Genomic DNA, 212,563 nt, shown 5'->3' with positions numbered 1-212,563 from the left:
GGAACCAGCACCAACGGAACCAGCACAGGTCAAGGCAACCCGGGTGAAGGCAACCCAGGACAAGGCGACACGGGTGAAGGCAGCGCGGTGACCACCGAAGGCGGCGACCAGGACATGATCGGGCTGGCTTCGCTGGCCGCGGCTGACGTCAATGACTCGATTACCGCCGCTACCGCCGACCGCGAGGCCTCCGGCACCCCAGAGCACCCAGCTACCGCCGGCAACGGGTACGCGGACCTCGGCAACGTCCCGGTACCCAAGGCGGACGTCCTGGTCACCGTGCCGGTACTCGCCCTATTCGACATCACGGATGAACCGGCAACCCTGGACGGCTACGGTCCGATCCCCGCCTCCATGGCCCGCGAACTCGTCGCCAACGGTGCCAGCTCGTTCTACCGGGTCCTGGTCGACCCCCGGGACGGGGCACCGCTGGAAATCGGCCGTACCAGCTACAGGCTCACCAAACCCATGAAAAAAGCACTGCAGCTCAGGGACGGAAAATGCACCTTCCCCGGCTGCAACAACCCCTCCCTGGACAACGAGGCGGACCACCTTCAAGCATGGAAGGATGGCGGCAACACGGGGATCAGCAACCTGGCCCAACTCTGCCCAAAGCACCACCACCTCAAACACAACACCGGCTGGACACCCACACCAGCCACCGCAACCGAACCGCCCGGCTGGACCTCACCCACCGGCCGCCACTACAAAGCCGAACAACCCGACCACGAACCACCCCACTGGCCACCAGGACTCCTGACCCCTGCAACCGACACAGCCGGGCCCCCGAACCGTGCAACGGAAAAGCCCGGTCGCCCTGCCGGTCCACGGGGACTCCTGACCCGTGCAACCGACACGACCGGGTTCCTGACGCCTGCGCAAGATCCACCCGCAACACAATCAACTGGATCCATGGACTTCCCGGACTTTAACCCGCCCTTTGCCGAGCCAGTCGATGACAACCTCGAGGATCCCTACGACTTCTCGCCCGACGATCCCATCTGGGACGACTTCTACGCCCACGCGCCAGAACTGCCCAAAGACCCGCTCAATGAGTGGCAGCGGAAGCGGGAGTGGGACATGGTCAACTCCTGAAGCCGCGTGCCAGCTGAATCGCTCGGCATCCGAAGCCGTCCGAAAACCTCAGCTCCGCCGGAACATTCGGTCAGCACATTCATTCAGTCGGCACATTCATTCAGTCAGCGCCGGGAAGGTTCACTTCCACGAGCCCGCCGGTGACCCGGGTTTCAAACCGCGGCTGCCGGGACGTGGCTGGCCCGGCCTGCACCTCGCCCGTCCGCAGCGAGAACGTGCTGCCGTGCCACGGGCACACGACGCAGGGTTCGCCACTACCGGCAGATCCGCCGGTACCCGCAGATCCGCCAGCCCCAGCTGAGTTGTCCGCCACGCGGCCGCCTTTGAGCTTTCCCTCATGCAGTGGTCCGGAGAGGTGGCTGCAGACGTCGGACAGCACGTTGACAGTTTCCGCTTCCCGGAACACAAGCAGCGGGAGCCCAGCAACTGTCCGCTGGTGGAGCTTCCCGTCCGGCAGGTCTTCCAGCGGCGCGAGTGGCTGCCACCCGCTCGGGAAACGGTGCGGAACATCCTCGGTGTGGTTTACGCCGGCGGCCTGGCGATAGCTGAGGTGGCCGCCCAGGAAGCCGCCAAAGCTGACTACCCCCAAGCCCAGGTAGGCGAGCACTTTGCCCGCACCCTGGCGGCCCTGGACACGCGCCACCAGCGACGCGGTGTAGAGGCTGACAGCAGTAATGTTGGCGGTTGCGTGGACCAGCCCCACCCGCTGCTGCTGGCTGTGCAGCTGCGACCAGTCCATAAAACCGGCCAGCGCGGAGGGCACGGCAGACGCGCTTCCCACGCCGATAAGTACACTGGCCGCCTTGTCATTGCCAGGGAGGGCGTCCAGGACTGCCGCCGAAATCCATGCTCCCAGCGGGACCTGAACAGCCAGCGGATGAACCGGGTGTCCGATGGGCACTCCGTGCAGGATGTCACGCGCCCACTGCGGACGGATAGTGCGCTTGACGATCTTCCGGACCTTCTTAGCCAGCGGATCCAGCCAGTCGGCATCCTCCAGGCGGGTAACAAGCTCAAGTGCAGGCAGCGGTTTCATGTGTCTCCCTTACCCCGTTTGTCAGTGTGCAGTCGGCATGAGCCGGTGTTCCATCGCTGGTGAGCCGGAAGGCTGTCCAGTCGACGCCGGTCAGCCTAGCCGTTGGCAGGCAGGAGGCACAGGGGTGATGCACAAGGGTGATGCACAGGGACAACAGGACTCAACGCACGCAGAAGCCCCCGTCAGCGCAGCGGGGACCCCAGCACCGTGAACTGGTTGCCGCCCATCTCACCGGAGAGCAGGGGCATCGCCTCGGCGATGGCCGCCCGGACGCTGTCCAGCTGCAGCGACGCCCGGTGTGCTTCCGGCGATTCCCACAGTTCACACACGAACACCGTGTCCGGCGCCTCGTCGTTCACGCCTACCTCGTACAGCAGGCATCCGGCCTCCTTCAACCCCGGCATGGGCCGGAGGAGGATGGACACTACGGCGTCCCGCTGGCCGGGTTTGGTTCCAAGGCTTCCGACATTCGCAAAGGTCATGGGGACAGTGTGCAGCAAGGGGCCGACAGAACCAGGGAATGCACACCGCACCATCCCCATCATCAGGGGCTAGCAGAGTCGACTCATCAGGGGCTGGCACAGCAGGCTCACGACGGCGGCATCGGCCTTTGCGCCGCCGTCGCACCCTTGTCCTACCTCCAGCAAGCCGCCGTTGTCCTACCCTCAGTAAGCGCCCTTGTCCTACCCTCAGTAAGCGCCCTTGTCCTACCCTCCGGTAAGAATGGGAACCATTGTGGTTCGATGGTGTTTCTTCTTCGGGATGGAGGCGGACATGGAAGTCTGGACGGGGAGCCCCTATCCGCTGGGTGCCACGTACGACGGAAGCGGCACGAACTTTGCCGTGTTCAGCGAGGCAGCGAGCGCGGTGCACCTGTGCCTGTTCGACGAGGACGGCACCGAACAACGCATCCGGCTGGAAGCCGTGGACGCCTTCGTCTGGCACTGCTACCTGCCCCACGTTTTGCCGGGCCAACTGTATGCGTACCGGATGGAGGGCGCTTACGATCCCGCCGCCGGCCAACGCTTCAATCCCAACAAGCTGCTGCTGGACCCTTATGCCAAAGCCTTCAGCGGCGAGATCACCTGGGGCCAGCCGATGTTCTCCTACAACTTCGGCGATCCGGCATCCTTCAACACTGAGGACTCTGCACCGAACACCATGCGCTCCGTGGTGATCAGCCCCTTTTTCGACTGGCAGCACGACCGCCCGCCGCGGATCCCCTACAGCGACAGCCTGATCTACGAGGCCCACGTGAAGGGCCTGACCATGACCCACCCGGAGGTGCCCGCCCGCGAACGGGGAACCTATGCCGGCATCGCGCACCCCGCGGTGATCGAACACCTGAAAAAGCTGGGCGTCACGGCCATTGAGCTGATGCCGGTGCACCAGTTTGTCCAGGACAGCACCCTGAAAGAGAAAGGGCTGAGCAACTACTGGGGCTACAACACCATCGGATTCTTCGCGCCGCACGAGAGCTACAGCTCCAGCACCAAACCGGGGCAGCAGGTTCAGGAATTCAAGGCGATGGTCCGGTCCCTTCATGCCGCAGGCATCGAAGTGATTCTCGACGTCGTCTATAACCACACAGCGGAAGGGAACCATCTGGGACCCACGCTGTCCTTCAAGGGCATCGACAACCAGGCGTACTACCGGCTGGTGGACCATGACAAGCAGCACTACCTGGACTACACCGGCACCGGCAACACCATCAACGTCCGCCACCCGCATGCCCTGCAACTGCTCATGGATTCGCTCCGGTACTGGGTGCTTGAGATGCATGTGGACGGGTTCCGCTTTGACCTCGCCTCCGCCTTGGCACGGGAGTTTTACGAGGTGGACCGGCTGTCCAGTTTCTTCGACCTTGTCCAGCAGGATCCGGTGGTCTCCCAGGTGAAGCTCATCGCTGAGCCCTGGGATGTGGGGCCGGGCGGATACCAGGTGGGGAACTTTCCGCCGCTGTGGACGGAATGGAACGGGAAATACCGCGATGCCGTCCGCGACTTCTGGCGTGGCGCCCCGGCCACGCTGGGCGAATTTGCGTCCCGCCTTGCTGGTTCGGCCGACCTGTACGAAAGCTCCGGCCGGCGGCCCGTGGCGTCCGTCAACTTCGTCACCGCCCACGACGGCTTCACCCTGCGCGACCTGGTCTCCTACAACGCCAAGCACAACGAGGCCAACGGCGAAAACAACAACGACGGCGAATCCCACAACCGCTCGTGGAACTGCGGCGTGGAGGGTCCTACTTCAGACCGTGGCATCCTTGCATTGCGGGCCCGCCAGCAGCGCAACCTGCTCGCCACACTCCTCCTTTCGCAGGGCGTCCCCATGGTCCTGCACGGCGACGAACTGGGGCGCACCCAGTTGGGAAACAACAACGCTTACTGCCAGGACTCGCCTCTGTCCTGGATTGACTGGGAGGCAGCCGACCAGCCCCTCACCGAATTCCTCGCCGCCGTCAGCGAATTGCGCCGGGAGCATCCCACTTTCCGCCGCAACAGGTTCTTCGAAGGCAGGCCAGTGCGACGCGGCATCGGGCAGCCGCTGCCGGATATCGTGTGGCTCGACAAGGACGCCTCGGCCATGGTGCCGGAGGACTGGGACAACCCCCTGGCCCGCGCCCTTGGGGTGTTCTACAACGGAGCCGCCATCGGGAAAGACCACCGGGGCCGGATCATCAACGACCACAACTTCCTGGTGTACTGCAATTCAGGGGACGAGCCAGTGGTGTTTACCCTGCCCAGCGCCGAGTACTCCCCCAGCTGGGAACAGCTGATCGATACTGCCGGAGAGCACGCGGATACCGGCCTCCTCCATGCCGGGGGAACGGTGGAACTCGCCGCGAAATCCCTGTTGGTGCTTCGGGCCTACACCCGGCCCCCGGAGAAACCCGACCATTCGGTATCGGCTTCCCTCGCGCTGGTCGCACAGCACAAAGCACCCCCGTTACCGGATACAGCATCCTCTGTTTCGGCGGGCAAGACTGTTTCAACCGGCAAGACAGCTTCAGGGCTCGAGATCCATTAATTCTAATCGGTGTAGTATTGCGCTGTCCCCCTGCAGCCATCACCAGCGCTGCCGTCGCGCCCGGCCACCCCGGGCAGAGGAGCCCAAGTGAGCCAGCCCATGCCAGAGCAGCCCCAGTCCGCCGCGTCCGCAGCCCCGTCCGTACGCCTGGCCAACCGGGACGAGCGGCTTATGAGCCCGTGGACCCTGGGGCTAATTGGGGTTCTTGCGGGATTGCTGGGCCTGGCTCCCTGGCTGGTAACCGGAGCGCAGCTGCCGTTGCAAAATCTGTGGGCAAAGGAAGTTCTGCCGGCACAGATGCCGGTTTCGCTGCTCCCCCTGAGCCAGTACGAGCTCACCACACTGGTTGCCCTCATGACCGTAGGCGGCGCCGCTGCCGGCTTTAGTTTGCGGCTGTGCCGGCCGGTTCGACGGCGGGCGGCCACGTGGAGCGCTGCGGCGGGTGTCCTCGCAGTGCAGGGTGCAGCCACCATCCAGGCTTTCAGTGTCGTTCGCGCCGGCCTCGCGCCGGGGCCGGCCTCGGACCTTTACTCCGCGGGCCTGCTGGCCGGGGTGGTTGCCGCCGTCGCAGCCAGCCTGGTGGCACTTTTCCTCCTCGCATCGCGTTCCCCGGGGCGTGTGGCGCTTGGCGTGGGACTTATGGCGGTTCCCTTTGCGTCGTGGTCCGTCGAGTGGTTCGTGAACCTCAGCGAGGTCGGCAGTGTTCCTGCAGTCGTACCAACATTGGCGCACTGGCTGCCGGCGGTCCTGGTGGGCACGGCACTCGCATGGTGCGGCGTCCGGCCCACCACGCGGATCCTGGTATGGATTGTGGACCTGGCCCTTTTGTGGGTGGTTCCGGCACTGTTCATTTCGGTCAATTACGTCTTCGGCACGCGCGTTTACCTGGGCGACTTTGACGAGATGGCCATCATGGCGCGCCAGATCATGGCAGCCACCCTCGGGCCGGCCGGCGGGGCAGGGCCACTCGTTGCTTTAGCGCTGGCCGTAGCCCTGGCTGGAGCGGGCACGCTGGAAGTCCGCCGAAGGTTCAAAGCGGGAACCGCAGGCTACCGGACGCTTTCGGCCGGCGAATAGCTCAGATCAGCGCATGCATCCCAAAGCTGCGGGGCCTGCCGAGGGACGCTGCGCCGAGGAACTCGACGGCAACAAACGGCTCCTCCCCCACCACCCACTCATCATGGCCGGGAGGAAGTGCATAGGTGTCGTTGGCACGGATGGTTGACCTCCCGCCGTCGGCCGTTTCAACTTCAAGCTGCCCGGAGAGGCAGTAGCCCAGATGGTGGTGCTCGCAGAAGGCGGTCAGCTCGGCGGGCTTGGCGGACACCGACCACCGCCAGCCGGGAGCGAGGATCAACCGGGCTACCGAGTAGTCATCAACGGTGACAAGGTCGAATTCCGCCTTGTCCGGGCAACGCTTCCTATCGGGATCATTAAACGACTTGACTGCCAACGCTCTGATGAAATTTGCGCTCATGTGGACCCAGCCTGTTAATTGTGACGAAGACGCCTGGCTGCGCACCAGACGGCGGTGCGGATACCGCTGAAGCGGTGAAGTGATAGCGAGACCTGTTGCAGTGCGCGCCTTTCCCCCGGCGCACACGCGTTTGCCGAACGTGCTGCGTATCTCTAACCGTAGCCCTACCACCCCTGAAGTCAATGGGGGGAAACCCGCCGGTAATAGGTAGTCCCCACCCTAGCGCGGGGCGGAGTGGGGGCGCAGGATTTAACTACCGGATTCCCACGAGAATGAATCCGGCAACCATCAGGCCCCCGGCACTCGGGGCGTGCTGATTGATAAATGGGACCGGCAGGCTGCGGCCGCCGCACTGAACAATTGCGACAATGCTCAGTCGCGCCGACTTCGCGCTGCCAAAAAACGGGAAACCGCACCTTCAAAAATTCGGGAAAACCGCACCTCAAAATGGTGAATCGCATCCTCAATGGGAGCAAAAATAATGTCCATTACTCCAAGCAAGAAAACGGGTTCGATCCGGGCAAAGATCGCCTTGGTTCCGGCCCTTGCATTCGGCCTGATCGGCGGTTCCATGGCACTGGCCGTCCCGGCCCAGGCCGCCTACGACCACCACGATAACCGCCACGGCTGTACCGTTAAACCCTTGAGCCCTGACAACCTGCGCGGCAATAGGGTCAACTTCAAGATCAAAGTGGAATGCGATGGAGAGAAAACCGTCCATATCCGCCAGTTGCGCTACGAAGATGAGCGTGGCCCGCGCCGCAGTGATGATTTCCTCGGCCACTCCCACTTCTACGAGAAGTTCAATTCGCGTGACAAGCACGACGACCGCAGGGTTCTGGACAGCGTGGACCGGGTCCGCAACCTTGACCGCAGGGGCGCAGAAGAGGTCTACCATCTCGTTTCATTCCGCGTGAAGGACCACAAGGGCAACTGGTCCGACTGGAGCAACTGGAAGAAGAGCGACGTTGTTGAGGTCCACCGCTAAGCGCGATGAGCCGCTCGTAAAGCATTCTGCTCAAGAAGAGCCAGGGGCACGCCCCTGGCTCTTCTTACGCCTTGCTCCACTCAGCCCCGTGCCAGGGGGTCCCGCGCAGCCCTCCCCCTTGACGTCCGCCCCAACCCTTCCCTACACTTTTCATAAAGCAGAATCTAAATTCCACAAAGCGGAAACGGTAGCCAACCCGGGAAGCAGGGGAAAATAGATCAAAGCCCTCCTTGGAAGGACCTACGATGACGTACACAGTGAACTGCTCCATCCTCCTCACGGAGCTGCCCCTGCTCGAGCGCCCCGCCGCAGCCAAGGCAGCAGGCTTTGATGCTGTCGAATTCTGGTGGCCCTTCGAAAGCTCAGTTCCCACCGACCCGCAGGTGACCGAATTCGAAAACGCCATCAAGGACGCCGGCGTTCAGCTCACCGGCCTGAACTTCAACGCCGGCAACATGCCCGGCGGCGACCGCGGCCTGGTCTCCTGGACGGGGCGCGAGTCCGAATTCAAGGACAACATCGACGTTGTCGCCGGCATCGGGCAACGCCTCGGCTGCAAGGCCTTCAACGCCCTCTACGGCAACCGCCAGGACGGCTCCGCCCCCGAAGAGCAGGACGAACTCGCGGTCAAGAACCTCGCCGCGGCAGCAGAAGGCGTCGCCCGGATCGGCGGCACAGTCCTCCTCGAACCTGTCAGCGGCGCACCCAAGTACCCGCTCCTCACGGCCGATGACGCACTCAAGGTCATCGCCCGCGTGAAGGCCGAGGCCGGCGTCGGGAACGTCAAGCTTCTCGCGGACTTCTACCACCTGTCCGTCAACGGTGACGACGTCGCATCCGTCATCGAAAACCACGCCAAGGACTTCGGCCACATCCAGATCGCCGACAACCCCGGCCGCGGCGCGCCCGGCACCGGCACGCTCCCGCTCGGCGAGTGGATTGCCCGCAGCCGCGAACTCGGCTACGAGGGCTACATCGGCCTCGAGTACAAGGAACCCCAGGAAACGGCCTTCAGCTGGGCCATCCGCCAGCGCGTCGCCCAGTAGCCGGGTTTCGACCCACCAGCACCACCACAGACTTCAGAAAAGAGAACCAGCATGAGCAACGTTGCAGTTATCGGACTCGGAATCATGGGCCTGCCCATGGCCATCAACCTGGTCAAAGCCGGACACACCGTCACCGGTTTCAACCGCAGCCAGGACAAGATCGACAAGCTCGTCTCCGAAGGCGGCAAGGGCGCCACCAGCATCGCTGACGCCGTCAAGGATGCCGACGTCGTCATCACCATGGTGCCGGACTCCCCCGATGTCGAGGGTGTTGTCGGCGGCCAGGACGGCGTCTTCGCCAATGCCAAGCAGGGCACCCTGTGGATTGACGCATCCAGCATCCGCCCCGACGTCGCCAAGCGCCTCTCCGACGAAGCCCGCGAAGCCGGCGTCCGCCCGCTCGACGCACCGGTCTCCGGCGGCGAACAGGGCGCCATCGACGCCGTCCTCTCCATCATGGTGGGCGGCGACAAGGAAGACTTCGACGCAGCATCGGATGTCCTGAACGCCGTCGGCAAAACCATCGTCCATGTGGGCCCTTCCGGTTCCGGCCAGACCGTCAAGGCAGCCAACCAGCTCATCGTCGCCGTCAACATCGAGGTCCTCGGCGAAGCCATCGCCTTCCTCGAGGCCTACGGCGTGGACACCGACGCCGCCCTCAAGGTCCTCGGCGGCGGACTCGCCGGCTCCAAGGTCCTGGACCAGAAGGGCCAGAAGATGCTCGACCGCAACTTCGACCCCGGATTCCGCCTGGCCCTGCACCACAAGGACCTGGGCATCGTCACCTCCGCCGCCCGCGAAGCCAACGTCGCCGTCCCCCTCGGCGCCGTCGTCGCACAGCTCGTCGCCGCAACCGTCAACCAGGGCGACGGCGCACTGGACCACTCAGGACTCTTCAAGCAGGTCCTCCAGCTCAGCGGCCGCAAGTAGCCCACCCCGCCCCACGAAGTTTTTGTCCACATATGCGGACTTGAAAGCCCTGTAAGTCTGCATATCTGGACAAAAACTCCCTTCAGCACACCCAAAAACAGACTTAAGTAGGAGCACACCATGAGCAAGATGCGTACCGTTGATGCAGCGGTTGCCATCCTGGAGAAGGAACGCGCCATCGAGGCGTTCGGCCTGCCAGGCGCCGCGATCAACCCCTTCTATTCCGCAATGCGCGCCCACGGCGGCATCCGCCACACCCTGGCCCGCCACGTTGAAGGCGCCAGCCACATGGCCGACGGCTTCAGCCGCGCCAAGGACGGCAACATCGGCATCTGCATCGGCACCTCCGGCCCAGCCGGCACCGACATGATCACCGGGCTCTACGCCGCCTGGGCCGACTCCATCCCCATGCTCTGCATCACCGGCCAGGCCCCCGTGGCCAAGCTGCACAAGGAAGATTTCCAGGCCGTGGACATCGAGTCCATCGCCAAGCCCGTGACCAAGATGGCCATGACCATCCTGGAGCCGGGCCAGGTTCCGGGTGCCTTCCAGAAGGCGTTCCAGCTGATGCGCTCCGGCCGCCCCGGGCCGGTGCTCCTGGACCTGCCCATCGACGTGCAGCTGGCCGAGATCGAATTCGACATCGACACCTACGAGCCCCTGCCCGTGGAGAAGCCCAAGGCCTCCCGCAAGCAGCTGGAAAAGGCCCTGGACATGCTGACCGCGGCCCAGCACCCGCTGATCGTGGCCGGTGGCGGCATCATCAACGCCGGCGCCTCCGCGCAGCTCGTTGAGCTGGCCGAGACCCTGAACATCCCGGTCATCCCCACCCTCATGGGCTGGGGCACCATCCCGGACGACCACCAGCTGATGGCCGGCATGGTGGGCCTGCAGACCTCGCACCGCTACGGCAACGAGAACTACCTGCAGAGCGACTTCGTGATCGGCATCGGCAACCGCTGGGCCAACCGCCACACCGGCGGCCTGGACACCTACACGGCCGGCCGCAAGTTTGTGCACATCGACATCGAGCCCACCCAGATCGGCCGCGTTTTCTCCCCGGACCTGGGCATCGCGTCCGACGCCGGTGCGGCGCTGGCAGGGCTGGTTGAGCTCGCCACGGAGCGGAAAGCGGCGGGGTCCCTGCCGGACTACAGCGCCTGGGTTGCCGAATGCCAGGACCGCAAGGCCTCCCTGCACCGCAAGACGCACTTCGAGAACATCCCCATCAAGCCGCAGCGCGTGTACGAGGAGATGAACAAGTCCTTCGGCCGCGACACCACCTACGTGTCCACCATCGGCCTGTCCCAGATCGCCGGCGCCCAGATGCTGCACGTGTTCGGCCCGCGCAAGTGGATCAACGCCGGCCAGGCAGGCCCCTTGGGCTGGACCGCCCCGGCAGCCCTCGGCGTCGTTCGCGCAAACCCGGAGCAGACCGTGGTGGCCCTCTCCGGTGACTACGACTTCCAGTTCATGATCGAGGAACTGGCCGTGGGCGCGCAGTTCAACCTCCCGTACATCCACGTGGTGGTGAACAACTCCTACCTGGGCCTGATCCGCCAGTCCCAGCGCGGCTTCAACATGGAGCAGAACGTGTCCCTGGCGTTCGAAAACGTCAACAGCGCGGACTTGTCCGAAAACGCACGCGGCTACGGCGTGGACCACCTGAAGGTGGCCGAAGGCCTGGGCTGCAAGGCAGTCCGCGTGGAGGATCCCAACGACCTCGCCGCAGCCTTCGACAAGGCCAAGGCGCTGATGGGCGAATTCCAGGTTCCCGTGGTGGTGGAAGTGATCCTGGAAAAGATCACCAACATCTCCATGGGCGTGGAAATCAACGCCGTGAACGAGTTCGAGGAACTGGCGGAATCGGCTGCCGACGCCCCCACCGCCATCCTGGCGCTGCAGGCCTAAACCTGCACTTCCAGAACTTGCAGGCCTGAACCTGCACACCTAAAACCGGCACACTGAAACAGGAAAGACAACCATGCGGATCGTCATTGCCCCGGACAAATTCAAGGGATCCCTCGCCGCCCCCGAAGTATGCAGCCACCTGGAAAAGGGCCTGCAGCGCGGGGCGGGCGGGAACCTTGAAGTCCTCCGGATCCCCGTGGCCGACGGCGGAGAGGGCACCCTCGACGCCGCCGTCGGCTCCGGTTTCACCCGCCGCAGCGCGGTGGTGGCCGGACCAACCGGCGAACCGGTCACGGCCGACTTCGCCGTCCGGGGCAACGAGGCTGTCATCGAAATGGCGGCTGCCTCGGGCCTGGCGCTGCTCCCCGCCGGAGCACTGGTTGGGGGACGGCCAGGCCCCGCCGCGGCCCGCACTGCCAGCAGCCTGGGCACGGGTCAGTTGATCCGCGCCGCCCTGGACAGCGGCTGCAACCGCATCATCCTGGGTGTGGGCGGAAGTGCCAATACGGACGGCGGCGCCGGACTCCTGCAGGGACTCGGCGCCCGGTTCCTCGACCCGGAGGGCAACGAACTTCCTGCAGGTGGTGCCGCACTTGCCCGCCTGGACCGGATCGACTTCAGCGGGTTCGAGCCCCGGCTGAAGGACACACGCTTTGTGCTGGCGTCCGACGTCGACAATCCCCTGCTGGGCGCCCAGGGTGCCGCGGCGATTTTCGGCCCGCAGAAGGGCGCAGCACAACAGGACGTCGAGCTTCTCGACGCCGCCCTGGCCAGGTTTGTCGAAGTCCTGGCCAGGGAAATCGGTTCTGAAGGCCCCAACAACCGGGCCCGCAAGGCGGCGGAAGCGCCCGGCGCTGGAGCGGCAGGAGGCATTGGCTACGCCGCCATCGCCGTCCTGGCCGCCACGCGCCGGCCGGGCATCGACGTCGTCCTCGAATTCACTGACTTGGAGCAAAGGCTGGCCGGCGCCGATCTGGTGATCACCGGTGAAGGCAGCCTGGACGAGCAGAGCCTGCTGGGCAAAACGCCAATCGGTGTTGCCCGGGCAGCCGCCGCCCAGGGTGTCCCGGTGATCGCGGTATGCGGCCGGACCACCCTTGATCCCGGCCAAGCAGCCAAAGCCGGATTCGAGGACGTTTACGCTTTGACCGAGCTGGAAAGCAATGTAAACAGGTGCATAACAGAGGCCGCACAGCTTCTGGAGCAGCTGGGCACACAGATCAGCGGACGGCTGGCAGCGAACACGCTGGCCCGCACCGCCACCACCAAGGAGGACCTCCATGTCTGAAGAACGTTATGACCTGGTCATCCGCGGCCAGCGCATTCTCACCACCGCCGGCCTGGCACCACGGGAAGTGGGTGTCCGCGGCGGAAAGATCGTCGCGCTCGAGCCGCTGGGCAACGGCCTGACCGGCGCCGAAGTCATCGAACTGGCCGACGACGAAACGCTCATCCCCGGCCTGGTGGACACCCACGTCCATGTCAATGAGCCCGGCCGCACCGAGTGGGAGGGTTTCGCCTCCGCCACCCGGGCCGCAGCCGCCGGCGGCGTCACCACCATCATCGACATGCCGCTCAACTCCGTCCCGCCGACCACCACGGTGGAAAACCTCAAGCTCAAGCGCGAGGTGGCCGAGGACCAGGCGTTCATCGACGTCGGATTCTGGGGCGGCGCGATCCCCGGCAACAAGGCCGACCTGCGCGCCTTGCATGACGAAGGTGTGTTCGGCTTCAAGTGCTTCCTCCTGCACTCCGGCGTGGACGAATTTCCGCACCTGGACGCGGACGAGATGGAGGAGGACATGGCCGAGCTGAAGTCCTTCGATTCACTGATGATCGTCCACGCCGAGGACTCGCACGCCATTGACCGCGCACCCCATCCCGGCGGCGACCACTACTCCACCTTCCTCGCTTCCCGCCCCCGCGGTGCCGAGAACAAGGCCATCGCCGAGGTCATCGAACGGGCCCGCTGGACCGGCGCTCGTGCGCACATCCTGCACCTGTCGTCGTCGGACGCGCTGCCTATGATCGCCTCGGCAAAGCGCGACGGCGTGAAACTCACCGTGGAGACGTGCCCGCACTACCTCACGCTGATGGCCGAGGAAATCCCGGATGGCGCCACCGCCTACAAGTGCTGCCCGCCCATTCGGGAGGCCTCCAACCGGGAGCTGCTGTGGCAGGGCCTGCTGGACGGGACCATCGACTGCATCGTCTCGGACCACTCCCCCTCCACCCTGGACCTGAAGGACCTGGAGAACGGCGACTTTGCCGTGGCCTGGGGCGGCGTTTCGTCGCTGCAGCTGGGCCTGTCCCTGATCTGGACCGAGGCCCGGCACCGCGGCATCCCGCTGGAACAGGTGGTGTCCTGGATGGGCGAGAAGCCCGCATCTCTCGCCCGCCTGTCCAACAAGGGCCAGCTGGCACTGGGCTACGACGCTGACTTCGCCGTCTTCGCCCCTGACGAGGCGTTTGTGGTGGACGTGTCCAAGCTCAAGCACAAGAACCCCATCACCCCCTACGACGGCAAGGCCCTCTCCGGCGTGGTCCGCAAGACCTTCCTGCGCGGCGCCGTGGTGGACGGCCAGACCCCCACGGGCAAGCTGATCCGCCGCGGCGGAGTCTAGGGACGCGCCATGGCAGTGGAAGCCCACTATCCGAGGACGGGGGCACGTCCGGGATTTGGTCCACAGAAGGCGGCTGCCCGCGGCCTCGCCGTGTGGGTGGTTCCCGCGGAAGGCACCAGTCCCGAACTGCTGGCCCGCGCCGCCGAACTGGTCCTGGCCCGGGCCCTGAAAACTGCTCCGGAGGCGGAAGTCCACTGGCCTGCCGCCGGAGCCCCCACGTCCGGGGTCTCCGCCACGGCGGAAGGAGCCGCAGACCACTCCTCTCGCACTCCTTCCGTGGCGGAGAACCCCGGCGGCGCCTCGCCCGGCGCGCAAACGGACGCCGACGGCGACACGCGCCTGCCGCCGTCGGCCGGCCCTGTAAGCCGGATGGCCGTGGACCTGGCGGCCGACCAGGTCCTGCTGGACGGCACGCCTGTGGCGCTCACCGGCGTCGAGTTCAAAGTGCTCCGGTACCTGGTGACCCACCTGTCCCGAACAGTGGGCAGGGAGGAACTCCAGGAGTTCCTCGATTCGTTCGAAACCCCCGGCGCCTCGGCCCGGTCCATCGATGTTTACGTGGGCCGGATCCGCCGAAAACTCGGCAATGCGCGGCACGCTGTGGCCACGGTACGCGGCGGCGGCTACCGGTTTATGCCGGGCGCTTGTGCAACTGTGAGGGGTCCGGCGGAATACTGCATATGACGCCGGAGTTGTATGACTAGGCGGGAACCCGCTTCACTTGATGTTTTGCCATTACCTGACAAAGACTTCCAAAGGAATGCCATGAGCCAGACCCTGACCACCAAGCTTCAGCCCGGAACCCAGGCCCCTGATTTCACCCTTCAGGACGCCCAGGGCCGCGAGACTGCCTTGGCCGACTACCGTGGCAAGAACGTCATCGTGTACTTCTACCCCAAGGCTGCCACCCCCGGCTGCACCACCGAGGCCTGCGATTTCCGCGATAGCCTCGCCTCCCTGCAGGGCAAGGGCTACGAGGTCATCGGCATCTCCCCCGACGCCCCCGAGGCACTGGCGGGCTTCACCGGCGACTTCTCCCTCACCTTCCCGCTGCTCTCCGACGAGGACCACACAGTTGCCCTGGCCTACGGCGCCTGGGGCGAGAAGCTGGTGGACGGCGAGATCGTTGAAGGCATCGTCCGCTCCACAGTTGTGGTGGACCCCGAAGGCAACGTCAAGCTCGCCCAGTACCAGGTGCAGGCCCAGGGCCACGTGGCAGCACTGAAAGACGCCCTGGGCCTCTAACCCTCCCCACACGCTCTCTCACTTAACGCGCGTTTTCACCAAGCGCTCTATCACTTAACGCGCCCTTTCGACGGACGCTCTCGCACTTATGGATCAGTCCGTACGGCGGGAGCGTCCGGCATTTAACGCACCATCCGTTAGAACCGACCCGTCGAGCGGCACGTCATCCTGCTGCTGCGGTGTCCGCCTTCGCCTCTGCGGCCGCCTCCAGATATTCCGCCGAGACCCGCCGGTACACCGGGGTAAGGAACGCCAGTAGCGCAGCGGCCACCATGATGAGCCCTGCGATCAGGAACACCAGGGCGATGCCGCGGGAGGTGCCCTCGCCCAGCAGCGGGGCCAACTGGGCCGCGCCGTCGGCCGACCGTGCGTAGGGGATGATCCAGAACTGGGCGATCGGCGCAATCAGGAACGACGTGATGGGCGCCGCCGCAGACTCAAACGCCATGGCGAAGCCGAACACCCGGCCCTGCCGTGGCAGCGGAACCACCTGCTGGATGACCGTCTGTTCGGCGGCCTCCACAACGGGCACCAGCGTCAGGTACAGCCAGATCCCGACGACGTACAGCCAGGCCCACTCCCGCAGGGTGAACACCGCACCGAGGACCCCCATGGCCACCACCGCAATGAGAAGGGTGCGCAGCGGGTTGGCCCCGAGGCCGAACTTGCTGATCAGCGCCCCGCCGATCAGGAACCCGCTGGAGCCTACCGCCAGGAAAATGCCCCACAGTTCCACAGGGAACATCTCCAGGCCGTAGGGGTCCATCAGCGCCATGTAGACGCCGCCAATGAAGTTGTTGAACGTGGAGAACAGGATCAGGGCGAACAGCCCGGAAATGGCCAGCACAGCGGCGTAGGAGCCGCGAAGGTCGAATCCGCCGTGCGCATCGGTGGCCGCCACACGCGTTTCCTCGGGCATGCGGAGAGTGAGCAGGTGCGCAAAGGCGAGCGCGGTGAGCACAAGGGCCACCACGATGGTCCAGCCCATGCCCAGCAGCCCCACCGACAGCCCGGAGAGTACGGAGGTGATGAGGAACATCAGCCCCTGCACCATCCCCACCAGCCCGTTGGCATTGGCCCGCCGGTCCGGCTCAATAAGGATAGTGACGGTAGTGGACAGGGCGATATTGCGCAGGTTTTCCACCACCGCGCCGATCAGGATAACCAAGGTGAAGATCCAGAACCACGGCTGCGCCAGGTCCAGCAGCGACGACGCGGGCGTCAGGAGGAACATCACTCCGGACAGCAAAAACATCACCAGGGTGAAGCCGGCTGCAAACCGCATCACGGCCAGCTTGCGGTAGCGGTCCACGAAGGTGCCGAAGCTGATGCTGGACAGGGCGATCAGCAGCATGTATGCACCGCCCACCACGCCGGTGGCGATCACGTTGCGGGTCTCCAGGTACACCCAGAACGTCAGGGCAAACCACAGGTAGCTGGTGGTGATGTTGGCCAGGGCAGTGTTCACCAGGATCCCGGCGAAGGTCCGGGACCGTTCCGCAGGGGTGCGCAGGGACATGTCGACGGCGGGATCAGCCGGGCGCGCCGGTTCGCCGTCCGTCGTCGAAATTATGGCGTCCTCGTCGGCTCGGGTCCCGCCGTCGCTAGCGGCAGCAGCCCTGCCCCGGACCGGTTCCTGCTCGGTCATGCGTCCCAGTGTAGTGACGGCGGGCAGAAGCCGACAGGGTGGAAAACACTGGGCCCGGGTATCCGGATTCCTGCCAGCACGGCTGCGGGCACTGAAACTATGCTCATAAGGGAGGGCTTTCAGCTCGTGGAACTGCGAAAGGAAGAGCCATGGCGGACGATTCTGCAGAAGACGCAATCGCGAAAGCGGGCGCAGAGCATGACGCGACGTACAGCGCGAACCGGCAGCGCTTCGAGGCCCAGTCCTGGTACGAGATCGACCGCCGCCTGACGCTCCTGCTGGCCCCGCTCTTCCGGACGGGCGAGGACGCCACCATCGAGCTCACCGTGGTGGTTGACGGTACTGTCATCTCCGGCTCGGTGGTCTCTGAGCAGGCCTGGACGGAGCGCCAGAATGACCAGATCCGCGTTGGCAGCCCGGCAGTTGCCCATGCCCTCGCCGCCGTCGAGTCGCAAAGGGAGGAAGAGGAGCCGGTGCCAGCGGAAAGCACCGAGGCATACGGCGGGCAAAGACAGGGCCGGTACGTTCATTTCCTTGCCCCGGCGCTGCTGTCCGGCGGAGTCCACGTACGCCTGCCGGCCACCCGTGTGGACCTCCGCAAAGTGGCCGCGTGGAGCATCGGCCGGATCAGCCTGGACTGAAGGAACCGCTGAGGGAACAAGCGGTGGGGACAACCTGTGGGAGAACACCTGCCGGGTTCCACGGCGTGTGGCAGGATGGCCGCATGGTGATCGAGGTCCGTCCGGCTACCAGCTTCGAGGACGTCCGGGCGTTGGTGGGGCCCAAGCGCCCCGATGCCAACGTCTGCTGGTGCCTGAGCTACCGCATCCCCTCAAAACAGAACCAGTCGCTGCACGGTACGGAGCGCGGGGACCTCGTGAGGCAACTGGTGGCGCAGGATCCGCCGCCGGGGGTTTTGGCGTACGACGGCGGCGAGCCCGTGGGGTGGGCAGGGGTCCACCCCCGTGCGGACACCAGTTTCGCCGGCAACCGGAAGATCCCGCACGTGGACGATCTGGACGTCTGGTCCGTGTGGTGTATCCGGGTGCGGCCAGGGCATCGGGGCAAGGGCATCTCACACGAACTCCTGAAGGGCGCCGTGGACCTGGCCCGGAACTATGGGGCGCCTGCCATCGAGGGCTATCCCGTGGACAACCATGGGCAAAAGGTCGATCTCACCATGGCCTACGTCGGCACCAGGAAGCTCTTCGAGGACGCCGGCTTCACCAAATCCGCGGACACGGATTCAGTACTGAATGGCTTCCCGCGGGTACTGATGCGGCTGGATTTGCAGCGCTAGCCGGCTTTCCGGAATCAGGATTCAGGGCTTCTTCCACCAACTGCCCGGCCAGCCTTCGTCGATGGCCCACAAGGCCAGGAGCAGGGAATCCACTGTCATAAGCCCCGCGATGAGGTACGCCCACCCCGTATACCAAGCCATTGCAATCTCCTGACTGTATCCCCCAGCCACTCGATTGCTCCTAAGTGTGGCACCTAAACCGCCGCGGCGGAACGCCCCAAATCCACACTCTTGAAAAGTGCCGCCAACCTGGTCTGCGCTTCGGTCTCCAGTTTCAGGCGGCGCGTCAGCTTCTCCACCTGCGCGGACATCTCCTCACCCACGGGGAGGCGGTCACCGGGCCAGCTGGAGGACTCCCGCGACTCGGCCAGCGCCTGGGCCAGGGCATTGGCTGCGGCACGCACCTTGCGTGAGTGGAAGTAGACCCGCAGCAGCGCCCTGCCCTTGTCCAGGGCCGCGCGCAGCAGGTCGCGCGGCGGCGCTGGTTTCACGGCCGCATGTTCCGCACAGGCGTGCTCCGCAGAGGCCTGGTGCACACAGGGCGGTCCCGCGCAGACGGCGGCAGCCGCCGTCGTATGGTTTGTGGAGTTGAGCTGTTCCATTGGCTCCGCCTTCCCGCAAGCAAGCCAGCCCCCGGACGGGTCGTCCTTGACCCTCGTCCTCGCGAAGCCGGTCCCTACCCATGAGTGTCCCGGGCCTTCCTCAACGTCCGGGCAAGCAGGTCCCAAGATTTGCGCAAGATCCGGCGGGGCGGCACCAAAGGCACGCAATGCCCTGCCGCAGCCCGGAAATCCGCAGGCGTGAATTCACCACTTGTGAAGCCTGCGACATGCCCTGTTGCAGTTAATACTGTAGAAGTAGACCTATGGTCTCTGCCCCCGAAATCCGCCGTGCCGTTGTCATCGAGGATGACCCGGACATCCGCGGCCTGCTGGTCCGTGTCCTGGCCAAGCAAGGCTTCGACGTGACGGAGGCGGCCGCCGGCCTGCCCGGTGTGGAGGAAGTCCGCCGCCGCCAGCCGGACCTGGTCACCCTGGACCTGAACCTGCCGGACGTTGACGGCCTCGAAGTCTGCAAGCTGCTCCGCGAATTCTCGGACGCCTTCATCGTGATGCTCACGGCCCGCGCCGACGAACTGGACAAGCTGACCGGCCTGGACAACGGCGCGGACGAGTACATCAGCAAGCCGTTCAGCCCGCGCGAGCTGCAGTCCCGCATCAACGCCCTCTTCCGCCGCCGGCCCTCCCCTGCCGCGGACTCGGCCGACCGCAGTGAACTCGAACGGGCCACCGAGGTCCAGCAAAGCCTCCTGCCCAAGGAGGACATCCGTGTGGAGGGCTATGACGTTGCCGGCGTCTTCCGCCCCTCCCGCAGCGTCGGCGGGGACTTTTACGACTGGTACCAGACGCCGGAAGGGCTCCACCTCACCTTCGCCGACGCCATGGGCAAAGGCATGGGCGCAGCGCTCATCGCCGCAACGGTCCGCGCCGTGATGCGCTCCACCGGGCGGCGGCAAGACCTGGACGGCGCCTTCGCCTCCGCCAGCAAGGCGATCGCCACCGACCTGGACTCCTCCAACTCCTTTGTCACGCTGTTCCACGCGCGCCTGGACGCGGCGTCCGGAACCGTCAACTATGTCGACGCCGGGCATGGGCTTGCGCTGCACGTCCGGTCCGGCGGGGCTGCTGACCGGCTCCCCTCCGCCGGACCGCCGGTGGGTGCCTGGGCAGGCTCGCAGTGGCCGCAGTCCAACCTGGAGCTCGCGCCGGGAGATTCCCTGGTGGTGGTCAGCGACGGCGTGCTGGACGTCTTCGCCTCCGTGGAAGACTTCACCGAAGCCGTCCGCAAGGCCACCCAGGGCCAGGACTCGGCGCACGCCGCCAGCAGCGCCATCCTGGCCCTCGCACCGGCGGAGACTGCGGAAGACGACGTCACGGTGGTTGTGGTGCGCCGCCTCCCCCTGGTGGTGGCTGCATGACCCGCTTCTTGACCAGACTGGTGGTGGTGCTGACCGTTATCACCGGCGTCAACTACATCGCCTGGCGCTGGGCCGCGTCGCTGAACTGGGAAGCCTGGTGGATCGCCCTGCCCCTGGTGATCGCCGAAACCTACAGCCTGATCGACGTGATGCTCTTCGGCATGACGGTGTGGAAACTGAAGATCCGCAAGGGCGCCCCGCCGCCACCGCCTGACGCCACCGTGGACGTCTTCATCACCACCTACAACGAAGACCTGGACATGGTGATGACCACGGCACTGGCCGCCCAGAAGATCCGGCATCCCCACAGCACCTGGATTCTGGACGACGGCGCACGGCCCGAACTGAAGGCCCTCGCGGAAGAACACGGCCTGGGCTACGTCACCCGCAGCGAGGACTGGACCGCCAACCTGCCCCGGCATGCCAAGGCCGGAAACCTGAACAACGCCCTGATGCAGACGCACGGCGAATTCCTCCTGATCCTGGACGCGGACCAGATCCCCGAGCCGGACATCCTCGAAAAGACCCTGGGCTACTTCAACAACCGCCGCGTGGCCCTGGTGCAGACGCCGCAGTACTTCAGCAACGTCCCGGCGGATGATCCCCTGGGCAGCCAGGCACCGCTCTTCTACGGCCCCATCCAGCAGGGCAAGGACGGCTGGAACGCCGCCTTCTTCTGCGGCTCCAACGCCATCCTGCGCCGCGAGGCCCTGATGCAGCTGGGCCTGGTGGGCTATGTAAAAGAAACCGAGAAGAGCATCCGCCGGGCCTTGGCCGCCTCCCGCTCAGCCATCAAACAGGCCCGGAAGTCCGCGGACATGGAAACTCCCCTGGTGGCCCAGGTGCTGGACGAGGTGGAGGCAGCAACCCGCGAAGCGCAGCAGGAGCTCGAAGCCGGCGGTGCCCTCAGCGAGATCACCTACCGGGTGCGACGCCGCGTGGATGCCGCCGTGCAGACCCTGGTGATGGCCGACGTCGAAGCCCTCCAGGCCGACCTCGAAGAGATCGCTGCCATGGAACTGGCCCATGTGGGCGAGTCCGGCGTTCCCGTGGTGGCGGACGACGCCGTCCGGCGCATGTCGGCCCGTGACTGGTCGCCGCTGGGTGCCCTGGAGTCCGTGCAGGCCGTCCTGGACGCCCTGTCCGTAGAACGTAATGACGAGGCCCAGCCGGTGATGCCGCTGGCCACCATCTCCGTCACCGAGGACATGGCCACCGCAATGCGCATGCACGCCATGGGCTGGGAGAGCGTCTACCACCACGAGGTCCTGGCCTACGGGCTGGCGCCGGAGGACCTGAAAACCATGCTCACCCAGCGCCTGCGCTGGGCCCAGGGCACCATTCAGGTGCTGCTGCGCGAGAATCCGTTGGTCCAGAAGGGCCTCAAGCTCGGCCAGCGCCTGATGTACTTTGCCACCATGTGGACCTACCTGAGCGGCTACGCGGCGGTCATCTACTTCGCAGCGCCCATCATCTACCTGCTCCTGGGCATCCTGCCGGTAACGAGCCTGAGCTGGGACTTCTTCATCCGGTTCATCCCGTTCATGGTGGTCAACCAGCTGCTGTTCGCCGTTGCCGGCCGGGGCATCCCCACCTGGCGCGGCCAGCAGTACAGCCTGGCCCTGTTCCCCACCTGGATCAAGGCGTGCTCGACGGCGGCCCGGAACGTCTGGTTCGGCCGTCCCCTCGGTTTTGCCGTCACCCCCAAAGCCCGCCAGAGCGGCGGACCCAGCTGGAGCCTGATCCAACCACAGATCGTGGTATCGGTGCTTCTCGCGGTGGCAGCCGTCGTCGGAATCATCCGCCTGGCCGCCGGCCTGGCCGAACCGCTCGGAACACTGGTGAACGTCGCCTGGGTCATCTTCGACCTGGTGGTGATGAGCATCTTGGTGCGCGCAGTGCTTTACAAGGGTTATGAACCGGCGGCTGAGCCGGTAGCTACAGAGAGGAATCCAGATGGAGTTTAGCTATGAGGTCAAGGACTCGTATGCGGAGGTCAAGGCGGACGGGCGGCTGAACATGGTCTCCGCGCCGAAGCTGCGCGAGTTTGTCACCGACGTGATCGCGGGCGGATCCAATCGGATCGTGGTGAACCTGGAGAACACGGCATTTATGGACTCTTCCGGCCTCGGTGCGCTGATCGGCTGCCTCAAGGCGGCCCGGCAGGCCGGCGGGGACCTCCGGATCGCAGCCGTGCAGCCGCAGGTGAAGATGGTCCTGCAGCTCACCAGCATGGACAAGGTCCTGACGGCCTACGGCACGGCCGAAGAGGCGTTCAGCAATGACTGAGGTCCTGGCGTCCCGCAGCTTCCGGGGGCTCGCGGCAGAGGACGCCATCGAGTCCGTCCACAATGACCTGGACAGCCTCTGGCTCGACGTCCCCTTTGTGCAGGACATGGACCAGATGACGTTTACGACGGCGGTCATCGAGTCGGCGTCCAACATTGTCCAGCATGCCGAGCCCGCGGGCCAGGAACCAGTGGAGCTCGGCGTGGACATCACCGTCCGGCCCACGCTGCTGCAGGCCCGGGTCAGCGCCTTCCACGCCAAGGCTCCGTTCGGCCCCATGGAACCGGCGGCAGCCGACGAGGACGCCGAGTCCGGCCGGGGCCTGGCCCTGATCCAGGCGCTGGTCACCACCGTCACCTTCGAACGGCAGGACGGCACCAACACATGGGTCCTGTCCCGGACGTCGCAGGGCTAGAGCCGTCTGAGTTTTCGGACCGGTACGGGGACGTGAAAACTGCTTACGTCCCCGTGCCGGTCCGAAGCCTCGGGAGGATCAGGGCTCGTCGGGGAAAGACACCGACACCGTAGCCCCGCCGCCCGGAGTATCACCGAGGGAGAGCTCGCCGCCGTGCGCCTGGGCAATCCGGCGGCAGGTGGCCAGGCCCAGCCCTGTCCCGGGCCCGTCGCCGGGCCGGTTCAGCCGCACCAGGGGCTCTACGGCTTTACTCCGCTCCGACGGCAGGATGCCCTTGCCATTATCGGCCACGTGGATGGTGACCCCGCGTGGGCATCTGGTGGCTGTGACTGTCACCTTGAGGTCCCGCTGCAGGTCCTGGTAATTCACCGAATTGGCCAGCAAGTTCTGGACCAGTGTGCGCAGCTGGGCGCGGTCCGCAAACAGCTCCGCGTCCTCGCACAAGATCCCGCTGCTCAGGCCGAGGTCCAGCCCGAGGTCCTGCGCTGCCTCCGCGGTCACGGCCAGCAGGGATACCCGCTCGCGGTTCAGCCGCCCGTCCGCCCGTGCGTAGTCCAGCACATCCTCCAGCGTGCCCAGCATGCGCTGGCCACCGCTGCCGATGTGTTCCAGGTACTCCTTGGCCGGGTGGTCGTTGGGAATCCCCGGATCATCTTCCGCCAATTCCACGTAACCAAGGATGGTGGTGAGGGGTGCGCGGAGGTCATGGCTGACCCGGCCGGCAAATTCGGACAGCATGGCGTTGCTGCGCTCAAGCTCAGCGAGGGCCTCGTTGAGCTGCAGCGTGCGGTGCTGGAGCTCCAGAACTTCCACCACCTGATGCGCCAGCACTTCCACCAGTTCAATCTGCCCGCGGGTGGGAAGTTCCGCGGTATCTGAAAACACGCACAGCGAACCCAGCACCAGGCCCGTGGAAGTCTTCAGCGGCACTGACGCGTAGAAGCGGACTTCTGCGATTTCCCCTGTCACAAAGGGGTTGGCAGCAAAGCGCGGGTCCAGGGAGGCGTCCCGGACCACGGTGGTGCCGGGGTCCAGGAACACGTTTGCGCACATGGAATCCTCGCGGGAGCAGATGCCCGGATCGATGCCGGCGGCGGCGATCTGCAACTGCTGGTTCGAGGTGACGATGTTGACCACGCTGTAAGGCACGCCGCACAACGAGGCGGCCAGCCGCACCAGGTTGTTGAGCGCCCTCCGTGCCCTGGTATCCCTGAGTGCCGGCGCCTCGCCGTCGGCAGGTATCAAGCCGTATTCCCGCAGCCCCAGCTCACGCGCGGAATCCTGATCGGTCAGCGTTTGCATAGCCGTCCCGTCCGTATTCATTTAGTGTCCCCCCAGTAAAAACTGGTCGAGCCTGCGGCTCTCCCGCGATAATACCGGCTTGGCCTGACAGCTGCTGTAGTCTCTTGACACCGCCCGGACGCTCGACTTCAATATTACGTATGCTGAAATAACAGTTCCATGATGCGGAAGCCTGATCGGCCGAACCCAAGTGGTTAGGCTGCCGCCAGGTGCCGGAAGTCCGGCCTCCGCATAGCCGTCACCATGGATGCCAGCATTGTTACCGAGGAAGCAGCCAGCATGAAGCTTGCCGAATTCAACACCGCGGACCGTGCGCGGGCCGCGGAAACCCTCAGGCCCTGCGTCGACGTCCAGCGCTGGGTGGACACCGTAGCCGCCGCCCGGCCCTTCCCGTCGAGGGAAGCCCTCCTGGCTTTTGCCGCGGGAGCGGCTGAGCCGTTCACGCCGGCCGAGGTTGAGTCCGCCATGGCGCACCATCCCCGGATCGGGGAACGTCCGACGGCGGCCACCACCGAAGCGTCCATGTCCCGTTCGGAGCAAGCGGGCGTAGACCCTGCGGACGCCGGCGTTGCGCAGGCTTTGGCGCAGGGCAACAAGGACTACGAGGACAAGTTCGGCCGGGTCTTCCTGATCCGCGCCGCCGGACGCACCGCGCCCGAAATCCTGCAGGCCCTCAACGAACGGCTTGCCAACTCCCCTGCCGAAGAAGACACCATCGTGGCACAGCAGCTGCGTGAAATTGCCGTTCTGCGGCTCGAAGGACTGATCACCGAATGAGCGTCTCCCACGTCACCACCCACATCCTCGATACCGGCGCCGGACGCCCGGCGGCGGGGGTCGCCGTCGTGCTTTACAAAAACGACGGCGGCACCTGGCAGAAGCTGGCCGGCTCCACCACCGACGCGGACGGGCGGGCGAAGGACCTGGGTCCGGAGCAGCTGGAGGCGGGGCACTACAAGCTCAACTTCGCCACCGGCAGCTACTACGCCGGGCTGCAGACCGCAACGTTCTTCCCCGAGGTGGACCTGGTGTTCGAAGTCACCGGCCCCGAGCACTACCACGTTCCGCTCCTGCTCAGCCCGTTCGCCTACTCCACGTACCGCGGCAGCTGACCCCCGCGTTGCGCCATCACTTACGGTTCCCATTCCGGGGTTTTGGCAGCCGTAAGTGATAGGGCAACACAGAAATGTAGGCTTGATGCATGCCTTCTGAACAACCCGCCGCCGAGCGCCGCGAGGTCACCGTCCGCCGCGCACCCAAATACGTGCCGTTCCTGATCCTGGGCGCACTGGTGGGTGCCGCGGCTGCGGCCGCGGTGGCATACGGCCTGCCCGCAACTCCGGAGTTCGACCCCGGCTCGGTGTTCGGGTTCTTCCTGGTCCTGTTCGCGGGCGCCGGCGCCATCCTGGGCGCCGCGCTGGCGCTGGTCCTGGACCGGCGCAGCGTCAAGCGGCAGCAGCGGGCAGTGGTGGAAGCGGTTCCCGACTCCGAACCGGATCCGGACAACGGGCAGTAGCCCGGTCACAAACGGACGGCCGGAAAAGTCCTACCGCATCTCGTGAGATAATCGACCAGTGGCACGCGGCGATGGAAAACTTTCTCATGATCTTCTCCCTGGCGAAAAAGGCCCGCAGGACGCCTGCGGCGTTTTTGGGGTCTGGGCACCAGGCGAAGAAGTAGCAAAACTCACCTATTACGGGCTGTATGCACTGCAGCACCGCGGTCAGGAGTCCGCTGGTATAGCCACCAGCGACGGCAACCGGATCAACGTCTACAAGGACATGGGGCTCGTCTCCCAGGTCTTCGACGAGACCACCCTGAACACCCTCACCGGGCACCTCGCCGTGGGGCACTGCCGCTACTCCACCACCGGAGCCAGCCACTGGGCCAACGCCCAGCCCACGCTCGGCGCCACCAGCACCGGCACCGTGGCCCTGGCGCACAACGGCAACCTCACCAACACCGCCGAGCTCAACGCCATGATCCAGGAACGCAACGGCGGCCAGCTCACCGGCGAAATGAAGCAGGGCAACACCTCGGACACCGCCCTGGTCACGGCCCTGCTGGAGGGCGAGCCGGGCAAGACCCTCGAGGAGACCGCCATCGAGCTGCTCCCCAAGATCAAGGGTGGCTTCTGCTTTGTCTTTATGGACGAGGGCACCCTCTACGCCGCCCGCGATACCTACGGCATCCGCCCGCTGGTCCTGGGCCGGCTGGAGCGCGGCTGGGTGGTCGCGTCCGAGCAGTCCGCACTTGCCACCGTGGGCGCCAGCTTCATCCGCGAGATCGAGCCGGGCGAGTTCATCGCTATTGACGAGCAGGGCGTGCGCTCCCAGCGTTTCGCGGAGCCGACGCCGGCCGGTTGCGTTTTTGAATACGTCTACCTCGCGCGCCCGGATGCCGCCATCGCCGGCCGCTCCGTGTACGAGTCCCGTGTTGAGATGGGCCGCCAGCTGGCCCGCGAGAACACGCAGGTGGCGGACATCGTGATCCCCGTCCCGGAATCCGGCACCCCCGCCGCGGTGGGCTACGCCGAAGAATCCGGCATCCCCTTCGCCCACGGCTTCGTCAAAAACTCCTACGTGGGCCGGACCTTCATCCAGCCTTCGCAGACCCTCCGTCAGCTGGGTATCCGGCTTAAGCTCAACGCCCTCGAGTCCGTGATCCGCGGCAAGCGCGTGGTGGTGGTGGATGACTCGATCGTCCGCGGCAACACCCAGCGCGCCATCGTCCGGATGCTCCGCGAAGCCGGTGCGGCCGCCGTCCACGTCAAGATTTCCTCCCCGCCGGTGCAGTGGCCCTGCTTCTACGGCATCGACTTCGCCTCGCGTGCCGAGCTGATCGCCAACGGCGCCACCATCGAAGAGATCTCCCAGGCCATCGGCGCCGATTCGCTGGCCTACATCTCCGAGGACGGCATGATCGGCGCCACCCGCCAGCCGCGGGAGCGCCTCTGCACCGCCTGCTTCACGGGCAAGTACCCCATTGAGCTGCCGGGCGCGGACAAGCTGGGCAAGAACCTGCTGGAGCGCACGGACCTCGGCGGCCTGAAGCCCTCGCCGTCCGCGCTTCCGGGCGAAACCGCCGCCCTCGCCGTGGATTCCGAAGAGGACCCGGCCGAGAAGGCCGGCGCCACCGGCTGCGATCCCGGGCCGGACTCCGAATTCGAGAATCTGCTGACCGAAGCCGACCTTGTGCCAGACGTGCACGCCGCCACCACCGGCGCTGACAAGAAAGAGTCCGTATGACTTCCGCTGCCCCCGCCTCCGGCAACACCTCCGGCATCACCTACGCCTCCGCAGGCGTAGACGTTGAAGCCGGCGACCGCGCCGTCGAGCTGATGAAGGGCGCCGTCAAGGCCACCCACAACTCCTCGGTAATCGGCGGGGTGGGCGGCTTTGCCGGCCTCTACGACGTCTCCCGGCTCCTGACCTACAAGAAGCCGCTGCTGGCCACCTCCACCGACGGCGTGGGCACCAAGGTTGCCATCGCCCAGGCCATGGACATCCACGACACCATCGGGTTCGACCTCGTGGGCATGGTGGTGGACGACATCGTGGTGGTTGGCGCGGAGCCGCTGTACATGACGGACTACATCGCCTGCGGCAAGGTGGTGCCCGAGCGCATCGCCGATATTGTCCGCGGCATTGCCGCCGCCTGCTCCGTTGCCGGCACGGCACTGGTGGGCGGCGAAACCGCCGAGCACCCCGGCCTGCTGGGCGAGCACGAATACGACGTCGCCGGCGCAGCCACGGGCGTGGTCGAAGCCGACCAGCTCCTGGGACCGGACCGCGTCCGCGCCGGGGATGTTGTCATCGGCATGGCCTCCTCCGGCCTGCACTCCAACGGCTACTCCCTGGTCCGCCGCGTGATCAACCACGCCGGCTGGGCACTGGACCGCCAGGTATCCGAACTCGGCCGCACCCTGGGCGAGGAGCTCCTCGAGCCCACCCGCGTCTACGCTGCGGACTGCCTGGACCTGGCCCGCGCGTTCCCCGTCACCGGAACTTCCGCTGTGCACGGCTTCAGCCACGTCACCGGCGGCGGCCTCGCCGCCAACCTGGCACGTGTCCTCCCCCAGGGCCTGGTGGCCACAGTGGACCGCGCCACCTGGGAACTGCCGGCCATCTTCAAGCTGGTGTCCGAGCTGGGCAACGTCCCGCTGGCAGACCTCGAACGCACCCTGAACCTGGGTGTGGGCATGGTGGCCATCGTGTCCGCGGACGCCGCAGACGCCGCGGTGTCCCGCCTCAACGACCGCGGCCTGCCGTCCTGGATCATGGGCACTGTTACCGAGGACTCGGATTCCATCCTCAAGTCCGGCCCGGATTACGTGCAGGGTGCCAAGGGTGTGGACGGCGGCGCCGTCCGCCTGGTCAACGCCTACGCCTAGATATCCCAAAAAAATGCGGGCGGTTGCTTTGAGCGGCCGCCCGCTTTTTTGTGCCAGGATCCCCAACCCGCCATCACCTCCCGCAACACACGCCACCCCCCATCACCTGGCTCTGACAGAGCTACATAAACCTGATGCACATTTGCATAATTGAGAACCATTCTTGTTAGGATGAACTCGTTCCCGAAGCCCTGCCACGAAACGACGTTCCGATGCCTGCACCAGCCCTGTCCGTGAAGAACCTTGTGCTCTCGCACGCCGGGCGCCGGCTGGTGCACCCCCTGACGTTCTCCATGAAGCGGGCTGAGAGCGTTGCCCTGCTGGGAGCCTCAGGATCCGGGAAGTCGCTGACAGCCTCAGCCCTCACCCGGACAGTGCCGGAAGGAATCACGGCAAGTGGGGACATTTCCTTTGGGACTGCCCCCGGGCCAGGGGACCGCGGAAGTGCGGCGGGCAAAGCAGGCGCAGCCTTGATCAGCCAGGATCCGCAGACTTCCCTGAATCCGCTGGTTCAGGTGGGCAAGCAGTTGATGATCCCGCTGCGTCGGGGGCTCAGCCCCGCTGAAGCCCGAAGTGAGGCGGCGCTCCTGCTGGCCCGGGCCGGGCTCGCGGACCCGACGGAGATCATGCGGCGCTATACCGGCGAACTGTCGGGCGGGCAGCTGCAGAGGGTTTGCATTGCCCTGGCATTGGCCTGCCGCACGGAGGTTCTGGTGGCGGACGAACCCACCACTGCCCTGGACGCGGTCGCCACACAGACTGTCCTCACGAGCCTCCGCGCCTGGGTGTCCGAGGGCCGCAGCCTGCTCTTCATCACCCACGATCTGGCAGCAGCGGCAGCCGTGTGCAGCCGAGCCCTCGTGATGGAAGACGGGCACGTCGTCGAAGATGCCCCGATGGCTGAGCTGCTGCGGAACCCCCGGCACCCCTACACCAAGCGCCTCGTGCGGGCCGCCATGGCAACACGGCCGCATGCAGGAACGGCTGTGGCAGCATGACCGGGGCGCTCCGCGCGGATGGCATCTCGTTCAGGTATCCCACGTCCTTCAAATACCCCAGCCGCAGCCTCCGCGGCTGCCAACCCGCCCACACCCTCCGCAACGTCACCCTGACCCTCACTCCTGGAGCGGGCACTGCACTGGTGGGAAGCTCGGGCTCCGGAAAATCCACGCTGGTCCGGATCATGCTCGGCCTGGCAAAGCCATCCAGCGGTACCGTCAGCCTGGGCGGGAGCGCAGTAAGGCCCGGACCGGCCCGAAGCCTTCGCTGGTATCGCCGCTCGGTACAGTACGTTCCGCAGAATCCGGCCGGCAGCCTGGACCCGCGGATGACCGTAGCGCAACTGCTGCTGGAACCACTGCGGCAGTTGCGGGTGGAGGGCAACCACCGGGACCTCGCCGGCCAGGCGCTGGAACGCGTGGAGTTGCCGGTCCGGGTGATGAACCAGCGGCCGGGCGAACTGTCCGGCGGCCAGAACCAGCGCGTGGCCATCGCCCGTGCCCTGGCAGTGAAGCCCGCATACCTGCTGGCTGATGAACCCGTTAGCGGCCTGGACCTGCCCCTGCGCGATGCCGTCCTCGAGCTCCTGGACCGCCTGGTGCACGAAGGCCTGGGCCTGCTCCTGGTTACCCATGACCTTGCAACCGCCGCCAGGATGTGCGGGAGCACGGCCGTCCTGTCCGACGGCAGCATCGCTGAACAAGGACCAACGGACCACGTGCTGGCACACCCCACAACTCCCGCCGCGCACGCCCTGGTGCAGGCGGCCGCTGCCATGAACCTTCCATCAGCTGTCCCGGCGGCTGCCCTGTGACCGCCCTCGGCACTGCCGGCCAGGCGGCAACAACACAGCCGGGGCCGGCCCCCGGCCTGCTCCTCGCCAGCCAGCTCATCTTTAATATCGGCTTCTACGCAGTGGTGCCGTTCCTGGCACTGGTGATGACCCGGGACTTCGCCATGACTGCCACTGCCGTGGGCGTGGTGCTGGGCGCCAGGGTCTTCAGCCAGCAGGGGCTCTTCCTGGTGGGCGGGATGATCACGGACCGGTGGGGCCCCCGCCGCGCCATGCTGGTGGGCTGCCTGGTCCGCATCTCCGGCTACCTCACCCTGGCACTGGCCGGCAGCTTTCCGCTGTTCCTCCTCGGCGCTGTGCTCACCGGGATGGGCGGGGCATTGTTCTCGCCTGCGCTGGAGTCCCTGGTAGGCCGGGCGGAAGAACGACGGCGGAGCACCAGCGGGAAGGCACCGGGACTTTTTGCGCTCCTCGCCATCTGCGGGGAAATCGGCGCCGTTGCCGGCCCGCTGGTCGGCGCCCTGCTGTTGGGCCTGTCCTTCAGCTGGGCAGCCCTGGCCGGGGCTGCAGTCTTTGCCGTGATGACCGGCGTCCTGTGGCACGGCATCCCCGCAGGAGCCGTAAAACCCGCTCCCGCTAACCTGGATTCTGCCAACCCGCTTGCCGCCGCCGCACCCAGTGACGCCGCGCCGGGTGACGGCGCGCAGCAAGGTGACACCGCGTCCCAGGGCAACGATGGGCCGCAGGGTGCTGGCACCCCGCACGGTGATGGCGTCGCGGCGATGCTGCGGGACAAGCGCTTCGTAACCTTCGGGGCCCTCTACAGCGTGAACCTGCTGGCCTACAACCAGCTCTACTTCGGCCTTCCCATCGAGCTAACCCGCAGCGGCGCGGGACCGGAGGCACTTGCCGGCCTGTTCGCCGTCGCGTCCCTTATGACCGTGGCGCTGCAGTGGCCCATTTCCCGGCTGACGCACCGGCTGGGTCCAGGGCGTGCGCTCACCGTGGGCTTCACGCTTAAAGGCCTGGCGTTCGCCACCATGGCAGTGCTCGCGCAGTACCCCGCTACCGGCCCGCTGCAACTGCTTCCGCCGTTGCTGCTGGTGGCGGGGCTCTGCCTGGGGCACATGTGCATCGGACCGGTGGCCATGCCGCTGGTCTTGGACTTTGCCCGCGGCCGAAGGTCCGGCATCTATTACGGACTACTCGCCAGCATGGGCGGCTGTGCGGTGCTGTTGGGCAACTTCGTCCTGGGACCGCTGTACTCGGGCGCCAGCCAGCCCGGGCCCGACGCCGTCTGGCCCTGGGCGGTGATGGCGGCACTCACGGCGATTCCCGCCGTCGGACTTTCCAGGCTCCTGCCCCCACAACGCTAAACCCTCAAACACCAGGCCAGGCGCATCCTGCACCTGCCTCTCTTCACTGCACCTTCAATCTGCGGAACAGGTAATCAACGTGCCCAAAAAGCGCTCCAAAACGTACCTAGCCACACTTTCAACCCTCCTGCTGGCCACAAGTTTGACCGGCTGCTTCGCCGGAACCAACCAGGCTGCGGACAGCGGAAAAGGGGAGGACCGGATCAAGCTGGCCATGCTCCAGCCGCCCCGTTCCGGGTTGTCACCCCTGAGCGACGACGCCTTCAAGCTTTCCCGCTGGAAGACCGCCGAAACCCTGGTGGTGCTCGACGAACTGGGCGAGGCCGGGCCCTCGTTGGCAACCGGATGGGAGCAGATTGATGAGGCTTCATGGCGCTTCATGCTGCGGGACGGGGTGCAGTTCCATGACGGATCGGCCATGACATCCGCGGAAGTTGTTGCTTCGCTGACCGCTGCAGCACAGGCGAGCCCCAAGCCGAGGATCCTGGACGGGGTGGAGCTCACAGCCCGGGCGGACGGTCCAGCCGCAGTGACCATCACGACGGCGGTTCCCGATCCTTTGCTGCCCCAGCGGCTGTCCAGCCCCCAGTTGGCCATCCTGGCGGGCTCGGCCTACAAGGACGGCGTGGTGAATCCGGTGAATGCCGGTACCGGGCCGTTCCGCCTGGTTTCAGTGGACGGCACCTCGTCTGCGAGGCTGGACCGCTTCGACGGCTACTGGGGCGAGCGGGCGGAAGCCGATGGCGTGGACGTGCAGTTCGTTCCGGACGGGACAGCCCGGGCAGCCGCACTGCGGACCGGCGATGCGGACATCGTCGAAGCCATCCCCGTGGGCCAGGTCGCCCAAATCGACCCCGCACTGGTGCACGAGGTTCCCATGCCCCGCACCAACACGCTGTACCTCAATACGTCGTCCGGTCCCTTTGCCGACCCGGCCGTCCGCGCCGCAGCAAGGGAGGCCATCGACGCCGGCACAGTCGTGGACCGGGTCTATGAAGGCCGGGCAGACCAAGCCGCCGGCCTGCTGGGCCCGGCCCTCCCCTGGGCGGCCGGAGAACGGACCAGTGAAGGCTATGCTGCAGCACTGGCCCGCCGGGTCGCCGCCACCGCCGTGAAGGGGACCGCCATCCGACTCGGCACCTTCACGGACCGTGCAGAACTGCCCGAGGTGGCCGTCCAGCTGGAACAGCAGCTTGAAGCCGCAGGATTTATCGTGGAGCAGGATATCCGCGAGTACCAGCACATCGAGGCGGATGCTTTGGCCGGCTCATTCGATGCGTTCATTCTCTCCCGCGCCACGGTCCTGGACTCCGGGGACCCCGTTGCCTACCTCTACAGCGACTTCTCCTGCGCCGGCTCCTTCAACATCTCCCAGTTCTGCGATCCCGCCGTTGATGCCGCCCTGGCCAAGGCCTCCGGTATTCCCGCCGGACCAGAGCGCCGAGCCGCCATCGCCGCGGCGGAAAGCCTCATCCTGGCCCGCGACGCCGCCATCCCGCTGCTCCACGAACGTGTCCTCCAAGGCGAATCCATCCGCGTGCGAGGGGTGGAGCGGGACCCGCGCGAGCGTGCCCTGATCACCGGCAGGACCGGGGTCACGGACTGATGCCCGTCACCGGCTCCCTGAAAACCGCTGCCTCGCGGACCGCCGCCCTGCTCGGCCTGGTGGCACTGATCGGCTTGCTGCCGTGGCTGTCCGGCCGCGGCGCCGACTACACCATTCTCCGTGCGAGGTACGCGGACCGGGAGCCCACACCCGAGGCCTTGGCCGCCATCCGCAGCGAACTGGGCCTCGACCAGGGCCCTGTCGCCATGCTGCTGGCCTGGGTCCAAGCGATTCTCGCGGGTGACTTCGGCACCTCCTGGATCAGCAACACGCCGGTGTTGCCCGGAGTAGCAGCCGCATTGGGTGTGTCGGTGACGCTGATGGGGTTTGCCATCGCGGCGGCGGTACTCATCGCCCTGCTGATCTGCGGACCTACCGTGATGCAAGGCCTCCGGCAGCGGCGCCGGCCGGCGTCGGGCGCTTTGGCCGCCGCGCTCACGTCACTGCCGGAGTTCCTCCTCGCATCCATGTTGCTTGTGGCTGGTGCCGTCTGGCTCCGGTGGTTCCCGCCATACGGCTGGCAGGGACCCGAATACGCCATCCTGCCCGCCCTCTCGCTGGGGATTCCCGCGGGCGGCCTGATCGGCCTGCTCCTGGCCGATGCGCTGCGTGCCGGATTCGGCGAGAAATGGGTGGCCACCTGGCGCCTCGCCGGTGCTGGCAGCCTCACGCTGGTCGCGGCACTACTTCGGCGCGCGCTGCCGGCCGTGTTGCCCCAGGTGGGGCTGGTCCTCATCGGCCTGACCGGCGGGGCAGTTGCGGTGGAAAAGGTATACGCCATCCCCGGCCTGGGGCGCGCGCTTCTCGGAGCCGCCAGCGCCCAGGACGTCCCCACGCTCCAGGCCGGGATGCTGGCGCTGATGGGGCTCGCACTGCTGGTGGGAACATTGACGACGGCCGCGCGGTACTTGCTGATCGGCCCTGCGGTCCGCTTCGGCACGCTTGGGCTTCCGGCACCGCCCCAGGCACGGCACCGCGGGCAGCTCGCCGGGCCGGCGGTTGCTGGCGCCGCCTTGCTGTTGATCATCGGGGCCGGTCTGCTCCGCGATCCCTACGCCTCGGCCCATCCCCGCCTGGCCGCGCCCGCATGGGCATTGCCGTTCGGAGCGGACGCCAGCGGCCGTGATTTGCTGGCCCGGGTTGGTCATGGCGCATTGGGGACTGTGGGGACCGCGCTGGTAGTGGCCTTGGTCTGCCTGGCTGTGGGAATCGCCGTCGGCCTGTTCCCGCGCGCGGCGGCCGGTCCCCTTGAGGTGACCAACGCGGCGCCGCCCATCCTCGCCGGCCTGGTGGTTGCAACGATCACCGGCCCCTCCGCGCAGGGAGCGGCGCTGGCCGTGGCCGCCGTAAGCTGGGCGCCGCTGGCAGCGCACACCGCTGCCCTGGCCCAGGAAGCGCGTGCCCAGCCCTATGTGCAGGTCCTCCCGGTGCTGGGGGTGGGCCGGTCCCGGATCATGGTCCGCTATATCCTGCCGGCCGTGATCCGGCCATTGGTGCGCCATGCGATGCTGCGCCTGCCGGGTATCGCCCTGGCCCTGGCCGCGCTCGGATTCCTTGGCCTGGGGCCGCAACCGCCATCGCCGGAGTGGGGCCTCATCCTGGCAGAAGGCATCGGCTACGTTGAACGCGCATCGTGGGCCGTGCTGGCACCGGCGGCCACCCTGGTTCTCGCCTCGGTGCTGGCGGTGGGGTTGGCCGGTATCGGAGGCGGCGCAGTGGTGGCGGCCCAAGCCGGAGACGTTGCGGCCGCCGGGACAGGGGTGGCACAGGAGGATGCGCGCGGGCGTTCCCCAGCTTGATGCAGGAGGTGATGGGGCGTTCCCTGGCCCCGGCATCTTGGCCGCTAACCCCAGGAACAGCAAAAGCCCGCTGCCTGCACCGATTCACGGCGCGGGCAGCGGGCTTTATAACTGAGGTCAGTACACGGGATCCGTCTGGACCCGGGTACCAAAAAAGAAGCGTTGCACTGGTCCAATCAACAGACCCGGATCAAAGACTTGGATCCGTTCGTGCGACGGCGTCACAGGGCTGCCAAGTACGGCAACAGCACCTTGCGACAACTAGCCGATCCGACGGGTGTCTACCTCGTCGTCGTCTTCTTCCAAATCATCCGCGTACTTATCCACATAAGCCGAATAATCCGGTTCAACCGGCTCATTCGCATAATGGCTCGTGGCACGACTGCCTGGACCCGTCAGCTCACGCTGAAGTGCCGAGTAGTCAGTGTTCGGGGAGTAGTACTTGATATCCCGAGCCTGCTTGGTAGCTTTTGCCTTTTGACGGCCGCGCCCCATGGCGTGACCCCCTTTTGTACTTGGACCGGAGGTGGTCACCTTGGCGTAGGTGAGGCCCCGGAATGTTTGGTCAATTTGTCGTACACCTAGATTACATGCTTTCGGCTGGCCCTGCTTGCCACTTGCGGGCCACGCCGGTCACATGCAGTACCATTCCCGCACAAACACGGCCGGAATTCGGCTTTTTTCTTCGGTAGAGTCGATTAAGCAACTGCTGGTGCCGGCCGGCAAACAGACTGCCCGCGCGGAGAAATCGCAGGAGGATCCACCCCGTGAACCACCAGGACGTCCCGCCCAAGCCCAGCTCGCCGCCTACCGCAGGCCTCCCCAAGGTCCCGGCCGCTGAGTATGGCGTACCGGCGGCAGAACCGCCCGTAAGGGACCAAGGCCAGGCAAACCATCCCATTGGACCGGACGATGGCGGGAAGCAGGAGAACCGACGGAGGCTCTGGAAGGCCTTCTTCGTCGTCGTGCTGCTGGCGGTCATTGGATCGCTGGTGTGGCTCGCACTGTGGCTGAATTCCAACGGCGGCCCGGAAACAACCGATACCGCTGCCCGGGGAGTGCTGGAGACCACCGTCACGCCTCCGGCAAGCCCGCTGCCCCTGCCGCGCGAGGTGGAGCCTGCCGCTTATGCGCTGGGCGACTGCTTCACGGACTTCGACCCGGAGGCGCTGAGATCCACGGCAGTGCCGTGCGACACCGGCCACTCCGCCCAGCTGGTGGCGGTGTTCCGCTACCCCGAAGAAACCGACTACCCAGGCGCCGAGGCCCTCAAGGCCAAAGCCCTGGAAACCTGCCAGGCGGCAAAACTGGGACCTGCCGCAGACCAGTTCACGCTGAATTACGAGCGCAGCTTTCCCAGCTCCACCAGCTGGGAATCAGGGGACCGGAGGCTGGACTGCTACGTGACGTCCCCCGGCGGGAACAACGTTAACGCGAGCGTGCTGCCCTAGCGCTTCGCAGCACCAGGACAGCACGCAGGACATTGCGGGCCAAGTACGCCTAGCCCTTCCGGCGGACCACCAGGCCTGTTCCCGGAACCGGGCCGCCGCCGGGACCGGGCAGCGCCTCGAGCCCTTCGATGGTGAGCTCGTCCACATCCGTGGCCGTGTCCACCAGCACCGTGTCCCCGTCGGCGATGTCGCCGGACAGGATGGCCTTGGCCAACCGGTCGCCGATCTCCCGCTGGACCAGCCGGCGCAGCGGCCGGGCGCCGTAGGCGGAGTCGAATCCGGACATGGCCAGCCAGGCGCGGGCGCCTTCGGTGACGTCAAGAGTGAGCCGGCGCTCATGCAGCCTCCGGCCCAGCTCAGCCACCTGAAGCTCCACAATGTGCGCCAGGTCCTCGACTGACAGCGGGTCGAACAGCACCACTTCGTCCAGCCGGTTCAGGAACTCCGGCTTGAAAGAAGCGTTCACGGTGGCCATCACGGCGTTCCGCTTGGCTTCGGCATCCAGCGACGGGTCCACCAGGAACTGGCTGCCCAGGTTGGAGGTCAGCACCAGGATGGCATTCCGGAAGTCCACGGTGCGGCCCTGGCCGTCGGTGAGGCGTCCGTCGTCGAGCACCTGCAGGAGGATATCGAAGACCTCGGGGTGGGCCTTCTCCACCTCGTCCAGCAAAATGACCGAGTAGGGGCGCCGGCGGACGGCTTCGGTGAGCTGGCCGCCTTCCTCGTAGCCCACGTATCCCGGAGGCGCACCCACCAGCCGGGCCACCGAGTGCTTCTCGCCGTACTCGGACATATCGATCCGCACCATGGCGCGTTCGTCGTCGAACAGGAAGTCCGCCAGGGCCTTAGCCAGTTCGGTCTTACCGACGCCGGTGGGACCCAGGAACAGGAACGAACCGGTGGGCCGGTTGGGATCGCTGATGCCGGCCCGGGCCCGCCGCACGGCGTCGGACACCGCGGTGACGGCCTTCTTCTGGCCGATCAGCCGTTTCCCGAGCTCCTCCTCCATGTGCAGCAGCTTCTGGCTTTCACCCTGCAGCATGCGGCCGGCCGGGATGCCGGTCCAGGCGGAGATGACCTCGGCGATATCGTCCGCGGTCACCTGCTCGGCCACCATCTGTGAGGATTTATCGGCGACGGCGGCCTCGGCTTCCGCGGCAGCGTTCAGCTCGCGCTCCAGCGCCGGGATCTCGCCGTACTGGATGCGCGACGTCGTCTCCAGGTCACCTTCGCGGTAGGCCTTGTCAGCGGCACTGCGGAGTTCGTCCAGCTTCGCCTTCAGGTCGCCCACCCGGTTGAGGCCGGCCTTTTCGGCCTCCCAGCGGGCGTTCAGGGCTGCGAGTTCCTCTTCCTTGTCCGCCTTGTCCGCGCGGAGCGCCGCGAGGCGTTCCACGGAAGCGGCGTCCGTTTCCCCTTCCAGGGCCAGCTCCTCCATGGTGAGCCGGTCCACGGCGCGGCGGAGCTGGTCGATCTCCTCAGGGGCTGAGTCGATCTCCATCCGGAGCCGGGACGCGGCCTCGTCCACGAGGTCGATGGCCTTGTCCGGCAGCTGGCGGCCGGAAATGTAGCGGTTGGACAGGGTTGCGGCGGCAACGAGGGCGGAGTCGGCAATGGCCACTTTGTGGTGCGCCTCGTAGCGCTCCTTCAGGCCGCGCAGGATACCGATGGTGTCCTCGACGCTGGGCTCCCCCACGTACACCTGCTGGAAACGGCGCTCCAGCGCCGGGTCTTTTTCGATGTTCTCGCGGTACTCATCCAAGGTGGTGGCACCGATCAGCCGCAGCTCGCCGCGCGCCAGCATGGGCTTGAGCATGTTGCCCGCGTCCATGGAGGAATCACCGGTTGCCCCGGCACCCACCACCGTGTGGATCTCGTCGATGAAGGTGACGATCTGGCCCTCGGAGTTCTTGATCTCCTCAAGGACAGCCTTGAGCCGCTCCTCGAACTCGCCGCGGTACTTGGCCCCGGCCACCATGGATGCCAGGTCCAGGGCGATCAGGGTTTTGCCCCGCAGGCTTTCCGGTACGTCACCGGCCACAATGCGCTGCGCCAGGCCCTCCACGACGGCGGTCTTGCCCACGCCGGGTTCGCCGATAATCACGGGGTTGTTCTTGGTGCGGCGGCTCAGGACCTGGACGATCCGGCGGATTTCCGTGTCACGGCCGATGACCGGGTCCAGCTTTCCGGCCCGGGCCATCGCCGTAAGGTCGGTGCCGAACTTCTCCAGCGACTGGAAGGTGTTTTCCGGGTCCTGGTTGGTGACCTTCCGGTCGCCGCGGACACCCGGCAGGGCGGCGAGCAAAGCCTCATGGGAGGCACCGGCGTCGCGCAGCAAACGCCCTGCCGCATCATGTCCGGCCGAGAGCCCCAGGAGGAGCACTTCGGTGGAGACGAAGGTATCGCCCAGCCGGTCCGCCTCCTCCTTGGCGTTCTGGATGGCCTGCAGGGCCGGGCGGGACAGCTGGGCCTGCTGGCTGGAACCGCCGGAGGTGGCGGGCAAAGCCTTGATGGCACTGCTCGCCTGGACGCTGACGGCGTCCGGGTCCGCGCCGGTGGCGCGCAGAAGTGCCACGGCGACGCCTTCGCGCTGGTCCATGAGGGCCTTGAGCAGGTGGGCGGGCTCCACCTGGGGATTGCCAATGGTGGAGGCGTTCATGGCGGCAGCCGACAGAGCCTCCTGGCTCTTGGTGGTGAACTTGACGTCCAAAGAGAGCTCCTTTCAGGGGCAGTTGGTCTAAGTTGAGTCTACTACGCTCAACTTTGGTTTGGTGCAGATTATTTCCGAACTCACAACCATTTTTTTGACCAGCCGCGAAACTCTTCAAACCGACCGTTCCCCTGACCTTCAGATACCCCTAGGATCGGGCGTGTGACCGGGGCGGACGGTGCCCCGACCAGTAAACGCGGAGGTCTGCTGTTATGAAGAAATTCGTCGTTCTCTACCTCGGGCCCAGATCCACCCAGTTGCAGATGCTCGAAAGTACCCCCGAGGCGGCGCAGGAAGGCTTGAAGGCCTGGAATGAGTGGGGCAGCCGCGCGGGCGACGGCATCGTGGACATGGGCAACCCACTATTGGAGGGAAGGGAGATCACCGCGACCGGCACCTCGGACACAGCGACTGAAATCGGCGGCTACGCCATTGTCCAGGCTGAAGACATCGATAGAGCCCAGGCCTTGTTCGACAACCACCCGCACCTGATGACGCCTGGGGCGAAGATCCACGTCCATGAAGTGCTCGTCCTCCCGGGCATGTAAGCCCGCGGCACATCATTTACCAGAACCGCAAAGCAACCGGCGGGTGATTCCCCCCAGACGCCGCCCGCCGGTTGCTTTATCCGCCCTTTTCCGAGTTTACCGGTCTTTGTGATGGCTGTCACCAAATGTGACTGATCTTGTAATGCCATGTAGGGAAGCGGTTTAGGCCGGGTACACCGCGACTGAGGTTGCCTTCACCACGAAGTGCACCGTCAGGCCGGGAACCAGTCCCAGGTCTGCGGATGCGGCGGGGGTGATGTCGGCGGCGAGGCTTCCTGCCCTGACCCGGATGAAGTCGCCGTGCGGTTCGAGGTCGGTGATGGCCACCGCAAAAGAGTTGCGCGGGCTGCCGTGCGCGTCATTGAGGAAGACGGAAACGGCCGACGGCGGGAACACGGCTACCGCTGCGGAGTTCCCTTCAGCGCGCGACCTGTCAGCCGGGTGCCGGCCCTCCAGGGCCCGGCCATCCAACTGCAGATCCTCCAGCTGTGGGTCCTCCACATGGCCGGCCACCGTCCAGCCCTCGGCGGTCTTGATCCCACTGCCGGTGAAAGTCCCGGTCAGCAGGTTCAGCCCTGCCAGCCCGGCCGCGAACGGGCTGCGCGGCCGCTGGAGCACATCGCGGGTGGGGCCCTCCTCCGAAATCCTGCCGTTCTCAAGGATGACAACCCGGCCGGCCAACATCAGCGCGTCCAGGACGTCATGGGTGATGATGATGGCCTGCCGGCCGGCCAGGACCCGCTTGAGCAGGCGGCGCAGAAGTGGTGCCGAGTGGATGTCCAGCGCCGCCATGGGCTCGTCCAGGAGAAGAAGCCCCGGACTGGCGGCCAGCGCCCGGGCAACGGCCACGCGCTGGGCCTGGCCGCCGGAAAGTTCGGCGGGACGCCTGGCCTGGAGATCAAGGGCTTCCACCTCGGCGAGCCAGCGCAGCGCTTCCGCCTTGGCCTCTTTCCTGGACGCACCAGCGCTTCTCGGCCCGAAAGCCACGTTGTCCAGGGCAGTCAGGTGCGGGAACAGCAGGGGTTCCTGGGCGAGCAGCGCAGTGCCCCGGTGGTGCGGCGGCGTCCACGTGCCCCGGCCGGCCGAGAGCTCGAAGAGCGCCCGCCCGTTGAGCTCACCCCGCCCGCTGTCCGGCCGGAGCAGGCCCGCGATCACGGACAAAAGGGTTGATTTGCCGGCGCCGTTCGGGCCCATCACAGCCACCGTCTCCGTAGGCCCCACCGTCAGGGACACGTCGAATCCCCGCCCGGCCACGGCTGCCTCAAGTGCGAACGTCACGGGACGTCCCTGCCTGCTGCGGCAAACGTCGTCGTCCGTTGTTTCCAGAACGCCACCCCTTGGCCGGCGGGCCGCCGGTAGGCCAGTGCCACCACGGCGACTGCCACGGCCACCAACACCAGGGAAAGGGCGACGGCGGCATCCGGGTCCGTTTCGCGCTGCAGGTAGATTTCCAGCGGCAGGGTCCGGGTCACCCCCTGGAGGCTGCCCGCGAACGTCAGCGTGGCACCGAACTCGCCCAGGCTGCGGGCGAAGGACAGTACCGCGCCGGACGCCAACCCGGGCAGCACCAGCGGCAGCGTGACGCGGCGGAAAACCCGTCCGGGTGAGGCGCCCAGGGTTGCCGCCACGGCCTCATACCGTTCGCCGCCGGTCCGCAGCGCACCCTCCAGGCTGACCACCAGGAAGGGCAACGCCACAAAGGTCTGGGCCAGGACCACGGCCGTAGTGGAGAAGGCAATCTGAAGCCCCAGAACCTCAAGGCTCCGGCCCAGGAGGCCCTGGCGGCCGAAGGTGTAGAGGAGCGCTATGCCGCCCACCACCGGCGGCAGTACCAGCGGGAGAAGCACCAGCGAGCGCAGGAGCCCCTGCAGCCGGAACCTGCCGCGGGCCAGGACCAGGGCCAGCGGCACCCCGAGCACAATGCAGAGAACTGTGCTTGCCGCCGACGTCCGCAGGCTCAGGCCCAGGGCCGACAACGCCGAATCAGAGGAAACCAAGGGAAGGAAATTGGCCCAGTTGACCCTGGCAACCATGGCGAGCAGCGGCAGGATCACCAGCAGGGCGGCCAGGACGGCCACCCCGTAGGTCCAGCGGGGAACGCCGCGGTAGGCGTGGCGCACGTCCGGCTGCCTCACTGCCGGCTGCTGCCAAACCCGGCGTCTGCCAGCATCTGTTGGCCTGCAGGACTGGCCACGAGGTCGAGGAAATCCTGCGCGCCCGCCAAGTTCCTGCTGTCGGCCAGCGCGGCGATGGGGTAGCTGTTGACTGCGGCAGCCGCTGCAGGAATTGGAATGCCTTCCACTTTGCCTGCTGCAGCCTTGACGTCGGTGACATAGACCAGCCCGGCGTCCGCTTCCCCGGAGATGACCTTTCCCAGCACGTCCGTCACGGAATTTTCCTCACTGACAGGGGTCAGGTCCGTTCCCGTTTGCGTTTCGACGGCGGCCGCGGCGGCCCCGCAAGGGACCTGCGGGGCACACTGCACCAGCCGTGTCCCCGGTTTCGCCAGGTCAGGAAAGGAACGGATGCCTGCCGGGTTGCCGGGCGGGACGGCAATGGCCAAGGTATTGGTGGCGAAAACGCGGGGATCACCGTCCAGCAGCCCCGCCTGCTGCAGCTTGTCCATGTTCCCGGTATCAGCCGAGGCAAAGACATCCGCCGGGGCACCCTGGCTGATCTGGGTTGCCAAATCAGCCGAGCCGGCGAAGCTCAGCTCGACGGTGCTGCCCGGGTGCTCGGCTTCGTAGGTTTTTGCCAGCTCGGTGAAACTGGCTTTGAGGGAGGCCGCGGCGAACACGGTCAAGGTCTCCCCGGCGCTGTTTCCAGCGGATGAACCGGTGGCAGTGGAGCATCCGGCCAGCCCCAGCACCAATGCGGCGGCCACCAACAGCTTCTTCACAGCGCCTTCCCCTGCGGCGTCTCGATGATCACGGTGGTGGCCTTAACCACGGCGGTGGCCACGGAGCCCAGTTCCAGTCCAAGGTCCCGGACGGCCTCGCTGCTCATCAGGGATACCACCCGGAAAGGGCCGCACTGGAGCTCCACCTGGGCCATCACCTTGTCCGCGGTAATGCCGGTCACCAGGCCCACAAACCGGTTCCGCGCGGAACTGCCGGTCCGGTGCGGATCGTCGGGCAGCTGGGCGAGCTTGCGTGCGTGGCGGGCCAGTTCCAGCCCGTCCACGGCCAGGCGGCCGGCGTCGTCCTTGACCGGCGTGAGCGATCCGTTGTCCATCCAGCGGCGCACCGTGTCGTCGCTGACGCCGAGGAACCGGGCGGCCTCGGAAACGCGGATGATTGTCATTTCCCCAGTCTAGGACGCATTTGCGGCCTTAAGAGCAGTAAGACTCCGCATTTTCGGCACCCGCAACCTGGGAGGCCGCGGCAGGAAGGGACAGCACTAGACTTCCTCCATGGCCGTCTACATCGATCCCTCTAGCTGTACCTTGTGAGCTATTCTGGAGTCACCGCTAGATAAGAAAGGCGACTCACGTGAAGCTACGTGCAATACTCTATCTACGTCTCTCCGTCTCTGACGACGCCTCTACATCCATCGCAAGGCAGGAGCGCGACCTCCGCGAGCTTGCCGAGCGTGAAGACTGGGAGATCGTAGCCGTCCTTACTGACGACGGGATCTCGGGCCGCAAAGTCCGAGCCAACGCTCTGGAGGCCCTCCGGCAACTCCGCACCGGAGAGGCCGACGTTCTGGCCGTCTGGAAGCTCGACCGCTGGACCCGTCAGGGCCTCTCCGCGGTGGGCGACTTGGTCGACACCTTGGACTCACGGAAGGGCGAGGCCCTCTTCGTCGCCCTGAAGGACGGCCTCCGCTCCGATCAGCCGGCATGGCGCATGATCGCCGTCGTCCTGGCCGAAACCGCGAGGACCGAAGCGGAAAACACCGCCCTCCGCGCCAAGTCCTCCTTCAAAACGCTCCGGCACGGTGGCCGCTTCTCTGGCGGTATGGTCCCCTACGGCTACCGGACGGCGCCCGCGCCCGACGGCCCTGGCCGCGTCCTGGAAGTCGACCCCGCCGAAGCCAAGATCGTCCGCGAGATCGCCGACCGGATCTTGGACGGCGAAAGCCTGACGAAGATCACGACGTGGCTCAACGTGAACGGCATCCCCTCGGCAAAGAGCGAATACCGCAAGGCCCTACGGGAGGGAAGGCCCGCCGACGGCGCCGACAGAGGAACGTGGTATCTCTCCACGATCAAGGCGGTCTGGACGGCTGACCATCTGCTAGGCCGCGTGATCCACAACGGGAGCCCCGTCCAAGACGAGCACGGCCTCCCTAAGCGCATTTGGGAGCCGATCCTCGACCTCTCCACGCTGACGAGCCTCCGCGCCCGCCTAGACCCGCCAAGGGGAACAGGCCCGAAGGCCCGCTCCCGCGCCGCTCGCCTCCTCTCCGGCCTCCTCTTCTGCGCCTACTGCGATATGAAGCTCTACGTCCGCTCCTCGGGAGGGCGCCCAATCTACGGTTGCCCCTCGTCCGCGAAGGGGACGGTCTGCGCGTCGCCCCGCGTCGTCGCTCAAAAGGTCGAGGACTACGTCGCCGAGCGTTTCCTGGCGCTTGTCGGCGACCTTCCGGAGATCGAGGAGCACGACGTAGTCACGGACCCCGGCACAGTCGAGGCCCTGGCCGAAGTGGAGCTCGCTATCCGCGACACGTCCGCGGCCTTGGCCGACGACGACGCAGACCTCGCCACCCTCCTCGACCGGCTTGCGGTCCTGAAGGAACGGCGCACGGACCTGAAGAACCGCCCTGCCGCGATCGAGAAGATCGTCAAGGAAACTGGCCGGACGCTCCGCGAGGCTTGGGAGGCGACGGACGACGTAGACAAGAGGCGGAAGCTCCTCATGGAAGGCATCGACCATGTCCGCGTCTCCAGCCGGACCCGCCGAGGGAACATCTTCGAGCCCGACCGCCTGAAAATCTTGTGGAGAAGCTGACGCCGGAGGCGGAAGCCGCCACTTCGACGCCGGCGAGGAGCGTGTAAACCGCCCTCCCAATGACGCTATGAGTGACGAAGTGACGGAAGTGATAGCACTTCGCATTAGTGTTCAAGAACCTCTCTCTCTTGAGCACTAATACAAAGACACATCACTTTCGTCACTTCGTCACTTTTCCTTTTTCTGAGCTCCTCTGAGCAATCCTTCGCCTCTGGCCGACTCCTTCAGTGTCCCAACACCGACACTGCAAAGGAGCCCCTCAAATGGCCTCTCCAGAGCATCACCGCTCCACCGCTGAAGCCCTCCTAGAACAGGCCAAGGGCTACGCCCCAAGCTCAGCCCCTCGCCTTGCCTACCTCGCCGAGGCTCAGGTCCACGCGACGCTCGCCCTCTCCGCCCCGGTCGAAATCAAGCCCGTCCGCACGCGCAAGGCCACCGCTGCGAAGAGCGAGGAGGCCGCAAAGTGACCGCCGCCGTGAAGCGCCTCCGCGCCAGCCTCCGTGAAGCGATCGAGTGCGAGGCCACCGTGACCCTCGTCCTCGACTCTGGCCGGACCCTGACCGGAACCGCCAAGGAGCACCCGAGCCTCTCCGACGGCTACTACCTGCTGGTCCCCGTCGACTCCGGCGACCGGCGCCCCCACGCATTCCACCGCTCAGAACTGGAGGAAGTGATCTTCGAGTGACCCCGCAAATCCGCCTGATCTCTGCCCGCAACGCCGGAACCCCCGTTCGCGTCACCCTGGACGACGGTCGCGTGGTGACCGGCGTAATCGAGCGCTCCCTGACCGAGCACCTGAAGATCCACCAGGAAGGCGCCGCCCGCCCGACGATCTTCCTGGCCGAGGACGTGATCGAGGTAAGGCCCGCGTGACCTTCCTCGAAGTCCTCCTCGGCATACTCGACGCCCTCCCCTGCTACTGGCCCAGCTTCAGGAAGGAGTCCCGCCGTGGACGGCGCCGATAAACCCCTCCGCGAGAGCTCCCTCGGCGATGCCTTCAGCGCCCTCGCCGAAGCCGTCCGGCAGACCTACGCCCCGCTCTTCGAATTCTTCGACGAGGTCGGTTACTACGAGCCGCTCCCCGCGACGAAAAAGCCCCTCATTCACAACGGAAGGAAGCCCCGAAAGTGAACCCTAACCAAGTCTTCACCCATGTCGACGAAGACGGCGACTGGCTGACCGTCGAGCACCAAATGACCGACTCCGGCGAACCCGTCGCCGAGCTCGACACCGACGCGAACCGCACGGTCTACGTCACCAGGGAAGACGCCCCGAACGTCGCCCTGGCGATCCTGAAGGCCGCTGGCTGGGAAGCCGACGCCCTTGGAAACCCCGTCAACCATGCCGTCCGCGGCCTCGCCAAGTACATCGAGGACCGCAACGAAGCCAAGGAAGCCGAGGCCCTGGAAGCGCTCCGGCTCGAAACCGAGAAGCTCGACGGCGAGGCCCTGGCCCTGCTGAACGCCGCTACCGGCGAGCACTTCAAGGCCCTGCCCGAAACCCACAACGTCGCCAAATTCTGGCGAGCCGCCGCAATCAAGGCCCGCGAGATTCACAGCTGAGACGAGGCCGAGGAGGAGAGCTTTCGAGGAACGTCTCGCTTCGAGGTCCGGACCTTGCCGGCCTGCTTCAGCAAGCCCCTCTAGGGCCTGTAAACGAGCGACGGAACGCCGCCCCTGGGCGCCCCTCTTCCTCCTCGGCCTCTAGTCCTATTCGTACCCGTTGAAAGGAGCACGCAAACATGACCCTGAACCCATTCCAGCGCCGAATCCTCTTCGCACTGAACTACACCGGCAAGCACGTCTTCGGCGGCATCGACCCCGCTGAAAAGGCCAAGCGCCGCGCCAAGGGCAAGGCCCAGCGGGCCGCGAGGAGGGCCTCACGTGGCTGACCGGGAGTTCAGAAGCACCCCCATCGTCCCGCTGGTCCGCTCCCTGGAAGAGGTCTATAACGCCTGGAACGACTCCGGCCCCTTCCCGCCGATCCACCGCCGCGCCAAGCGGAAGCTCCGGCAGGAGTGGCCCGCCCTGGCCGGAGCCCTCGACCAGCTGACCGCCGTAGTTCTCGACGATCCGGAGCCCCGCCCATGACTGACGAACACAACGCACTCGACGAGATCCGCAAGCGGACCCAAACCACCCGCGACGTAATCAACGGCGCCCGTCACCGGAACAACTACGTGATCGAGTCCCCGGCGCTCCTGGACCGGGAGGCCCTCCTGCGGGCCGTCGACGCCGCCCTGGCGGCAGGAGGCGAGAACGTCCGCGAGGCCGTTTACACCGCCCTGCAGAAATAGCAAGAAAAGCCTCTCCCTGACTGGGAGGGGCTTTTCTGCTTTCCCCTAGTATGGCCCTGTGCCTACCCTCAGATTCCAGCTGGACGGCGTCCCCTACGAGTACGAGTGGACGCAACCCGACTTCACCGGGAAAGCCGTCCAGCGCTACACCTACGGGCAGGAGCCGAAGGTCATTGCTTCCCTGGACCTAAGCGACGGGCGCACCGTTGAGATCCACGGCTACGCCGAGCACTGGACGAACGACGAGGTAGTGATCGTCTGGACCGACGATAATTTCCAGCACTGCTCCGCCTGGATGCCGACCCGTAAGGTGCGGCGCCCAGACGGAGACGAGTGGGATGGGAAGTTCGTCTCCCGCTGAAGCGGCTACTTCAGCACGGTAATGATCGCGTAGGCCATGACGTACACAAGCGGCGTCATAGCGGCAACGATCGCTGTAGTCGAGGAGTCCTCGCTACGGCGGGTAGAGCGGCGTTTCTTCGCCATATAGGCACTTCTTCCCGGCGCCCCTGGGCCCGTTCGTATTGCGCCCCTTCCCGGCGACGGCATACGCTAAGGCCCAGACAACACCTTTCTTAGTCGGACGGTTTTGTCGACGAGTGGCCGCCCCTCCGAGTCCAAGCTTCGGGGCGGCTACTGACGTTTAAGAGCCTAGCCGGAAGATCCGCGATTAACCCATCCCCTATACCTCGCTGCCAGTGAATGCCTGTGAAGTACGTCCCCACAGCCCATTGTTTGCCTGTGGAATACCCTGTGGACCCGTAACTATCCACAGGCTTATCCACAGTGGAGAAATAGTGAACTACTGCGCCTACTCCACAACGAAGTTTCCTCTTACGTAAGACGACTTACGTGAGTTACACTGTTTACACGCCATAAGGAAAGGACAAAGGAAATGGCCGCTGTAGCTTACGAGATCGAGAACTACGTCGACGAGGTCCCCGCCGAGATCGAGGAGATCGAGCCCGACAACCTTGACTTCGTCCTCGGTCGCCTCCAGAACCTCCACGACTTCCGCATCGTTCGCCGCGAAGCTGGCCGCGTCTACCTGGAGAACGCCCCGCACACGACCCCTGGCCGCATCGTCAAAGTCGTCTTCTACCGTCACGTCTAGTCACGTAAAGCGCCACCTGCAAGACTAAATCGAAAGGACCCGCTATGCTCGCCCACCACCACAACAACCGGCTGACCGCCCGCGCCACGGCCGCGGCCTTCGACTCCCCCGAGGGCCGTAGGGCGAGCGACAAGATCTACGCCAAGTTCGAGAAGCTCCGGAAGGCCGGCAAGCTCGAATACTCCGACCGCATCGACTTCGTCGATCAGGAGAAGCGCTTCCTCCTCATGAAGGACCGGGCCAAGAACGGCCCTCTCTTCAAGGCTTACCGGGAGGCCCTTGACTCCATCGACCAACGGACCCTCTAACGAACAGACCCTCTCCGGAGGGTCTTTTCTTTTGCCGTGAGCAGATCGCCGGCGCTGGCCGACTCCTTCTGTGTCGAAAGCCTTCGGCACTAACCACCAAGGAAGGAAGCCTCATGTTCACCCCGCAGATCCCGCTCGACGCCTACCTGACCGTACTCTCTTCCGCTTCTCCGGAAGATCACCCCTGGTCCTCTGAGGAATACGAAATGACCGCCGAGGCTCGCGCCGAGCTCGGCGAAGGCTTCACGAAGCTGGCTCACGGCATGGTCGCCTTCGTCACCGCCGCCACGAAGCATCAGGACTACGAATCCGCCCGCGCCGTCCTGGAGGACATGGTTCACACCTTCCCCGTTCAGGAGGACGGCAACGTACCCGGCCAGGAAGATCCCTTCGCAGCCCTGCTGGCGCTCCTCTCCGAGCACGGCGGCGAACCCGCCGACCCGGCCCTGATCGACGACGAGGGCAACGTCAACCCCGACACCCTGCCTGTAGAGAAGTAACCCCGCCCCGAGGCGGCGAGGTCCTAACCGGCTTCGCCGCCTCTTTCCGTATCGCCAAGGAAGGAGGCCAGCAATGGCACGGCGCAAATCAAAGACCAATCTCCCCGCTGACTGGCACGAGTACCTCGAAGCGGAGGCCAACGGTCGGCACATCACCCCTGGAACTGAAGTCTCGATACGAGGCGAGCGCGGTCGCTTCCGCTTCATCAAGCGCGTCGTCCGCGACTCGGGCAAGGAATGGCTCGACTTCTGGGGCGGACCCAAGGGCTCCGAGAACTGGCGCTCATTCAGCGCCGATCAGATCCGCCGCGTCCACCGGATCGGCAAGACGGACAAGGCCCTGGTCGCGCAGCACAAAGCGAAGAAGGAGGCCCTCCGTGCCGCTTAGCCCGCTCGACAGCTTCTATCTGACCCTCGGCCAGATCTTCGCCTCGCTCCTCTACACCGCCTTCGTCCTCGGCGTGGTCGTCCTGATCGCCTACATCTGCGCCCGCGTCGAGATCCGCCAAGAACGCACCCGGAAGGAAGCCCGCAATGAATCCTGAAGAACCCGTATGCACCTGCATCACCCGGCCCGTCGGCCTCGGCATCAAGTTCGTCGTGGTCTTTGACCCGTACTGTCAGCTACCGAAGCACAAGGAGCGCGGCACCTACGCCGGACCCGCGCCGGCATACGAGGTGAAGGGCGGTGAGTGACCCGGTCGCCGAGCGCCTGGCAAGCGTGGCCTCGCGCTACGGCGAGCCCCTGGCACTCACGGCCCAAGCCCTCGCCCGCCTAGAGTACCGGCGCCGGCACTCGGGTAAGACGTGCGCCAAGTGCCAGCACGTCCGGCCGCTGTCCGCCTTCACCACCGACACCCGCAAGCCCGACGGCCTGAGCTCCCGCTGTAAGTCCTGCGAGGCCCAGCGCCAGCGCGAGCGCCGCGCATCCCGGCGTGTGTAAACGTACCCCCACGCTGGCTGACTATAACTGTGGGAAAAGGAAAGCCCTTCTCTTCCGCTCTGTGAGCTCCGACCTAATCGAGAGACAGACGGTAGGAGGAGGGCTTTCTGCTTTCCCCTCAGACTTTCCCCTTGCCGAGTTGAGCGCTTCCTTCCTTCCCGCTCCTCGGCCCAGCCCCGATTAGCTCCCGTCTTCCTTCCCGGTTGAGCATCGGGGTTCTCGGCCAATAAGGCCCTGCCTGGTCACTGCCCTTCACTGCTGTCTGGCCGGATTCGCAGGGCAACCCACAGGCCACAGCGCCGACAAATGAATGCAGGCTCTGCGCCGATGGCGTGCAGCTTATGGCGTGCCATAGTCCTGCCGCAGCAAGAGCACGTTGCGGTGTCAGACTCCACGGCTTTTGAGCGCGTCGGTCAGTTGGTCAAGGGTCGGCAGTCCCGCAAGCCCACTTGGAGTCGCATATACCCGGCAGGCCAGATCGCTGGCCGGGGCTCCGGTGGGAAAGATGTCGGCACCATCAACGGTGATGGTCGGGGAACCCGCGAATCCCGTCCCGGTAATGTCCGCGGCGGATTTCAGCAGTCGCATATTTACTGGAACATCTTTCCGGTCCAGCGCGGCGAGGGCTGCCTCCAAGCGCTCCCGCGCTTTGGCCGTGTTGGGGCATTCGTCGATATGGAGTAGTTCAATCCTCATCTACTCATTGTCCCCCGGACGAACTCAGGAGTACGCGCATCGGGGCTTTCTTGCCCCTACCACTTCCGCCAGAGCAACCCCCTCTTCTCTAGCAGGAAGACCCCCTACCCCCAGAGAGGAGCGAAGCAATGGCATGGGAAACCAGTAACCGTAAAGCCCAGCTCCCAGCTGACTGGACTACGCGCCGAGTCCGAGTGCTCCGACGTGACAGCTACAAGTGTCAGGCCCGCGACTCTCTCGGCGTTGTGTGTGGTGCTCCTGCTAATCAGGTCGACCACATCGAGCGAGGCAGCGACCACAGCCTCGACAATCTCCAATCGCTTTGTCGTTGGCATCACGCTCGCAAGTCTTCGGCTGAAGGAGCGGCGGCACGTCGGCCTCGTCCTCGACAGCGACGCGAGCCTGAACCGCATCCCGGCCTGATCCCCTCCTCGGCGTGAGCTCTTCGGCCTCCACCCCTGGGGGCTGACTCCCCCCACCCCCTCCTTCCCTCCTCGAAGGGGCATAGCGTCTCCCTGTCCGCGCGGGTCTGGGGGTTTGGAAGGTAGCAATTCAGTCTTGGGTCCGGAGCGGGTACCCCTCAGGAAGAAATACCTGAACTCCCCCCTCGTCGGTTTGCGCTTCTAGGCGATAAACCATGAGCGCCGTTTGGTACGGGACAACCGGCTGGTGACTGACGTAGGAGTGAGCTGCCTCTCGAAAAAGATCGGCCCATATGGACAAGTCAGCTAATACCTCATCTGCCTTCGGGGCATCAGCTCCGACTCCCTGCTCGGAGTCATCTCCTAGATCCCCTTTACGCATCGAATGCCAGTGCCCGGTGAGGGCTCTAAGCGCCATGTCATGGCCAGTCTTGGCATACTCGTAGAGCTCAGGTTCGAGAATGCCAATCTCTTCCGAAATTCGCGCCAACTGCCTGGCAGCTTTCAGCTGGCGCAATTCGGCCTTGTGGTCGATAAGTTCCTCCCTCCCCATCAACCACATGCAAAGCTCCTCGATAATCGTTAAGAGCTCACCGAAGAGATCTATCTTGCGGTCCAATTGCCGATCTCGGCGCTTTGCATCAGCTTCTACTCTCCAGCGCTCTGCATCAGCCTGAGCCTTTCTTCGCTCTCGCTTGCCTGAGATAACACCGGCTACCACTTGAGAAATTATGGCGCCGCCGGCACCGATAGTTGCGCTGCCGATCGCCAGCATCACTGCCAAGTCCTGGGCTATTTCCCCTGCCATGAGCTGACACTATCGCTCCCTTGCAGAAGTCGGGAGTATCCGAGCCTCATACTCCGAGCTCGCTGCCGCTGACCACAGGACTTTTCGTTCTTCAAGCCAAAAATATCCAGCTGCCTGGAAGGAGGCGCCTCATGGCCGGACGTGGCCCCGCTCCCAAAGCACAGCATCAGCGCGAGCGCGACACGAAGCGCCGCCAAGCTGACGCGATCCACCTGACCCGCGACGGCGAGATCCGCGGCCCCGAGTTCCCCGCCTGGATCGACAACCCGCACCCCGCCGCCCTCCAGTGGTGGGAGAACATCAGGTGCTCCCCTCAGGCCCAAGTCCTCGAAGACACCGACTGGGACATCCTGGCAGGCGCCGCCCGCGGCTGGAATGACTTCTGGCGCGGCACGAAGACGAACGCGACCCTCCTCGCCGAGCTCCGGCTGATCGGCGAGCGCTACGGCGCGACCTTCGTCGACCGCCAGCGGGCAAAGATCCAGATCTCCCGCGAAGACCCGGCAGAGGCCGAGGTCGTGCAGCTGCGGGCGGTGAACTCACGCGCTGACGTAATGGCCCGCATGAAGGGAGAGAAGCGTTGAGCACCCTCGCCCCGGCAGTAACCGCCGTAACCACTCTTCCCGAGTTCCCCCTCGACGGTTCGATCAAAACCCTCGGTTGGGGCTTGATTGAATGGGCCGAGAGCTACCTCCTTCAGCCCGACGGCGACCAGGCCGGCGAGCCCTTCGCGTTTACACGCGAGCAATGCAACTTCATCCTGTGGTTCTACTCCCTCGACGCCGGAGGCAAGTTCGAGAACCGCCGCGGCGTCCTCCGTCGAGCGAAAGGATGGGGCAAATCGCCGTTCCTCGGCGCCCTGGCCCTCGCGGAGCTCTGCGGCCCCGTTCGCTTCGGCGGATGGGACTCCTTCGGCGAGCCAATCGGCATCCAGCACCCGAAGCCGTGGATCGTCATTGCCGGCGTCTCCGAAACTCAGACGCAAAACACTTTCGACGCGATCCGCGCCATGTGCGAGGACTCGCTCCTGGTCGACGACTACGGCCTCGACGTTGGCCTGACCCGAATCCTGACGCCGACGGGCAAGATCGTCCCGATCACGGCGAACTCAGCCACTCAGGAAGGTGCCCGCCCGTCCTTCGCAATCATGGACGAGACGCACCACTGGACAATGAGCAACGGCGGCTACAAGCTGGCCCGCGTTGTCCGGCGTAACCTCGCCAAGAGCCGCGACGGCTCTGCCCGCGTGGTCGAGACGACGAACGCTCACGAACCCGGCCACGATTCCGTCGCCGAGGCGTCCTACCTCGCATGGCGGGCAATGGTCGAAGGCCGCACGGTCGCCAAGGGCCTCCTCTACGACTCCCGCGAGGCGCCCGAGAACATCGACCTCGCCGATGAAAAGGCCCTCATGGCGGGCCTGAAGGCCGCATACGGCGACGCGCACTGGGTCGACCTGGAGCGTATTCTCGCCGAGGTCTACGACCCCGACACCCCGCCCGAGGAAGCCCGCCGCTTCTACCTCAATCAGATCGTCGCCGCCGCCGACTCCTGGGTTGCCCCCGCCGAGTGGGCGAAGAACAAGCGCGAGGACCTGCCGCCGCTCCGGTTCAGCGAACCCGGCGCCCGCATGAAGGGCGACACGGTAACGCTCGGCTTCGACGGCTCCCTCGTGGACGACTCGACGGCCCTCGTCGCGTGCCGCGTGGAGGACGGCGCCGCCTTCCTCCTGGCGATCTGGGAGAAGCCCGAAGGGCCGAAGGGCCAAGGCTGGGAAGTCCCGAAGGATCAGGTCCGCGGCGCGATCGACCACGCTTTCGCCACCCTGGACGTAGTCGCGTTCTTCAGTGACGTTGCCTACTGGGAGACGGACATTGACGCATGGCGTGACGCCTACAGCGAGCGGCTCCTCGTCAAGGCGACGACCCGGCACTCGATCGGCTGGGATATGCGGGGGCATCAGATGGACACGACCCGCGCCGTCGAGGCCCTCCACCGGGCAATCACCGACGGCGAGCTCCCCTGGGCCCCGCACAAGCTCATTGCCGGCGCCTCCGGCTACTCCGAGCTCAACGCCGAGGAGATCCTGACCCGGCATATCAACAACGCCCGCCGCCGTATCAACCGCTGGGGCGTCTACTTCGGCAAGGAAACCAAGGAATCCCCCAAGAAGATCGACGCCGTCGCCGCGCTTGTCCTCGCCCGCATGGCGCGAACCCGCTTCCTCTCCGAGGGCGGGCTGAACAAGAAGCGCAAGAAGCCGGGGCGCCTCTACGGCTTCTAACCCCGTGTACACGACCCGCCCCGAAAGGAGGTCCCATTGGCAGTAGACGCACAGCTCGCCGCCCGTCTCGACGACGCGCTCGAAACAGACCTCTCTCGGGACGGTCGGCTCGGCCTCGTCCGCCGCTACCTCAACGGCGACCACGACATGCCTTACATGCCGAAAGGCGCCAAGGCTGAATACACGCACCTTGCCCACCAAAGCATCACGAACTGGACGCCGCTCCTGTCCGACACGTATGCAAAGGGCCTTTTCGTGGACGGCTACCGGCCAGCCAAAGCCGCTGAGAACGCCGCCCCCTGGGGCTACTGGCAGGCAAACGGCCTAGACGCCCGCCAGAGCGTCGCCCACCGCGGCGCCCTGGAATACGGCGCGAGTTACGTCCTGGTCCTCCCTGGCACCGTCCAGACCCGGCGCGTTCCACTTATCAAACCGCTCTCCCCGCTTCGCTCGGCGGCTTGGTATCAGGACGACGACGACGAGTATCCCGAGGTCGCTATCCGGCGCAAGGGCACGACGATCGACGGCACGAAGCTGATCGAGCTCTACGACCGGACTTACGTTTACACGTTCGCCAAGCCGAAGGACTTCGACTGGAGGCTCTCGAAGGTCGAGGAGCACGGACTCGGCTACACGCCGTTCGTCCGCTTCCGCGACCGCCTGGACGGCGAAGCAGTCGGCATCATCCGGCCTCACATCACCCTGCAGAACCGTGTAAACGAGATCGTCTTCTCGACCCTGATCGCGCTCCAGTACGCGGCCTTCCGCCAGCGTTGGGCCTCCGGCCTCGTGATCCCCGAGGACGACGACGGCAACCCGATCGAGCCGTTCGAGTCGGCGGTAAACCGGCTGTGGATCGCTGACTCGACCGACGCAAAGTTCGGCGATTTCGCTCAGACCGAGCTCTCCGGCCATATGGCGGCTTACGAGTCCACTGTCCGGACCCTAGCCGCGACGGCCCAGATCTCGCCGAACATTCTGACCGGCGATCTCGTGAACCTGTCCGCCGACGCCCTGGCCCAGATGGAGGCCAGCACTCAGCGAAAGATGGGCGAGTACGAGACGCTCTTCGGCGAGTCCTGGGAGCACGTCTTCCGCCTCGCGGCCCTTGCCGCTGGCGACACTTCCGCCGCGACGGACACCTCCGCTCAGGTCCGCTGGCGCGACACCGAAGCCCGCTCGCTGTCCCAGACAGTCGACGCCCTCGGCAAGATCGCCCAGATGCTCCAAGTCCCCGTAGAAGCCCTCTGGGAGAAGATCCCCGGCGTCACGGATCAGGACGTGACCTATTGGAAATCCATCAAGGACGAAACCGACTTGATCGGTGGCCTGGTCGCCGAAATGCAGCGGCAGACGGGCGCAACTAACCCCGCCGCCCTCGAAGGCACGAGCGCGGCCTAAATCCGAGAGGAGGCCCACTATGGCGATTGATCTAGTGGGCCTCTCTCAGGACCATATGCGTAAGCAGGTCCGCGACGCCGTCGTTGTTCAGGCCGGCCTCGCGGTCGCCTTCGACAAGGGCCTTGACCCGGCGAACCTCGACGCATCATTCCCGACTTACCTCCGCTCCGCGCTGGCCCTCGTCTCGGCTGGCCGCGGGCTGGCCTTGAAGACCGCGACCGACTACTACGGCGAGGCCAAGGCCGGCTCAGGCTTCGACGCCACGATCCCGGCGATCGAAGTTCCCAAGATCGATATTTTCCGCTCCACACAGGCCCTCCTCATGACCGGCCCGGTGGCAATCCGCAAGCAGCTCTCGACCGGCGTCGGCCTCCAAGAGGCCCTGAACGCCGCCAAGAAACAGACCCTCGCCGTCGGCAAGCGCCTCACTCTGGAAGCGCCCCGGCAAGGGCTGATCCAGCTAGTCAACAAGGACAAAGACGCGCTCGGATGGTCCCGAGTCTCGGACGGTCAGCCTTGCTACTTCTGCGCCATGCTCCTCAGCCGGGGACCGGCCTACAAGAGCGAGAAGACCGCGAGATTCAAAGCCCATAACGGCTGTGGTTGCTCGGTGCGGCCCTTCTTCAAGAACGATCCGCATAACGGCTGGACCGCCGACCAAGAGGCCCTCAATCGGCTCTGGAAAGGCGTCGACGAGGACGGCAATCCGCTCCCTGGAAGGCCCGAGGGAACGTCGCTGACGATCAATGAGTGGCGGCAGTTCTACACCGCCGCGGTCAACGACCCCGAATCACCTGTTTTCCAGACCTTCACGGACAAAGTCGCCGCTCATATCGCCTCTCCCGCCGTCGTCGCGGCCCGCAAGGCGGCTCACAGCGCCTATGAGATCCAGCGGCAGGCCCAAAAGGAGGCCGAAAAGGCCGCTCGGGAGGCCGAAACCCTCGCCGCCCAGAAAGCCGCCGAGGAAGAGGCCAAAAAAGCCGCCGCTGAAGCCGCCAAGATCAAGAAATGGAAGGGCAAGCCGGCCCCGGTGAAGCCCGTCGAGCCCAAGCCGGCGACGACTCTCGGCCCTGCGGCATTCGATCAGTTCCTCGAAGCCGCCAAAAAGCGCTTCTACGACTTCGCCGTGAAGACCGGCAACCCGAAGAACGACCTGACGCTCTCGCTGAACTGGAGTCTCTTCCAAAAGGTAGTCAATCAGCACGACAAAGCGGCTCTAACCCAGTTGCTCAGCATGAACTACCTCGACGACGACCTCTACAAGCAGGGGCTAGCGGCGATCAGGAAGGCCGACGAGCCGATCCCTGGCGCCGCAGAGGCGTACAAGAAGGAACTGACCTCATACCGAAACCGCCTCACGCGCTACAAGCGCTACATCGAGGAATGGCGCGAGGTCAACGGCATCACGTCCACCGCGAAAGGCATGGACGGGGCGCTGACCTTCACGAGCAACCACGAAGCTGTCTCGTGGGCCAACCAAAAGTTCCCCGAGCCCGCTGCTGGCGCCGGCAAGGACGCTCTCTACAAGTACACTGGCGGCTCCTACCGGGCGTGGAACCAGGCCCTCCGCAATCACGCGAACGGCGACACGCTCCCGCCTGGATCTTGGAAGAGCCCGACGCGAGACGCCGACGGCGCGTTCTTGGAAGCCCCCGAGGACTTCATCGTGACCCGAGGCACCGGCTGGGACGAGTTCGCAACGCCGGACGGCAAGCGCTCCTACAGCATCCCGCCGCCCCCGCCCGAGGATCTGATCGGAACGGTTCAGACACAGCACGGCTACACGTCAACGGCTATGTCCGGCCTGTCCGATAACTCCTCTTTCGGCGGCGCGGTACAGCTGAAGATCCGCGTTCCCGAGGGCTACCCGGTCGCTTGGGTCGATCCGTTCTCCCAGTATCGCGGCGAGCGTGAAATGCTTCTGGCCCGGTCGACGAGCCTCTACATTCACAACGTCTACAAGTCGAGCCGCGGCAGGAATTACGTCGTCGAGGCGGAAGTAATCCCGAAGGGCGTCGATCCGGCGACCTTCGCCGCCTCCGCTACGCCGACCCCCGCCTCTCGTCCGTTCCAGTGACGTAAAGCGACACGCGCTGTATTATTGACGTGACTCTACGGAAGGAGGTAAGGCGAATTGCTCGATAACCGAGCGCCTGAGCCCTTTGAGCTCGGGTACTCGCCCAGACGTTACCCGGCGCCTGACTGGGACACGATCGGAACGGTTACGAAGATATGGGTCCCCGACGACGAAACGGTGGGCTGGCTGGTTTGGCAAGATCCCGACCGGCTGGCCTTCCTTTCGATCTCGAACCCTGACGACCTCGGCTACGTGATCCGCGAGCTTGTCCGCGATCTCATGACCCGAGGAGCCCGCGACGGCATCCCAGCTCGGGACGTTTGGGACGACGCGCTCCGGCGAACGCTCCACACGACCCCTACAGACGAGTTTCTCCCCGCACTCACCGCGGACCTAAGAAACGAATGGCGAGACTAACCTCTCACCCCTGAAGAACCCGCTTCGGCTCCGGCCCTGGCGGGTTTTTTCATGCCCAAAATCCCCCGCGCCACGGCAGGTCCAAGGCGCCGACCGTCCTAAGGAGGACGTTTACACATGGCAAACACCGAAGCTCAGAGCACCGAAGCCAACGCTGAAGGCACGAAGCCCGAAGGCTCCTCGAACCCCTGGGGCGACGACTTCGACGCCGACAAGGCGTGGAGGCTCGTCCAGAACCTCCGTGCTGAAAACAGCGATCTGAAGAGCGAAAACTCGAAGCTGAAGACCGAGCGGCAGGACCGCGAAAACGAAGGCATGAGCGAGCTCCAGAAGCTTCAGGACCGGCTCAACGAGCTCGAAAAGGCCGCGAAGGACAAAGACCGCGACCTCGCCCTTCAGAAGGTGCTCCGGAAGCACCCCGAGCTCGAAGACATTGCCGATCTGCTGACCGGCGACACGGAAGACGAGCTCATGGCAAAGGCCGAACGCCTCGCCAAGCTCGGCAAGAAGTCCGACGGCGAAGGCGACGAGCAGAAGCCTGGCCCTACTGAGCTCCCCGGTATGCCGAAGCCGAATCTCACCCCCGGCCACGGCGGCGACGACACCGAGCCGTTCGATCCGGTGGCGATCGCAAAAGCCGCACGCCGATAAACCCCGCACGTGTCGCGTAAAGCGACGTGCATAAACCACTCCCTCCTAAATGAAAGGCCCTACTGTGGCAAACTCCCCTCACACTTTCACTGCGGCTCAGGCCGCTAAGGTAGCCGTTGCCCTCGCCAACGAGGACGCCTACCTGTCTGCCCTGGTAAATCGCAACTTCGAGAACGATCTTCTCGGCGGCGGCGGCAAGGGCCGGACGGTCAACATCAAGGTCCCCGCGGCCCTGATCGCCCGCGAGCGTGGCATCGACGAGATCGACGCTCAGATCGTGCTCGACACCATCACCGAGAGCACCATCCCTCTGACTCTCGGCACCCACGCCTACAGCGCCGTTCCGCTGTCCGAGGGCGACATGTCCCTGAACATCAGCGACTTCGCCGCTCAGGTGCTCGGTCCTCAGGTGGCCGCTGTGGTCGACTTCTGCGAGGAAGAGGTCGCCGGCATCCTCCGCGGCGCTACCCCCTGGGCCCTGCCGACCGCCTACGACGCCGCTGACCCTGTGAAGGCATTCACCCAGATGCGGAAGTACCTCCGCGACAACGGCGTACCTCAGGCCGGCCTGAACGTCGTCGTGGGCACGAAGGTCTACGCGGACCTCCTGGAGGCCAACGCGATCCAGGACGCCTCTCAGAGCGGCTCCACCGAGGCGCTCCGCGAGGGCAATGTCGGTCGCGTCCGCGGCTTCACCGTGGTCGAGTCGACCCGCGTGGACGACGGCGACATTGTCGCCTTCCACCGAGACGCCGTCACCCTGGCGGTCCGCGCTCCGATCGTCCCGGCAGGCGCCGCGTTCGGTCAGTCCGTCAGCGAAAAGGGCTTCTCCCTCCGCTGGCTCCGCGACTACGACGTGACCCGAACTGTGGACCGCTCAATGGTCAGCACCTTCGTCGGCGCTACGACCGTTCCGGTCAAGAAGGTCACCCGTAACTACGCAACCAACGCCGTGAGCATCACCGACGCTCCCGGCATCGTCCGCGTCAACACCGACGCCGACTAATCAGGGTTAAACGTAGGGCGTCTCACGAGAGGCGCCCTACGGCCCCTGAGCCCGTGAAAGGAGCCCGCCCTTGCCTTCACCCCTCCCTCCTCCCGTTAGCTCGCTGGAGCGCCGTCTCGGACTTCCCGTTGGCTCTCTGGAAGGCGAGGATCGAGCCCGAGCCGAGGAAGCACTCGACGACGCCGCCACCCTGGCTCTCGCCGAAGTCTCCGAGGCCAGGGCCGCGGCCTGGACGACTGACGCGCCGAAAGTCGTCTCCCTCGTCGTCCTGAAGGCCGCTCGGCGCGAGTTCGAAAACCCCCGAGGGCTCGAATCCGAGTCGCTCGGCGAGCATCAGGTCGGACTCACGGATACCTCCGGCGTCTATCTGACCGCCCGAGAGATCGCCCAGATCAAGCGAGCCGCTACGGGCCGTTCTGGCGGCTTCGTCGGAAGCGTCCGAATCCGTAGCCCCTACGAGTAAGGAGTCCAACGTGCCAATCAAAGCCGACGGAACCTACTTCGTCTACGCCGTCCGCGAGGGCGTCGAGTTCGACCCTGAGAACCCCGGCGACCCCTTCCCCCTGCTGGCCGAGGAGGACCTCGGCTAGTGCTCCTCACGTCCTACCGCAAAGTCCCCTCGGTCTACCGGCTCCGGCCTGGTGCCGGCGTCGACAGCTACGGCGACCCGGTCGAGTCCTGGGACGCTCCCGAGCGCGTCCTCCTGCGGGGCGCCACGGTTCAGAGCGTCTCGGTGGTCGAGGACGAAGGAACCACCCGCCACGTAATCCGCGGCGAAAAGACCCTTTACGCACCGGGCTCCGTGGATCTCACCGCAGCCGACCGTATCGAGTGCAACGGCCAGATCTGGCGGGTAGAAGGCGATCCCGTCGTCCGTCGTGGCCTCGCTTCCACCGTTTACACGACCGCCGCTCTGGAACGCATCACGATCGGCTGAAAGGAGCCCGCCCTTGGCAAACAAGATCCGCCTCGATAGGGCAGGCATGGCCCAGATGCTCGCAAGCGCCCCAGTCACTCAGGAAGTAATTGACCTGGGGCGCTTTGTCGGCTCGGCGGTTCAGCTTCCGAAGATCAACGGCCCGCAAGCCGCCGAGGTCACGACCAAGGCCCGCACGGCTGAAGGTGGACGACTCTCCCGGCGTACCGCGATCGACGTAACCATTGCCCATCCTGCGGGAATGCGCGTCGAGGCCAAGCACGGCCCGCTCCGTAAAGCCGCCGCCGCCCGTGGCCTTGCCGTGAAGGGCAGGGCGAGCTAGTGGCCGTCGTGACCTTCCCCGACCCTCAATTAGCCACAAGGAACCTCCTCCGAAACCTCCTGGCTAACCGCACTGAGCCGGTCGCCGCGGGCGCCACTGTCTCGACCAAGCCGCCCGCCGAGCACCAAGCACTCCCCTACGTCCAAGTCCGCTCTGACGGCAAGTTCCGGGACGCCCGCCTGAATGGCCGCGCCTCTGTCCGCGTCGTCGTGTGGCACAAGGACGAAGGGCTCGGCGAGGAACTGGCGAGCCTATGCGAGGCCCTGCTTCTCTCCTCGGCCTCCCCCGAGATCCGCGGCTTCTCTCCGCTGACCGGATCTATCCCGACCGGCGACCCCGACACCGGGGCGCCAATGTCCTACTTCACCCTCACGGCTCGGCTCAGCCCGCGCCAAATCCTCTAACGAAAGGAAGGCGAGCTCATGGCAGGAGACGCCAAGAACACCGCCCTTTGGACGGGCGCCGACGTATTCATTGCGCCGGAAAACACAGCCGGACCCACCGACGTAACCGCCGCCTGGGCCGTCGCCTGGAAGGCCGTTGGTCTTCTGGACGGCGAGGAAGGCATCACCGAAGCTCGCGAAGGCGACTCTTCGGAGCACTACGCCTGGGGCGGCCTGCTCTACCGACGGACTATGTCGAAGCACAAGCGAACCTTCAAGTTCGTCGCGTTGGAAGACAACGACACCGTGTTCTCCCTCGTGAACCCTGGCTCGACCCGGTCGGTGGCGACCGGAATCCGCACGGCGAAGATCAAGGCCCCGGTCGCCGGCACCAAGTTTGCAGTCGGCTTCGAGACGACCGACGGCGCGAAGAAAAAGCGGCGCTTTGCCAAGTCCGCCGAAGTGATCGAGGTCGGCGAGATCAAGGACTCCGAGACGGAACCCACCGTGTACGAGATCACCGTCGTCGTCTACCCCGAGGCCGACGGCACCCTCTACACGACCGTCGAGAAGGACCCCGCGGCCCCGTAATCGGCGCCTAAGTCCAACTAGCAGGGGAGTTGCTCGCGTGGGGCGGCTCCTCTGCTTTTTCACGCCTTCCACGCACCCCTCCAACCCACGCTAGGAGCCCTAAAACCATGACTTCCAAGAACACCCCCGCCGCCGCTGAAGCACTCGGCGAGATCATCCCCTTCGCCTTCGAGGGCAAGGACTTCGCTGTGGCGCCGTCGAGCGAGTGGAGCTTCGACGCGATCGAGGCATATGAAGAGGGCCGAGTCCTGGCCTTCCTGCGCGAGATCCTCGACGAAACCTCCTTCAAGACGCTGCGGGCAATGAAGCCTAAGGCGTCTGTCCTCGGCGAGTTCGTCGGGGCCCTCCAGAAGGCCGCTGGTATCGCGGGAAACTAACCGCGCTCACCGGCCTACTCCGTGAGCATCCCGACTTGGTAGAGGCCGATCTCCAGCGCTTCTACCAAGTCGACCTCACGGCCTACTGGCGCGGTGAGCTCTCACTCCGTCGCCTATCCGTCCTGATCGAAAACCTCCCGCCTGAATCCTCGCTCGTGCGGAAGTTCGGCGGCGCTGACGGCTGGACACGGCTGGAGTTCCTCGTGACCGACCTCTTCCAAGCCTTTACGGGCGAGGTCCACCCCGCACGGCCCAAGCCACAAGTCGAATCCCGCTACTCCAAACTCCGTGCCGCTCTGGAGGCCCAGAAGGCCCGTTTACACACCCCTAAGGAGGCCGATTAGTGGCAAACGTCGGATACGCGACTCTAACCATCATTCCGTCCGCCAAGGGCTTCGCCGGAGCCCTCGGACGGGAAGTAAACCCCGTCCTCACAAGCGCCGGACACGAGAGCGGCGAGCGCTCCGGCAAGGCGTTCGGCGGCGGCTTCCTCCCAGCAATGCGCAACATGATCGGTCCCGCCGTCGGCATGGCGGCGGGCCTCGCCCTCGGGCAGGGCATCAAGTCCGGCCTCCAAACCGCGGCCTTCATGGAGCAGGCCCAAATCTCCTTCGAGACGCTCCTCGGCGACGGCGGCAGGGCTCAGACAATGCTCTCGAATCTGTCCGCGTTCGCCGCTAAGACACCTTTCGAGCTCCCCGGCCTCGTAGCAAACGCCCGCGCCCTCCTCGGCGCCGGAGCGGCGGCTGAGAGCGTCATTCCCACCATGCAAGCCCTCGGCGACGCCTCCGGCGCCCTGGGCCTGAATCAGGAGGGCATGAACTCAATCGTCCGCGCCTGGACTCAGATGATGGGCAAGGGCAAGGTCAGCGCCGAAGAAATGCTCCAGATCTCGGAGGCTGGCCTCCCGATTTGGGCCCTCCTGTCCCGGGCTATGGGCAAGCCAATCGGCGACCTTCAGAAAATGGCCTCCGAGGGTGAGCTTCTCTCCTCCGACGTACTCCCGCTTCTGGAAGCCCAGATGAACAAGGAATACGGCGGCTCTATGGCGAAGCAGGCCCAGACGCTCTCGGGTGTGTGGTCGACCGTCAAGGACACGCTGAATATGGCTATGGCCCAAGGGCTACAGCCCCTTGTGCCGCTTCTGACGACGATTCTCCCGCCCGCCGCTAACGCTTTGGCTGGGGCGATCGGATGGGTCAGCGACGCCATCAGCGGCTTAGCAAGCCTGATCTTTGCCGGCGACTTCACCGGAGCCTTCGCTCGGATCTTCAACGTCGAAGAAGACTCCCCGATCGTCGACAAGATCCTGACCATCCGGCAGGCCGTCGTCGACTTTTTCACCACCATGCAAAACACCGGTGGCGGTGAAGTCGGCGCGATCTTCCGGCAGATCGTGGACGCCATCCGGCCCCTGGGCGAGATCCTCATGAATACGGTCGTCCCGGCCCTGGGGAACCTCGGCAGTGCGATCGTGACCGGAGTTCAGCCGGTCCTCCGCGTGATCGGCGACATTATCACCGGCTCGATCATCCCGGCCTTTCAGTCAATGGCGGCGCAAGCCGGCCCCCTGTTTACACAGCTTGGGGACACGATCAACGTCGTCGCGGCTCAGATCGGCCCGATCCTTCAGGGCGTCGCCGACGTGATCCGGAACGTCTGGGGCTTCGTCGGCCCCTTCGTGATCTCGACGGTTCAAGGAATCTTCGGCAACATCGTAGGCGTCTTCCAAGGCATCCTGACCGTGATCCAGGGCGTCGTGAACCTCGTCTCAGCGATCTTCCAAGGCAACTGGAATGCGGCTTGGCAGGCACTCGGCCAGATCGTTTCCGGTGCCGTTCAGGCGGTCGTGAACTTCGTCCAGATCTGGATCGTCGGGCGCGTGACCGCGCTGATCGGTGGCGCTATGGGCGCCGTCCGCGGCCTCTTCTCCGGAGCCTGGGACGCTGTAACCGGCATCGTCCGAGGCGCTGGCTCAGCGATTCAGTCGACCGTCGGCTGGCTCCTGGCCGGTATGCAAGGCGTCGTAAGCGGCGGGCTGAGCGCTGTCCGTGGGTTCTTTTCCGGCGTCTGGAGCTCGATCTCCGGCATCGTGTCGGGAGCGATCTCCGGCATCGGTGGTGCCGTCTCTGGCGGGATCGGTCACGTCGTCGCCGTCGTGGCGAGCCTCCCCGGCCGTGCGGTCGGCGCGATCTCCGGCATGATCGGCCAGTTCACCACGATCGGCTCCCAGATGATCGCTGGCCTCGCGAACGGTATCGCTGGCGCCGCTGGCATGATCCGCGACGCCGTCGCTCGGTCCATCGGCAACGTCGTCGACTTTGCCAAGTCGCTCCTGGGCATTCACTCCCCGTCCCGCGTCTTCATGGAGATCGGCAAGTTCACTTCTCAGGGTATGGCGATCGGCCTCACCAAGGGCCGGAGCTACATCGAGAAGGCTCAGAACGCGCTGATCCCCGAGGCACCGCGTGTGGCCTCCCCGAACGTGGCCTATGGCGGCATTCAGGGCGCCCTCGCCTACGCGGGAAGCGCCGGAGCGGCTCAGCCGACCATCCATCAGGAAAACCACTTCAACACCCCTATGTCCGAGGAGGCTTACGCCGAACTCGCGGCTAGGAAGCTACTCAGGGCAGGAGTTGGGCGCTAATGGCACTTGAAACCCTCGCAACTACCGCCGCGTCGATCACACTGACGACCGGCGAAATGCTGGAGCTTCAACCCGGTACCAACCAAGTCCTTACGCGGCTTGACGGCTGGTTTTCCCCTGCCGGCACGCGCCGGAACTCGACCGAACGCCTCTGGGCGCACGGCACGTTTTCCGAGCGCGGCTGGCGGGATCAGCGGATCATCACCGTCGGCGGGCATATCTTCACCGCGACCCGGTCGGAAGCCGCCGCTATGACTGACGATCTGGCGGCGGCTCTCGCGGACGGTACGGCGGGCAAGTTCATTGTGAACGACGCCGACCTCGGGTACCGCGAGGCGACGGTCTACATCAGCGGCACTCCCGACGTGATCTGGGACGGCAACCTCGACATTCACTTCATGATCGACATGGTCGCCCCCGATCCGCGGAAGTACGGCGAGCTCCTGACTGCCCGGACCCCCGCCTCCGCTCCTGGCGGCGGGCTCGTGTTCGACCTTTTCACAGGCGACAACGCGGGAGTCCTCGACTTCGGCGGCGCCGGCACCCCTGGCACCGCGACGCTCGAAAACGTCGGCACAGCTGACACGGCCCCGGTCTTCACAGTCTCGGGCATGGCCCCCGGCTTCACGATCACGGAAACCACGACAGGCGCCCGCCTGGTCTATTCCGAGACGGTCGCGGAAGGCCAAACCCTCGTAATGAACGCCGCCGACGGCTCCGTGCTTCTGGACGGCTACGCCGACCGTTCGGCGTACCTGACCCGGCGCGAGTGGACCCGCATCCCCGGCAAGACCCGGCAAACGTACCTCTTCGAGTCTCCCGGTAACTCCGGAGCCTCCCTGACGTTAGGAGCCCGACCCGCATGGTGGTAAACACTGGCTTTCAGGTCTTCCTCTGCAACACCGTAACCGGCAAAGTCACCGCCTACATTCCGGCTTCTAAAGTCTCCTGGGGTCAGCGTCTCAACGGCGCTGGCCCCGTTCAGGCCACCCTCAAAGTCACCGCCGAGGAGCTCCGAAACGTCGACCTCCGCATGGCGACAATGGTCCTCCGTCAGTCCCTCGGGGTCGCGTACAACGGCCAGATCCTCGAATGCGGCCCTATCTGGCAACAGGACTACGTCGCCGACAAGGAAGACCTCGCACTCACGGCCTCCGGCCTCTGGAGCATCTTCGACGTTCGGAAGGCACTTCAGGGGCTCGCCCCCGGCCCTTCCCGCGACGCCGAAGACTTCTGGGCTCGGCACCGTCCCGAGTGGATCGCCCCGGCGTGGTCACACATCCAGATCAAGAACAAGAGCCTCGGCTCAATCGCCCGTGAGCTGGTCCGGATCTCGATTCAGGACAACCCGTTTACACGCCCAGACGGCACGAACGCCGGAGCGCTGAACATCATCCTCCCGCCCGACGTTCCTGGCACCCATGAACGGAACTACATGGGCTACGACCTCGGCTGGATCGGTGAACGCCTCCGGCAACTGACCAACGTCCAGAACGGCCCCGACATTAGGTTCAGGCCCCGCTTCAAGGAAGACGACCCCACGACCGTCGAATGGGTCCTCGAAACCGGCTCCGAGGAGCAGCCGCTCCTCCTGCAGAACGGCCCCGACTGGATCTGGGATACCGCCGTAAGCGAGTCCGGCGTCGTCAAGCTCAGCGTCAAGCGTGACGCTCAGGGCATGGCCGCTCGCGCCTTCGTCCCCGGCAACGGACAGGAGCGAAACATGCTCCTGTCCTGGTCGACCGACACCACCCTCGTCGACGCAGGTTTTCCCTGGACCGAAACCGACGTTGCCTCGAAAACGACCGAGGACAGCGTCGACCTCAACTCGATCGCGGACCGGCTCCTCGCCGACAGCTTGGCGCCCTGGGACGAGTGGAGCCTTCAAGTCCGAGCCGACCAAAACCCGATGCTCGGTGAGTACCTCCCCGGCGACTGGGCCCAGATCAACGTCGGCCTAGGTCACCCCATGATCGAGGCCGGCATCTACCGCGTCCGCATCATGGCGGTCGACGGGGACCATTCCGAAACCGTAAAACTCACCGTCGCACCGCTGCAAGGGAGGCTCTAAATGACTCTTGACGGCATCCCCCGCCGCTCCGTCGAATCCGATCCTCTAGCCGCCCTCATGGCTGAAATCCGCACGCTGAAGGAGCAAGTCGCCGTTCTGGAGCGGGGCGCTACATTGCGTAACGCCTCGATCTCGGGAGGCGACGGCCTCCGCGTGCTGGATGCTAACGGCGGCACTCGCGTCTCAATCTCCACGACCGACGGCGCCGTGGTCGCCTACGACGCAGGCGGCCAGCCCGCCGCCCGGTTCGGCCCCCTGGCAAACTCGGCACCCGGTAAGTTCGGCGTCGAAATCAAGTACAACGGCTCCTGGGTCCAAGTCGGCGCCGGCAATGTCGACTGGGGCAACGTCTCTAACAAGCCCGCTCTGTATCCGCCCACCGGCCACCGGCACGGCGGCGGCGATATTGACGGCATTGTGTACGAGTCCTCGCTCGCTCAGGGCTCATGGCAGGCGTACAACCAAAACGTTCCCGGTACGAGCTTCTACGCAGTGTGGGTTGGTAACGGCGGCGGGCATCAGTTCGGGCGGAATACCTCCTCGGCTAAGTACAAGAACAACATCAGGAAGCACGAAACGACCCCCGACGGCGTCCTTGCGCTGACCCCCGTTATCTACGACCGGAACGACGAGCTCGACTATCCCGAGGACCCCGAAACCGGCGAACGGCTGATCGGCCCGCCGAACCTGATCCGCGGCGCCAAGGGCGAGTACGGCCTGATCGCTGAACAGGTCGCCGAGCACGTACCCGAAATCGTCCAGTGGTACGAGGGCGCGATCGACGGTATCCGGTACGACCTCCTCGCCGTTGCCCTCCTGGACGTGGTCAAGGATCAGGAAGCTCGTATTAGGGCCTTGGAAGCGACCTTCAACACCCGCCTCCCCAGGTACACGCCGCCGGTTCGAGCCGGCCTCAGCAAGCACCGTCCGGCGTCCGCGGCTCCGGCCAATCCGCCGATCCCGACGCCCTACGAAATCCTCCCTCCCGAAGGAGTAACTGAATGACAGTCAACCGCGGCCTCTTCGTCCGTAACAACGGCGCCGTAGGCACGACCCCGATCGAAGGTCGCCTCGTTCTGGCCTCCCTGGTCGCCGAGAACGCCCCTGGCGTGCCTCGTCAGGGCCTCCTCGATCAGAAGGCGACGACCGTTGTCAGCGGCACGACCGCAACCTCGCCCCTGTCCTACAGCGTGGCGCCCTGCACCGTCGTCCTCAACCGGGCGACCAACGAAGGCGTCTATCTGTTCACCTTGACCGGCACGACGACGGTCACCACGACTGCCGCACCTTCGACCGGCGCCCGCTGGGATCTGATCTACGTCAAGCAGAACGACCCCGATAAGGGCGACGCTAACAACAGCGCCGTCCTCGGAGTTCACTCCGGCACCGCCGCCGTATCCCCGACCAAGCCGACCGCGACCCTCCCGGCTGGCGCCTACGTTCTTGCTGAAGCCCTTGTTTCCGCGGGTGCAACCTCGACGAGCCACGCGAACGTCACGATCACTCAGACATGGCGCTACACCGCCCACCGAGGCCACTGGATACCTGTCCGTTCTCAGGCCGAACGCGACGAAATCACCCCTCAGCGAGACGTAAGCGTTCGCCGACTGGATCAGGGCGTCGGCGTTGTCGAGACGTGGAACGGCACCGCATGGGACCTCGGCATCCGGCACGTCGAGTTTGTCCGGCTGGGGCAGACTGACGCCCCGGCAGGCGTTATGTGGGGACCGGGCCACTTCAGCGCCATGATCGACCCCGGCCCCTCGCGGAACTACGCGGACTGGCTGGAATACCCCGGCAACGACCTCGTCCGCATCACGAAAGAAGGACTCTACGCCGTCCAGTGGAAGATCGTCCCGGCCACGCAAAACATGATGTGGTTCGGCGTCGGTACGTCCCCGCAGGATGTATACCAAGGCCCCTACGGTCGCGTTCCCGCGTTCAACATCCCCGGTAACGACTCGTACTGGACCCCGCTGACGAACTTCTACGTCGGGCCTGCCGGTCAGCAATTGTGCTTCCAGTTCAGTTCCGGCAACGCGAACGTCTACATGAACCACCGCATCAAGATCACAAAGCTCGGCTAACCAGGCTTTGCCGCGTAGGGCGCCTAGCACAAGGCGCCCCACGCCCAAAGTTTTCCTGTAAAGGACTTGCACTCATGCCACCTACAACTGACCCCACGACTCCCACCAAGGCCGAAACGGACCTCCTCATTGCGTTTACACGCCTAGAGGGGAAGGTCGACGTGGCCCTGGCCCAGCATGGCGCCGACCTGGCCCTACACGGTCGAGAAATCAAAGACCACGAGACGCGCCTCCGCGTGCTCGAAAACACGCCGACAGTCTCCCCGCGCACGCTCTGGACCGTCGTCGCCTCGGCGGCCGGCCTCGTGCTGGCCGCTGTCCCCATCATCGAACGCATCCTCGCCTAAGGAGCCGCCTTGACCACTCGTGAACCCCTCGTAATCCGCGGCGCGATCGTCGCCGCCGTAACCGCCATTCTTCACGTCCTCGTGATCCTCGGCGTCTTCCCGATCACGCCGGAAGCCGAGAGCGCAATTGGCCTTGCCGTCGACCTCGTAGGCACCGCCGTTCTCGTGGTCTGGACGCGCGGCAAGGTGACGCCCGTAGACGCGCCGAACCTGCCCGCTCACCGGGCCTCGAAGATCGAGAGCTCTGTCGTCGGCTAAGCAACCCACCACCAAAAACGTCTAGGGACGGTCCAACTCGGGCCGTCCCTTTTTCGTGCCCGAAAGGAGCCCTATGGGCTACATGTATCCCGTCCCGAAAGGGACGCCCCGCTCCCAGAACTTTGGCGCATTTCCTGGCGGCGTGAACCCCGCTGGCGGACATACCGGCATCGACTTCGCCTGTCCGATCGGAACGCCAATCTATGCCCCCGCTGACGGCGTGATCGACTTCGAGGGATGGGTCACTGACCCGACCGGCGCTAGTAACCGCTGGTGGCTGACCGACGGCGCCGGCATCGCCCTGGTGCTGAACTCCGGAGCCAACGCCCCCGACTTCATCGTGGGACACCTGAACGCGACCCTCGTGAACAAGGGCCAGAGCGTCCGCAAGGGCGACCTGATCGCGTACTCCGGCAACACCGGCAAATGGACGACCGGCCCCCACGTCCACTTCGAGACTTGCCCACCCGGCTACAACCTCCACACGAACACCTACGGGCGTGTGAATCCGGATATTTACTGCGACCACTACAAGGGCGACGAGATCACCCTCCAGCCCGCGGGCAGTGTCTCCGGAGGCAACGCGACCCGCAAGGTTACGACCGAGGGCGCCAACGTCCGGACGGCCCCCTGGACGAACGCACCAAAGGCACCTGGCTATGAGGACGGCCTCGCCCTCAACGCCGTTATCGCCGTCATCGGTTATGCCAAGGGCGAACAGGTCACGCCTGGAAACGACGCTTGGTACAAGACAATCTCGGGCTTCTACGTCTGGTCCAACGCCGCCGAGGACAACATCGACGGCCTGAAATACCTCGGCGAGATCCCGCGTCCCGCCGACCCGGCACCGGCTCCGACTCCCGCTCCCGCTCCTACCCCTGCCACTGACCCTGCGCCGGCACCCGTTTACACGTTCTCCGCGGCTCTGCCTATGGTGACGGAAGTCCGGCCCGCGGCGGAAGGCAAGTTCGAGCGCGGCAACATTCCGAACCCGCCTTCTGGCCTCGTGGTGCATCAGTTCATCGCCGGGGAAACCCGCTTCGACGTGCATCTCGATTCTGTGATCCGGACCTTCACCGAGGGCGACCGCGTCGCTTCGGCGCACTTCGGCGTCGAGGGCAAGCGAGTTGTCCAGTTCGTCGACCTGAAGGACCGCGCCTACCACGCCGGCCCTAACGGCAACGACAAGTGGAGCATCGAGGTTTACGGCGGTATGGACGCCGAAACCCTGGCGACCGTGGCCCTCCTGATCCACGAGATCCAGAAGCTCGCTGGCCGTCCGCTGGAGCTCTTCCGGCACCGTCAGATCATGGCTACCCAGTGTGGCGACGACGTTCCCCTGGACGCGATCAAGGCGGCTGTAGCTGACCTGGCTAACCCGGCTACGCCCTCCACTCCGGACGTAGCGGAGCCCGTCGCTCCCTCCCCCGTTCCTGGCGTCACCGCTGAGGAGAAGGAGGCGATTGTCCGCGAGTTCATGGAGAAGCTGATCGACGAAGTCCTCGACGCCACGAAGTAACCGAAAACGCCCCTTCCTCTACCGAGGGAGGGGCTTTTCCTCGTTTCTGAGCAGATCCGCCTAGCTGGCCGACTCCTTGGTTGTCCACCACCCAAACGACCCCAAGGAGTCAACGTGAAGCACACCCCGCTTATCGGTCTAATCGGCAAGAAGCGCACCGGCAAGGACACCTTCGCCGCCGTCCTCGTCGAGAAACACGGTTACGAGCGAGTCGCCCTAGCCGATCCTCTCCGCGAGGCCGCTCTCGCTCTCGATCCGATCGTTGGCACCTTCCCGCTGAACTCCGAGGGCCTGACCCGAGTCCGCGAGTGGCGGCTCTCCGACGTGATCGCGGAGCTCGGCTGGGAGCAGGCCAAGGACTACGTCCCTGAAGTCCGACGAACCCTCCAGAGGCTCGGAACCGAGTCGATCCGAAGTCTCGACGATCAGTTCTGGATCAGGACGGCGTTCGCTCGAATCGACTCTCTCCGCGAGGCCGGAACGCCGGTAGTCGTGACCGACGTTCGCTATCCAAACGAAGCGGACGCGATCCGGAAGGCTGGCGGTTATCTCGCTCGAATCGTCCGCGACCTTCCTGACGACGGCGACGCCCACGCCTCCGAAAGGGCTCTCGACGACTACCGCGAGAATCTCCGCATCCCTAATAACGGCTCAAGGAGTGACCTCGAATACATGGCTCGCTCACTCGGCATTGATCTCAAATTGATCTACGCCGCTATGCACTAGAACCACTCAAAAGCCCCGGCTCTCCTCAGGGAGGCCGGGGCTTTTTGGCGTTTGGTTAGACCTTCAAGAGAAGTGGCGTAAGTCGCCTTGCGAGCGATAAGCTACAGAACATGAATAACGCAACACGCTCTCTCGCGGATATTTCGGCTGACGCTTCCGGCCAGATTAGCGCCTCCTTATCAGCCCCGGACAATCAGCGAACCGAGAACCTGAAGGCTGCGGCTCGCGCTCTTGTCGAGGGCCGCGAGCACTTCTACACCCGAGAGGGCGAGCCTGACTGGCTGGGCCGCACCTACGCCTACCGCACTTGGGTACGCGAGATCATGTCGAAGGCGCACGTTCCTGGCGACGAAGTAACGAACCTTCAGGCGGCTATCCGCTACCACTCCGGCAACGTTCTCCGTGACCGTCTCTCTGGCGAACAGATCGAGTCTCTAGGACTCAAAAAGGCGAGCCCCCGCGAGCGTTCCGTCGAGCAGCGCGAGCGAGCTGCCGAGACTCTGAACTACTTTGCCGGAGGCCCTGAGATCACGGAGGTCGCCGACATTCAGAACATCTGCAAGCTGATCGAGACGGCGTTGCACCGTGTAAACGCCGCAACGATCAAGGGAATGCCAGCGAAGGCCCGCCGCGAGGCGAAGGCGGCTCTGCTCCGAGTCGCCGAACGCGCCGAGGAGCTCGCGGGAGGATGAGCCATACGACTTACGAGTGACGAAGTGACGAAAGTGACGGCACTTCGCTTTAGTGTTTAAGAAGCTCTCTCTCTTAACACTGAATCTAAGAGAGCATCACTTTCGTCACTTCGTCACCGACCGCACACCTCGACGGCTCCCAGCACCGTCGGGGTTTTTCTTTGAGCAGATCCCGGCCCCTGGCCGACTCCTCTTGTGTCCCTGATCCCGACACGAGAGGAGCGTCTTAGTGACGACCCCCAAAGTCAGCACCATCAAGCGAGGCGGCGCCCGCTTCTACGTCAATCCCGACGACGGCAAGATCAAGGTCCCCGGCGTGACCTCGATTATCGGGATGCTCCCCAAGGAGTTCCTCCGCTACTGGGCCGCGAAGGAAGTCGCTCAGACCGCCGTCGACGAGCTCGGAACCGTCGTCTCTATGGTCCTCCGCGACCCGTCCGCCGCCGTCGACCACCTGAAGAAAGCGCCGGATCGCAACACCCGCAAAGCCGCCGACACCGGCACCGCCGCGCATGACCTCTTCGAGCGCATGGCAAAGGGCGAAACCCTGGGCCGCGTTCATCCCGACCTGGAGCCCTTCGTCCGGCACTTCGACGAGTTCCTAACCACCGTGAAGCCCGAGTATCACTTCATGGAGGAGACCGTCTGGAGCGATACGCACGAGTACGCCGGTAGCTTCGACGCCTTCGCCGAGATCGACGGCGAGAAGCTCTGGATGGACAACAAGACGACCCGCTCCGGCATCCACGAAGAGGTCGGCATCCAGCTTGCGGCGTACCGCTTCGCCGACTCGATCATCCGTAACGACGGCGGGCGAATCCCCATGCCGAAGGCCGACGGCGGCGCCGTGCTCCACGTCCGCCCTGAGGGCTGGAAGCTGGTCCCCGTCCGTTGCGACGAGGAGCTCTTCGAGATCTTCCTCCACCTGCGTGAGATCTTCCGCTACGAGAAGGAAATCAAGAGCACCATCGTTGGCCGCGAGGTCGCCAGCGGACCTGCCGAGGCGACCACGTCCGGATCCAAGCGCCGCGCTCCCCGCGCCAAGGCCATTTAGCAGTTTCCTCTCATGAAACTCTACGTGGCAGGCCCAATGACCGGCTATCCGCGTTGGAACTTCGACGCCTTCGAGCGGGGAGCTTCGGCTCTCCGCTCTGCGGGCTTCGACGTAGTCTCCCCGGCTGAGATCGACCTCGCCGAGGGCTTCGACCCCGACGCTCCCGCCGAACTGTTTACACGCGAGCACTTGATCGCCGCACTCCGGCGCGACTTCGAGCTCGTACTCCAATCCGACGGCGTCGCCCTCCTCGACGGCTGGCGCCACTCCAAGGGCGCTCTGGCCGAGCGAGCGATCGCCCGCGCCGCTGGTATCCCCGCCCGCCCCGTCGCTCTCTGGCTGGCTGACGGGCCCACTGTTCAGGAAGGAAGCAACAAATGATCCACGGCAACCGCGACGACCTCCTCTGGCTCGCCGGCCTCCTCGAAGGCGAAGGAACCTTCGACGCCCACCGCGGCAAGTACCCGCGTATCCGCCTTGCCATGACCGACCGCGACATTGTCGGGCGAGCGGCGTCCCTCATGGATGCAAAGATCCGGCTCTCGCTCCACACTGCCCCGGCTAAACCAACGTGGCACACGGAGCTCTCCGGCCAGCGTGCCGCAGAGATCATGGGCCAGATCCTCCCCTTCATGGGCGCCCGCCGCTCCCAGAAGATCGCCGAGGTCCTGGCGACCCACCACTTCCGCCAGAAGGCCGCTGTAGCCGCTGGGAAGTGCTCAACTCCCGGCCCTCGGGTAGTTCGCCCTGCCGGCGTCGCTAAGCCGCTCACAGCCGCGTAAATCGCCTTCCACAAGTCGCCCAAAGTTTTCTGAGCAACGGGCGACTCCTGGCCGACTCCTCCACTGCAAGACCAAGGGCCTCCGGCCCGCCTGACATTCCAAACGAACTTACGGAAGGAACCACAGAACTAATGGGACTCAACATCTTCGGTAACGACCCGGCCACCCAGCCCCGCCCGCGCAACTCCTTCAAGGACGACATTGTTGGCCGCTTCCGCTCCGGTCACCAGCTGAACGGACGGCCCGCCGCCCTGAAGGAATGGCGGATTACGACCGGCGATCCCGAGGTTGCCGACGAGATCCATGCCCTCTTCGGCGGCGACGCTCCTCAGACCTGGGAGGCCAAGGGCGAGGACAACATCGAGGTCTTCACCGCCTCGAACAAGATCGGCATCATCCTCGAATCCGCGAACGCCCTCCGGCAGAAGATGGTCCTCTGGAGCCGCGCCGGCAAGCTGATCCAGTCCGGCGACGGGCAGACGATCGACTACCCCGAGGACCGCAAGGGCGAGCCTGACCCCGACGCTCACCTGAGCTTCCAGGAACGCAAGGCCAAGGCCCGCGACGGCTTCGGCGCCGAGCCTCAGATCGAGGTTTACTTCCGCCTGGCTGAGAACCCCGACCTGGGCATCTTCAAGTTCCAGACCGGCTCTTGGAGCATGGCCTCCGATCTGGCCTACAACGGCGTCGAGGACGAGCTCGCGGACCTGATCGCCGACCACGGCAAGGCCAAGGCAATCCTCGAACTCGAAGAGGTCAGCTTCGTCGCCAAGAACGGCCCGCGCGCCGGTCAGACCGTCTCCTACACCAAGCCGGTCCTGACCCTGAAGGGCGCCGCGTAGTCATGGGCACTATCGCTGGCATCGTTTGGGCGTGCATCGTCGCCCTTGGCCCGATCGAGCTCGACTTCTGGACCGAGATCGGCCTGATCTTCGTCGGCGCCGTCCTCCTGAACGCTGCTGACAAGTAACCGCCTGGACCCCCGCTCTGGCCCTCACCGGCTGGGGCGGGGGTCTTCCCTTACATCTGGAAGGAACCCCTCGTGAAAATCCCCGTAGAAGCTCCTGCAAGCGAGCCGACGAAAGTCGTCGTCAAGAGCTCGAATCTCGCCCCGGCCACGCTGACCAACGCCGACCGTTGCGACAAGTGCGGCATAGCTTCCCGCGCCTACGTCGCCGTCATGATCGCGGTCAGCCGCGAGGGGCTCCTCCCGCTCTACTTCTGCGCCCACCACTACAACGAATACGAGCCAATCCTCCGCGAGAAGGCCGTAATGACCGTCGACGAACGCTGGCACCTGGAAGCCTCCGTCAAGGCCCAGAAGTCCGACGTTCCCGCCTACTTGAACACCGTCCGCCGAGGAGGCATCTGACCTTGGAAATCACTGTTTACACGCGCACCATCTGTGGCCCCTGCTTCATGACCAAGAAAAAGCTGAAGAAGCACGGCCTCGCCTTTACCGAGCTCAACGTCGAGGAAAACGAGGACGCCGCCCAGTTCCTCCGCGACGCCGGCTACACCGAGGCCCCCGTCGTCATGACGAGCGACGGGCGCGAGTGGACCGGCTTCCGCCCCGACCTGATCGAGGCGATCGCAAAGGAGCTCGGGAATGGCTGACCTGATCGAGCTCGATCTCCGCTCCCGCATCAGCTCGCTCTACCGCGAGCACCCGGCCCTGAACGGCATCGACCCCTCCGGCTATTGCTGTGCCGAATGCTTCAAGCATGACCTCGCCGGAGCCTACGGCTGGAGCGCCGTCGACGCCTGGGAGCAGATCCAGACTCTCCAAACCCGACTAGCCCTGGGAGGCAAATGAGCGCCGCTAAGGCCAAAGGAACCAAATGGGAAACGGACCTGAAGCGATCGCTGACCGCATTCTTCGGCGGTCGCTTCGGGCTCGCCCCGCGGCGCGTGGCTCAGGAAGGCTTTACCGACTCCGGCGACATCCAGGGGATCTCGCCCTTCGTCGGGCAGGCCAAGAACTACAAGTCGTGGGAGGACGCGATCAGGCTTGGCCTGGACGGCGCCGAGAAACAAAAAATCCACGCCGGCGAACCCTACGGCGTGGCATTTATCAAAAGAATCAGGAAGCCGGTCGGCGGCGGCTATGCCGTCATGACGGTAGCTACGTGGGCCCGCGTACTTCTACGACTACGTCGGGCCGAATCGTATTTGCGAGAGGCGTCCCCGTACCTCTACCGCAAACACTCCGCCGAGTGCGAGTCCGACGCTGAAGGCGACTTCCCGCGTGGCTGATCCGGGGAAAGCTGGCCCGTCCCACTTCTAAAACGGGCCGGTTTTCCTCAGACCGGGTTACTGGAGCTTCGACGCTTCAGGAACCCACCGCGTATAAGACCCATCGGAGAAAACTGCCATATAGGCACTCTCCGGCCCGTCGAGGATCGGAAGCAGGATAAACGTCGACTCTTCCTCGGCGGGGCGCGGGATCAGATCAACTGAACCCGTAACCGGCGGCTCACCGTTCATTTTTCTCTTTTCACTTTCCCCACACGCGAACACCATCTTGCTCGCGCTGCGTGCTTCGTCTTACGCGAGACAGCTTACCCCAAAGCTCTCCCGCCGTTGAGCAACCGCTCCTGTCTGGCCGACTCCTTTTCCGAAACCTCATCCCACCTACTCGATAGGAGGCCCAGTGACACTCGCTGACCTGATCGCCACGCTCGACGATGTAGAGACGACAGGCGACGGCTACCTCGTCCACTGCCCCGCCCACAACGACTCAAAGCAGAGCCTTCGGCTGACCGTCTCCGACACCGGCAAGGTCCTCCTGAAATGCCGCGCCGGATGCAAGAACGCCGACGTGGTCAAGGCCCTCGGGCTCACCATGCGGGACCTCGCAACCATGACCGCTGGCGAGGTCGACTTCGCTTCCCGCGCCACCTCTCAGGACGTGCCCGCCTCCCCCGCCGACGTAGCCGCCCTGGCCGTCCAGCTTGACGGCTTCGCCGCCGCCCTTCAGCGGGCAATGGAGGACGATTCTCCGGCTCTCGAAGCTCAGCAATACGCCGCCGAGCGGTTCGGAGTCTCAGGAGCCGACGCCGTCCGCCTTGGGCTGGGCTACGCCGGACCTGCCAAGTACGACGACGAGCGGAACCTGATCGAGGGGCTCCCCGGTGGGCCTCGCCTCGTGGTCCCGTTCCGCGACAAGGACGGCGTCCCCCGCGGCTTTCAGGCCCGCTCCCTGGCGAAGGAGGCTTCCGTCCGCTGGCTCGGCCCCAAGAGCCCTGACGGCGCCTCCTGGGCCAAGATCGGCTACTTCCCCGGCTCCGCTGGCTTCGACGAAGTCCTGATTACCGAGGGCCCCGGCGACGCCCTGACGGCCTCCTGCGCCCTGGGCTTCGACACGATCGGAATCCGCGGCGCCGGCCTCTCCTCGAACCCCGCCGTGCTGAACGACCTTGTCACCATGCTCGGCGACCGCGAGGCCGTGATCGCTGGCGACGGCGATCCTGCAGGCCGTCGGTTCTCTGCACAGCTGGCTGAGGCCCTGGTCGCTCGGGACCTCCGCGTGAAGGTCCTCGACCTCCCCGACGGGCTGGATCTCACCGACTGGCGCAATCAGAACCCCGACCGCTTCTACGCCGAGGCTATCCGCGCCATTGCCGAGGCCGAGCCGGTCAAATCCCGCACTGCCGCCCTGCTGGCATGGGACGAGGAACGCTACAGCCTGACGGATCTCGGCGGCGCCCGCTACCTGCGGGACTACATCGAGAGCCTGGGCTCCGGCGTCCGGTACTCCGAGGAAGTGGGCTTTTTCCTACTGGAGGAAGGCGTCTGGAGGAAGGACGAACGGCAGGGAGTCCGGACCCACGCCCAAAGCGTCGCCGACCTGCTGAAGGACCTAGCCGCCGACGCCACCGAGCTCGCCCAGATGGACGGCGCCACGAAGGAAGACAAGGCCCGCGCCGGAAGGCTCCGGAGCTACTCCAAGCACGCCCAGACCTCCCGGGGGCTGGACGCAATGCTCCGCGAGCTTCAGGCCGTCCACGGCGTTCCAGCCAGCGTCGGCGACTTCGATCAGCACCCCGACCTCCTCGCGTGCCGTAACGGCGTCGTTGACCTGCGGACGGGCGAGCTCCGGCCTCACGACCCGGCGCTCCTGCTGACCCGCCGCGTCGACCTGGACTACGACCCGAACGCCCGCGCCCCTCGGTGGGAAGGCTTCCTCGAAGAGGTCTTCCCGGCGTATCCGGAGCTCCCCGCCTACATGCAACGGCTCGTAGGCTACGGGATCACCGGTCACACTTCGGAGCAATGCTTCGCTGTGCTCTGGGGGACCGGCGCCAACGGCAAGTCTGTTTACACGGACACGCTGACGGAAGTCTTCCGCGAGCTGACCACCACGACCCCATTCTCGACCTTCGAGGACCGGGCAAGCGGCGGCATCCCCAACGACCTTGCCGCCCTGAAGGGCGCCCGCTTGGTCATGGCCGCGGAAGGTGAGCAGGGCCGTCCTATGGCCGAGTCTGTCCTGAAGCGCGTCACTGGCCGCGACCTTATCGCCGCGCGTTTCATGCGTAAGGAGTTCTTCGAGTTCCGGCCCACGTTCCTCCTGAACCTGGCTACGAACTTCAAGCCCTCCTTCAAAGGGCAAGACGAGGGCCTCTGGCGCCGCGTGAAGCTGATCCCCTGGGAGCGATTCTTCAAGCCCGAGGAACGCGACCACCGGCTCGGCGAGAAGCTCATGGCCGAGGCTCAGGGCATCTTCACGTGGGCTGTCCAAGGTGCGATCACTTGGTACAAGACCGGCCTCCAAGATCCGGACATCATCAAGAACTCGACGAAGGAATACCGGGAAACCTCCGACGCCCTCGCCGGCTTCCTCCCTGGCGTCTTCGTCGCGGACAACTTCGCCGGACGAGTCGACGGAAAGGTGCTTTTCGACGCCTACCTCCAGTGGGCCGACGAGGAAAACCTCCCCGCCAAGGAGCGCTGGACGCGCCGGACATTCTTCGGAGCCCTCGAAGAGCGCGGCCTCGTGAAGCGGAAAACCAACAAAGGCATTGCCTTCGACGGTATCCGCCGCGCACGGCAGACGGACATGGTCCCAGATCACGCAGAACCCGAGCGAGCAGAAGAGGACCCGCTGGCCGACTCCTCTATCGAAACCGAACCCACACCCGAGGTCCACACCATCAGCGGCGCCGACCTCGACTCAGTCATCTAGGAGAAAACAAGCATGGATCTCGACGACGACGTAGATCTCGAACTCGACGAACGCGAGTACATCTGTCCGGAATGCCGCCTCACTCACTGGCGCGGCGCTCCGGACCCTTGCGATCGGAGCTAGGCGTGGACCTCTGGAATACGCCGATCTTCGACCAAGTCCGGAGCCTCTACCCCGAACTCGAATGGGCTCAGGAGTACGAAGTGCTCCGGACCTGGGGAGGCGACGAGCTCAGGATGATCCCCACGAGCCGCCTCTACACCTTCCCGCTCCCTGATTGATACACCGCCCCTCCCCTCGTGACTGGACTCCGGAGGGAGGGGCGTCCAGTCCGTATAGCTCAGCGTGGCAGAGCGGCCCTCCGGAGACGTCCGGAGCTAGGGCAGGGACGCCGGTTCGACCCCGGCTACGGACACTATCCCCCGTTTACACGACCTTAGGAGGCTGTGCCTTGATTACCCTTGCCCACACAATCGCGGGCGACGACTGCCGGATCTTCATGCCCGAACGGCGGCAGGATCTCGCGGGCTTCGACGCCTTCCTCTCTCAGGGCGACAAAGTCCTGGGCCTCGATACCGAAACGTCCGGCCTCGGCATCTACGAGAACACCTTCAAGACGCGCCTCGTCCAGATCGGCAACGCCGTCGAGGCTTGGGTCCTCCGCGTCGACCTCTTCGCCGACCTGATCGTAAAGGCCCTGCGGCAGAAGCGGCACTTTGTAGTCCACAACGCCGCCTATGACCTTCAGGTAATCGACCGGACGCTCGGCGTGAAGATCGAGGAGCTCGCGGATCGCGTCTTTGATACGCGGATCTTCGCCCACCTCCTCGATCCCCGCACGAAGTCCGAGGGCGGCGCCGGCCTCCACCTGAAGGAGCTTTGCGAGATCTACGTCGACGACCAAGCCCCCGACACCCAAGAGGGCCTGTCCTCGATCTTCCTGAGCCTCTTCAACGCCTGGAAGAAAACCGTCTCGAAGGAAGAGATCGACGCCTTCGTGACCTACGCCGGCAAGCGTCCACATATCCCCTTCGGCTTCGCAAATATCCCCATCGACCACGAGCTCTACGTCCGCTACGCCGGACTCGACGTGATCCTCGTGACCCGTCTCTTCTACGAGCTCGCGCCGATCATCAAGGAACTCGGGCTCAACCCGCTCTCCAAATTCGAGCATCACCTTCAGGGCCTCATTGCGATCATGCAACGCAAGGGCATGAAGCTTGACGTGAACTACATCAAGCAACTCCGGCTCGACCTTATGAAAGAGCACGAAGAGTTCAGCCTGATCGCCAAGCGCTACGGCGTGGACAACATCAACTCCACCGACCAAGTCGCCGCGGCGCTGGAGGGCATGGGCGAAATCCTGACCGAACGGACGAGCACCGGCAAGCCCAAGGTCGACAAGGCCGTTCTGTCCGTCCTGGCCGACCTTGACCGGGAATGGGAACGGATCGAAGCCCGCGAGCCTAACCCGCTGGCCGACGCCGTTATGCGGGCCAAGAGGGCGAGCAAGTGGAATACAAGCTACGTCGACGCCTTCCTGAACTACCGCGACCCCGACGACCGGCTTCACGCCTCGATCGGTAGTCTTCAGGCCCGCACGGCTCGAATGTCCGTCTCGCGCCCGCCGCTCCAACAATTGCCCTCCGGCGATTGGAAGATCCGGCGAGCCGTCGTCGCCGACCCCGGCGAGCTCCTGATCTCGTCTGACTACGACCAGATCGAGCTCCGCGTGCTCGCGGCCCTGGCTGACGTACCGGCCATGAAACACGCGATCGAGACGGGCGTCGACCTTCACGGCTACACCGCGGAACTGATCTACGGGCCGGAGTACACGAAGTTCCACCGGAAGCTCTCCAAAGGAACCGGCTTCGGCAAGGTCTACGGCGGCGGCGCTGAAACCCTGGCACGGCAGACCGGCGCCGATATGGAAGCCGTGAAGCACGCGATCGCCGAGTATGACCGGGTCTACCCCGAGATCAAGCGCTACTCGAAGAAGCTCCAGAGCCGAGCCGAGTTCGGCAAAAAGGAAGTCGTGACCGTCTCGGGCCGGCACCTTCCCCTCGACCGTGACCGTCTCTACTCCGCGACGAACTACGTGATCCAGTCCACCGCCCGCGACATTCTCGCTCAGGCGATCGTCGACCTCTTCGACGCCGGCCTCGGCGAGTACCTGCTTCTCCCGATCCACGACGAACTCCTGGCTTCGGCACCGGCTGACATTGCCCACGACGTAGCCCACGAGATCGGCCAGATCATGAGTGGCATGTTCTACGGCGTGCCACTGAGCTCGACCGGCGAAGTCACCGGGAAGAACTGGGGCGCCGCCTACGGCTCCGATCCAGAGGCAGGTATTTGGTGACCGTTTACACGCCCGACGCCGTCGCCCGCCTTATCCGTTGGCGGCGGCATCAGGTCCTCGTCCACTCGATCCTTTACTACCGCTTCGACTCCCCGATCATTTCCGACCACACCTACGACTCACTCGCTCAGGAGCTAATCCAGCTTCAGCGCGACTACCCCGAAATCTCCGAGAGCGTCGACTACAAGCTGGACGCCTTCCGAGGCTTCACGAGCTCCACCGGCTACGACCTTCCGCTCTTCTCCCCCGGCGAGGTTGTCGTCGCTAGAACCCTCCTCAAACTCCGCAACGAAAGGACCGACTCATGACCGACAAGCTGACCGAAGCCCTCCGCGCCGTCACCGCTGAAAGCCTCCAGATCATCCGGCTACTGGACGCCGCGGCAGAGATCCAGTGGGAGCCCTCCCCGGTCCCGAAGCCTCGCGAGGACACCACGCAGCGGGCCAAGGGAGGCCACGGTGACCCGACCGGGGACATTGTCCTCGACGCCCGCCGTTTGGCCGTCAGAGAGTCCTTCACCCGCGCAGAGCGGGCCCTCGCCGACTACCTCGCCTTCCTTCGGAGCACCCGCCAGGAGCTCGCCCGAGCGGTCGAAAACTGGAACGGCGAGACGGTGGAATAGCCCCCGCAACCAGCGAGCGCACCGTTGAAGTTACAAGTTGATAACGGTGCGCTCAACGGTTTGCGTATGACGACTTGCGTGAATATCTTCTTTGTCACAAGCAAGAAATCTATAGCAACCACCATAGAAAACCCCTAGTCAAAGGACGAAGTTAGGGACCCCAGGAGGGTCGCCTGATCAATCCCTTGCTCCCAAAAACAGGTAGTCGCGCAAAGCGACATACGCAAACAGAAAGAGACAAAGAAATGCACAACGCAACCGAGATCTTCAACGCCACCGCTGAGCTCCGCTTCGAGTCCGTCGAGGCCGAGCGCGAGGCGATCGCCGCCGCCAAGCAGGGTGACAACGCAGCAATGGAGTCTCTCCTCCGCGCCTACGCCTTCGCTATCAAGAGCGCCGTCTCCCGATTCCGCGCCGAAGGCGCCTCCGCTACCGCCGACGAAGAAGATCTCCGCTCCTCTGCCCTCCTGGGCTTCGTCGAGGCCGTCAACACCTTCGACCCCGACAAGCACGAGCGCCTGGCCGCCGTCGTGAAGAACGTCCTTGCCCGCACCCTCCGCGAGGAATACATGACTCCGACGGCCTTCAGTGTTCCGGACCGGACCCTGACCCGCTTCTACGGCATCCTCCGCAAGGCCGAGGGCAACGTGTACGAAGCCGCCGCCCTGGCTCCCCAGTTCGACATGAGCCGCGAGACGTTCTTCGCCGTTCTCTCCGCGGTTCGCAATGTCGACACCCTGGACGGCGCCCCGAACTCCGACGACGAGCTCCACGGCGACCTGACGGCCAGCGCCCGTCCGCTCTGGGACGGCGCGGCCAGCGACGCCGAGGACGCGATCCTAATTGCCACCGCCTTCGAGGCCGTCAACGACCTGGAAGAGGAGGTTTGCCGGCTGGCCTACGGCTTCACCGAGTACGAGCCCGTACCGGACGCCGAGATCGGTCACCGGCTCGGCCTCAGCCGCCAGAAGACACAGCGGACCCGCTCCTCCGCTCTCGGCAAGATGCGTCAAGCTTTGGCAGTCGCGTAAGGCGACACACGCTAAGCGCTTTTATTCGAGCCCCGGTGCTTATGTGGCACTGGGGGCTCGACGCTTTTCCGGCAGCAGCCGTGATGTGGACCGGCTTAGAGCAGGTGCCGGAGCCGCGCCGCTTCAAGCAGGTCATTCTGAAAGTCACCCAGGGTTGCTCGGGTGTACATACCGTCAATGTCTCGGGAAACCCACTTATCGTGAATTTTCGCCAGATCAGACTTCCGCCGATTCCAGCCGATCCCGTCAATCACAGCCATAACGTATTGGTTCGGCCGGCGAACGGAGGCCATCGACTCGATCTCTCGAACTGCATCGCCAAGCTTGCTCCCCGTTGAGTCGAACCCCTTCGCAGCAACAACGATTTGCGCGTCAGATCCTTTTCCAGGGATAGCTAGGTCGAATGGGGCCTCCTGGCCGTCGCGCCCCACGAAGGTTCCCCGCAACTCGTAGGGAAGGCCGAGTGTTTTTGCAATGGCTTCTATTTCGTCTTCGAGCTTTCTGCCAGCGTCAGAGGCTCGCTTCGCGAACGCTCTTGTACCCGCCCTCGCCACCAAAACGTCACCGAAGTCGTAATCTCGATTCAGCTGTCCGGCAAGCAGGGCTACCAGGCCAAATGCGTCGTCCAAGTACTCGACTAGCTCCACGGACTTGTCACGCGCCAGCGTGACGTAGCCGGAAGTGCCAAGAGCATATTTCAGGTTATTGAGCAGCTTTTCCTTCGAAAGCCCAACAGAGAGGCCCAGGGCTTCCACGTATCTAGGACGAGTGCTGATCCACTTCGCCAAGCTCTCCTGCGATATTTCGTCCAAGTCCGCCAAGTCTGCGGCGGCTTTCTTAATCAGAATGCCGTCCTCGGACTCAATTGTGGGGTCGGGGTGACTGGACTGGGCACCCAACGTCGCCATGTACTCGTCAAGAGTGGGAATGGAGAGCGGCATCCCCTAGTCCGTTCCGATGAAGAGGTATTCAACGACGCTGCGCCGGTTGGCCGTCGAATGAGTCCCAAAGTGGTAGGTGTGCGGAATTACTCGGACTTCAACGCTTGACTTCACTTCACCGAGCATTTCTTTCAGGCGGGCTTCGCCCGGCAGTGCATTGGACGAATACGAAAGGACTATTGCCCCGGAATCCCTAAACCGGTCCAGCGTCGCCTCCAGAGCACCTTCGATGGTCCTCTTGTTGGCGAAGAGAGAATGCCGCTTAGGGAGCTTCTTTGTCTTCGTCCAACTCATGATCTCCCGGCCTACCCAGTAGTCGGAAAGACCTTCCAGGAAGTGGTAGCGCTTGGTGTAGTCGGCGTCGTCCGTCGGAGGCGCATACGGAGGATCGAGGTACACAACGTCAAACGACTTCACAGGCACATCACAGACGTCACCGGTGTAGGCGACCTTGTCTCCTTCGCTGGCGAACACAGCGCAGTTGTACTCAGCGGCCCGCTCGCGAAAGTGCTCGCGTAGAGAAAGACGGAGGTCACGCCGACCGTCGTTGTAATGATCCAGGTCGCCCGAAATGGTAAACACCCCACGAGGCTGCTTCCGCGCCGCCGAAAGAATAAGGGCAGCTAGAGCCAGGTCGCGCTCCGGTCCGACCATCGAGTCAATGTGAGACCACGCCGAGTCAAGGAACCGACGGTCCTCCGCCGTGAAAAAGACGTTCTCGAACGTGCTTTGAACAAAGTCTCGATCGTCTGCGGCCGGCCCTGTGATCCTGTCTATGGTTTCGTCGGAAAGGCGGACTGAATCATTCACAATCGCCGCTCGTGCAATAACGCTCGGGAAGGACAGATGGTCGTTCGATGCCACGGAGTAGCCCATAGCCTTAGCCAGATAGCCAACAAACCCTGACCCGCTGAAGGCATCCAGAAAGGTCGATCCGCCCACGTCTGCGAATGCGCGTTCCAGATGCGGCGCAAGCTTGTACTTGGAGCCCATGTACCTTAATCGCGGAAAGTTCGCCGCGAGCCCGCCTTCTCCGCTATTAGTTGAGGCTTGCATAGCGGCGAGGGCCGGAGGCATCCATACTCCCATTCTGTGACATTCCAATAAGCACGGCTCAAAAGTGCGGCCCGCTCTGTTTCCCTCCAGACTATCCCGGACCACCGTCAAAACCGTGCGGGCACCCGGCGCCACTCCGGCGAATTACGCAAGATCACTTCGACGTCCCGACTTGCGTAAGACGCCTTACGTTAGTTACTCTTTAGGCACCACCAGGAACACAAACCCCAACCGCCGAAGGAGCTCACGATGACCGCAAAGTTCAGCACCCGCGAAGAATGGCTTGTAGCCGCCGTCACCGCCCTGGCCCCGCTCTTCGAGGAGCTCGGCGAAACCCTCCCCGAGGTCCGCGTCTCCGTAGGCTGGCCCGGTGGCAACGGTCGCAAGAACTCCGTCATTGGCCAGTGCTGGAGTACGAAGGTCGCCGCCGACAACGTCTCCCAGCTGTTCATCAGCCCGGTCCTCGACGAGGCGGTTCGCGTCCTCGACGTTCTGGCCCACGAACTGATCCACGCAATCGACGATTGCGAGAGCGGCCACAAAGGACGCTTCGCCAAGATCGCTAAGGCCCTGGGCTTGACCGGCAAAATGACCGCCACGGTCGCCGGTGACGAACTGAAGGCCCAGCTTGAAGAGATTGCCGCCGAACTTGGCGACTACCCTCACGCCGCCCTCGTGAACCCCGGCGCCGGCGCCGAAGGCCCGAAAAAGCAGAGCACCCGCATGATGAAGGCGGAATGCCCCGAGGGCTCCGGCTACAAGGTCCGCCTGACCCGCCAGTGGCTCGCCGAGTACGGCGCCCCGATCTGCCCTCACTGTGGCGAGCAAATGCGCGAAGCGTAAAGCGACACCTGAAAGAAACGACGAAAGGAACAGGCAGCATGACCGCATTCATCATCACCAAGGACAAGATCGCCAGCGAGGAGGACCGCGCCGCCCACCCCGAAGGCAAGAGCAACTTCTATGCGAAGGGCATCATTGGGCCCCGCGACGCGAGCGGACGCGACGAGGCCCGTCTCCTGGCCGGGGAGGGCATCCCCTTCCGCCTCCTCGACGACGACGGCGAGGTCTACTACTACGGGCGCCGCCTCGAAGAGTCCGACGCCGACGCAACCTACGCCGGAGAGCGGGAGCTCGCCCCGCTCGACTGCTTCGGAAGTCCGAACGCCGGAGCCGTCATTCAGGAGGAGAAGGACGCGGACGGCAAATGGCGCCCGATCAACTGAAACATTCCCACAGAAGCCCTCAGCCTCACCGCTGGGGGCTTTTTCGTGCCCTGGCGACACACACCTTCACAGTGAGGGATAGCGCGGCGCCACCACTAACCTCTTACCTATGCCCTTCGATCCCCGGCTTATTATCCGCACCATCGGCGAGCTCAGCGAGGGGATCTTTCCGGTAATCGGCCCCACTGTCGATCTCATTGATTTCATGGTGCAGGCTCGCAAGTCCGCCAACGAGCGGAAGCTTGATGCCGCGATCGACAAGCTGTCCACAGACGATCTCTACAAACTGGCTCTCGAATCCGGGTTACCGCCCGACGACAAAGCTCTTCAGGAGCTCGTCAGGACTTATGCCAAGTCGGTAGATGACATGGAGCGGGCAACTGAGGAACTAGATCCTGAGTTACAGGAACCCGCTCGGCGAGTTGTTGAAGCCAACTTCGAATACATCGAGGCGGAGCGAGAGGCCCGAGAAGCTCTTGAAAGCGGCGACACTGTCGCCCATGCCGCCGCAGTACGGAAGCTGGAGCGGATCGACAGGGAGATCCAAACTTTTGAGTTGATGAAGGGCATGCACGATGCCATGAAGCAGTCGGCGGGTACCCTGGCGGAAATCAAGAGCGCCCGAGAGTTGGCCGACCGGGAACAAGCCAGCCAAGCCACGTTCAATAAGAGAATGGCGCTCGTCGCTATTATCGTCGCCGCTGGCTCACTGGGCGCTGCCGTGGTCATGCCGTTCGTGGAGCACTGGGTCTTCCCCGACCAAACCACGGTGATAGTCCAACAGCCCGCCGGAGCGCCTTCCGCGGGCGTCGCTGCCCCATAGAGTGCCTGAGTTTGCGTGCCTCCGGCCCCTGGCGACACGCCCGACCGCGCTAGGATCTAGCAAGGGAAAAACCGCGTGGTTACGGGCCCGGAAAGGATCACTTGATATACATCGACCCGCCGCTCTGGCCTGCCCACGGAACACACTTCTCGCACCTGGTCTCCGACACCTCGCTGGAAGAACTGCACGGTTTCGCTGCGGCCGCGGGGATTCCCGAGCGGGCCTTTGACGGGGACCACTATGACGTGGCGGAGCGCCGCTACGACGATCTGGTGGCGGCCGGCGCGGTACCCGTTGAGGCCCGGGTCCTGGTCCGCAAGCTGATCGGCAGCGGCCTGCGCATTCCGGCCCGCCAGCGGAACAAGTCACTCAAGGTGCCGCTGTTCAACCGGTGGGAGGCCATCATGCCGGGCCACGACGCACTCTTCCTGGACCTCCTGGACCGCTGGAGCGAACCCCACCGCAAGTACCACGGCTGCACTCACCTGCTCTCGGTACTGGAAGCCCTCGATCTGCTGACGGATCCCGCCGACCCGCCCCGCACCGTGCTGTTGGCAGCCTGGTTCCACGACGCCGTCTACCGCGGCGTGGCTGGCCAGGATGAGGAGGAGTCTGCCCGCCTCGCGGAGGATCGGCTGGAGGCAGCGGGCCTTCCCGAGTCCGATGCTGCCGAGGTGGCGCGGCTGGTGCGGCTGACGTCCGGCCACCGCCCGGAGCCAGGGGACCACGACGGCGCCCTCCTCTGTGACGCGGACCTTTCCGTCCTCGGCGGGGAACCCGGCGAATATGCCCGGTACGTGGCGGACGTCCGCCAGGATTACGCGCACATTGGCGACGCCGACTTCGCCGCCGGACGCGCCGCCGTCGTCCGTCAACTGCTGGAACTTGACCCCCTGTTCCACACGCAGCGGGCGAAACAGCTATGGCTGGAGGCAGCACACCGGAACCTGTTGGGCGAACTCGCGTGAACGCCCCCACCTCCAACCCCCGCCACACGGTCACCGCGAGTGCCGCCCACCGGCAGCTGGCCTACACAGTCCGGCTGGAATGGGGGCTCGACGGCGCCAGGACAGTGGCGCCCGGGGCGGACCTCGCCGTGGTGGTTGACGTCCTGTCCTTCAGCACCTGCGTGAGCGTTGCACTGGACCGGGGCGTCGAGGTTTTCCCCTTCCCCTGGAAGGACACCCGGGCGGAGGACTTCGCCGCCCACCACAAGGCCGGGCTGGCAGGTCCCCGCAACGGCGGCGGGCTCAGCCTCTCCCCCGCGAGCCTCCGGGCGGCGGCGTCGCTCGAACGTGTGGTGCTGCCCTCCCCCAACGGTTCCGCACTCTGCCATGAGCTGGCAGGCGAAGTCCCGCTGGTGGCCGCCGTATGCCTGCGCAACGCGGGAGCGACAGCGGATTGGGTGGCAGCGAACCTCCCGCCCGAAGCCGTCATCGCCGTTATTGCCGCCGGCGAGCGGTGGCCGGACGGCACCCTCCGCGCCGCCGTCGAGGACCAGATCGGAGCGGGAGCGTTCATTGCCGGCCTCGCGGCCGCGGGCAAGGGCGGTTACGAGGCAGAGGTGGGCAGGCACGGCTATTCACCGGAGGCCATTGCCGCAGCGGCGGTGTTCGAGGCCGCTGAGCCGCGGCTCCGGGAGATGCTGCACGGGTGTTCCAGCGGGCTAGAGTTGTCAGGCGCGGGCTATGCGGGCGACGTCGACATTGCCGCGGAGCTGGACGACAGTGACGCCGTGGCCATTCTGAAGGACGGCGTGTTCAGCCCGCGCTGAACGTCCCCTTGTTCCTGCCTACCGGTACGTTGCTACAAACGGCGCGTTGGTGGGGACGATCTGCTTGCCCAGCGGCATCAGCGACACCGGGATGAGCTTCAGGTTGGCGATGGCCAGCGGGATGCCGATGATGGTGACGGCCATGGCGAACGCGGTGACCACGTGGCCGATCGCGATCCAGATGCCGGCCACCAGCAGCCAGATGACGTTGCCGAGCAGCGAGAACACTCCTGTGCCGCCCGGCTTGTCCACCACCATCCGGCCGAAGGGCCACAGCGTGTAGGCCGCGATCCTGAACGAGGCAATACCCCACGGGATGGTGACAATCAGCAGGCAGCAGATCACACCGGCCGCGAAATAGCCCAGCGCAAGCCAGAAACCGCCGAAAACCAGCCAGATGATGTTGAGGAGTGTCTTCATCCACCCATTGTGCCCCGCAGGCTCTGACAAAAGGATGGGGGTCTGCCCTGACCGGCCCCTGAACTCCGCCCGGACCGGGTGAACTAAGCCTGAACCCGCGCGGCAGCGCCCTTTGCCGCCTGCACAAACGCGCGGATCTTCGCAAGGTCCTTCACGCCCCGGGACGCTTCAACACCCGAGGAGACATCCACACCCCAGGCATGGGCTGCTGTTGAGGCCCCGCCCACAGTGGCCGGATCCAATCCCCCGGCGAGGAGCCAGTGGCGCCCCTGGAGGACAGGAAGCGCAGCAACGGAAGCGTAATCCCAGGCTTCACCCGAACCGGGCACTGCGGCGTCGATCAGCAGGAGGTCCTCGCCCCAGTCCTCAAACTCGTCTGCAGTGGCACCCATGGTGACTGCCCTGATCAGCTTCATGCCGGCGTCGTGCACCATCACCACGTCCTCACGGGACCGCGGACCGTGCAGCTGGATCCATTCCAGGCCTGCGGCGCGGGCGATCGCAACGGCGTCGGCCACCGGTTCGTGCCGGAACACGCCGATCGGCGAAACCCCGGCAGGGACGCCTGTCAGCAAGGAGGACGCCTGTGACGGCGTTACCACGCGGGGACTGGCTGTCAGCACGAAACCGACGGCGTCAGCCCCGGCATCAACTGCTTCGCGGACTGATTCAGGCGTGCTGAGACCACACACTTTGACGAACATTCCCGGCTCCTTCAGGCTGTTTTCGTGTTGTCCCCCCGGAGGAGAGTAGCAGGGAAGGGGCCAACCCGCGACGCCGGGACCTCCGGCCGGGAACTAGGCTTGGGCGCATGGAAATTATCCGCTTTGCAGACCTCAAGCCCGAGCCCTGGCGCAATGGCGGCGGCACCACCCGCCAACTGGCCAGCCAGCCCGGATCGGCGCAGGACGGGAACTGGGACTGGCGGGTCAGCATCGCGGACGTCACCAAGGCCGGAGACTTCTCCGCTTTCCCCGGGATGGAGCGGGTACTCACAGTGGTGGAGGGCGAACTTCTGCTGCTGAGCGTGGACGGGGCCGAACGCCCGCTGGAGAAGTACCGCCCGTTCCGCTTCCCGGGCGGGGCGAGTACCCATGCTTCCCTTCCGACCGGCGATATCCGGGACCTGAACGTCATCACTCGCGCCGGAAGTTTCAAGGGCTACACGTCCATCATCGAGCTCTCCAAGAAGCGCGCGAAGCCCATCTTCGAGGGCTCGATCGGGATCCTGCTGCAGGGGCAGGCCACGGTTGCCGTGGGGACGGAAGAACCCGAACGGTTGGCACGCTACGACGCCGTGCTGGGCTCCGACACGGATACCCCCGACGTCCTGGGCCGCGGCTTCCTGGCGGTTGTCTCGATTGACCGCGTTGAGGACGGACCCGGCGCGCCGGAGTAGGCCAGCCTCGCCTTTTAGTAGCAGAGCCTTTCCACACTGGCCACTGCCTGCGGCCGAACCTAGACTCGGGCTATGACCACATCATCGTTCAATGCGCTCCTGTCCACCCAGATCGGCAACGAATTCACGGCATCGCAGCAGTACGTTGCGGTGGCCACCTGGTTCGCCAACCAGGACCTCCCCCAGTTGGCCCGCTACTTCTACCGGCAGTCGGTGGAGGAACGGAACCACGCCATGATGATGGTGCAGTACATGCTGGACCGCGACATTGCGTTCACCATTCCGGGTGTCCCTGCCGTCCGCAACGACTTCGCCTCCGTCACCGAACCGCTGGCCCTTGCCCTCCAGCAGGAGAAGGAAGTCACCCGAAACATCGAGGACCTGTTCCGGGCCGCCCGCGGCGAAAACGATGCCCTGGGCGAGCAGTTTATGCTCTGGTTCCTGAAGGAGCAGGTCGAGGAAGTCGCCTCCATGACCACACTGTTGAACATCGCCGAGCGCGCGGACAACCTGTTCGACATCGAGAACTTCATCGCTCGCGAAACCGTCGGCGACGGCGGCCGGGACGCGGCCGCCCCCGTCGCTGCCGGCGGCACCCTGTAGCTTCCTCCGGCGCCGGTTGCCGCATGCTGGTGAGGTTGGGCACCATCGGTGGCCGCTCGGCGTCGGGCGTTGCTACGCTGGAAGCCAAGGCTCCGTACGGGAGCCTCCGGACGACGGTTCAGTACCCGGTACGCGACAAGACTGGCCAAAGGATCTGTCATGTCGTGGTTAATCCTTCTTCTCTCCGGCGCCCTTGAAGCCGTGTGGGCTGCAGCCCTGCACCGCACATTCCAGGCTTCCGGCCGCCGCCGCATCGCGCCCGCTGTGCTGTTCCTGGTTTCCGTTGCAGCCAGCACCGCCGGCCTGGCCATCGCCATGCAGTCCATCCCCACGGGTACGGCCTATGCCGTCTGGGTGGGTGTGGGCGTGGTGCTGACCTCCGCGTACGCCATCGTCACCAAGGTGGAGCGCCCGACGGCGGCACGGCTCCTCCTGCTGTCCGGTATCGCCGCGTGCGTGGTTGGCTTGAAGGTGGTGGCGTGATGCTGCGGCGTTCGATTCCCTGGCTGGTGCTCCTGGTCTCGGCCGTCCTGGAAGCAGTGTGGGCAACGGCCCTGGGCCTGTCCGACGGCTTCAGCAAGCCCTTGCCCACCCTCGTTTTTGCCGTGACGGCAGCCCTCAGCATGCTGGGCCTTGGCGTGTCCATCCGGCACATCCCTTTGGGCACCGCGTATGCCGTGTGGGTCGGGATCGGGGCAGCATTGACGGTGGGCTGGGCCATGGCCACCGGCGTGGAGCCCTTCAGCGTGCTCAAGGTGGTGTTTATCGCCGGGATCGTGGCCTGCGCGGCGGGACTCAAGGCTTTGCCCGGCGGAGCCGACACCCCGGAGCCTGAACCTGCCGCCGCTTCCGCCTCCGGCCGCTGAGTCTCCCCACCTTTCAGGGCGGCCGACGGCGCGTCCCGGCAAACCGCCGTCGGCCGCGCCTTCTCCGAGGCGAAAGGTGGGGAGGTTCGGCGGCCCAACCGGGGTGCGGTCTAGGCTTTTGCCATGAACACCCCCGAGATCACAGAGGCATTGGATGCCCTGAGGGCGAGGATGGTCCCCGGAAGGCGGACCATCCTCGGCATCGCGGGTGCGCCCGGTTCCGGGAAATCCACCTTCGCCGCATGGATCCGGCAGCAGTTTGAGCCCGGCCTGGCCGTGGTGGTGCCCATGGACGGCTTCCACCTCGGCAACGCCATCATCGACGGCACACCGTTGCGGCAGCGCAAGGGTGCCATCGACACGTTCGACGCCGGCGGGTACCTTTCGCTGCTGCGCCGCCTGGTGCGCCGGGACGAGCCGGTGGTCTACGCGCCCGAGTTCCGGCGCGCCATCGACGAGCCCGTTGCCGCGTCCATCGCCATCCCCGCCGACGTTCCGCTCGTCATCACCGAGGGAAACTACCTGCTGGTGGACCAGGAACCGTGGAAAGAGGTCCGGGCACAACTGGACGAGGTGTGGTTTGTGGACACGCCGCAAGCCCTGCGCCTCAGCCGCCTGGTGGAACGGCATATGTCGTTTGGAATGGACTGGGCCGCCGCCGTTGCCTGGGCCAACGGCCCGGACGAGGCGAACGCGGTGCTGATCCAGGCCACCCGGCCGGCGGCGGACCGGATCATCCCCTGGGACTGACGCATCCTGCAACAGGTATTGAAAGAACGGGAGAACCCATGGCAGCAACAGTCCGGCTCGGCGATGGCCTCGATGTCAGCGCGCTCGGTTTCGGCGGGATGGCACTTACACCCGTTTATGGGGAGGTGGATCCGGCGGACGCGCTCCGGACGCTGCATCACGCCGTCGACTCCGGTGTCAGCTTTATTGACACCGCGGATATCTACGGGGGAGGCAGCAACGAGGAACTGATCGCCCGGCTGCTGAAGGAGCGGCGGGACGAGGTCCAGCTGGCCACCAAGTTCGGACTGGTGGGCTCGCCGGCGGACGGGTACACGGACATCCGGGGCGACGCCGGGTACATCCGGCAGGCAGTTGACCGCAGCCTGCAACGGCTGGGCACTGAGGTGATCGACCTCTACTACATGCACCGCCGTGACCTCCGCGTTCCGATTGTGGAAACCGTGGAGGCCATGGCGGAGCTTGTGCAGCAAGGCAAGGTCAAGCACCTTGGGCTGTCCGAGGTGACGGCCCAGGAGCTTGAAGACGCGTCCGCCGTCCACCCCATTGCGGCGGTGCAGAGTGAATGGTCCATCTGGAGCCGCGACGTGGAACGCAACGTTGTTCCTGCCGCGGCCGCCCTGGGGGTGGGTTTTGTGCCGTATTCGCCGCTGGGCCGGGGATTCCTCACCGGCACCGTTGACGCAGCGAACCTGGGCGAGAAGGACTTCCGACGCCGGATCCCCCGCTTCGCCCCGGACGCGGCCAGTGCCAACCAGGCAGTGGTGGCCACCGTGCAGTCAGTGGCTGGCGAACTGGAGGCGACACCCGCCCAGGTGGCCCTGGCCTGGCTGCTCGCCCAGGGCAGGCGGCTGGGCCTGGCTGTGGTCCCCATCCCTGGCACGCGCAAAACGCACCGGATCGACGAAAACCTGGGCGCCCTGTCCCTGGAGCTGACCCCGGCGCAACTGGACGCACTCGCCCAAGCCTCGGACGCCGTCGTCGGCTCCCGCTCGGCGGGTCCCAACTGGGTGTCCGAGGGCCGGGAGTAACGAGGGCCCGCGACCGGGCGGTCCCTAGACTGATGCCTATGGACTCACTGATTTATGACCTGCCTGCGCTGACCATCCGCCGGATTTCCGTCAGCGAGATGGACAACAACGTGTACCTGCTGACCGCCAAAGCCAGCGGTACTCAAGTGCTGATCGACGCCGCGGACGACCTTCCCGCCATCCGGCAGCTGCTGCAGGACGGCGCGGCGGATACCGCGGCTGAACCCCGACTGGCGCTGATCGCCACCACCCACCAGCACTGGGACCACGTCCGGGCGCTGAAGGAACTGGTGGAGGCAACCGGCGCCAGGACCGCAGCCGGAACAGAGGATGCACAGCAACTGCCAGTGACCGTCGATGTGCCGCTGGAGCACGCGGACGTGGCCAACTTCGACGGCTTCGACTTGACGGCGGTCCATCTGCGCGGGCACACGCCGGGCTCAATCGCCTTTGTGTACGAGGACCCGGAAGGTCCAACCCACATTTTCTCCGGCGACTCGCTGTTCCCCGGCGGCGTGGGCAACACGCAGAAGGATCCGGAACGGTTCAGCCAGCTGCTCACCGACGTCACCCAGCGGCTGTTTGGCGCCTACCCGGACTCGGCCATTGTGCACCCGGGCCACGGCAAGGCCACCACCCTTGGCGCCGAGCGCCCGCACCTGAAAGAGTGGCGCGCCCGCGGGTGGTGAAGGGGCATCGAGTGCTCCATAACTGCCGTTGTGAGCCTTCTAAACGGCTGTTGGGGAGCACTCGATGGTGGTGATGTGCCGGGGTGCGGCTTAGCGGCTGCGGCGTTCGTTCGACGCCGGAGCCGAGGCACGGCGCGGGCCGCTGCGGGCGGGACGGCCGGAGCCGCCTCCGTTGCCGCTGTTGCCTGAACCGTAGGATCCGCCGGAGGTTCCACCGGTGTTGGAGGACCAGACGGCCTTGTTGCCGCCGGTTGCGCCTGCACCTGCGGAGCGCTGGCCACCCGTACGGGCACCTGCGCCGGCTGCTGCTGCGCGCTGGCCGGTGGCCGGACGGCCGTTGCGCTGGCCGCCGGAGGAAGCCGGACGGCCTGAGGATGCGGGCCGGCCGGTGCCGCCGCGGGGAGCGTCGCTGCGGGTAACGCGTGACTCTGCACGGCCGTCTGAACCGCGGCCGGCCGATGCACGGCCACCTGCTGCCGGGACGTCGTTGCGGTGCGTCGAAGCGGTGCCGCGGCCACGGGCATTGCGGCGTGCCGCTGCTGCGGCTATGGCACGGTCCTCGTTCTGCTCGGCAACCTTGTCGAATGCTGCACGGGCTTCCGTGCGGCCTTCAAAAGCTGCTGCCCGGCGCTCGGCACGGGGAACATCGGTGCGGGGAGCTTCAGCGGAAACCTTGCCGCGTCCACCGCGGCCGCCGCGTCCACCGGCAACCGGCGAAGCCTGGCGGCGGGCGCGCTTGCGCTCGGCGTTGGCACCGGTGGAGGTGCCGCCGCCCTGCTTGGCGGCCTTGGCTGCCAGGAGGGCAGCGCGGGTCCGCGGGTCAACCTTGTCAGCGATTTCGCCCACAAGCTCGCCCACGATCGGGGACGTGGCGGTGACGCGCTCGAAGCTGACGTCGACGCCGGCGGCCTTCATCAGCTTCTTCACGTCGGTCTGCTGCTCGGGCAGGGTGATGGTTACCACGGTGCCGTCGGAACCGGCACGGGCGGTACGGCCTGAACGGTGCAGGTAGGCCTTGTGCTCGGTGGGCGGATCAACGTGGATGACCAGTTCGACGTCGTCCACGTGAACACCGCGGGCAGCGACGTCGGTGGCCACCAGGACGCGGACGTCGCCGGAGGAGAACTCGGCGAGGTTGCGGTCACGGGCGTTCTGCGACAGGTTGCCGTGCAGGTCCACCGCGGGGATCCCGGCGTCGGTCAGGGTCTTGGCCAGCTTGCGGGCGTGGTGCTTGGTCCGCATAAAGAGGACGCGGCGGCCGGCGCCGGAGGCGAGCTCCACGATCAGCTGCTTCTTGACGGTCTGGTCGTTGACCACCAGTACGTGGTGCTCCATGGTGGTTACCGCGGCCTGCGGGTCATCCACGGAGTGGGTGAGCGGGTTGGACAGGTAGCGCTGGACGATCTTGTCCACGCCGTTGTCCAGGGTGGCGGAGAAGAGCAGGCGCTGGCCCTGGCTGGGGGTCATGTCCATAAGCTTCTTCACCACGGGCAGGAAGCCGAGGTCGGCCATGTGGTCGGCCTCGTCCAGGACGGTGATTTCCACGGCTTCGAGGGTGAGGATGCGCTGGCGGATCAGGTCCTCCAGGCGGCCCGGGCAGGCAATAACAATATCGACGCCGGCGCGCAGGGCCTTCTCCTGGCGCGCCTGGGAGATGCCGCCGTAGATCACGGTGGTGTTCAGGCCGGCGGCCTTGGCCAGCGGCTCGATGGTGGCGTTGATCTGGGTGGCCAGTTCACGGGTTGGTGCCAGCACCAGGCCCATGGGGCGGCCGGGCTTGCGGAAGTACGGGGCTTCGCGCTCGGCCAGGCGTGCCACCAGCGGGATGGCGAAGGCGATGGTCTTGCCGGAGCCGGTGCGGCCGCGGCCCAGGACGTCGCGTCCTGCCAGCGTGTCAGGGAGGGTCTTCACCTGGATGGGGAACGGGGTTTCGATTCCCTGGGCGGTGAGGGTGTCGGCAAGGGCCTTGGGCGTGCCGAGGACAGCAAAAGTAGTCAAAGTCAAAGGTCTTTCAGGCGGTATCCGTGCGGATATCGGCCCCCGGCGCCGGTTGGCCCAGGGGGTTCGCCGAAGAAAAGTCAGGTGATCAACCAGCCTGCTGCCGCTTATTCAAAGCGGCGGCCGGGACCAAATGGAACGCGTTCATCGACGCAGGATGTGCCTCTCACATGAAAAAAGCCCCGTCCCCTAAATGAAGGGGCACATGGGCATCACTGCACATCAAGTTCCACTAGTCTACCATCCCGGCCCCACTCCCTCTTCCCGCCAGCCCTGTCCCCTCCCTGAGGCGTTGCCAACACCGCAGCCGCGGGGCAGGGTTGAGGCATGACGGAACACGCGCCCCACCAGCAGGAACACCAGGCACCGCATGACGCCGGCCCCGGCCTTTCGGGGCACGCTGGCACCGAGGGCGGTCAAGGAATAAGGGACGCAGCCGCCCTGTGGGACGAGCGGTACCGCAGCAAGCCCCAGATCTGGAGCGGCAAGCCGAACCCCCAGCTCGTGCGGGAGGCCGGCGGACTCCGGCCGGGACATGCGCTGGACCTGGGCTGCGGCGAAGGGGCGGACGCGATCTGGCTGGCCCAGCACGGCTGGACCGTCACCGCCGTCGACGTTTCCGCCGTCGCACTGGAACGGGCGCGGGGACACGAGAAGGCGGCACTGGCGCGGGAAAGCGTGCACGCGGCCGAGGGCGCCATCGCCAGCCGGATCCATTGGCAGCAGGCCGACCTTGAGCAGTGGCAGCCAGCGGACGCTTATGACCTGGTGACCTCGCAGTTCCTCCACTCCCAGGAGTTGGCCTGGCAGGGGCCGCTGCGTGCTGCGGCGTCAGCCGTGAAACCCGGCGGGACCCTGCTAGTGGTGGGCCACCACCCGGACCGGTTGCCGCCGTGGGGAGGGGCCCACACCCACCACAACATGTTCTACACGGCTGATGAGCTGGTCCGGGAGCTGGAACTGGACGGCCCGGGGTGGCAGCTGGAAGTGCAGACCAGCCGGGAGCGGCCGGTGACCGGGCCGGAGGGCCAGCAGGCCACCATCGCGGACGTCGTGGTCCGGGCCAGCAAGCTCCCTTAACGACGTTCCTTGGAGTTTTTGTCCACATATGCAGACTTCGAGGGCCTTTAAGTCTGCATATGTGGACAAAAACTCAGGGGGTTTTGGTGGTGACCCGCGGCGCTACTGCCACCGCGGCGGCGGCAAGCACGGCGCACAGTGCAAAGACTCCGGCGAAGGATCCGGCCGTCGTCGTGAAGGCGGCGAAGACGATGCCCGTGGTGGCCAGCGCCAGCGCGCCGCCCAGTGAGTCGGAGATGGACATGGCGGAGCTGTTGAAGCCCTCGTTGTCCTTGCTCGACAGCGCCAGCGTCATCACGCTCAGCCGCGGATAGAGCAGGCCCATGCCGCCGCCGGCGAGGATCCAGCCGGCAATGACGACGGCGGGCGGCCAGTGCAGCGCGGCGGTCGCCAACGCGAGGAGTACAGCCGCGAGGACCATACAGGAGCCGATCCGGACGGCACCCCGGTGGGGCAACCGGGCACCGAGCCGCCCCTGGACTGCCGCAGCGCCCGCCCACGCAACGGCACCGAAGGTGAGGGTAAGGCCCGCAAAGGTGGGTGAAAACGAGTACTGCTCAATCAGCAGGTACGGCAGGTAGACCTCCGCGCCGAAGAACCCGGCTGACGCCAGCCCGCGCACCAGGATCACGCTGGGCAGCCCGCGCCGGGCGGCGAGCGTGCCCCGCGGCACCAAAGGCCGGACGGCCACCAGCGCAATGACGACGGCGGCAACCGCCAGGAGTGCCGGCGCTGCACCGAAGCCGGGGAGGCGGACTTCCCGCGAGAGGTTGAGCCCCAGCACCGCGAGCGCGGCCAGGCTGGCCCAGGCGAGCCGGCCCAGGGCCCACGGCTCGGGTGCCTGTTCCAAAACACCGCCCTGCTCGTGGCCCAGCGATGATTGGCCGGGCGGGGATTGGCCGGGCGAGGATTGGCCGGGTGCCATGTTCCGCAATACGGGGACGATCATTACCAAGGCAGGGATGACCAGTCCCACCACGCCCAGGAAGACCCAGTGCCAGCTGAATACCTGCGCCACCACCCCGGCGGCAAAGGGTCCCACCAGGGAGGGGATCACCCAGGCCGCGGAGAATGCCGCGAAGATCTTGGGGTGCAGCGGCCCGGGGTAGATACGGGCCACCAGCACGTACAGGGCCACGGTCAGGGCTCCGCCGCCCAAGCCCTGCACCAGCCGACCCGCCACCAGCACCGGCATGGAGGCGGCGGTGCCCGCGATCAGCAGGCCCGCCACGAACAGCGCCACGGAGGCGTAGAGCGGAATGGCTGGACCGCGGCGGTCGGACCAGTTCCCGGCCGCCACCATGCCAATCACCCCGGTGGCCAGCGGCCCAGCGAAGGCCAGGGCGTAGAGGTCCGCGCCCTGCAGTTCCCGGCTCACCACCGGCATGATGGTGGTCACCGCCAGGGACTCGAACGCGGCCAGGAAAACAAGCGCGCAGGTGCCGATGGTCACCCACAGGTATGGCCGCTGCAGGATGCCGGAATGGGTGTCTGCCGGTGGAAGGGTGGTGTCGCGCAAGCTATCGGGCCGATCGGTTGTTTGTCTTTCGTGCCAGCTTAGCGGCCGGGTCCGAGGGCCTACCTGGCCCTTGCTACTGCCGCCGGAACTATCACCCGCCCGGTGGCTGTCGAGTCCCGGTTCAGCATCCAGCCCACCCGTTTCACGGTACTGAGCATCACCACACTCTCCACGAGGTCGATGCCCGGGATCCGCTGCTGCAACGCAAGCTCGGCTTCCCCAAGTAAGTAGCAGTATGTGTTGTTATGAGCTCTCATAACAACGCTAACTGCTACCCGGTTTTGTCACCGACGAAGCGGTTCCGTCCGGACCGGTAGCCGAACACGGCCGCGAGCAGCCCCACGGCCAGGAAGAGGACACCGGCGGGGGCGAATGATCCGGTGGCCTGGTGCAGCTGGCCCACCATCAGCGTTCCCGTTGAGCCCAGGCCGTAGCCCACGCCCTGCATCATGCCCGACAGGTGGGCCGCCGTGTGCCCGTCCCGGGTCCGCAGCATGATCATGGTCAGCGCCACCGCTGTCAGGCTGCCCTGTCCCAGTCCCAAGAGTCCCGCCCACACCCAGACCAGCTCCAGCGGCCCGAAGATGCTCAGTGCGAAGCCGCCGCCGGTCATCAGCGCCACCACCGTGTTGATGGCCCGCTGGTCCCGGAACCTTGCCGCCAGCGCCGGTGCGAAGAGCGAGCCGAGCATCTGCAGCACGATACTCACCGACACGATCAGCCCCGCCGTAGCCCCGTCCACGCCCCGTTCGCGGAGGATGGGCGCCAGCCAGGCGAACACGCTGAAGGACATCATGGCCTGCAGCACCATAAAAATGGTGACCTGCCAGGCCACCGGCGAGCGCCACACGTTTACGCCGTCCTTCACTGCCTGGTGCCGCACGGCGCGTTGCCGGACAGCCACGGGAAGGAACAGGAAAAGGACGACGGCGGCGGGCAGCGCCCAGAACCACAGCGCCTGCGTCCACTCCCCCGTCGCCGCGTAGACAGGGTAGGTGAAGCCGGCTCCGAGGGCGGCGGAGGCACAGATAGCTGTGGTGTAAAGCCCGCCCATGAGGCCCAGCCGATGGGGGAAGTCGCGTTTAACGAGCCCCGGCAGGAGCACGTTGCAGAGGGCGATGGCGGCGCCGCAGGCAGCGGTGCCGGCCAGCAGCGCCGGCAGGTGCGGCGGTCCGGCCGGACGGAGCAGGAGCCCTGCCGTGAGGACCGCCATGGCGCCGAGGAGGACGCGTTCGGCGCCGAAGCGTCGTGCCAGCACGGGAGCGAGGGGGGCGAACAGGCCCAGCAGTGTCACCGGGACGGTTGTCAGGACTACGACGGCCCAGCCGGGCAAGGCTGCCTGGGAGGTAATTTCGGGCAGCACGGCCGAGAAACTGGAGAAGACAGTGCGCAGGTTCAGCCCGATCAGGACCAGGCACAGGCCGAGGTAAATGAGGCCCCTTTTGCTTCCTGTCCGGGTTGGTTCCGGCGCCGGCAGTTCATCTATTTCGGCGTCCACCAGGTTGTCCGGCCGGGCCTGTTGTGCCTGTCGGGGGCCCGGCGCGCGATCCATGGAGCGCTGCCTTTTTGCCGCCGCGTCTGTAGCTTCCGTCACCTGCCCATTCTTGCAGGACTGCCGGAGGGACCAGGTTATCCACATAGGGCAAAAGGCGCCTGCTGCGAAGCTCACCGCCTCCATAGGTTGAAACAGTAACCGCACTCCAGGACTGCCGCTCCGGCCCCATCAGAGGAGAGTAATGGATGTTCCGCCACCATCAGCAGATGAGCAACCACAACCTGAAGCGCCCGTTGCTGCGCTGACCAAAGAAGCGGAGACCGGCCAGTACACACGCAAGGCAACCCACAGCGTGACGATGGGGGTCCTTGCCGTTGTCAGCATGATCGTCACTGCTCCGCTGGCCATGTTTGCCATGCTCGGGACCTATCCGTCCGATGGCGGCCCCTCACCGATGCCTTGGGTGACGCCGTTAGTGTTCTTCAGCCTGCCTCTTCTGTTTGCCTTGCCGTCGCTGGTGCTGGCAATTTCCGTCATCAAGAACTCCCCGGACACTTCACCCGCCCGGTCATCGGCGGCCTTTGCCTTATGCGTCTCGGGGCTGGTCTTTGCGCTGGCTTTGGGACCTGCACTGGACCAACTGGGGAACATATGATTCCACCCTTCGGCCGCCGGTATTCTGGAAGGGATGAGCGAATCCCCAGAATCCCCCCAGCCGCAGCATGTCCCGAGGCCCGTAACCCCCGGCACGCAGGCTTCCTATGGCACGTACGGCGGCCGGCCGGTCAGCTTCGTCCGCCGCGGAACCCGCCTTCAGGGGCGCCGGCAGGCGGCCTGGGAACTGCACGCCGAGCGGTGGGCCGTGAACGTCCCCCGCCATGTGGCCAACACCTCCGTCCACCCGGACTACACGTTCGATGCAGAGTCGGAATTCGGCCGGAAGGCGCCCCTCATCGTCGAGATCGGTTCCGGCCTGGGTGACGCCATTTGCCACGCCGCCGAGCAGAATCCGGATACCGATTTCCTCGCCGTGGAGGTCTACACCCCGGGACTCGCAAACACCCTCATCAAAATCAACAGCCGCGGCCTGAGCAACGTGCGCGTGGTTGAAGCCAACGCCCCGGAGGTGCTGGCCACCATGCTTCCGGAGGGCTCGGTCAGCGAACTCTGGGTCTTTTTCCCCGACCCCTGGCACAAGTCGCGGCACCACAAACGGCGCCTCATCCAGCCCGAGTTCGCCGACCTGGCCGCGCGGGCACTGAAAAAGGGCGGGCTTTGGCGGATCGCCACGGACTGGTCCAACTACGCGGTCCACGTCCGCGACGTGCTGGCGGATTCGAAGGACTTCGAGAACCTTCACACCGGCGAGCGCCGCGGACCCGAAAGCCCGCTAACGCAGGTATGGCAGTCGGGCGTGGAGTCAGTGGTGGGAGGAGCGCCTGTCCGGGAAGGCCGCGCACCGGTCAGCACGGAACACACAGGGCCCAACGAGGGCGTGGATGAGACGGGCGGCTGGGCTCCGCGGTTCGAGGGCCGGATCCGGACCAGCTTCGAGGCCAAGGCGCATGAAGCCGGGCGCCTGATCTTCGACCTCTGCTACCGGCGGCGGTAACCCAACGCCCAGGAGCTCGGCTTCGCCGGGTTCAGCCCGCCCCCGTTGTGGAGCATGCCACGGAACAGATCGTGCCACGGAACGGATCGTGCCGCGGAATCCACATGCCGGCGACACTCTTCCACATAGTTTCTCCCGCTGACTGGGCCGGGACAAGGTCCGCGTGGCACGATGGCGGAGTGAGGTGCATGCACCGTTCGCGCTTGCGCGCCGGCATAAAGGAACAGCCATCAAAAGAGAACTGAAGCAGGCCGCGGACGCGGCGGAGAACGTCACCAACTCCCGCACGCTGGAGCTGCTGGCGAGGGCGGGCTTTGCGGCCAGCGGGATCCTGCATCTGCTGGTGGGAGCCATTTCCATCCGGCTCGCCATGGGCGGGACAGGAAATGCCGATTTCAGCGGCGCCGTAGCCGAGCTGGCCACCCAGCCCGCGGGGCCCTTCCTGTTGTGGGCCAGCTTCGTCGCCTGCGCCGGCCTGGCGCTGTGGCAGGCCAGCGATGCCATATTCGATTACAACCGTCTGCCCACCAAGGAAAAGGCCGGGAAGAAGGCCAAGGCGGCAGCGCAGGCCCTCGTGTACGCAGGACTTGCCTTGACGCTGATGTCCTTCGCGCGCGGCACGGGCTCAAGCGGAGACAACCAGCAGACAGCAAGCGACCTCACCGCCTCGCTGATGAAGGCTCCGGGCGGTGTGGCGCTGCTGGTCCTCCTGGGCGCCGGCATCGCCGTGACGGGGGTGGCCTACGGCATCCGCGGTGTGCGGAAATCGTTCGAGAAGCAACTGGCGATGCCCGCAAACCCCACAGCAAGGAAGGCCGTCACAATTCTGGGGATCACCGGCTATGTAGCCAAGGGAACGGTGCTGCTGTTGACCGGCCTGCTGATTGCCATTGCCACCCTTGAGGCACATCCCGAAGAATCGACAGGATTGGATGGCGCCCTGCGGGCACTGCGCGACCAGCCCTTTGGTTTGTATTTCCTGGCAGCCGTGGGCGCGGGACTGATCTGTTACGGCGTCTACATGGTGGTCCGGGCCCGCCTGGCAAAGATGGTCCAGTAGCGCCGCCGGAAGCACGCACTGCCGGAACCGCTGTCCCCAGTCCCGGACGGGCCTGCAGGTGCGCATAGGGTTGGACCATGCCCCAGGTACGCGCCGAACGCTTCATCCGCATCGACCCGGACACCGCCTTCGCCTTCTCCCAGACCACCGGCGCCTTCCGGCTGCAGTGGGATCCGTTCATCGCCGGACAACACTTCCTGGGCGGAGCCGTCACCGCAGGCAAGGGTGTACGCACCCGCACCCGCTCGCGCCTCGGCCTGGTAATGGTGAGCGAGTACGTCTCCTACGCCCCGCCCAAAAACGTCGGCATGACCATGGTGTCCGGCCCCTGGTTCTTCGACAACTTCGGCGGCGGCTGGCGGTTCACCGCGGACAATGGCGGCACGCGGGCAGTCTGGAAGTACACCTTTTCCTGCCGCCCGGCCCTGCTGCGGCCGGTTATGGAGCGGATCGGCACCTGGCTGCTGGGCCGGGAAATCGAGAAACGGATCGAAGCGTTCGCCCGCGCCTGCGAAAACCCGGCCCTGCTGGCGGAGTTCCACGCGCTGGAACCAAACACCACCAACAGGCAGCAGCACTAGCCCCGGGCGCTGCAATCACGGGAGGGCAATCACGGCACGGCAATCACGGCACGGTGATCACGGCAACCGCGTGCTGTGTGCCGTCCCGCAGTTCCACGCTGGAGATGCTGCCCAGCTGGATGGGCGTTGCCCCGGTGACCTTGACCCGGCCGCTGGGGGTGGCCGTCCAGGCGCAGGCGCGGTCCTCCCCGCCGGCGCGGTCCCGTACCCACAGCGACAACGTGCCATCCGATGGGAGGCTGCTGCCGTTCACTGCCAGCTCCGTGCCCCAGGTCTTACGGGCCAAATCGATGCTGAACTGCAGTCCGCCGCTGGACTGCACGGAGTAGGAGGCATCCGGCTGGGGTGCGCGGCTCAGAAGCGGGCTTACGGACAGTCCCACGGCAAGGCAGGCGGCGGCCACTGCGCCCGCCAGCGCTGCCCACCGCCGTCGTACTTGACGACGTCGGCTGGCAAGTTTGGCGAGGAGGGTCACCGGGACTGCGGCTGCGGGCGGAACCGCCACGCCGGACGGAACAGCGGTCAGCGCCACGGCATCCGGCACGGGAACGGCGTCCAGCAGGACGGGCACCTTCTCCAGCCGGGACAGCTCCTCCCGGCATTGCGCACACTCACGGAGGTGGTCTTCGAAGCTCTTCAGGTCAACGGGATCCAGTCCGCCCAGCAGGTAGGCGCCCAGCAGTTGGTGGACCTCGGAGGCGTTCACCGTTCCACCCCCATTTCATCCAGGATTGTCCGCAGGGCCCGCACGGCGTAATAGGCGCGGGACTTCACGGTTCCACTGGGGATGTTCAGCTGCACCGCCGCCTCGTTGACGGTGAAGCGCCGGTAGTGCAGGGCCACCAGGACATCCCGGTGTTCACTGCTGAGGCGGAGCAGCGCTTCCTCGATCAGTACGCGGTTCAAGAGTTCGTCCACCCGCTCCACGGCTTCGGCGTGACCGCTGAGCCCGTCGTCCAGCGCCTCCGCCGGGCGGCGTTGGGCACGGCGGTAATTGTCGATCATGATATTCCTCGCGGTCCGGAACAGGTAGCTGCGGAGGCTGCCGGTGACCTCAGGGGCGTGCTGCCAGACCCGGAGCACGGTTTCCTGCACCACGTCCTCGGCAAGCTGGGGGTCCCGGGAGGCGCTGAGCACAAAGCGGCGGAGGGCCGGGCCGTGTTCGCGGTAAATGGACTCCACGACGTCGTCGTCAAGCGGCATTCGGCGGACCTCCTGTCCCGGCCTCCGCACGGCCCTTCCGCGCTCCCCGGCTGGTACAACGTCCCCGGGCGGGATCTGGTTCAACGTGAACCATTCTTCACCCAGGTGCGTCGTACAGGTTAGCGCCCGGCGACCGGTGCCGGGCAGCACCGAAGGAGCAACCCATGAAACAGCATGTGTTGGGGGCAGGCCTCGCAATCCTGGCCCTGACGGCGGCCCTGACCGGGTGCGCCGGCGGCAGCGGAACCACTCCTGCGGCCACCAGTCCGGCTGTCACTGCAGGCTCCCCGGCTGCCTCGGCGACCGCCCCTGCTGCCTCCGTATCGCCGCCCTCCGCAACGTCATCCTCAACGGCGAGCGCCGGCGTTGACCTGAAGACTGCATCCTCAAGCGCGGGCACCATCGTGGTGGACGCCAAAGGCATGAGCCTCTATTTCTTCACCAAGGACGTCAAGGATTCGGGCACCAGCGCCTGCACCGGCGCCTGCCTGGCGGCCTGGCCGCCGCTCATCACCACCTCTGATACGCCCAAGGTCGAAGGGGTCACCGGGACCGTGGGCACCATCACCACGCCGGAAGGCGCAAAGCAGGTCACCCTGAACGGCATGCCGCTGTACTACTACGCCAAAGATACTAAGGCAGGCGACATCGTGGGCCAGGGCGTCAACGACGTCTGGTACCTGGCGGATCCTTCCGGCGAAATGATCAAGAAGGGCGCTTCCGGGTACTGACCGGAGGCACGCGGGCAGATCATGTCATGGAAGCGGGACAGCCGGCAGCGTCCCCGGCAGGGGAACCTGCGAGGGGACCGGCACCTCCGGTTGCTTGCCCAGGCCGTCGGCGATCTGCCCGGGAATTGCTCCGGGCAGGGTTTCTGAAGCGGGAACTTCCCCGGGCGTTCCCGGGGAAGTTCGCTGGCCATTGGCGTTCTCCGCCGCAGCAGGACCGCCCGACGGCGGCGTGGCCGCGGGGTGCGCTGCGGCGGGGTCCGCCGGGACCGACGCAGGGTCCCCGGTTGGAGTGCCGGCGGGCACTGCAGCGGTAGGGGCCGTGGGCGCAGGGGTGGCGGGCCTGCCCGCCTGATCACCGGCGGGTCCGGCGGAACCGGCGGAACCGGTGATAAAGGAGGTCACGGCCTGGTTGAGCTGCGTGAACGAGTGGCGGATGCCCTGGTCCGATGCTGCGGCAACGGCACCGCCGGCGCCGAGTGATACTGCCACAGACAAGGTGGTGAGGGCGATCCGGCGCTTGGCCCGGCGGCGGGCCGCGAGCTCGTCAACGGGAGCCGCCGGGGCTTGCGCAGCGGGGACTGTTGGTGCTTCAGCGGCGGGCGCGCCGGCCATAAGCGCCAGCACTTCGGCGGAAGGCTGCGGGGCAACGGTGCCCAGCGCCTGGAGCTCCATGAGGACAGGACGGAGCTGGCTGTCGCCGCCCAGGTCTGCTTCCAGCAGCAGCTGGTCCACTGTCCCTTCACGGCGGGATCCTGCGGTGTCACTCATGATTTGCCTGGTTTCTTTTGAGCGTCTGTGCCTTGAGGTTGTGAAGGGCCCTGCGTTGAAGCTGCTTGATGGCTCCTTCGCTTTTGCCCATAATGCCGGCCACCTGTTCGATCGAAAGGTCGGCCACCACGCGCAGGGCGAGCACTTCCTGGTGTTCGTCGCTGAGCCCTTGCAGCATTGCTTCGGCACCGCCGTTCAGCCCTACCGCGTCATCTTCCGCGGAGGGTGTGCTGCGGCTGTCCTCCTGCGGGTCATACGGACTCAGTTGCGGCCGGCGTTCCAGCCGCCGGTAGTGGTCCACCATCCGCGCATGCGCAATCGAGAAGAGCAGTGACTTTGCGCCCTGCAGTCCACCGGCGAGGCCGGTGATTTTTGGGAAGAAAGCCAGGAAAACGTCCTGGGTGACCGCTTCGGGATCGTCCACACCCCGTGCCTTGAGATAGCCCAGCACCGGACCGGCGAAGGTCCGGTAGGCCACGCCGAAGAGCGCTGCCGGGTCGGTTCCGGCGGCGTCATCGAATATGTCGATCTCTTCTTGGGCCAAAGTGTCTGGCACCAGCGGCTCCTCCATCCCGGGGCGGGCCATGCCCGTTCAGGGTTTAGGCTGCGGTCTGCGGGACCGGCGTACTGCGGGAAACGAAGTCGGCGCCGTTTCCCGCAGTACACACTAGCCAAGCGCGCTTAGCGGACGGAAACGGAGGGTGCGTCCACCACGTCGCCGGGTACGGCGGGAACTGCAGGCACGGCAGGAACCGCGGGCTCGCCGTCGACACCCGGAACGGCGGGGACTGCCGGAACAGCGGGCAGCTCAGGACGGTCTACTTCAACCGCGGCGGAGCCGGCTGCTTCGGCGCCTGCCGTGGCGGCGGCGTCAGCCTGGGCCACGACGTCGTCGCAGAAGCTTCCGATGTTCGCTTCGCCCTGCGCGGCAATGGCCAGCGAGGAGAAGCCTTCAGAGGAAGCGTTCAGGCCGCCGTTGGCGAAGGCGGTGCAAAGGCCGAGGGATGCAGCGCCCGCTGCATCAACCACGGTGCCGGCCGCAGCGGAAACGGAAGCCTGGGCGGCGACGTTCTCGTCTGAAACAGTGGCGTCACCGGCGGCTTCGGCATCCGCGTCGGCGGAGACGTTGGCTGCGGCGTCTGCAGCGGCATCGGCGGCTGCCTGGCCCTCGGCTGCTTCAGCTGCAAGCTTCGGGGCCGGCGCGCCGAAGAGGTCGTGTGCGCTCTGCTGTACCTCGGTGGGGAGGACACCGGTAACAGCCGCGGCTCCGGTACCGCCGACGGCGATGGTGCCGGCTGCCAGTACTCCGGCGGCGACTTTGCTGGTGGCGAGGACGGTGAACAACGACATAAAAAACTCCAAAACCTAGACAACACGTTCGATTCGGGCCCGGCGGGCAGGCCCATCACCTCCTACATCGCCGAGGACGGCGGAAAGGTTACGGCACGCACAATGTTTTTTTCGGCGTCGGGGCCGGGGGCAGCGTGCAGGCGGGGAGGCAGGCCCGGCGGGGCTACGATCGGAGCATGGCCGCAACCCCCATGCCCACAACCCCCGAGCCGCAGAAAAGAGCCGGCACATGGCAGCTGATGGTGGACAACAACAAAGCCCTCCTGATGCGCAAGACCGGCAAGGACACCGCGTACTGGGCCGCGAAGGCCCGCGCCGCCGGCATCCACAACGACGCCGGGCTCCGCGCGTGGATGCGTGACGAATTCGGAGTGACCGGGTACGCCCAGTACGCGGTGTCCTGGGAAATGTTCGGTTACCCCGACTTTATGCTCCGCGATGCCGACGAGCTGATTGACGGACAGTACGCGAACCATCCGCACCTGAGGCCTATCGCCGACGCAATCCTGACGTGGGCAGCTGCCACCGAAGGCGTCGGCATCCAGATGCGGAAGGGCTACGTATCGCTCCACAGCCGGCGGCGGAAATTTGCCCAGGTCACCAGGACCACGAACAACGCAGTGGACGTGACCCTCCGGTTCGGTGCCGCTGTGCCCGGCGGTTCTGTACCCGATGCCTTGGCGGAAAGCCGGATCGAAGCGGTCAAGACCCGGGCCGACGATCCGTTCACCCGCCGGGTCCGCCTCACCTCCGAGGATCAGGTGGATGACGGACTGCTCGCGATCCTGGCAGCAGCACTGGAGCAGAACAGCTGGCAGGACAACCAGTAGCCCGCAGCGCGCTGCCGGCCCCCCGCCGGACCGGCTAGGCGTCGATCATTGCTCCGTCGGCTTCCTCGAACTCCACCGCCGCCACGATCTCCTGGGTTTCGGGGTTGATCATAAAGGCCTCGTCGTCGTCCTCGACCATAAGGAAGTCGCCGTGGTCGGTGGAGAAGTGCCAGGCGAGGGTCTTGTCGCCGTCGTGCACGTAGTTGGGATCGCCCATGGTGATCTTAATGAGCTCGTATCCGGCGATGCTGCAGAGTTCGCGGATGATGATCTCAAAGTCCGGGGCATCCTCCAGGGCCTCGGCGTCCGCTTGCGCCTGGCGTTCCGGCAGATCCGGGATCTGGCTGGCGAGACGCTCGATGCAGGCGCCGATCTCCTCGTCGTCCAGCACCAGCAGTTCGGCCTGGCCGCGGAGCCATGCCGCGTTGAGGGAGGTGATGTTTTCGCTCTCCAGCAGTTCCTCGAACTCGCCGTCGAGCTCCTCCATCCGGAGGACGCCGTCGGGCGTTTCCTCGGAGTCGTCCAGGCCGCCGTCGAGGTAGTGCTCCTCGTCTTCCTCGGACAGGCCATCGAAGGCCTCAACGGCACGGTTGAAGAGGTCGAGGTGGGCGGTTGCGCCCATTCCCGCCATGCCTTCGCGGATCAGGGTGTCCGTTTCGGACCGGTCGACGGCGGTGAACACGTACTGCGCAAAGCCGCCCTCCAGTGCCTGGCTGAGGTAGAAGTCCACGTAGTAGCTGCGCACCGCGACAGGTGACATCTCCTCGGTGCGGAGCAGGGCGGTATGCATGGCATCCACGATGGCGACATTGGCTTCCACCACGTCCTCGTCGTTTGAAGCGATGCTGCTGCTGGTCAGGACGACGGGCTGCTGGCTGGTGATCATGGCAATCCTCACTGCTGTCGCGGGTGGTGCTCGAACGCTTTTCACGCTACGTCCGCGAGGCACCCAAGGCGTTGAGGGGGAAATGAACGTCAGGCGAAGTTTGCGGGACTAGTGCCTGGCGGCCGGCCCCACTGATCCCCGCTTCACCAGTGTCGCGGCAAATTCCGGGGCGGCGGCCGGTGCCTTCCTTCCCTGGATCTGGCGGATAAGGGCATCAGCTGCGGCAACACCCATCTCGTACACGGGCTGGGCGATGACGGTCAGCGGCGGGGTGGTGAGCCGGGTCCAGGCGAAGTCGTCATACATCAGGAACGAGACGTCGTCCGGGATCGAAAGGCCCAGGTCCTGGATCGCCTCAACCACACTGAGTCCGATGAGCCCGTCCGAGGCTATGATCGCCGTTGCCGGATCAGGCTGCTGCAGCAGTTCCCGGGTGATTTTTTTGATGGATTCCGGGCCGCCGGCGTTGAGCCGGACCAGGTCCTCGGGCTGGGGAAGTCCTGCTTCCTCAAAGGCACGCTTCATGCCGTCCCGCCGGTCGGCGATCTGTGAGGAGTCCAGCGGCAGGCCGGCGAAGTAGGGTTCGTCCATCCGGATGGTGGAAATGAAGGCTATGCGGCGGTGCCCTTCCTGGATCAGATGGGTGGTGGACTCGTATGAGATTCCCTCCATTTCCACTGCCACCGTTTCCACGTCCAGCCCCGGGGCTTTCCGGTCCAGGAGCACCAGAGGGCGCCCCGACTTGTGGACACTTTCCAGGTGTCCGGTATCCACTGACGACGCCGGCGCGATGATCAGCCCGTCCACACGTTTGTCCAGCAGGACCTTGACCGCGTCCACTTCCGCTGCGGTGTCCTCGTCCGTGTTGACCAGGATGACGTTGAAGCCGCTCTTTTTGGCAGTGTCCGTGATCCCCCGGGTCGCCAGGCCGAAGTGCGGGTTTTCGATGTCGCCCACCACCACGCCGATGGTGTTCGACTTCCCGGTGTTCATGCTGCGTGCGAGCTCGTTCGGGCGGTAGTTCAGCTCTTCGGCGGCGGCCAGCACGCGTTCGCGCACGTCGTCGCTGACCGCGCCGTAATTCCCCAGTGCCCGGGCTGCCTGGGCTTTGGATACCTGCGCGGCCTTGGCGACGTCGGCGACCGTGACGTCGCGCCGCCGTGAAGCGTCAGTGCTCATGTCGGCCTTTCTGTGGGGCGTTTGCTGGCCCGGGTGGCTGCGGTTTGTTTGTCCAAGAATGTGAGTCCGGTCTCAATCCTAGGGACTGAGACGGAAGCCAGCAAGAGGTACCGGCGAAGAGTATCCGCGGAGCCGCCCTTTCCGCGTCCAGCCCCTCCTCACCTGCCGTCCGCCCTCGGGGAACCGCGGCACGCGCTCCCCTGCCGGCGAACTAAGATGGATCAGATACCAACCACCGGCCCCGGCCCCGCCGCGGCGTGTTGAAAGTAGCGCGCACCATTCCATCCCACCCGGACGAAAGTACGGCACTGGCAATACAGACCCCCGCCATTAACGACCGTTCCCTTGCGGCCGGACTGGCGTATGCCATGGGCAGCCGTGTCTCTGGCATCTCGTTCGACCCCGCCACAGGCCTCATGCTGGGCAAAGTCCGCGGCGGCGCGGACGTGCCCTATTCCACCACTGCCAAACTGGTCCGCAAGGCCGGCGGCTGGAGCTGCACCGTGGGCGTGTGCAGCTGCCCGGTCCGGAAGGACTGCAAACACGTTGCAGCGCTGCTCTTTGCAGCCGAGGACAACCCGGCCACCCGCGTCCAGCTCCTCTCGCCGGCCACCGCCACCCAGGTCTCGCGTGAGCCGTCCGTGGCCGTTTCAGACTGGGAGAAGGCGCTCAGCCCCCTGATCTCCCAGCCAGGGGCCGCGCCCTCCACCGGCGGCGTCCCGCTGGCACTCCAGTTCGAGGTGGAGGAGCCGGCCCCGCACTTCTCCTACACAGGACGGCGCGATCCGCTCCGCAGCGTCCGCCAGCTCAAGGCCCGTCCCGTGATCATGGGAGCCAAGGGCAAGTGGATCCGCGGCGACGTCTCCTGGAACACCCTGAGCTACCTGAACTTCCGGCGCGAATGCAACGAGGCACACGTGGAGTGGATGCAGGAGTTCCTGGCCGCCCATTCCGCGTCCGCCGGCCGGATGCAGAATTCCACCGGACTGTGGCTGGGCCTGAACACTTACTCAGGAAAGAACCTGTGGAGCCTGCTCACGGATGCCGGGAAGATCGGGCTGGCCCTGGTCCACTCCAAGGGCAGCGAACCGGTGCGGCTCGCGGAGTCCCCCGCCGCCGTCGGCCTTAACCTCGGACGGTATGGCTCCACGGCGAATGGCGACCCCGCGAAGGAAAGCCCGGCGGGTGAACGCGCAGAAGACCATGGCACACCAGCCAAGGACCAGGCGTCCGACGGCGGGCTGGAGCTCGCGCCCACCATCACCGTGGAGGGGGACGACGTTGATCCCGCCGCCGTGGGAACCATCGGCCGGCCAGCACACGGCATCTTCTTCACCTCCTGCGAAGCCTCCCTGCCGGGAGTCCCCGACCCGGACGGAATCATCACGCTCGCACCGCTCGAGGGCGGCCTGAGTGAGGAACTGCTGGCGTTTGTCACCGCCGGAAGCACCCTGCATATCCCCGCCAAGGACGAGACGCGCTTCCTCACCGGCTTCTATCCGAAACTCAAGCAGACTGCCCGGGTCACGGCCCGGGACGAGTCCGTTTCGCTGCCCGCACTGGCCGTCCCCACGCTGTCACTGCTCGCAAACTACGGCGCCGACCACAGGCTCCGGCTGCACTGGGAGTGGCACTACAAAACGGGGAACCTGGTCACCGCCCAGCCGCTGTGGCGGCACCCCGGCGACCACGGTTACCGTGACGACACCGCCGAAGCACGCATCCTCGAGGGCGTCGGCCGGCCGTGGGAAGTGGTGCCTACCCTGGGTGAATCCGCCACCGGCGGCTGGGGCACTCCCCGGCTTGCGGCATCCGTGGAGCTGAAAGGCCTGGACACGCTGGCGTTCACCGAGGAGGTCCTCCCCCGGCTCCGCGAGGCTCCCGACGTCGACGTGGACACGGTGGGCGAGATCGCCGACTACCGCGAGGCCGAGGAAGCGCCCGTGGTTTCCATCTCCACCAAGGCCACCGAGCAGCGCGACTGGTTCGACCTCGGCATCCAGATTTCGCTCGAGGGCCAGCCGGTGTCCTTCGCCGCAGTGTTCTCGGCGCTCGCCGCCGGCCAGACCAAAATGCTGCTGCCCAGCGGCGCATACTTCTCCCTGGACCTGCCCGAGCTCCACCAGCTCCGCGCGCTGATCGAGGAGGCGCGCTCGCTGCAGGACAACAAGGATGCGCCGCTGCAGATCAGCCGCTTCCAGGCCGGCCTGTGGGATGAGCTGGCACAGCTGGGGATCGTGGACGAGCAGGCGGCGGCCTGGCGATCGGCCGTGGGCGGTTTGCTGGAAGGCGGCGTGGAGGGCCTGCCGCTGCCTTCCACCCTCAACGCAGAGCTGCGTCCCTACCAGCTGGAGGGCTTTAACTGGCTCACGTTCCTGTACAAACACAGCCTGGGTGGCATCCTCGCCGACGATATGGGCCTGGGCAAGACCGTGCAGGCGCTCGCGCTGATGTGCGCGGCGAAGGAACTGGCCCTTGGTGCCGCTGCGGAGGCGCCCGTCACCTTGGGTTCCGGCACCCCAGCTTCAGCGCCCGACGCCGGCGCTCCCTTTTTGGTGGTGGCCCCCACCAGTGTGGTGGGCAACTGGGCCCTGGAAGCGGCGCGGTTCGCCCCCGGCTTGAAAGTCCACGCCATCAGCGAGACCTTCGCCAAGAGCAGCCAGGTCCCGGCCGAGGCCCTCGCCGGCGCGGACATCGTGATCACGTCCTACGCGCTGTTCCGGATTGACTACGAGGCCTACGCGTCCAGGACCTGGTCCGGCCTGGTGCTGGACGAGGCCCAGTTCGTGAAGAACCACCAGTCCAAGGCGTACCAGTGCGCCCGGAAACTGCCGGCCACCTTCAAGCTGGCCATCACCGGCACGCCGCTGGAAAACAACCTGATGGAGTTCTGGGCCCTCACCTCCATCGTCGCGCCCGGCCTGTTCTCCAGCCCCAAGCGTTTCGCGGAGTATTACCAGAAGCCGGTAGAGAAAAACGGCGACAAGGGGCAGCTGGACAAGCTCCGCCGTCGGGTCCGTCCGCTGATGATGCGCCGCACCAAGGACCAGGTCATCAAGGACCTGCCGCCGAAGCAGGAGCAGATCCTGGAGGTGGTGCTGAACCCGCGCCACCAGAAGGTGTACCAGACACACCTGCAGCGGGAGCGGCAGAAGATCCTGGGCCTGATCGAGGACGTCAACAAAAACCGGTTCACCATCTTCCAGTCGCTGACCCTGCTGCGGCAGCTCAGCCTGGACGCCTCGCTCGTGGACCCTGCGCTGACGTCGGTCCGTTCCAGCAAACTGGACGTGTTGTTCGAGCAGCTGGAGGACCTGGTGGCGGAGGGGCACCGCGCCCTGATCTTCAGCCAGTTCACCGGGTTCCTCGGTAAGGTCCGCGAGCGGCTGGATGAGGAGAAAATCGAGTACTGCTACCTCGACGGCGGCACCCGCAACCGCGCCGACGTCGTCAGTGAGTTCAAGAACGGCAGCGCCCCGGTGTTCCTGATCTCGCTGAAGGCCGGCGGTTTCGGCCTCAACCTCACCGAAGCCGACTACGTGTTCCTGCTGGATCCCTGGTGGAACCCGGCCTCGGAGGCGCAGGCCGTGGACCGGACGCACCGGATCGGCCAGGCGCGGAACGTTATGGTCTACCGGCTCGTGGCCAAGGACACCATCGAGGAAAAGGTCATGGCGTTGAAGGCCCGGAAGTCGCAGCTCTTCGCCGACGTGATGGAGGGCGACGCCCTGGCCGGCGGCGCCATCACGGCGGAAGACCTGGCCGGGCTGTTCCAGGAGTAGCGCGGCCTGCATTCCGGCATTTTCGAGGCGCACGTTCCATTCCGAGGCGCATATTCCCGGGCGCGGCCCATATCCGCGCAGCGTCAGGGAATCTGCGCAGCGAGGATGCGTTTGCGCGTCGTGAATATGGACATATGCTGGTCTCCACAACAAACTACAACGTTGGAGAAACTGTGCCCCAGCAGCAGGCCACCAAGCAGACCTCCGCGTCCCCGGCCCTTCCGCCCCTGCGCCCGGATGCCTTGGGCACGCCCTACCGCGACCCCGTTTGGGACGGCCCCACCGACCCCATCCTGGTTCCGGACCACCTCACCGGCGAGTGGGTGCTGTTCTACACGCAGCGCCGGGCCACAGCCCCTGGCCTCACGGGCGTGGAGTGGGTGCACGGCACGGCCATCGGCGTGGCACGGTCCTCCGACGGCGGACTCAACTGGACCTACCAAGGCACCGTAGAGGGACTCGTCCCGCCGGACACTGCACTCCCCGCCACACTCTGGGCTCCCGACGTCGTACGGATCGGCGACCGGTGGATAATGTACCTGACGGTGCTCGGCGGGGTGCGGACGGACTGGACCGGGACCGCGTCCATCGTCCAGTTCGCCAGCCAGGACCTGGCCACCTGGGAGTACCTGGGCGCCATCGACCTGGACTCGCCGCGCGTCATCGATGCCGCCGTCGCCCGGTGCGGGGACGGCCGGTACCGGCTCTGGTACAAGGACGAAGCCCGTGGATCGACCACCTACAGCGCGGTCAGCGACACCCCGGAGGATCCGTCGTCCTGGGTTCTTGAAGGACTCACCATCCCGGGCCGTCCACATGAAGGGCCCAAGGTCTTCCGGATGGACGGGACGTTCTGGATGATCGTGGACGAGTGGCGCGGCCAGGGCGTGTACCGTACGGAAGACGGTGCGGGCGGCTGGATCCGGCAGGACCACCTGGGCGGGCTCATCCTCACGGCGCCGGAGTCGGTGGACGGACGGCCCGTCGTCGGACGCCATGCTGACGTGGTTCCGCTTCCCCCGCAGGAGGACGGCACGGAACGGGCGCTGCTGGTCTACTTCACCCACCCGCACTGGGGCGGCGAGGACATCGGCACCATGGCACCTGACCCGAAGACCCGCCTCAGCCACGTCCGGGCGGCGGTGCTCGAGGTGCACGACGGCATCCTGGTCTGCAGCGAGCCGTAACCAGCACCGAGCCTTAACCAGCAACGCCGACAGGCACGACAAAGGGCCAAACCCTGGAACTATAAGCCAGCTGCTGCTGGCACCGGTCCAAGGCCTGGCCCTCCGCCTGACTCGTATCCCGGGCGCCCCCACCCGGAATTCTTTACTGCACGCTAGGCCCGCTGCGGCGAACCAAGCTCCACCGGATCCTCGTCCGTCAGGTAGGCCAGCTCGGAGTGGGCTGCCAGGTCGATGCCGCGCATTTCGTCCTCGGGCTTGATGCGCAGGCCAATCGTCTTGTCCAGGATCTTCGCCAGGATCCAGGTGATGCCGAAGGAGTAGACCAGCACCGTGACGGTTGCCAGGGCCTGGACGCCCAGCAGTTGAACGCCGCCGCCGTAGAAGAGGCCGTTGACGGCGTTGGGGGCTGCGTCGGTGGCGAACAGGCCGATCAGCAGGGTTCCGAGGATGCCGCCAACCAGGTGGACGCCCACCACGTCGAGGGAATCGTCGAAGCCGAGCCGGAACTTGAGCTCAATGGCCAGCGAGCAGACGGCGCCGGCAATCAGGCCGATAGCCACGGCGCCCAGCGGACTGACGGAACCACAGGCCGGGGTGATGGCGACCAGTGCCGAGATCAGGCCGGATGCTGCGCCCATGCTGGTGGCGGCACCGTGCCGGAGCCGTTCCACGAGGGCCCAGGCGAGGAGTCCGGCGGAAGCAGCAACGGCGGTGTTCAGGAAAACCACCGACGCCGACTGGCCGGCGGACAGTGCCGAGCCGGCGTTGAAGCCGAACCAGCCCACCCACAGCAGGCCCGCGCCCACCAGTACCAGCGGGCGGCTGTGCGGTTTGGCGTGTTCCACCTTGGGCCAGCCGGAGCTCTTGCCCAGGACCAATGCCAGGGCCAGGGCCGCAGCGCCGGCGTTCATGTGCACCGCGGTGCCGCCGGCGAAGTCGATTGCCTTGATGCCGCTGGCGATCCAGCCGCCGGTCACGCTGCCGTCAGCGGAGGAGAAGGCGAACACCCAGTGCGCGATGGGGAAGTAGACAATGGTGGCCCAGATGCCGGCAAACAGCATCCACGCGCCGAACTTCATCCGGCCGGCTGCGGCTCCGGCAACCAGTGCCGTGGTAACGCAGGCGAAGAACAGCTGGAACGCGGCAAAGAGGATCACCGGGATGGAGGCCCCCTCATCCGCGGGCAGCAGCTGCGCCATGCCGGGGAACTCGGTGACGTCCCCGATGAGCCCCATGCCCGCTACCGAGTTTCCGAAGGCCATAGAGTAGCCGAAGAGCGCCCACAGGACGGCCACCAGGCTGGCGCCGCCGAAGCACATCATCATCATGTTGAGGATGCGGCGCGACCCCACCATGCCCCCGTAAAACAGGGCCAAAGCGGGGATCATCATACAAACCAGCGCCGAGCTGGCCAGAATCCAAGCGACATTTCCCGAATCCATGGGAAACCCCTTTCGTGATGCGAAGAGAGAACGGTAAATTGCCGTCAGAGCCGCTCCGTCGGGAGGGACGCGGGGTAGGTACCGCGTTCAGCAGAGGATGGCTATTGCCGTCGTGCTCCAACTGTATGGCGGCGATTTTGGGCTAGGTTTCCGGTGTGTTAAATGATGGTTTCAGTCGTTCACACACCAGTTTCAGCAGTCCCAGCACTAGCAGGAGTCAGGCGGGTATCAGTGGTACCGGCGCGGCTGGGGGAAGACCGCTGTAGCCAAACTTGCCGGCCCACGCCTACTGTTTTTCTGGGGGCACTGCAGGGAAAGGAACGACGGATGAGGACCGTGACCTACGGTGCGGCGTGCAGCCTCGATGGCTACATCGCCGGCAGCGGCGGCGCCATCGACTGGCTCCACTTCAGCCATGACGTAGCGGAGGTGATGGCCGAGTACTGGTCAACCGTCGATGCCGTCCTGATGGGCCGGAAGACCTGGGAATTCGCCGCAGCCCAGGGCATGGGCGGGGAGTCCGCAAGCAACGAGGGCACTGGCATTCCAGACGTGGCCACGTACATCTTCTCCCGCACCCTGACGGAACCTCCGCCTGGAGTGAAGCTGGTCCCCGCAGACGCCGTAGGGTTCGTCAGGCAGCTCAAGGAGCAGCCGGGCAAGGGCATCTGCCTGATGGGCGGCGCGGAGCTCGCGTCTCCTTTCTTCGAAGCGGGAATCATCGACCAGATCAGCCTCAACGTGCATCCGGTCCTGTTGGGGTCCGGGGCTCCGTTCTTCCCGCCCCAACCCCGGCGGACCACCCTCGAACTCGAGGAGTCACGCGTCCTCGGCGGAGGCTGCGTGCTCATGAACTACCGGGTCCGGCACTAAGGGCTGCGGCGGGAATTCAGGCGGGATTCAAGCGGGACTGACGACGGCGGCCCTGGCCGACGGCGCGGGCCTCGCCGAGCAGCCCCACGAGGGAGTCCGCCAGTGCCACAGCGCCTTCCTCCGCGTCCCAGTCCTCCACCAGTTCGTCCGGGGAATGTGAGATGCCTGTGGGGTTCCGGACGAACAGCATGGCGGTGGGGATGTGTGCACTCAGCACGCCGGCGTCGTGCCCCGCCCCGGTGTCCAGGACCGGTGCGGCGGGCAGCAGTTCCTTCAGCCGGTCCCGGAGGCCGGCGTCGAAATGCACTGTGGGGCTGAGCGATTCCGTGGTGAGACTGGCTTGGCAGTCCTCCTCCGCGGCGGAGATTTCGGCATTCAGCCGGATGGCCTCGACCAGGGCCGCGGTGACGGAGTCGTCCGGGTGGCGGACGTCGATCCAGAGGTCCACCCGGGAGGCGATGACGTTCGTTCCGCCCGGAACCGGCTGGATCCTGCCTACAGTGGCCCGCGCGTCCCGGTACTTCCTGGCGGTGTCGCGGATACTGACCATGATCTTGGCCGCGGCGATCATCGGATCCTTGCGGCCCGCCATCAGGGTGGTGCCGGCGTGGTTGCCCTGGCCACTGATGCTCAGCTTCCAGCGGCCGTGGCCCAGGATGGAGGAGCCGATGGCCACGGGCTGGTTCAGGTCGACCAGTCCCCGGCCCTGTTCCACGTGCAGTTCCACAAACAGGCCCAGCTGCTGGAGGGCCTTGTAATCGGCGCCGATCAGCCGCGGGTCCTGCCCGTTCGCGGCGGCGACGTCCGCATAGGTGTTCCCGTCCGGGTCCTTCAGGCGGCGGGCCTTGTCCGGGTCCAGTTCACCGGTCAGGAGCCGGGAGCCCAGGCAGGCCACGCCGAACCGGGAGCCCTCCTCCTCCGGGAAGACGGCGATGGCCAGGGGCCTGCGGGGACGGAACCCGCGGGCCTTCAGGAGGTCGACGGCGACCAGCGCCGAGGCGACCCCCAATGGACCGTCGTACGCGCCTCCGCCCGGGACCGAATCGAGGTGGCTGCCCGTCACCACAGCATCCTTCCGCGTGCCGGCGGAGGTGTCCCACCAGGCCCAGATGATGCCGTTGTGGTCGGTATAGACGTCGAGTCCGCGCCGTTCGGCCTGCTCAATGAACCAGGTCCTCAGGTCGGTTTCGGCGCTGGAGAACACCGGCCGCGAGTAACCGCCCCGCGATGCATCCGTGCCGATGGTGGCGATGTCCTGCAGCAGGCTGGTAACCGTGGATGCGCTGGTTCCGGCGGACGGCAGGGCCTCCGCCGTGGGTAGTGTCTGTGGAAGGCTCACTGGTATCCGTTCTAGGTGGTCAAGGCTGTTGGAGACGCCATCCGGAACCGGCCGGGAACGGCCCCTGTGCCGGTGGCCAGGTCCGCGGCCCACAGCCCGATCAGGGGCGCGAACTTGGCGCCGTGCCCTGAACAGGGCGACAGGACGGTCAGGTTCTCCGCGCGGTCGATGACGAAGTCTTCGTTGGGAGTGTTGGTGAACAGGCAGGTGGTTTCGGCGTACGGTTCGGGGTCCAGGCCGGGAAGATAGCGGCGGACGTAGTCCACCACGCGGCGCCGGTTGGCCGGGTCCACTTCGCCGGTCTGCTCAACGGCGGACGGGATCAGCTTCCCGCCGTTGTACTCGGCCACTTTCTGCCCGGCGAAACCGGCGTCCCGTCCGCCGGGAAGGCCGTAGGCCTGGATGTCGGCTGCCTTGTGGATGAACGTGGGCCAGGCCGTGGCCTCCGGGCCCGTGCCGCCTGAAGCAGCACCGCCGTCGTGATCCCTGTATTTGAAGTGGAACGCCTGCTCCTGCCGGACGGTGAACTGCGGCAGCCGGGCCAAAAAACCGGCGGGAAGGGCCAACTGTCCCAGCAGTCCCGGCAGCCAGCCGCCGGCGCTGATCACCACGTTGCCGGCGTCCACCGTTTCACCCGAAGACGAGCGCAGCCGGTAACCGGCGGGCGTCCGCTCCACACTTTGCAGCTCCCAGCCGGTCAGCAGCCGCGCGCCGTGCCCGACGGCGAGGCTGATCATCGCGTTGACGGCGCCTTCCGCGTCGATCACCCCCGCCCCGGGGTGCCAGAGGACCTCGGTATCGAAGGCGATCTGCGGCCAGCGTTTCCGGGCGTCGGCCGGGGACAGGAGTTCATGCTCGATCCCTTCCCCAGCGAGCACCGAGGCCAGCAGCCGGGGATTGCGCTCCGGGCCGTAATCCACGGCACCGAAGGGAGTAATCAGGGAGGTTCCGGACGCTGCAGCCAGCCCGTCCCACAGCGCCTTGGACTCCAGGACGGCCCGGGTATAGAAGGGGTCCGGGTAGGCGTAGCGGAAGATGCGGGCGGAGCCGTGGGAACTGCCGTCGTGGGCGGCCGGGATGCTTCGTTCGAGGAGCGTGACCTGGTGGCCGCGGGCTGCCAGCTGCCAGGCGGTGGCGGCGCCGGCGAGGCCGGCGCCCACCACCACAAAGTCTGACGTGTCAGAAGGGGCTGCAGGCATTAGAAGCTTCCCTGGCCGGGGATCCACGAGGTGCCAGCCAGCGGCACACGGGCCATGGCGGAGGCCTCGATGGTCAGCGCCACCAGGTCCTCGGGTTCGAGGTTGTGCAGGTGCGACTTTCCGCAGGCCCGGGCAATGGTTTGGGCTTCCATGGTGAGGACGCGGAGGTAGTTGGCCAGGCGCTTGCCTGCGGCTACCGGGTCCAGCCGGGAGGCCAGTTCCGGGTCCTGCGTGGTGATTCCTGCCGGGTCACGGCCGTCCTGGAAGTCGTCATAGAAACCGGCGGCGGAGCCCAGCGCCGAGTATTCCGCGGCGTACCGCGGGTCGTTGTCACCGAGGGCGATCAGCGCCGCGGTGCCGATGGCGACGGCGTCAGCCCCGAGGGCCATGGCCTTGGCCACATCCGCCCCGGTCCGGATGCCGCCGGAGACGATGAGCTGGACCTTGCGGTGGACCCCGAGCTCCTGCAGGGCCTGGACGGCCTGCGGGATGGCGGCGAGCGTGGGGATGCCCACGTTCTCGATGAACACCTGCTGCGTGGCGGCGGTTCCGCCCTGCATGCCGTCCACCACCACCACGTCAGCGCCGGACTTCACGGCGAGTGCGGTGTCGTAGTACGGGCGGGAGGCGCCGATCTTGACGTAGATGGGGGTCTTCCAGTCGGTGATTTCGCGGAGCTCACCGATCTTGATTTCCAAATCGTCCGGGCCGGTCCAGTCGGGGTGGCGGCTGGCGGAGCGCTGATCGATGCCCACCGGCAGGGTGCGCATTCCGGCCACGCGTTCAGTGATTTTCTGGCCCAGGAGCATGCCGCCGCCGCCCGGTTTGGCGCCCTGGCCCAGCACGATTTCGATGGCGTCGGCCTTGCGCAGGTCGTCCGGGTTCATGCCGTACCGGGAGGGCAGGTACTGGTACACGAGGTGCTTGGACTGGCCGCGCTCCTCAGGCGTCATGCCGCCGTCGCCCGTGGTGGTGGAGGTGCCCACCTCGGAAGCGCCGCGGCCCAGCGCTTCCTTGGCGTTCGCGGACAAGGCGCCGAAGCTCATGCCGGCGATGGTCACCGGGGTCTGCAGGTGGAGCGGGCGGGTGGCGTGCCGGTCGCCGAGGACGACGTCGGTATCGCACTTTTCGCGGTAGCCCTCCAGCGGGTAGCGGGACATGGAGGCGCCGAGGAAGAGCAGGTCGTCAAAGTGCGGGACCTTGCGCTTGGCGCCCCAGCCTCGGATGTCGTAGACGCCGGTCGCGGCCGCGCGCTGGATGTCGGCGATGGTGGCGCGGTCGAACGTGGCGGACTCGCGCAGGCCGAGCCCGGCCAGGCTCTGTGCAGGAGGGTTTGGTGCGGGAGGGCTCTGCACAGGTGCTTCAGCAGGAAGCGGTACGGAGGTGATGGTCATGGGAGCTCCTAGTACTGCGTCGAGTTGTCGACGTGGAAGTGGTAAAGGTTCCGGGCTGAGCCGTAGCGCTTGAAGTCGGCCGGGTTGTCGGTCCGTCCGGCGGCGGCCAGCAGTTCCGCGAGTTCGGCTAGGTGCTCTTCGCGCAGCGGCTTTTCGACGCAGTCGGCGCCGAGGGAGGCCACCGTGCCCTTGACGTAAAGGCGTGCTTCGTAGATGGAGTCGCCCAGCGCGTCACCGGCGTCGCCGCAGACCACCAGCCGGCCGGCCTGCGCCATAAACGCGGACATGTGGCCGATGTTGCCGCCCACCACGATGTCCACGCCCTTCATGGAGATTCCGCAGCGGGCGCCGGCGTTGCCGTCGATGACCACCAGGCCGCCGTGGCCGGTGGCCGCCGCGGACTGGGAGGCGTCCCCGGTGACGTGGACCCGGCCGGACATGATGTTCTCGGCTAGTCCCACACCGGCATTGCCGTTGATGGTCACATGGCCTTTCTGGTGCATCCCGGCTGCGTAGTAGCCGGCGTGGCCTTCGATGGTCACGTTGATGTCCGCGTCGATGCCGACGGCCAGGCTGTGCTTGCCGCCGGGGTTGGTGACGGTCCAGGCCTGTCCATCCTCAGCGTTGTGGATGGCCTGGTTGAGTTCGCGGACGGTGCTGGCGGCCAGGTCAACTCTGGTTTCCGTCAGCGCGTCAACGGTGGGGGCTTCGGGGGCTGTCAGAGTGACCATGTGTAGACCTTTCCGGGTTCCGGTTCAAAGATGCGGGCGTTGTTGATGCCGGGGAGGCCGGCCAGGGCGCGGTATTCGGAGGCCATGGCCACGTAGTCGTCCGTTTCGGCGATGATGGCGGGCTTGCAGGCAATGGGGTCGCGGACCACGGCCATGCTGTCCGCCGTGGTGACCACGAGAGTGTAGAAGCCGTCCAGGACCTTGCCCAGGTTCACCAGTGCTTCCTCGAGGGTGTCGCCCTGCTTCAGCCGGGAGGCGACGTAGCGGGCGCCCACTTCGGTGTCGTTCTCGGAATCGAACACCACGCCTTCGCGCTTGAGTTCGCGGCGGACGGTGGCGTGGTTGGAGAAGGAGCCGTTGTGGACCAGGCACAGGTCGTCGGCGACCGAGAAGGGGTGGGAGCCGCCTGCGGTGACGGCGGATTCGGTGGCCATCCGGGTGTGGGACAGGCCCTGGCTTCCGGCCATGGCTTCGAGTCCATGCTCGGCGGCGATTTCCATGGGGTGGCCCACGCTCTTCATCACGGCCACGTGCTCGCCGCGTCCAATGATGGTGGCGGCGGGCAGGGTTTCGCTGACTGCTTTCACCAGCAGGTCAGTCCCGACGGCGGCACTCACCAGGGTGGTATCGCCCACCACGCGGGCGGCTGCAGCTGAATCCGCGGGAAGGAGCGCGGCGACGCCCGCGGTGATGGCCGCCGTCGTCATTCCCTGGTCCTTGCCGAGCAGGCTCAGTGTGGATGTCCCGGGGGACACCAGGCCGGGGGTGTTGTAGACGGCGAGGCCGGCGGAGTCCGGTCCGCGGTCCACGATCTGGCAGAGCATCGAGGACAGCAGGCTGCCCATCTGGGGATGCAGCGAGGGGTTGCGCAGCTGCAGCGCGGCGATTCCGCACATGGTGGTCCTTTGCGTGGGTGGGTAGTGGGTCGGATAGGGCGGCGGGATGGACGCCAGGTTAGATGGAGGTCAAATAGGTCCGGATTTCCCAGTCGCTGACCTGGTTGTGCCAGCTGAGGAACTCCTCTTCCTTGGCGTCCGCGTAGTAGCTGCCGATGGCCGGATCACCGCTGAGGCTGGCCAGGATCACGGGATCCTTCCGCAGCGCTTCCACCGCGTGAAGCAGCGTGGCCGGCAGGAGATGCGCGTCGGGTTTGGACTCCCCCGGCCCGGACGGCTGGCCCGGGTCGAGGGACTTCTCCACGCCGTCCAGCCCGGCGGCGATGGCCGTGGCGATGGCGAGGTACGGATTGGCCGAACCGTCGCCGGAACGGAGCTCGATCCGCTTGTTGTCCGGCACCCGGATCATGTGGGTGCGGTCGTTGCCGCCGAAGGATGCCTTTCGCGGCGACCACGTGGCACCGGAAGAGCTGGTGGTGGCGCCGGTCCTTTTGTAGGAGTTCACTGTGGGCGCGAGGAAGGCCTGCAGCGCGGGCGCGTGGTCCAGGATGCCGGCGATGAAGGAGCAGGCGAGGCCGGAAAGCCCAAGGCCGCGGCCGCCGTCGTCCGCTCCCCCGGCGGGGAACAGTGCCTCGGCACCTGACCACAGGGACAGGTGGAAGTGCAGTCCGGTGCCGGTGCGGTCAGTGAAGGGCTTGGGCATAAACGTGGCGGTCATGCCGCGCTGCCCGGCCAGGATGTTCAGGATGTAGCGGAGGGAGACCACCCGGTCAGCGGTGGTGAGGGCGTCCGCGTAGTTGAAGTTCTGCTCGAACTGGCCGGCGGCGTCCTCGTGGTCGTTGGCGTAGTTGCCCCAGCCCAGGCTGTTCATGGCATCGGAGATGGAGGTGAGGTGGTCGTACATGCGGGTGACGCCGCGGGCGTCGTAGCAGGGGCGGGGCGAATCGTCCTTGTCGTCGGCGGTACTCAGCGTCCCGTCGTCGTTCCTTTTCACCAGGAAGTATTCAACCTCCGCCCCCACCTTGGCCTGCATGCCCTTCTCTGCCAGGCGGGCGAGGGTGCTTTTCAGGACCACGCGCGGGGCGTAGGGCCAGGGCTTGCCGTCAACATGCGGGTCGCAGTGGATGATGGCCAGGCCCTCCTTGATGAAGGGCACCGGGGTGAAGGACGCGAGATCGGGAATGGCGATCAGGTCGGAGTCCTGGGGTTTCTGCCCCATCAGGCCCGCGGCGTAGCCGGCGAAACCCATGGCGCCGTTTTCGAGTTCATCGGCGGCTTCCACGGGGACCAGCTTGGCGCAGGGCTTGCCCGTCATGTCCACGAACGTGGCCAGGAGGAAGCGGACGTCGTGCGCCCTGGCGATGTCTGCCAGGGAGCTACGGCCGGCGCTTTGGGCCACTGGTACTTCTGTTGGAACTTCAGGTGTCGCGAGACTAGTCATCGGAACTGTCCTGTTCGCTTGCTGTTACTTGATATGAAACCTTGTTGAACCACAGTAGTCAAAGGTCTGTTTCAAGCGAGCGCAGGAATTGTTAATTCTGGATGTCCCGGGAAGGCCCGGAGCCCGAGGGCGCGCTTCAGCGCATCCCGGCCATTGCTGCCGGGAGCCGTGTTGTCCCTACTTGGCGGCGACGGCCAGGAACCGGATGGGCAGTTCCTGGAGTTCGAGCGGTCCGTGGGGCCCCTCGCCGTCGAGCAGGAGCGAGTCGCCGGGCTCCATGGTGTATTCATATTGGCCGTGGCCGTACACCATCCGGCCGGTGAGCATGTAGATGAATTCCGTGCCGGGATGCTGGAAGAGCGGGAAAACGTCCGACGCGTCCGTCAGCGTCACCAGGGTGGGCTCCAGCGCATCCGTGCGGCCCTTCAAGGTACCCAGCACACGGTATTCATGCCCGTGCTGGGTGCCGCTGCGCACGGTGAGGCTGCCCTCGCCGCTCTTGGTGAAGGTGGCATCCCGGTCCGTGTCCGCGCCACGGAACAGCGCGGTGACCGGGATCTTGAGCCCGTCGGCGAGGCGCTGCAGTGTGGTCAGGGAACACGACGTACTGGCTGTTTCGATCTTGGAGATCATCGCCTTGGACATCCCGGTACGGGCAGCAAGCTCGCCGGAGGACAGGCCCTGGGAGGTGCGGTAGTGCCGCAGCTGGGCGGCGATCACCTGTTCGAGCTTTCCGGCAACCTCTTCCCGGGCATGTTCCGTCATGCAGCCATCATAGGTGGCGCGGTCCAGCGGCCAACTGGTTGCAGCAACCTACCGCCTGCTTTGCCCCGGTTCAGCCGTTCACTGACATGCTCGGTGGATGGACAACCATGCTGGGAAACCCACCGCCGCACGGACCGGCCGGGCGGGCAGCGAAGACCTACGTCACTGGTTGCGCAAGGATAAGGAAATGGCGTGAGCGGCAGTCCGGGACGTCGCTAAGGCCGCAGGAGTGTCCGCGGGAGCCGTCTCCCGGGCCCCGTCAAGCAGCCCGTCCGGCAGCGCAGCGAGCAAGGATAAGGGTCACCGCGGCCATCCGGGAGCTCAACAACCGGCCCCTCGCCTCCGCCCCGCGACCTCCACCGCGACCCGACCACGTGCATCCTGGCCCTCGCCAAGAACCTCAACTCCCCCGTCAACAGCGAAGCTTTCCGGGGCTTCGGTGACACAGCCGGCATCGTCTGGCTGTTTCAGCCGCATTGCGCCGACGCCCGGAGACCCGCCTTCGACGGCACCCGGCACCTCATCGATACGGGCAGCCGGCGTTTGGCGCCCGACGGCGGAATCGGCGGCTACTGCTACGAACAGGTCAAAAGAACCTGCGGAACCTGCGCCTGCGATCACGACGGCGTGGTGCCCGGTCGTACGGATGGCCTTCCCTCCTGCCGGAATTGCTCCGGCATCCAGCTCAACATCGACTGCATCGGATATGGCAAAGAAGACGAACTCCATTCAAGCAACCGATGCTGGTCATGCATCCTTTCGGCTACAGTCACAGGCTTCTCAGGCAGAACGGGGCCTGTCCAGCCCGATGTTCTTCAGCGTCTTGATGCGGTTCTCGCAGCGGCCGCGGGCCCGGTGCCCGGCATCCAGGAAGGGTCCGTGCCAGCACGACACCGTCACAAACGCCCTGGCGTACTTCGCCGTGATCACCACCCGCCTCGAGATCGACAACTCACCTCCCATGCCACGACGGTCGCCGTTTCACGGGCGTTCTAATTTGACGCACTGAGGGTGCTTCGCGCGCACCCCTCGCGAAGTCCCGTCCGCTGTTTGACATCGTATTCACGAATCTTGACATCGTACCCAAGCCCCACTATCGTCTAGTGAGCGGAATCACCACGTTGAGGATCCTGTCAGAGCCGACGAAACCCGAAGGACACACCGAATGTTCCAACCCCTGGGTGCGGGTACGATCGGTTCGACCGTTGCGCGGAAGTTGAGCGCGGCGGGGCACGATGCAATGGTCGCCAATTCGGGGGGGCCGGCGACCATTGACCCGCAGATCCTCGTCTCTGGGGCGCGAGCTGTCGTGGCTGATGAGGTGATGGAGGATGTCGAGGTGCTGGTCAGCTCGATTCCTCTCAATCGCATGGTGGGGGTTGCCCCGTTGTTGCGCCGCATCGCCGGCGACGCGGTGCTGATCGACACATCGAACTACTACCCCGTGCGTGACGGCTGTATCGCCGCCATCGATGACGGACAGGTCGGGAGCGTATGGGTGTCCGAGATGCTTGGACGCCCTGTCGCCAAGACGCGGAACGCTATCGGGTCGGGTTCGTTGGCGGCCAAGGGTACGGAGAAGGCTAGCCCAGCGCGCTTTGCGATCGCGGTGGCTGCCGATCGCGACACCGACCGCGAGGTTGCCAGGGGACTCGTAAATGATACGGGCTTCGACCCCTTCTACTCAGGTTCGATCACCGACTCCTGGGGGCATCAGCCAGGATCGCCTGCCTACAGTACGAACCTGTCGTACCAGGAGATCGAGGTAGCTCTCGCGTTGGCCGATCGGGACCGTATTCCAAACCGTCGCGATCGGCAGGTCGCCGTCGTGACCGAACGAACTGACAATGGCATGACTGAGGAGACGATCGCATGAAGACCGGCATCAAGTTCTACAACACCGACGAGACATATCCTCCACTGGACTTCGCGCGACTCGTCGAGGACAACGGTATCGAGTCGATCTGGTTGCCCGACCACTCGCACGTGCCTGCGCAGTCGCGCGTTCGAGAGGAGGACAAGGTTGCCTACGGCGGCACGGCCAGCGGCGCTCAACAACGAAAGTTCGACACGTCGCCAGTCGCCGGCGGACCACCTCGCGAGTATTACCGCAACTACGATCCGGTGACGACCTTGGCGATGATGGGAGCGGTGACGTCGACCCTCAAGCTGGGGACGGGCATTTGTCTGGTCGTGCAACGAGACCCGATCATCCTGGCGAAGGAGATTGCCACGATCGATCGTCTGACGGAAGGACGGTTCCTTTTCGGGGTCGGCGCAGGCGCCCCGTGGAACATGGCGGAACTTGAAAATCATGGCGTCGATCCGAAGAGGCGGACAGGCCTCATGCTCGAGCGTCTCGAGGCGATGAAGCAGATCTGGGTCAACGAGCAGGCTGAATATCACGGGAAGCAGGTCGACTTCGATCCGATCTATCAGTGGCCGAAGCCCGTTCAGCAGCCTCATCCGCCGATCTTGATGGGCGGCATGGGTCCGACCGTTCTTGACCGGGCGCTCAGTCACGCGGACGGTTGGATTCCCGGGCACTCGGATGACACGTTCGACGGCCTCGGCGACCGCGTCACCGAACTGCGCGAGCGTGCGGCAGCCGTAGGCAAGACCATGGAGATCACACTAAACCTAGGCCGCCTGGACTACCTCGATCGATACGTCGAGATGGGCCTCGACCGCGTGGTCTACATGGTGTCGGCGGCGGCGAGCGAGAGCGAGACCCGCACGTTCGTGCGCGAGCTGGGCAAGGTCGCCGAAGAGGTCAAGGGCGCGGTGTCGCCGCAGTCATAGGTATCTTCGGCTCGCTATGTCAGGACGCGCTTTCTCCGCATTAATGGACGTGTTTTGAGAAGTCGGCCTTAGTGGCGAGTGGGCTCATCCCCGTGGCCATCATTTACAAATCAGCGGATCTGCGCGTCTCTTCGGCTTCATCGGGGAGAACCGGACACGACGGTCCCTTGCGCACCGTCGTGTCCAGCGGGTCGGGTCGTGAATCCGGGCGACGGTTGTTGCCGATTCAAATGGATCACCGCCGTGGCTCCGGACGCCTGGCTTAGTGAAGTCCGTCGAAAGTTCATCGGCGGACTCTGGGACGACCTCCGCAGAGTCCTGGAGATCGAGAGGAAGCGTCACGGCCCGATGTCCCAGAGGCACCGAACGCGTCAGCCCCGCATCACGCGAGGTGCTCCGCCGGCGCCACGACGTGGTTGAATTTCCTTCGGCACAGCATCCCGATGAGCCCCCCAAGGGACTGACGTCATCACGCGCATGTGCGTGATGATCGCTCTTGGAGCTTGTGAGCCCTTCCGCCGGACCCTCAGGGCCCGTCGGTATGACCTCGGCTAACTCGAGGCGGCCCGCTGGCACGACGGCGCTATGGTTTTCGGACATGAGAAGGCGTAAGGTCTGTCGCCTCATGTCGGACGGTCCAGTCGAGGACGTGGCCGACGTTCCTGGAGTGCCGTCGGGCCTGGGGTTCGCTCCGAATGGGTCACCGATGGTCGGCTCTCTCGTCGACGACGTCTGCTGCAGCTCGGATCGAACGGGCAGGAAGAACTGGCCGACCTCTCGTCTGTGGCTTACCACCCCAACGACACGCGGTGGATCGAGAAGGCCGTGCCTACACCGGTCCTCAAGGCTATAGACCGTGATCCTGACGCCGTACACCGCCCCGGATGCATCTGCTCGCGAACCCCTTTACACCGCATCGCCACCAACGTGGCGATGCGGCGTTCAGATGGCCGGGACCAGCTGAGTAAGAACGCTGGGATAGGGTCGCCTGCTCGCGCAGCCCGACGCGAGACGACGCATCCGTGACGATGAGTCGTCTCGCGCCTTACGGTGCGGGCGTCGCCTCGCGATGCGCTCCGACAAGAACGGACACCAGCACCGCAGGCTCCGTGCCGAGATTTCGCCAGGCGTGGTTGGTGCCTCGCTGCACCAAGCAGGTCCCGGGCGTCAGCGTCTCGCGCCGACCCTCGTCCAGCTCCAGCACCAGCTCTCCCTTGATGACACACAGGTAGTCGATCGAAGCCGTCGCATGGAAGGCCGCGTCGCCAGTCTCTGGATCGACCTCGTGCGAGTTCGCGATGCCGAGATGGTCGCCAGAGGCCGTCGTGCTTTCCGACCGATCGGTTGCCCAGGAATCAGGTGGGATCGAGAAGACCGCGAACCGGGTCCCTCCGGGACCTGGGAAGCCGGGAGATAGGACGGGAACAGCCGGGTCGAGCAGGCTGGCATCTCCATCGGGCGTGCCCCAGATCTGCCACATGGTCCCCGTGCGTTCCTTGGTCTCCGTCAGCGGTGTCCGCACGTGGATCGGCTCGACCGTGTCGACGGATCGAAAGGTCGAGACCCCGGCCTCATCCACCTCGGTGATGACGGCTCTGAATGATTCGAACACCTGTGTTTCCTCCAGGAAGTAGTAGGTAGATCATCGTCACGTGACACCGTTCGTGTCGCGGACTATTGGTCCGTGATAATGGCTGCCCGCGAACCGCGGTGACGAACGGTCCGGGCAGGCAAGCGAGGTGGCCGACCGATTGCGCTGCCCGCAGGTCCCGCAGTGGGCCGGCCACGCTGGTCACTTCAGGGTGTATTGGAAAAGGAAGTTCTCGTTCATTTCCTCCGTTGTACCCTGCGGCCTAGGGCGTCTGTCGAAGGTCTGATGGGCGGACAACGTTGAGGGCGAAGGTGGTGAATGCGTCCTCGACTTCGGGGCGGCTCAGGCGGCCTCCGTCTCGGAACCATCGGGCGATTGAGAACAGGGAGTCGCAGATGAACTGCTGCGCCATTCTTGGATCGGCGTCGTAGAACGCTCCGCTGCTTTTGCCGTGGTGGATTACTGCTGTCCATCGGTTACGGAAGTCTTCTTCGAGGCCTTTTAGCTGCTTTGAGGCGCCGAGCGTGAGGCTTGCTCGTTCGCTTTGAAACATGATGGCAGCGGCGGCGTACTCGCGCAGGGTGTCCAGTGACACTCTTACCAGTGCCTCGAGTTGTGCTTCGGGAGTTTGCGCGGCATCGACCCGTTCGTCGAAGCGTTTGAGCAGAACTTCAAGGAACCCGACCAGCAACCGCTCTATGACCTGCTCGCGGGTCTCGGCCCAGGCACGTGCCTCGAAGGCGTTCAGGCCCAGCAGTTCGGCGACTTCTTCGGCGAGTTTGGCTGAGGAGTCATCCGTTGCGGTTGCGCCCGCACCGTTTCCTGGCGTGGGGTCGGGCAGGTGCACTTGCCCGAAGCGGCCGCGCAGGAACGTCATTGGCAGCTCGTCGGACTCAACGTTGAGGTCAATTACTCTGCCGACCACGATCTCGTGATCGCCTGAGTCGAAGACCTGCTCGATCGTGCAGTCCACCCATGCGGTCACGCCGCTCAGAATGGGGGATCCGGTTGGGGCCGGCCGCCAGTCAGCGCCCTCGAATTTCTTCCCGTCGCGGGCGGAGAACTGACGGCTCAGTTCTCCTTGGCTGGCACCTAAGACGTTCACGCAAAACGATCCCGATGATTGGATCTTTGGCCAGCTCGTTGATGACTTTGCGGGCATGAACGAGACCAGGGGCGGGTCCAGGCTCAGAGAGTTGAAGGTGCCCACAACCATGCCCACGGGCCCGCTGCCGGGCACGTCGGCGGTAACGATGGATACCCCGGTGGGATAGTGACCGAGGACGTTCCTAAAGAGATCTCCGGCGATTGCCGGCGCTTCGTTTCCCATGGGATACCTTTCGTCGTGAAGCGATTCGAATCACGCTTCGGAGGACTGACTAGTTGGGGATAGCTGGTTAGATACTTGCGTCCTGACGAACGCACCGATCTCCTCCAGTGCCTGCTGCCCCTGGGGCAGGAACGATGCGAACAGAGGCCAGACGTGGACCATGTCGGCGTACTCTTTGTACTCGACATGCACGCCTTCGCGGCGGAGCTTGGCGGCCAGGTTGCGCGAGTCGTCCCGGAGGACTTCCCTGCTTCCCACGAGCAACAGCGTGGGCGGCAGCCAGCTAAGATCCAGCAGCATGGGAAACGCTGCCGGAGCCTCTTCGGGACCCTGACCATCGAGGTAGAGTGCCGCGTTCCGGCGGGTACCCGTTTGCCCGCAGAGCGGGTCGATGCCTGCCAGCTCTTCGAAGCTGGGATTGCTGACCGTCAGGTCAACGAGCGGGGACACCAGGACGATGCTTGAGGGAACGGGCGCCCCAACGCGATGTAATTCAACGAGAGAGCTCAGTATCAGGCCCCCACCGGCGGAGTCTCCAATCACGAAGCATGACCGCGCTCCGACTTCATTGATCGCCGCGGCAAGCACGTGTCGCGCATCCTGGACCGCTGCCGGGAACGGGTGCTCCGGCGCGAGCCGGTACTCGACCACGAAGACCCGCGCGTCGATTGCCCGGGACACCTCGGCGGCAAACGCGCAGTACCCCTTCGCCGAACCCATGACGTACCCGCCGCCGTGCAGCATGAGACCAATCCGGTGTTCTGAAGCACCGGCCGCCTGTACCCAGTACCCCTCTACCCCGCCGTAAGTCGCTGCAGTGACGGATGCCTCGTGTCGGACGGGCAGCTGAGCGAGGACCGCCTCGAATCCTTCACGCTGGTCTTCCAGGGTCGCTCCACGCTCAGAAGGTATCGCCTCCTGGAACATCGTCACTACGCGCTCGACCAGAACGGCGGTGTCGGCGGGGGCAGGTTCGGCAACTTCCTGCCCGTGTTCTGGAGCATTCGAATACCAGTACACCGGCTCGGCGATGACCACGGGCTGGACGAGATCATCAAGGGTTACGACAATCTTCAGCGTCACCCGTGTGCCGTCGCCCTTGTCGGTCGCGTCGAGCATCGAAGCGTGGAGCCGCAGCCGCGAATTGACCGGGATCGGGCGCGTGATCCGCACCCGTTCACTGCCGTAAATCAGCCCGAGGGTTACCCCCTCCACCTTGAATATCCGGTCAATCAGGCGCGGGATCATCGACAGGACCAGGTCAGCGTGCACGAGCGTTCCGCCGAACCGGCTGCTTTCTGCCCGGACAGGGTCGGTATGAATCCAGTCGTCGCTGCCCGTCAAGGCGGCAAATTCATCAATCATTGCCTGCGTAATGACGGGCCCGTCGGCGCTTCCAAGGTCATTGCCGACCTGCGATGCGAACTCGTCAATACTGGCGAACACTCGAGGGCTCACACGCTCTCCTTGCTCGGTGCGTAAATGATATTCCGCTCCTGAAGCGCCTGAGCTTCTTCAGGCGCGAACCCGATCTCGTCCAGAAGCTCCAGCGTGTCTTCGCCCAGCCGCGGCGGACGGTATGAAGCGACCCGGTCCCACGCGCTGGAGCGGTACGGTGTGGACGGCAGCCAATGCGGCTCGGTCATGTCGTTATCAACCCACGCGAAATCTCCGTAACCGCGCAGTTCAGCGTCACCGACGATCTCCAGGTGGGAGCGCACCGGCCCGGCAATGATGCCCGCTTCACCCAGCAGCCTGGCCCACTCCGCCCGCCCCTTCCGGGCAAAGATCGGCGCGAGAACGTCCTTGAGTTCTTTCTTATGGGCAATCCGATCCGCATTGGTGACGAAACGAGGATCGTCATGGACCTCGGGAATCTCCAGGAGGTCACACAGCTTCCTCCACTGATCCGGATAGTAAGCGACCACCTGCAAATATCCGTCAGCAACGGCGAACATATCCGTCGGAGCACCCAGAGCACCAGCAGTGTTGCCCCCACGTTCAACCTCTTCACCAAAACGCGAAGCGATCGCGAACGCAGAGCTCTGCACATAGGTCGCCACCTCGAACAGTGACAGACGCAGGTGAGCACCCTCGCCGGTAGACGTCCGCTGAAGCAGGGCAGCGAGGATAGCCTGGCCAATGGCAAGCCCGGTAGCCGCATCAACGACCTGGATACCGACCTTATACGGCTCGCCATCCTCAGGCCCCGTTATCGCCATCAACCCGGACTGTGCCTGCAATACCGCATCTGTGCCAGGCAAGTTCCTTCCAGCACCGTCCGGGTTATACCCGGACAACGACGTGTAAACAATGCGGGGATTCAATGCCTTTACCGCCTCATAACCGAAACCGAGCCGATCCATCACCCCGGGCCGGAAGTTCTGCAAAAGAACATCACTGGACGCGATAAGCCTTTTGACGATCTCGCGACCCTCAGGAGTCCTGATATCCACCGCAAGCGCCCGCTTGCCGCGGTTATACGCGGCGAAGATAGCAGGAATCCCCACCTCCGGACCCACACGCCGCCCCAGTTCACCCTCCGGGCGTTCGATCTTGATCACCTCGGCCCCGAGATCAGCAAGCATCACACCGGCCGAGGGACCCGCGATCAGCTGCGTGAAGTCCAGCACACGGTGTCCAGCGAGCGGACCTTTGTTCATTTCGTTAGGCATTTCTCTGGAGTACCCTTCATCGACCTTGAAAAGACGGCATATCGTTCTTCTGGATGAACGCGTTACAGGCAATCTTGTGATCCGTCGTTGACCACGCATCACGCTGACTCTCAGCCTCAAGCCGCAACGCCTCATGAACGCTCGAGGACAAACTCTCATCCAGCATCCGCTTGGTCAGACCAAGCGCAACAGTCGGACCAGCAGCAAGCTGCCCGGCAAGTTCCATCGCACGTCCCAGGACGGCATCCGGCGCGCAAAGCTCAGTAACAAGCCCCCACTGGCTGGCCTCCTCAGCCGTCAGCCGCCCCTTAATAAACGCAAGTTCCTTGGCCCTCGCCGCGCCCACCAGGCGCGGCAACGTGTAGGACACACCGAAATCCGGCACAAGCCCAATACGGCTGAACGCCAAAACGAAATCCGCCTCCCTCGACACCACACGGAAATCGCAGGCAAGAGCCAAACCCACACCAGCCCCGGCGGCCACAGCGTTAACCGCCGCAATCGTCGGCTTAGCCAGCCGCAACAAAGGCAGAACGATAGTTTCGTGCAGTAAGCGCATCGCCTTGTCCGCCGCATCCGGAGACTGCAGCACATCCATGCCCTTGACATCACCCCCGGCACAAAACGCCTTACCCGTCCCCGTGATCACCACACAACGAACCTCAGGCCTGGAAGCCTCAACCAGGGCCTCACTCAGTGCAAGCTTCATCTCAGTCGTCAAAGCATTACGGTTACCGTCCCGCACCATCTCGATCAAAAGCACAGACCCGTGCCGCGATAGTCGAAGCTGCTCACCCGACCGGACTGTCGTACCACTCATCGACATGTCATGTTCCTCTCTCCATTGAGCATAGATATGGCTGCCCGCAGCGGCTGCGGGTGCAGAGTGTTCCGAGAGTCCCCGCGCAGCGGTACTGCAAGGTTGGAACGGCTCATGACACTAGCTGCGCAGGCCGGCCTGGACCATGAGGGGCAGAATCTCGTCTTCCATCTGCTGAAGTCCCTCGTCGTAATTGACCCAGGAGATCGCGACCCCGTCGAGTCCGGCGTTGGTCAACTCCAGCAGCGATTCGACAACCTGCTCAGGGGTACCGATCAAAGTCATCGCACCACGGCCGGCAGCGAGCCGCTCGATCATCTGCCCGTGTTCTTCGGGATCAACTTCCAAGCTCTTCGAGTTCGCGGTGCTCTTATCAAACAGCTTCTCAATCGCGGCAACATCAGCACTGTCACGGTGCACAAAACGGAAGTAATCCCGAGCGTCCTGCTCGGTCGGGCGACACACAATATGCACCCGCCCAAAGACCCGCACCTCACGGCCATGGGAAGCCAACGCCTGCTGCTTAATCTCCGCGATCTGACGCCGCGCAGTCTCCATGTTCTGCAACGACGCAAAAATGAGATCACTGTGGGTGGCAGCGAAGTCACGGCCCGGACCGCTGGTGCCCGCATTCATAATCACCGGATACGGGTCCTGCAACGGACGCGGGTCAGAGAACGCGTCAACAGCCTTAATGTATTCACCATTGAAATCAGCCGGAGCATCACCGGTCCACAACCGCTTCAGCAGCGTCGTCCACTCATCAGCGTAAGCGTATCGGGCATCGTGCTCCCGCTGGGTGAGGCCGAACATCGCGAACTCCTCCGGGAACCACCCCGCCACAACGTTGATCCCGAACCGGCCCCCCGACACATGATCTGCCGTCACCGCCATCTTGGCCGCCATCACCGGGTGGATCAACGGAACCTGGACCGTAGCAAACGCCTGGATCCGCTGCGTCCGCGCCAGCAACGCCGTCGCCCACGTAAACGGTTCAAAAGAGCGAGCCGACAAATTAAACTGCCCATCAAACCCACGCCACCGCTGCACCGGGATCACCGCATCAAACCCGATCCGGTCAGCATGCTGCGCCAACCGAAGGCTCTCCTCCCAACTGCCCAGGACCTTGCCCTCCACATTGGCAAGCGTCACACTCCCGCGCATATTGGTAGCAAACGTCGCCAACTTCAACCGATTCTCATCATTCAAAACCGGCGTCGACCACTTATCGACACGAACATCAACCGCTTCCGATGGCACGCTCAACATCTCTTCCGCCTTCGCTGACAAAACTCCACCTCGAATTCGCACAATCGCAGGCGGCACCCGAGGAAACCCCGACAGCCACAAGCACACCCAACCATTCCTGAATACGATACCATAACAGCCCAACTCAAGGCATGCCTAGACCCAAGTTTCCGGCCAAGCACACCGTCACTCATTTCACGAGTCAAGAAAGCGTCGTGAACTGTCATCGCGCAACATCCCTGCTCGACAGCCCGCTTGGCCCAGCGGGCTGCGGTAGGCATTGAGAGGTTGAACCGTCAGGCGCCCGGCATAACGGCCAATGATGATTTGCCCCGCCCCGGGCGAGCGTTTAAGCGCGCCCGGCAGGGGCAAGGATCGCGTTAGAGCGGGACACGAGGACGTCCTGGTATTTGTTGTTGCTCTCGACAGGCTCCACGCAACACCGGAGGTCCTCTTTGGTGCGTCATTTCCCGCCATGTCACCAAAGTCCCGGGACAGTACAGCTTGAGGCGTGAGTATGGAATTGACAAGCCGCCCGCCGCGCTGAGCGGCAAGCACGCGGTACGGCCGTCGGAGCCGAGCAGCTCTGGAGGCGGATTCCACCAGAGCTGCGTCAGCCAGCAGCGCGGCGGCTACTACGACATTTCTACTTCGTGAATACGTTCAGTTGAACTGATCCATCAGTGACATCAGTGTTTCCAGACGAGCCAGGTCCCCTTGGTGTTCGAGCGATGCCTGTGCCTGAAGATCCCGCAGGGTAGTAGCGCCGGAAGCAAGTTTGGCGAAGTCGAGTTTGGCAATGCGCAAGCTCAGATCACAGCCGTTGGGACCTGCCACTCGCCGGTACGTCAACACCCCGCGGCCGACCGACACTGTGAAGCTTTCCTCGGAATCAGTGAGGGACAACGCAATTGTAAGGACGAAGTCGTGCGCTTTTGGCCCATTGAGGCGAATCGCCATGTAGTCCAGCGACTTCTCTGTACTAATAGCGGCAAGTAGCTCGTCCCTGGCGTGCCCCGCGGCGGCCCGCTGCCGGGCGGATGCCTCGCCCAGTTCACGTGCACCGCTGAGATAGAAATTCCTCCAGACGCCGCTTTCAGACAGGTACGCCAGCCTCTCGAAGACCCTGGCCTGTAGCGCGCGCCCTTCGGAGTGCGAAGGGTCGGCAGCAAGTAGTTGCTTTAGCAGTTCTGCTGCCCATCGCAGGTCCTCGCCCTCGAGAGCAGTCTTCGCCTGTTCCAGAACTGCGGCGGCACCGCCTATAGCGTTGACATACCTCTGGCCCATCGCTGTCGGCGGTAGTGAGTGCAGGTTTGCCGGATTGCCGTCAAACCAGCCTAAGTATCGTTGCCAGACGCCTTTGACGTTCTGATTCAATGCGCCGTAAGTGCCCCGGTTGGGGGAGAACTTTGCCAGCGAATCCGGCAGTTCGATCATCTCTGCGGCATCAAGCGGGCCATAGCCGTGATTTGCAAGCCTAAGAGTTTCATCATGGATATAGCGGTAGAGATCACGCTGCAGCTCGAGGTGTTGGACGACTTTAGCTGTTCCCCACACCGGCCATTGATGTGTCAGGAACATGACGTCCGAGCGATCCCCGAAGCTGGCTAGGGCGTCGTCAATGGCCCGGCTCCAGCCCAGGGCGTCACGCACTTCCGTACCACGGAGGGTATAGATGTTGTGCATCGATTGGCTGACGATCTCGGCCATGCACAGCGCCCGGTGCCGGGGAAGATAGCAGATCATCTCTGCTGGCGCTTCCGTGTCCGGCGTGTAATGAAACTCAAACGGCACACCGTCCAGGGTCATCTCACTCACGTCGTCAATAAAGACGGTTGGCTCTATGAGTGTCATGGTCCCCATGGACGCGCCTGCGCCCAAACCTGTGCCCACGCCCCCGTGAGGGCCACGCGGCAAAGAAAAACCGGCCTGGTATCCGGAGCGGCGGAACATAGCTGGGCCTGCATATAGGCTTTCGCCGACTGCGTGCTCCCAGAAGCCCGCCGGAGCCACTAAGGGAATTTGGCTGCTCTCGATCTCATCGGCCTTGACAACGCCTTTAATGCCACCGAAATGATCGGCGTGGCTGTGTGAAATGATGACTGCCGTCACCGGCCGGTCCCCGAGGTGGGAGCGCGTGAGGGCAAGGGCAGCTTCAGCTGTTTCCACACTCATCAGTGGGTCGATGATGATGAATCCAGTGGCTCCGACCACAATCGTCATATTCGCAGCATCGAATCCGCGCACCTGAAATATGCCGTCTGCGACTTGATACAGCCCATGCCGCCTGTTCAATTTGGAGACACGCCAAAGACTTGGGTTGACACTCGCTGGTGGCTTTCCGTCCAGAAAAGCATAATCGTCCACTCTCCAAACAACCCGGCCGTCGGCAGCCGTGATTATTGGCGGATCGATGGTTCCGATGAATCCTCTGTCCGCATCCGCGGTGGCGTCATCTTCGGTCGGCCATAGCACGTTAGGGCCCCCTGCTCGGATGTCGTCGGAGATGTGATTAGTCACTGGCTTCCGTCCCATCTGTTCGGGCGATAGTGCAATATGCAGGTACATCCAGCTCGAGACGAACGTCAGGAGCTGGATGGACTTGCGATAAGCTTTCGGTCGTTCAGTTATCAGCGGTCTTCGAACTTGTGCCAGTGAAGGAGGCGCCTCTCGACGCGTCGGATGGCGGCAGTCAGCAGCGTCGTGAACGCTGTTAGGACCACCAGCACCGCGAAGACATTGTCAGCCTGGAAAAGGTTTGCGTAATAGGTCATCCGCGAGCCGAGACCATTGTCTGAGCTCAGAGGAGGCTCGGTCCTCCATATGCTGGAGGCGATACGCGCCGCTAACGGATCGCAAGTGCGTTAGCCATAGAGCCAACGCCACCGGGTGCGTAGAGCGGAGCACTCACCAGCATGCACGTCGCTCGCCCATCGTCGTGGCTTCGCGCCGCCAATTCCTCGAGCCACCAAAGCTCGCCGATTGCCATGCCGAAGTGACCGAGCAGGGCTCGGTGAAGGATGCCGAATGGTGACTCCGGGCTCGAGTGCCCCATGGGAAAAACCTCAACGCAGGGTGTGTCGCTCACGATTGCACTGCAGTGAATGTTCCAGAGATACCTGGCCATCTCTTCGGTGTGCTCAAGCCCTGCGGCCGCCATGTTCGCGCGGTCGGAAATACGCTGACGTTCGTCGGTACCCAAGTCGGCGTACCACGCCGCAAACCCCGTACGGAGCAAGATTATGTCCCCGCGCCTGAACTCGACTCCCGCTCGTTGCCGCGCCCTTTCAAGGTCGGCGACGGAGAATGCGTGCGGGCTTCCCGGGTCGTATGGCTGCCCGTTGAGTTCCGCGTCCCTCTGGAGGTCAAGGAGTACACCGCGCCCGACGATCCCTCGTCGAGCCCAACTGGCGATCGAGTTACGGCCCTCCAAGACTTCATCCAGGGTCGCTCCGTTGTAGTACTTGCCGGGGTATGCCGCCACATGGCTGAGGGCATCCCACTGACTGCTCGACTGCGGATTGAGCGCCGAGTACGATTCGTCCACGCTGCCATTTTCCGTGACCACTGTATCCCTCGTGTAGCGGGGCCGTCCGTACAAGGGCGGGTCGAAAAAGTCGAGCGGCACATCGAGCCGGATGACTTCGCCGGTGACAATCGATTGGGCGGCCTGAAGTGTTGTAGCCGGACCGTGCAGGTTCAGCAATCCGTCCTCGTCGGACTGCCCGAACATGCCCCACGATGCTCCGATACCGAAGTCGGTTTTTGGTAGCTCGTCATAGTCCGGAAGGTCCGGTAGTTCGCTGCTCATCTCGTAACCCAATCTCTCATCGTTCACCGCGACAAAATCTTTCGCGACTTTCTCATCGAACTCATGCTCCCGGCAAGACAGCCTCTGGCGGCGTCACTTCTCGCTCGCATAGGATCTCGACTACTGGCCAGCGCGGCGAAGAACCCGAGGCGACGACCTGGATTCGTATCCCCCTTTTGGGGGAAGCGGATAGAGGTCTAGCGCTGGTGGTTGAATGTCCAGCTCGACGCAAGTTGATCCTTCGCAATCATGTTTCGGTGAAGCTCTGATGCCCCGCCAGCGATCCGGTAACTGCGAGCAATCCCGTATAGCCAAGGCAGACCGCTCTCCTCGTCAAACCCGGTGCCTCCGCACACCTGGATCGCTTCGTCGCACACGAAAGAAGCTGCCTCGCTGGCGGCGAGTTTCGCCATGCTCGAATCGATGCGCGACGGGTTACCGTCAACCGCATTGGAAGCGGCTTTCATCATGAGCAGTCGCGCCGACTCAATCCGCAGTTCCATGTCGGCGAACTTCCATCGCAGACCCTGCTGATCCCACAACGGACCGCCGAATTGGTGCCTGTTCACGACGTACTCCTGCGCATGAGTACGTGCACACTCGGCAATTCCGAGACACTTGGCAACGGCGCCAAGACGCTCCATGTTGTACGTGAAAATGAGGTCTTTGAAGCCGTTCTCCAGGGGCAGGATGTTCGCCGCCGGGACCCTGCAGTTCTCGAACCGCAGTTCCGCCCAGGTAGAGCCGGACATGAACGTTCTGGTAGGCCCGACCACGAGGCCAGGCGAATCCTTCTCAACAATCACCGCCCCAACGTCGCTGAGCTTTGGGCCAAATCGGACATAAACAAGAAACACGTCCGCCGCATTGGCGCCGGCAGAGAAAATCTTGCCTCCGTTGAGAACCACGTCCGAGCCATCGATTTGGCCGCTCGTCTTCAAACCCGTCAGCTCAGAGCCTGCGTCAGGTTCGGTAAGTGCGATCGAAAGGCGGAGTTCACCACTCAACATTCGGGGGATGTATTTCTCCTGCTGGGCAGGGCTACCGTGCTTGGTGATGATACTCAGCGGGCCCACGTCAAAGACGTTCATGGCGGCAGCTGTGGTTGGGCATACGCTCCCGACCGCATCAAGCACCAGCAGCGCGTCAAACTCGGAGCGACCTCCGCCGCCGAACGCTTTTGGCGCGCACAGCCCAAGCAGCCCCGCCTCTCGCAGAATGGCTATGTTCGCGGCGGGGTACTCCTTAGTACGGTGCCACTGCATCGCTTTCGGTTTGAACTCGTCGAGCGCCAACGTGCGGCTGGTGTCGATTAGCTTCACTTGTTCTTGGCTTAGGCCGAACATTCTATATTGTCCTTTCTCGGGCAAAACTGGGGGGCCTGCTGACCGAGGCGCGAAAGCGGGGGGGCGACGTCAACGCCCCGATATCCCTTTTACTGAGCGGTGTGGCCGCTGTCGATGAAAGAAACGGACCGGCGGTCACTCTTGCCAGTCGTCCAGCAATGCGGGCGCGATCTGAACGGCGTGTTGCGGACCTACCAAAAGGTGGTTCATTGCGATCCGGGCGTTGGCGTTAAGACGAGCAAAAATTCCGTCCTTCGCAACCACGTCTGAACCCGCCCACAGCGATGCGGTCGCGATGATGTCATCAAGCGACCGGTAGAGGTGAAGTGCTGCTTGCTCGATCAGTGCGGTGTGCAGTTCAGTCATACGGTGCTCTGCCGCCGCCTCCCAGAGGTTCTTATAGGAGTCGAGAATGAATGCGCGCGACGCTTGGTACAGCGAAGCAACCCGAACGAAGTCGGCTTGAAAGAGCGGATACTCGTCCAGGGACGGCACAACTCCGCGACGCCGTCCTCGAGCGGACTTCGCCATCTCCTCGATCGCTCTTTTCGCCAGGCCGAGTCCCGTGCCGACGTGGTGCAGGGTGGTGACCGATGTAAACCCCTGAGTGAAAGCTGGCTCGTTAGGAAATTCCGTGCCGTCGTGGATTGCCATCCACTTTTCCTCGAGTACGTGTTCCTTCACTAGATAGGAACCTGAGCCTGATCCGGCGAGACCGGACGGGTCCCAATCGTGCTTCCACTCGACGTGCTTAGGGTCCACCCAAATATGGACGACATTGGGCTCCCCGTCCTCGCCGATGAGCATCTCGTCGTTCTCATTGAGCAGGGCTACCCGGCTGACCACTCGCGTCGCGTGCTGCGAGCCGGATCCGAAGAACCTGGGACCCACCTTGACGAGATAGCCACCCTCGACTGGCTTTGCAGTGCCGAAGGTTCCTTGCGGGGCACCCGAGCCGCAGGCGACGCCGTCTGCGTTTGGGCCGATCAGTTCCCGCAATGCTTCAGCCGGCAGAAGCATCCCAATAAACAGGGTGCCTGTCTGATGGTTACCGTAGACCCAACCAGCTGAGGCATCCTGGCGCGAGATCTCCTCCGCGATCTGGATATAGGTAACGGCGTCCACACCCGCGCCTCCGAGGTGTTTTGGCAGCATGACGCCATACAGGCCGGCGTCCTTCCACGCCTGAACGACCTTTGAGGTGATGACCTTGTCCTGGTTGGCCTGCGGCACCTCGGACTCTACGAGCGGCCCCAGCGAACGTGCTATGCCAACCCACTTTTGAGTTTCTTCTTCTGACGTGTGAGCAGTGTCACTGAGGGGGGCGTCAATTACTGACTCCATAATGTTGACCTCCGTAGGGCGAGATGTTCGAGTCGTGTTCAGATGGAAGGTATTCGGTGGCTGACGCGGATCACTCAAGTCCGCGGCAACGCGAGCTTCGAATAGCATCTGGCCCGGTGGCCGTACATCCAGCCCAATCGTTGACATGCCAGCGCGGCGGACAGTTGGATCATGACGCGGCATCCGATGCTTGATAGCGGACCGCGAGCTCGCCCCACTCGCGATAGCGAATGGTTTCCTGGACGGTCTTAGCAGTGCCGGAATAATCCGCGTCAACCATGCCAGTTTCTTTGAGTTCGGTCAGCGTCTTGATAGCTGCTTCGTATATTGCGTAAGAGACAGGAACCGGGTCAAGCAGAATCTTTACACCGCTTTGAAGCGCAAATTCGCGCTCTTCGCGTGTTGCGCTGCCGAATCGGATGGGCACCATCATCACCGGCACTCCGGATGATGCCTCTACAGCTTCTGCAGCGTCCTCCCAGTCGAAATGGGTTGGCTTGATCACATCAGCCCCAGCCTCTGCGAACAACCGCATCCGCAACAATGCCTCGTCCTTCGATATCAGAGCACTATCAGTCCTCGCCACGATGACCGTGTCAGGATTCCGCCGCGCCTCGACCGCTGCCCGGACCCGCTGGACAGCCGCATCACGTGTCAAGTGGTGGTTGTCGTCGAACCGCATGACGTTCCCCAGCTCTTTGGGGGGCGTGTGCTTGGGGTAGGCGAAGTTCGTGTCCTCGATCATCACGCCAGCGATACCGGCAGCCTCCGCCAACTGCACCGCCTGACGTACCTGGAGTGGGTTGCCTCCCCCGTCGTCGAAATCGACGATGAGCGGAATGTCAATTGCCCGCGTGATGCCCCGGGCGACATCGATGATGTCGCGGGTGGAGATCATGGTCATATCCGGAATCGCATGATAAGCGACCGATACGGTAACCCCGCCGCCGATGGTCACCGCGCCAAATCCTAGATCCTGGGCTACCCGCGCCGAGAAGGGGTCATGAACCCCGGGAATATGAACCAGCCCATCACCCGCGATCAGTTCACGCAAGCGAGCGGCGGCCGACACTGGCCTCGTTGTTGTGTCGCTCATCGGTATTCGGTGTTCCTCTTCATTGAGTGTGCGATGTGGATTAGTGGGGTTCCGGATGCGGTCCGTCCGTCCCGCGTGTAGCGGCGTGGCCGGTCTGCTGCGGGTTAGCTGCGGAGGCCGGCCTGGACCATGAGGGGCAGAATCTCGTCTTCCATCTGCTGAAGTCCCTCGTCGTAATTGACCCAGGAGATCGCGACCCCGTCGAGTCCGGCGTTGGTCAACTCCAGCAGCGATTCGACAACCTGCTCAGGGGTACCGATCAAAGTCATCGCACCACGGCCGGCAGCGAGCCGCTCGATCATCTGCCCGTGTTCTTCGGGATCAACTTCCAAGCTCTTCGAGTTCGCGGTGCTCTTATCAAACAGCTTCTCAATCGCGGCAACATCAGCACTGTCACGGTGCACAAAACGGAAGTAATCCCGAGCGTCCTGCTCGGTCGGGCGACACACAATATGCACCCGCCCAAAGACCCGCACCTCACGGCCATGGGAAGCCAACGCCTGCTGCTTAATCTCCGCGATCTGACGCCGCGCAGTCTCCATGTTCTGCAGGGAGGCGAAGATCAGGTCGCTATGGGTGGCAGCGAAGTCACGGCCCGGACCGCTGGTGCCCGCATTCATAATCACCGGATACGGGTCCTGCAACGGGCGCGGGTCAGAGAACGCGTCAACAGCCTTAATGTATTCACCATTGAAATCAGCCGGAGCATCACCGGTCCACAACCGCTTCAGCAGCGTCGTCCACTCATCAGCGTACGCATACCGGGCCTCGTGCTCCCGCTGGGTGAGGCCGAACATCGCGAACTCCTCCGGGAACCACCCCGCCACAACATTAATCCCGAACCGGCCCCCCGACACATGATCCGCCGTCACCGCCATCTTGGCCGCCATCACCGGGTGGATCAACGGAACCTGGACCGTGGCAAACGCCTGGATCCGCTGCGTCCGCGCCAGCAACGCCGTCGCCCACGTAAACGGTTCAAAAGAGCGAGCCGACAAATTGAACTGCCCATCGAACCCACGCCACCGCTGCACCGGGATCACCGCATCAAACCCGATCCGGTCAGCATGCTGCGCCAACCGAAGGCTCTCCTCCCAACTGCCCAGGACCTTGCCCTCCACATTGGCAAGCGTCACACTCCCGCGCATATTGGTAGCAAACGTCGCCAACTTCAACCGATTCTCATCATTCAAAACCGGCGTCGACCACTTATCGACACGAACATCAACCGCTTCCGATGGCACGCTTAACATCTCTTCCGCCTTCGCTGACAAAACTCCACCTCGAATTCGCACAATCGCAGGCGGCACCCGAGGAAACCCCGACAGCCACAAGCACACCCAACAATTTCTGAATACGATACCACGACAGCCTTGAATGCGAAACCTTCGCGGGCTATTTCCTTCGCCTGTCCCCGCCAGCAGACAATTTTTGCATACGATCCCGTACGGGCTTGACTATGTCACCTAGCTTTGATCGACTCCAGTTATGCCAGTAACCGAGATATCCGCTGAAGGATTCACCACTCAGGTAGCGACCGAAATTGCAGCAATCCGCTACGCAGACCTTCCACCGCATGCGCTGACGAGAGCAAAGCATGTGCTGCTCGATTGGCTCGGAGTGGTGATCGCGGGCTCCGTCGAGCCGACGGGGCGAATAGCACAGGCCATAGCCACGGATAGCGGCTCTCGACCGGTGGCAACTATCATCGGGACGCACCTTCGCAGTTCCCCGCGTGACGCAGCACTGGCAAACGCGATTGCTGCTCATGCTCTGGACTTCGACGACTCGAGTTTGTGGACTGACGGCCACCCGTCAGCCGCAATTGTTTCGGCAACGGTAGCGCTCGGCGAGATGGTGGATGCAACAACCGCACAGGTTGTTGAAGCGATCGTCGCCGGCCTGCAAGGACAGGCTCGCATCGCACTCGCAACGGGTCCTTCGGCCTACGAGAACGGCTTCCACGGCACCGGCGTTTACGGGACGTTCGGTGCAGCCGGCGCCAGCGCACGCCTCCTCAATCTCGACATCGACGGCATTGCGCGAACCTATACTCTGGCGGCCACCCAAGCTGCGGGCTTGAGGCGCGTATTCGGATCGATGGGCAAACACCTAAATGCCGCGAAGGCTGCGTCGAACGGCCTTCTGGCCGCGCAATTAGCGTCCAAGGGATTCACGGCGCCGTCCGACGGAATCGAGGGACGGCAAGGCTTCGCCTGGACGCACAGCACCACCTTCGACCCGTCTCGCCCCCAGGGAGTAATGGGCGATCGATTGGCGATCGAGTCGGTCCTGTTCAAGCGCCATGCGAGCTGTCACGGCACCCACTCTTCGATCGACGGTATCATCAAGCTCCGTGAGCAAGCTGCCTTCACCGAGGGCGATATCGCCGACGTGCAGTTGCACGTCTCGGAGAAGGTGGCTGATATTTGTTGCATCAGTGACCCCGTCACAGGGCTCGAGGGCAAGTTCAGCCAGCGACATGCGGCCAGTGTTGCCCTCGCTGGTCTAGGCACCGGCCCGGAGGCGTTTTCAGACGAAAGCGTGCACGATCCGCGTCTGATCGCCCTGCGCCAGAAGGTTGCGGTTCTTCTGGAGAGTGACAGGGCGATGACCGCGCCGACGAAAGTCTCCATCACTCTCCTGAACGGAGATCGGCTCGAAGCCGAAGTCGATGTCTTCGAGCCCACGCCTGACGCCGAACTATCTGCGGAGTGGAAGGCGCTGGAGAGCAAATTCGTGACACTTACCAGTCCGGTCATTGGCTCATCGGCTGCACGAGCCTTAGTGGAGCGTGTTGAACACCTGGATCCAGAGAGCAAAATCAGTCAATTGCTGAGCCTGGAACCGGCGTAGAGTGCAGACGAAGTGTAACTGGCGGCTCGGGTGGAGAAAAATTCGGCTCCCAGCGGAGTCGTGAATTTCATCCCGGGTGTCATTTCGTTGATGGCACCGCAGGTGCGTGGGCTGTCGACCCGCGAACAAGGAGTGCACCCTCGACTCGTCGTCGCCTTGGGGTGGGCGCCTGTTCCCCGTCGATCCGTCGCAGGAGCAACTCCACGCTGATTTCGGCCATCGGTGCGATTGGCAACTGAACCGTGGTGAGGTCGTAAGCGGCCCACTCAGACATCGTGATGTTGTTGTACCCGACAACCCAAAGGTCTTCAGGAATTCGGATCTTCATCTTGCGAGCAGCGTCGAGGACACCGTAGGCAACAAGGTCATTGACGCAAAAGATGGCGTCGGGTTTCTTTTTGCCATTCCACAACTGCTCAAGTGCATGCTCGCCGGACCTGTATGTTAGGTCGCCGTAGATGATGCGTTTATCAGCTAATGGGGAACCCAGGCTCTCCAGGCGTTGCCGGAATCCTTGCTCGATCTCGCGTCCTGGGCTGAATGCGCGACCGCCCACCAGCGCGACATCACGACGACCATTCTCCAGAAGGTACTCCGCTACGCGGCGTCCGCCTTGCACGTTTGCTCCGGACACCGTGTCCGTTGGTATTCCGCGGATGGTGCGTCCCATAAGCACGATAGGTGCGCCAGCACTAATGTCGGCCTCAAGCTCGGGCATCTGATCGACGGCCGCAGTGTAGATAAGTCCATCGACTGACCGCTCCCGCAGGGCCTGCAGGGCATCCGGAGCGTTACCATCCGTATCGGCCAGCCATACACTCAGCCGTAAACGGTGACGGGCGACGTGTTCGTGCACCTCTCTCATTACTTCCATCGCATAGAGGTTTACTGGGGTGCTGACGACGAGTCCAATCGACCGTGAGCGCTGGGTACGCATGGCTCGGGCACTCGCGTTAGGTACGAAACCTGTTTCACGAAGGACCTCGGTAACCCTCTTGCGGGTCTTCTCCGACACGTTGGGATGCCCGCTCAGCACACGCGACACCGTGCTTTGCGATACGCCGCTCAAGTTTGCGATATCGCGGCTTGTCAGAATCGTCTTTGAATTGGTTCCCAGCACACTCATGATGCTAGTGGCAAATAGCTATCCAAACTAGCCGGACGGGGTGAGTTGGAGGATTGTCCGCCAAGCATGGCTTGACCGGGGCGATACTCCTCGCCGCTGGACTCGTAACCATTCTCATGCACCATCTTGTCGTATGCCGGATAATCAACGTTTGCTCCGACATGCCCGGAGCTTGTCAGCCAGGTTGCGAGAGTCGTCAAACAGCACCTCAGCGCTCCACCACCAGCAACAGACAAGGCGGGAGCCAACCAGGGTCGGCCACCATCGGAAACGCGCCGGATGCGTCTTTCGGTCCTCGCACATCCAGTTACAGGCTCGCGGCACGTTCGATGCCATTTCGGAACACGATCCGGGTCGAGGCGTGCACGCTCCTCATACTGGGGTTCATACCGCTGAAGTCCACCAGCGGGGAGCCAGCACGAAGCATGCAGCGTCGAAGGCGGTGCACGCATCGTTCACTGCCGCGGGAAACGGGTGCTCAGGAGCGAGGCGCTACTTCGGCACGAAGACTCCTGCGTTGGTCCTGCAGTATCGCTTTGGCGCGGTCGAACGGCGTCTGAGCTGTCGTCGCCGGCTCTGGCATTATCGAATTTCCTTGTCGCGAGCAGCCTGTGCGGCTCGGTAAGACGGCAGCTCTTCTGGAATCTCTGCCTCACGCGGAGCAGCACCCGGAACACGAACCCGCTGGCGACCAGCCATGCTCAGCCCCAGATCTTCGTGGGAGGTGAAGTACTGGTATCGCATCTGCCGACGCGCGAACAACCACCTGCCATCAACTCGGCAGTACTCGTCGTCGTAACGGAATGAGGCGAGCATCCGCTGCCCGTCGACCGCAACCTCACCATGACCCATCTGCACTCCGACCGCTGTGTTTGCACCCAACGCCAGGTCAACCACGTGCTGATGCGCCGTGTGGACGGTCAGGGAGTACGCGTTCATGATCTGGCCGTAGAACTGACGAAGCTCGTCGCGACCTGAATGCACAGCCCCGGCACGCAAGAATATGCCATCCTCTGCGAACAGACCTACCAGCCCATCCAGATCTTGGCTGTCGACAAGGATAGGGTAGATCGCTGCGAGCTGCTGGATGGCGTGCAGGTCAGCCAATCGCTGCAGGTTCAGTCGTTCCGACCCGGCCTCGATGTCGGGGCTCGCGTTAACATTGTTGACTTCCAGAGTCATAGTGCGCCTCCTTTGGCGTTCTGCGCGTTCTCCGCGGCATTACGATCTTGTCGTGCTGTGATACCAAACGTCGAGCTGTCTATACAGCGATCTGTCGCCCTACAGCAGCTTCCGAGTCTCGATCGGCTCCGCCAGAAGGCACTGGTCCCCTTGGACACCCTGTTCTTTTGCGATACTCAACAGCAGAGGGGCCGGGGGTCGACGTCTTGGTGTGGACGTGGACCCCCATACCCCTCGGTCGGCGCCTACCATTATGGAAATCGCGGTTCAGACTGCGGTTGACTCGGAGATGATTTCGGGAACGGAGGGCCGGCGGTATGTTTTGCCGTGCTTGGCAAGCTCTGCCTCGAAGGCGGGGATGGTGTCAGTGCGGAAAAGCTCCAGGTCGGTAACGTAATCGAACAGGTTCAGGCAGACCCCATCGATCTTGTTCGTCGCCGCCCAGTCCGCCAACTGTGTTCCGGCGTCCTCAGCGCTGGCGATGATCGCGTCACCGAGGAGGAACTCATAGACGTCTTCACGGGTCGCCATGCGCTGCTCGGCGTCCTCGGCAGACGCGGCGCCGCTGGACACGAGCATGTTTCGCAGCGTCCCACGGTCTGCCTGGTCGATGATCTGCTGTGCGCGCTCCTGGGCCTCGGCCGTCGTCTTACCGACAATCACGGCCTTGGCCCCGATGAAGCCGCAGTCACTGCCGACCTCCGCCCGGATTTTGCGGAACTTCTCGGCGTTATCCCCGTAGCTGAAGATATAGTTTGCACGCTCGGCGGAGAACCGCATCCCGGTATAGGACTGGCCTGCGTTCACAATCAAAGGCGAGACCTGCATCGGTCGCGGACGGCCGGAGGCCTTATTGATCTTGAAGTACTCGCCATCCAGCGTTGCCTCACCGTCACGCCACAGCGCTTCGACAACGTCCAGCCATTCCCGCGTGTAGGCGTAACGATGCTTGCGGTCCAGCAGCTCAACGCCCATCGAAGCGAACTCCTGCACACCCCAGCCACTGACCACGTTGACACCCCAACGGCCGCGTCCGATATGGTCCAGCCCCACACCGAACTTGGCAGCCACCACCGGATTGAGCAGGTTGGTGTGCATCGTGGTCAGAAGCGTGATCTTCGTTGTTGCCGCCAACAGTGCAGCTGACAAGGTGATCGCGTCCAGGCTGGCACCGCGCCACACAATCTCATCACCAGGCAGTCCCGCCCAACGCGACGGAGGCAACGCGAAGCTCATGCCCATCTCCTCGGCCGCCAACACGGTCGCCAGATTCTGCTGGTACGTCCACTCCGTCGCATTCGGCGCCAACGTGGGCCACTCGCTAAAGGACTGATTCGGCAGGAAGATCCCCAGCATCACCGAACCCTCATCGGCCGGTAATGCCCGCTCGAAACAATGTTCAAGATCGGAGCGGTTAGCCGGATCTGCACTGTCAGGGTAATACCGCATTAGATGCCTCTCTGTGGTTGAACGGACGCGAGGACGCTGCCGCGCGAATCAGACGAAGACGTGGTCAAGAGCATGTCCTCACGGAACCTCTCCCCGGCGCGCCACGCATCGATCTGCTTGCGGAACCCAAGCGTGCCGCCCGGGTATCCGGCCGCGATCGCCGGAACAATATTGCCGCTGGTATTGCCCTCGTTGTTGTAATAGCTGGGCGTGCACTCCTGCACGGATTTCGCGATCGGCGCACCACTCAGACGCAACTCCGCCATGTGGGCATCCCACGCCAGTTCCGCCTCGCGCTTGACTTCCATCGACGTGACACCCGAATCAACCAACGTCGTGATCAGCTCCACCACATGGCTGGCCTGAATATGCATCCGGAACGGAATGTTGAACGTCGGCGCTGACTGGCGGCTGTTACCGACCATGAACATGTTCGGGAAGCCATGGGTATACAAACCATGGAGCGAGTAGTACTCGTTACGACCCAATTTCTCATCCAGCGTGATCCCGCCCCGCCCGATCACGTTGTAGCGACCCGACTGCGACGGCGACGTCGCGAACGACTCAAACCCTGTCGCATAGACGATGCAATCCACCTCATACGCGACACCATCAAAATGAATGGCATTCTCAGAGATCCGGTCAGGCCCGCGGCCATCAGTATCGACCAGGGTGACATTGGGCTGGTTGAACGCCTGCAGATACTCATCACTGAAACAAGGCCGCTTACAGAACCGCCCGTAATACGGCATGAGACCAGCAGCGGTCTCGGGATCCTCCACGATCTCCGCGATGCGATGGCGAATGCGTTCCATCTGCTGGAAGTCCAATGCTTCCATCGCCTCGACAACCTCGTCCGGGGACATGGACGAAGCATCCGGGCGCCCCCAGACCTCTTTCCACTGGTCATCAATCAGGTTACGGTCCGGACTCTTGCCCTCCAACACCAGGTCAAAGTTCATCTGGCGGTCCTCCTGCCACCCCTTGGGCAAACTCGACCACCACTGCGGATCCGTCGGACGATTCCCCCGCGCATCAAGAATCGAGGGGGTCCGCTGGACCAACACCATTTCCTTAGCATCTGCCGCAACCCGGGGCACCACCTGAATCGCAGTAGCCCCGGTGCCAATCACCGCAACCCGCTTATCAGCCAGCCCCGTCATACCCCCGAGATTACTGCCGCCCGTGTACTCATAATCCCAACGACTGGTATGGAACGAATGCCCCTTGAAAGTCTCAATCCCCGGAATACCCGGCAGCTTAGGACGGCTGAACATCACCCCGGAAGCCAACACCACAAACCGTGCACTGATCTGATCCCCACGATCAGTGGCCACCTGCCACAGCGCACTGTCCTCATCCCAGCGCATCTCCGTCATCCGGGTCTGGAACAACGCATCCTTATACAAGTCAAAGTGGTGCCCCATCTTGCGGGCATACCCGAAAATCTCGTCAGTACGCGCGTACCGCTCCGTAGGCATATAACCAAGATCTTCAAGAAGCGGAAAGTAGATCGAGGACTCAATGTCACACCGGGCACCTGGATAACGGTTCCAGTACCACACACCACCAAAGTCACCCGCGTCCTCAATGATCGCAAGTTCCATATCACCCGACTTGCGCAGCAACGCACCCGTGGTCAAACCACCAAAGCCGCCACCCAAGATCAACACATCCACCTCACGCCGAACCGCTTCCCGCTCCACACGAGGAGTGAACGGATCACGCAAATACTCCGAAGCAGTGTCAAGCTTCACATACTGCGCAGTGCCTTCCGCACGAAGCCGCTTGTCCCGCTCTTCCCGATACTTCTCGCGAAGCGAATCACGCTCTTCCTCCGGCACAAAGCCCTTATTCTCCGAATTCATACAGAGCCTCCGCTTATCCGTTGCCTCACCGTGGATCGCATGCGACACCCACACGAAATCGGACATGACCCTCAATGTCCGCACGCCGCTACATCCCATGGAATCCAATTAACCCTTCCGATGGTATCGTATCCAGATTTGGAAATCGAGTACCACCATGGAAGTGATTGTCACTGGCAGAGCAAAACTGCATACGTATCCGCTGATGGACCGCCAGTGCGATACCCCTGCTGTCACACCACCGCCAACAGTCAACACCTGACCAGTGAGCACGGCGGAGGCCAGACTGATCAGCGTAAACGCGAGTCCACGAGCTCCTGGAGGCCTCCAAGCTCGCGACGTGAGTAGATGTCCTTCGTTGGGCGAAGGGATAGATTGTTCTTCGTCGGGCAATGCTCAGACATGTCCGGCGGCACTCACGTCAGCCATGGAACGTACTTACTCGACCAGATGGAAGAACCTGACGACAACAGGTGTGTCGTCAGTAATGCTCCAGTTGGGATCAGACGTCGCACCCTGGATAGCGGCAGCATACGATTGCCAGCCCTGGACGTGCACACGGCGCCAGTCTTCGATGCCCTCAAAGAATCCGCCCTCCGCGCTCGAAACGTCCTCTCCGACGTCCGCGAGTGGCATGATCCTCACTTCGTCGATCTCGATGATGCCGGCGACGCTGCCGTTGGAGTCGACAACCTCGTATCGATCGCCAGGTTTCGAGATTTCCTTCTGTTCAAGGTCGAAGATCGCGGCGAGTCTGCTTGTTGCGGTCTTCTTACCACTCAAGACAGACGCGATTATCCGATCCCGCAGTTCGCCTGGCTGTACGAATTCGATGCGTTGCATTTTCTTTCTTCGCCAGACGTCGCCAGACAGGTTCGCCCGGGTAACGGGTTCGATCACATCTGGCTCGTCGCCCTCACTTTCGGTCATCAGCTGCCCCCGCGCTAAGGGCGTCGGGCACGAGGTCACGTTCGATGGTTGTCTTCAGCGGCACTTCCTTCACAAAGCACAGCAGCACCAACGCGATGAGGGCAAGCGGCGCCATCCACAGCATGAGAGGGGTGAGCGCGTCGTTGTAACCGTGCACAACGATGTCGCGCACCGGCGCCGGCAGCTCAAGCACAACCTGCGGCGTGAGCGACGAGATGTCACCGACCCGCGGTTCGGCGTCCGATGGCAATCGCTCGCGCATGATGTCGATCAGCCGCAGGGCGAACAGGCTGCCAATGACGGCACTTCCCAGCGACGCACCGATCTGACGAAAGAACGTGTTCGCCGCAGTCGCCGTACCCACGACTCGGTCCGGGAATGAGTTCTGCACGATCAGCAGCAGGATCTGGAGGTTCACGCCCAGCCCCCAACCCAGCAGTCCGATCTCGACGCAGAACCACCAAAGCGGTGTCTCGGGTGTCATCGTGCCCAGCAGGACGAGAGCGATAGCAATGAATGCCGCGCCGGTGATTGGCATCCACTTATATCGCCCGTACTTGCTGACAAGCCAACCGCTCAACAGGGATGCGACAATCATCATGGCCATCATCGGCACCATAAGAAGGCCTGTCGATGTGGCATCCGCCCCAAAGGTCATCTGCAGGTACGTCGGCAAGTATCCCATCGCACCGAACATGGTGACGCCGACCAGCAGGCTCGCCGCGGTCGTGAGATTGAAGTTGCGGTCCCGAAACAAGGCGGGCGGAATGATCGGCTCGGTCGCCCGGCCCTCGATGAGAACGAACAGCATGGCCAGGACCGCGGTAGCCGCGATCAACGACAGGATTACAGGCGAGGTCCACTCGTAATCGTTACCCGCCCACGACGCCACCAGGATCAAACACGCCATCGCCCCGGCAAGCGTCATAATGCCGTATACGTCGATCTTCGGCCTCGAGCTAATACCCTTCGGTAAGTGCAGTAATGTGATCGCCGCGAGAAGCGCCAGCGCGCCAAGCGGGACGTTAAGCCAGAAGGTCCAACGCCAGCCAACTTCTTCTGTAAGCCAGCCACCCAGCAACGGACCGGCGACCGACGCCACTGCGAAGACCGCACCCATGATGCCCATGTACTTGCCGCGTTCACGCACCGGCACGACGTCGGCGATGATCGCATGCGACAGGATGATCAGGCCCCCACCACCGAGCCCCTGCACAATGCGCCCTGCGATGAGCACACCCATGTCGGGAGCGAGCGCGCCGATCACAGAACCGAAAATGAATGCGATGATCGCGAAGATCATGGGCCCTTTGCGTCCGATCAGGTCGCTCATCTTGCCGTAGATCGGCATCGTGATGGTCGAGGCCAGCATGAATGCGGTCATCACCCACAGCATCTGGTCGACACCGCCGAGCTCTCCCACCATTGTTGGCATCGCGGCGCTGAGTACCGTCTGGCTCAACGCAGCGAGGAGCATCGCGAGCACCAGTCCGATAATAAGCAGGACGATCCCGCGCCTCGATTCGTGCGAGCGGGGGTGTGGAACAGTCCGGGAATCGGTCATGGCAGCGTACGCAGTACCTCTCGAAGTGTATGTATGGCAGCATCTTGCGCTGCTCGAGTAGCTTCTCGTCGCTAGGCGTGAATACACCGACCATCAGCGAAAGCATGTCTCCGATGAGATCGTTCGACTCTCCGGAGCGGAACTCGTAAAGCTCATCGTCGGTCTGCAGGCCCTCATGCAGCCCGACGATCCCATCTTCCTTCGTCGGGTAGTAACGCGGCGTCGATCGTGGAAGCAAGAAAAGCCTCCCCCGAGCAGGCCTCCGAACTGGCCTGCCGTGCCGCAGACGGTGTCTCCGCACAACGCCTGCCCGGGATTACGAGATCAGCAGGGAACCGTCTACCAGTACCTGCGCAAGCCACCAAGGCTCCTGCCTATTTTGCTGCTCAGAGCCAGGCAGGGAACGGGTGATTTGAAGTAAAGCGCCCTTGGCGAGACCAGCTTTGACGCTGCAATCAGGTTTCGACGACGGACCGGAGGACTTTGGTCTCTCTGGCCCGCCGTCGCTGCGACGTCATCCACACAATGCCCGAAGCGGAACCCTCTGCTAAGGCGAACTTTCCCAAGCCGCTAAAAAGCATAGGGACAACCCCCGGCTGAGCCTACTGAGGCGCCATGCGGAGCGCCCCGTCCATGCGCACCGTTTCGCCGTTGATGTAGTCGTGTTCGGCGAGCATCATCACGAGTTGTGCAAACTCGTCGGGCCGCGCAAGCCGTCCGGGGAAGGGAACACCCGCAGCGAGTCGCGCCCTGTAGTCGTCAGCCACGGTAGCCAGCATCGGGGTGTCTACTATTCCGGGGGCGATCGTGTTCACCCGGATTCCGGACCGTGCAAGGTCTCGAGCGGCCACAATCGTCATCGCGGCGACTCCGCCTTTCGATGCTGAGTATGCGATCTGTCCGATTTGACCTTCGAACGCCGCAACGGAGGCGGTGTTGATGATGAGGCCACGCTGGCCGTTTTCATCCCCGGATTTTTCGCACATTTTCTCGGCCGCGAGGCGCATCACGTTGAACGTGCCAACGAGGTTGATATCGATGGTTCGCTGAAATGTCGCGAGATCGTGGGTGCCTTTAGATGACAGGATCCGACGAGCCGGCCCAATCCCCGCGCAGTTGACAGCCAGGCGAAGAACGCCATCTCCGACTGCATCGAGCGCCGCCCTCACCTCATCCTCTTTCGTAACATCCGCGGCTACGTAGGTCAGTCGATCCTTACTGGGGGCCTGTTCAATAGAGGAAGGCAGATCAATGCCCACCACGGCGGCGCCTCTCGCGAGGAGGGCATCCACGGTTGCCGCACCCAGCCCGGATGCGGCTCCCGTCACGAGGGCGGTTGTGTCTTTCAGTTCCACGATTCTCCTTCGTCCAAAATCATCAATGACATATGCTCGGCATCCGCGGCAGACTCCGTATTCAATTCACGTCAAGCTACGGGAGGTGTCCGATTCCTGTTCGCGGAATGGCACAATCATCTCGGCCGCGCCGGCATGGAAATCGGTCTGCGGTATCACGCCCAGACCACGCTGAGCCGCACTGCCGTCGATGAGCGCCGTTTCCCAACCTCTGGAAGTGGATTCGTGAGAAATACACGCACCAGGAACCCAGTAGTTTGATCCCGGGCTGGTCACTAGTGCTATGCAAACGAGTGACCAGCCTGGGCATGCTTGAGAGGTTACCGGCCATTGAATACGATGTCAATCAGGTCGGGGCCCAGCTGAAATCCGACGGAGATTGGCGGAATATGATGTGTGCTGCTTGGCTCGGCGCAGGAGCTTTTAACTACGGAATGTGAGGTCTCGGCAGATCGGTGACGGTTCTGCCTCAGGACATCGGCCCCGGCAACCACCACTGGTTCGGCAAAGACCACAGCCGCCGGCGCGGGTGCGCCTGGCCTTGGCATCGGGGAAGAACCGGGATTATATTGGCCTGGGCGCTTCGGCTAGGACTGTGCCGTCCCCGCACTGCTGCGGGGTTATGCGCCCGGGCAGTCCCGATTGAATACGTTCGTCGTTCGACAGCCAAGGTCGCCGGGTTGGACGCTAGTATCTGTGGTGTGACCATTACAAGTGAAAAAGACATCTTGACGAGCAGAGACATCGCGCGGATGAGCGGCGTGTCTCAAAGTACAGTGTCGCGCGTCCTGAGCGGACACCCCAATGTCTCGGCGAAGACCCGCGCCGCGGTCACGGAGATCCTCAATCAGACCGGGTTTGTGCCTAACGCCTCCGCTCGAGCAATGCGTACTCAACGCTCAAGGTCGATCGGTGTGGTCGTGTCTACGCCTGTTAACTTGTATGGGCTGGAAGTGATGGGACAGGTGCACGAACACGTGGCCCGTCACGGCCTCCGTTTGAGTGTGTGGCTTGCCGATGTTGATGGTAACGCCCCGGATGCCTTGCAGGCGCTGCGCGAGCGGTCCGTCGACGGCTTGATCTACACCGCAGCGGTGGATCATATGCCGGAGCTTGAGGCCGACATAAATGCCGGCGCACCGATCGTGCTCATGGGGCGAACGGTCCGCGGCGTGGCTACGGACACAGTGGCCGGAGCGAACGCCCAAGGCGGCCGCCGGGTAGCTGACTACCTGATCCAGCATGGCCGTCGTGACATCGCATGGGTGGGAGGCCGCGCGTTCAGCCCAGGGCGTGAAATCGAGCAAGGTTTCCGGAATCGGCTCGCGAGCCTCGGGGCCCCAATAGACGAAAGTCGCGTCGTCTACGGAGACCTTTTCTACGCTTCCGGCGAGGCGGCAGTCGAGCAGCTATGGAATAGCAAGAGCAAACCCGACACGATCTTCTGCGCGAACGATCTCGTCGCATACGGCGTACTTGACGCCGCCCGCAAGTCCAACATCCGTGTACCGGAGGACCTCTGGGTGATCGGGTACAACAACATTCCGATCTCGGGCTGGGCTGCGTACGACCTAACCACGGTGTATCAGCCGATTGCAGACATGGCGCGGGTAAGCGTAGAGCTGCTCCTGCAGCGGATTGAGGGAAAACAAGGGCCCTCGCCACAGCGGCGACGGCTCGAGGGGAAGCTCATCGTTCGAGGCTCCACCGCCCACGCGCCCCACGAGTCGAGTTGAGACGAAGCCTGGACGCGGCCCGCTTCAGCCGCACGCTCCGCGACGCCTCCGGCCTGTCCCCCACCAGCTGGCGCCGCCAGGCCTGATCCAACGCGGGGCGTACGACGGCGGGCTGGCGCCGGCTTGGAGCCTAGATCAGCCCCTGTGCCAGCATGGCGTCGGCAACCTTGACGAACCCGCCGATGTTCGCGCCCAAGACATAGTCCCCGGGGGCACCGTATTCCTCGGCGGTTGCGGCACACAGGTCATGGATCCCCACCATGATGTCCGTCAGGCGCTGCTCGGTGTGTTCGAAGGACCAGGAATCGCGGCTGGCGTTCTGCTGCATCTCCAGGGCGGAGGTGGCAACGCCGCCGGCATTGGCTGCCTTGCCCGGTGCAAACAGGACGCCTGCCTGCTGGAAGACCGCGACGGCGTCGGGTGTGCTCGGCATATTGGCGCCTTCGCCCACGGCGAGCAGGCCGCCGCGCACCAGGGCAGCGGCAGCATCGCCGTCGAGCTCGTTCTGCGTTGCGCACGGCAGCGCGACGGTGGCGCCGGCATCCCACACGGAGCCGCCGTCAACGTACGCAGCACCCGGCTTGCGGACGCCGTACTCCTTGAGCCGGGCGCGCTCCACTTCCTTGATCTGGCGCAGCAGGGGAACGTCAATCCCCGCCTCGTCGATGATGTAGCCGCTGGAGTCCGAGCAAGCGACCACCATGGCGCCCAGCGCCTGGGCTTTTGCGATGGCGTTGATGGCCACGTTCCCGGAACCGGAGACCACCACCCGCTGCCCGTCGAATGACAGCCCCCGGGTTTTGAGCATTTCGCCGGTGAAGATGACCGTCCCGAATCCGGTGGCTTCCGGCCGGACCAGGGATCCGCCCCAGGAGATGCCCTTGCCGGTGAGGACGCCGGATTCGTAGCGGTTGGTGATGCGCTTGTACTGGCCGAAGAGGTAGCCGATTTCACGCCCGCCCACGCCGATGTCGCCGGCCGGAACATCGGTGTACTCGCCGATGTGGCGGTAGAGCTCGGTCATGAAGGACTGGCAGAACCGCATGACCTCGGCGTCGCTGCGGCCACGCGGATCGAAGTCGGAGCCACCCTTGCCGCCGCCGATGGGCATGCCGGTCAGGGCGTTTTTGAAGATCTGTTCAAAGCCCAGGAATTTAACGATGCCAAGGTTCACCGAGGGGTGGAACCTCAATCCGCCCTTGTACGGACCCAGCGCGGAGTTGAACTCCACCCGGAAGCCGCGGTTTATCTGCACGCGGCCTTGATCGTCCATCCAGGGAACGCGGAAGATGATTTGCCGCTCAGGTTCGCAGAGCCGCTCCAGGATGGCTGCTTCGAGGAACTCCGGGTGGCGGTCGTGGACCGGCCCGAGGCTCTCGAAAACCTCCGTGATGGCTTGATGGAATTCCACTTCACCGGGGTTTCTGGCCAGGACTGTATCCCTGATGGCCTCCAGCCGAGCATGCATGAACTTTTCCTTACGTGGCCGAACGAGGGATGGCACACGCAGGGCGGCACCGTCCCAAAGGTTTATGTTTCAAGTTATCCGATTAAGACTGCGGACTGTTAGGCGGGTATTACAGATTCCGCTAATCTCCGTATTGTGACAGAAATTTTCCACCTTATGAAATACTTACCACGCGGGTCTCCCAAGAGCGGGGCGTCCTGATGCCGCACATCTGCCTCCTCCTGTCCGGCGCTGCACTGCTTATCAACGGCCTGGCCGCCCTCGGGCACGTTCCCCGCCGCGACGCAGCCGTGTTGAGCCTGGCGGTGGGGTTCGTACAGCTGGTGCTCGGCGTCGTCGTCCTGTCGCCGGGCCCGTCTGCGGGCGGAGCGCTGACAGCTGCCGGCATGTTCCTGTTCGGCCTGACATATCTCTATGTGGGCCTGGACTTTCTGCTGGACCTGGGCGCAAAGGGCCTGGGCTGGTTTTGCGGCATGGTGGCTTGCGTTGGGCTGCTCCTCGCGGCGGCCTGGCTTGCCGAGGATCCCCTGCTGGCCGTTCTCTGGCTGGGCTGGTCCCTGCTGTGGGGTTTGTTTTTTGTCTCGATGGCCCTGGGCCTGTCCAGGGTGGACCGGTTCACGGGCTGGGCGCTGGTACTGACCAGCCAGGTGAGCGCCACCGTCCCGGCCTTCCTGGGGCTCGCCGGGCTGTGGCCGCGCAGCCCGGTTGTTGCTGCCGCTGCAGCCGCCTTGCTTGCCGGACTGTTCGCCGCCGCCGGCATACTGGCGTTCTCCAGTACCTGGCGGGGGTGGATCGCGAGGAAATCGCAGCTTCCCTCGAAGAAGTGCACCAAGTCCTGCTGTTCCGGACCGGTTCCGCCACCTGAACCGCACCTCCATGGCATACTGCCCTAGATCAGGGATTGCCGGACCCGCCGGCCGGAAGGGGCCCGTTTTATGCAGGAACTCGCCAGTGTGGACGAGACAGCGCGGCAGCATGTCGTGGAGGCCATGGCCCGGGCGGACGTCAGCGCCGGAAGTGACTTTGAGGGCCGGTTCGACCGGCACTTCCCGGACCTCCTCCGGCTCTTCCATGCGCTGTACGCTTCCCGCGACGACTGGCTGGACCAGCTCACCTCGTTGGTCCTGCAGTGTGCGCGCTCGTGGCAGGAACGCCCGGCCGGGTTGAAGGCGATCGACGCCGAGCGGGAGGCGAACCCCGGCTGGTTCCTGGCCAACAGCATGCTGGGCGGCGTTTGCTACGTTGACCGGTATGCCGAAAGCCTGGAGGGAGTCCGGAGCCGCATCCCGTACTTCAAGGAACTGGGCCTCACCTACCTGCACCTGATGCCGCTGTTCCTGGCACCCGAGCCGCACTCCGACGGCGGCTACGCGGTCTCCAGCTACCGCCAGGTCAACCCGAAACACGGCAGCATGGAGCAGCTCCGGGATCTGGCCGCGGAACTGAAGGCCAACGGGATCAGCCTGGTGGTGGACTTCATCTTCAACCACACCTCGGACGAACATGAGTGGGCCAGGCGTGCTGCCGCCGGTGATCCCGAATTCAGCGACTACTACTGGATCTTCCCGGACCGCACCATGCCGGACGCCTTCGAACAGAACGTGCGGGAGATCTTCCCCGAGAACCACCCCGGTTCTTTTATCCGCATGGAGGACGGCCGCTGGGTGTGGGCCACCTTCCACACCTACCAATGGGACCTGAACTACTCCAACCCCGACGTGTTCCGCGCCATGGCTGGCGAAATGCTGTTCCTGGCCAACCAGGGCGTGGACATCCTGCGCATGGACGCGGTGGCGTTCATCTGGAAACAGCTGGGCACCCCCTGCGAAAACCTTCCCGAAGCCCACACCCTGCTGCAGGCCTTCAACGCCGTCTGCAGGCTCGCGGCGCCGTCCCTGCTGTTCAAGTCCGAGGCCATCGTGCACCCGGACGAGGTGGCCCTCTACATCGACCCCGCCGAATGCCAGATCTCCTACAACCCGCTGCAGATGGCCCTGATCTGGGAGGCCCTGGCCACCCGTGACGCCTCGCTCCTGGCCCAGGCACTGGAGCGCCGGCACAACATCCCGGACGGCACCTCGTGGGTGAACTATGTCCGCAGCCACGACGACATTGGCTGGACCTTCGCGGACGAGGACGCCGCGGAACTGGGCATCAACGGCTTCGACCACCGGAGGTTCCTGAACTCCTTCTATGTCAACCGCTTCCCGGGCAGCTTCGCCCGCGGTGTGCCCTTCCAGGACAACCCCAAGACCGGGGACTGCAGGATTTCAGGCACGACGGCGTCCCTGTGCGGCATGGAAGCCGACCCGGCTAAGGCGGTGGAGCGGATCCTCCTGGCCCACTCGGTCGCCTTCAGCACCGGAGGCATTCCGCTGCTGTACCTCGGCGACGAGGTGGGCCAGGTGAACGACTACGGCTACGCCGATGAGCCGGGGCACGAAGCGGACAGCCGCTGGGTCCACCGGCCGCATTACCCGGCGGAGCAGTACGCCCGCCACCAGGACCCTGCCACCCACGAAGGCGCGGTCTTCGCCGGCTTGAAGCGGATGATCGAGGTCCGGGCGGCCACGCCTGAACTTGCTGGCACCCGGCTCATCGACTTTGCCACCCACAACCGCAGCGTCCTGGCCTACCAGCGCCCCGGTTGGCAATCCTGGATCCTGGCACTGGCCAACTTCAGCGACCAGCCCCAGTCCCTGCCCGCCGAAACATTCTCCGGATACGCAAGCGCCGCCGTCGACCTTCTCTCCGAAGCCGGCCTGCAGCTGGACGAGGGCGTCACGCTCCTGCCCCGCCAGTACCTCTGGCTGCGCGTCACCCCCGCGTAGCATCGCGGGCCTGTTTTCCCAACGGGCCCGCGCGCGTGAAACCATACGGATCATGGCCTCCAAGATTGCGTACCAGGGTGAGCCCGGCGCCAACTCCAATATTGCGTGCAAACAGATGTTCCCGGACATGGAAAGCGTGCCCTGCGCGAGCTTCGAGGACGCGTTCGAGCTGGTGTCCAGCGGCGAAGCGGACCTGGCCATGATCCCCATCGAGAACTCGATCGCCGGGCGGGTGGCGGACATCCATATCCTGCTGCCCCAGTCCAACCTGCAGATTGTGGGCGAATACTTCCTGCCCATCCACTTCGACCTGCTGGGCATCCCGGGCAGCACCATCGGGGACGCCACCGAGGTCCACAGCCACATCCACGCCCTGGGCCAGTGCCGGAAGCTCATCCGCGAGCACGGCCTGAAGCCGGTCATCGCGGGCGACACCGCGGGTTCTGCGCGGGAAGTGGCCGAGTGGAACGATCCGCGCAAACTCTCCCTCGCTCCCCCGCTCGCCGCACAGATTTACGGCCTGGAGGTGCTGGCCTCCCGGGTTGAGGACGATCCCTCCAACACCACCCGCTTTGTGGTCCTGGCCAGGGAAACGGCGCTGCCGGCCCGGGACGAACTGCCCGGACCGGCGGTCACCAGCTTTGTGTTCCGCGTCCGCAACGTCCCGTCCGCGCTGTACAAGGCGCTGGGCGGGTTCGCCACCAACGGCGTGAACATGACCCGCCTGGAAAGCTACATGGTGGGCAACGAGTTCGCGGCCACCATGTTTATGGCCGACGTCGAAGGCCACCCCGAGGACCTGCCGCTGAAGCTGGCCCTCGAGGAACTGGACTTCTTCACCACCGAGGTGCGGATCCTTGGCGTCTATGCCGCCGCGCAGTACAGGACAGCTCAGACCGTCAGCGGCTGACCCGAGGCCTGGTGCGGCTTCAGCAGTGCGGAGAAGAACCCGCCCAGCTCGGCCGTCGCGGTGAGCGGCAGGACGTTTGCCACGTATTGGTCCGGGCGGACCACCACCACCACGCCGCCGCGGTCCAGGCCGCGCTGGTCAAAAATGTCCGCGGTGGGATCGGTGGCGTAGACCTTCTCGTAGTCGGTCAGCTTGAACGGGCCCACCTGCGGCTTGAAGACGGCGGGAACCTGTCCGATGTCCACGGCCGTGTGCGGCTGCTGGTAGATCACCTTCAGGTCGAACCAGGCGTCCGGATCAGCGCCCGACGGCGTGGCGGCCAGCGGCGAGTCCGGCGAGTTCGCGATCCACTCGGCGAAGTCGGCCACCCCTGAGTGCGCTCCTGCGGGCGCGGCGTCGGCGAAGACGTAGATGCGCCACCGCCCGTCGGCCGTGGCATGGTGGCCGAGGTGGACCGGGTTGGTGTCGCCCACACGCACCACGGGTGCCGATTTGAAGCGCTTGCCCACCGGGAAGCCCGTGGCCAGAGCCTGGTGCTTGGCGGGGGCCACCAGCATGGACGGTGCGTATTCGGTCATGAATCCGGCCGGGAACTCGGCGGTGCGCACGTAGAAATCCTCAAGGTCCGAGGGGTTTTCGAACTCCTCGGGCTTCTTGGCCATCATGGTGGACCATTCCTTGTCGAAGTCGATGAGGTTCTTCGCCACCACCTGCCGCTCGGCGGAGTAGGTGGACAGCAGGCTCTCCGGGCTGCGGCCCTCAAGCACATGCCCGAGCTTCCAGGCGATGTTAAACCCGTCCTGCATCGAAACGTTCATGCCCTGGCCGGCTTTGGCGCTGTGCGTGTGGCAGGCGTCGCCGGTGATGAACACCCGCGGAGTGCGCGTGCCGCGCTCCTCCGGCAGGACGTCGTCGAACCGGTCCGTGAGCCGGTGCCCCACCTCGTAAACGCTGTGCCACGCCACATTCCGCACGTCCAAGGTGTAGGGGTGGAGAATCTCGTTGGCCTTCTCAATGATCTGCTCGATGCTGGTGTTCCGCACCGCGTGGTGGGTGGCCGGGTCCACCTCGCCAAGGTCCACGTACATGCGGAACAGGTGGCCGCCTTCGCGCGGGATCAGCAGAATGCTGCCCTTTTCGCCCTGGATGGCGCACTTGGTGCGGATGTCTGGGAAGTCGGTGACGGCGAGGGTGTCCATAACACCCCAGGCGTGGTTGGCCTGGTCCCCGGCGAGGGTGCAGCCAATTGCTGCGCGTACTTTGCTGCGCGCGCCGTCGGCACCCACCACATACTTCGCCCGGACCACGCGTTCCTGCCCCTCGTTGGGACCCGCAGTGTGGAGCAGCGTGACGGTGACGGGATATTCGCCTTCGCTCGCGACGCTCAGGGACTGGAACTCGTACCCGTAGTCGGGCTTCAGGCGGGTGGGCGAATTGGCGGCGAATTCGGCGAAGTAGTCCAGCACGCGGGCCTGGTTGACGATGAGGTGCGGGAACTCGCTGATGCCCATCTCGTCATCCACAGCACGGGCACTGCGGATGATGTTGACGTGGTTAGCAGGATCGGGCTTCCAGAAAGCCATCTCGGTGATGCGGTAGGCCTCCGCGATGATCCGCTCCGCGAATCCGAAGGCCTGGAAAGTCTCCACGCTGCGCGCCTGGATACCGTCGGCCTGGCCGATCGCGAGCCGTCCGGGGCGGCGTTCAATAATCCGGGTGGTGAAGTTGGGGAACATCGAAAGCTGCGCTGCGGCGAGCATTCCCGCCGGACCGGTGCCGACGATCAGGACGTCAACCTCGTCCGGAAGTTCATCGGGCCGGTTCAGGCCGACGCCGGCAGCAGGCTTTACCCTCGGGTCTCCGGATACGTAACCGTGGTGGTGAAACTGCACGGGATTCCTCACTTCGTTGTGTGGCTGGGAGAGCCAAGATATTTGTTCGATAATAGAATTTGGGTTTCCATATGAGAAAACCATGCTGTGGAGCACCACTGTACGCCAGGTGTGATGCGGACGACAAGAGGATGAGAATTGGCACCAACCGAGGGGTTGACAAACGCATGGTCACAGCAGGAGAGTAATCGTATACGATTTCGTACTTCCAGTAGGAGATGCTTTGGAACAGGTCAACGGGGACACCCTCGCCGCGGCGCGCAAGGTGGTCGCGGTGCACATCAACTACCCCAGCCGTGCTGCCCAGCGCGGCCGGACTCCGGCCCAGCCTTCCTACTTCCTCAAGCCGTCGTCGTCGCTTTCCCTGTCCGGGAACGCGGTGGAGCGTCCCGCGGGCTGTGAACTGCTGGGCTACGAGGGCGAGATTGCCCTGGTTATTGGCAAGGCGGCCCGCCGGGTCGGGATCGATGACGCGTGGAGCCATGTCGCCGCGGTCACGGCCAGCAATGACCTGGGCGTGTACGACCTGCGCTGGGCGGACAAGGGATCCAACCTCCGGTCCAAGGGCGGTGACGGCTTCACCCCGGTGGGGCCGGCACTGATCCCGGCAGACGCCGTGAACCCCGCCGGCCTGCGGATCCGCACCTGGCACAACGGCCAACTGGTCCAGGACGACACCACCGAGGACCTGCTCTTCCCGTTCGCCCGCCTGGTCGCCGATCTGTCCCAGCTGCTGACGCTCGAGGAGGGGGACATCATCCTCACCGGCACCCCCGCCGGTGCTTCCGTCGCCAAACCCGGCGACGTCCTCGAGGTGGAGGTCTCCGCCGGGGAGCTCACCACCGGCCGGCTGGTCACCCGGGTGGAGGAAGGCACAACGCCGTTCGCGGACTTTGGTGCCGGACCGAAGGTTGATGACCTGCAGCGCGAAGAGGCGTACGGATCCCGCGAAGCCGCCGGACTCCCCACCGCCGAAGCGGCCGAGTCAGGCGCCGCGGTCGCGCCTTCCCTATCTCCTGAGCTGAAGGCGAAGCTGGAAAGCGTCGCCACGGCAACCCTGTCCTCGCAGCTGCGCAAGCGCGGCCTGAATAACGTCAGCATCGACGGGCTGCAGTCCACCCGCCCGGACCGCCGCGTGGTGGGCCTGGCCCGGACCCTGCGCTACGTCCCCAACCGTGAGGACCTGTTCAAGACCCACGGCGGCGGATTCAACGCCCAAAAACGCGCCATCGACTCCGTGAACGAGGGCGAAATCCTGGTCATGGAAGCCCGCGGCGAAAAGGGCACCGGCACCGTGGGCGACATCCTGGCCCTGCGCGCCCAGGTCCGCGGCGCCGCGGCCATCATCACCGACGGCGGCGTCCGCGACTACACCGCCGTGGCCGGCCTGGACATGCCCACCTACTTCGCCAACCCGCACCCGGCCGTGCTGGGCCGCCGCCACATCCCCTGGGACACGGACATCACCATCGCCTGCGGCGGCGCCACCGTCCAGCCCGGCGACATCATCGTGGCCGACTCCGACGGCATCCTGGTGATCCCGCCGGCCATCGCCGAAGAACTCGTGGAGGACTGCATCACCCAGGAGCAGGAAGAAACCTTCATCTTCGAAATGGTCAAGCAGGGCAACAGCGTGGACGGCCTCTACCCGATGAACACCGAGTGGCAGGCCCGGTACGAGGCATGGGAAGCCGGTAGCCAGGCCAATGACTGAGACTGCAGTTGACCCCGCCGCGGTCCCGACCGGCAGCAAATCCGAGCAGGCCTACCAGGCCGTCAAGGCGCGCATTGTGGAGGGCATCTACACTCCCGGGTACCGGCTGGTCCTAGGCAGCATCGCCAAGGACCTCGGCTTCAGCGTGGTCCCGGTCCGGGAAGCCATCCGCAGGCTTGAGGCCGAAGGCCTGGTGACGTTCGAACGCAACGTCGGCGCCACCGTGGCCGGAATCGACCCCACCGAATACCTCTACACCATGCAGACCCTAAGCATCGTCGAAGGCGCCGCCACCGCGCTGTCCGCTCCGCTGATCGATGCGGTGGCGATTGCCCGGGCCCGCGCCGTGAACGAGGAGATGCGCGAATGCCTGGAGCACTTTGACCCGGTCCGGTTCACGCAGCTCAACCAGGACTTCCACAGCGTCCTCTTCGAGCACTGCCCCAACCCGCACATCCTGGACCTCGTGCACCGCGGCTGGAACCGGCTGGCAGCACTGCGGTCCTCCACCTTCCGCTTCGTCCCCGGCCGCGCCCACGATTCCGTGGACGAACACGAAGCACTGCTCCAGCTCATCGAAACGGGAGCAGACGCCGACTCGATCGAAAAAGCAGCCCGCCTGCACCGTTCCGCCACCCTGGACGCCTACCTCGCCCAAGCCAAGCACTAGTAAGGACTTCAACGATGACGACCTCTGCAGAAACCGCCAAGCACTACGTGCCGCAGGACCTTCCCACCCACATCCAGCACTACATCAATGGCCAGTTCGTTGACTCGGTGGGCGGCAAGACCTTTGACGTCCTGGACCCGGTATCCAACCGGAACTACGCCACGGCTGCGGCCGGCCAGAAAGAGGACATCGACCTCGCCGTGGCCGCCGCCCGCGAAGCGTTCACTAAGGGTCCGTGGCCGAAGATGAAGCCCCGCGAACGCGCCCGCATTCTTAATAAGATCGCAGACGCCGTCGAGGCGCAGGAAGCCCGGCTCGCCGAACTCGAAACCTTCGACACCGGCCTTCCGATCACCCAGGCCAAGGGCCAGGCCCTCCGCGCGGCGGAGAACTTCCGGTTCTTCGCTGACCTGATCGTGGCCCAGTTCGATGACGCCATGAAGGTCCCCGGCTCCCAGATCAACTACGTGAACCGCAAGCCGATCGGCGTCGCAGGCCTGATCACGCCGTGGAACACCCCGTTCATGCTGGAGTCCTGGAAGCTCGCCCCGGCCCTGGCCACCGGCAACACCGTGGTCCTCAAGCCCGCCGAGTTCACCCCGCTCTCGGCCTCACTGTGGGCCACCATTTTCAAGGAAGCCGGCCTCCCGGACGGCGTGTTCAACCTGGTCAACGGCCTGGGTGAGGAAGCCGGCGACGCCCTGGTCAAGCACCCGGACGTCCCGCTGATCTCCTTCACCGGCGAGACCACCACGGGCCAGACGATCTTCCGCAACGCCGCCGCAAACCTCAAGGGACTCTCCATGGAGCTCGGCGGCAAGTCCCCGTGCGTGGTGTTCGCCGACGCCGACCTGGACGCCGCGATCGATTCGGCCCTGTTCGGGGTCTTCTCCCTCAACGGCGAACGCTGCACCGCCGGCTCCCGCATCCTCATCGAGCGGGCCATTTACGACGAGTTCTGTGAAAAGTACGCCGCCCGGGCCAAGAACATCGTGGTCGGGGACCCGCACGACCCCAAAACCCAGGTGGGCGCTCTGGTCCACCCGGAGCACTACGAGAAAGTGGCTTCCTACGTGGAGATCGGCAAGTCCGAAGGCCGGCTCCTGGCCGGCGGCGGCCGCCCCGACCACCTGCCCGAAGGCAACTACATCGCACCCACGGTGTTCGCCGACGTCGCCCCCGACGCCCGGATCTTCCAGGAGGAAATCTTCGGCCCCGTCGTGGCGATCACCCCGTTCGAGAACGACGACGAAGCCCTCGCCCTGGCCAACAACACCAAATACGGTCTCGCCGCCTACATCTGGACCCAGAACCTGACCCGGGCGCACAACTTCTCGCAGAACGTCGAAGCCGGGATGGTGTGGCTGAACAGCCATAACGTCCGCGACCTCCGCACCCCGTTCGGCGGTGTCAAGGCCTCCGGCCTCGGCCACGAAGGCGGCTACCGCTCCATCGACTTCTACACCGACCAGCAGGCCGTCCACATCACCCTCGGCTCTGTCCACACCCCCAAGTTCGGCAGCATCGAAGCCTCCGCCGCCAACGAAGGCTAGGCCCGGGCACCCGGCCCGGCCTGCCGCCGTCGTACTTATCCGATCCCTTTCAAAGAAGAGAGACCATCATGACCAACTTCGTCCCCACCCCCACCGTCCCGGCACCGGACATTGTCCGCTGCGCCTACATGGACATCGTGGTCACCGACTTCGCCAAATCCCGCGAGTTCTACGTGGACGTCCTGGGCCTGCACGTCACCGAAGAAGACGAAAACGCCATCTACCTGCGTTCGCTGGAGGAGTTCATCCACCACAACCTGGTGCTCCGCAAGGGACCCATCGCCGCCGTCGCCGCCTTCGCCTACCGGGTCAAGTCCCCCGCCGAAGTGGACGCCGCCGAGGCCTACTACCGCGAGCTCGGCTGCCGGGTCGAGCGGCGCAAGGACGGCTTCACCAAGGGCGTCGGCGACTCCGTCCGCGTCGAGGACCCGCTGGGCTTCCCCTACGAATTCTTCTACGACGTAGAGCACGTGGAACGCCTCACCCAGCGCTACGACCTCTACTCCGCCGGCGAACTGGTCCGCCTGGACCACTTCAACCAGGTCACCCCCGACGTCCCCCGCGGCCGCGCCTACCTCGAAGACCTCGGCTTCCGCGTCTCCGAAGACATCAAGGACTCCGACGGCGTCACCTACGCCGCCTGGATGCACCGCAAACAGACCGTCCACGACACCGCCCTGACCGGCGGCAACGGACCGCGCATGCACCACGTCGCGTTCGCCACCCACGAAAAGCACAACATCATCCAGATCTGCGACAAAATGGGCGCCCTGCGCATCAGCGACCGGATCGAACGCGGCCCCGGCCGGCACGGCGTGTCCAACGCGTTCTACCTCTACATCCTGGACCCGGACGGCCACCGCATCGAGATCTACACCCAGGACTACTACACCGGCGACCCCGACAACCCCACCATCACCTGGGACGTCCACGACAACCAGCGCCGCGACTGGTGGGGCAACCCCGTCGTCCCCTCCTGGTACACCGAAGCCTCCCTCGTCCTGGACCTCGACGGCAACCCCCAACCCGTCATCGAACGCGAGGAAAAGTCCGAAATGGCCGTCACCGTCGGCGCCGACGGCTTCTCCTACACCCGGCCCAGCGAAGCAGCGGGGGCTGAGGGGTTCAAGCTGGGAGCGCAGCTGTAGCCATGCTGGATGCAACGACGATTGAGGCCATCGCTGACGAGCTGCTGGAAGCCGGCCGCTCCCGCACCCCGGTGCCGCGGCTGACTGCCCGCTACCCGCACATGACCGTGGAGGACTCCTACGCGGTGCAGCAGTTGTGGCGGCGCCGGAATGAGGAAGCCGGCCGGACCCTGGTGGGGCGCAAGATCGGCCTCACGTCCAAGGCCATGCAGGACGCCACCGGCATCACCGAACCGGACTACGGCGCCATCTTTGACGACATGGTCCTCGAAACCGGCTGCTCGGTCGAGTGGGACCAGTACACCCACCCCCGGGTGGAGGTGGAGCTGGCGTTCGTGCTGAAGGACGGCCTCAAGGGACCCGGCGTCACCATCTTCGACGTCCTCAAAGCCACCGACTACGTGGTCCCGGCCCTCGAAATCCTGGACTCAAGGATCGAGATGGAGGGCCGGACCATCGTGGACACCATCTCCGACAACGCCGCGATGGGCGCCATGGTGATCGGCGGCCGCCCCGTGAAGCCGGACGCCGTGGACCTCCGCTGGGTCTCCGCGATCCTCTACAAGAACCAGACCGTGGAAGAAACCGGTGTGGCCGCCGGCGTCCTGGACCACCCCGCCAACGGGGTGCACTGGCTGGCCAACAAGATCGCCGCCCACGGCGACTCGCTCAAGGCCGGGGACATCATCCTCGCCGGATCCTTCACCCGCCCGCTCTGGGTGCACAAGGGCGATACCGTCCACGCCGACTACGGACCCCTGGGGAGTGTCACATGCCGATTCCACTAGAAAACACCTTCCGGTCCGCCCTCGCTTCGGCGAACCAGCCGCTGGCTGGGATGTGGGTCTGCTCCGGCAGCCCGCTGATCGCCGAGCTCTGCGCCGGATCCGGCCTGGACTGGCTCCTGATCGACGCTGAGCACAGCCCCAACGGCCTCGAATCCATCCTCGCCCAACTCCAGGCCACCCACGGCTACCCCGTCCAGGTGATGGTCAGGCCGCCGGTCAACGACACCGTGCTCATCAAGCAATACCTGGACCTGGGCGTGCAGAACCTGCTCATCCCCATGGTCAACTCCGTCGCCGAAGCGGAGGCAGCGGTGGCGGCCACCCGCTACCCGCCCCAAGGCGTCCGCGGTGTCGGTTCGGCGCTTGCCCGCGCTGCCGGCTGGAACCGGGTCCCGGACTACCTCGCCCGCGCCAACGAAACGATCAGCGTCACCGTCCAGATTGAGTCGACGGCGGCCGTGGACTCCGTGGCGGACATCCTGAAAGTCGACGGCGTAGACGCCATCTTCATCGGCCCGTCCGACCTCGCCGCCTCCATGGGCCTGCTCGGACAGCAGGAACACCCAGAGGTGCGCACCGCCGTCGAACACTGCCTCGCAGCCGCCACGGCAGCCGGAAAACCGGCCGGCGTCAACGCCTTCAACCCCGACACCGCCCACCACTACCTCAACAAAGGCGCCAACTTCATCCTCGTCGGCGCCGACGTCGCCCTCCTCGCCAGAGGCTCCGAGGCCCTCGCCAACCAGTACATCCATCCCGCTGACGGCGAAACCCCGGTGGTTAAACCTGAGGCAACCCGGCGGAGCTACTGACCAGCAGATCGGCTTTCGCGGCACTAACACTCGGAGCTATATCTTCCGTGCGGCTCGGCAGGCCGGCTTAGCAATAAGCCAGGGATCCATCTGGCCGTACTGGAAGCTGACGCTCCCAGTGGACATAGTCATCTGTGGCCAGGGCAGCTTCGTCGATGTCGATTCCCCAGCCGGGGCGGTCCGGGCGGAGTTCCAGGTGGCCGTCGGTTGGGAGATAGGGATCGGGGCACCATGTGGTTTCTTCGAGTTTGTATTCGAGGATGGAGAAGTTACTGCAGGCTGCAGCAAAATGCAGGTTATGGGCGACTGCGAGCGGGCCCATGGGGTTGTGGGGTGCCACGGTGGTGAAGTGTGCTTCGGCGATGGTGGCGATTCTCCGCATTTGGGATATTCCTCCCATGACGCAGATATCGGGCTGGATGATGTCTGCTCCCGCGCCCGTGAGGAGGCTCAGGAACTCGTTTGCTGAGTAGAGGCTCTCCCCGGTCGCCAGCGGGACCTGAAGTTCGGCGCGGAGCCTGTGCCATGCCGGGAAGTATTCGGGACGGATAGGTTCTTCGAAGAACAGTGGTTGGTATGGCGCGAGGGCGTTGCCGAGTTGGAGTGCTTGGTACGGCTCGAAAATCTTGGCGTGTGCATCAAAAGCAAAGTCCCAGGCGTCGTCAGATGCTTCCCTTACTGCCGCGAAGTAGTCAGCCGTTTCCTTCACTACCAGCCCCCAGCGGCGGTTGTGCAGGTCACCCCTGAACGGGCTTAGCTTGAAGGCGGTAAACCCGTATTGTTCGTTGAGGTCTTGGGTGATGTCCCGGCATAGGGCGGGATCCGGAGCTGAGTAGACGCCTGCGTATACGGAGACCCGGTCGCGTACTGATCCGCCGAGGAGGCTGTAGACGGGAACGTCGAGGGCTTTTGCCGCAATGTCCCAGAGCGCGTGGTCAATCGCGGAGATTGCTGCCAGTCCGATGGCTCCTTGTGGAAACCGGGCTTTGCGGATGAGTTTTTGCGTTACGTACTCCACACGTCGGGGATCATCCCCCTTGACCTGCTCAAAGAGATAGTCCAGGACTGGCACCAGGGACCAGTCGGGGCCATGGTTGTAGGCTTCGCCCCATCCGGAAATTCCTTCGTCGGTGTCTATCCGCAGGAGCAGCCGTGGTCGGTTTCCAACCCGCTGCATGAAGGTCTTGAACCCGGTGATTTTCATACAACCACCGCAGCTTTGGAGGGCCGACGTTGAGTGGGGAGCAGATTGTGCGTAGTTGCCCAGTCTGCGAGGATGTCGGCAATTTCGGTTCGGTCCGAGTCGTTCACTTCGCGGCTGGGCGGCCGGATGGCTCGGTCACAAAGGCCCAGTTGTGCGAGGGCTTCTTTGACCACGCTGACGTTGTTGGCGGACCGGTGTTCGGCGCGCATTTCTTCGAACCTGGATATCCGTGCGAGCAGCGCCCCGGCCAATGGGTAGTTTCCGTCGCGCAGCGCGTCACGGAGGGCAAGGGACAGTTCCGGATTGACGTTGACGAGTCCCGAGGTGAAGCCTGCTGCCCCGTGTGCGGCGTAGGACAGAGCATAGGGTTCAGCCAGACCGGCCACCCAGACGAATCGGTCAGCGCCGGCCAGATCCCGGATCCGCGCAAACTGCGTCGGATCCGGTAGGGCATATTTGATGCCGATGACGTTCGGGCATCGATCGGACAACTCGACCAGCATTGCCGCGGTCACCCATTCATTACGGATGTAAAGGACGAAGCCCATTTCCGGGACAGCGGAGGCAATTTGGGCATGATATTCCACCCAGCCTGGAGCGGAGATATGCGGGTGGGTGGGCTGGTGGATCATGGCCATCGGGATGCCCACCCCCCTGCCGAGGCGTGCATCGGTAATGGCTGTTTGGATGTCATGCCCGATGCCCAGGAGCAGGAAAGCGTCATCACCGGCGGCTTCGGCCGAAGCCTCGATAAGAACATGGCGCTCTTCGGTTGTCAGAGCATAGAACTCACTCGTATTCCCGTTCGGGGTGATGGTTGTAACGCCGCTGGTAATCAGCCGGCGAAGAAGCGTCTTGAACGTAGGGACGTCCGGGGCGCCATCCCTGTAAGGCGTCACAGGTATGGCAACGACGTCGGCCAGCGCTGCACGGAGTGCTGTAAAAGTCATGATTGCCCCTTGGCAATTTGTCCCACGGCGCGGGCGGCGAAGCTGTTGATGTGGTTGAGAACGAGTTCTGCTGCCCTGCCGGCGTCCCCGCTTCGTGCCGCTGACAGGATTTCGGCGTGCTCGTCCGCTTCTTCCTCCCAGGAGTGCTGCTTAATCCAGGCGTTCGCCGAAATGAGGGCCGTCTGCTCCCGGAGTCCGTCGAGCATCTGAGTCAAAACGGTATTGCCGCAGTTGGAGTAGAGAAGCTGGTGGAAATCCCGATTGGCCAGGCTCCGCTCGGCTTCGTCTGCCGCTCCGGCCGCACGGTCGAGCGCTGCCTGCGCCCGGTCCATATCGAAGCCCCTCTCGACCGTTCGTGCCACGGCGACGGGCTCAAGGAGGGACCGAACGTCGAAGACGCTTCTGGCCATCTCCTCGTCGACAACCCGGACAGTGGCGCCCTTATATTCGCTCATCGTCACTAGTCCGGCTCCAGCGAGTGTCTTCAAGGCCTCCCTGACCGGTGTCTTCGATATTCCAAACCGGCGCGCCAGTTCAGTCTCAACCAGAGCCTGCCCGGCGGGAAGCTCTCCGGTCAGGATGGAGCGGCGGAGTGCCTCTACGACGAGGTTTGTCCTGGACGCTGCCGGCAATAGAGCGCCAGACATGACTTCGGTACCCACAATAAATTCCTTTCGACAAAACCGATCATATCAGGAACATCGTATGTAGTATACGATGTATGAGCGGCGGCACGTTGAGGCCGGCTCTCCCCGACAACCTTCCATCGAGAGGAACGCAATGATGCGTAAGAACAAGGGACCTTCACTCCCTAAGGCACGTGGTTCGGCGCCCGCCCTGGCAGTGGCATTCCTGCTCACCGGCATGCTGGGCTTGACTGCCTGCGGTTCCGGCGGTGCCGCGGAGAACTCAGCTGACGGCGGCCCTGTCACACTGGAACTCTGGGACACAGACACCCGGCCTGAGCGCACTGAAAACCTGAAGAAACTGATCAGCATGTTCGAGGAGAAGAATCCGTCCATCAAGGTCAATTACCTTGGCCTGCCGACGGACTCGTACATGCAGAAGATCAGCACGGCGATAGCTACCAAGGCGACACCAGACATCATTACGCCGAAGGCATCCGACATCTCGGCGCTTGTGGCGCAGAAGGCTCTTGCCCCGCTGGATGAGAAATTTGAAGGCGGCGGCTGGGACGACAAGATTTCATCCGCCATGACCAAGTCCTCCAAGGCTGCATCTCCGGACGGGAAGCTGTACCTGACGCCCGCCACGAGTTTGGCGGATGTCATCTATTACCGGTCAGACTTCTTCAAAGACGCCGGGTTGTCCGCTCCTACTTCCTGGGACGACTTTTACGCGGCAGCGGACAAGCTCACCGACAAATCAACGGGGAAGTTCGGCTACACCCTGCGCGGTGGAAACGGCTTCTTCTCGCAGTTTGTCCAGATGGTTTACCCGCAAGCCGGCGTTGATACATTCTTCCGCGAAGACGGCACGTCAACCCTGAACGATCCCGCAGTCGTAGCCGCGGCCGAAGATTACGTCGATCTCTACGGCAAGGACACCGCTGAGAGTGACCTGACTGCTGACTTCAAAACGATGGTGGCCCAGTTCGGCTCCGGCGGAGCGGCCATGCTCAGCCACAGCATCGGTTCCTACCCCACCCACGTCGCCGCCCTCGGCGCCGACAAAGTCGCAGCGGTGGCACCATTTCCCTCAAAGTCGGGCAAGTCAGTGCTCTCCGGTCGCATGACCACCGGCTTTGCCATGTTCGAGGCCAGCAAACACAAGGAAGCTGCCTGGAAGTTCCTTGAATACACCATGAGTGTTGTGGGCAACAGCTTCTGGGCGCAGAAATCCGGTTACCTCCCAGGCAATCTCGAAGTCGCCAAGGAGGCCTGGGTTACCGAGAACCCCGCTATGCAGACGTCCATCAAGGCACTTGAAAATAAAGACGCAGTAGTACTTGAACAGCCGTTTTACCTGCCGGAGTTCAATTCCATCACGACTACAGAGATGCTTCCTGAATGGCAGCGCGTCCTTCAGAAGCAGCTTTCAGTCAAAGATTTCCTGACCCAATCGGCCGAGAAGCTCACGAAGGCCCAACAAAAGTACATGAAGAAGTGACGCCATGTCTGTCATAACCCCCGAGCGTCCGGCGCGATCGAAACAACGAAAACCGAATGCCAAGCTTCGCCGCTTCTACCCCTACTTCCTGATCGGCCCTGCCGCCGTGCTGACGCTGGTGTTCCTGGTCTACCCGGTAGGCAGCGTCTTCTATTACAGCCTTCAGCACTCCAACGTCACCCAGCCGTGGAACGACGGGTTCGCCGGCCTGGACAACTTCATCGCCATGGGCGCTGACCCGCTCTTCTGGCGCAGCCTTACCTTCACGCTGCAATGGGTGGTGGTGGAGGTGGGACTGCAGTTCATCTTCGGGCTGGCACTGGCACTGCTGATCAACAAAACGTTCATCGGCCGGGCCGTCGCACGCTCGCTCGTCTTCTCTCCTTGGGCAGTTTCGGGCATCCTCACCACCACCATCTGGATCCTGATCTACAACCCGTCAACCGGAATCGGCCGCTACCTCGCAGATCTCGGAATCGGCGAATATGGGTTCTCGCTCCTGTCCGGCAGCGGAACAACGTTCTGGGCCGTGGTCCTCGCGGAAATGTGGAAGGGCATACCCTTCTTTGCGATTCTTATCCTGGCCGACCTCCAATCGGTGTCCCTCGAACTCTATGAATCCGCAGACGTCGATGGAGCCGGGACGGTGCGGAAGTTCCTGTCCATCACATGGCCCCACATACGGCAGGCTGTCATCATCGCCACCCTGCTTCGGGCTGTATGGGAGTTCAACAACGTCGACCTCCTCTACACCCTGACCGGTGGCGGACCTGCAGGTGCCACCACCACGCTGCCCCTCTACGTCGCACAAACAGCCATCCATGACCGGGACTTCGGTTACGGCTCCGCTCTGACAGTGGTGGCCTTCATGATCCTGACCTTCTTCTCGCTGGTCTATCTGCGCATCACCAAGTCCAAAGAGGATGACAAATGACCTCCTTGCTTCCACAAACCACGGCGACCCGCCCACTGGCAGGGGACGAGGGCGAGTACACAAACCGGTCACTCAGCCCCTTGAAAAAGCGGGCGCGCCGCATAGACCGGATCCTGACCTACGTGCCGCTGGCACTGTTCCTCGTCTTCACGCTCGTACCGTTCTATTGGATGCTGCTGTTCGCTTTCCGCCCCTCAGGATCGACGTCGCTGGTCCCGTGGCCGATCACGCTCGAGCATTTCGAGACGGTATGGAACGGGTCGGGATTCGGTATTTACTTCAAAAACAGTCTCTTCGTAGCCGTTATGAGCCTGCTGACCTCGACCGTGATCGCGCTCCTGGGCGGCTATGCGCTTGCCCGTTTCAAGTTCCGCGGAAAGACACTATTCCTGGTAGCCATGCTCTGTACACAGTTCGTGCCCGGGGCCATGATGCTCATCCCACTGTTCGAGATCTTCAATGCGGTCGGCCTCACCGACAGCCTCTGGAGCCTCATTATCTCGGACACCGTCTTTCACCTTCCGCTGTCCCTGATCCTGATGTCAGGCTTCATCAGGAATGTCCCCGTGGAACTGGAAGAAGCTGCCTGGGTAGATGGCTGCACCCGTATCCAGGCATTCCGGTTAGTCGTGCTTCCCCTCCTAAAGCCCGGCATCGTGGCCGTTGGTTCCTTCGCCTTCATCAGCGCCTGGAACAACTTCCTCTTCGCCATCATGTTCATCAGCAGCCAGGACCAATTCACCGTCCCCGTCGGTCTCAGCTACCTGCTCGGCGAATTCGGTGCCGACTTCGGGGCCCTCGCCGCTGGCGGCGTCATAGCCATCATCCCCGTGGTGCTGCTCTTCGCCTACGTCCAGAAATTCCTGGTCCAGGGCCTCAGCGCCGGAGCCGTCAAGGGATAACCGGCAGCGGCAACCGCCGCTGCCGGTTGTCCGGCACCGCTCTTCCATAGCCCGCCACCGTCCCGAAAGAATCATCGTGACCCTCACTGGACATTCCCTTATTGCCGGGCAGCCGGTCGTTGGCGAAGGCAAGACGACCTTCGGCTTCAACCCGGCCACCAACCAGGCCCTGGAGCCCACCTACACGCTGCTCACCGAGGACCAGCTCAAGGCAGCCACCGCCGCCGCAGCCGAAGCTTTCCCCTCCTTCTCCACCCTTGACCCCGGGACCCACGCCGCCTTCCTCGAAGCCATCGCAGACAACATCGAAGCCATCGGCGAGGAACTCATCACCCGCGCCGGCCAGGAAACCGGCCTGCCCGCCGCCCGGCTCCAGGGAGAGCGTGCCCGCACCACCGGCCAGCTGCGCCTCTTCGCCACCGTGATCCGGCAGGGCGACTACCGCGGCGTCCGCATCGACCCGGCCATCCCGGACCGCACCCCCCTGCCCCGCGCCGACATCCGCCAGCGCCAGATCCCGCTCGGCCCCGTCGCCGTGTTCGGCGCCAGCAACTTCCCCCTGGCCTTCTCGACGGCGGGCGGAGACACCGCCTCCGCCCTCGCCGCCGGCTGCCCCGTCGTCTTCAAAGCCCACAACGCCCACCCCGGTACCAGCGAACTCGTCGGCCACGCCATCACCAAAGCCGTCAAAGACAACGGGCTCCACCCCGGCGTGTTCTCCCTGGTCTACGGCCCCGGCTCCAGCATCGGCCAGGCCCTCGTGGCCGACGCCGCCATTAAGGCCGTCGGCTTCACCGGCTCCCAGGCCGCCGGCACCGCCCTGATGCGCACCGCCGCCGCACGCCCCGAACCCATCCCGGTCTACGCGGAAATGTCCTCCCTGAACCCGGTCTTCGTCTTCGAAGGCGCCCTCAAAGGCCCCGCCGAACACATCGACGCCCTCGCCCGGCAGTACGTCGCCTCCGTCACAGGCAGCTCCGGCCAGCTCTGCACCTCCCCCGGCCTGCTGTTTGCCCCGGCAGGCGAGGCAGGGGACAAACTCGCCGCCGCCGTCGGCCGCGCCGTTTCCGCCTGCTCCGGGCAGACCATGCTCACCGAAGGCATCGCCGAGTCCTGGAACGCCGGCACCGAAAACCTCGGCGGCGCTGAAGGCGTCCAGCTCATCGGCCAGGGCACCCCCGGCCCCACCGAGAACGCACCCGCGCCGGCCATCTTCGGCACCGGCGTCACCGAATTCACGTCCAACCCGGTCCTGCACGAGGAAATCTTCGGCGCCGCCTCCCTGGTAATCCGCTATTCCTCCGTCGAGGACCTCCTCCAGGCCACCCGCCGCATCGAAGGCCAGCTCACCGCCTCCCTGCAGCTCACCGAAGAGGACTACCCGACAGCGGCCCGCCTCCTGCCCGTCCTCGAACAGAAAGTCGGCCGCATCATCGTCAACGGCTGGCCCACCGGCGTCGAAGTCGGCCACGCCATGGTCCACGGCGGCCCCTTCCCCGCCACCTCCGACTCCCGCACCACCTCCGTCGGCACCCTCGCCATCAACCGCTTCCTCCGCCCTGTCGCCTACCAGAACCTCCCCCAGGAACTCCTCCCCGAAGCCCTGCAGGACGCCAACCCCTGGCACCTGAACCGGCGGATCAACGGCGAAACAGTTGGCGTGAACTGCAGGACTCCTCGATCACTATTCCCGCTTCAGTCGAACCTCATAGCATCAATCTGAGTTTCCCTTTTCGGAAAGCGGCACCCTTCGGAATGACCGAGCAGATTGAAAACGGGATTGGCAGGCTCCGACGTCAACGCCAGGAATCCTCGCCGCTCCCCTCGGCTCACATGGATGCGCGAGTACCATATCCGCATGGAAGCCCTTCACATTGCGCCAGGTGAAGGGGACGCGCTGGGCAGTTTCGGAAGCATGTTCGTTCACGGAATGCAGCACATCCAGGGCGGCACTGACCACCAGCTGTTTCTGCTCACCCTTTTGCTGGTGGCGCCGCTGATGGCTTCCGGCCACCGTTGGGCCGGAGCTGCGCGGGTGAAGGATGCCGTACACCGTATCGCAGGTATGACCCTCGCTTTCACGGTGGGACATTCGGTCACGCTGGCTTTAGGCACCCTCGGCGTTCCGGTTCCCAGCGGGCCCGTCGAAGCGCTCATCGCGGTCAGCATCCTCGTCGCAGCTGCCCACGCCATCGCGCCTATTTTCCCCGGCCGGGAGACCTTCGTTGCGGGATTCTTCGGCCTGATCCACGGCCTGGCTTTCTCGAACACCCTCCGCGAATTCGACCTCAGCGGACTCAATCTCGGGCTCTCGCTCCTCGCGTTCAACCTGGGTATTGAAGCCATGCAGCTGGCAGTGGTTGGCCTGGTACTCCCGCCCCTGATCCTGATCGCCAGGGCAGGCCGCTACACCGTCCTGCGCCTGGTCTCGGCGTCAGTGTCGGCCATCGCTGCCGTGGGTTGGCTCCTGGCCCGGCTAGGGCTGCCAAATACTGTGGGCGATGTGGCCGACAGGTTTGGCCTGGTTTCGCTCCCCGCGCTGGTGGTGCTGCTGTGGATCGCTGCCCTCCTCAGCTTTTCCTTCGCCCGGGACCAGGACGAAACAGTCGCCGTCCGGAGGGTCGAATAAGGCTGCCAGCCCAACAAGCACGGCGCGGCGGACCCGCGGATCCCCTTCGGCGGGGCCAAACAGTCCGGCTACGGCCTCGAGTTCGGCACCGAAGGCCTCAAAAGCCCTCGGCGTACCGCAGGTCATCAACGGTGATAGGGCTCACCCCATCGCGGGGGCGGCGGCGGTCCGGCCCGAGAGCTGGCGCCGGGCCCAGCGGGCGAGCTTTTTGCCCTTGCCCTTCCACCAGTTGTCCTCGTCCTTGTCGTGGTGCAGCCGGAAGATGATGGCCATCAGCACAAACATGCCCATCACCACATCGATCCAGGAAGCCAGCACCAGGGCAATCAGGACGGTCACCCCGTTGGCAATGATGGACGGAACGGCAAGGGTCCGGAAAACAGTGCTGGCCACGTAGCGCCGGTGGGACCGCGGCACGGACAGGGCACGCATCATGTCAAAGCACACGCACACCACCACCACCGTTTGGCCGAGGGCCAGCAGGATCTGGCCGGGCATCGAGCCGCTGAACGAGGCCACAGCTTCCATGCCCGGGCTCATCGGAAAACCCCGGCGCCTTTGCGGCAGGAAACCTGCCCATGGGTACCAAACATAAAAACCCCCAGAAACTTGGAACCACTGCTGCTGATCCAGCGGCAGTGGTTCCATTCAAGTTTCCGGGGGTAAAAGCGTCACGAGTAGTGGGTACTCGAATTTCGGCCGGCCCTTTTGAAGCGGTACCTATTGTCCGATCGCGCGCGGCCGCCAGAGCACCACGGCCTGGGACCGCGGCCGGGGGCGCTGGCCGCGGGCCAGGCTGACCACGTCTCCCGCTGCGCCTGCCGCAAAGATCCGGGAATCGAACGGCTGCGGACGGCGGCTGAGTTCCTCCGAAAGTTCCGAGACCCGGCGCTGCAGGGCTGCCACCTGGTTTTCGAGTTCCAGGATCCGCTTGATGCCTTCGAGCGAGACGCCTTCCTGGGACAGCCGCTGCACTTCGCGCAGCATGTTGACGTCCCGCTGCGAGTACCGGCGGGACTTGCCGGGCGCGCGGCTGGGCGAAACGATGCCCAGCCGGTCGTACTGGCGGAGCGTCTGGGGGTGCATGTCCGCCAGTTCAGCCGCCACCGAGATCACAAAGATCGGCTGGTCTGAGTTGATGTTCGCGGCGTTGAAGTCCACGGCTCACCCGCTGCTAAAGCCGGGCCTTGGCGGCCAGGCCCTCTCGGACGTCGGCATCGGAGGTGGCCTCGGCAAACGCCTTGACCGCGGCTTCGGCGTCCTTGTTCAGGTTCTTGGGAACCGCGACGTCGATGGTCACCAGCAGGTCACCGGTGCCCTTGGACGTCTTCACGCCTTTGCCCTTGACCCGCAGGGTACGGCCCGACGGCGTCCCGGCCGGCACCCGGACGCGCACCTTTTCGCCCTCGATCGTGGGCACTTCGATGTCGGCGCCCAGGGCAGCCTCCGGAAAGGTGACCGGAACGTGGATGCGCAGGTTGTCGCCGTCGCGCGTGTAGAAAGCGTGCGGCTGGACCGAGACGGTCACCACCAGGTCGCCATTGCCGGCCGGACCGGGCTGGCCCTTGCCGCGCACCCGGACCTTCTGGCCGTCCTTGATGCCGGCGGGAACGCGGACGTCGATGACGTCACCGCTGGGCTCGCGCAGTCCGATCGTGGTGCCCTTGATGGATCCTGCAAACGAGATGCTGGTGGACGCTGTCCGGTCCGCACCCTTCTGCGGGGCTCGCTGGAAGCCCGTCTGGCCAAAACCGCCGCCGAACAGGTCGGCGAACTCGGGTGGAATGCCGCCGGCTGACGGGTTGAAGCCGCCCGCGTGCCTGCCGGTGTTGCCTGTGAAGAGGCCGCCGAACAGGTCCTCGAACCCGCCGTTTGCGGCACCGGCGCCGCCGGGAGCAAAGCGGGCTCCGCCGCCCATCGCCCGGATAGCATCGTACTGCTGCCGCTCGTCGGGATCGGAAAGTACGGAATAAGCCTCGGAGATGTCCTTGAACTTCTTCTCGGAAGCAGTGTTCCCCGAGTTCGTATCAGGGTGATGCTGCCGCGCAAGCTTCCGGTAGGCCTTCTTAATGTCGGCGTCGGAAGCGTCCTTGGCAACACCAAGGATCTTATAAAAGTCCTTGTCCACCCAGTCCTGGCTAGCCAATGGCGTTTCCTTTCGAAGTCTTCTAACTAACAGCTCTCCGCGGTACAGGGGCCCCCGCCCCTTCGCGTGGCGGCTGGGTCCTTGCGGACCTCAGCCGCCACGCTCCGGCAGGCCCGATGCCACTCCCGGGGCCCCTGTACCGCTGCGAGCTTTGTGGTTACCTCACCTTAGGCGAGATGACCGCCGGCGCGGAGGCCGGATAGGGGGCGGCGGTGTGGAGGGCACCGCGGAGCGGGCACCGCCCCCTATCCGGCGTAGCGCCTGGTGACCGTCAGGCAGGGACAGCCACAATCACTTGCGCCGCGCGGAGGACTCGGTCGCCTGACTTGTAGCCGGAGCGGAGTACCTGGCTGACGGTGTCGACTTCCAGGTCTTCGCCGGGCTGCTGGATGAGGGCCTCGTGGATCGTGGGATCGAACTCCACGCCGGTCTCATCGATGCGTACCAGGCCGTAGGTCTTCAGCGCGTTCTCCAGCTTGGTGGCGATCGCGGCGAAGGGTCCGTCCGTGAGGTCACCGTGCTGGCGGGCTGCGTCAATATCGTCCAGGACCGGCAGCAGCGAGTTCAGGACGCCGATGACGGCCATCTCCCCTGCCACGGCCCGGTCGCGTTCAACGCGCTTGCGGTAGTTGACGTACTCGGCCTGGAGGCGGAGGAGGTCGTTCTTCAGCTCGACTGCCTCGGCGCTGCCTGCCCCTGCGGGAACACCCTGGGCCACGGATTCCTCAGCCGGCACCTCGACGCCGTTGAGGATTTCCTCGGCCTGGGCCAGGGCGTCGCCGTCGGAATCCCCGGAAGGGTCACCCGGGACGGACTGGCCGCCCTCGGCGTGACCTCCCTCGGGGTGCCGGGCCTGGCCGGTCACCGGGTCAACCTTGCGGTTGTCCCGAATGACCGGTTCCTGGCGGCCGTTGCCCTGCTGCTCCTGGAGGTGCTCTTCACGGGGTGCCGTGTTGTGCTCTTCCTCGTTACCGTGGTGCGGCATGGTTACTTCTTCGCTTCGTCTTCGTCGATGATTTCGGCGTCGACGATGTCCTCGTCGGCAGCCTTGTCGCCTGCGGCACCACCTGCGGCGCCTTCAGCACCTGCGGAAGCACCGGCACCGTCCGGGGAACCGGCCTGGGCGTAGATGGCCTCGCCCAGCTTGGTCTGCGATGCCTGCAGCTTCTCGAACGCGGACTTCACTGCGGCGTCATCGGTGCCTTCGAGTGCCTTCTTCAGGTCGTCGACGTCGGTCTGAACCTCGGTCTTGACCTCTTCAGGCAGCTTGTCGGCGTTGTCGGCAATCAGCTTGTCCACGGAGTAGGCGAGCTGCTCGGCGGAGTTGCGGGTGTCGGTTGCCTCGCGGCGGGCCTTGTCCTCGGCGGCGTGCTCCTCGGCGTCACGGACCATGCGGTCGATGTCTTCCTTGGAGAGCGCGGTGCCGCCGGTGATGGTCATGGACTGTTCCTTGCCGGTGCCCTTGTCCTTCGCGGAGACGTGGACGATGCCGTTGGCGTCAATGTCGAAGGTGACCTCGATCTGCGGGATGCCGCGCGGAGCCGGCGCGATGCCGGTCAGCTCGAACGTGCCCAGCGGCTTGTTGTCGCGGGTGAACTCACGCTCGCCCTGGAAGACCTGGATGGCCACGGACGGCTGGTTGTCGTCAGCGGTGGTGAAGGTCTCGGACCGCTTGGTGGGGATGGCGGTGTTGCGCTCGATCAGGTGCGTCATCACGCCACCCTTGGTTTCGATGCCGAGGGACAGCGGGGTGACGTCGATCAGCAGGACGTCCTTGCGCTCACCCTTCAGCACACCGGCCTGGAGGGCTGCACCAACGGCCACAACCTCATCAGGGTTCACGCCCTTGTTCGGCTCCTTGCCGCCGGCCAGTTCCTTGACCAGATCGTACACGGCGGGCATACGGGTGGAGCCACCCACGAGCACGATGTGGTTGATGTCGGAGAGCTTGATGCCGGCTTCCTTGATCACGTCGTGGAACGGCTTCTTGGTGCGCTCCAGCAGGTCCTTGGTGAGGTCCTGGAACTTGGCGCGGGTCAGCTGCTCGTCCAGGTGGACCGGGCCGTCGGGGGTGACGGAGAGGTACTGGAGCGAGACGTTGGTGCTGGTGGAGGAGGAGAGTTCCTTCTTGGCCTGCTCGGCTGCTTCGCGGAGGCGCTGCAGGGCGATCTTGTCCTTGGACAGGTCGATGCCCTTGACCTTGAGCTGGTTCAGCAGGTAGTCAACAACGCGCTGGTCCCAGTCGTCGCCGCCCAGGCGGTTGTCGCCCGCGGTGGCGCGGACCTGGATGGTGGAGAAGTTGTCTTCGTCTTTGCCGACTTCCAGCAGGGAGACGTCGAAGGTGCCGCCGCCAAGGTCGAAGACCAGGATGAGTTCGTCTTCCTTGCCCTTGTCCAGGCCGTACGCGAGAGCTGCGGCGGTGGGCTCGTTGACGATGCGCAGGACGTTCAGGCCTGCGATTTCGCCGGCCTCCTTGGTGGCCTGGCGCTCGGCGTCGTTGAAGTACGCGGGGACGGTGATGACGGCGTCGGTGACCTTTTCACCCAGGTAGGACTCGGCGTCGTTCTTCAGCTTCATGAGGATACGCGCGGAGATTTCCTGCGGGGTGTACTTCTTGCCGTCGATGTCCACCTTCCAGTCAGTGCCCATGTGGCGCTTGACCGAAGCGATGGTGCGGTCGATGTTGTTGACAGCCTGGCGCTTGGCGATCTCGCCGACCAGCACCTCGCCGGACTTGGAGAATGCAACGACGGACGGCGTGGTGCGGCCACCCTCGGCGTTGGCAATTACGGTGGGCTCGCCACCTTCGAGAACGGAGACGACGGAGTTGGTGGTTCCGAGGTCGATACCTACTGCACGTGACATGTGTTGCTTCCTTCTTTCCTTGGAAACTTGCTGGCGCCCCAATGATTGAGCGTTCTGCACTCAACTTTACTCAGGGCACCGACGATGTCAATCCAAGTTGAGTGAAGTACGCTCAACTTTGCTCTTGGCAGGAAATAGGAAGGCTGTCTTTACCTTGAAATTCAGGGGGTTAACGGCCGACGGCGGTCCTCCGTTCGCTGTTGGAGAACCGCGCCGCCGGACTGCTGTTCTTGCGGTTGCCTAACGCTGCTACCTGTCGTTGTCGCTGTGGCCGTGCAGGGGACCACGCTCCTCGGCGGTGGTGTTCACCTGCCCGTCGGTGAGCCGCTCGCGGACGGCGTCCGCTTCGTGCGCGGTACCGGCGGTACCGGCGTCGCCGTAATCCCCGTCCGGGTATTCGGCTTCCGCGAGGTTCCCGGCGGGCTCGCCCACAGTTCCGGCATCACCGTAATCGCCGTCCACGTACTGCCCGCCCTCGCCTTCAAGTCCGGGGGCCGTGCTTCCCCTGCGGGCCTCTTCGCCGGGAGTTTCCGGGTTCTCAGTCATGGTGCATCTCTCCTTTGAGTTCCGCGTCCATGCGGGCGCACTTGCAGTCTAATCAGCGTGAACTTCCGCCGACAGGGGCCGCCGGCTGCCCCCGCATACACCTCAGCCAGGCGTGTCACTCAGGGCAGGCTTTTGGCCCGGCAGCGCCGCCGAGGGCCCGGAAAACCGGGACCGCGGCGGCAATCGGGGCCCAAAAGCCTGCTGTGCGTGACGCCGGGAGAGGGACTACAGGCGGCCGGCGCCTTCAAGGTCAGTCTCGGGACTGCCGCTGGACTCGCGCTGCACTGCCGCGTCCAGTTCCGGCCGGCCCAGCTTGCCCGGCCACCAGATCCGCGGACCGATGTCGTAAGCCAGGGCAGGAACCAGCAGCGAGCGCACCAGAACGGTGTCCAGCAGCACCCCGAAGGCCACGATGAAGGCGAGCTGCACCAGGAACATGATCGGGATGACGCCGAGGGCGGCGAAGGTTGCGGCCAGGACAACTCCGGCCGACGTGATGACTCCGCCGGTGACGCCAAGCCCGCGGAGGATGCCGGGCCGGGTGCCGTGCTTCAGGGATTCCTCGCGGACCCGGCTCATCAGGAAGATGTTGTAGTCCACTCCGAGCGCCACCAGGAACACAAAGCCGAACAGCGGGACAGTGGCATCCGCGCCCGGGAAGCCGAAGATGTTGTTGAAGACGAAAGCGGAGACGCCCATGGCCGCGGCGTAGGACAGCACCACCGAGAGCACCAGCAGGACCGGCGCCACAACGGAGCGCAGCAGCAGCATCAGGATAAAGAGGATCACGATCAGGACCACCGGGATGATGATCACCAGGTCCCGTTGCGCGGTGGTATTGGTATCCAGTGCGGTGGCGGTCACGCCTCCCACGAGCGCATCCGGATCAACCGCCTTCACCTCGGTGCGGAGCGCCTTGACGGTCTCCTCGGCCTCCAGGGAATCCGCTGCGTTGTTCAGCGTGGCGTTAATCAGCACCTTTCCGTCCCGGACGTCCGGGGCGCTGGGGGCACCGGGGGCTCCGGTGATGGGCACCGAACCCTGGGCCAGCAGATAGGCCTCGCCCACGCCGTCGGCCGCCTTCACCCTGTCCAGCACCTCCTGCGCCTTCCCCTGGTCCGCAACCACGACGGCGGGGCTGCCGCTGCCGGCGTCAAAATGGCGCGCCAGCGCGTCCTGGCCGTCCACAGCGTTGGACGCCGTGAGGATAACGTCCGTCTGCGGGACGCCGTTGGCCTTCAGCTGGAGCAGGCCGCCCGCGGCAACCACCAGCAGCAGGACCGAGGCCACCCAGACAGTCCGGGGCCGGCGGGACACCAGCGAGCCGGTGGCACGCCACAAGCCCTTCTGGCCCTCCAGCCCGGTGACAAGCTCGGGCGCACGCTGGTCCGCCGGGACGAGCTTGGGCCGGAACGGCCAGAACGCGGCGCGGCCCAGCAGCGCCATCAGGGCGGGCAGCAGGGTGAGGGCGGCGAACAGCGAGCAGAGGATGCCGGCCGCGGCCACGGGACCCAGCGCTTTGTTGGAGTTCAGATCGGAGAAGAGCAGGCACAGGAGCGCGATGATCACGGTGGCGCCGGAGGCCAGGATGGGCTCGAACGAGGCCTTCCAGGCTGTCAGCACGGCGGCGGTGCGGTTGGTGGTGTGGGTCAAAGCTTCCCGGAACCTCGCCACAAACAGCAGGGCGTAGTCCGTGGCGGCACCGATCACCAGGATGGACAGGATGCCCTGGCTCTGCCCGTTGAGCTGGATCCACCCGGCCTTGGCCATACCGAAAACCAGCAGGATGGCCGCGCACAGGGCGAAGACAGAGGTCAGCAGCACCACGATGGGCAGCAGGAGCGAGCGGTACACCACCAGCAGGATCACAAACACGGCGCCGAGCGCCACCAGCAGGAGGATGCCGTCGATGCCGGCGAATGCTGCGGTGAGGTCGGCCGCCAATCCTGCGGGACCGGTGACGTAGGTCTTGATGCCCTCCGGAGCTGATTCGGTGACCGTGTCCCGCAGTTCCTGGACAACCTCCTTCACCTCTTTGGAAGAGTCGATTGGGACGATGAACTGCACGGCCTTGCCGTCCTCCGACGGGATGGGCCCAATGACCGCGCTGCCCGCGTCCAGCCCCTCGAGTTCCGTCCTCAGGCTGGCAAATTCGCCGAGCTGGGCAGGCGTCAGGGCTTCATCGCTTTCCAGGACGATGACGCCGGGCACCTCATCCGAATCCCGGAACTTTGATTGCCAGTCCTGGGCTGCCGTGGCCTCGGCACTGGCAGGCAGGAACGATGCCTGGTCGTTGGACGAGACCTCGTCCAGGCGGCCGAACGTTGGTCCACCGACGCCTGCGAGCGCCAGCCACGTCAGGACGAGGATGACGGGGACCAGCCAGCGCAGCCAGAATGGCACGCGCTCCTTGGCCGGGGAATGGGATTTCATGATGCCTTCCGGACAGCGACGGGAGTAGGATTGATTCCATACTAGAGTATCTCCACCATAGAGATAAGTGCTGGGCTAGCTTTTTCTTCCCGCGGCCGATACGGAGGGGTGTGGGTGGCTGAAGTAATATCCGTCAGTACGGCCGGACGCTTCAGGTGCTTCGCCCGGTAATAACTCATGCGGCAGGAATTTGGAGGTGGACGTGGCTGGCAACAGGACTCCCGCCGCGCCCGAACCTCCCCAAGGCCGGCCGGGCGCACCGCTTCAGGGACCGCCCCCAGTCGGGGGCCCGCACCCGCTGATCCGGCTCCTTCAGGAATTCACGCTCGAGGCCAACCGCTACGTGGACGCGGCCGGCGGCCGGAAGGACATGCACCGGACTGACCTGAACGCGCTGGCAGTCATCATGCGCCACACGGCCAACGGCGGCACCGTTACGCCCGGGCTTCTGCGGAAGGAACTGAACCTCAGCTCCCCGGCCACCACCGCACTGATTGACCGGCTGGACAGCTCCGGACATGTGGTCCGGGAGCGGGACAGCTCCGACCGCCGGCAGGTCCACCTCCGCATGACGCCAAAAGCCTTTGAGGAAGGCGGCGCCATCTTCGCTCCGCTCTCCCGCCGGATGGGCAGCGCGATGACCGGCTTCTCCACGGAGGAACTGGAAACTGTGACCCGCTTTATGACCGCGATGGTGGAAGCCACAGTGGCGGCCCGGGAAGAACCAAACACCCCACCCAGCTGACTGGCATGTGACGGCCCGGCATTTTGCCACGTCAAATGCCACCCGGTTGGGAGTAGCGTTTGGTTATGAGTGCGCAGCAGCCTGAAGACGACGTTTACACGCACGGCCACCACGAGTCGGTGGTCCGCGCCCATGCCGCCAGGACCGCGGAGAATTCGGCCGCGTTTGTCCTGCCGCACCTTACGCCCGGAACGGACCTGCTCGACGTCGGCTGCGGTCCGGGCAGCATCACCTGCGATTTCGCGGGGCTGGTAAGCCCCGGCAAGGTCATCGGCCTGGACCGCTCGCCGGACATTATTGCCCAGGCCGAGGCCCTTGCCGTTGAGCGTGAGGTAGCGAACGTGGAATTCGTTGCCGGCAACATCTATGACCTGCCCTTCGAGGACGAGTCCTTCGACGTCGTGCACGCCCACCAGGTGCTGCAGCACCTGACTGATCCCGTGGAGGCGCTGCGGGAGATGCGCAGGGTGGCAAAGCCCGGCGGGATTGTCGCCGTGCGTGACGCCGACTTCCACGGCATGAGCTGGTACCCCGCCATCCCTGAGCTGGATGAGTGGATGGAGCTTTACCAGCGCATCGCGCGCAGGAACGGAGCAGAGCCCGACGCCGGGCGGCGGCTGGTGAGCTGGGCGCAGTCTGCGGGCTTCACCGACGTCGCGCCCACCAGCAGCAACTGGCTTTACGCCACCGGGCAGCAGCGCCGGTGGCAGGCGCGCGTGTGGGGCGAGCGGGTGCTCCATTCCGCCTTCGCAGAACAGGCACTCGAATACGGCTTCTCCAATCCCGCGGACCTGGCCAGGATCTCGGCCGGCTGGCACCGCTGGGGATCAACAGACGACGGCTGGTTCCTGATTCCCAATGGCGAGGTCATCGCCCGGGGTTAGGAACTCCCGCGGAGCTCCAGGTTTTCCACATAGGCGCTTTCCCGGGCGCCAGGGCTGCCATCCGGCCAATATCGTCGGGCCATGGACTATTACGGCGACAACGAATACTGGGCGGAGCCTTATCAGGTGGAGATTGACCAACTAGAGTTGGTCAACATGGGACAGTACAACGTCCAGGAAGCAAAAACGCGCTTGTCCGAGCTGTTGAACCAGGTGGAGAACGGCGAGGATGTGGTCATTGCCAAAGCAGGCAGGCCGGTTGCCAGGCTGGTGAAAATCGAGCGCCCCCACAAGCGGGAACTTGGCTTCCTGGGGCCTCTTCACATCCCTGATGAGTTTTACGGGCCTTGGAGCGACGAGGAGATGGGAACCACGGAATGACGAGGCTTCTCCTCGACACCCATGTTTTCCTGTGGGCGGTCGCCGAACCGAAGCGGCTCTCAAGCAAAGCCCGGAGCTCGATTACCAAACTGGAGAACCAAATCTTCGTCTCGCCGGTCACCGCTTACGAGCTGTCCTACAAGCACCGGCAAGGCAAATTGCCCTTTGGAGCGGCGATCATCACGAGCTTTGGACGGCAGGTCGCCCACCTTTACGCTTCAGAGCTGGCAATCTCTTCCCCACACACCTTGGCCGCAGGGCAACTGGACTGGGACCACAAGGACCCCTTTGACCGGATGCTTGCGGCCCAGGCCATGGTGGAGGGGCTTACCCTCGTTACCGCGGATGAAAACCTGCAGGTCTTCGAGCCTGTGGCAACCCTCTGGTAATTCCTGGCACTAAGCTTGGCTGGTGCAATTTTCCCTTTGGCTCGCCCTGGCGGGTGCCGGCGTCCTGATCAGCTTCACACCCGGCGCCGGAGCCATCAACACGATGAGCAACTCGTTGAACGCCGGCTTCCGGCGTTCCATGTGGGGAATCCTCGGCCAGCAGGCAGCCCTGGTAATCCATGTGGTGATCGTGGCCCTTGGGGTGGGAGTCCTGGTGGCAAGTTCGCCCATCGCCTTCAACGTCATCCGCTATTCCGGCGCGGCATACCTGGTCTATCTGGGCGTCAGGCAGTTCCTCGCCAAGCCGGACCTCGAGCAGGAGAAGATTGCGGGACTCCGGAACGAGCCCGCCTGGTCCATCTTCCGGCGCGGATTCTGGGTAAACCTGCTGAACCCCAAGGCGATCATCTTCTTCCTCGCGTTTATGCCCCAGTTCATCCGTCCCGAGCAACCCCTCCTGGCGCAGTATGCAGTCCTGACGGCGACGATCGTTGCCATCGACATCGTGGTGATGTGGTTCTTCTTCGCAGCGGCCGCCAGATCGTTTGAGAGGTTCACCCACAGCGCCCGCGGCCAGCTGGTCCTCAACCGGTCCTTCGGCGCGCTGTTTGTGGCAGTGGGAATCCTGCTGGCCCTGCTTCACTGACCTCCACTGCGCACAGGCCCTGCAACCCGGCAGGGAAATGACGAATAAGCACAGCTTCTTTACAAAACAGTCAACCTTTATGAACCCATGGCTAGCCAAAGGGCCTGTTAGCGCTCATGCTTGGGTCTATGAACTCAACGTCGAGCCCATACCGTGTTATCGCCGTCTGCACCGGAAACATCTGCCGGTCCCCCATGGCCGAGCTGATGCTTGCCAATGAGCTGGAACGCGAAGGGCTGGGCGGCCTGGTATCCGTTGATTCGGCAGGCACTACTGGCTACGAGGCCGGCAGGCCCATAGATCCCCGGGCCGCACGGCGCCTGGGGGCCACCCAACTCGCGTGGGACAAACACATTGCCCGCGAGTGGCAGCACTCCTGGTTCCGGGAACGCGACCTGATCCTCGCCTTGGACATTGACCACCACGCCTGGCTAAGCGAGTCCGCCCCGGACCAGGAGTCGCGGAACAAGATCCGCATGCTGCGCAGCTTTGATCCGCGGCTGGCGGACAAGGACCTGCTGGACCAGGGGATTGAGGATCCCTGGTACGGCGGGCAGGCCGACTTCGACGTCGTCTGGCACCAGGTCCATAACGCCCTGCCCGGGCTGGTGGAATACATCAAAGTGGCCGTACTGAAAAACGCTCAGCTCCAGCGGCAGCACTGACAGGAAAAGCAACACCCGCAACAGTATCCGCAGCCAAGGGAAGGAACCGCGGCGCGCTACTCGAAAGCAGACTTCACTTGTAGTTGAGAATCATTCTCAACTAGTATCGACGGCATGAACCTCATTGTCGTCAGTTCCCTCGATGCACTCTGCCGGCAGCAGGCGTGCGAAAACCTCGCGGCAGCCCGTCCCGGCAGCCTGGTGGTCCTTCACGACCTGCTGGAGAGCGGCCTCGTGATCCGGCGCGTCTTCAGCGGCCGCACTCTCCTTGAACGCGAGGAGACCATGCTGGAGCACGGGTGCCTGAGCTGCGCGGTACGGCTGGACCTGGTGCCCAGCATCGAGCGGCTGAGCAAAACCGCCGTGGGCCCTATCGTCATCGGCCTTCCCCCTGCCGTGCCTGCATCAGCGGCGGTGTCCGCACTGCGGCGTGCCCTGTCCCGGCCGGCAGCCGTGGATTCTGTGGTCCTCGCCTGCTCTCCCGACGCACTGGAGGACCACATCTGGGATGCGCACACCCTGTTTGAATCAGGTTTCACCCCGCTGCCGGAAGACGAACGGACCCCGGGTGAATTCCTGCTGGGTGAACTCGCCTTCGCGGATACTGTGCTCCTCGCCGAGCCGGACATCGTTCCGCCGGATCCGCTGGGCCGGGAGCGCGGGCTGCACCTGATCCGTGAACTCGCCCCGCATGCTGAGGTGGCGCCTGACGCGGCGGCTGTCCATGGGGGGCTGCACCGCTACACGGACGCGTTGTCCAGGACGGCCCCCGGAAACGCGTTTGCGCCCAGCCCGTCCCCCGTAAGATCGGGATCGCCGTTTGCCACCGTGTTCCTCAGGGTGGAGCGGCCCCTGCACCCCAGGAGGTTCCGGCAGGTGCTGGCAACACTTGCAGAAGGGTGCTGTGTCCTGCGCGGCCAGCTGTGGATGGCCTCCGCACCCGCATGCCGGATAGCCATCCAGGGCATCGGCCCCCGTGTGTGGCTGGAAAACCTGGGTCCATGGCCTGAGGACACCCCCGCGAGCGGCGAGCAGCTGGCGGCCCACGGCCCGGCCGCGACTGTCATCGCCGCGACGGGTGAGGGCCTGGACCCGGCGGAGTTCGAGGGCCTGCTCGTCTCCTGCCAGCTCACCGACGAGGAACTCGCTGCCGGCGGCAATGGGCTTCACGATCCGTTCGGACTGTTTCCGCTTGCAGAAAGCACGGCGCAAGAGGGCTCCGCCGGTTAGCTGAACGCCTGCACACCAATCCACCAACACCCCAACAAAAGGAGCACACCATGAAGGTCAGGAACTCACTCCGCGCCCTGAAGAAAATCCCGGGCGCCCAGATTGTCCGGCGGCGCGGAAAGACGTTCGTCATCAACAAAAAGAACCCCCGGATGAAAGCCCGGCAGGGATAACGGTACGCTCTAATCCATGAGCCCAGCCCCCGTCATCATTGCCATCGACGGGCGCTCGGGCGCAGGGAAGACCACCCTCGCCGTCGAACTGGCGGCACGGCTGCGCGCCCACCACAAGGTTTCCCTGTTCCACCTCGAGGACATCTACCCGGGCTGGAACGGGCTGCTGGCGGGCATCGACCGCTACGTCGCCACGGTTCTGGAACCCCTGAGCCGTGGCGACGCCGCCACCTGGACCAGCTGGGACTGGGAAAGGCATTACGACGGCGATTCCCGGGTCACGCTGCCCGCCGAGATTGTGATCGTTGAGGGCGTAGGCGCGGCCGCCGCCGCGGCGCGGCCCCTGCTCAGCGCCGTCATCTGGGCGGACTCACCTGATGACATCCGCCGGTCGCGCGCCCTGGACCGCGACGGCGGAACCTACGAACCCTACTGGGACCAGTGGGCTGCGCAGGAAGAGGAGTGGCTGGGCGCCGACGACGTCCCTCAGCATGCAGACGTGCGCGTGCTGAACCGCGCCGACGGGTCTGCCCCGACCGACGTGCTGCAGCTTCTCCCCTACCTGCCCTCACTCGCTCCCGCACTGGCCCCCGAACTTTCGGCCCGGCGTGCCCTCAGCCTCCACGCCCACCGCCTGGACGGCCGCCCGGACGCCGCCTCCTTGTTCAGTTCCCTCTATGGCGCCTCGGCGAATGCCGTCTGGCTGGATTCTTCAAACGCCGGTGCTCCCGGCGCAGGCTTTTCCAGCGGGGCCACTGCCGGGGAGGGCGCTGCCCGGGAGGAGCGGGTCACATCTGCGGCCGCCGGGCGCAGCCGCTTCAGCATCATGGCGGATGACGGTGGCCTGCTCGGCCAGTCCGTGACCCATCGTTCCGGCACCAGCAGCATCCGGGCAGGCTGCGCCTCGGCCACAATGGAAGGCCCTTTCTTCCGCTGGCTGGACACCGTCTGGGGCGACGCGGCCGTCAAAACCCCGGACGGCTACCCGGGCGAATTCACGCTGGGCTGGCTCGGCTGCCTGGGGTACGAACTCAAACGGGAAACCGGCGGCACTGATCATTCCGCTCCCACCCCTGACGCCGCACTGGTCTTCGCCGGAAGGGCTGTGGTCCTGGACCACGCGGAAGGAGCCGCATGGTTGCTGGCCCTCGACGCCCCCGATTGCCACGAATGGCTCAACGAAGCCCGCGCAGCAGTCGAAAACGCTTCCGGTCCGGCAGCCCAACCGGCCCGCCACGCCCATGCCGACGGCAGCACCGGCGTCGTACTTCCCCAAGCGCCCGCCTTCAGAAGCCGGGACACGGGTGCGGCATACCGTGAGAAGATCGCTGCCGCCCAGCACGAAATCGCTGAAGGAAACACCTACGAGGTGTGCCTGACCACCATGCTGTCGGCCCGGATCCCGGCGGAAGCGCTGGACCCCTGGCGGGCCTATCTGGCCTTGCGCCGCAAGAACCCGGCGCCCTTTGCCAGCTACCTGCGGTTCGGCAGCCTGGCCGTGGCCAGCACGTCGCCCGAGCGCTTCCTCAAGATAGCCTCCGACGGCGGCATGCGCGCGGAACCCATCAAAGGCACCCGCCGCCGTGCCTCCGATCCGGCGGAGGACGCCGCGCTGCGCAGCGATCTTGAGACGTCCCTGAAGGACCGCGCCGAGAACATCATGATTGTGGACCTGCTGCGGAACGACCTCAGCCACTTCGCCGTCCCAGGCTCCGTGACCGTCAGCCGGCTCTGCGCCATCGAAAGTTACGCCACCGTCCACCAGATGGTGAGCACCATCGACGCGCACTTGCAGCGCGGATCGTCGCGGGCCGAGGCGGTGGCAGCGTGTTTTCCTGCCGGCTCCATGACCGGTGCGCCGAAGATCAGCACCATGGCCATCCTGGACCGGCTTGAAGGCGACGGTCGCGGGCTCTATTCCGGTGCCATCGGCTACTTCTCGCTGAACGGGGCGACGGACCTCGCCGTCGCCATCCGGACGCTGGTGACCAGGGCCGTTGGCGACGGGACCGCGGAACTGACCCTCGGCGTCGGCGGCGCCATCACGGCCGACTCTGTGCCCGACGAGGAGTACGAGGAAATCCGCACCAAGGCCTTCGGGGTCCTCTCGACGCTGGGCGCGGAGTTCCCCGACGCCTGAAACCCTTGGAGTTTTTGTCCAGATATGCAGGCTTGGAGGCCTCCGAAGTCGGCATATGTGGACAAAAACTCCTACTGGACCGTCGCCGTCAGCCGCGCCACGTTGTCCACGTACCGCGTGGCCAGCGGCCGCTTGAGCCAGTCGGCCAGTTTGAGCTCATGCGAAATATCCCGGTAGGTGTCCTCCACGGCACGCATTTTCGTGACGATGTCTTCGCCGAGCAGCATCACGGACACTTCCAGGTTGAGCGAGAACGAGCGCATGTCCATGTTGCTGGAGCCGAGGACCGCCACCTCGTCGTCGATAGTGAAGTGCTTGGCGTGGAGCACAAACGGGGCCTTGTAGAGGTAGATCCGGACGCCGGCCTCCAGCAGGGCCTCGTAGTAGGAGCTCTGGGCGTGGTGGACCAGGAACTGGTCGCCCTTTTCCGAGACGAACAGTTCCACGTCCACGCCCCGCTGGGCCGCGGTGGTGATGGCGTACAGGAGCGAATCGTCGGGCACGAAGTACGGGCTGCAGATGGAGATCCGGTGCTGGGCGGAATAGATGAGCGTGTTGAAGAGCCGCAGGTTGTTCTCGGTGATGAAGCCGGGGCCGCTGGGCACCACCTGCGCCGTGACGTTGCCAGGGTGCGGGTTGGAGGGGAGCTGCAGCTGGTGTTCCAGGGACTCGTCGGTTTCGCTCAGCCAGTCGGTGGCAAAAACAACATTCAGGGTGGTGACGATTGGACCGCGCAGGCAGGCCATCAGCTCCACCCATTCGCGGCCGGCCTTCCGGTGGCGGGGGTTGTTGTAGGAGGGCTCGATCAGGTTCTGTGAGCCGGTGAACGCGATTTCGCCGTCGATCACCATGATCTTGCGGTGGTTGCGCAGATCCGGCCGGCGCCACTGCCCGTGGATGGGCAGGAGCGGGAGCATCCGCTTCCACTGGATCTTTCCGGCACGAAGCCGCTTGAGCAGGTTCCGGTACCCCTTCACGCGAAGGGTGCCGATGTGGTCGAACAGCACCCGGACTTCCACGCCGCGCTCGGCGGCTTCCTCGAGGGCTGTCATCAGTTCGTCCGTGATGTGGTCCGTGCTCATGATGTAGAACTCGGCGTTGACGAACTTTTTCGCCTTCCGCACGGCCTTGGTCATCTCAAGGATCGAGTCCGGGTACCCCGGGATCAGGTCCACCGAGTTGCCGTCCACCATGGGCAGCGAGCCCAGCCGCCGGTTCAGCTCCGCCGCGGAGCGCACCCATTCAGGTCCGGGATAGTGGCTCTCGACGTCGGCGAGCGAGGAAATTCCGGCCCGCACCCTTTCATTGACCTGTTGCTGCTGCTGCCGGCGGCGGCTGGACAGCTTGAAGTTGCCGAACAACAGGAACAGGATGATGCCCACAAAGGGCACAAAGAAGATGCCCAGCAGCCACGCCATGGCGGTAGTGGGCCGCCGGTTGCCCGGGATGATGCCGACGGCGAGCACCCTGATCACCAGGTCGGCAGCAGCAAGCAGCACCACCACCCACGTCGGCGCGGTACCGGCAAGCGAAAATGGCCACAACACGTGAATAACCCCCGGAGGACGGCTCCCGCCGGACGGGTTCCGGCCGGGGCACTCCGCCCAGCTTATCCATGGGGGCCGCACTAAGCTGGACCCATGACCTCTCCAGCCCACGTGGTTCTCGTCTTCCTCGATCCAGCCTTCCCCGACGGCCGGCCTGCCGATGCGTCCCAGCCCCAGCTGCTGGTGACGGATCAGGGCGCCACGCGGGGCGACGGAATCTTTGAGACCATGCTCGCCGTGGGCGGCGCCGTCCGGAAGATCCAGGCGCACCTGGACCGCCTTGCCGGCTCCGCCGAGGCCTTGGACCTGGCCATCCCCGGCGAGGAGGAGTGGCGCCGCGCCATCACCGCAGCTGTTTCCGCGCACCGGTCGCAGCACCCGCCGGCCTCCGCCGCTGACGACGAACTGGTGGTGAAGCTCGTGGTGACCCGCGGCGTGGAGGGCGCTTCCACACCAACCTCCTGGGTCCAGGTGTCCCCTGCCGGCGCTGCGGGCCGCCGCCAGCGCGAGACCGGCATCGACGTCATCCTGCTGGACCGCGGCTACGACAGCGATGTTGCCGAGCGCGCACCGTGGCTGCTGCTTGGTGCGAAAACCCTCTCCTACGCCGTCAACATGGCTGCGTTGCGTTATGCCCGCAAGCAGGGCGCCGACGACGTCATCTTCACCTCCTCCGACGGGCGGGTCCTTGAGGGCCCCACGTCAACAGTGCTGATGGCACACGTGGAAACGTCCGACGGCGGCACGTCTGTTAAGCGCCTCATCACGCCCCAGCTGGACAGCGGCATCCTCCCCGGCACCTCCCAGGGCGCACTGTTCGCCGCCGCGAAGGCTGCGGGCTGGGAGTTGGGCTACGGGCCGCTGGAGCCGCAGGACCTGCTGGACGCAGACGCCGTCTGGCTGATTTCGAGCGTGCGGATGCTTGCGCCGGTCAACCGGATCGACGGCACGGAGATTGGCACGCCGTCCGTAAAGAAAGAGTTGACTGCCGAACTAAACGAGCTGTTCGCCGGCATTCAGTAGTTGCCGGTATTACGGCATCTTCCTGGAACGGTAAGGGCGGAGCGCCCGGTTCGCCCAGCCTGCGTTTCAGATCACTGGATGCACGTTGGGCGGCGTAAGGCATAGCCAGCGGATAAAACTTGGCCCTAGGGTATGGTTCATGACCTCACACGCGGAGCCTGCCGGGAACCTGACCTTTGACGAATGCTGGGAGCTGCTTGATGGTGACACCCTCGGGCGGCTTGGCCTGGTTGTGGACGGGCACCCCGAGATTTTTCCGGTCAACTACGTGGTGCACCGCCGGAGCATTGTCTTCCGGACCTCCGGCGTCACCAAGCTGTGGAATGCCAAGGAGGAACGGCCGGCGGCCCTCGAGATCGACGGTTACGACCCCCATAGCGAAGAGGCTTGGAGCGTGGTGGTGCGCGGGGACACTGCCGTCATCGACGACCAGGCTGACAAGGATGCCGTGGACGGCCTGGGGCTGGAGCCGTGGCAGCCCGGCGAGAAGGCGCATTACATCAGGCTGACAGCGCGGGCGCTGACCGGCCGCCGCTTCAAGGTGACCACACCGGACATCTGGAACACCCGCCTCAGCGACCGGCGGCGCGCTACCTTTGAATAACGCGCACCTGGAATAATCCGCCTTCGGAAAACCGGGCGTTCTGCAGCGATGCCAGATCGCGCTAGGCGGAAGATCGGGCAGGCTTGGAGAGCTGGATTTCCAGCCCGCTAAGCAGGATGGTCAGTCCCTGGTCCAGCTCCGCTTCGCCGTCGTATTCGGAAAGGTCCGGCGCCAGCGCCCTCAGCCGGGGAAACTCCTTTGCGGGCAGCCGGTGCAGGCCAAGCCGCAGCAGCGCTTCGTTTTCTTCCGGGTCCACCACATATTCCTGCAGCTCGTTCAGGATGTGGCCGTAGAGGAAGCCGTAGTAGGCGCGGTAAACGTGCAGTGCGCCGCCGGGGTCAAACCCTGCGCCGATCAACAGGGAGAGGATCTGCTCCAGTGGGCGAAGGGTACCCAGCGGCCTCAGCCCAAGCGGGGTGGAGAGCGGCCTGGTGACCAGCAGCGGCACCACGTTCGGGTGCTTGAGCGCGAGCAGCCGCAAGTTGTGCGCGATGAGCCGCAGCTGCGCTTTCCAGTCCGGATCTTCGGACTTGATGGACAGGTCATTGAGTACCAGCTCGGAGACTCCGTCAAGCAGCGCTGCCCGGTTCTCGGCGTAGCGGTAGAGACTCATGGGGTCCCGGTCCAGCTCCTGGCCCAGGCGGCGCATGGTCAGAGCATCCAGGCCTTCAGCATCCACCAGCTCAAGCGCTTTGGTGAGGACCAGCTCGCGGCTCAGCCGTTCCTTCCGGGCGCGGCCTTTGCCGGTGGAGGATTTAGGCGCCAACATGAAAATTCCCGTTCTGCAGCCGGTAGCAAATACTGCCCGAAGGTAATTCCAGACACTTGCCGTATTGGTAGTCTACGGGTAAAGTCTACAGCGTAGACGAGGTACTGACGCCACTTCGAATCCATCGATTCCACCAAGGCTCGATAAATCCTCCTTGCCGAGTGCACGCACTGAGGTTCCCGCTGCTGTAGCCGAACGGCGGCACCCACGCACGTAGCGAAGGGACGCCGTCATGGCACATTCGCAGTTCGACGTTTTTCTCCAGGAAGCCACCCAATTGGACCAGGCCTACGACCACAGCCTCGACGCTGACCGGCTTTACGGCCTGTACACCAGCTGGTGCTTCATCAACCAACAGCAGCCCGGCAAGGAGTCCGTTTTCTGGGCGGCCATGAAACACCGCATCCCGACAGGCCACAACGGCCTTCGTATGAAGGGCCCGGCAGCCGCCGATTACATCCTGACCAGTTACCCCGGCCTCGTCTAAGAGCCGGCATACGCTAAAAGGCGTGAACCTCTGTCCCCGGCGGGCAGATGTTCACGCCTTTCGCGTTTAAGGCGCAGTGCTGGATGGTCCGCGATCCCCTGGCCGGCCTCGCCTAAGTGGGAATGATCCGGAAGAGGAAGCGGGTCCGGACCATCACCCACAGGAGCCCCAGGACCAGCGCGTAGGCTGCCGTGTTGATCCAGATATCACCCTGGCGCAGGGCGGGAATGTTGGCGATGACGGCGATCAGGACCACGTGGATGATAAAGACGTACAGGGTTGCCCGGCCCAGCGGAATCAGGAACCAACCCAGGGCGCGTGCCACCGGCTTCCAGTAGGCCGTCAGGAATGCGTAGGCAGCCACTACCAGCACCAGCACGTTCAGGAGCCGGCCCGGGGCCAGGTAGGTGCGGCCGAAAAAGAGGTCGTACATGCTCCGGTAAGCGGTGTCCGGAACAATCGAGAGCCTTACGTCAAAGCCGTTGGCAAGGTACGGGTTGCCCCAGGACAAAAAGGCGAAAATGAACGCGGCCGCAGTGCAGGCAGCCACTGCCCACGTGTGATCACTGAACCACGAAACAATGCGGTGCCGGTGGAACCCGGCCACCAGGCCGGTCACGAACAGGACCTGCCACACCAGCAACGGGAAAGAGTCCTCAAACTGCGAGGGCAGGATCCGGAACCTGGTCACAGCCCCCACTGCATACACGGCCAGGGCGGCGGCCAGCACCCACGCAGCCTTGCCGCGGTTGAGCGCAGCGAGGACCAGCGGGCTGACGAGCAGCAGCACCACGTACAGGCCCATCACGTTGAACTGCCACGGCCCGAACTGCAGCAGCAGGATCGCCGGCAGGACCTGCGGCGGCACCGGGAACTGGAACAGCGATTCCATCCCGGCGTAGAGGTCGTACGTTCGCCCGGCGCCAGTGTGGCCTGCCCCGCCGGTTCCCTGGTCAACAAAGGTGGTGAGCGTGTCCGTCTGGAATAGGCGCAGCAGCGAGATCAGGAAGACGCCGATCAGCACCGCGATCGCCGTCACGTAGAGCTTGCCCGCACGGCGTGATGTCAGGTCCACCACCGTCCCGAAGTCCGCTTTGACGCGGGGCCCGTAGACCATACCCACCACCAGGCCGGAGAAGATGACAAACAGTTCAGCCCCGGAAACGAAACCCACCGCTTCCTGGGTGAGCAGCTGGAACAGCGACGTCATGCCCAGGTGATTCACCACCACGAACACAATGGCCATGCCCCGCAGCAGGTCCACCCGCGAGTCTCTGGTTGAGGGATCCGTGTAGCTCCAGGCTGTTGCCGCGTTGACCCGCCGGGGGATCTGCCACAGCGCCACCAGGAGGATGATCAGCGCCGCACCTACCGTCCAGGCAGCCGGCCCAGTAAGGGTGTTGGCCCGGACGTATCCAGAGCCGGCGGCGATGTCAGTGACAGGACCGGTGACCATGGGGGAAGCCTCGAGCCGGTCGCGTGCGGCGGCGGCAACCGCAGGGTTTCCGGTGAGCAGCCAGTCGATGCTCGCCACGCCGGTGTCCCTGGCGCTGGTCCGCTCATCCCAGACCACTGCCGCTGTCTTTGCGAAGTCCGGGGAGGTGGCGGCAGACAGAACGTGGTCCCACCAACCCACTTTGATGTCCACGTCCGAAGCGCCGCCGGAGGCCGGGCTATAGAAAGCGGCGGTCTGCAGCAGGAACGGCTTGTCCTTCCCTGCCGCATATGTGGCGTAGAAGTTTTCCGCTCCGGAGGTGGTGAGCATCTCCTGGAGCTCGTTCTGCCGGGGCACTGTATTCACGGGAGCGCCGCCGGCGGTGTCGTCATGGAAGGCGGTCAGGCCCACCCAGTCCACGGCGTCGTCCCCGGGATAGTAGGGGGCGTAGGCCGCGTCGGAACCGTTCCACACGCCGTCACCGTTGGTGTCGAGCAGGGCGAAGCCCTCGCTGCCTGGTCCGGGAGCGTTCCGGTGCCGGTCATAGGGGTAGTCCTTGCCCAGGTAGGGCTCCCACACCATGGAGGTTCGCTCGCCGTCAGTTTCCTCGAAGGCCGCGGAGATGGCCTGGAAGGCGGACCGGTAGGCGGCCGGCTGCTGGCCCCATTCCACCCAACTGGCATTCATGTCCGGGGCAAAGCGGATCAGCAGCTGGCCCTTGAAGTTCGAAGCAAGCTTCCGCACCTCGCCTGCAAACGATGCGGCGGCGTCAGCAGTGACCTGGTCAAGCGGAACGTCTGGCTTCACCGTGAGCATCGCGTGGGCGCCCTGGCCCCCGGACTGCTCCAGGAAGCCCCGGATGTCGTTCTCCTCCGATGCGCGGAAGGGCAGGGCGATGTCGTGCCCGAAAAGCGCCGGGGAGGCCCCCAGCCTGTCGGTGAAACCGGCCGCCGTATCCTCGCCCCATTCCAGGACGGCGCCGAGCATCGGTTTGCCCTCATCCGGGAAGGTCTCGGCGGCCCTGGCGGCTCCGGCGGGCAGCACGAGCGCGAGGACGGTAACGAGCACCGCGGCAAATAGGGCGGCACCCGCCCGGAGCAGTGGATTCTGCAAACGAAGGTGCCGGAACGGGTGTTGCAGCGCGGCGGCTGTTGGCGTGCTGATGAGGACCCCCATGAAGTTGCTCCGACGACCGGGGCGGCGCCCCCACAAGAACCCTATCCGCAGGGGATGCCGTGGCCGGGCGCAAGGCACATTCGCCGCCCGTGGCGACTCCCGCCGTCGTCCGTTCCGGAAAAGGCCGCGATGCTGCCCAAGCTGCTCCAGGGAGCTTCAGTTACGGAACATGACGACGACGGCGGTGCGGGCCCGCCCGCCAAGTGTTACGTTTTTGGGGAGTAATGAGTACCGGCGCCAAGCCCTGACTGGCCGGTCGGCAACCCTCCTTTCGCGGCGGGGTGCCTCAGGTGAATACTCGGCATATCGACCGATTCGAGCTGCAAGCGTGAGAGAAGGAGATCCGTCATGTCTGACGCACCTGCCCCCGAAGAAAAGCTGGCCTACCGCCTGATCACAGGGCCGGATGACCGGTCCTTCTGTGAGCGGATTTCCGCTGCCTTGGCCGAGGGCTACGTGCTGCACGGGAGCCCGGCCGTCACGTTCAACGGCCTCACTGCCATCGTGGCGCAGGCCGTGGTCCTGCCGGCAGCCGTCGCTTCCGCCGACGCCGCAGTAGCCACCGCCGTGGACGAGCTTGGACTCGGCGAAGACCTTGAGTTCGCCGGGGAGGGCCACGCATGAGCTACGCAGGAGACCTTACGCCGCAGGAAGCCTGGGACAAGCTGCAGCAGGGCGCTATCCTGGTGGACGTCCGCACCGAGGGCGAATGGGCGCATATCGGCATCCCGGACACGAAGGCCACGGAAAACGATCCGCTGTTCATCCAGTGGACCTTCCCGGGCGGCATCCCCAACCCCGATTTCCTCAAGGACCTGAGCCTGCAGGCCCCCGAGGACCCTGCAACTGAGCTGGTCTTCCTGTGCCGTTCCGGCCAGCGATCCATCTCCGCCGCCATCGCCGCCACGCAGGCCGGCTTCACCTCCTACAACGTGCTGGAGGGCTTCGAAGGCGAGCCGGACCGCTACGGCGAACGCACCGTTAATGGCTGGAAGAACCGCGGCCTGCCTACCAACCTGGGAAAGAACTAAGTGACCTTCAACGAAGACGCCGCCGGCTGGAGCCCTGACACACAGGCCGTCCGCGGCGGACTGGACCGCACCAACTTCCAGGAGACCAGCGAGGCTGTCTTCCTGAATTCAGGCTTCGTGTACGAATCGGCCGCCGCTGCCGAGCGGGCCTTCACCGGCGAGGACGAGCGCTTCGTCTACTCCCGCTACGGCAACCCCTCCGTGGCCACCTTCCAGGAGCGGCTCCGCCTGCTCGAGGGAACCGAGGCGTGCTTTGCGACGGCGTCGGGCATGTCAGCCGTTTTCACCGCTTTGGGTGCGTTGCTGGCTGCCGGCGACCGGGTAGTGGCCGCCCGCTCACTCTTTGGCTCCTGCTTTGTGATCCTGAACGAGATCCTGCCGCGATGGGGTGTGGAAACCGTCTTCGTGGACGGCCCGGACCTGGACCAGTGGCGGTCAGCTCTGTCGCAGCCCACTACCGCCGTTTTCTTCGAATCACCGTCCAATCCCATGCAGGAGATCGTGGACATCGCGGCGGTGAGCGACCTCGCCCATGCGGCGGGCGCCACCGTGGTCGTCGACAACGTTTTTGCCACTCCCCTGCTGCAGCGCTGCGGGCAGTTCGGTGCGGACGTCATTGTCTACTCCGGCACCAAGCACATCGACGGCCAGGGCCGGGTGCTGGGCGGTGCCATCCTGGGCACCAAGGAATTCATTGAGGGCCCCGTCAAGCAGCTGATGCGGCACACCGGCCCGTCGCTGTCCGCCTTCAACGCCTGGGTCCTCACCAAGGGCCTGGAGACCATGGCCCTGCGCGTCAACCACTCCTCCGCCTCCGCCCTGAGGATCGCCGAGTGGCTGGAGCAGCAGCCTGCCGTGAACTGGGTGAAGTACCCGCTGCTGAAGTCCCACCCGCAGTACGCCCTCGCCGCAAAGCAAATGAAGGCCGGCGGCACGGTGCTCACCCTGGAACTTGCACCCTCCGGCGGCCGCTCCGGCAAGGAGGCCGCTTTTGCGCTGCTGGATGCCTTGCGGATCATCGACATCTCCAACAACCTGGGCGATTCCAAGTCCCTGATTACGCATCCGGCCACCACCACGCACCGCGCGATGGGACCGGAGGGCCGGGCGGCGATTGGGCTTAGTGACGGAGTTGTGCGGCTCTCAGTGGGTCTTGAGGACGTAGACGACCTGATTGGCGACCTGGAACAGGCCCTCAAGCAGATTTAGCGCCGGCCGGGGTTTGGGTCGGGCTCCGCGGCTGGGTTTTTCGTTATCCAGGTCAGAGGGCGTCGAAGGAAAGGTGGACGGTTACTTCGTCACCCTCGCCGATCTTGGCTTTGTCCCTGACAGCCTTCTTCACGGGCAGCAGGTACGAGCTGGTTTTGTTGTCCCGGAAGAGTGAAGTCTGCCAGGAGTGTCCGCCGATCCCGGCCGTGACTTTGATGGAGCCGAACGCTTTGCTGGCCCCTGCCGTTTGAACGCGGACATCATCCGCCACCTCTTCCGGCAGGGTCACGAAGTGCCAGCCGGCCTCGCCGGGATACAGCCACAGCACGGCTTTGAAGGAATACGACGGCGTCACGCGCCGAGTATGGCATGCCGGCTTTGTGGATGCCACAATGCCGGACCCCTGGCTTCAGGCCGCGCCAGCAGAACGCGAAGACGGTGAATTGACCCCGGATGTGTGCGCGCTCAAGATTCACCTCGATGCGTCCATCCGCCACCCATTGGTGACGGAACAGGTAACTGGCATAGGGATGCACCGGTTAGCGGAAATCAACCGCGCCGTGTTGGGATAGCACCCGGCCGACGAAGTCGGCGGGAATTCTCATCTGCGGCACCAGGAACGACCGCAGCGTCCGGTACAGCCTCGGCCGCTCAACTTACCCATGGCCGTCGCTGCCTGCACCTACGACAAGCTTCCCGTGGCCGAACAACAAGCGCTGCCGGACGAGGGACACCTCGTCGCAGCCTTGGAATGGGCTGAACCGGACTCCGAAGTTCCAGAAGGTGGCGGGTAAAGGGGCAGGTTTCCTTCGAGGCTCCAGCAGTCATTTCGGGATGGAAACGCACGAGTGATTGCCGAAACCACTTACGGGAAAGATCGAGTACCCGCTACTCGTGCGCTTCAACCCCTGAGTAGCTTGTACTGGTATCTGTACTAGAGCGCTGCCTGCAGTCCGCTGCGAACATCAAAGTGATCCAGTGGATGGGGGAATCCAGTATGAAGCAGCATCACAAGACCGGTAAGAGAGTCCTTGCCGCGGCCCCTATGCATCGGGTCGCAGCGGCAAGACAACTGAAGGAGAACGGCCGGCATGAGCCCTCGCGAAGCACAAGCCCCCAACTCCCGGGTCCGGGAGTTCGTCTACGAGCCGACACAGTACGAAGCCACAGGGCGGTTGAGGCCGCGCCCATGGCCAGTTGGCCCGAGTGAAAGCTACGGGAAAGTGGACTTTGATGATGGCGAGGGAAAGAGCGTCCTTACCCTCTACATTCAGCGCGGGCCGGAACAAGGTTACGTCCTGCATGTTGAGCACCTAGCCTCGCCGCTGCGGGTGGATGGCACACTCCTTCGCCCTAACCCGACACCGCAGGTTGACAAGGGCGCCGCGGACTTCCGCCGCATCACCGCTGCCCGTACGGCTGCCGTGAGGGCCGAGTCCGAGCTCGCCGCGGCCGTCAGCGCAGCCCGGGCGAACGGAGACTCCTGGGAAGTTATCGGTGCCGCCCTCGGCACGTCCGCTCGAACTGCCCGGGAGCGGTTCGGACACGCACTAAGGCGACCGCGAAACGAGCCGTAGACGACGCGACGGTGGATCCTGTTGCGTTCCTGGGCAGCCCAAATGATTTCGACCCTAACCTGACAGGTGTTGGGGGATCAGCTGACGTCAGGTTGGGGTGTTCCCTAGCCTGACGAGTGGCCGAGGGACTTTGCTTCGCAGACGCCCACCGGTGAACGAATGAGCCGGCGGTCTTCCGAGGCCCCGGGACCGTTCGTCTAGAGGTTTCCAGCCACCTCGATGTCCTTTCCGTATGCACCACCGCGGATGGTCGGTTGCTGTCCCCGGCTCACGGCAAGGTCCACCTTCAATTGATGGATTTGTCCTCTAGTACAACTTCTTCAACTATATTGACCACTGGTTACGTCGATTTGCCAGCTATGAAGGCTCAAGGGCTCGCGGCGTGAGTACGATGACTGCGGCTAAGGTTAGAAGCGTTAGCCCTGCTAGGACTGGGCTTCGCTGCTTGTCGCACGGCCGATTGAGGCTGATTTCATCACCGCCGGTGCGAAGAGAATATTGACAAGAGATCTGGATCACTTTACCGTTCTATATTGAGCGCTCAAATTGTAGCACTCCGAAGTTTGCTGGGCACTGAACGCTCGAACTGCAAGCGCAGAAGCTTGTTGCGCCACTGATTCAAAAATAATGACTCCAGAGATTTCTGGGTCCAAAAACACAGGTGGTCAAAGATGACACAATCTCTATCGGCCGAGGCTCGTACCGGTCGATTCACATCGCACGTGGAGTCTTTCTGCGTGTCGAGAGCCCGCAGAAGATCCCCCATCCCAGTTACTGGAAGGCGGACCCTTGTTCACCATTCCTCGTGATCGTGTCGTGTCCATAGACCCGTATTCGGATGCGTCCACGAGCGACCATGTAGCGGCGCACGACGAGTTGCGCGAAGCGGGCGAAGTCGTCTACTTGGAAAAATACGGGGTCTACGCCACTGGTCGCTTTGACATCGTCGATCGGCTTTTCCGGGAATGGCAGACTTTCGAGGTAGGTTCCGGCATCGGGCTGGTCAATATTCGAAGGGGACCCGACCCGCAGGAACCACTCGGGATCCTCGAAGCGGATCCGCCGCGGCATGACTCGATCCGGCGCGCGGCGAGTACGGTCATCGGACCACGAAAATTGCGCGCACTGCGTCCTGTCTGGATGGCCGAGGCGAACACGCTGATCGACGGACTGGCCGGTCGTGACCGCATCGACGGTGTCTCTGACATATCTCATGTCTTCCCGCAGCGGGTATTTCTCGAAGCCCTGGGAATCCGCAATCACGAGCAGGTAGATCTCGCGCTCTTTGGCGCATATCTCTTCAACCTGTCCGGCCCCCCTAATGAGCTTTCGCATCACATGGAGGACCGAATTCCCCCGATCTGGGAATGGATTGCGGAAAACACACGACGAGAAGCCCTCGTGCCCGGCAGGATCGCCAGCGATGTCTGGGAAGCACGGGATCGTGGGGAAATTACCGATCAGCAAGCAAGTGACATCGTGTTCGCTTTGTTGGCGGCGGGGGTCGACACCACGGTAAACGGCATTTCGGCTGTGATTGCCTCACTCGCGCGTCATCCTGATCAGTATCGACGGCTACGTGAGGATCCCGCTCTTGCCCGTATCGCTTTCGATGAGGCGGTTCGTCTTGAAAGTCCGATAACAGCGATGTTTCGGGCGGCAACCACCGACGTGGAACTGGGAGGAGTCACGATCCCTGCGGGAGAGAAGATTTTCCTCTCGATACTGGGAGCCAATCGAGACCCCCGTAGATGGGACCGCCCCACCGAGTTTGACCTGGATCGAGATCCGTCCGGCCACCTGGGCTTCGGAATTGGTATACATCAGTGTGTGGGACAGCACATTGCACGGCTGGAAGCCGAGAGCATGGTCACGGCGTTTGCTCGTCGAGTCACGTCACTGGAGCTCGCGGGGGACGTTGTCATGCAACCCAACAACAGGATGCAGATCTTCGAGTCGATTCCCCTCGCAGTCGAGTGGGATTGATTGAGTCAGAGGCTAAAGCCCACCACACGTTTCTTGCCAACGGAGGCACGTTATGAATAAGTCACGGTCCCCGAGACCGCTCGGATCACGCCCCGAGACGACCAACCCTGCGGCACCAAGCGTGCGCCGTCCGCGTGCTACGAGGTGTATATGAGCGCGCCGGAGCGAGGTCATGTCAGTCAGGCGGTCGTCATGGCGAAGGAGCTCCTCTCCGACCGGGTCGTCCGCGTAACACTGTCGCGCCCGGATCACAGCCGCCTGCCGGATTGGACACCGGGTGCCCACATCGACCTCCACCTCGAAAACGGGCTCGTTCGCCAGTACTCCCTGTGCGGCGATCGCTGGGACCCACAGAGATATCAGATCGCCGTCCTTCGCGAACCCGAGGGGAAGGGCGGATCGCTGTATGTCCATGATTCGCTCGATGTCGGAGACATCGTAGACATCGGGGGTCCACGCAACAATTTCCCGCTTTATCCCGCTGAGGACTACATCTTCATTGCGGGCGGTATCGGCATAACTCCCTTGTTGCCCATGATCAAGGCCGCTGAACGGCTGGAGGTGCCCTGGCGGCTGGTCTATACGGGGCGTACCCGTGCGTCCATCGCCTTCGCGGATGAGTTGGCTTCCTACGGTGATCGGGTGCTCATTCATCCGCGGGACGAAGTCGGTCGTCTCGACCTGGACGCCACCCTCGCACAACGGGGAAGCGGTACTCAAGTCTACGCGTGTGGACCCGCACAACTGCTCGCCGACCTCAAGGACAAGTCACGGTCGTGGAGCAATCCCGACGCGCTTCACACGGAGCTTTTCCAGGCTGCTCCCCTCGCGGCTCCAGCGCGAGCCACAGGCTTCCAAGTCCGGCTGGATCGCCGAGGTGCCCTTATCGACGTCGGTCCTGACGAATCCGTACTTGAGGCTCTCCGAGGGGCCGGCGCTCACATTCTCAGTTCGTGCGGCGTGGGAACGTGTGGCACCTGTGAAGTAGAAGTGCTCGACGGCGTTCCCGATCACCGCGATTCCATCCTGTCCGAAAGGGACCGTGAGGCGAACAACTGCATGTTCGTCTGTGTTTCGCGCGCGCTCAGCGACACGCTCGTTGTCGACCTGTGACGCGCGCTCGGAGGGCCGCACCACCGATTACGAAAGCAGGTGAAGCATGAAAGCTGAGAGGTTCCCCCTCACCTCGATCAACGGGGTGTTCTCACGTCTCGAGCGCGGCGGGATCCCCGGGCGCGCTGTTCTCGTCCCTTGCGAAAACTCCGACGAACTCCCAACATGATCCGGGCCACCCTGACTTGGATGATCCGCGATTCACTGATTGCCTATATGAGCCGGGAACCGGATTTCATCGTCGAAACGTCCGGTGGGGCAACGTTTTCCGTCAGCGAAGGTGCGCGAGTCCCCGTAGTAGCGTCAGAGGGTTTCCAGGAAATCCGAGCGACAGCTTCGGTTGTTCTCAAGGCTCACGGCGGCGAACTTGTCGTTCCGCTTGCGAGATTGTCCGTCCACGACGACTCTCTCTGGGTGGACGACCCGTTCGAGGTCGGAGGGAAGGAATCGCCCCATCGCTTGCGCCTAGTAGACCTGCGACCTCTACCCGCCGAACCCTGCGAGGGCGCGGTGCGACGGTATAACACCTACCTTTCGCGGGACGCGGAACTCCTGTTTCTCAGGTATCCAGCAGGCTCAGCCTTCGCCGATCTCATACTGACGGTGGATGGAAGCTAATCCTGGGCGTCCAGGGATACAACAGGAATGACGACACTGCCGGCAAGGAAAACCAGCGAAAGGGACTGCTGTCGTACCTGTCCTGGCGTCAACAGTGGCAGGGCGCTGCTTTTCATACCTGCAAATTATCAGCAGCAGAGTTCAGGACCCTCGCCCCGTCTATGTACTTATGCTGGCCAGATCGTGTGACTCCTGCTCCGGCACTGAACGTGCCCTGCACAAGATCGGCTGGCGAGCGAGTTGCGGGTGGTCGCAGAGAACATGGCGGCCCTGGTGCTCGGAACGTCGAGATGGGCAGCCCGTCCTGCCATTCTTCCTATGAGGACGGCGATGATGACGAAGGCGACGTAGAGGGGAACGATGCGGGCGAGATAGATGATCCGCGAGCCCACTGCTGCGACCTGGGATCCGATGACGATCGCGAGGGTGCCCCTCATCAAGGGCACCATGGCCCCGGCCATGATCTTTTCTATCGCTTGACCTGCAAGGTGCAGACGGGCGATAGCCTGCACCAGGGCAGCCGAAGCCTAGGGCAGGACTATCAGCAGGAGGAACGCCTTGAGGAACGGACCGGCGTCGATCACGCTGACAGCGTCACTCCCGGCGAAGAGGAAAGATGGACCGGGAGCATGAGGATCCGCACCAACATCACTCGGCGAGGGTGAGACTGGGGATGTACTCAGGTGTCCCCCGTGACCGAATGAATACCAGTTCAGTTCTTCGTTCTGCTGGGGCATAGGCGGATGCGTTCTTTGTCCGTGTCAGCGGGGACCGGCTCCTGCGTCGGCAGGATAACCGTTTGTCCCGGCAGTGCACTTCATCGCCGGCTAATGCAGCAGCTGCACGGACCAGCAGTCCTGAAAGTGGAAGAGTCTCCTTTCGTTCATTTCGTCCCTCATCCAAATCATCAGCCCGTCGCTTGTCTTGGATTCCACCATGCCAACGTAGTTCTGGGCGTCATTAGCACGCAGTGCCACGAAGTCTCCGGGGGCCAGCCCTGTCCATATCAACAGGGGATGCTTCTCCACTTCGTTCGGTTGCCATTGCCTGACATGCAGGGGGTGTTCTTCCTGCGTTACGCCAAGCTCCTTCGGAGTCTCCAGGACACCAGTAGAGTATGACGTCGCGGGATACCACGTTGGGTTTCGCTTGCTCTTGGTCACGGCAGATCGATCTTTCGGGCGAGGCCAAACGGAGTATTAGGGCTGAAGGGGGCTGTGAACGTTGCGAAGTTGACCCTGGTTACGGGAATGCCGGAGTCAGTGGCCTTTTCAGGGGAAAGAGTGAATCGCCTTCTGAACATGGTCT

Annotated in this window: 221 protein-coding genes, 4 pseudogenes and 2 riboswitches; of the genes and pseudogenes, 147 read left to right on the top strand and 78 right to left on the bottom strand. The window is 64.5% G+C overall.

Features of this window, described 5'->3' with window-relative positions:
- Positions 1-1,095, top strand: a 1,095-nt coding sequence (locus tag ARTSIC4J27_RS22420; protein ID WP_152683741.1) for an HNH endonuclease signature motif containing protein, incomplete at its 5' end; no start/stop codon positions are given.
- A 100-nt stretch (positions 1,096-1,195) separates the two neighbouring features.
- On the opposite strand, the gene ARTSIC4J27_RS01555 is transcribed toward ARTSIC4J27_RS22420, so the two are convergent.
- Together ARTSIC4J27_RS01555 and ARTSIC4J27_RS01550 are read right to left on the bottom strand one after the other, a co-directional pair.
- A complete protein-coding gene (locus ARTSIC4J27_RS01555; protein WP_050053446.1) occupies positions 1,196-2,131 on the bottom strand; it encodes a Rieske 2Fe-2S domain-containing protein in 936 nt (311 codons plus the stop codon).
- Between the two features lie 182 nt (positions 2,132-2,313).
- Positions 2,314-2,613 (bottom strand): putative quinol monooxygenase, encoded by a 300-nt coding sequence (locus tag ARTSIC4J27_RS01550; protein WP_050053445.1) that lies wholly within the window; start codon positions 2,611-2,613, stop codon positions 2,314-2,316.
- A gap of 292 nt (positions 2,614-2,905) precedes the next feature.
- Here ARTSIC4J27_RS01550 and glgX point away from each other — a divergent pair, with 292 nt between their 5' ends.
- Both glgX and ARTSIC4J27_RS01540 read left to right on the top strand, forming a co-directional pair.
- A complete protein-coding gene (gene glgX, locus ARTSIC4J27_RS01545) occupies positions 2,906-5,158 on the top strand; it encodes a glycogen debranching protein GlgX (protein ID WP_050053444.1) in 2,253 nt (750 codons plus the stop codon).
- 87 nt (positions 5,159-5,245) lie between these two features.
- A complete protein-coding gene (locus tag ARTSIC4J27_RS01540; RefSeq protein ID WP_200900731.1) occupies positions 5,246-6,235 on the top strand; it encodes a hypothetical protein in 990 nt (329 codons plus the stop codon).
- A 1-nt stretch (position 6,236) separates the two neighbouring features.
- Here the strand turns inward: ARTSIC4J27_RS01540 and ARTSIC4J27_RS01535 are convergent, their stop codons facing one another.
- Positions 6,237-6,635: a cupin domain-containing protein gene (locus ARTSIC4J27_RS01535; protein ID WP_050053443.1), complete on the bottom strand. Its 399-nt coding sequence runs from the start codon at positions 6,633-6,635 to the stop codon at positions 6,237-6,239.
- Positions 6,636-6,945: 310 nt separating this feature from the next.
- Here ARTSIC4J27_RS01535 and ARTSIC4J27_RS22685 point away from each other — a divergent pair, with 310 nt between their 5' ends.
- From ARTSIC4J27_RS22685 to bcp, 9 genes and pseudogenes are all read left to right on the top strand, one after another.
- Entirely contained in the window at positions 6,946-7,089 is a 144-nt protein-coding gene (locus tag ARTSIC4J27_RS22685; RefSeq protein ID WP_161799522.1) for a hypothetical protein, read from the top strand.
- 27 nt (positions 7,090-7,116) lie between these two features.
- Positions 7,117-7,623 (top strand): hypothetical protein, encoded by a 507-nt coding sequence (locus tag ARTSIC4J27_RS01530; protein ID WP_050053442.1) that lies wholly within the window; start codon positions 7,117-7,119, stop codon positions 7,621-7,623.
- Between the two features lie 245 nt (positions 7,624-7,868).
- Positions 7,869-8,669 (top strand): hydroxypyruvate isomerase family protein, encoded by an 801-nt coding sequence (locus ARTSIC4J27_RS01525; RefSeq protein ID WP_050053441.1) that lies wholly within the window; start codon positions 7,869-7,871, stop codon positions 8,667-8,669.
- A gap of 27 nt (positions 8,670-8,696) precedes the next feature.
- Positions 8,697-9,599, top strand: a pseudogene (locus tag ARTSIC4J27_RS01520) (2-hydroxy-3-oxopropionate reductase); the annotation flags it as partial.
- A 120-nt stretch (positions 9,600-9,719) separates the two neighbouring features.
- The gene (gcl, locus tag ARTSIC4J27_RS01515; protein ID WP_050053439.1) at positions 9,720-11,510 is read left to right on the top strand and encodes a glyoxylate carboligase; all 1,791 of its coding nucleotides are present in this window, start codon (positions 9,720-9,722) and stop codon (positions 11,508-11,510) included.
- 73 nt (positions 11,511-11,583) lie between these two features.
- Positions 11,584-12,798, top strand: a complete 1,215-nt coding sequence (locus ARTSIC4J27_RS01510) for a glycerate kinase (protein ID WP_050053438.1) — start codon at positions 11,584-11,586, stop codon at positions 12,796-12,798.
- Complete coding sequence (gene allB, locus ARTSIC4J27_RS01505) at positions 12,791-14,134, top strand: allantoinase AllB (RefSeq protein WP_050053437.1); 1,344 nt, start codon at positions 12,791-12,793, stop codon at positions 14,132-14,134. Before ARTSIC4J27_RS01510 ends, allB begins: the two co-directional genes overlap by 8 nt.
- Before the next feature lie 9 nt (positions 14,135-14,143).
- Positions 14,144-14,818 (top strand): winged helix-turn-helix domain-containing protein, encoded by a 675-nt coding sequence (locus ARTSIC4J27_RS01500; RefSeq protein WP_050053436.1) that lies wholly within the window; start codon positions 14,144-14,146, stop codon positions 14,816-14,818.
- A gap of 81 nt (positions 14,819-14,899) precedes the next feature.
- Positions 14,900-15,379: a thioredoxin-dependent thiol peroxidase gene (bcp, locus tag ARTSIC4J27_RS01495; RefSeq protein WP_050053435.1), complete on the top strand. Its 480-nt coding sequence runs from the start codon at positions 14,900-14,902 to the stop codon at positions 15,377-15,379.
- Positions 15,380-15,542: 163 nt separating this feature from the next.
- Here bcp and ARTSIC4J27_RS01490 read toward each other — a convergent pair whose 3' ends face one another.
- On the bottom strand, positions 15,543-16,898 hold the full coding sequence (locus ARTSIC4J27_RS01490; RefSeq protein WP_050053464.1) for an MFS transporter: 1,356 nt from the start codon (positions 16,896-16,898) through the stop codon (positions 15,543-15,545).
- A 278-nt stretch (positions 16,899-17,176) separates the two neighbouring features.
- Between ARTSIC4J27_RS01490 and ARTSIC4J27_RS01485 the strand changes: the two genes are divergently transcribed.
- Complete coding sequence (locus ARTSIC4J27_RS01485) at positions 17,177-17,668, top strand: hypothetical protein (protein ID WP_050053434.1); 492 nt, start codon at positions 17,177-17,179, stop codon at positions 17,666-17,668.
- An 83-nt stretch (positions 17,669-17,751) separates the two neighbouring features.
- The gene (locus tag ARTSIC4J27_RS01480) at positions 17,752-18,327 is read left to right on the top strand and encodes a GNAT family N-acetyltransferase (protein ID WP_050053433.1); all 576 of its coding nucleotides are present in this window, start codon (positions 17,752-17,754) and stop codon (positions 18,325-18,327) included.
- Positions 18,328-18,521: 194 nt separating this feature from the next.
- Here the strand turns inward: ARTSIC4J27_RS01480 and ARTSIC4J27_RS01475 are convergent, their stop codons facing one another.
- Positions 18,522-18,929: a hypothetical protein gene (locus tag ARTSIC4J27_RS01475; protein WP_235436472.1), complete on the bottom strand. Its 408-nt coding sequence runs from the start codon at positions 18,927-18,929 to the stop codon at positions 18,522-18,524.
- A 263-nt stretch (positions 18,930-19,192) separates the two neighbouring features.
- Between ARTSIC4J27_RS01475 and ARTSIC4J27_RS01470 the strand changes: the two genes are divergently transcribed.
- From ARTSIC4J27_RS01470 to ARTSIC4J27_RS01455, 4 genes are read left to right on the top strand one after another with little or no spacing between them, the layout of a single operon-like run.
- A complete protein-coding gene (locus ARTSIC4J27_RS01470; protein ID WP_050053432.1) occupies positions 19,193-20,305 on the top strand; it encodes a PP2C family protein-serine/threonine phosphatase in 1,113 nt (370 codons plus the stop codon).
- Complete coding sequence (locus tag ARTSIC4J27_RS01465; protein ID WP_050053431.1) at positions 20,302-22,272, top strand: glycosyltransferase family 2 protein; 1,971 nt, start codon at positions 20,302-20,304, stop codon at positions 22,270-22,272. Before ARTSIC4J27_RS01470 ends, ARTSIC4J27_RS01465 begins: the two co-directional genes overlap by 4 nt.
- Positions 22,262-22,594, top strand: a complete 333-nt coding sequence (locus ARTSIC4J27_RS01460; protein WP_050053430.1) for an STAS domain-containing protein — start codon at positions 22,262-22,264, stop codon at positions 22,592-22,594. The genes ARTSIC4J27_RS01465 and ARTSIC4J27_RS01460 overlap by 11 nt, the downstream gene beginning before the upstream one ends.
- Positions 22,587-23,009, top strand: a complete 423-nt coding sequence (locus ARTSIC4J27_RS01455) for an ATP-binding protein (protein WP_050053429.1) — start codon at positions 22,587-22,589, stop codon at positions 23,007-23,009. Before ARTSIC4J27_RS01460 ends, ARTSIC4J27_RS01455 begins: the two co-directional genes overlap by 8 nt.
- 78 nt (positions 23,010-23,087) lie before the next feature.
- Here ARTSIC4J27_RS01455 and ARTSIC4J27_RS01450 read toward each other — a convergent pair whose 3' ends face one another.
- Complete coding sequence (locus ARTSIC4J27_RS01450; protein WP_235436471.1) at positions 23,088-24,332, bottom strand: sensor histidine kinase; 1,245 nt, start codon at positions 24,330-24,332, stop codon at positions 23,088-23,090.
- Positions 24,333-24,590: 258 nt separating this feature from the next.
- Here ARTSIC4J27_RS01450 and uraD point away from each other — a divergent pair, with 258 nt between their 5' ends.
- From uraD to ARTSIC4J27_RS01400, 10 genes are all read left to right on the top strand, one after another.
- Positions 24,591-25,088 carry a 2-oxo-4-hydroxy-4-carboxy-5-ureidoimidazoline decarboxylase gene (gene uraD / locus ARTSIC4J27_RS01445; protein WP_050053462.1) on the top strand — a complete coding sequence of 166 codons (498 nt, stop codon included), beginning with the start codon at positions 24,591-24,593 and terminating at the stop codon, positions 25,086-25,088.
- A complete protein-coding gene (gene uraH, locus ARTSIC4J27_RS01440; RefSeq protein ID WP_050053427.1) occupies positions 25,085-25,423 on the top strand; it encodes a hydroxyisourate hydrolase in 339 nt (112 codons plus the stop codon). The genes uraD and uraH overlap by 4 nt, the downstream gene beginning before the upstream one ends.
- Before the next feature lie 89 nt (positions 25,424-25,512).
- A complete protein-coding gene (locus ARTSIC4J27_RS01435) occupies positions 25,513-25,827 on the top strand; it encodes a hypothetical protein (protein WP_050053426.1) in 315 nt (104 codons plus the stop codon).
- Positions 25,828-25,885: 58 nt separating this feature from the next.
- Positions 25,886-27,559 carry an amidophosphoribosyltransferase gene (gene purF / locus ARTSIC4J27_RS01430; RefSeq protein WP_050053425.1) on the top strand — a complete coding sequence of 558 codons (1,674 nt, stop codon included), beginning with the start codon at positions 25,886-25,888 and terminating at the stop codon, positions 27,557-27,559.
- Positions 27,556-28,704 carry a phosphoribosylformylglycinamidine cyclo-ligase gene (gene purM / locus ARTSIC4J27_RS01425; protein WP_050053424.1) on the top strand — a complete coding sequence of 383 codons (1,149 nt, stop codon included), beginning with the start codon at positions 27,556-27,558 and terminating at the stop codon, positions 28,702-28,704. The genes purF and purM overlap by 4 nt, the downstream gene beginning before the upstream one ends.
- A gap of 212 nt (positions 28,705-28,916) precedes the next feature.
- Positions 28,917-29,702 carry an ATP-binding cassette domain-containing protein gene (locus ARTSIC4J27_RS01420; protein ID WP_050053423.1) on the top strand — a complete coding sequence of 262 codons (786 nt, stop codon included), beginning with the start codon at positions 28,917-28,919 and terminating at the stop codon, positions 29,700-29,702.
- On the top strand, positions 29,699-30,517 hold the full coding sequence (locus ARTSIC4J27_RS01415) for an ABC transporter ATP-binding protein (protein ID WP_050053422.1): 819 nt from the start codon (positions 29,699-29,701) through the stop codon (positions 30,515-30,517). Before ARTSIC4J27_RS01420 ends, ARTSIC4J27_RS01415 begins: the two co-directional genes overlap by 4 nt.
- A complete protein-coding gene (locus tag ARTSIC4J27_RS01410; RefSeq protein WP_050053421.1) occupies positions 30,514-31,872 on the top strand; it encodes an MFS transporter in 1,359 nt (452 codons plus the stop codon). Before ARTSIC4J27_RS01415 ends, ARTSIC4J27_RS01410 begins: the two co-directional genes overlap by 4 nt.
- A 79-nt stretch (positions 31,873-31,951) precedes the next feature.
- A complete protein-coding gene (locus tag ARTSIC4J27_RS01405; protein ID WP_050053420.1) occupies positions 31,952-33,478 on the top strand; it encodes an ABC transporter substrate-binding protein in 1,527 nt (508 codons plus the stop codon).
- Positions 33,478-35,277: an ABC transporter permease subunit gene (locus ARTSIC4J27_RS01400; RefSeq protein WP_083435247.1), complete on the top strand. Its 1,800-nt coding sequence runs from the start codon at positions 33,478-33,480 to the stop codon at positions 35,275-35,277. Before ARTSIC4J27_RS01405 ends, ARTSIC4J27_RS01400 begins: the two co-directional genes overlap by 1 nt.
- Before the next feature lie 261 nt (positions 35,278-35,538).
- On the opposite strand, the gene ARTSIC4J27_RS01395 is transcribed toward ARTSIC4J27_RS01400, so the two are convergent.
- Entirely contained in the window at positions 35,539-35,772 is a 234-nt protein-coding gene (locus tag ARTSIC4J27_RS01395) for a DUF3073 domain-containing protein (RefSeq protein WP_050053419.1), read from the bottom strand.
- Between the two features lie 272 nt (positions 35,773-36,044).
- Between ARTSIC4J27_RS01395 and ARTSIC4J27_RS01390 the strand changes: the two genes are divergently transcribed.
- Positions 36,045-36,728 carry a septum formation family protein gene (locus tag ARTSIC4J27_RS01390; protein ID WP_050053418.1) on the top strand — a complete coding sequence of 228 codons (684 nt, stop codon included), beginning with the start codon at positions 36,045-36,047 and terminating at the stop codon, positions 36,726-36,728.
- A gap of 49 nt (positions 36,729-36,777) precedes the next feature.
- Here the strand turns inward: ARTSIC4J27_RS01390 and clpB are convergent, their stop codons facing one another.
- On the bottom strand, positions 36,778-39,435 hold the full coding sequence (gene clpB / locus ARTSIC4J27_RS01385) for an ATP-dependent chaperone ClpB (protein ID WP_050053417.1): 2,658 nt from the start codon (positions 39,433-39,435) through the stop codon (positions 36,778-36,780).
- Between the two features lie 212 nt (positions 39,436-39,647).
- Between clpB and ARTSIC4J27_RS01380 the strand changes: the two genes are divergently transcribed.
- Complete coding sequence (locus ARTSIC4J27_RS01380) at positions 39,648-39,983, top strand: YciI family protein (protein WP_050053416.1); 336 nt, start codon at positions 39,648-39,650, stop codon at positions 39,981-39,983.
- A gap of 162 nt (positions 39,984-40,145) precedes the next feature.
- Here the strand turns inward: ARTSIC4J27_RS01380 and ARTSIC4J27_RS01375 are convergent, their stop codons facing one another.
- From ARTSIC4J27_RS01375 to ARTSIC4J27_RS01360, 4 genes are read right to left on the bottom strand one after another with little or no spacing between them, the layout of a single operon-like run.
- Positions 40,146-41,261, bottom strand: coding sequence for a sulfate/molybdate ABC transporter ATP-binding protein (locus tag ARTSIC4J27_RS01375; protein ID WP_050053415.1), 1,116 nt, complete (start codon positions 41,259-41,261; stop codon positions 40,146-40,148).
- Positions 41,258-42,118, bottom strand: a complete 861-nt coding sequence (locus ARTSIC4J27_RS01370) for an ABC transporter permease (RefSeq protein WP_050053414.1) — start codon at positions 42,116-42,118, stop codon at positions 41,258-41,260. The genes ARTSIC4J27_RS01375 and ARTSIC4J27_RS01370 overlap by 4 nt, the downstream gene beginning before the upstream one ends.
- Complete coding sequence (gene modA, locus ARTSIC4J27_RS01365) at positions 42,115-42,882, bottom strand: molybdate ABC transporter substrate-binding protein (RefSeq protein WP_050053413.1); 768 nt, start codon at positions 42,880-42,882, stop codon at positions 42,115-42,117. The genes ARTSIC4J27_RS01370 and modA overlap by 4 nt, the downstream gene beginning before the upstream one ends.
- Positions 42,879-43,286 (bottom strand): TOBE domain-containing protein, encoded by a 408-nt coding sequence (locus ARTSIC4J27_RS01360; protein WP_050053412.1) that lies wholly within the window; start codon positions 43,284-43,286, stop codon positions 42,879-42,881. The genes modA and ARTSIC4J27_RS01360 overlap by 4 nt, the downstream gene beginning before the upstream one ends.
- Before the next feature lie 188 nt (positions 43,287-43,474).
- Here ARTSIC4J27_RS01360 and ARTSIC4J27_RS01355 point away from each other — a divergent pair, with 188 nt between their 5' ends.
- The 17 genes from ARTSIC4J27_RS01355 to ARTSIC4J27_RS01290 all read left to right on the top strand — a co-directional run bounded on the left by ARTSIC4J27_RS01355 (position 43,475) and on the right by ARTSIC4J27_RS01290 (position 50,096).
- The gene (locus ARTSIC4J27_RS01355) at positions 43,475-44,935 is read left to right on the top strand and encodes a recombinase family protein (RefSeq protein WP_050053411.1); all 1,461 of its coding nucleotides are present in this window, start codon (positions 43,475-43,477) and stop codon (positions 44,933-44,935) included.
- Positions 44,936-45,198: 263 nt separating this feature from the next.
- Positions 45,199-45,402, top strand: a complete 204-nt coding sequence (locus ARTSIC4J27_RS01350; protein WP_050053410.1) for a hypothetical protein — start codon at positions 45,199-45,201, stop codon at positions 45,400-45,402.
- A complete protein-coding gene (locus tag ARTSIC4J27_RS01345; protein WP_050053409.1) occupies positions 45,399-45,620 on the top strand; it encodes a hypothetical protein in 222 nt (73 codons plus the stop codon). Before ARTSIC4J27_RS01350 ends, ARTSIC4J27_RS01345 begins: the two co-directional genes overlap by 4 nt.
- The gene (locus tag ARTSIC4J27_RS01340) at positions 45,617-45,808 is read left to right on the top strand and encodes a hypothetical protein (RefSeq protein ID WP_050053408.1); all 192 of its coding nucleotides are present in this window, start codon (positions 45,617-45,619) and stop codon (positions 45,806-45,808) included. The genes ARTSIC4J27_RS01345 and ARTSIC4J27_RS01340 overlap by 4 nt, the downstream gene beginning before the upstream one ends.
- Before the next feature lie 75 nt (positions 45,809-45,883).
- Complete coding sequence (locus tag ARTSIC4J27_RS01335; protein ID WP_050053407.1) at positions 45,884-46,066, top strand: hypothetical protein; 183 nt, start codon at positions 45,884-45,886, stop codon at positions 46,064-46,066.
- Positions 46,063-46,497, top strand: coding sequence for a hypothetical protein (locus ARTSIC4J27_RS01330; protein WP_050053406.1), 435 nt, complete (start codon positions 46,063-46,065; stop codon positions 46,495-46,497). The genes ARTSIC4J27_RS01335 and ARTSIC4J27_RS01330 overlap by 4 nt, the downstream gene beginning before the upstream one ends.
- 179 nt (positions 46,498-46,676) lie before the next feature.
- Positions 46,677-46,826: a hypothetical protein gene (locus tag ARTSIC4J27_RS22680; RefSeq protein ID WP_161799520.1), complete on the top strand. Its 150-nt coding sequence runs from the start codon at positions 46,677-46,679 to the stop codon at positions 46,824-46,826.
- Positions 46,819-47,025 carry a hypothetical protein gene (locus tag ARTSIC4J27_RS01325; RefSeq protein WP_050053405.1) on the top strand — a complete coding sequence of 69 codons (207 nt, stop codon included), beginning with the start codon at positions 46,819-46,821 and terminating at the stop codon, positions 47,023-47,025. Before ARTSIC4J27_RS22680 ends, ARTSIC4J27_RS01325 begins: the two co-directional genes overlap by 8 nt.
- Positions 47,022-47,231 (top strand): hypothetical protein, encoded by a 210-nt coding sequence (locus tag ARTSIC4J27_RS01320; protein WP_050053404.1) that lies wholly within the window; start codon positions 47,022-47,024, stop codon positions 47,229-47,231. The genes ARTSIC4J27_RS01325 and ARTSIC4J27_RS01320 overlap by 4 nt, the downstream gene beginning before the upstream one ends.
- Positions 47,232-47,289: 58 nt before the next feature.
- Positions 47,290-47,592 (top strand): hypothetical protein, encoded by a 303-nt coding sequence (locus tag ARTSIC4J27_RS01315; protein WP_050053403.1) that lies wholly within the window; start codon positions 47,290-47,292, stop codon positions 47,590-47,592.
- Positions 47,593-48,126: 534 nt separating this feature from the next.
- Positions 48,127-48,345 carry a hypothetical protein gene (locus ARTSIC4J27_RS01310; protein ID WP_050053402.1) on the top strand — a complete coding sequence of 73 codons (219 nt, stop codon included), beginning with the start codon at positions 48,127-48,129 and terminating at the stop codon, positions 48,343-48,345.
- Positions 48,346-48,389: 44 nt separating this feature from the next.
- Complete coding sequence (locus ARTSIC4J27_RS01305) at positions 48,390-48,653, top strand: hypothetical protein (RefSeq protein ID WP_050053401.1); 264 nt, start codon at positions 48,390-48,392, stop codon at positions 48,651-48,653.
- A 113-nt stretch (positions 48,654-48,766) separates the two neighbouring features.
- On the top strand, positions 48,767-49,153 hold the full coding sequence (locus tag ARTSIC4J27_RS01300) for a hypothetical protein (protein ID WP_050053400.1): 387 nt from the start codon (positions 48,767-48,769) through the stop codon (positions 49,151-49,153).
- Positions 49,154-49,226: 73 nt separating this feature from the next.
- Entirely contained in the window at positions 49,227-49,541 is a 315-nt protein-coding gene (locus ARTSIC4J27_RS01295) for a DUF7246 family protein (RefSeq protein WP_050053399.1), read from the top strand.
- Complete coding sequence (locus ARTSIC4J27_RS22675; protein WP_161799518.1) at positions 49,531-49,698, top strand: hypothetical protein; 168 nt, start codon at positions 49,531-49,533, stop codon at positions 49,696-49,698. The genes ARTSIC4J27_RS01295 and ARTSIC4J27_RS22675 overlap by 11 nt, the downstream gene beginning before the upstream one ends.
- Positions 49,688-49,849 carry a hypothetical protein gene (locus tag ARTSIC4J27_RS22670; protein ID WP_161799517.1) on the top strand — a complete coding sequence of 54 codons (162 nt, stop codon included), beginning with the start codon at positions 49,688-49,690 and terminating at the stop codon, positions 49,847-49,849. Before ARTSIC4J27_RS22675 ends, ARTSIC4J27_RS22670 begins: the two co-directional genes overlap by 11 nt.
- Entirely contained in the window at positions 49,842-50,096 is a 255-nt protein-coding gene (locus tag ARTSIC4J27_RS01290; RefSeq protein WP_050053398.1) for a hypothetical protein, read from the top strand. Before ARTSIC4J27_RS22670 ends, ARTSIC4J27_RS01290 begins: the two co-directional genes overlap by 8 nt.
- A gap of 384 nt (positions 50,097-50,480) precedes the next feature.
- Here ARTSIC4J27_RS01290 and ARTSIC4J27_RS01285 read toward each other — a convergent pair whose 3' ends face one another.
- Both ARTSIC4J27_RS01285 and ARTSIC4J27_RS01280 read right to left on the bottom strand, forming a co-directional pair.
- Complete coding sequence (locus ARTSIC4J27_RS01285; RefSeq protein ID WP_050053397.1) at positions 50,481-50,792, bottom strand: hypothetical protein; 312 nt, start codon at positions 50,790-50,792, stop codon at positions 50,481-50,483.
- 552 nt (positions 50,793-51,344) lie between these two features.
- Entirely contained in the window at positions 51,345-52,022 is a 678-nt protein-coding gene (locus ARTSIC4J27_RS01280) for a hypothetical protein (protein ID WP_050053396.1), read from the bottom strand.
- 131 nt (positions 52,023-52,153) lie between these two features.
- On the opposite strand from ARTSIC4J27_RS01280, the gene ARTSIC4J27_RS01275 reads away from it, so the two are divergent.
- From ARTSIC4J27_RS01275 to ARTSIC4J27_RS01245, 7 genes are all read left to right on the top strand, one after another.
- Complete coding sequence (locus ARTSIC4J27_RS01275) at positions 52,154-52,606, top strand: phage terminase small subunit (protein WP_050053395.1); 453 nt, start codon at positions 52,154-52,156, stop codon at positions 52,604-52,606.
- Positions 52,603-54,306, top strand: coding sequence for a terminase large subunit (locus ARTSIC4J27_RS01270; RefSeq protein WP_050053394.1), 1,704 nt, complete (start codon positions 52,603-52,605; stop codon positions 54,304-54,306). Before ARTSIC4J27_RS01275 ends, ARTSIC4J27_RS01270 begins: the two co-directional genes overlap by 4 nt.
- 36 nt (positions 54,307-54,342) lie before the next feature.
- The gene (locus tag ARTSIC4J27_RS01265) at positions 54,343-55,707 is read left to right on the top strand and encodes a phage portal protein (protein WP_050053393.1); all 1,365 of its coding nucleotides are present in this window, start codon (positions 54,343-54,345) and stop codon (positions 55,705-55,707) included.
- Positions 55,708-55,726: 19 nt separating this feature from the next.
- A complete protein-coding gene (locus ARTSIC4J27_RS01260) occupies positions 55,727-57,784 on the top strand; it encodes a VG15 protein (protein ID WP_083435245.1) in 2,058 nt (685 codons plus the stop codon).
- A gap of 57 nt (positions 57,785-57,841) precedes the next feature.
- On the top strand, positions 57,842-58,201 hold the full coding sequence (locus ARTSIC4J27_RS01255; RefSeq protein ID WP_050053391.1) for a hypothetical protein: 360 nt from the start codon (positions 57,842-57,844) through the stop codon (positions 58,199-58,201).
- 117 nt (positions 58,202-58,318) lie between these two features.
- Entirely contained in the window at positions 58,319-58,852 is a 534-nt protein-coding gene (locus ARTSIC4J27_RS01250; protein ID WP_050053390.1) for a hypothetical protein, read from the top strand.
- Between the two features lie 64 nt (positions 58,853-58,916).
- A complete protein-coding gene (locus tag ARTSIC4J27_RS01245; protein WP_050053389.1) occupies positions 58,917-59,858 on the top strand; it encodes a P22 phage major capsid protein family protein in 942 nt (313 codons plus the stop codon).
- Positions 59,859-59,934: 76 nt separating this feature from the next.
- Here ARTSIC4J27_RS01245 and ARTSIC4J27_RS01240 read toward each other — a convergent pair whose 3' ends face one another.
- On the bottom strand, positions 59,935-60,330 hold the full coding sequence (locus ARTSIC4J27_RS01240; RefSeq protein ID WP_050053388.1) for a hypothetical protein: 396 nt from the start codon (positions 60,328-60,330) through the stop codon (positions 59,935-59,937).
- 117 nt (positions 60,331-60,447) lie between these two features.
- Between ARTSIC4J27_RS01240 and ARTSIC4J27_RS01235 the strand changes: the two genes are divergently transcribed.
- The 32 genes and pseudogenes from ARTSIC4J27_RS01235 to ARTSIC4J27_RS01090 all read left to right on the top strand — a co-directional run bounded on the left by ARTSIC4J27_RS01235 (position 60,448) and on the right by ARTSIC4J27_RS01090 (position 83,854).
- A complete protein-coding gene (locus ARTSIC4J27_RS01235; protein ID WP_050053387.1) occupies positions 60,448-60,795 on the top strand; it encodes a hypothetical protein in 348 nt (115 codons plus the stop codon).
- Between the two features lie 13 nt (positions 60,796-60,808).
- Positions 60,809-61,117 (top strand): hypothetical protein, encoded by a 309-nt coding sequence (locus tag ARTSIC4J27_RS01230; protein ID WP_050053386.1) that lies wholly within the window; start codon positions 60,809-60,811, stop codon positions 61,115-61,117.
- Positions 61,117-61,521, top strand: a complete 405-nt coding sequence (locus ARTSIC4J27_RS01225) for a hypothetical protein (RefSeq protein ID WP_050053385.1) — start codon at positions 61,117-61,119, stop codon at positions 61,519-61,521. The genes ARTSIC4J27_RS01230 and ARTSIC4J27_RS01225 overlap by 1 nt, the downstream gene beginning before the upstream one ends.
- 18 nt (positions 61,522-61,539) lie before the next feature.
- Positions 61,540-62,091: a phage tail tube protein gene (locus tag ARTSIC4J27_RS01220; protein WP_050053384.1), complete on the top strand. Its 552-nt coding sequence runs from the start codon at positions 61,540-61,542 to the stop codon at positions 62,089-62,091.
- A gap of 107 nt (positions 62,092-62,198) precedes the next feature.
- Complete coding sequence (locus tag ARTSIC4J27_RS01215) at positions 62,199-62,468, top strand: hypothetical protein (protein WP_050053383.1); 270 nt, start codon at positions 62,199-62,201, stop codon at positions 62,466-62,468.
- A 35-nt stretch (positions 62,469-62,503) separates the two neighbouring features.
- Positions 62,504-62,812, top strand: a complete 309-nt coding sequence (locus tag ARTSIC4J27_RS01210) for a hypothetical protein (RefSeq protein WP_050053382.1) — start codon at positions 62,504-62,506, stop codon at positions 62,810-62,812.
- On the top strand, positions 62,812-65,115 hold the full coding sequence (locus tag ARTSIC4J27_RS01205; protein WP_050053381.1) for a tape measure protein: 2,304 nt from the start codon (positions 62,812-62,814) through the stop codon (positions 65,113-65,115). Before ARTSIC4J27_RS01210 ends, ARTSIC4J27_RS01205 begins: the two co-directional genes overlap by 1 nt.
- Entirely contained in the window at positions 65,115-65,987 is an 873-nt protein-coding gene (locus tag ARTSIC4J27_RS01200) for a phage tail family protein (protein ID WP_050053380.1), read from the top strand. The genes ARTSIC4J27_RS01205 and ARTSIC4J27_RS01200 overlap by 1 nt, the downstream gene beginning before the upstream one ends.
- Complete coding sequence (locus tag ARTSIC4J27_RS01195; RefSeq protein WP_050053379.1) at positions 65,978-67,186, top strand: hypothetical protein; 1,209 nt, start codon at positions 65,978-65,980, stop codon at positions 67,184-67,186. The genes ARTSIC4J27_RS01200 and ARTSIC4J27_RS01195 overlap by 10 nt, the downstream gene beginning before the upstream one ends.
- Complete coding sequence (locus ARTSIC4J27_RS01190) at positions 67,187-68,191, top strand: tail fiber domain-containing protein (RefSeq protein WP_050053378.1); 1,005 nt, start codon at positions 67,187-67,189, stop codon at positions 68,189-68,191.
- A complete protein-coding gene (locus ARTSIC4J27_RS01185; protein ID WP_050053377.1) occupies positions 68,188-69,273 on the top strand; it encodes a hypothetical protein in 1,086 nt (361 codons plus the stop codon). The genes ARTSIC4J27_RS01190 and ARTSIC4J27_RS01185 overlap by 4 nt, the downstream gene beginning before the upstream one ends.
- 74 nt (positions 69,274-69,347) lie before the next feature.
- Positions 69,348-69,620, top strand: coding sequence for a hypothetical protein (locus ARTSIC4J27_RS01180; protein WP_050053376.1), 273 nt, complete (start codon positions 69,348-69,350; stop codon positions 69,618-69,620).
- A 9-nt stretch (positions 69,621-69,629) separates the two neighbouring features.
- Entirely contained in the window at positions 69,630-69,878 is a 249-nt protein-coding gene (locus ARTSIC4J27_RS01175; RefSeq protein WP_050053375.1) for a hypothetical protein, read from the top strand.
- Between the two features lie 73 nt (positions 69,879-69,951).
- Complete coding sequence (locus ARTSIC4J27_RS01170; RefSeq protein WP_050053374.1) at positions 69,952-71,397, top strand: peptidoglycan DD-metalloendopeptidase family protein; 1,446 nt, start codon at positions 69,952-69,954, stop codon at positions 71,395-71,397.
- A gap of 114 nt (positions 71,398-71,511) precedes the next feature.
- A complete protein-coding gene (locus ARTSIC4J27_RS01165; RefSeq protein ID WP_050053373.1) occupies positions 71,512-72,123 on the top strand; it encodes a deoxynucleotide monophosphate kinase family protein in 612 nt (203 codons plus the stop codon).
- Between the two features lie 110 nt (positions 72,124-72,233).
- Entirely contained in the window at positions 72,234-72,815 is a 582-nt protein-coding gene (locus ARTSIC4J27_RS01160; protein WP_050053372.1) for a hypothetical protein, read from the top strand.
- A 229-nt stretch (positions 72,816-73,044) separates the two neighbouring features.
- Positions 73,045-73,869, top strand: a complete 825-nt coding sequence (locus ARTSIC4J27_RS01155; RefSeq protein ID WP_050053371.1) for a hypothetical protein — start codon at positions 73,045-73,047, stop codon at positions 73,867-73,869.
- Between the two features lie 12 nt (positions 73,870-73,881).
- On the top strand, positions 73,882-74,250 hold the full coding sequence (locus ARTSIC4J27_RS01150; protein ID WP_083435243.1) for a DUF4406 domain-containing protein: 369 nt from the start codon (positions 73,882-73,884) through the stop codon (positions 74,248-74,250).
- Positions 74,247-74,651: an LAGLIDADG family homing endonuclease gene (locus ARTSIC4J27_RS01145; RefSeq protein ID WP_050053369.1), complete on the top strand. Its 405-nt coding sequence runs from the start codon at positions 74,247-74,249 to the stop codon at positions 74,649-74,651. Before ARTSIC4J27_RS01150 ends, ARTSIC4J27_RS01145 begins: the two co-directional genes overlap by 4 nt.
- Before the next feature lie 131 nt (positions 74,652-74,782).
- The gene (locus tag ARTSIC4J27_RS01140; protein WP_050053368.1) at positions 74,783-75,493 is read left to right on the top strand and encodes a recombination directionality factor; all 711 of its coding nucleotides are present in this window, start codon (positions 74,783-74,785) and stop codon (positions 75,491-75,493) included.
- A 2-nt stretch (positions 75,494-75,495) separates the two neighbouring features.
- Positions 75,496-75,621, top strand: a complete 126-nt coding sequence (locus ARTSIC4J27_RS23360) for a hypothetical protein (RefSeq protein ID WP_268794366.1) — start codon at positions 75,496-75,498, stop codon at positions 75,619-75,621.
- 72 nt (positions 75,622-75,693) lie between these two features.
- Complete coding sequence (locus ARTSIC4J27_RS01135; protein ID WP_050053367.1) at positions 75,694-76,023, top strand: DUF7455 domain-containing protein; 330 nt, start codon at positions 75,694-75,696, stop codon at positions 76,021-76,023.
- Between the two features lie 2 nt (positions 76,024-76,025).
- Complete coding sequence (locus ARTSIC4J27_RS01130; protein ID WP_050053366.1) at positions 76,026-76,268, top strand: glutaredoxin domain-containing protein; 243 nt, start codon at positions 76,026-76,028, stop codon at positions 76,266-76,268.
- Complete coding sequence (locus tag ARTSIC4J27_RS01125) at positions 76,261-76,467, top strand: hypothetical protein (RefSeq protein ID WP_050053365.1); 207 nt, start codon at positions 76,261-76,263, stop codon at positions 76,465-76,467. Before ARTSIC4J27_RS01130 ends, ARTSIC4J27_RS01125 begins: the two co-directional genes overlap by 8 nt.
- The gene (locus ARTSIC4J27_RS01120; protein WP_050053364.1) at positions 76,464-76,907 is read left to right on the top strand and encodes a hypothetical protein; all 444 of its coding nucleotides are present in this window, start codon (positions 76,464-76,466) and stop codon (positions 76,905-76,907) included. The genes ARTSIC4J27_RS01125 and ARTSIC4J27_RS01120 overlap by 4 nt, the downstream gene beginning before the upstream one ends.
- 397 nt (positions 76,908-77,304) lie before the next feature.
- A complete protein-coding gene (locus tag ARTSIC4J27_RS01115; RefSeq protein ID WP_050053363.1) occupies positions 77,305-79,839 on the top strand; it encodes a phage/plasmid primase, P4 family in 2,535 nt (844 codons plus the stop codon).
- A 125-nt stretch (positions 79,840-79,964) separates the two neighbouring features.
- A complete protein-coding gene (locus tag ARTSIC4J27_RS22665; protein ID WP_161799516.1) occupies positions 79,965-80,120 on the top strand; it encodes a hypothetical protein in 156 nt (51 codons plus the stop codon).
- A 48-nt stretch (positions 80,121-80,168) separates the two neighbouring features.
- A pseudogene (locus tag ARTSIC4J27_RS01110) lies at positions 80,169-80,254 on the top strand.
- A 36-nt stretch (positions 80,255-80,290) separates the two neighbouring features.
- A complete protein-coding gene (locus tag ARTSIC4J27_RS01105) occupies positions 80,291-82,201 on the top strand; it encodes a DNA polymerase (RefSeq protein ID WP_050053362.1) in 1,911 nt (636 codons plus the stop codon).
- Entirely contained in the window at positions 82,198-82,509 is a 312-nt protein-coding gene (locus ARTSIC4J27_RS01100) for a DNA ligase LigA-related protein (protein ID WP_050053361.1), read from the top strand. The genes ARTSIC4J27_RS01105 and ARTSIC4J27_RS01100 overlap by 4 nt, the downstream gene beginning before the upstream one ends.
- On the top strand, positions 82,506-82,823 hold the full coding sequence (locus ARTSIC4J27_RS01095) for a DUF7169 domain-containing protein (RefSeq protein ID WP_050053360.1): 318 nt from the start codon (positions 82,506-82,508) through the stop codon (positions 82,821-82,823). The genes ARTSIC4J27_RS01100 and ARTSIC4J27_RS01095 overlap by 4 nt, the downstream gene beginning before the upstream one ends.
- A gap of 245 nt (positions 82,824-83,068) precedes the next feature.
- Positions 83,069-83,854 carry a sigma-70 family RNA polymerase sigma factor gene (locus ARTSIC4J27_RS01090; protein ID WP_050053359.1) on the top strand — a complete coding sequence of 262 codons (786 nt, stop codon included), beginning with the start codon at positions 83,069-83,071 and terminating at the stop codon, positions 83,852-83,854.
- A gap of 95 nt (positions 83,855-83,949) precedes the next feature.
- Here ARTSIC4J27_RS01090 and ARTSIC4J27_RS01085 read toward each other — a convergent pair whose 3' ends face one another.
- Together ARTSIC4J27_RS01085 and ARTSIC4J27_RS01080 are read right to left on the bottom strand one after the other, a co-directional pair.
- Positions 83,950-84,795, bottom strand: a complete 846-nt coding sequence (locus ARTSIC4J27_RS01085) for a hypothetical protein (protein WP_050053358.1) — start codon at positions 84,793-84,795, stop codon at positions 83,950-83,952.
- A 3-nt stretch (positions 84,796-84,798) separates the two neighbouring features.
- Positions 84,799-85,788 carry a DNA adenine methylase gene (locus ARTSIC4J27_RS01080; protein WP_200900730.1) on the bottom strand — a complete coding sequence of 330 codons (990 nt, stop codon included), beginning with the start codon at positions 85,786-85,788 and terminating at the stop codon, positions 84,799-84,801.
- Between the two features lie 312 nt (positions 85,789-86,100).
- Between ARTSIC4J27_RS01080 and ARTSIC4J27_RS01075 the strand changes: the two genes are divergently transcribed.
- From ARTSIC4J27_RS01075 to ARTSIC4J27_RS01055, 5 genes are all read left to right on the top strand, one after another.
- Complete coding sequence (locus ARTSIC4J27_RS01075; protein WP_050053357.1) at positions 86,101-86,694, top strand: SprT family zinc-dependent metalloprotease; 594 nt, start codon at positions 86,101-86,103, stop codon at positions 86,692-86,694.
- A gap of 38 nt (positions 86,695-86,732) precedes the next feature.
- Positions 86,733-87,077: a hypothetical protein gene (locus ARTSIC4J27_RS01070; protein ID WP_050053356.1), complete on the top strand. Its 345-nt coding sequence runs from the start codon at positions 86,733-86,735 to the stop codon at positions 87,075-87,077.
- A 109-nt stretch (positions 87,078-87,186) separates the two neighbouring features.
- Positions 87,187-87,900, top strand: a complete 714-nt coding sequence (locus tag ARTSIC4J27_RS01065; protein WP_050053355.1) for a hypothetical protein — start codon at positions 87,187-87,189, stop codon at positions 87,898-87,900.
- A gap of 101 nt (positions 87,901-88,001) precedes the next feature.
- Positions 88,002-88,868 (top strand): DUF4031 domain-containing protein, encoded by an 867-nt coding sequence (locus tag ARTSIC4J27_RS01060; protein WP_050053354.1) that lies wholly within the window; start codon positions 88,002-88,004, stop codon positions 88,866-88,868.
- Entirely contained in the window at positions 88,865-89,674 is an 810-nt protein-coding gene (locus ARTSIC4J27_RS01055) for a 2-phosphosulfolactate phosphatase (RefSeq protein WP_050053353.1), read from the top strand. Before ARTSIC4J27_RS01060 ends, ARTSIC4J27_RS01055 begins: the two co-directional genes overlap by 4 nt.
- 18 nt (positions 89,675-89,692) lie before the next feature.
- On the opposite strand, the gene ARTSIC4J27_RS01050 is transcribed toward ARTSIC4J27_RS01055, so the two are convergent.
- Together ARTSIC4J27_RS01050 and ARTSIC4J27_RS01045 are read right to left on the bottom strand one after the other, a co-directional pair.
- A complete protein-coding gene (locus tag ARTSIC4J27_RS01050) occupies positions 89,693-90,094 on the bottom strand; it encodes a YccF domain-containing protein (RefSeq protein WP_050053352.1) in 402 nt (133 codons plus the stop codon).
- A gap of 83 nt (positions 90,095-90,177) precedes the next feature.
- Positions 90,178-90,798, bottom strand: coding sequence for a phosphoribosylanthranilate isomerase (locus ARTSIC4J27_RS01045; RefSeq protein WP_050053351.1), 621 nt, complete (start codon positions 90,796-90,798; stop codon positions 90,178-90,180).
- Between the two features lie 107 nt (positions 90,799-90,905).
- Between ARTSIC4J27_RS01045 and ARTSIC4J27_RS01040 the strand changes: the two genes are divergently transcribed.
- The 7 genes from ARTSIC4J27_RS01040 (at position 90,906) to ARTSIC4J27_RS01010 (ending at position 95,432) form a co-directional block, all read left to right on the top strand.
- A complete protein-coding gene (locus tag ARTSIC4J27_RS01040; protein ID WP_050053350.1) occupies positions 90,906-91,493 on the top strand; it encodes a HutD/Ves family protein in 588 nt (195 codons plus the stop codon).
- Positions 91,494-91,565: 72 nt separating this feature from the next.
- Positions 91,566-92,096 carry a ferritin gene (locus ARTSIC4J27_RS01035; RefSeq protein WP_050053349.1) on the top strand — a complete coding sequence of 177 codons (531 nt, stop codon included), beginning with the start codon at positions 91,566-91,568 and terminating at the stop codon, positions 92,094-92,096.
- 84 nt (positions 92,097-92,180) lie between these two features.
- Positions 92,181-92,246, top strand: a riboswitch (guanidine-III (ykkC-III) riboswitch).
- Between the two features lie 9 nt (positions 92,247-92,255).
- Positions 92,256-92,579 (top strand): DMT family transporter, encoded by a 324-nt coding sequence (locus tag ARTSIC4J27_RS01030; RefSeq protein WP_050053348.1) that lies wholly within the window; start codon positions 92,256-92,258, stop codon positions 92,577-92,579.
- Positions 92,579-92,962, top strand: a complete 384-nt coding sequence (locus ARTSIC4J27_RS01025) for a DMT family transporter (protein WP_050053347.1) — start codon at positions 92,579-92,581, stop codon at positions 92,960-92,962. The genes ARTSIC4J27_RS01030 and ARTSIC4J27_RS01025 overlap by 1 nt, the downstream gene beginning before the upstream one ends.
- A gap of 123 nt (positions 92,963-93,085) precedes the next feature.
- A complete protein-coding gene (locus ARTSIC4J27_RS01020) occupies positions 93,086-93,712 on the top strand; it encodes a nucleoside/nucleotide kinase family protein (RefSeq protein WP_050053346.1) in 627 nt (208 codons plus the stop codon).
- 38 nt (positions 93,713-93,750) lie between these two features.
- A complete protein-coding gene (locus ARTSIC4J27_RS01015; RefSeq protein WP_050053345.1) occupies positions 93,751-94,743 on the top strand; it encodes an aldo/keto reductase in 993 nt (330 codons plus the stop codon).
- Between the two features lie 38 nt (positions 94,744-94,781).
- Entirely contained in the window at positions 94,782-95,432 is a 651-nt protein-coding gene (locus ARTSIC4J27_RS01010) for an MBL fold metallo-hydrolase (protein ID WP_050053344.1), read from the top strand.
- A 90-nt stretch (positions 95,433-95,522) separates the two neighbouring features.
- Here the strand turns inward: ARTSIC4J27_RS01010 and ARTSIC4J27_RS01005 are convergent, their stop codons facing one another.
- Positions 95,523-97,430 (bottom strand): DEAD/DEAH box helicase, encoded by a 1,908-nt coding sequence (locus tag ARTSIC4J27_RS01005; RefSeq protein WP_050053343.1) that lies wholly within the window; start codon positions 97,428-97,430, stop codon positions 95,523-95,525.
- Positions 97,431-97,757: 327 nt separating this feature from the next.
- On the opposite strand from ARTSIC4J27_RS01005, the gene ARTSIC4J27_RS01000 reads away from it, so the two are divergent.
- A complete protein-coding gene (locus ARTSIC4J27_RS01000; protein WP_050053342.1) occupies positions 97,758-98,510 on the top strand; it encodes a class I SAM-dependent methyltransferase in 753 nt (250 codons plus the stop codon).
- Between the two features lie 73 nt (positions 98,511-98,583).
- Here the strand turns inward: ARTSIC4J27_RS01000 and ARTSIC4J27_RS00995 are convergent, their stop codons facing one another.
- The 3 genes and pseudogenes from ARTSIC4J27_RS00995 to ARTSIC4J27_RS00985 form a co-directional block, all read right to left on the bottom strand.
- Positions 98,584-100,029 carry an MFS transporter gene (locus ARTSIC4J27_RS00995; protein WP_050053341.1) on the bottom strand — a complete coding sequence of 482 codons (1,446 nt, stop codon included), beginning with the start codon at positions 100,027-100,029 and terminating at the stop codon, positions 98,584-98,586.
- Positions 100,030-100,088: 59 nt separating this feature from the next.
- A pseudogene (locus ARTSIC4J27_RS23505) lies at positions 100,089-100,244 on the bottom strand (Lrp/AsnC family transcriptional regulator); the annotation flags it as partial.
- 56 nt (positions 100,245-100,300) lie between these two features.
- Positions 100,301-101,581, bottom strand: a complete 1,281-nt coding sequence (locus ARTSIC4J27_RS00985) for a CynX/NimT family MFS transporter (protein WP_050053460.1) — start codon at positions 101,579-101,581, stop codon at positions 100,301-100,303.
- A 184-nt stretch (positions 101,582-101,765) separates the two neighbouring features.
- Here ARTSIC4J27_RS00985 and ARTSIC4J27_RS00980 point away from each other — a divergent pair, with 184 nt between their 5' ends.
- From ARTSIC4J27_RS00980 to ARTSIC4J27_RS00965, 4 genes are all read left to right on the top strand, one after another.
- Positions 101,766-102,179: a hypothetical protein gene (locus ARTSIC4J27_RS00980; RefSeq protein ID WP_050053339.1), complete on the top strand. Its 414-nt coding sequence runs from the start codon at positions 101,766-101,768 to the stop codon at positions 102,177-102,179.
- A gap of 33 nt (positions 102,180-102,212) precedes the next feature.
- Positions 102,213-103,136: a tRNA (guanosine(46)-N7)-methyltransferase TrmB gene (gene trmB, locus ARTSIC4J27_RS00975; protein ID WP_050053338.1), complete on the top strand. Its 924-nt coding sequence runs from the start codon at positions 102,213-102,215 to the stop codon at positions 103,134-103,136.
- Positions 103,137-103,377: 241 nt separating this feature from the next.
- A complete protein-coding gene (locus tag ARTSIC4J27_RS00970) occupies positions 103,378-104,196 on the top strand; it encodes a DUF1206 domain-containing protein (protein WP_083435252.1) in 819 nt (272 codons plus the stop codon).
- 77 nt (positions 104,197-104,273) lie between these two features.
- A complete protein-coding gene (locus tag ARTSIC4J27_RS00965; protein ID WP_050053336.1) occupies positions 104,274-104,777 on the top strand; it encodes an SRPBCC family protein in 504 nt (167 codons plus the stop codon).
- A 43-nt stretch (positions 104,778-104,820) separates the two neighbouring features.
- On the opposite strand, the gene ARTSIC4J27_RS00960 is transcribed toward ARTSIC4J27_RS00965, so the two are convergent.
- The gene (locus ARTSIC4J27_RS00960; protein WP_050053335.1) at positions 104,821-105,483 is read right to left on the bottom strand and encodes a zf-HC2 domain-containing protein; all 663 of its coding nucleotides are present in this window, start codon (positions 105,481-105,483) and stop codon (positions 104,821-104,823) included.
- Entirely contained in the window at positions 105,480-105,980 is a 501-nt protein-coding gene (locus tag ARTSIC4J27_RS00955) for a sigma-70 family RNA polymerase sigma factor (protein WP_050053334.1), read from the bottom strand. The genes ARTSIC4J27_RS00960 and ARTSIC4J27_RS00955 overlap by 4 nt, the downstream gene beginning before the upstream one ends.
- Positions 105,981-106,144: 164 nt before the next feature.
- Between ARTSIC4J27_RS00955 and ARTSIC4J27_RS00950 the strand changes: the two genes are divergently transcribed.
- A complete protein-coding gene (locus ARTSIC4J27_RS00950; protein WP_050053333.1) occupies positions 106,145-106,711 on the top strand; it encodes a COG4315 family predicted lipoprotein in 567 nt (188 codons plus the stop codon).
- 24 nt (positions 106,712-106,735) lie between these two features.
- Here the strand turns inward: ARTSIC4J27_RS00950 and ARTSIC4J27_RS00945 are convergent, their stop codons facing one another.
- From ARTSIC4J27_RS00945 to ARTSIC4J27_RS00935, 3 genes are all read right to left on the bottom strand, one after another.
- The gene (locus ARTSIC4J27_RS00945) at positions 106,736-107,479 is read right to left on the bottom strand and encodes a hypothetical protein (RefSeq protein ID WP_050053332.1); all 744 of its coding nucleotides are present in this window, start codon (positions 107,477-107,479) and stop codon (positions 106,736-106,738) included.
- On the bottom strand, positions 107,472-108,050 hold the full coding sequence (locus tag ARTSIC4J27_RS00940) for an RNA polymerase sigma factor (protein ID WP_083435251.1): 579 nt from the start codon (positions 108,048-108,050) through the stop codon (positions 107,472-107,474). The genes ARTSIC4J27_RS00945 and ARTSIC4J27_RS00940 overlap by 8 nt, the downstream gene beginning before the upstream one ends.
- 110 nt (positions 108,051-108,160) lie before the next feature.
- Positions 108,161-108,829: a hypothetical protein gene (locus tag ARTSIC4J27_RS00935; protein WP_050053331.1), complete on the bottom strand. Its 669-nt coding sequence runs from the start codon at positions 108,827-108,829 to the stop codon at positions 108,161-108,163.
- Positions 108,830-109,005: 176 nt separating this feature from the next.
- On the opposite strand from ARTSIC4J27_RS00935, the gene ARTSIC4J27_RS00930 reads away from it, so the two are divergent.
- Positions 109,006-109,659: a DUF5655 domain-containing protein gene (locus ARTSIC4J27_RS00930; RefSeq protein WP_235436470.1), complete on the top strand. Its 654-nt coding sequence runs from the start codon at positions 109,006-109,008 to the stop codon at positions 109,657-109,659.
- Positions 109,660-109,693: 34 nt separating this feature from the next.
- Here ARTSIC4J27_RS00930 and ARTSIC4J27_RS00925 read toward each other — a convergent pair whose 3' ends face one another.
- Together ARTSIC4J27_RS00925 and ARTSIC4J27_RS00920 are read right to left on the bottom strand one after the other, a co-directional pair.
- A complete protein-coding gene (locus ARTSIC4J27_RS00925; RefSeq protein WP_050053330.1) occupies positions 109,694-110,545 on the bottom strand; it encodes a DMP19 family protein in 852 nt (283 codons plus the stop codon).
- 108 nt (positions 110,546-110,653) lie between these two features.
- On the bottom strand, positions 110,654-111,724 hold the full coding sequence (locus ARTSIC4J27_RS00920) for a LacI family DNA-binding transcriptional regulator (protein WP_050053329.1): 1,071 nt from the start codon (positions 111,722-111,724) through the stop codon (positions 110,654-110,656).
- 278 nt (positions 111,725-112,002) lie between these two features.
- Here ARTSIC4J27_RS00920 and ARTSIC4J27_RS00915 point away from each other — a divergent pair, with 278 nt between their 5' ends.
- The gene (locus tag ARTSIC4J27_RS00915) at positions 112,003-115,506 is read left to right on the top strand and encodes a DEAD/DEAH box helicase (RefSeq protein WP_050053457.1); all 3,504 of its coding nucleotides are present in this window, start codon (positions 112,003-112,005) and stop codon (positions 115,504-115,506) included.
- 173 nt (positions 115,507-115,679) lie between these two features.
- A complete protein-coding gene (locus ARTSIC4J27_RS00910; RefSeq protein ID WP_050053456.1) occupies positions 115,680-116,693 on the top strand; it encodes a glycoside hydrolase family protein in 1,014 nt (337 codons plus the stop codon).
- Between the two features lie 152 nt (positions 116,694-116,845).
- Here the strand turns inward: ARTSIC4J27_RS00910 and ARTSIC4J27_RS00905 are convergent, their stop codons facing one another.
- Positions 116,846-118,135, bottom strand: a complete 1,290-nt coding sequence (locus ARTSIC4J27_RS00905) for an ammonium transporter (protein ID WP_050053328.1) — start codon at positions 118,133-118,135, stop codon at positions 116,846-116,848.
- A 327-nt stretch (positions 118,136-118,462) separates the two neighbouring features.
- On the opposite strand from ARTSIC4J27_RS00905, the gene ARTSIC4J27_RS00900 reads away from it, so the two are divergent.
- Positions 118,463-119,008: a dihydrofolate reductase family protein gene (locus ARTSIC4J27_RS00900; protein WP_050053327.1), complete on the top strand. Its 546-nt coding sequence runs from the start codon at positions 118,463-118,465 to the stop codon at positions 119,006-119,008.
- Positions 119,009-119,024: 16 nt separating this feature from the next.
- Here ARTSIC4J27_RS00900 and ARTSIC4J27_RS00895 read toward each other — a convergent pair whose 3' ends face one another.
- The 9 genes from ARTSIC4J27_RS00895 to ARTSIC4J27_RS22870 form a co-directional block, all read right to left on the bottom strand.
- On the bottom strand, positions 119,025-120,347 hold the full coding sequence (locus ARTSIC4J27_RS00895; RefSeq protein ID WP_083435241.1) for an allantoate amidohydrolase: 1,323 nt from the start codon (positions 120,345-120,347) through the stop codon (positions 119,025-119,027).
- 11 nt (positions 120,348-120,358) lie between these two features.
- Entirely contained in the window at positions 120,359-121,546 is a 1,188-nt protein-coding gene (locus ARTSIC4J27_RS00890) for an FAD-dependent oxidoreductase (protein ID WP_050053326.1), read from the bottom strand.
- On the bottom strand, positions 121,546-122,940 hold the full coding sequence (locus ARTSIC4J27_RS00885; RefSeq protein WP_200900729.1) for an FMN-binding glutamate synthase family protein: 1,395 nt from the start codon (positions 122,938-122,940) through the stop codon (positions 121,546-121,548). Before ARTSIC4J27_RS00885 ends, ARTSIC4J27_RS00890 begins: the two co-directional genes overlap by 1 nt.
- A gap of 8 nt (positions 122,941-122,948) precedes the next feature.
- Positions 122,949-123,671, bottom strand: coding sequence for a GltB/FmdC/FwdC-like GXGXG domain-containing protein (locus ARTSIC4J27_RS00880; protein WP_050053325.1), 723 nt, complete (start codon positions 123,669-123,671; stop codon positions 122,949-122,951).
- A complete protein-coding gene (locus ARTSIC4J27_RS00875) occupies positions 123,659-124,567 on the bottom strand; it encodes a class II glutamine amidotransferase domain-containing protein (RefSeq protein ID WP_050053324.1) in 909 nt (302 codons plus the stop codon). The genes ARTSIC4J27_RS00880 and ARTSIC4J27_RS00875 overlap by 13 nt, the downstream gene beginning before the upstream one ends.
- A gap of 58 nt (positions 124,568-124,625) precedes the next feature.
- A complete protein-coding gene (gene glnT, locus ARTSIC4J27_RS00870) occupies positions 124,626-126,008 on the bottom strand; it encodes a type III glutamate--ammonia ligase (RefSeq protein WP_050053323.1) in 1,383 nt (460 codons plus the stop codon).
- 177 nt (positions 126,009-126,185) lie between these two features.
- On the bottom strand, positions 126,186-126,773 hold the full coding sequence (locus ARTSIC4J27_RS00865; RefSeq protein ID WP_050053322.1) for a helix-turn-helix domain-containing protein: 588 nt from the start codon (positions 126,771-126,773) through the stop codon (positions 126,186-126,188).
- Between the two features lie 321 nt (positions 126,774-127,094).
- Positions 127,095-127,502: a hypothetical protein gene (locus tag ARTSIC4J27_RS22660; protein WP_050053321.1), complete on the bottom strand. Its 408-nt coding sequence runs from the start codon at positions 127,500-127,502 to the stop codon at positions 127,095-127,097.
- Between the two features lie 51 nt (positions 127,503-127,553).
- Positions 127,554-127,736, bottom strand: coding sequence for a hypothetical protein (locus tag ARTSIC4J27_RS22870; RefSeq protein WP_152683737.1), 183 nt, complete (start codon positions 127,734-127,736; stop codon positions 127,554-127,556).
- A gap of 202 nt (positions 127,737-127,938) precedes the next feature.
- Between ARTSIC4J27_RS22870 and ARTSIC4J27_RS00855 the strand changes: the two genes are divergently transcribed.
- On the top strand, positions 127,939-128,649 hold the full coding sequence (locus ARTSIC4J27_RS00855; RefSeq protein ID WP_050053320.1) for an NADPH-dependent F420 reductase: 711 nt from the start codon (positions 127,939-127,941) through the stop codon (positions 128,647-128,649).
- Positions 128,646-129,575 carry an LLM class F420-dependent oxidoreductase gene (locus ARTSIC4J27_RS00850; protein ID WP_050053319.1) on the top strand — a complete coding sequence of 310 codons (930 nt, stop codon included), beginning with the start codon at positions 128,646-128,648 and terminating at the stop codon, positions 129,573-129,575. Before ARTSIC4J27_RS00855 ends, ARTSIC4J27_RS00850 begins: the two co-directional genes overlap by 4 nt.
- Positions 129,576-130,620: 1,045 nt before the next feature.
- Here ARTSIC4J27_RS00850 and ARTSIC4J27_RS00845 read toward each other — a convergent pair.
- The 13 genes from ARTSIC4J27_RS00845 to ARTSIC4J27_RS00790 form a co-directional block, all read right to left on the bottom strand.
- Positions 130,621-131,187: a cupin domain-containing protein gene (locus ARTSIC4J27_RS00845; RefSeq protein ID WP_050053318.1), complete on the bottom strand. Its 567-nt coding sequence runs from the start codon at positions 131,185-131,187 to the stop codon at positions 130,621-130,623.
- A 241-nt stretch (positions 131,188-131,428) separates the two neighbouring features.
- On the bottom strand, positions 131,429-132,496 hold the full coding sequence (locus tag ARTSIC4J27_RS21970; protein WP_083435240.1) for a flavin reductase: 1,068 nt from the start codon (positions 132,494-132,496) through the stop codon (positions 131,429-131,431).
- Between the two features lie 30 nt (positions 132,497-132,526).
- Positions 132,527-133,954, bottom strand: a complete 1,428-nt coding sequence (locus ARTSIC4J27_RS00835) for an alpha/beta hydrolase fold domain-containing protein (protein WP_050053317.1) — start codon at positions 133,952-133,954, stop codon at positions 132,527-132,529.
- Positions 133,951-135,171 carry a CaiB/BaiF CoA transferase family protein gene (locus tag ARTSIC4J27_RS00830; protein WP_161799514.1) on the bottom strand — a complete coding sequence of 407 codons (1,221 nt, stop codon included), beginning with the start codon at positions 135,169-135,171 and terminating at the stop codon, positions 133,951-133,953. Before ARTSIC4J27_RS00830 ends, ARTSIC4J27_RS00835 begins: the two co-directional genes overlap by 4 nt.
- 16 nt (positions 135,172-135,187) lie before the next feature.
- Positions 135,188-135,997 carry an enoyl-CoA hydratase/isomerase family protein gene (locus ARTSIC4J27_RS00825; RefSeq protein WP_050053315.1) on the bottom strand — a complete coding sequence of 270 codons (810 nt, stop codon included), beginning with the start codon at positions 135,995-135,997 and terminating at the stop codon, positions 135,188-135,190.
- 114 nt (positions 135,998-136,111) lie between these two features.
- Positions 136,112-137,281 carry an LLM class flavin-dependent oxidoreductase gene (locus ARTSIC4J27_RS00820; RefSeq protein WP_152683736.1) on the bottom strand — a complete coding sequence of 390 codons (1,170 nt, stop codon included), beginning with the start codon at positions 137,279-137,281 and terminating at the stop codon, positions 136,112-136,114.
- Between the two features lie 621 nt (positions 137,282-137,902).
- Positions 137,903-139,759 (bottom strand): alkyl/aryl-sulfatase, encoded by a 1,857-nt coding sequence (locus ARTSIC4J27_RS00815; protein WP_161799512.1) that lies wholly within the window; start codon positions 139,757-139,759, stop codon positions 137,903-137,905.
- Positions 139,760-139,869: 110 nt separating this feature from the next.
- Positions 139,870-140,013: a hypothetical protein gene (locus ARTSIC4J27_RS22655; protein WP_161799511.1), complete on the bottom strand. Its 144-nt coding sequence runs from the start codon at positions 140,011-140,013 to the stop codon at positions 139,870-139,872.
- Positions 140,014-140,084: 71 nt separating this feature from the next.
- On the bottom strand, positions 140,085-141,062 hold the full coding sequence (locus ARTSIC4J27_RS00810; protein WP_152683734.1) for a cyclase family protein: 978 nt from the start codon (positions 141,060-141,062) through the stop codon (positions 140,085-140,087).
- A 185-nt stretch (positions 141,063-141,247) separates the two neighbouring features.
- The gene (locus tag ARTSIC4J27_RS00805; RefSeq protein ID WP_050053311.1) at positions 141,248-142,396 is read right to left on the bottom strand and encodes an acyl-CoA dehydrogenase family protein; all 1,149 of its coding nucleotides are present in this window, start codon (positions 142,394-142,396) and stop codon (positions 141,248-141,250) included.
- Positions 142,397-142,531: 135 nt separating this feature from the next.
- Positions 142,532-143,629, bottom strand: coding sequence for an acyl-CoA dehydrogenase family protein (locus tag ARTSIC4J27_RS00800; RefSeq protein ID WP_161799508.1), 1,098 nt, complete (start codon positions 143,627-143,629; stop codon positions 142,532-142,534).
- A 280-nt stretch (positions 143,630-143,909) separates the two neighbouring features.
- Positions 143,910-144,836 carry an isocitrate lyase/PEP mutase family protein gene (locus ARTSIC4J27_RS00795; RefSeq protein ID WP_050053309.1) on the bottom strand — a complete coding sequence of 309 codons (927 nt, stop codon included), beginning with the start codon at positions 144,834-144,836 and terminating at the stop codon, positions 143,910-143,912.
- A gap of 104 nt (positions 144,837-144,940) precedes the next feature.
- Positions 144,941-146,110, bottom strand: a complete 1,170-nt coding sequence (locus ARTSIC4J27_RS00790) for an LLM class flavin-dependent oxidoreductase (protein ID WP_152683733.1) — start codon at positions 146,108-146,110, stop codon at positions 144,941-144,943.
- A gap of 214 nt (positions 146,111-146,324) precedes the next feature.
- Between ARTSIC4J27_RS00790 and ARTSIC4J27_RS00785 the strand changes: the two genes are divergently transcribed.
- Positions 146,325-147,692, top strand: coding sequence for an MmgE/PrpD family protein (locus ARTSIC4J27_RS00785; protein ID WP_083435237.1), 1,368 nt, complete (start codon positions 146,325-146,327; stop codon positions 147,690-147,692).
- Positions 147,693-147,771: 79 nt separating this feature from the next.
- Here the strand turns inward: ARTSIC4J27_RS00785 and ARTSIC4J27_RS00780 are convergent, their stop codons facing one another.
- The 7 genes from ARTSIC4J27_RS00780 to ARTSIC4J27_RS00750 all read right to left on the bottom strand — a co-directional run bounded on the left by ARTSIC4J27_RS00780 (position 147,772) and on the right by ARTSIC4J27_RS00750 (position 157,166).
- On the bottom strand, positions 147,772-148,812 hold the full coding sequence (locus tag ARTSIC4J27_RS00780) for a LacI family DNA-binding transcriptional regulator (protein ID WP_161799507.1): 1,041 nt from the start codon (positions 148,810-148,812) through the stop codon (positions 147,772-147,774).
- Positions 148,813-149,400: 588 nt separating this feature from the next.
- The gene (locus ARTSIC4J27_RS00775) at positions 149,401-150,000 is read right to left on the bottom strand and encodes a nuclear transport factor 2 family protein (protein ID WP_050053305.1); all 600 of its coding nucleotides are present in this window, start codon (positions 149,998-150,000) and stop codon (positions 149,401-149,403) included.
- 267 nt (positions 150,001-150,267) lie between these two features.
- Entirely contained in the window at positions 150,268-151,449 is a 1,182-nt protein-coding gene (locus ARTSIC4J27_RS00770; protein ID WP_083435235.1) for an LLM class flavin-dependent oxidoreductase, read from the bottom strand.
- Positions 151,449-153,383 (bottom strand): flavin-containing monooxygenase, encoded by a 1,935-nt coding sequence (locus ARTSIC4J27_RS00765; protein WP_050053303.1) that lies wholly within the window; start codon positions 153,381-153,383, stop codon positions 151,449-151,451. The genes ARTSIC4J27_RS00770 and ARTSIC4J27_RS00765 overlap by 1 nt, the downstream gene beginning before the upstream one ends.
- 372 nt (positions 153,384-153,755) lie before the next feature.
- A complete protein-coding gene (locus tag ARTSIC4J27_RS00760) occupies positions 153,756-154,247 on the bottom strand; it encodes an ASCH domain-containing protein (protein ID WP_152683732.1) in 492 nt (163 codons plus the stop codon).
- On the bottom strand, positions 154,234-155,811 hold the full coding sequence (locus tag ARTSIC4J27_RS00755; protein WP_050053301.1) for an MDR family MFS transporter: 1,578 nt from the start codon (positions 155,809-155,811) through the stop codon (positions 154,234-154,236). The genes ARTSIC4J27_RS00760 and ARTSIC4J27_RS00755 overlap by 14 nt, the downstream gene beginning before the upstream one ends.
- Positions 155,812-156,413: 602 nt before the next feature.
- A complete protein-coding gene (locus tag ARTSIC4J27_RS00750) occupies positions 156,414-157,166 on the bottom strand; it encodes an SDR family NAD(P)-dependent oxidoreductase (protein ID WP_050053300.1) in 753 nt (250 codons plus the stop codon).
- A 701-nt stretch (positions 157,167-157,867) separates the two neighbouring features.
- On the opposite strand from ARTSIC4J27_RS00750, the gene ARTSIC4J27_RS00745 reads away from it, so the two are divergent.
- Positions 157,868-158,902 carry a LacI family DNA-binding transcriptional regulator gene (locus ARTSIC4J27_RS00745; protein ID WP_083435234.1) on the top strand — a complete coding sequence of 345 codons (1,035 nt, stop codon included), beginning with the start codon at positions 157,868-157,870 and terminating at the stop codon, positions 158,900-158,902.
- Between the two features lie 130 nt (positions 158,903-159,032).
- On the opposite strand, the gene gdhA is transcribed toward ARTSIC4J27_RS00745, so the two are convergent.
- Positions 159,033-160,370 carry an NADP-specific glutamate dehydrogenase gene (gene gdhA, locus ARTSIC4J27_RS00740; protein WP_050053298.1) on the bottom strand — a complete coding sequence of 446 codons (1,338 nt, stop codon included), beginning with the start codon at positions 160,368-160,370 and terminating at the stop codon, positions 159,033-159,035.
- 200 nt (positions 160,371-160,570) lie between these two features.
- On the opposite strand from gdhA, the gene ARTSIC4J27_RS00735 reads away from it, so the two are divergent.
- The 3 genes from ARTSIC4J27_RS00735 to ARTSIC4J27_RS00725 are packed head-to-tail and all read left to right on the top strand — an operon-like array spanning position 160,571 to position 164,111.
- Positions 160,571-161,263 (top strand): AmiS/UreI family transporter, encoded by a 693-nt coding sequence (locus ARTSIC4J27_RS00735; protein WP_083435233.1) that lies wholly within the window; start codon positions 160,571-160,573, stop codon positions 161,261-161,263.
- A gap of 42 nt (positions 161,264-161,305) precedes the next feature.
- The gene (locus tag ARTSIC4J27_RS00730; RefSeq protein WP_050053297.1) at positions 161,306-163,201 is read left to right on the top strand and encodes an amylosucrase; all 1,896 of its coding nucleotides are present in this window, start codon (positions 161,306-161,308) and stop codon (positions 163,199-163,201) included.
- A 52-nt stretch (positions 163,202-163,253) separates the two neighbouring features.
- Complete coding sequence (locus ARTSIC4J27_RS00725) at positions 163,254-164,111, top strand: prephenate dehydratase (protein WP_050053296.1); 858 nt, start codon at positions 163,254-163,256, stop codon at positions 164,109-164,111.
- On the opposite strand, the gene ARTSIC4J27_RS00720 is transcribed toward ARTSIC4J27_RS00725, so the two are convergent.
- Entirely contained in the window at positions 164,093-166,003 is a 1,911-nt protein-coding gene (locus ARTSIC4J27_RS00720) for an FAD-binding monooxygenase (RefSeq protein WP_050053295.1), read from the bottom strand. The two genes, ARTSIC4J27_RS00725 and ARTSIC4J27_RS00720, sit on opposite strands and share 19 nt — an antisense overlap.
- A 223-nt stretch (positions 166,004-166,226) precedes the next feature.
- Here ARTSIC4J27_RS00720 and ARTSIC4J27_RS00715 point away from each other — a divergent pair, with 223 nt between their 5' ends.
- From ARTSIC4J27_RS00715 to ARTSIC4J27_RS00690, 6 genes are all read left to right on the top strand, one after another.
- The gene (locus ARTSIC4J27_RS00715; protein WP_050053294.1) at positions 166,227-167,717 is read left to right on the top strand and encodes a fumarylacetoacetate hydrolase family protein; all 1,491 of its coding nucleotides are present in this window, start codon (positions 166,227-166,229) and stop codon (positions 167,715-167,717) included.
- On the top strand, positions 167,710-168,387 hold the full coding sequence (locus ARTSIC4J27_RS00710; protein WP_050053293.1) for a GntR family transcriptional regulator: 678 nt from the start codon (positions 167,710-167,712) through the stop codon (positions 168,385-168,387). The genes ARTSIC4J27_RS00715 and ARTSIC4J27_RS00710 overlap by 8 nt, the downstream gene beginning before the upstream one ends.
- A 14-nt stretch (positions 168,388-168,401) precedes the next feature.
- The gene (hpaE, locus tag ARTSIC4J27_RS00705; protein WP_050053292.1) at positions 168,402-169,940 is read left to right on the top strand and encodes a 5-carboxymethyl-2-hydroxymuconate semialdehyde dehydrogenase; all 1,539 of its coding nucleotides are present in this window, start codon (positions 168,402-168,404) and stop codon (positions 169,938-169,940) included.
- 68 nt (positions 169,941-170,008) lie between these two features.
- Positions 170,009-171,088, top strand: coding sequence for a 3,4-dihydroxyphenylacetate 2,3-dioxygenase (gene hpaD, locus ARTSIC4J27_RS00700; protein ID WP_050053291.1), 1,080 nt, complete (start codon positions 170,009-170,011; stop codon positions 171,086-171,088).
- A 2-nt stretch (positions 171,089-171,090) separates the two neighbouring features.
- On the top strand, positions 171,091-171,876 hold the full coding sequence (hpaH, locus tag ARTSIC4J27_RS00695) for a 2-oxo-hept-4-ene-1,7-dioate hydratase (protein WP_050053290.1): 786 nt from the start codon (positions 171,091-171,093) through the stop codon (positions 171,874-171,876).
- On the top strand, positions 171,861-172,688 hold the full coding sequence (locus tag ARTSIC4J27_RS00690; RefSeq protein WP_200900728.1) for an HpcH/HpaI aldolase family protein: 828 nt from the start codon (positions 171,861-171,863) through the stop codon (positions 172,686-172,688). Before hpaH ends, ARTSIC4J27_RS00690 begins: the two co-directional genes overlap by 16 nt.
- Before the next feature lie 67 nt (positions 172,689-172,755).
- Here ARTSIC4J27_RS00690 and ARTSIC4J27_RS00685 read toward each other — a convergent pair whose 3' ends face one another.
- From ARTSIC4J27_RS00685 to ARTSIC4J27_RS00675, 3 genes are read right to left on the bottom strand one after another with little or no spacing between them, the layout of a single operon-like run.
- Positions 172,756-173,892, bottom strand: a complete 1,137-nt coding sequence (locus ARTSIC4J27_RS00685; protein WP_050053289.1) for a mandelate racemase/muconate lactonizing enzyme family protein — start codon at positions 173,890-173,892, stop codon at positions 172,756-172,758.
- Positions 173,889-174,842, bottom strand: coding sequence for a dihydrodipicolinate synthase family protein (locus ARTSIC4J27_RS00680; RefSeq protein ID WP_050053288.1), 954 nt, complete (start codon positions 174,840-174,842; stop codon positions 173,889-173,891). Before ARTSIC4J27_RS00680 ends, ARTSIC4J27_RS00685 begins: the two co-directional genes overlap by 4 nt.
- Entirely contained in the window at positions 174,839-175,504 is a 666-nt protein-coding gene (locus ARTSIC4J27_RS00675) for a GntR family transcriptional regulator (protein WP_235436469.1), read from the bottom strand. Before ARTSIC4J27_RS00675 ends, ARTSIC4J27_RS00680 begins: the two co-directional genes overlap by 4 nt.
- 121 nt (positions 175,505-175,625) lie before the next feature.
- Here ARTSIC4J27_RS00675 and ARTSIC4J27_RS00670 point away from each other — a divergent pair, with 121 nt between their 5' ends.
- The 6 genes and pseudogenes from ARTSIC4J27_RS00670 to ARTSIC4J27_RS23080 form a co-directional block, all read left to right on the top strand.
- Positions 175,626-176,972, top strand: coding sequence for an ABC transporter substrate-binding protein (locus ARTSIC4J27_RS00670; protein WP_161799505.1), 1,347 nt, complete (start codon positions 175,626-175,628; stop codon positions 176,970-176,972).
- 4 nt (positions 176,973-176,976) lie between these two features.
- Positions 176,977-177,906 carry a carbohydrate ABC transporter permease gene (locus tag ARTSIC4J27_RS00665; RefSeq protein WP_050053286.1) on the top strand — a complete coding sequence of 310 codons (930 nt, stop codon included), beginning with the start codon at positions 176,977-176,979 and terminating at the stop codon, positions 177,904-177,906.
- Positions 177,903-178,808 (top strand): carbohydrate ABC transporter permease, encoded by a 906-nt coding sequence (locus ARTSIC4J27_RS00660; protein WP_083435231.1) that lies wholly within the window; start codon positions 177,903-177,905, stop codon positions 178,806-178,808. The genes ARTSIC4J27_RS00665 and ARTSIC4J27_RS00660 overlap by 4 nt, the downstream gene beginning before the upstream one ends.
- A gap of 76 nt (positions 178,809-178,884) precedes the next feature.
- Complete coding sequence (locus tag ARTSIC4J27_RS00655) at positions 178,885-180,531, top strand: aldehyde dehydrogenase (NADP(+)) (protein ID WP_235436468.1); 1,647 nt, start codon at positions 178,885-178,887, stop codon at positions 180,529-180,531.
- Positions 180,532-180,666: 135 nt separating this feature from the next.
- A complete protein-coding gene (locus ARTSIC4J27_RS00650) occupies positions 180,667-181,437 on the top strand; it encodes a HupE/UreJ family protein (RefSeq protein WP_161799503.1) in 771 nt (256 codons plus the stop codon).
- A gap of 12 nt (positions 181,438-181,449) precedes the next feature.
- Positions 181,450-181,570: pseudogene (locus ARTSIC4J27_RS23080) on the top strand (aldehyde dehydrogenase family protein); the annotation flags it as partial.
- Positions 181,571-181,578: 8 nt separating this feature from the next.
- On the opposite strand, the gene ARTSIC4J27_RS00645 reads toward ARTSIC4J27_RS23080, so the two are convergent.
- From ARTSIC4J27_RS00645 to ARTSIC4J27_RS00615, 7 genes are all read right to left on the bottom strand, one after another.
- Complete coding sequence (locus tag ARTSIC4J27_RS00645; protein WP_050053284.1) at positions 181,579-181,965, bottom strand: hypothetical protein; 387 nt, start codon at positions 181,963-181,965, stop codon at positions 181,579-181,581.
- Positions 181,966-182,157: 192 nt separating this feature from the next.
- Positions 182,158-182,598: a heat shock protein transcriptional repressor HspR gene (locus ARTSIC4J27_RS00640; RefSeq protein ID WP_083435230.1), complete on the bottom strand. Its 441-nt coding sequence runs from the start codon at positions 182,596-182,598 to the stop codon at positions 182,158-182,160.
- A 13-nt stretch (positions 182,599-182,611) separates the two neighbouring features.
- Positions 182,612-183,583, bottom strand: a complete 972-nt coding sequence (locus tag ARTSIC4J27_RS00635) for a DnaJ C-terminal domain-containing protein (protein WP_200900727.1) — start codon at positions 183,581-183,583, stop codon at positions 182,612-182,614.
- A gap of 271 nt (positions 183,584-183,854) precedes the next feature.
- Positions 183,855-184,568 carry a nucleotide exchange factor GrpE gene (locus tag ARTSIC4J27_RS00630; RefSeq protein ID WP_050053283.1) on the bottom strand — a complete coding sequence of 238 codons (714 nt, stop codon included), beginning with the start codon at positions 184,566-184,568 and terminating at the stop codon, positions 183,855-183,857.
- 2 nt (positions 184,569-184,570) lie between these two features.
- On the bottom strand, positions 184,571-186,448 hold the full coding sequence (gene dnaK / locus ARTSIC4J27_RS00625) for a molecular chaperone DnaK (RefSeq protein ID WP_050053282.1): 1,878 nt from the start codon (positions 186,446-186,448) through the stop codon (positions 184,571-184,573).
- 249 nt (positions 186,449-186,697) lie between these two features.
- Positions 186,698-186,994 (bottom strand): hypothetical protein, encoded by a 297-nt coding sequence (locus tag ARTSIC4J27_RS00620; RefSeq protein ID WP_050053281.1) that lies wholly within the window; start codon positions 186,992-186,994, stop codon positions 186,698-186,700.
- 225 nt (positions 186,995-187,219) lie between these two features.
- The gene (locus ARTSIC4J27_RS00615; RefSeq protein ID WP_050053280.1) at positions 187,220-189,427 is read right to left on the bottom strand and encodes an MMPL family transporter; all 2,208 of its coding nucleotides are present in this window, start codon (positions 189,425-189,427) and stop codon (positions 187,220-187,222) included.
- A 202-nt stretch (positions 189,428-189,629) separates the two neighbouring features.
- On the opposite strand from ARTSIC4J27_RS00615, the gene ARTSIC4J27_RS00610 reads away from it, so the two are divergent.
- The 9 genes from ARTSIC4J27_RS00610 (at position 189,630) to pabB (ending at position 196,680) form a co-directional block, all read left to right on the top strand.
- Positions 189,630-190,172, top strand: a complete 543-nt coding sequence (locus ARTSIC4J27_RS00610) for a MarR family winged helix-turn-helix transcriptional regulator (RefSeq protein WP_083435249.1) — start codon at positions 189,630-189,632, stop codon at positions 190,170-190,172.
- A 65-nt stretch (positions 190,173-190,237) separates the two neighbouring features.
- Positions 190,238-191,056, top strand: coding sequence for a methyltransferase domain-containing protein (locus tag ARTSIC4J27_RS00605; RefSeq protein WP_050053278.1), 819 nt, complete (start codon positions 190,238-190,240; stop codon positions 191,054-191,056).
- Between the two features lie 81 nt (positions 191,057-191,137).
- The gene (locus ARTSIC4J27_RS00600; protein ID WP_235436467.1) at positions 191,138-191,437 is read left to right on the top strand and encodes a type II toxin-antitoxin system Phd/YefM family antitoxin; all 300 of its coding nucleotides are present in this window, start codon (positions 191,138-191,140) and stop codon (positions 191,435-191,437) included.
- Complete coding sequence (locus ARTSIC4J27_RS00595; RefSeq protein ID WP_050053277.1) at positions 191,434-191,826, top strand: type II toxin-antitoxin system VapC family toxin; 393 nt, start codon at positions 191,434-191,436, stop codon at positions 191,824-191,826. Before ARTSIC4J27_RS00600 ends, ARTSIC4J27_RS00595 begins: the two co-directional genes overlap by 4 nt.
- A 22-nt stretch (positions 191,827-191,848) precedes the next feature.
- Positions 191,849-192,472, top strand: a complete 624-nt coding sequence (locus ARTSIC4J27_RS00590; protein ID WP_050053276.1) for a LysE family transporter — start codon at positions 191,849-191,851, stop codon at positions 192,470-192,472.
- Positions 192,473-192,600: 128 nt separating this feature from the next.
- Positions 192,601-193,137 (top strand): low molecular weight protein-tyrosine-phosphatase, encoded by a 537-nt coding sequence (locus ARTSIC4J27_RS00585; RefSeq protein WP_050053275.1) that lies wholly within the window; start codon positions 192,601-192,603, stop codon positions 193,135-193,137.
- A gap of 114 nt (positions 193,138-193,251) precedes the next feature.
- The gene (locus tag ARTSIC4J27_RS00580; RefSeq protein WP_050053274.1) at positions 193,252-194,367 is read left to right on the top strand and encodes a GTP-binding protein; all 1,116 of its coding nucleotides are present in this window, start codon (positions 193,252-193,254) and stop codon (positions 194,365-194,367) included.
- Between the two features lie 50 nt (positions 194,368-194,417).
- Positions 194,418-194,540 (top strand): type B 50S ribosomal protein L36, encoded by a 123-nt coding sequence (ykgO, locus tag ARTSIC4J27_RS00575; protein ID WP_050053273.1) that lies wholly within the window; start codon positions 194,418-194,420, stop codon positions 194,538-194,540.
- Between the two features lie 16 nt (positions 194,541-194,556).
- Positions 194,557-196,680 carry an aminodeoxychorismate synthase component I gene (gene pabB / locus ARTSIC4J27_RS00570; protein ID WP_050053272.1) on the top strand — a complete coding sequence of 708 codons (2,124 nt, stop codon included), beginning with the start codon at positions 194,557-194,559 and terminating at the stop codon, positions 196,678-196,680.
- Positions 196,681-196,751: 71 nt separating this feature from the next.
- Here the strand turns inward: pabB and cls are convergent, their stop codons facing one another.
- Entirely contained in the window at positions 196,752-198,224 is a 1,473-nt protein-coding gene (gene cls, locus ARTSIC4J27_RS00565; RefSeq protein WP_050053271.1) for a cardiolipin synthase, read from the bottom strand.
- 96 nt (positions 198,225-198,320) lie between these two features.
- Here cls and ARTSIC4J27_RS00560 point away from each other — a divergent pair, with 96 nt between their 5' ends.
- Entirely contained in the window at positions 198,321-199,250 is a 930-nt protein-coding gene (locus ARTSIC4J27_RS00560) for an aminodeoxychorismate lyase (RefSeq protein WP_050053270.1), read from the top strand.
- A 139-nt stretch (positions 199,251-199,389) separates the two neighbouring features.
- Positions 199,390-199,854: a pyridoxamine 5'-phosphate oxidase family protein gene (locus ARTSIC4J27_RS00555; protein ID WP_050053269.1), complete on the top strand. Its 465-nt coding sequence runs from the start codon at positions 199,390-199,392 to the stop codon at positions 199,852-199,854.
- Positions 199,855-199,915: 61 nt separating this feature from the next.
- Here the strand turns inward: ARTSIC4J27_RS00555 and ARTSIC4J27_RS00550 are convergent, their stop codons facing one another.
- On the bottom strand, positions 199,916-200,623 hold the full coding sequence (locus tag ARTSIC4J27_RS00550; RefSeq protein ID WP_050053268.1) for a TetR/AcrR family transcriptional regulator C-terminal domain-containing protein: 708 nt from the start codon (positions 200,621-200,623) through the stop codon (positions 199,916-199,918).
- Between the two features lie 232 nt (positions 200,624-200,855).
- Here ARTSIC4J27_RS00550 and ARTSIC4J27_RS00545 point away from each other — a divergent pair, with 232 nt between their 5' ends.
- On the top strand, positions 200,856-201,110 hold the full coding sequence (locus ARTSIC4J27_RS00545) for a hypothetical protein (protein ID WP_050053267.1): 255 nt from the start codon (positions 200,856-200,858) through the stop codon (positions 201,108-201,110).
- 112 nt (positions 201,111-201,222) lie between these two features.
- On the opposite strand, the gene opgC is transcribed toward ARTSIC4J27_RS00545, so the two are convergent.
- Positions 201,223-203,721 carry an OpgC domain-containing protein gene (opgC, locus tag ARTSIC4J27_RS00540; protein WP_083435229.1) on the bottom strand — a complete coding sequence of 833 codons (2,499 nt, stop codon included), beginning with the start codon at positions 203,719-203,721 and terminating at the stop codon, positions 201,223-201,225.
- Positions 203,722-203,941: 220 nt separating this feature from the next.
- A riboswitch (SAM riboswitch) is annotated at positions 203,942-204,056 on the top strand.
- A 13-nt stretch (positions 204,057-204,069) separates the two neighbouring features.
- On the opposite strand from opgC, the gene ARTSIC4J27_RS00535 reads away from it, so the two are divergent.
- Genes ARTSIC4J27_RS00535 through ARTSIC4J27_RS00525 form a run of 3 tightly spaced genes read left to right on the top strand, consistent with a single transcriptional unit; the run spans position 204,070 to position 205,961 of the window.
- On the top strand, positions 204,070-204,345 hold the full coding sequence (locus ARTSIC4J27_RS00535) for a DUF1737 domain-containing protein (protein WP_050053266.1): 276 nt from the start codon (positions 204,070-204,072) through the stop codon (positions 204,343-204,345).
- A complete protein-coding gene (locus tag ARTSIC4J27_RS00530) occupies positions 204,342-204,752 on the top strand; it encodes a rhodanese-like domain-containing protein (RefSeq protein WP_050053265.1) in 411 nt (136 codons plus the stop codon). The genes ARTSIC4J27_RS00535 and ARTSIC4J27_RS00530 overlap by 4 nt, the downstream gene beginning before the upstream one ends.
- A complete protein-coding gene (locus ARTSIC4J27_RS00525; protein WP_050053264.1) occupies positions 204,753-205,961 on the top strand; it encodes an O-succinylhomoserine sulfhydrylase in 1,209 nt (402 codons plus the stop codon).
- A gap of 52 nt (positions 205,962-206,013) precedes the next feature.
- On the opposite strand, the gene ARTSIC4J27_RS00520 is transcribed toward ARTSIC4J27_RS00525, so the two are convergent.
- Positions 206,014-206,316 carry a DUF1905 domain-containing protein gene (locus tag ARTSIC4J27_RS00520; protein WP_050053263.1) on the bottom strand — a complete coding sequence of 101 codons (303 nt, stop codon included), beginning with the start codon at positions 206,314-206,316 and terminating at the stop codon, positions 206,014-206,016.
- Between the two features lie 307 nt (positions 206,317-206,623).
- On the opposite strand from ARTSIC4J27_RS00520, the gene ARTSIC4J27_RS23355 reads away from it, so the two are divergent.
- From ARTSIC4J27_RS23355 to ARTSIC4J27_RS00490, 5 genes are all read left to right on the top strand, one after another.
- On the top strand, positions 206,624-206,755 hold the full coding sequence (locus tag ARTSIC4J27_RS23355) for a hypothetical protein (RefSeq protein ID WP_268794365.1): 132 nt from the start codon (positions 206,624-206,626) through the stop codon (positions 206,753-206,755).
- A gap of 297 nt (positions 206,756-207,052) precedes the next feature.
- Positions 207,053-207,538, top strand: coding sequence for a hypothetical protein (locus tag ARTSIC4J27_RS00510; RefSeq protein ID WP_050053261.1), 486 nt, complete (start codon positions 207,053-207,055; stop codon positions 207,536-207,538).
- Between the two features lie 789 nt (positions 207,539-208,327).
- Positions 208,328-209,524, top strand: coding sequence for a cytochrome P450 (locus tag ARTSIC4J27_RS00500; protein ID WP_152683731.1), 1,197 nt, complete (start codon positions 208,328-208,330; stop codon positions 209,522-209,524).
- Between the two features lie 150 nt (positions 209,525-209,674).
- Positions 209,675-210,637, top strand: a complete 963-nt coding sequence (locus ARTSIC4J27_RS00495; RefSeq protein WP_050053258.1) for a PDR/VanB family oxidoreductase — start codon at positions 209,675-209,677, stop codon at positions 210,635-210,637.
- A 189-nt stretch (positions 210,638-210,826) separates the two neighbouring features.
- On the top strand, positions 210,827-211,255 hold the full coding sequence (locus ARTSIC4J27_RS00490) for a hypothetical protein (protein ID WP_152683730.1): 429 nt from the start codon (positions 210,827-210,829) through the stop codon (positions 211,253-211,255).
- Positions 211,256-211,422: 167 nt separating this feature from the next.
- On the opposite strand, the gene ARTSIC4J27_RS00485 is transcribed toward ARTSIC4J27_RS00490, so the two are convergent.
- Positions 211,423-211,767, bottom strand: coding sequence for a hypothetical protein (locus ARTSIC4J27_RS00485; RefSeq protein ID WP_152683729.1), 345 nt, complete (start codon positions 211,765-211,767; stop codon positions 211,423-211,425).
- A gap of 315 nt (positions 211,768-212,082) precedes the next feature.
- Complete coding sequence (locus ARTSIC4J27_RS00475; RefSeq protein ID WP_050053254.1) at positions 212,083-212,418, bottom strand: hypothetical protein; 336 nt, start codon at positions 212,416-212,418, stop codon at positions 212,083-212,085.
- Between the last annotated feature and the right edge of the window lie 145 nt (positions 212,419-212,563).

The organism is Pseudarthrobacter siccitolerans (genome assembly GCF_001046895.1).
GTDB lineage: Bacteria > Actinomycetota > Actinomycetes > Actinomycetales > Micrococcaceae > Arthrobacter > Arthrobacter siccitolerans.
This window is presented reverse-complemented; position numbering and strand designations above follow the sequence as displayed.

What these genes read in the sequence shown, in the direction of transcription:
- ARTSIC4J27_RS01030 (WP_050053348.1), top strand. Translation starts at nt 92,256, where the DNA reads ATGTCGTGGTTAATCCTTCTTCTCTCCGGCGCCCTTGAAGCCGTGTGG.
- ARTSIC4J27_RS01550 (WP_050053445.1), bottom strand. Translation starts at nt 2,613, where the DNA reads ATGACCTTTGCGAATGTCGGAAGCCTTGGAACCAAACCCGGCCAGCGG.
- uraH (WP_050053427.1), top strand. Translation starts at nt 25,085, where the DNA reads ATGAGCGTCTCCCACGTCACCACCCACATCCTCGATACCGGCGCCGGA.
- ARTSIC4J27_RS01035 (WP_050053349.1), top strand. Translation starts at nt 91,566, where the DNA reads ATGACCACATCATCGTTCAATGCGCTCCTGTCCACCCAGATCGGCAAC.
- ARTSIC4J27_RS01095 (WP_050053360.1), top strand. Translation starts at nt 82,506, where the DNA reads ATGACCGACAAGCTGACCGAAGCCCTCCGCGCCGTCACCGCTGAAAGC.
- ARTSIC4J27_RS00900 (WP_050053327.1), top strand. Translation starts at nt 118,463, where the DNA reads ATGAGGACCGTGACCTACGGTGCGGCGTGCAGCCTCGATGGCTACATC.
- ARTSIC4J27_RS00605 (WP_050053278.1), top strand. Translation starts at nt 190,238, where the DNA reads ATGAGTGCGCAGCAGCCTGAAGACGACGTTTACACGCACGGCCACCAC.
- ARTSIC4J27_RS00795 (WP_050053309.1), bottom strand. Translation starts at nt 144,836, where the DNA reads ATGAGCGACACAACAACGAGGCCAGTGTCGGCCGCCGCTCGCTTGCGT.
- ARTSIC4J27_RS00965 (WP_050053336.1), top strand. Translation starts at nt 104,274, where the DNA reads ATGCCCCAGGTACGCGCCGAACGCTTCATCCGCATCGACCCGGACACC.
- ARTSIC4J27_RS00510 (WP_050053261.1), top strand. Translation starts at nt 207,053, where the DNA reads ATGAGCCCTCGCGAAGCACAAGCCCCCAACTCCCGGGTCCGGGAGTTC.
- ARTSIC4J27_RS00830 (WP_161799514.1), bottom strand. Translation starts at nt 135,171, where the DNA reads ATGCCTAACGAAATGAACAAAGGTCCGCTCGCTGGACACCGTGTGCTG.
- ARTSIC4J27_RS01010 (WP_050053344.1), top strand. Translation starts at nt 94,782, where the DNA reads ATGGACTCACTGATTTATGACCTGCCTGCGCTGACCATCCGCCGGATT.
- gcl (WP_050053439.1), top strand. Translation starts at nt 9,720, where the DNA reads ATGAGCAAGATGCGTACCGTTGATGCAGCGGTTGCCATCCTGGAGAAG.
- ARTSIC4J27_RS00945 (WP_050053332.1), bottom strand. Translation starts at nt 107,479, where the DNA reads ATGAGTGACACCGCAGGATCCCGCCGTGAAGGGACAGTGGACCAGCTG.
- ARTSIC4J27_RS01140 (WP_050053368.1), top strand. Translation starts at nt 74,783, where the DNA reads ATGGGACTCAACATCTTCGGTAACGACCCGGCCACCCAGCCCCGCCCG.
- ARTSIC4J27_RS01015 (WP_050053345.1), top strand. Translation starts at nt 93,751, where the DNA reads ATGGCAGCAACAGTCCGGCTCGGCGATGGCCTCGATGTCAGCGCGCTC.
- ARTSIC4J27_RS00630 (WP_050053283.1), bottom strand. Translation starts at nt 184,568, where the DNA reads ATGCCGCACCACGGTAACGAGGAAGAGCACAACACGGCACCCCGTGAA.
- gdhA (WP_050053298.1), bottom strand. Translation starts at nt 160,370, where the DNA reads ATGCATGCTCGGCTGGAGGCCATCAGGGATACAGTCCTGGCCAGAAAC.
- ARTSIC4J27_RS01500 (WP_050053436.1), top strand. Translation starts at nt 14,144, where the DNA reads ATGGCAGTGGAAGCCCACTATCCGAGGACGGGGGCACGTCCGGGATTT.
- ARTSIC4J27_RS00690 (WP_200900728.1), top strand. Translation starts at nt 171,861, where the DNA reads ATGCCGATTCCACTAGAAAACACCTTCCGGTCCGCCCTCGCTTCGGCG.
- ARTSIC4J27_RS01040 (WP_050053350.1), top strand. Translation starts at nt 90,906, where the DNA reads ATGGAAATTATCCGCTTTGCAGACCTCAAGCCCGAGCCCTGGCGCAAT.
- ARTSIC4J27_RS00940 (WP_083435251.1), bottom strand. Translation starts at nt 108,050, where the DNA reads ATGGAGGAGCCGCTGGTGCCAGACACTTTGGCCCAAGAAGAGATCGAC.
- ARTSIC4J27_RS01475 (WP_235436472.1), bottom strand. Translation starts at nt 18,929, where the DNA reads ATGGAACAGCTCAACTCCACAAACCATACGACGGCGGCTGCCGCCGTC.
- dnaK (WP_050053282.1), bottom strand. Translation starts at nt 186,448, where the DNA reads ATGTCACGTGCAGTAGGTATCGACCTCGGAACCACCAACTCCGTCGTC.
- ARTSIC4J27_RS00490 (WP_152683730.1), top strand. Translation starts at nt 210,827, where the DNA reads ATGATCCGCGATTCACTGATTGCCTATATGAGCCGGGAACCGGATTTC.
- ARTSIC4J27_RS23355 (WP_268794365.1), top strand. Translation starts at nt 206,624, where the DNA reads ATGGCCGTCGCTGCCTGCACCTACGACAAGCTTCCCGTGGCCGAACAA.
- ARTSIC4J27_RS01470 (WP_050053432.1), top strand. Translation starts at nt 19,193, where the DNA reads ATGGTCTCTGCCCCCGAAATCCGCCGTGCCGTTGTCATCGAGGATGAC.
- ARTSIC4J27_RS00760 (WP_152683732.1), bottom strand. Translation starts at nt 154,247, where the DNA reads ATGACCGAAAGTGAGGGCGACGAGCCAGATGTGATCGAACCCGTTACC.
- hpaE (WP_050053292.1), top strand. Translation starts at nt 168,402, where the DNA reads ATGACGACCTCTGCAGAAACCGCCAAGCACTACGTGCCGCAGGACCTT.
- ARTSIC4J27_RS01085 (WP_050053358.1), bottom strand. Translation starts at nt 84,795, where the DNA reads ATGCCGCTCTCCATTCCCACTCTTGACGAGTACATGGCGACGTTGGGT.
- ARTSIC4J27_RS01380 (WP_050053416.1), top strand. Translation starts at nt 39,648, where the DNA reads ATGAAGAAATTCGTCGTTCTCTACCTCGGGCCCAGATCCACCCAGTTG.
- ARTSIC4J27_RS22870 (WP_152683737.1), bottom strand. Translation starts at nt 127,736, where the DNA reads ATGGGAGGTGAGTTGTCGATCTCGAGGCGGGTGGTGATCACGGCGAAG.
- ARTSIC4J27_RS00710 (WP_050053293.1), top strand. Translation starts at nt 167,710, where the DNA reads ATGACTGAGACTGCAGTTGACCCCGCCGCGGTCCCGACCGGCAGCAAA.
- ARTSIC4J27_RS22670 (WP_161799517.1), top strand. Translation starts at nt 49,688, where the DNA reads ATGAATCCTGAAGAACCCGTATGCACCTGCATCACCCGGCCCGTCGGC.
- ARTSIC4J27_RS23360 (WP_268794366.1), top strand. Translation starts at nt 75,496, where the DNA reads ATGGGCACTATCGCTGGCATCGTTTGGGCGTGCATCGTCGCCCTTGGC.
- ARTSIC4J27_RS00645 (WP_050053284.1), bottom strand. Translation starts at nt 181,965, where the DNA reads ATGGAAGCTGTGGCCTCGTTCAGCGGCTCGATGCCCGGCCAGATCCTG.
- ARTSIC4J27_RS01250 (WP_050053390.1), top strand. Translation starts at nt 58,319, where the DNA reads ATGGCAAACACCGAAGCTCAGAGCACCGAAGCCAACGCTGAAGGCACG.
- ARTSIC4J27_RS01480 (WP_050053433.1), top strand. Translation starts at nt 17,752, where the DNA reads ATGGTGATCGAGGTCCGTCCGGCTACCAGCTTCGAGGACGTCCGGGCG.
- ARTSIC4J27_RS01460 (WP_050053430.1), top strand. Translation starts at nt 22,262, where the DNA reads ATGGAGTTTAGCTATGAGGTCAAGGACTCGTATGCGGAGGTCAAGGCG.
- ARTSIC4J27_RS01070 (WP_050053356.1), top strand. Translation starts at nt 86,733, where the DNA reads ATGACCGCATTCATCATCACCAAGGACAAGATCGCCAGCGAGGAGGAC.
- ARTSIC4J27_RS00545 (WP_050053267.1), top strand. Translation starts at nt 200,856, where the DNA reads ATGGCACATTCGCAGTTCGACGTTTTTCTCCAGGAAGCCACCCAATTG.
- ARTSIC4J27_RS00905 (WP_050053328.1), bottom strand. Translation starts at nt 118,135, where the DNA reads ATGGATTCGGGAAATGTCGCTTGGATTCTGGCCAGCTCGGCGCTGGTT.
- ARTSIC4J27_RS01050 (WP_050053352.1), bottom strand. Translation starts at nt 90,094, where the DNA reads ATGAAGACACTCCTCAACATCATCTGGCTGGTTTTCGGCGGTTTCTGG.
- pabB (WP_050053272.1), top strand. Translation starts at nt 194,557, where the DNA reads ATGAGCCCAGCCCCCGTCATCATTGCCATCGACGGGCGCTCGGGCGCA.
- ARTSIC4J27_RS00875 (WP_050053324.1), bottom strand. Translation starts at nt 124,567, where the DNA reads ATGTGCGGAATCGCCGCGCTGCAGCTGCGCAACCCCTCGCTGCATCCC.
- ARTSIC4J27_RS00680 (WP_050053288.1), bottom strand. Translation starts at nt 174,842, where the DNA reads ATGACTTTTACAGCACTCCGTGCAGCGCTGGCCGACGTCGTTGCCATA.
- ARTSIC4J27_RS00580 (WP_050053274.1), top strand. Translation starts at nt 193,252, where the DNA reads ATGAACCTCATTGTCGTCAGTTCCCTCGATGCACTCTGCCGGCAGCAG.
- ARTSIC4J27_RS01435 (WP_050053426.1), top strand. Translation starts at nt 25,513, where the DNA reads ATGCCTTCTGAACAACCCGCCGCCGAGCGCCGCGAGGTCACCGTCCGC.
- ARTSIC4J27_RS00825 (WP_050053315.1), bottom strand. Translation starts at nt 135,997, where the DNA reads ATGTCGATGAGTGGTACGACAGTCCGGTCGGGTGAGCAGCTTCGACTA.
- ARTSIC4J27_RS01000 (WP_050053342.1), top strand. Translation starts at nt 97,758, where the DNA reads ATGACGGAACACGCGCCCCACCAGCAGGAACACCAGGCACCGCATGAC.
- ARTSIC4J27_RS00985 (WP_050053460.1), bottom strand. Translation starts at nt 101,581, where the DNA reads ATGGATCGCGCGCCGGGCCCCCGACAGGCACAACAGGCCCGGCCGGAC.
- ARTSIC4J27_RS01510 (WP_050053438.1), top strand. Translation starts at nt 11,584, where the DNA reads ATGCGGATCGTCATTGCCCCGGACAAATTCAAGGGATCCCTCGCCGCC.
- ARTSIC4J27_RS01455 (WP_050053429.1), top strand. Translation starts at nt 22,587, where the DNA reads ATGACTGAGGTCCTGGCGTCCCGCAGCTTCCGGGGGCTCGCGGCAGAG.
- ARTSIC4J27_RS00890 (WP_050053326.1), bottom strand. Translation starts at nt 121,546, where the DNA reads ATGCCTGCAGCCCCTTCTGACACGTCAGACTTTGTGGTGGTGGGCGCC.
- ARTSIC4J27_RS01185 (WP_050053377.1), top strand. Translation starts at nt 68,188, where the DNA reads ATGACAGTCAACCGCGGCCTCTTCGTCCGTAACAACGGCGCCGTAGGC.
- ARTSIC4J27_RS00930 (WP_235436470.1), top strand. Translation starts at nt 109,006, where the DNA reads ATGGCCGCAACCCCCATGCCCACAACCCCCGAGCCGCAGAAAAGAGCC.
- ARTSIC4J27_RS00530 (WP_050053265.1), top strand. Translation starts at nt 204,342, where the DNA reads ATGAGCTACGCAGGAGACCTTACGCCGCAGGAAGCCTGGGACAAGCTG.
- ARTSIC4J27_RS00495 (WP_050053258.1), top strand. Translation starts at nt 209,675, where the DNA reads ATGAGCGCGCCGGAGCGAGGTCATGTCAGTCAGGCGGTCGTCATGGCG.
- ARTSIC4J27_RS00775 (WP_050053305.1), bottom strand. Translation starts at nt 150,000, where the DNA reads ATGACTCTGGAAGTCAACAATGTTAACGCGAGCCCCGACATCGAGGCC.
- glnT (WP_050053323.1), bottom strand. Translation starts at nt 126,008, where the DNA reads ATGACTAGTCTCGCGACACCTGAAGTTCCAACAGAAGTACCAGTGGCC.
- ARTSIC4J27_RS01400 (WP_083435247.1), top strand. Translation starts at nt 33,478, where the DNA reads ATGCCCGTCACCGGCTCCCTGAAAACCGCTGCCTCGCGGACCGCCGCC.
- ARTSIC4J27_RS01150 (WP_083435243.1), top strand. Translation starts at nt 73,882, where the DNA reads ATGAAACTCTACGTGGCAGGCCCAATGACCGGCTATCCGCGTTGGAAC.
- ARTSIC4J27_RS00535 (WP_050053266.1), top strand. Translation starts at nt 204,070, where the DNA reads ATGTCTGACGCACCTGCCCCCGAAGAAAAGCTGGCCTACCGCCTGATC.
- ARTSIC4J27_RS01020 (WP_050053346.1), top strand. Translation starts at nt 93,086, where the DNA reads ATGAACACCCCCGAGATCACAGAGGCATTGGATGCCCTGAGGGCGAGG.
- ARTSIC4J27_RS01485 (WP_050053434.1), top strand. Translation starts at nt 17,177, where the DNA reads ATGGCGGACGATTCTGCAGAAGACGCAATCGCGAAAGCGGGCGCAGAG.
- ARTSIC4J27_RS01420 (WP_050053423.1), top strand. Translation starts at nt 28,917, where the DNA reads ATGCCTGCACCAGCCCTGTCCGTGAAGAACCTTGTGCTCTCGCACGCC.
- ARTSIC4J27_RS01450 (WP_235436471.1), bottom strand. Translation starts at nt 24,332, where the DNA reads ATGAATACGGACGGGACGGCTATGCAAACGCTGACCGATCAGGATTCC.
- ARTSIC4J27_RS00865 (WP_050053322.1), bottom strand. Translation starts at nt 126,773, where the DNA reads ATGACGGAACATGCCCGGGAAGAGGTTGCCGGAAAGCTCGAACAGGTG.
- ARTSIC4J27_RS01065 (WP_050053355.1), top strand. Translation starts at nt 87,187, where the DNA reads ATGCCCTTCGATCCCCGGCTTATTATCCGCACCATCGGCGAGCTCAGC.
- ARTSIC4J27_RS01220 (WP_050053384.1), top strand. Translation starts at nt 61,540, where the DNA reads ATGGCAGGAGACGCCAAGAACACCGCCCTTTGGACGGGCGCCGACGTA.
- ARTSIC4J27_RS01285 (WP_050053397.1), bottom strand. Translation starts at nt 50,792, where the DNA reads ATGAGGATTGAACTACTCCATATCGACGAATGCCCCAACACGGCCAAA.
- ARTSIC4J27_RS00880 (WP_050053325.1), bottom strand. Translation starts at nt 123,671, where the DNA reads ATGGTCACTCTGACAGCCCCCGAAGCCCCCACCGTTGACGCGCTGACG.
- ARTSIC4J27_RS00550 (WP_050053268.1), bottom strand. Translation starts at nt 200,623, where the DNA reads ATGTTGGCGCCTAAATCCTCCACCGGCAAAGGCCGCGCCCGGAAGGAA.
- hpaH (WP_050053290.1), top strand. Translation starts at nt 171,091, where the DNA reads ATGCTGGATGCAACGACGATTGAGGCCATCGCTGACGAGCTGCTGGAA.
- ARTSIC4J27_RS01190 (WP_050053378.1), top strand. Translation starts at nt 67,187, where the DNA reads ATGACTCTTGACGGCATCCCCCGCCGCTCCGTCGAATCCGATCCTCTA.
- ARTSIC4J27_RS00770 (WP_083435235.1), bottom strand. Translation starts at nt 151,449, where the DNA reads ATGCGGTATTACCCTGACAGTGCAGATCCGGCTAACCGCTCCGATCTT.
- ARTSIC4J27_RS00555 (WP_050053269.1), top strand. Translation starts at nt 199,390, where the DNA reads ATGACCTCACACGCGGAGCCTGCCGGGAACCTGACCTTTGACGAATGC.
- ARTSIC4J27_RS00955 (WP_050053334.1), bottom strand. Translation starts at nt 105,980, where the DNA reads ATGCCGCTTGACGACGACGTCGTGGAGTCCATTTACCGCGAACACGGC.
- ARTSIC4J27_RS01080 (WP_200900730.1), bottom strand. Translation starts at nt 85,788, where the DNA reads ATGGGCTCCAAGTACAAGCTTGCGCCGCATCTGGAACGCGCATTCGCA.
- glgX (WP_050053444.1), top strand. Translation starts at nt 2,906, where the DNA reads ATGGAAGTCTGGACGGGGAGCCCCTATCCGCTGGGTGCCACGTACGAC.
- ARTSIC4J27_RS00950 (WP_050053333.1), top strand. Translation starts at nt 106,145, where the DNA reads ATGAAACAGCATGTGTTGGGGGCAGGCCTCGCAATCCTGGCCCTGACG.
- ARTSIC4J27_RS00585 (WP_050053275.1), top strand. Translation starts at nt 192,601, where the DNA reads ATGAACTCAACGTCGAGCCCATACCGTGTTATCGCCGTCTGCACCGGA.
- ARTSIC4J27_RS01200 (WP_050053380.1), top strand. Translation starts at nt 65,115, where the DNA reads ATGGCACTTGAAACCCTCGCAACTACCGCCGCGTCGATCACACTGACG.
- ARTSIC4J27_RS01300 (WP_050053400.1), top strand. Translation starts at nt 48,767, where the DNA reads ATGTTCACCCCGCAGATCCCGCTCGACGCCTACCTGACCGTACTCTCT.
- ARTSIC4J27_RS01280 (WP_050053396.1), bottom strand. Translation starts at nt 52,022, where the DNA reads ATGGCAGGGGAAATAGCCCAGGACTTGGCAGTGATGCTGGCGATCGGC.
- ARTSIC4J27_RS01125 (WP_050053365.1), top strand. Translation starts at nt 76,261, where the DNA reads ATGGCTGACCTGATCGAGCTCGATCTCCGCTCCCGCATCAGCTCGCTC.
- ARTSIC4J27_RS00725 (WP_050053296.1), top strand. Translation starts at nt 163,254, where the DNA reads ATGGCCTCCAAGATTGCGTACCAGGGTGAGCCCGGCGCCAACTCCAAT.
- ARTSIC4J27_RS00755 (WP_050053301.1), bottom strand. Translation starts at nt 155,811, where the DNA reads ATGACCGATTCCCGGACTGTTCCACACCCCCGCTCGCACGAATCGAGG.
- ARTSIC4J27_RS00660 (WP_083435231.1), top strand. Translation starts at nt 177,903, where the DNA reads ATGACCTCCTTGCTTCCACAAACCACGGCGACCCGCCCACTGGCAGGG.
- ARTSIC4J27_RS22680 (WP_161799520.1), top strand. Translation starts at nt 46,677, where the DNA reads ATGACCCTGAACCCATTCCAGCGCCGAATCCTCTTCGCACTGAACTAC.
- ARTSIC4J27_RS22660 (WP_050053321.1), bottom strand. Translation starts at nt 127,502, where the DNA reads ATGGAGTTCGTCTTCTTTGCCATATCCGATGCAGTCGATGTTGAGCTG.
- ARTSIC4J27_RS01465 (WP_050053431.1), top strand. Translation starts at nt 20,302, where the DNA reads ATGACCCGCTTCTTGACCAGACTGGTGGTGGTGCTGACCGTTATCACC.
- ARTSIC4J27_RS00560 (WP_050053270.1), top strand. Translation starts at nt 198,321, where the DNA reads ATGACCTCTCCAGCCCACGTGGTTCTCGTCTTCCTCGATCCAGCCTTC.
- ARTSIC4J27_RS01415 (WP_050053422.1), top strand. Translation starts at nt 29,699, where the DNA reads ATGACCGGGGCGCTCCGCGCGGATGGCATCTCGTTCAGGTATCCCACG.
- ARTSIC4J27_RS01170 (WP_050053374.1), top strand. Translation starts at nt 69,952, where the DNA reads ATGGGCTACATGTATCCCGTCCCGAAAGGGACGCCCCGCTCCCAGAAC.
- purM (WP_050053424.1), top strand. Translation starts at nt 27,556, where the DNA reads ATGACTTCCGCTGCCCCCGCCTCCGGCAACACCTCCGGCATCACCTAC.
- ARTSIC4J27_RS01180 (WP_050053376.1), top strand. Translation starts at nt 69,348, where the DNA reads ATGCCACCTACAACTGACCCCACGACTCCCACCAAGGCCGAAACGGAC.
- ARTSIC4J27_RS00670 (WP_161799505.1), top strand. Translation starts at nt 175,626, where the DNA reads ATGCGTAAGAACAAGGGACCTTCACTCCCTAAGGCACGTGGTTCGGCG.
- ARTSIC4J27_RS00730 (WP_050053297.1), top strand. Translation starts at nt 161,306, where the DNA reads ATGCAGGAACTCGCCAGTGTGGACGAGACAGCGCGGCAGCATGTCGTG.
- ARTSIC4J27_RS00885 (WP_200900729.1), bottom strand. Translation starts at nt 122,940, where the DNA reads ATGACCATCACCTCCGTACCGCTTCCTGCTGAAGCACCTGTGCAGAGC.
- ARTSIC4J27_RS01320 (WP_050053404.1), top strand. Translation starts at nt 47,022, where the DNA reads ATGACTGACGAACACAACGCACTCGACGAGATCCGCAAGCGGACCCAA.
- ARTSIC4J27_RS00785 (WP_083435237.1), top strand. Translation starts at nt 146,325, where the DNA reads ATGCCAGTAACCGAGATATCCGCTGAAGGATTCACCACTCAGGTAGCG.
- ARTSIC4J27_RS01260 (WP_083435245.1), top strand. Translation starts at nt 55,727, where the DNA reads ATGGCGATTGATCTAGTGGGCCTCTCTCAGGACCATATGCGTAAGCAG.
- ARTSIC4J27_RS01195 (WP_050053379.1), top strand. Translation starts at nt 65,978, where the DNA reads ATGGTGGTAAACACTGGCTTTCAGGTCTTCCTCTGCAACACCGTAACC.
- ARTSIC4J27_RS00765 (WP_050053303.1), bottom strand. Translation starts at nt 153,383, where the DNA reads ATGTCCGATTTCGTGTGGGTGTCGCATGCGATCCACGGTGAGGCAACG.
- ARTSIC4J27_RS01045 (WP_050053351.1), bottom strand. Translation starts at nt 90,798, where the DNA reads ATGTTCGTCAAAGTGTGTGGTCTCAGCACGCCTGAATCAGTCCGCGAA.
- hpaD (WP_050053291.1), top strand. Translation starts at nt 170,009, where the DNA reads ATGACCAACTTCGTCCCCACCCCCACCGTCCCGGCACCGGACATTGTC.
- ARTSIC4J27_RS01025 (WP_050053347.1), top strand. Translation starts at nt 92,579, where the DNA reads ATGCTGCGGCGTTCGATTCCCTGGCTGGTGCTCCTGGTCTCGGCCGTC.
- ARTSIC4J27_RS01215 (WP_050053383.1), top strand. Translation starts at nt 62,199, where the DNA reads ATGACTTCCAAGAACACCCCCGCCGCCGCTGAAGCACTCGGCGAGATC.
- allB (WP_050053437.1), top strand. Translation starts at nt 12,791, where the DNA reads ATGTCTGAAGAACGTTATGACCTGGTCATCCGCGGCCAGCGCATTCTC.
- ARTSIC4J27_RS01160 (WP_050053372.1), top strand. Translation starts at nt 72,234, where the DNA reads ATGAATAACGCAACACGCTCTCTCGCGGATATTTCGGCTGACGCTTCC.
- ARTSIC4J27_RS00935 (WP_050053331.1), bottom strand. Translation starts at nt 108,829, where the DNA reads ATGTCGTTGTTCACCGTCCTCGCCACCAGCAAAGTCGCCGCCGGAGTA.
- ARTSIC4J27_RS01310 (WP_050053402.1), top strand. Translation starts at nt 48,127, where the DNA reads ATGGCCGCTGTAGCTTACGAGATCGAGAACTACGTCGACGAGGTCCCC.
- ARTSIC4J27_RS00595 (WP_050053277.1), top strand. Translation starts at nt 191,434, where the DNA reads ATGACGAGGCTTCTCCTCGACACCCATGTTTTCCTGTGGGCGGTCGCC.
- uraD (WP_050053462.1), top strand. Translation starts at nt 24,591, where the DNA reads ATGAAGCTTGCCGAATTCAACACCGCGGACCGTGCGCGGGCCGCGGAA.
- ARTSIC4J27_RS01490 (WP_050053464.1), bottom strand. Translation starts at nt 16,898, where the DNA reads ATGTCCCTGCGCACCCCTGCGGAACGGTCCCGGACCTTCGCCGGGATC.
- ARTSIC4J27_RS21970 (WP_083435240.1), bottom strand. Translation starts at nt 132,496, where the DNA reads ATGGGAAACGAAGCGCCGGCAATCGCCGGAGATCTCTTTAGGAACGTC.
- ARTSIC4J27_RS01090 (WP_050053359.1), top strand. Translation starts at nt 83,069, where the DNA reads ATGCACAACGCAACCGAGATCTTCAACGCCACCGCTGAGCTCCGCTTC.
- ARTSIC4J27_RS00855 (WP_050053320.1), top strand. Translation starts at nt 127,939, where the DNA reads ATGTTCCAACCCCTGGGTGCGGGTACGATCGGTTCGACCGTTGCGCGG.
- ARTSIC4J27_RS00850 (WP_050053319.1), top strand. Translation starts at nt 128,646, where the DNA reads ATGAAGACCGGCATCAAGTTCTACAACACCGACGAGACATATCCTCCA.
- ARTSIC4J27_RS00925 (WP_050053330.1), bottom strand. Translation starts at nt 110,545, where the DNA reads ATGATCACCAGCCAGCAGCCCGTCGTCCTGACCAGCAGCAGCATCGCT.
- ARTSIC4J27_RS01555 (WP_050053446.1), bottom strand. Translation starts at nt 2,131, where the DNA reads ATGAAACCGCTGCCTGCACTTGAGCTTGTTACCCGCCTGGAGGATGCC.
- ARTSIC4J27_RS00620 (WP_050053281.1), bottom strand. Translation starts at nt 186,994, where the DNA reads ATGACTGAGAACCCGGAAACTCCCGGCGAAGAGGCCCGCAGGGGAAGC.
- ARTSIC4J27_RS01530 (WP_050053442.1), top strand. Translation starts at nt 7,117, where the DNA reads ATGTCCATTACTCCAAGCAAGAAAACGGGTTCGATCCGGGCAAAGATC.
- ARTSIC4J27_RS01075 (WP_050053357.1), top strand. Translation starts at nt 86,101, where the DNA reads ATGACCGCAAAGTTCAGCACCCGCGAAGAATGGCTTGTAGCCGCCGTC.
- ykgO (WP_050053273.1), top strand. Translation starts at nt 194,418, where the DNA reads ATGAAGGTCAGGAACTCACTCCGCGCCCTGAAGAAAATCCCGGGCGCC.
- bcp (WP_050053435.1), top strand. Translation starts at nt 14,900, where the DNA reads ATGAGCCAGACCCTGACCACCAAGCTTCAGCCCGGAACCCAGGCCCCT.
- opgC (WP_083435229.1), bottom strand. Translation starts at nt 203,721, where the DNA reads ATGGGGGTCCTCATCAGCACGCCAACAGCCGCCGCGCTGCAACACCCG.
- ARTSIC4J27_RS01275 (WP_050053395.1), top strand. Translation starts at nt 52,154, where the DNA reads ATGGCCGGACGTGGCCCCGCTCCCAAAGCACAGCATCAGCGCGAGCGC.
- ARTSIC4J27_RS00615 (WP_050053280.1), bottom strand. Translation starts at nt 189,427, where the DNA reads ATGAAATCCCATTCCCCGGCCAAGGAGCGCGTGCCATTCTGGCTGCGC.
- ARTSIC4J27_RS00920 (WP_050053329.1), bottom strand. Translation starts at nt 111,724, where the DNA reads ATGAGCACTGACGCTTCACGGCGGCGCGACGTCACGGTCGCCGACGTC.
- ARTSIC4J27_RS00735 (WP_083435233.1), top strand. Translation starts at nt 160,571, where the DNA reads ATGCCGCACATCTGCCTCCTCCTGTCCGGCGCTGCACTGCTTATCAAC.
- ARTSIC4J27_RS01525 (WP_050053441.1), top strand. Translation starts at nt 7,869, where the DNA reads ATGACGTACACAGTGAACTGCTCCATCCTCCTCACGGAGCTGCCCCTG.
- ARTSIC4J27_RS01120 (WP_050053364.1), top strand. Translation starts at nt 76,464, where the DNA reads ATGAGCGCCGCTAAGGCCAAAGGAACCAAATGGGAAACGGACCTGAAG.
- ARTSIC4J27_RS00650 (WP_161799503.1), top strand. Translation starts at nt 180,667, where the DNA reads ATGGAAGCCCTTCACATTGCGCCAGGTGAAGGGGACGCGCTGGGCAGT.
- ARTSIC4J27_RS00665 (WP_050053286.1), top strand. Translation starts at nt 176,977, where the DNA reads ATGTCTGTCATAACCCCCGAGCGTCCGGCGCGATCGAAACAACGAAAA.
- ARTSIC4J27_RS01145 (WP_050053369.1), top strand. Translation starts at nt 74,247, where the DNA reads ATGATCCACGGCAACCGCGACGACCTCCTCTGGCTCGCCGGCCTCCTC.
- ARTSIC4J27_RS01535 (WP_050053443.1), bottom strand. Translation starts at nt 6,635, where the DNA reads ATGAGCGCAAATTTCATCAGAGCGTTGGCAGTCAAGTCGTTTAATGAT.
- ARTSIC4J27_RS01395 (WP_050053419.1), bottom strand. Translation starts at nt 35,772, where the DNA reads ATGGGGCGCGGCCGTCAAAAGGCAAAAGCTACCAAGCAGGCTCGGGAT.
- ARTSIC4J27_RS01305 (WP_050053401.1), top strand. Translation starts at nt 48,390, where the DNA reads ATGCTCGCCCACCACCACAACAACCGGCTGACCGCCCGCGCCACGGCC.
- ARTSIC4J27_RS00600 (WP_235436467.1), top strand. Translation starts at nt 191,138, where the DNA reads ATGGACTATTACGGCGACAACGAATACTGGGCGGAGCCTTATCAGGTG.
- ARTSIC4J27_RS01295 (WP_050053399.1), top strand. Translation starts at nt 49,227, where the DNA reads ATGGCACGGCGCAAATCAAAGACCAATCTCCCCGCTGACTGGCACGAG.
- ARTSIC4J27_RS01360 (WP_050053412.1), bottom strand. Translation starts at nt 43,286, where the DNA reads ATGACAATCATCCGCGTTTCCGAGGCCGCCCGGTTCCTCGGCGTCAGC.
- ARTSIC4J27_RS00685 (WP_050053289.1), bottom strand. Translation starts at nt 173,892, where the DNA reads ATGAAAATCACCGGGTTCAAGACCTTCATGCAGCGGGTTGGAAACCGA.
- trmB (WP_050053338.1), top strand. Translation starts at nt 102,213, where the DNA reads ATGAGCGAATCCCCAGAATCCCCCCAGCCGCAGCATGTCCCGAGGCCC.
- ARTSIC4J27_RS22655 (WP_161799511.1), bottom strand. Translation starts at nt 140,013, where the DNA reads ATGACCTATTACGCAAACCTTTTCCAGGCTGACAATGTCTTCGCGGTG.
- ARTSIC4J27_RS01350 (WP_050053410.1), top strand. Translation starts at nt 45,199, where the DNA reads ATGGCCTCTCCAGAGCATCACCGCTCCACCGCTGAAGCCCTCCTAGAA.
- ARTSIC4J27_RS00805 (WP_050053311.1), bottom strand. Translation starts at nt 142,396, where the DNA reads ATGTTCGGCCTAAGCCAAGAACAAGTGAAGCTAATCGACACCAGCCGC.
- ARTSIC4J27_RS00980 (WP_050053339.1), top strand. Translation starts at nt 101,766, where the DNA reads ATGGATGTTCCGCCACCATCAGCAGATGAGCAACCACAACCTGAAGCG.